Consider the following 225336-nt stretch of genomic DNA (forward strand, 5'->3'; position numbering starts at 1 on the left):
AGACAGCCCAAGTTCAGGCCCCGGCATGATCCCATCCATTAACAACGATTGATTTTGGATCGCGCGCTCTGCTTGAAGACCGAATTTCATTTGGGCAAACAAATCTCCCCCTGTCGCAGTCACTACGTCTACACCGAGCGTTGGAAGAACACCTTGTTCAATCGCAAGTCCTGTGACAGGATAACCGTGACCCATCATCATTTCAATTTCAGGTGTAATGGATATGGAGCTTCCGCTGTCTGCCAGCATCTTCATTTGATCCGCATCGATGGCATTGATATGCACCATGTTCAAATCCGGTCCGAGTAACCCTGCTTTGTGAAGCCGCTCAATCGATCGATCCTCCGCTCCCCAATTCCCAAAGCCGATGTGCATACTGCATAGAGCATCTAGAGACCGGGCTGTTTCAATTTCAAATACTGACGTCTCCCATGAAGAAAACTCTGGGCCACGAATCGCTAGTCCCATTGTTAAAAGCTGATCTGATGATTGAAAATGCGCTTTTTTCACACGTGCTGCGTCCTCCATATTGGTGAGCGTACTCTCCCTATCCCAATACTCAGCATCTCCAGAGGAACCGAAAGCAAAAACAGCTCGAATGCCCGCATCCTTTAATCCTCCGATGAGCTCTTCTGTATGATCCATTGAATTGATCATCGTCCAGTCTAAACATGTGGTCACTCCGGCATCTAATGCCTCTAATGCCCCTAAATAATTTGCGATTCGATCATCGGATGGGCGTCTCATCGCACCATAGTTTCCATAATAGATTTTGCTCAAATATGTCTGCAACGACCAATCTGTGCCTATGCCTCTGATGACAGACTGCCACACATGACGATGTGTATCCACAAGCCCTGGCATGATCACCATATCGGACGCATCGACAATGTCAGCATCATTTGCTTCAATGAAAGGTCCGACCTCTAAAATGTGTGTCCCTTCAATTAATAAATCTCCCTTTTCTAAAAAACCTAAAGTTGGATCAAGAGTTAAAAGCGCTGCATCTTTAAACAATGTTTTCTTCATCCATATCCCCCTTTTCAAATGACGAGGAAGAGTTCTCCCACCCTCACTGTTATTTTAAAACATAAAAGGATCGAATTAGAAGAAAAGTGAATTCGCTAACTGTTTTATGAGCTGATTTTTCTGAAATAGTTGTAGATACGTTTTAATTTGACCTCATGTTTTCCTTTTGGGCTTTCCATCATGCCGAACTCAAAGAACTTCACAGGTTTGATTCCGACATAGTGTAAAAGGGCTCGTTTCATTAAGATCTTGTGTGCATTTTGCAAAAAGAACAAAGGGTAGTTGGTTGGCCCTTGCATCGTCGATACACAAACAGCACTTTTTCCTTTTAACAGTCCTTCTGGAAACAGCCCGCCTGTTTGACGATAAGCAAAATTCGCAGCAAACATGCGGTCAATAAAGCCAAGCAGCATGGCTGGAGGTCTTCCCCACCAAATAGGATATACGAACACGATTTTGTCCGCCCATTTGATCTTCTCCTGATACATCCGAATGTCAGGGTCTTTATGCATGTCACGCCTTTTTTTCTCTTTATTAAAAATCAGCACAGGATCAAATTCTTCTTTGTATAAATCGATGATTTTCACTTCATGAACTAGTGGATTTTCTTCACTGCCTTTCATAATTTCTTTTAAAAAAGCACCATTTAAACTATTGTGATGGGGGTGAGTATAAATAATGAGTACATTCATGTATGATCTCCTTTTATTATCATTTGATAACCAAATGATATACCTCCGTTAAATAGTTGTCAAATGATAATTGTTTTTTGATAATAATTTTGGTATGTTACGTAGGAGGTGATAAACATGAAACATCCCCATTTCTTCAAGGAATTCGTAGCATTTGCTTCTACTTTTTCAGAACTAAAACATGACCTGATGAACAAAGTCAAACCAGCTAACTTAACGACCTTACAATACTTAATACTAGAGCAACTAGCTGTCAGCGAGCCGCTTACGCCTAGTGAAATTGCCGACTGTCAGCACATGTCTCTTCCGAATGTCAGCAGAGAACTTAAAAAACTGCACGAGAAACAATTCATTGATAGAGAAGAAGACCGTGATGACAAACGAAAACATGTCATTATGCTGTCTGACAAAGGCCGTGCCTGTATGAACGAAGCCTTTCAGCATATCGAAGGGATGCTATTAGACAGCCTAACTTCCTCGGATATAGAACAAATGGATGATATCGTACAAGCTTTCCGTCTTTTAAATCAAACGATTTTCAAAAAATAACCTAAAAAGGCATGAGCGATACGCTCATGCAAAGGTGGCTAAACGTCAAAATACAAAAAAGCGCGGGCTCTCATCTACCCAAACGCTTCTCGCTTTTTTCTCTATGTACTTTTATACAATCAATTGATAGGCAATGTATAACGCGACAAGCCAGATCATGACCGCTGAAGCTTTATTGATACGGTTCATCCACTTACCGTTTGTATCTAACTTCCCTAGCATTTTCCCTAAAAGAGCGAGCCCAATAAACCATAACCAGGACACGATGATACAAGCGAGTGTAAATGCCCATTTTTCTGCCCCGTTATATTGAAGCGAATTTGTTCCAATCACACCAATGGTATCGAGAATGGCGTGGGGATTTAAAAGTGAAACTGAACAGGCAAAGACAATTTGTTTTCTCGCAGGCATGAATTCCTGCTTCTCTTTAGCATCTGTTGATGAGCTTGTGTTCCACACGGACCATCCCATATAAACTACAAAACAAAACCCAATGATATAAAGACACATTTGCAGTACAGGAATGGTGAACACCACAACAGAAACACCAATGACAGCTAATGCAATTAATAGTGTATCACAAAGAGCGGCAGTGATAACGACAGGTAAAGCCTGATATAATCGCGGCTGAAGCGCTCCTTGCTGAAACACAAATACATTTTGTGCGCCCAATGGTAAGATGAGGCCAAAAGCAAGCACGATTCCATGAATGATGGCAATGAACATCTTCTAACATTCTCCTTTTCCAGCAATTTCTTCACATTTTAACATAAAACATCATGATCGCTTCCAGCAGATTTGATTTTCCATAAAAAAAGCGCTGGATGCTTTCATCCAAACGCTTTTCGTTTATTCATCAAGATCCTTTTCGTGCAAGTTCTCTTTCTCTCAGCTCGACACGGCGAATTTTCGCTGACGGTGTTTTTGGCAGCTCGTCGATGAATTCGATTTCTCTTGGGTATTTGTAAGGTGCTGTTGTGTTTTTCACATGCGTTTGCAGCTCTTTGATTAGCTCGTCACTTTGTGCAGTTCCATCACGTAGGACGACATATGCTTTGACGATTGATCCTCTGATTTCATCAGGGCTAGCCACAACCGCACATTCTTTGACTGCTGCGTGTTTGATCAGTGCATCTTCTACTTCAAACGGTCCAATGGTATAGCCTGAGCTGACGATGATATCATCTCTACGGCTTTCAAACCAGAAGTACCCATCTTCGTCTTTTTTCGCGCGGTCACCCGTAATAAAGTAATTCCCGCGGCGCTGCGCCTTTGTACGCTCTTCATCTTTGTAGTATTCCTTAAATAAAGCCGGCGTTTCAAGATGAACCGCAATATCACCAATTTCTCCAGGAGCGCATACGCTGCCGTCCTCATCAATGATCTCGACTTCGTTTCCAGGTGTTGGTTTTCCCATACTGCCTGGCTTGATGTCCATTCCTTTTAGAACCCCTACGAGCAGTGTGCTTTCTGTTTGGCCATAGCCATCTCGTACTTCTATATCGAAATGCTTTTTGAATGTATCAATGACTTCACGGTTCAGTGGCTCTCCCGCAGAAACGGCACTATGCAATTTTGGAAGCTCGTACTGACTTAAGTCATCTACTTTCGCCATAAATCGGTATTCTGTCGGCGTACAGCATAGGACATTGATTTCATTTTTTTGAAGCAGCTCTAAGTATGTATTTGGATTGAATTTCCCTCCGTATACAAAGCCTTCTGCTCCACTTCCTAACACAGATAAGAGTGGGCTCCACACCCATTTTTGCCAGCCTGGTCCTGCTGTCGCCCACACTTTATCTCCTTCATTAATGGAGAGCCATGCTTTGGCAGCGGTGCGTAAATGTGCATATGCCCAGCCATGTGTATGAACAACCCCTTTTGGGTTGCCTGTTGTACCAGATGTATAGGATAAGAACGCCATGTCTGTGCGTGTTGTTGGAGCCATTGGAAGCTCGCTTGATTGGTGATCCTTTTCCGCAAGAATATTTGTCCAGCCATGATCGTTTTCACCGATTGAGAATGTTTTAAAATCGTTTGGCTGATTGGTTCCATCGAACGATTGAATGAATGAAGAGTAAACAATCGCTCCCTTTGCTTCTGCATGTTCAATTCGGTAATCTAAATCTTTTGCACGCAGCATTTCTGAACAAGGAATGACGACCATTCCTGTTTTCAAGATCGCTAAATAAATGCTGTATGCCTCTAGCATGCGCGGCACCATCACAATGATTTTATCGCCTTTTTTAAAGCCTGCATTTAATAATACATGACCAATTTTATTTGCTTCTTCCACTAAAGATGCATACGTCACATGTGCTTCGTAGCCATTTCCATCCTGCCAGTGCAGGGCCTTTTTCTCCTTGTCATGACTGAACGCTTCAATCTCACTGACTAAGTTATATTGTTCTGGTGCAATTAAGTCTTCTCTTTTCATGGTACAGCTCCTTTTAGCCTCTTTCTATGAAACGAAACATGTTTCAATTTACCTATTCTAACATTCATAACTGAAAAATGCTTGAATTAGGACTACTCCTAGTATTATGCCATAATTTTTTCATTCCGTCTTCTTTTTTGTAAATATTCAAACTATTTTTATGTACAAAAAGAAAAGAGCGGGAATGATCCCGCTCCTAAGCCATAGCTTTTTAATTGTGTGTCTTAGAAAGATCCGCCACCCATATGTTGTTGAGCGTAAGATACAAGACGTTTAGTGATTTCTCCACCAACTGATCCGTTAGCGCGAGCTGTTGTTTCTGGTCCAAGGTTTACACCAAATTCTGAAGCGATTTCATACTTCATTTGGTCGATCGCTTGTGCAGCGCCTGGAACGACTAATTGATTAGAACTGCTTTGTCTGTTTTGTTGAGCCATGTGTTCTCACCTCCTTGTGAATATAGAATGTGTAGAAACACATGACTTCATGCGATCGATTTTATGGTAATTATTATGAAATTTTTATTTTAGAATAAATCAGCGAATTCGTCAGCCGCTTTCTTCTCATTTGTGACGATAATCGTTTCGATTTGATCCACTGCCTCATCAAGCATTGGCTCGAAATCAGCAAAGCTTTCGTAGCGTTCTACTTTCTCAAGCTTTGGTTTTGTTTTAGGAGACGGCGGCGTAAAGATCGTACAGCAGTCCTCGAAAGGCTGAATGCTTGTCTCGTAAGTGCCAATTCGTCTCGCTTCTTCAATAATGTCATTCTTATCAACCGCAATAAGCGGGCGAATGATTGGTGTATTGGTTACATGGTTAATGGCATACATGCTTTCAAGTGTCTGACTTGCGACTTGTCCAAGGCTTTCACCGGTAATAATCGCAAGAGCATCACGCTTCTCTCTTATTTTATCTGCGATTTTCAGCATCATTCTTCTTGTTGATGTCATCGTATAGTTTTCAGGTACTTGTTTGTGAATCAGCTCTTGAATTTTTGTGAAAGGTACGATGTGAAGCTTCACTTCGCCCCCATATGCAGCTAAGCATTCTGTAAGATCAATGACCTTTTGCTTGGCACGTTCACTTGTATATGGGGGACTAAAGAAATGGACGGCCTCAATTTGAATTCCGCGTTTCATCGCTTGGTAGCCGGCAACTGGGCTGTCAAAGCCGCCTGAAAGCATGAGCATCGCTCTTCCGCTTGAACCCACTGGCAGTCCGCCTGCACCCTTGACATCTTTAAATGTAATGTATGTCGCATGTTCTCTTATTTCAATGCGCAAATGTACATCCGGCTGTTTGACATTGACCGTTAAGTTTTCCGTATTCTTCAGCACATGTCCGCCAATTTCCCGGTTCATTTCATTTGAATCAAGTTCAAATTGCTTATAAGAGCGTTTCGTTGAGACCTTAAATGTATCTCCTTGTTCATATACTTCCTGTACCGCTGTGAGTGCCGCTTCTTTGATGGCATCGAGATTTGTCTCACATTTCACCGCCAGACTAAAGCTCTGAATGCCAAATACACCTTTAAGCTGTTCTGAAATCGGTTCAGGGTCTTCACCGTTCAGCATGATCGTGATGCGGTCTCTGTCAGATGCATACTTTAATGCTTCAAAGTCTTTTAATACAAACCGGATATGTTGCCTTAGTTTTTCAATAAATTTCTTTCTATTTTTTCCTTTTGTTGAAATTTCACCAAAACGGACTAAAATATGATCATATTTCATGCTGTTATCTCATTCCTTTTAATTTTTTCACACTTTGTGCGATCGATGTGATGATTTGCGGCGCTAGTTCGGGTCCTTGTCCATACGTCAAACTGATTCTCATACTGCTTTTTGCCACTTCTTCCGGCCTCCCCATCGCTAGGAGAACTTGGCTTGGCTCTTTTTTCTTGGCTGAACAGGCAGATGTTGTAGAAACATACATGCCTTCTTTTTCAAGCATATGAAGAAGGACCTCAATTTGAATACCTGGTACTGAAAAATTCACAATGTGCGGCGCACTTTGCGTCAGCGGTGTGTTGATGACAATACCTTCTATTTCTCCAAGCTGCTTTTGCAGCTGCGTTTTTAAGTTTAACATTTCATCATGATGTTTTTTTTGCAGCTCGAATGATTGTTTCATGGCTTTTGCTAAGCTGACAGCACCAGCAGGGTTTTCGGTACCTGAACGTAGGCCTAATTCCTGCTCTCCTCCTGTGATAAAAGGGGCAAGCACTACACCTTTCTTTGAAAAGAGCGCTCCTGTGCCTTTTAAGCCATGAATTTTATGGCCAGATATCGTCAAAAGATCCACATCCAGTTGTTTATTAAGTGCTACTCTGCACATTCCCTGCACCCCGTCGACATGAAATAGGGCATTTTCAGCATGCTCACGAATCATGCCAGCAGCTTCTTCAATTGGCTGGGTGGCACCCGTTTCGTTATTGACGTGCATCATGCTGACAAGCACTGTATCAGGGCGAAGCACTTCTTTTAAATGATTCATATCTGCATGGCCATGCTCATTTACTTGAATATAGGAGATGTCAAAACCAAATAAAGCCTTCAGCTGTTCAAACGATTCGATGACAGACGGGTGTTCAATTGCTGTTGTCACAATATGTTTCCCCCGATTCATTTTGGCGAGAGCTGCTCCTTTAATGGCGATGTTATTTGCTTCTGTTGCACCAGAAGTAAAAATAACCTCATATTGTTTCAAACCTGTATAGTGAAGGATTTGTTTTCTCGTTTCACTTAGCAAGCGGCTCGCATCAATTCCAAGCTGATGTAGCGAAGACGGATTCCCAAAAAAACGTTCACTCACTTGCTGATATACTTGTAAAACCTCAGGGTACGGTTTTGTTGTTGCACTATTATCGAGATAAATCATACTTGGACTCCTTACAAAAAGCTTTAAAAATAAATGCATTTATATGTTACCATAATGAAGTCAGACAGAGAATTTTCTGAAAATGGCAGTTGACAACTTTTCATTTTCACTATATCATGCATAGTGCAATTGGCACATAAACACCTAAATTGTCAGAATATTTAAATTTAGCACATTACATTGGATAAGGAGGAACTATTTTGAAAAATAGTTTAAGTATAAAAGAGACATTAGCCATTGGTTTAATGCTTTTTGCATTATTCTTTGGCGCAGGAAATATGATTTTCCCGCCTGTCCTTGGACAATATGCAGGTGAGAATGTTTGGCTTGCTATCGGTGGATTTTTACTCACAGGAGTTGGTCTTCCGCTTCTAGGAGTTATTGCTATTGCCCTTACAGGTACCGGTGCAAAAGGCCTTGCGGATAAAGCCCATCCTATATTTGGAACCATTTTCACTGTCATTCTGTATTTATCCATAGGACCATTTTTTGCTATCCCGCGAACAGGTACGGTTTCTTACGAGATTGGTTTAGCACCGTTTCTGTCTGAAACACAAACCTCTTCATGGGTACCGCTTTTCTTATTCACCCTTGTGTTTTTCACGATTACGTATCTGCTCGCTTTGAACCCTTCAAAGCTTGTTGATCGAATCGGCAAAGTGTTGACACCTATCTTATTAACGGTCATTGCAATTATTGTATTTAAAGCCATAGCTACACCGATGGGAATAATCGGTGCGCCTGATGCGACTTATAAAGCAAACCCTCTCTTCACTGGGTTTTTAGAGGGCTATAAAACAATGGATGCTCTCGCTTCTCTCGTATTTGGAATCGTTGTTGTGACAGCTGTTAAAGAAAGAGGTATCACAGAGCGCAAATCTCTTGCGGCGGCCTGTATAAAAGCTGGCCTTGTTGCAGCAGCTGGACTAGCACTAGTGTATATCTCGCTTGCTTATGTCGGTGCTTCAAGTCCTGATACAACCGGAATGGTTGGGGCAAATGAAGGCGGCAAACTGCTTTCACTATCAGCAAACTTTTTATTTGGTTCTGCTGGTAACATTGTCCTTGGTGTAGCCATTTTATTTGCTTGTCTCACAACAAGTGTTGGGCTTGTCTCATCATGCGGCGAATATTTTTCAAAGCTTTTCCCAGCACTTTCTTATCGCACAGTCGTACTCATTGTTTCTTTATTTAGCACATTGGTTGCAAACCTTGGACTGGCACAAATCATCTCTCTATCGGTCCCTGTACTCGTAGCGATATATCCACTGGCAATTGTCATTATTTTATTGTCATTCCTTGACCGCTGGATTAACGGTAGACGAGTGATTTATGTAGTATCCCTCATCTTTACTGGTTTCTTTGCCATCATTGATGGATTATTAGCTGCCAAAATCAATCTCGGTGGGTTGCCTGCCTTCTCAGATGCATTCATTCCATTTTACGATTTAGGCATTGGATGGGTCGTACCAGCAATTATCGGCGCAGGTATTGGCGTACTCATCTCTATGTTGACTAGCCCGCCTAAACAGCTCGCATCATAATCATGCTTCAAACATCCCCTTCCAAAGATGAAGGGGATGTTTTTTTATTGTCCTCCATATACTAAAATAGAAAAATTCATGACTTTTGTACGAAAACACATGTTGACATCAGACGCACATCCTTTATAATTAGTGAATGTTAATGAAGAACGGTTTTAGCAACTAATTAACAGAATATTTCAACATAATATTGGAGGCTTTATATTCAATGAAGGCAACATTGTCGACGAAAGATACAGTTATTATCGGTTTTATGTTATTTGCTCTATTCTTCGGCGCGGGAAATATGATTTATCCACCAGAGCTTGGGCAATATGCTGGCACAAATGTATGGAAAGCAATGGGCGGATTTTTATTAACAGGTGTCGGTTTACCTCTTCTAGGGATTATTGCGATCGCTTTAACAGGTCGAGATGCGAAAGGATTAGCTGATAAAGCTCACCCAGCTTTTGGAACAGCGTTTACCGTCATTTTATATTTATCTATTGGGCCGCTTTTCGCTATTCCTCGTACAGGAACGGTTTCATATGAAATTGGTGCATTACCCTTTTTAGCAGGTGTACCAGCTTGGCTCTCCCTTCTTTTATTCACACTTGTCTTTTTTGGTATTACGTATTATCTTGCTCTAAATCCAACGAAGATTGTAGATCGTGTAGGGAAAGTGTTAACACCGATTAAATTTACGATCATTCTTATTATTATTGTCAAAGCCATTTTAACGCCTATGGGCGTCATTGGCACACCTGATGTATCCTATAGCAACGGATCATTTTTCAAAGGATTTTTAGAGGGCTATAAAACCATGGATGCTCTTGCTTCTATAGTGTTTGGGGTTGTTGTCATCAACGCCATTAAAGGACGCGGTGTGACAAGTAAAAAGGCACTGACATCTGCTTGTATCAAAGCAGGTCTGATTGCAGCCTGCGGATTAACATTTGTTTATCTATCTCTTGCTTATTTAGGCGCTTCAAGTACACATGCCATTGGTTTTGTTGGAGATGGTAGTAAAATCTTGGCTCAGTCTTCTCAATTCCTATTTGGCAGCTTAGGAAATATTGTGTTGGGTGCTGCGATTACGGTTGCTTGTTTAACAACAAGTATCGGCCTCGTTACATCATGCGGAGAGTATTTCTCGAAGTTACTACCTAAGCTTTCGTATAAAATGGTCGTTACACTCGTGACATTATTCAGTTTTATCATTTCGAATTTTGGACTTGCTCATATTATCGCTTTCTCTGTACCAGTTTTAACTGCGATTTATCCGCTAGCGATTGTGATCATTGTTTTGTCACTTGCTGATAAGTGGCTTGGACATAGAAGACCTGTATATGCTCTCTCTTTAATTTTAACAGGTTGCGTTAGCTTATTTGACGGCTTAGCAGCAGCGAAACTTCCAATCGATCCAATAAAAGACGTCTTCCAATCAATACTGCCTTTATATGACCTTGGCATAGGCTGGATTGTCCCTGCAATACTTGGAATCGTGATCGGATTTGTAATCTCTCTTTTCACTTCTTCTGCTTCAGAAGAGCGTCAAAAACAAGCGTCATAATATAAAAAAAGCTGAAGTCCATTGATAGGACTTCAGCTTAGATTGTTGACAAAGGGTTAAAATGATCTTTATTTTAACCCTTTGTCTTCGTTCAGCGTGATAGAAAACCTTTGAAGTCTAGGAAGGACGAGCACTGGCGCGGAGCGAATTTGACATTCGTGAGCACCAGCGCGCAGGACTGACAACGAATGCGAGGGTTTGTCTACACGCTGAGCTGAAGTCCATTGATAGGACTTCAGCTTTTTTATTGATGCTGATACTCTTTTTCTTGCTGAGCTAACAGCTTTTGAACAGCTCCGGGTGATGCTTTTTCAACAGCCGCTGCTGCTATATCAAATGATCCGTTGTAATCATAGGCGTAAAATCTTCGTTCAGCCTCTTTCAATTGTTCTGAAAGAATGTGGTTTTGACTTCTAAAACGATTGCCATATTGAATGATTCGTTCAATTTGATCCACTTTACCAAGCATTTCTTCTGTCTCATCCACAACATTTTTGACTGTGTCAGAGGCATCTTTTAATTGCTGATTTACTGCCGGCATGTTGAGTGGCAGGTTTTCCAGCTGCTCGTGCACTTGATGAATCATCTCCTGCGCTTTTTCAGCCCGCTCTTTCATCTCAGCAGGTACACCTGGAATATTGCTTTTATGCAGCTGGCGTACTGTATCTGTCAGCATAGTTTTAAGCTCAGTCAGTGTTTCTCTCGCCTGTAATTCTTCTTTTCTTAACGATTGGAGATGACCTTTAAATGTGTCATGCAATGCTTTTGCATCCTCGATAAAGGTGTCCAGCTGATTGATTTCATCCATTAATAATGAATACGCCACGTGATCACGATCAAGCTTCTCGCGGATTTGTTTCATCAGCTTTTCAATTTCTTCTAAACGTTTTTCGAATGCTTTCTGTTGATCGAGTTCTCCTGCTGTCAGCTTGTAGCTTTCTTTCACAAGAGCCGTTTCTGCCTTTGTTTGTGTATGATCTTGCTCGAGCTTTTCGAATGCTTCTGTGAGCTCAGGCATTCTGCTTTTGATTTCCTGACCTGCTTCTACTTCCGCCTCCAGCTGATCATACAGCGTCTCAATCGCATCATCGATCATTTGCAGAATGCTTGATGCCTCTTCTAAATTGAGTTCATCAATGAGCAATTTTTCTGCCCTCGCAAGCTGTTTGTTTAAAGTCTCCATCTCTTTCGTGATCTGAATGTGCTCCAGCTTGTAGCCTTTTTCTGACATTTCTTGATATCCGTCTTTCAGCTTCGTCAGCTGACCTGGTACGGTTTGTTTGCAGTCTGCAATAAGCTTTGGTACATCATTGATATATAGTTGAAGCTGGTCGAGTCTGCGGTCTTGCTCAAGCAAAATCTTTCTTGCTTTCATGTAGTTTCCGTTTTCTGTTTCTTCCTCGTACTGCTTAATCCCTTCCCAGGCCTCATCTAAGTCCTGCTCCATTTTGTCATAAAGGGTGCCATATAAATGGCTGTACGCAAGCAGATTTTTTCGAACCGTTTGATATTGCTCTTTGACCTTTTCAATGTCCTTGCGATTTTGCTCCTCGCTTGTGACAAGGTCTGCAATTTCTTTTAAAATGTCTTCAATGTTCGAATCAGCAGCACTCAGCAAATCCTCAATATGCGTTAGAACCTGCTTGGCTTTGGAGAATCGATATTTATCAGAATACTCTTCTGCGTCATATAATAGCTCCTCTACCTTTGGAAGATGGGCTGTGACGATATCGTCCCACTCTGCACGCCATCTTTCAAAAAATTGCTCTGTTTCTCCGGTCATTTTTAAGTGTTTGATTTTTGAAATTTCTTCTACAATTGATCTGTTTAAAATTTCAATTTTCCATGCTTCCAATCGGTCAATCTCTTTATATATATTTTTTCTGAGGAAATAACCGACTGAAAACAAAGCAAGCAAAATGACAATTAAACCGATGATAAACTCCATAATGAGCCCCCTTGTTGTGATCTAAGTGATGTCAGGGTAAAAGTGTCCCGAGTAGACCTGAGAACCCTTTCGTGTCCGCTTTGCATTTGTCTTTTTATAAACAGGATCGTATGTTTTCCAATACCATCCATTCACGGTTGTATGTATGTTTTTCAAGAAAGTATTTGAGCGCTTTCTATCATTTGATCACACGTATCCATGTGACCTGCTTTTATGTATGCGGAAGCTGTCGTTTTCATTGATATTATGATACCATGTAACCAGCATTTTTGGTCATGATTTTTCATTATTTTCGCTGATAAACATGACGTTTTTCAAAATATCGACAAGAGGTGACGACATGCTGAAGCAAGATGCACATCTACATACACCGTTTTGCCCTCACGGCTCGCTTGATTCTTTTCATTCTTATATTGAAAAAGCCATCAAAAAGGGATTTGATTCCATAACCTTTACCGAGCATGCCCCTCTGCCTCCATCGTTTCAAGATCCAACACCAGAGCAGGATAGTGCCATGAAGCTCCAAGAACTTGACTCGTATATAACGAAATTGGATCAGTTGAAACAGGAATACAAAGGCCAATTAATAGTAAAAACTGGGCTTGAGGTTGACTATATCAAAGAGTATGAAGAGGAAACAAGTGCCTTTTTAGACTGCTATGGTCCAGAACTAGACGATAGCATTTTATCTGTTCACTTTCTTCCTGCTGGAGATGATTATATTTGCCTTGATTTTGACGAGCATGCCTTCCAGCAGCTAATAAGCCTCTATGGCAGCATCGAAAAGGTCTATCAAAGCTACTATGACCAAATTCATTCTTCTATTCTATCATCTTTAGGTCGCTATAAGCCAAATAGAATCGGTCATATCACCCTTGTGCAGAAATTCAAACAGCTTTTCCCATTTGAGATGACATCTGCACTTTGTCAAAAGATCACCCTTTGTCTTGAAGAAACGGCAAAAAAAGGCATGTCCTTAGATTTTAATACATCAGGTCTTCGTAAAACATATGCCAGAAGTATCTATTTAGATCAATGGATGATTGATCTTGCAAAACAGAAAAAAATTCCGCTCATTTTTGGGTCTGATGCCCATCAAGCGGAAGATCTCGGATATGCTTATGATCAATTCGAAGACATCATGAGTTTTAAATGAGAATCTAATGCCGGCTTTTTGGGTTCTAGTAAATGATGAAGCGAGCGGCTCAGTTCCTTAAAATACATTTGATAGAAATAAGGCTCATTTGGATTTAAATAAAGCACCTCCATTAAATATTGCGGCTGTAAATAGGGCATCATGAGTAGTGATTTTAGCTGAATCATAAAAGAGGAGATGGAGAGCTGCTCACAAATCACATGGGTGCTTTTTCCTTTTTCAATGATGAGCTGAAACAAATATTTTTCTTTCGTTAAATAGGTCGACATAATTTCTCTAATGAGCGTCGAATCAATCGTCACCTCTCGATAAACGAAACGGGTTAATTGACGGTGCTTGTGCTGATAAGATAAAATATCAAAAACCACATGTAGTAAGCATTCTTTTGCATGACGAGTTTCCATGTGATGGATATGTGATTCAATCATGTGAATATAGCCTTCATAAAAATCGGATACGAGCTGCTCAAGCAGCCCTCCTTTTCCTTGAAAGTAATAAGAAATGTGGGCAACGTTGACGTTTGCTTCCTTCGCAATCTCACGGACAGAGGTTCCAGAAAATCCTTTTTGGTTAAAAAGTCTGATGGCAGCTTCAATAATACGGTCTTTTGTTTGCACGGTTGTTGATGCTTTCATCCGCTCACCCCTCTTCATGTGTACATACTTCAAGATGAAGGCGGAAGTTCCTTTTACAATTGCTCGACAAATCCCACATGTGAGACGCAAGTTATGTATTTTTGAGATAGAAAGTAGGAGATTTTCATGTTTCATGTCGAAAAACAGTCTGGCGATCCATCAAAAAACTATCAATTGCTCGTTAAACAGGTCGAAGCCATTACAGATGGTGAGCCTGATCTAATTGCCAACCTAGCAAATGCGGCGGCGCTATTGTATCATTCACTCCCAGAGGTCAATTGGGCAGGGTTTTATTTGGCTAAAGGCGGCGAGCTTGTGCTCGGACCGTTTAACGGACTGCCTGCATGTGTGCGTATCCCATCTGGAAAAGGCGTTTGCGGTACTGCGTTTGCAACAGGTGACGTCCAGCGTATCGCTGATGTGCACGCATTCCCTGGACATATCGCATGTGATGCAGCATCACAATCTGAAATTGTCGTGCCGCTCAAAGTAAATGGAGAGATCATTGGGGTGCTCGACATTGACAGCCCCGTGAAAGACCGTTTCAGTGAAGTAGATGAAACCTACTTAATTCAATTTACCGAGGTACTCCAAAAGGCATTATCCGCTTCTACAAATGCGTAACCTTACAAAAAAGCAGGCAAATTGTCTGCTTTTTTATTTTTCTTCGCAGACGCGAAGCATCGCCATTGCCTCTAAATAGGTTGACTTCTCCTATCCAGCGTCATATAATAGAATTTGTGTGAAATATGGCAGCCTTTTTGTTCGGCTTTTTTGTATCATTTTGTTCCTTCTATATGAAGGTGCATCTTGTAACTCCCTGCTGCTGGAGCGAGGATGCATGAAAACATAATGACGGAAAAGACAAAGAACAGACGGTTTTTATTTTTCACAAATAAAAACAAATAAGGAGGAGTCACATTATGGCTCGCTATACAGGTCCAAGTTGGAAGATTTCCCGCCGTTTAGGCATTTCATTAAGCGGAACAGGTAAGGAACTTGAAAAACGCCCTTACGCTCCAGGCCCACATGGTCCAGGACAACGCAAAAAACTATCTGAATACGGTTTACAATTACAAGAGAAGCAAAAGCTTCGTCACATGTACGGTGTCAACGAACGTCAATTCCGTACACTATTTGACAAAGCTGATAAACTTCCTGGTAAACAAGGTGAAAACTTCATGATCCTTCTTGAAACTCGCCTTGACAACCTAGTATACCGTCTTGGCCTTGCTCGTACTCGCCGCCAAGCTCGTCAGCTAGTCAACCATGGTCACATCCTTGTTGATGGAAGCCGTGTAGACATCCCATCTTTCTCTGTGAAACCAGGTCAAACGATAGCTCTTCGTGAGAAATCTCAAAACCTTGCAGTTGTGAAAGAATCAGTTGAAGTGAACAGCTTCGTTCCTGAATACCTTACTTTCGATGCTGAAAAGCTTGAAGGAACTTTCACTCGTCTTCCAGAGCGTTCTGAATTAGCGCCTGAAATCAGCGAACAACTAATCGTTGAGTTCTACTCTCGTTAATTTCATGACTCTCCAAAGAGAGGTCAAACAAACCCTAGATCCCTTGATTGTTCAAGGTGGTCTAGGGTTTTTTGTTTGCATTCTCCTATGAACAAATGAATTTAAAACATATATAGAAAACAGACTATACACAAGACGAGCACCAGACAAAACTTCTAAAAGCATTTCTACACATTGAAGTTAGTCTAATTTTTTAATAATAATAGAAGCATTCACGTTTGTTTGAGTCCCTCCTGCTAGGGTTTGAAGAGTAACTGCTGCTGCGGAAGTATGGTTTACAAGAGTAAGCGTGTCACCCGCTGCTAGAGCGAGGATTGCCTGACCGTTATTCTGTTGAGTACCAGCTCCTGACCCATAAACTGTGTTCGTCACAGGACCTCCATTTACAAATAGGGTAAATTGATTTGGCTCTACGCCAGAAACTGAAAAAGTAACCTCGTAGTTTCCTGGATTGGTGACTATAATTTGAGAAGTTCCAGGGGCATGTGTAATACCAGAAGTAATAATTCCAGTTGAGTCAAAAATCACCGGGGCCTCTAAAGCTACTGTTTCAGCACTTAGATTGTATACATATGCAAATTCAGCTAGCCCTGCTCCTGTTGCTCCCGTTGCACCTGTTGCACCTGTTGGACCGGTTACTCCTGTTGCTCCCGTATCTCCTGTTACACCTGTTGGACCGGTTGCGCCTGTTGCTCCTGCGGCACCCGTTGCACCGGTCGCTCCTGTAGCTCCCGTATCTCCTGTTGCACCTGTTGGACCGGTTGCGCCTGTTGCTCCTGCGGCACCCGTTGCTCCTGTTGCACCTGTTGCACCGGTCGCTCCTGTAGCCCCCGTATCTCCTGTTGGACCGGTTGCGCCTGTTGCTCCTGCGGCACCCGTTGCACCGGTCGCTCCTGTAGCTCCCGTATCTCCTGTTGCACCCGTTGCACCGGTTGCGCCTGTTGCTCCCGTATCTCCTGTTACACCTGTTGGACCGGTTGCGCCTGTTGCTCCTGCGGCACCCGTTGCTCCTGTGGCTCCCGTATCTCCTGTTGCACCCGTTGGACCGGTTGCTCCTGTGGCTCCCGTGGCACCTGTTGCTCCTGTTGCACCGGTCGCTCCTGTGGCTCCCGTATCTCCTGTTACACCTGTTGGACCGGTTGCTCCTGTGGCTCCCGTATCTCCTGTTACACCTGTTGGACCTGTGGCTCCTGTAGCTCCTGCGGCACCCGTTGCTCCTGTAGCTCCCGTATCTCCTGTTACACCTGTTGGACCTGTGGCTCCTGCGGCACCCGTTGCTCCTGTTGCACCGGTCGCTCCTGTGGCTCCCGTATCTCCTGTTGCACCCGTTGGACCGGTTGCTCCTGTAGCTCCCGTATCTCCTGTTACACCTGTTGGACCGGTTGCTCCTGTGGCTCCCGTATCTCCTGTTACACCTGTTGGACCTGTGGCTCCTGTAGCTCCTGCGGCACCCGTTGCTCCTGTTGCACCGGTCGCTCCTGTGGCTCCCGTATCTCCCGTTGCTCCTGTTGCACCGGTTGCGCCTGTTGCTCCTGCGGCACCGGTTGCACCGGTTGCTCCTGTGGCTCCCGTATCTCCTGTTGCACCCGTTGGACCGGTCGCTCCTATAGCTCCTGCGGCACCCGTTGCTCCTGTTGCACCGGTCGCTCCTGTGGCTCCCGTATCTCCTGTTGCACCCGTATCTCCTGTTACACCTGTTGGACCTGTGGCTCCTGTAGCTCCTGCGGCACCCGTTGCTCCTGTTGCACCGGTCGCTCCTGTTGCTCCCGTATCTCCTGTTGCACCCGTTGGACCGGTTGCTCCTGTGGCTCCCGTATCTCCTGTTACACCTGTTGGACCTGTAGCTCCTGCGGCACCCGTTGCTCCTGTTGCACCGGTCGCTCCTGTGGCTCCCGTTGCACCTGTTGGACCTGTGGCTCCTGTAGCTCCTGCGGCACCCGTTGCTCCCGTTGCTCCTGTGCCCGTGCCTGTTGCACCTGTTGGACCGGTCGCTCCTGTGGCTCCTCGAACCCCTCGTAATCCCCGTAATCCTCTTCGTCCTACAATTACTTTTGTTTCACAAATGATGCAACAATTTGATTTTGATAGTTTCTGTTTACATTTAGGGCATTTTTTATACTTATCACAACCCATCAGTTATTCATCTCCTTTATCATTATAGATATGTTACATCTATAAATACGTGCAGATAAGTTAAATATCCAAAGAATAAAGATAAGCGTAGAATAAACATAATTTGCTAGACTCAGACAAAAGCCTTTTATGAAAATTTGATTGAATTTTGCGCTAAATTTGTCTATTTTTTTCATGATGACTAGAAACTGTTCAAATCCATAAAATCTATCATAAAAAAAATCCCCTAGAATTCTAGAGGATCTTTTGTTCCATGTTTCTCTCAAGTGTGATTTTTTATTTTTCCATCAAATCACTAATCAACTGCTCTGTTGTCAGGACAGTCGCAAATTCATCGTGCAGTGTTGCAAGTGAGAGCCGATGGATCGTTTCTGGGTCAAAATATGTACCGGTTTGATCTGTTAGTCCAAAGGCGGCTGTTGCATCTGAGACTAGGTACGTATCAAAGCCAAGGTTTCCGCTCATTCTTGTTGTTGTAGATACGCAGTGCGGTGTTGTAAGTCCTGCGATCACAACAGTGTCGATCTCGTTTGATCTTAGTTGTTCCTCTAAGTTTGTGCCTATAAAGCTGCTGTTGACTTTCTTTTGGATGACCGTTTCTTCCTCTAGCGGTCTGGCAATCTCTTTGAAAAGATGCCCTTCATTTGCCGGATGAAATACAGAGTCCGGATTGTCAGCTGTATGCTGAATATGAATCACTTTCCAGCCTTCTTCTCTCCAACATGTTAATAGGCGGTTGATATTCTTCTCTGCCTCTAGATTATTCCGTTCTCCCCATTTTTCATGCTCAAACGCCTTTTGTACATCAACAATGATCAAAGCCTTTTGGTTCGTTTGCACAAACGCCCACCTCCAAAAATTCTTACTCACTACATGTAGTGTAAGGAATGGTATTCGTTTTGTACATGTTTTTATTCGGCTATGCACAATGTTTTGTCTGTTTTTGCATCAAAAAGACAAATCACACACTGGTCATGATGTAATAGATACCAATAATCGATGTACAGTTAGACAGCACCTCGCCTATTTGAACTGATTTGATCATCTTCATCTAGCAGCTGTCATATATCGCGTGACATCAAAAAAGACAGCATATACCTGCTGCCTTTTTTCATTTTTTAATTCGTATTCTGTCCTCCGCCGTTCAGCCCTTCTTTAATATAGCCTTTCACTTGGCTTGAGGTTAATAGACCGATATGGCCAACGCCATGGATCAGGACGTTTCTTGCACCAATTAAACGAGAGAGGCTATTGACGACGATGAGATCTGCCGAGCTATAGACAGATGTGTAAAGTATTTTTTGATTTGGATCTGTGCCTGGTAATGCTCTGCTTGAAACGAGTCCGTTTGCTCCACCAATCGTGACAACGTTTTCAATTTTATCTCCGCCATCAAGATTCTTAATATAGTATAACGTGTTCGCCCCGCCCATACTATGACCTACAATATCTACTTTTTTGGCACCCGTTTTGTCTAACACATCTTGGACAAATCTGGATAGACGTGGACCATTGTTGCGGTTATTACCTGTTTTGTCTATGAAATCGATAGCATATAATTGGTTTCGATCCCAGCCTTGTGTGACCAAGTAACTTTTAATTGAAGCAAAGTTATAAGAGGCACCGCCAATGCCATGCACCATCACAACCGGATTATGCTCAGCCGCCTTCACCTCTTTCGGCTGGATAAAAGCCATTGAACCAATCACCAATGCAAGCGCAACGAGAATTTGCAAACTCCTTTTCTTAAAAAGAATCACTTTCATTCCCCCTTATTCATCTTATACAACTCTATTTTATACAAGAAAAATATGTCAGAAAAGTGAACAAGGTAATGTTTATGAGATGATTTCACAGCCCTATAAATAATCAAAAAGCACCTTGGTCTCTTGTAAATCAAAACTAAAAGACTACGAGATCTATTTTCTTTCATATATAATATGAATAGACAAAAGGAGGTTCTACTAGATGCTATTGACGCAAACACCTGCTCCACCCTACTATGCCGTGATTTTTACATCAAAACGAACAAATATCGAGCAGAAAGAATACGCTGCTGCTGCTCAAAAAATGGACGAATTAGCAAAAGATCTAGACGGGTTTCTTGGAATCGAAAGTGTACGAGATGAACACGGTGTTGGGATCACTGTATCTTACTGGGATTCATTAACAGCAATCAAAGAATGGAAAGCACATACAGCACATCAGCGTGTTCAAAAAAAGGGGAAAGCAGATTGGTATGAAGCCTATACCACCCGAATTTGCAAAGTAGAACATGCTTATACAAACGAAGATTCACTCCTTGAACAAGAAGCAAGCGAATGAGAGAAAACGCCCCTGTAAAATGGTGAGCCTCTTTTATTGAATCAGCCAGCATCATCTTTCTCGTGATGAGTGATATGGATGAAGAAGTCAAAGAACTTGCAGTAGTCTTCATGTTGATTCCTACTTCTCAAAAAGAAAAGCACCTCAATGTATCCTAACATTTGAGGTGCACTTGCTGTTTCTTTAAGATTTATTTATACGTGACGAGGAAGTATTTCTTTTTCCCTCTTCTTAAGACAGTAAATTGGTTTTCAATTCGGTCTTCAGTTGACAGAACATAGTCTTTATCGGTTTGTCTCTCTCCGTTGATGGAGACAGCACCATTTGTGATGTCTTCACGTGCTTGACGCTTTGATGGAGACAGCTTTGATTCCACTAGTACATCGACAAGTGTTAACTCTTCTGTGCTACTTTTCTCCATTGATGGAACATCTTTAAAGCCTACTTTGACTTCTTCGGCTGAAAGAGATTTAATCTCGCCTTTGAATAGCGCATTTGAGATGTTGACTGCCTGTTCTAGTGATTCACGGCCATGTACAAGTGTCGTAACTTCCTCTGCTAGACGGCGCTGTGCTTCACGTTTTTCAGGTGCTGTTTGCACTTTTTCTTCGTACGATGCGATCTCTTCTTTTGATAAGAACGTAAAGTATTTTAAGTATTTCACGACGTCACGGTCATCTGTGTTGATCCAGAATTGGTAGAACTCGTATGGAGACGTTTTTTCTTTATCTAACCAGATGGCGCCGCCTTCTGTTTTACCAAACTTCGTACCGTCTGCTTTCGTGACAAGCGGCATCGTTAAACCGAATGCTTTTGCCCCTTCTGCTTCAGACTTACGGATCAGCTCAAGTCCAGATGTGATATTTCCCCACTGGTCGCTACCGCCAATTTGCAGCTTACAGTTTTCATTTTTGTAAAGGTTTAAGAAGTCTAAAGATTGCAGGATGACGTAGCTGAACTCTGTGTACGAAATCCCTGTCTCAATCCGTGAGCTGACGATATCTTTTGCCAGCATGAAGTTCACACCGAAGTTTTTTCCAATATCACGAAGGAACGTGATGACATTCATTTGGCTGATCCAGTCGAAGTTATTCACGATAACGGCTGGGTTCTCACCTGCTTCAAAATCAAGAAATTGAGAGAGCTGTCCTTTGATTTTATCTGACCACTGTTCAACAATTTCTGCTGGGTTTAGTGAACGTTCTGCTTTTTTGAAGCTAGGGTCGCCGATTAGTCCAGTTGCGCCGCCAACAAGAGCAATCGGATGATGGCCTGCTTCCTGGAATCTGCGTAATGTTAAAATTGGCAATAGGTGACCAATGTGTAAGCTGTCCGCTGTTGGGTCAAAACCGGAGTAAAGCTTGATTTTTTCTTCCGATAATAATTTTGTTAAACCTTCTTCATCTGTTTGCTGCTGAATTAATCCTCTGAACGATAACTCTTCCATCAATTGACTCATATCCAATTCTCCTTTTTTTACAATTCAACATAAAAAACGCCCCTTCGAATGAACGAAGGGACGATATATATCGCGGTACCACCCTGCTTAAAAGACATAAATCACGCCTTTTCACTTACACTGATAACGGATAGATCCGTTCTTTCACTAATCAGGACAGCATACATGCTCCTTTTCGTAAAAGCGGTTCGTGAGGGTAATTCGAATATCTCTTTGTACTGACTCGCACCAGCCGTCAGCTCTCTTGGACAGGGAAAGATGATTCTACTGAATCTCAGTCAAAACCTTTACATATTCAACTAATGTCATTTTAAACATACTTTTGATATCAAGTCAACTGATGAAAAAAATTAATCTTCCATTGTCGATAGGTCGCCAGCCGGTAAATTCAGCTCCCACGCCTTTAGCACACGTCTCATAATTTTTCCGCTTCGCGTCTTAGGCAGTTTGTCCTTAAACTCGATTTCTCTCGGTGCTGCATGTGCAGCGAGTCCTTTTTTCACAAACGTACGGATCTCTTCTTTCAGCTCATCTGTCGGCTCATATCCGCTTCTAAGCGCAATGAATGCTTTAATAATTTCGCCGCGGACCGGATCTGGTTTTCCAATGACACCAGCCTCTGCAATGGCCGGATGTTCGACCAGTTTGCTTTCCACCTCAAAAGGACCAACCCGCTCTCCTGATGTCATGATCACATCATCGACACGTCCCTGGAACCAAAAGTATCCGTCTTCGTCCATATAAGCTGAATCTCCTGAAACATACCAATCTCCCGGCATAAAGTAAGATTCATATTTTTCAGGATTGTTCCAGATCGTATGCATCATAGACGGCCAGCCTTTTTTGATGGCGAGGTTGCCCATCCGGTATGGCGGAAGTTCATTTCCGGCATTATCCACAATCGCAGCTTCTACGCCTGGAATCGGTTTTCCCATTGAACCTGGTTTGATATCCATGCATGGATAATTACAAATTAGCTGTGCACCGGTTTCCGTCATCCACCAAGTGTCATGAATTCGTTTACCAAATACAGCGTCTCCCCAGCGGATGACTTCTGGATTAAGTGGCTCACCTACACTTAACACATGACGGAGCGAGCTGAGATCATATTTTTGAATGAGGTCATCTCCTGCCCCCATTAGCATTCTAAAAGCGGTCGGTGCACTGTACCAAACGGTCACACCTAGTGATTCAATCGTTTCATACCACGTATCAGGGCTAAATCTGCCGCCTAAAATGACATTCGTCGCCCCATTTAACCACGGTGAAAAAATGCCGTACACTGTGCCTGTTACCCAGCCTGGGTCAGCTGTACACCAGTAGACATCGTCTTCTTTCAGATCAAGCACCCATTTACCAGTCTGGTCTTGCTGTACCATTGCGCCATGGACATGCAGCACACCTTTTGGCGTACCTGTCGACCCTGACGTGTAATGAAGCAGAAAGCCGTCTTTTTCATCCATCCATTCGATTTCAAGGTCCTTCGCCGCCTGCGCAAAAGCCTCTTCATAATGGATTGTCCGAACGCCATCGACGTCTTCCTTTTCACCGCCAACAATGATGACAGATTCAAGTTTCGGAAGCTCTGCAAATGGAATTCGTTCAAGCAGATCCGGCGTTGTCACAATGACCTTCGCCTCGCTATTTTCTAAACGGTCTTTGACCGCACCTTCCATAAATGCCTCAAATAACGGGCCAACGATCGCACCAATTTTGACTGCGCCAAGCAGAAGAAAATAGAGCTCAGGTGATCTTGGCATAAAGATAAATACGCGATCCCCTTTTTGCACATTCGCATTTTCTCTGAATAGATTTCCCGCTTTATTTGTGTTGATTTTCATATCTCTGAACGTATATTTTTCATCCCGCTGTGAATCTTTGTAGTGAAGCGCCACCTTGTTCTTACGAAACGAGTCCGCATGTCTGTCAATCGCTTCATAGGCTGCATTTATGTTTCCTGTTTCATACCATGAGAAGTTTTTTCTTGCTTCTTCCCATGAAAATTCTTTGTATGCCTGCTCATAATCATTTAAATGATAGTCCCCTTTTACTGATGGTAGCGTTTCCACTTTCATCAAACAGTCCCCCTTTGCATACGTTTACAATGACCATTATAGTATAGATGACTTTTTTTCTCAATTTTTAAAAAACTTATAGTGAAACCGTTTTAATTCTTGCAAGTTTTAAGATAAAATAGAGACGACTCACTAGAATTTGAGGCGGTGGATACGTGGAGCATCCTAAAACTTATTATTCAAAAACCATTAAGCGAGAAACAGGTACCATCCTGATTGAAGGTCCGGTACCTGCATCAGAGCTTGCGAACTATACGTTTCATGAAGGCCTAACGGCATTTCGCACGCCAGAGGAACAGAAACAAGCACTTGTTGAAATAGCAGACCTTCCAGAAGGACGTATTATCATTGCAAGAGTGGATGAGCTTGTTGTCGGCTATGTCACGTATTTATATCCTGATCCGCTTGAGCGCTGGTCAGAGGGCAACATGGACAATTTAATCGAGCTTGGCGCGATTGAGGTCGCTCCTCCATTTAGAGGCTGCTCACTTGGTAAGCATTTACTTGATGTGAGCATGATGGATGAGCAAATGGAGAATTATATCGTCATTACAACTGAATATTACTGGCATTGGGATTTAAAGGGGACAAAGAAAAACGTGTGGGAGTACCGCAAGATGATGGAGAAAATGATGAACGCAGGCGGTCTTGTTTGGTTTGCAACAGACGAGCCAGAGATCAGCTCACATCCAGCCAATTGTTTAATGGCCAGAATCGGGAAAAACGTGAGTCCTGATTCGATTGAGCGTTTCGATCGTCTTCGCTTCCATCAACGCTTTATGTATTAACGTTCAATTCGTTTTTTTGGCAAAGGGGATTGGTAAACAATGATGATTGAACAAATTATGGAGCGTGATGTGATCACGCTGCGAAAAACCGATACGATTGAAGAAGCCATAAAAAAAATGAGTGCACATCACATTCGGCATATTCCAATCGTATCTGATCAAGATTCTGTCATTGGGATGGTGACAGATCGAGATATTAAAAATGCCAGTCCAAGTATATTTGAAACAGAAAAAAGGAAGCTCTTTATTCAGCGGCCTGTTGAAGAGATCATGGTATTAGAGACGATTACTGCTCATCCGCTTGATTTCGTTGAAGAGATTTCTAGTGTCTTTTTTGAACACGGAATTGGCTGCCTTCCAGTGGTGAGACGCGGCAAGCTTGTAGGCATTATCACAAAGACTGATTTGCTTCGTACGTTTGTCAGACTGACAGGTGCAGATCAGCCTGGGTCACACTTAGAGGTTGAAGTGGACCAAATGACAGAAGGTCTTGCAGACATTACGACCATTTTAAAAGAGCAGCATATTCAAATGCTGAGTGTGCTTGTGTATCCGCATGCAAATGAATCGTCTAAAGTGCTCGTCTTCCGCCTTCAAACCATGCATGCAGATCATGTGACGAAGCTGATTCGTGCAAAAGGCTATAAGGTGCTGTGGCCTATGGAGCAGACGATCAAATGAAGGAAGCGACCTTTGTTTTTTCACCCTCTTTTCAAACGTACCAGTTTCACCAAGACCATCCCTTCAATCAGCTTCGTGTCTACTTAACATATGACCTGCTTCAAAAAATGAAGGCGTTAACAGATGATGAGATCGTCGCACCGCGTATGGCGACCCTCGAGGAATTAAAGCTCGTCCATACAGCCGATTATATTCAAGCTGTGCAGCGGGCTAGTCAAGGAAAGCTCTCTACAGCAGAGGGGGAGCGCTACGGTCTTGGCACGGAGGATACACCGATGTTTGCAGGTATGCATGAGGCAGCTTCTCTCCTTGTTGGCGGGACACTCACAGCCGTTGACCAAGTAATGATGGGACACTCGCAGCATGCACTGAATCTTGGCGGTGGACTTCATCACGGGTTTAAAGGGCGTGCATCTGGCTTCTGTATTTATAATGACAGCTCAGTGGCGATTCAATATATTCAAAAGACATATGGTGCAAGAATTTTATATATTGATACGGATGCCCATCATGGAGATGGTGTACAATTCAGCTTCTATGACGACCCTGAGGTATGTACGGTCTCGATTCATGAAACGGGACGCTATTTGTTCCCTGGAACTGGACAAGTACAGGAAAGAGGTCATGATAAAGGCTATGGCTACGCCTACAATATTCCGCTTGATGCATTTACAGAAGACGAATCGTTCCTTGAAGCATACCGAACAGCAGTGACGGAAATTGCTGCTTTTTTTAAACCAGATGTGATTTTGACGCAAAACGGCGCAGACGCACACTACTATGATCCGTTAACCCATTTATCTGCCACCATGAAAATATATGAGGAAATTCCTAGACTTGCCCATGAATTAGCGCATCAATATTGTGATGGCAAATGGATCGCTGTCGGCGGAGGAGGATATGATATTTGGCGTGTCGTGCCAAGGGCGTGGAGCCGAATTTGGCTTGAAATGAAAGGTATTACACCGCCTAATGAACTGCCTCAGGACTGGGTTCAGGCTTGGCATAAACAATCTCCTGTCACCCTGCCATCCACATGGAGAGACCCTGACGATTTATATCCACCGATCCCAAGAAAAGCAGAAATCACAGAAAAAAATGCTCAAACTGTAGAAAAAGCACTGATGCCCGTTAGAAGAGAAAAGAAAAATGCATAAGAAAAGCAGGCATTCACTGATGTGTAAGCCTGCTTTTTCGTTTTATTTTGTTGATTGTCTTTCTTCAATTCTGTGTGGAAGTTCCACAATTTGGTCATCTACTTGCTCTTTGTTCATCAGCTTTGTCAGCAGTCTCATTGCGACAGCACCAATATCATACGTCGGCTGAACAACAGTTGTCAGCTGAGGACGCACCATGAGAGAAAGTCTCGTGTTATCAAAGCCAATCACTTCTAAATCGTCAGGAATGGATACGCCTCTATCTTGTGCTCCATGAATGACACCTAGCGCCATTTCATCCGTAGCCGCAATAACAGCTGTCGGCTTGTCAGACTGCTCAAGCAAGTGAGCAAGTGATTCAATTCCAGAATCATACGAATAATCGCCTTCAGCGACGAGCGCATCGTCAAATGCGATGCCCGCTTCTTCGAGCGCACGCTTATAGCCTGCAAGCTTTCTCATAGAGTTAATCGGTTCTGACATTGGGCCAGATACGAAGGCAATTCGCTTATGTCCTTTTTCAACTAAAAGCTGAACTGAATCATAAATCGCTTGCTCGTAGTTGATGTTGACAGATGGTGTTTGAGCTTGCTCTTCAACAGATGCAGCAAGAACAATTGGCACAGGAGAGCGCTTAAATTCTTCAACAAGCACATCTGTGATATTTCCACCCATAAAGACAATCCCATCTACTTGTTTACCTAGCATTGTATTTAATAGATGAAGCTCTTTATCGGTATTTTGATCTGAGTTGCTCAAAATGATGTTGTACTTATACATCGTGGCGATATCTTCAATTCCGCGAGCAAGCTCTGAATAGAAGATACTCGAAATATCAGGGATGATGACTCCCACCGTTGTTGTTTTTTTACTTGCAAGGCCTCGTGCCACCGCATTCGGGCGATAGCCAAGGCGATCAATCGCTTCAAGTACCTTTTTTCTTGTTGTTGGTTTTACATTCGGATTCCCATTCACTACGCGTGATACCGTTGCCATACTTACATTTGCTTCTCTTGCTACATCATATATTGTAACATTATTCACATAAATCACTCCTTCAAATACACTTCATATCTATAGCATTCACCAATTGGATAGAGACATGTCAGATACGAGGAAAATAATATCCTATTTGTCATTAAAACGATGAAAAGAGACACATAATTTTTCAATCTACATCAAAATGACATTCTTTTATGAAATTATACACGTTTTTTCACCATATGAAAACGTTCCCTTTCTTTTTATAACTAAATTAAACAAACTTTAATGAGCTTGTTACCTGTAAATTGAATCATATTTCATGAAAAATCGTCGAGAACGTCAGCTATGACAATGATCTTAGCAGATTCTATTGAATTTTAAAAATGAAAACATTGTGAACAAGCACTTTTAAAGCTTGCAATGTGTTCTTTTCCTTTCATTCCCAATATCCATCATGTTTTATCCATAGAAAAACCGCCGGGCAGTCATCCGGCGGCTTTCTATCTATGATTACGCGTGAATGTTAACAAGTGGTCTTAACGCATCTAACCATTTTTCGAATTGAGGAATGTCCATTTGCTGCGCTGAGTCAGATAGAGCAACAGATGGATCTGGATGCACTTCTGCCATGACACCGTCTGCTCCAATCGCAAGAGCTGCTTTCGCTGTTGGAAGGAGAAGATCTCTACGTCCAGTTGAGTGCGTCACATCAACAAAGACTGGTAAATGTGTTTCTTGTTTCAAAATTGGCACAGCAGAAATATCTAGTGTATTTCTTGTCGCTGTTTCATATGTGCGGATACCGCGCTCGCAAAGGATGATTTGGTCATTTCCTTGGGCGATGATGTATTCAGCTGCATTGATGAATTCTGAAATAGTCGCTGCAAGACCACGTTTTAAAAGAACTGGTTTCTTCACAGATCCTGCTGCTTTTAATAGCTCGAAGTTTTGCATGTTTCGTGCACCAATTTGGATGACATCGATATGCTCAATCGCTTCTTCAATATGAGCAGGATTGACGATTTCACTAATGACAGCAAGACCGTATTCATCCGCTACACGCTTTAGAATTTTAAGACCGTCTACACCGAGTCCTTGGAAATCGTATGGACTTGTGCGAGGTTTAAATGCACCTCCGCGAAGTAGTTTTAGTCCTTGCTGTTTCGCTGCTGCCGCCACTTCTGCGACTTGCTCGTAGCTTTCAACAGCACATGGTCCAACGATGAAGCGCTGTTTCCCATCACCGATCGCTTCTCCATTGATGTTCACGATTGTATTTTCCGATTTTTTCTTACGAGAAACAAGAAGTGCTTTGCTGTGGTCATCTTCTTGAAGCTCTAGGCCTGCTTTGAAAATCTCTTTGAAAATATGCTGAATTGTTGAGTTTTCGAATGGTCCATCATTTGCTTCAAGAATTTGGTTCAGCATTGTGCGCTCTCTGACAGGATCATAACGGTTGACACCTTGCGCTTCTTTCGCCTTTCCAATTTCTTTTACAATGCTTCCTCTTTCATTGATCAGTTTTAAGATTTGAAGATTTAGTTCATCTGCCTGCTGTCTCAATTGTTCTAGTTCATTGTTGCTCATTTTTGTCATCCTTTCCTCTGCCTGTTCTCGCTTTTTTTTTTTTCATTCTCTCATGATAGGGTTTATTATAAACAAAGATTTCGGAATTGTCACGAAAATTTTCTTTATTACCCAAACGCTTTTAAGCGATAAAGTATTATGTGTAAGATTATAGCATAGTTTTGATTGAAGTAAACCTTTTTTATAAAAAAAACGTCAGCAGTTGCTGACGTTTCTTTTACACATTATGTTCAAGCGCTTCTTTTGTAATGCTTGAGTGGGATGCATGCCATTTTACTTTTCCACCGCTAAAGACGAGTGCCTGGGGACTTTCGTGCTTTACCCCTGACTTTTCTGTCACATAGGATGAAAGCTCTCTTGTGTTTTGAATTTGCAAGAAATAAGTTGGCACGTCTTCATGTGCAGACGCAAATGCTTCAAACTCTTGAAAAGCCGCTTGACTGATCGGACATGTCAAACTGTGCTTAAAAAAGACAAAGGTCCCATCTTGATTCGTTAGTTGATCAAACTGTTCTTCTGTTTCAATGAGTTGTTTTGACATGATGTTCTCCTTCTTCACTCTGTGCAGTAAGAGTTAGCCTTTAGTCGATTGTTCTACTTTTTCTTTGACATCTTTAATGCCATCTTCAATTTCTGATTTCGCTTCTTGTGCTCGTACTTTGGCTTCATCCGCTACATCTGATGCTTCACTTGCTATGTCAGCTGCCGCATCTTCTGCTTCACTTTTCACATGATTAGCTTTTCCAGCTGCACGTTCTTTTATGTCTTTCACTTTGTCTAAAATTTGGTTTGACTGTTCTGCCACCATTTGAGACAATTCAGACGTTTTATCTTTCGCAATCGTCACATATTCAGTGCCTCTTTCTTTTGCATCTGTTGTGAGTCGATCTGTTTTTTCTTTTAAAACATTCGCTTGGGTGTTCAAATCATCGCGAAGCTCTTTCCCTGACTTCGGTGCTAAAAATAAAGCTGTTGTTGCACCCACAATTCCACCAATAAGTGTTCCGATCAAAAAGTCTTTGCTATTGATTCCGTCTTTGCTCATGATTATTCCTCCTATGCGAAAATGGTTTATTTTTGGTGTTTTCGTTGTTTCCATTTTTTATAAATTTCAAGTGCTGCGTTACTCCAGCTTACCACATCCGTGACTTTTTCTTGATTTCGTTCAACGGATGAAGAAACCGCACCAGCTGCCTGCTTTATGCTTGTATTAAATTGGTTGATCGAGCCGCCAATTCCCTGCACCGCATCCACAACTGTGTTGAGTTTTGCCGATTTGTCTTGAATATCTTCAGCAAGCTGATTCGTCTTATGTAGCAACTGTGTTGTCTCTGTGGTGATCCCTTGCATCTGACCTTCAAGACCTTCTAAAGTTGATGCGACATTCTTTAATGTCAGCTGTAAGGATTTTAATGTTTTGGACAAGTAGATGACAAGAATGAGGAAAGCAATTGCGATCAGTGCAACGCTTAGATATAGAATAATAATCATCTGATACCTCCTTTGCTGCGGGCATATTCAATTCATTACCCTCTCGTTGTATCATTCAAACATCGCATAGAATGACCGATTGAATAATAATTCTACACTTATTCGCTGATTCCTGTCCACAGCGAACGAAAAAAAGCGGAAGATGTTGACACAATTAGTCGCTTTGTCACATTTTATTCAAAATAAAAAAAGTGCCGATCAAAACGGCACTTTTCGTTTAAGTATTTATACAGCGACTTTTTCATAAGCACGCAAATATTTTTGAATGTCTCCTGCTCCCATAAAGACCAGAATCCCATCTTTGTGCGCTTTCAGCACAGATGTATCTTCTTCTGCAATCAATTGGGCCTGCGGGATTTTTTCTCGTAAGTCTTCGATACTCAGCTTCCCGATGTTTTCACGGGCTGAACCGAAAATATCACATAGGTATACATAGTCCGCTTTTTTCAAACTGTCAGCAAATTCACTTAAGAATTGCTGTGTACGTGTGAAGGTATGCGGCTGGAAGACAGCGACAATCTCACGGTCTGGATACTTTTGGCGTGCTGCTTCAATGGTGACTTCAATCTCCGTTGGGTGATGGGCATAGTCGTCAATTAAAACCTGCTCACCGACTACTTTTTCATTGAAGCGGCGTTTCACACCACCAAATGTCGTTAGTGCCCCTTTGATGAGCTCTACATCAATGGCTTCATAGTGACATAATGCAATGACAGCTAATGAATTAAGGACATTATGATTTCCGTAGGCAGGAATGTAGAAGGTATCATAAAACGTATTTCGTACAAATACATCAAATGTAGTGCCTTCCGTGTTCTTCACAACATTGCGTGCTTGGAAATCATTTTCTTCATTGAAACCGTAGTATACAACAGGTACCTTCGCTTGAATCTTAGGCAGATGCTCGTCATCACCGCAAGCGATAATGGCTTTTTTCACTTGAAGCGCCATGTTTTGAAACGCATCAAACACGTCGTCAATGTCCGAGAAATAATCAGGATGATCAAAATCAATATTGGTCATGATCGCATAGTCTGGATGATAGCTGAGGAAGTGTCTGCGGTATTCGCATGCTTCAAATACAAAATACTCGCTGTTTTCTTTCCCCATACCAGATCCATCGCCGATTAAGTATGAAGTTGGTTTCGCTGATTGCATCACATGGGCAAGCAGTCCTGTTGTTGACGTTTTACCATGAGCACCAGTAATCGCAACGTTTGTGAATGTATCCATGTATTCTCCAAGGAATTTATGGTAACGAATGACAGGAATCCCTTCAGAAAGGGCGCGTTCAATCTCAGGGTGTGTATCAGGAAATGCATTACCTGCAATGACGGTCATCCCTGGCTGAATATTATCTGGGTCAAATGGAAGAATTTTAATATTTCGTTCTTCTAATGCTTTTTGTGTAAAGATATGTTTTTCGATATCCGATCCTTGGACAGTATACCCAGTATCATGAAGAATTTGGGCCAGTGGACTCATACCTGTCCCTTTTATTCCAACAAAATGATAAACAGTCATAATTGTACCTCCAACAAACGTCTATCTGACTTACAGTATATGACGCTCATTTCAATTTGCAACTTGTGATTTTCGCCTCTAGCGGCTCACAGATCGCAGCTCCAAATAAAGATTTTTTTCCGATCTTCCTATTCTAATCAATATTAACTATGATTAGTATCCGACAACTTTCCTATTTCTAACACCTGCTTTCGCTCATTTTACATAAAAAAGCGTTCTGACAGGCATGCGAAAAGCGTCCAATTCCAAAATTGCACCTATGTGCTATCATACCATGTTTATGAAAAAAATGAAGTGGTTTGTTTAGATCAGCTGTTCTAAGTCACTCAGTGTCATGAGGACTTCCCTTGGCTTACTGCCTTTTGCACCAGAGATCATGCCCTCGCGTTCCATCATGTCGATCAATCTGGCTGCACGATTGTAGCCAATTCTAAATCTTCTCTGCAAACTCGATGTACTAGCGCTATTCTGCTCAATGGCAAAACGGCAGGCATCCATAAACAATTCGTCTTCATCTGTAATCGCAGAGCCTTGGAGCATTAATTCCTCCTGTTCGAAAAGGAACACCGGCTTACGCTGTTTTCTAACATGTGCCACCACTTGATCGATCTCGCGGTCTGATACAAAGTTCCCTTGCAGCCTCGTCGGCTTGCCGGAGCCATTTTCTAAGAAAAGCATGTCTCCTTTTCCGAGAAGCTTTTCTGCACCTGCCATGTCGATGATCGTTCTAGAATCTACCTGACTTGAGACAGAGAATGCAATTCTTGTTGGAATATTGGCTTTAATCAGACCTGTGATGACATCAACAGAAGGTCTTTGTGTGGCAATCAATAAGTGAATGCCGCATGCTCTTGCTTTTTGCGCGATTCGGCAAATGCTTTCTTCGACTTCATTTGGTGCGACCATCATTAAATCAGCAAGCTCATCAATCACCACGACAAGATAAGGTAGTTTTTCACCCATTTGTTTTTCTTTGACAAGCTCATTGAATCGTTTGATTTCTCTCACACCAGAGTGCGCAAACAGCTCGTAGCGTCTTTCCATTTCATCCACTACCCATTTCAGAGCAGCTGTCGCTGTCTTCGCATCGGTAATAACAGGACTCACGAGATGCGGAATATGATTATACGGCGCTAATTCGACCATTTTAGGGTCGATTAAAAGCATTTTCACTTCATCTGGTGATGCTTTAAACATTAAGCTCACTAAAATGGTATTGATGCAGACACTTTTTCCTGAACCGGTTGCTCCAGCAATTAAGCCATGCGGCATTTTTTGCAAATCAACGACAACAGGTTGTCCTGAGATATCTAATCCGAGTGCTGCTGTTAAAGGAGATGGATTATCTCTAAATGCACTGCTTCTGATCATCTCTCGTAAGAAAACCATTTTACTGTGAAGGTTCGGCACTTCGATCCCGATCGTGTTCTTTCCTGGTATCGGTGCTTCAATTCGAATATCCTTTGCGGACAAACTGAGTTTAATATCATCTGACAGGTTCGTGATTTTGTTCACTTTGACCCCTGGTTCTGGATGTACTTCAAACCTTGTCACAGATGGGCCTTGCGTGACATGAACCACACTTGCTCTGACATTGAAATTTTTCAGCGTGGCATTGAGTAGCTCTGCTCGCTCTTTCACCCATGTCCCGTCCTCTTCTTTTTGAGCTGGAGGTACGTCTAAAAGGGCGAGGCTTGGAAACACATATCCTTGGGCATCTGCTGCTTTCTTTTGTCCTTGCACGCGCTGATCACTTTTTAACATCATGACGTTAAAAGGAACCGTTGAGGTTTGTCCACTTGCACGTTGTGGCTGAGGAGATGCCTGTTTCGGTTTTTCTTCCATCACTTCATGCACTTGTTCTTGCTTTTCTTGCTGCTCTATGACAGATTCTACTCGTTCAGTAGCGGTCTGTTCGTCTGCTACTTGTTCTATTGGCATCACTTGATCTTCTACTATTTCCGCTTCTTCTATCAATTGCTCTTCTTGCAGATCATGCTCGGCAACTGGCTCTGTTTCTTCCAATGCTGCCGCTGGCACTTCTTCTTGATGGTCTTCTAAGGAATCAGCTGCTATTTCCTCGACTGGTTCTGCTGAGATGACGTCTAGTACCTCTACTTCTTCTGCCGGCATGTCTACTTCCATTTCAATTGCGGAATGCGTGTCTTCCGCTGTTTCGAATGTCAACGGTTCTATTTCCTTCGTATGATCTACAAACTGTTCTACCGGCTCGTCCTGTATTTCTTCGTTTCCACTGGAAACATCCTGTACAGGTACAGGCTCAGACTCTACCGGCGGCTTGTGATATACTTCGGCTTGCTGATGATGTAAGTCAGCTTCAATATGGTCTTGAGGCTCAGAAAAGGCTGGCTCTTTTTCCTCTGTTTGAATGAAAGGCTCGTCATTTAAACGCTCCATCGTCGATTGGACGTGATCGTGATAAGCGAGCTCCTCTTGCAAAGTAAGCGGGGTCACGTCTGTTTGCATGTCCACTCTTTCTTCTGCTGGCGCTGAAACTGTTTCTTCCATACGATTTTCTTTCCGTATTGATGGAATGTTCATTTGCTGTCTGACATTTCGTTCACGCTCTGCCTCTTCTGATAACAGGGTGACGCGCTGCGCTGTTTCTGCTGCTTTCATTTGAACAGAAGATGATTCTTCTTTCGACTCTGTTCGTTTCGGACGCATATCCTGATGATAGCCATAGATCGGTGATGGAATTTGCTCTGGTTTGAATGGCTTTTTATGAATGTCAGGCTGAACCGTTTGTTTTGACTCATAGGTCTTCTGCTTAGCCTTTGGCTGGCCTTGCTTTGGGCGTCTTCTTTCCTGCTTTACTCCGTCACGCTGAGGTTCATCTGGAACGAGCGGAAAGCGGAAGTTGCCTGTCGGATATTCATAATAGACTTTTGTATCTTCAATTTTTTTATATTCTTTATGCTGTTCAAAAACTGGCTGCTTTGGTGCAACTGGACCTTCCTCAGGTCTCACAGCTTTTTCTTCTTTCTTTTCTTCTCCTAAAAATACACTAAAAAATTTATCTAACCAACTCATCATTTATCACTCACTTTAACTCCCCTTACGTTTTCTTGGGCGATTTTTAGTATACCATTGCTTTTTCATGCAGAAAAGCGAGAAAAGTGCCGGTCTTTGCTATTTGTGCTGTCTGTAGATGAAAAAAAGTCACTAAGTACGTACTTAGTGACTTTTGGTATAACACATTCTTCGCTCTGATGTGCCCGTTTATGGGAGGTTATGCTTGAAAGGGTTCGCCAGCTTGATGGCTTCCTTCTAGAACAAGAATCCCTTTTTCAGCAGGCGCGTCTGGAAGATCTAGTTCTTTTGCTGAACAAATCATTCCGCTTGATGGAACACCTCTTAGCTCAGCATCTTTGATGATTAAACCGCTTGGCATCACCGCCCCAACCTTCGCAACCACGACATATTGCCCTTGATCAACGTTTGGGGCACCGCACACGATTTGTAATGTTTCATCGCCAACATCCACTTGGCAAATGTTTAATTTATCTGCATTCGGATGCTTTTCTTTTTCCTTTACATAACCGACAACAAATTTTGGTGATAGATCCACAGTCAACGTTTCACTGACACCGTTGCGGTTTAAAATTTCGTTCATATCTTGAACAAGTGTTTCAGAAAGCGGTACAGATCCGTTTTCTTCAATTTTCATGTAAGTGGATGCATTGAAGATATTAAAGCCTGTTGTTTCTTTTGTTTCTTGATTGAAGATTCTTACGACATCTCCAAACGTCTCATGACCTACTTCTTCTCTCGTCACATCTTTCAATGAAATAAGAAGTGTGTCGCCTACACCTTCTGCATTATAAAAAACGTTCATTCTTCAAAATTCCCTTCTACTGCTGTTTTGGTCTGCTTTTAGCAAGAATAAAGATCGGTTCAAGCTTGCCCTCATCATATAAAAATGACAATGCGGTAATCGGAACCGTGCCGCTGGCGAAGAAGCTCATCGACATCTGTCCTAAAATATCATAGCCTGATTCATTGCGAATATCTGCAATGATGAATACATCTTGATGGGGGACAGAGATGGCCATCTGTCCTTCTATTTTTTGCGCGTATTCTTGTAAAATCGATTCATTTAAAAGTCTGCTGGCATCATATCCGTCATTTGCACGGAAGAAATAAAACCGGTTGCCTGCCACTTCATCCATTTTCACCACAGTTTCAAGTGAGCGGACATTGAAGCTTGCAGTTTCCCTGATTCGTTCTTTTGTCCAGTTTTCCTTTTGAAGCATCTTTTCATCAATTAATCTATAGGTGCTTCCAAGGTCAAGTGCATAGTAGATTCTCGTTTCAGCTGTATGCTCATCAAACACGAGCGGAATCTCGTCACTTGATGCCTCAGGAAAGGAAGTGGATCGAATGACGGGATAAATTTGCTTTTCTTTTCCTGAGATGTGCTGCGCTTCGCCTTTCATGGCACTTAGCGCCTCTTTCACATAATAGACGATCTCATCCAATGTTTCATCAGGCTTTACTTCCCACTTTGCAATGATTGGCGGGAGCTCTAGTGTGATCCCTTTGCCTGTTTGTTTATCTTCAATACGAAGCGTATCTTTTTCTCGGTCAAACTGGTGTGACCAGCTGTCATTTGTCAGACGGCTTTTGAGTTCGTTCGCAAGCTGTCTTGATGTCATTTTTGCCATGATTTAGACTCTCCTTTCATTATTTAGAAAGAGAATCTGTTAAAAATGCTTCAATCTCTTCCTTCGTTTTACGATCCTTGCTGACAAAGCGGTTAATCTCTTGCCCATTTTTAAAAACTAAAAAGCTTGGAATGCCGTAAATTTCCCACTCTGCGCAAGTGTCAATAAATTGATCTCTATCCACATAGAAGTACTCAAATTCTGGGTAGTTTGCTTCAAGCTCTGGTAAGAATGGTTCGATAAAGGTGCAGTCCGGGCACCAGTCCGCTGAAAATAGCAATACTGTTAAGTCTTCTTGAATTACTTTTTGTAATTCTTCGTTAGATTCAATTTTTTTCATGTTTCATTCCTCCAGTTTGTATGGTTAAATCTCCGAATTGTATATAGCCTTTCTTTCGCATCCATTCTGATACTACCAAACTAATCACTGCCGGGCCAACGATATGCAAAAGAGCGATTGCTAGAAAAACGGATGGATGAAATCCCATAACGGTCAGTGTCATGAGCTGTCCAACAAGGCCACTCGTTCCCATTCCTGCCCCTGCCGCATTATTGACCATCCCAAAGCCAATAATACCAATTGGCGCGAGAATGAGGCCCGCTATCGTCGGTGGAATAAGGATAAGGGGATTTTTCACAATGTTCGGCAGCTGCAATTTTGACGTGCCAATACCGACAGCTGCAAGACCGCCAAAACGATTTTCTCTAAAGCCTGCAGCGGCAAAACCGACCATTTGAGCGCAGCAGCCAATCGTTGCAGCACCAGCAGCTGTTCCGCTTAAGTCAAGCATGAGCGCAAGCGCAGCGCTTGAAATCGGTGAGCTGAGGGCAAGTCCAACAATGGTTGCTACTAGCATGCCCATGATGAGCGGACTTTGGTCAGTCCCCCACATAATGAGCCTGCCAAGCCCTGTCATCATGGCTTCAATCCCTGGACCGATCAAAGTGGCGGTGGAAAAACCAGTGATGATGGTGACAAGCGGTGTCAAAATGATATCAATTTTTGTCTCACCACTGACCAGTTTGCCGAGTTCTACACCAATTAATGCTGCGACAAAGCTTCCAGCAGGTCCACCAAGCTCTGCTCCTGCAGCGCCTGAGACAACACTTGCAAAAATGATCAATGGAGATGCCTGTAACCGGTATGCAACGGCTACGCCAATCGCTGGTCCCATGAGCCCCATTGCGAGTGTTCCCATTTTGATGATGAGCGGAAGTGATAACAGACCGCCTGCTGTTTTTAAAATCAGACCTACTACTAATGTAGCAAATAGACCTAAAGCCATAAAAGAGAGTGCTTCAATGAAATACACTTTTGGCGAAAGGGAGATCCCCTTTCTTTTCAAATAAGTCATCAACGTCGTCTTCCTGCTTTCTCATAGGGAAGACGAAGAGGCCTGTCCTTCCCATTATATGTAGTATTCTTACGATGAAAAATAGTTTCTACCATGAATATCATAATCATATTTTTTTTGCTTTATCAAGCACTTCTTGTGTAACATGAAAAGAAACAGGGCAAACCTTTACTAAGTTTGTACAAAAGGAGGAGATCGTTATGCAATTAACCGTCTATTTAGCAGGAGAAATTCATAGCCAGTGGCGCGATGAAATCAAGGAGAAAAGCCAATCGTTGAAACTGCCAGTGACATTTGTTGGTCCAATGGAGAATCATGACCGCTCCGATCACATTGGTGAGGACATTTTAGGTGAGCAGCCGAATGCCATATTCAAAGATGATGCCGCTTCTGATTTGAACAATTTTCGTACTGAGATCCTATTAAACAAGGCAGACGTCGTCATTGCCCGCTTTGGTGAGAAATATAAACAGTGGAACACGGCGATGGATGCATCTGCTGCCATCGCTAAAGGGAAACCTCTCATTTTGATCCGCCCAAAAGAACTGCACCATCCGTTAAAGGAGCTATCAAACAAAGCGAATATCACTGTGGAAACCGTGAACCAAGCGATCAAAGCGTTATCTTACGTGTTTGAACAGCAATAAAAAAAGGCTGCTCTCTTGAAAGAGGCAGCCTTTTGATTACATTTACACCTGTTGATAAATAGAATCCACTGTACTTTGATCACAGTTTTTCACAAGACGGACAATTAATTCTTTTGCCGCTGCATAATCATCCACATGCAATACTGAATGACTTGTGTGAATGTAGCGGGCACATACCCCAATGACAGCAGAAGGCACGCCTTGGTTTGAAATATGCACACGTCCAGCGTCTGTACCACCTGGTGATACGAAGTATTGGTATGGAATACTGTTTGACTCAGCCGTATCGAGCACAAAATCTCTCATGCCGCGGTGCGTAATCATGGTTCGATCAAAAATACGCAGAAGTGCACCTTTTCCAAGCTGGCCGAATTGGGTTTTGTCACCTGTCACATCGTTTGCAGGGCTTGCATCTAAAGCAAAGAACAGATCTGGCTGAATCATATTCGCAGCTACTTCTGCCCCTCTAAGACCTACTTCTTCCTGAACCGTTGCACCAGAATACAGATGACATGAAAGTGGTTCGTCTTTTATTTCTTTTAATAATTCAATCGCAAGTCCGCAGCCATAGCGGTTATCCCAAGCCTTCGCTAAAATCTTTTTAGGATTCGCCATTGGGGTAAAGACTGTTGCAGGCACGATTTGCTGTCCTGGACGAATGCCAAGCTCTTTTGCCTCTTCTTCACTGTCTGCCCCAATATCAATGAGCATGTCTGATGGTTTCACAGGTTTGCTTTTTTGTTCTGGTGTTAGAAGATGAGGTGGTGTACTAGAGACGACACCAGGAATTGGCCCGTGATCGGTATGAACATCGACACGCTGCGCCAGCATGACTTGACTCCACCAGCCGCCGAGTGTTTGGAAGCGGATCATCCCGTTTTTCGTAATGGATGAAACCATGAATCCCACTTCATCCATATGACCAGCCACCATGATTTTAGGTGCGTTCTCTGGCCCCTTGCGTACCCCAAACACACCGCCAAGACGATCCTGAATGAGTTCGTCAGAATATTTCTCAAGTTCCTTTTTCATAAAAGCACGCACATGGTGCTCATTACCTGGGGTACCTTGTAATTCTGTTAAATTTCGGAAAAGCGACAATGTTTCTTCATTCATTCTACGATTTACCTCGTTTCTATGTAATGACCATATATATTCCTATAAAAATAACACTCACTTTATACTATAAGAATTCTTTCGGTTTTCCAAGTATCTCTCCAGAAATTTTGAATATGCTTTCAAGTATTCGGATTCCTTAACATCAATGGACAAGTTTTGTATAATGGAAAAAACAGCAATACGGAGGTGCAGCACGTTGAAGTTAAAACATGTTCTGATTGGTGCGAGTATTGGCGTAGCCGCTGCAATTGTTGCAAAGAAAGTATTTTTCCCTACGTATATCTCGTCTGAAAAAGCATTAAAAATTGTGAAATCCGCTTTTAAACAGCGCGGCCCGATTGATGGCTCTTGGATTTATACTGTACCAGAACCATATACCGTAAATGGTGAAACGATTGATGTGTACAAATCTGGCATTACTCGCTCAGCCTTTGGCGAGCTTGAACAGTACGAAGTCATGATTGATGCCAAAACAGGCATGATTGTGGATGTCATTGATTCTGTGGCTTGATAAAGAAAGCTTCGCAAAGTTGTGTCCTTGCGAAGCTTCTTTTTTATATGGCTTTGATTTTTTTGTACACAGGATGCCACATAGCGTCCTGTACAGCCTGAATAAGGTCATCAGGCGTTTCCTCTGCAATTCCTTCATCGATCGCTGCTTGCGCCACACGAACAGCTACTGTCGCTGAAACGGTTCGAAGCTGATCGACACTTGGCAGCATCGCTGCACCCGGCTTTCCGACATTGACCATGCTGGCAATCGCTTCAGCACTCGCAACAAACATGCTGTCTGTCATGAGGCGTGCTTTAGACACAATCGTTCCAAGGCCAAGCCCTGGGAACACAAGAGCATTATTTGCTTGCCCAATTTCATATGTGACGCCGCCATATTCGACAGGATCAAATGGGCTTCCTGTTGTCACGAGGGCGCGTCCTTCTGTCCACTCAATGAGATCTTCAGGCTTTGCTTCTGAAAGAGGTGTCGGGTTCGACATCGGTAAAATCGCTGGGCGCTCTACGTGTGACGCCATTTCTTTCACAATTTCCTCTGTAAATGCTCCTCCTACTGTCGAGGTGCCAATTAAGATGGTTGGTTTTGCCTGTTTGACGACCTCTAATAAATCAATGGAATGCTTAGGACCGTTACGGGCATAATCCTTTACTTCGTCAGAACGTCTTGCATATGGCTTTTGAAATGGCTGAATGTCAGGCGAATCATCTGTAAGTAAACCTGTTTTATCAATACACCAGAAATGATCATATGATTCCTCTTCTTTGACTCCGTCTCTGACAATCGCATCACGGATCTGCTCCGCTATACCAATCCCTGCCGTACCCGCTCCGAAAATGACGATTCGGTGATCTTTCAGCGGAACCTTCGAAGCTTTTGCACATGCCATAACCGCAGCAAGTGAAACAGCTCCAGTCCCTTGAATGTCATCATTAAATGTACAAATCCGTTCCTTATATTTTTCCAATATGGCTCGTGCATTTTTTGTCCCAAAGTCTTCCCAGTGAAGGAGGGCATTTGGAAAGGTTGCGCGGGCAAGCTCTACATATTGATCGATAAACTGATCATAACGCTCGCCTCGAACGCGAGAATGCTGATTTCCAACATAAAGCGGATCATTCAAGAGACTTTCTTGGTTCGTCCCCGCATCAAGCACTACGGCCAGCACGCGGCTAGGATCAATGCCTGCTGCAGCTGTATAAACAGCAAGTTTCCCGACTGAAATGGCAATACCGCCAACACCCCAGTCTCCAATACCTAAAATGCCTTCTGCATCTGTCGCAACGATTAAGTCAATGGATTCATCCACACCGTAAGAGGCAAAGATCTCTTCCATGCCTTCCAAGTCATCAATTGATAAATAAAGCCCCCTTGGCTTTCGATACTCGTGGCTATAACGCTGAATGGCTGTTCCAACTGTCGGTGTATAGACAATCGGCAGCATCTCTGCCAAGTGCTCATTTAGTAATTTGTAAAAAAGCACTTCGTTTCTGTCATGAAGTGATGTTAAATACACATTTTTCCCCAGTTCATCTGGCTGTGCCTTGAACTGCTCATATGCACGCTTTGCCTGATCCTCTAATGTTAAAACTTTAGGTGGTAGAAAGCCCTTTAAACCAAGCTCTTCCCGCTCTTCCTTCGTAAATGCAACCCCTTTGTTTAAATAAGGGACGGACATGACTTCCATCCCTCTTAATGGTGTTTCAATGACATCACCATGTACACGATAAAATTGGTTCACCTGCACTCTTCCTTTCACAAGTTCATTTTGTCGTTATTTTGTGTGAAAGGCGAAAAAACATGCAGATGATCTTTTATTTTCCTGTTTCTCTTTTGACTTCATGTGTGATTTGCCCATCTTCATCCCACTTAACAGCGCAAAAAATCGCATCATGATAAAACAAGTACCACGCATTTTTTTCTTCTGCAAATGCCTGCCATTTTTGCTTAGCTGGAATTGAGGTCATTGGGTAATCATCATATGCCAAGACCCATAATGGATTTTTATGAGCGTGCGTTGGCATAATGTCAGCTAAATGAATCGCTGTTTCACCCTGACTTGTGAGCGTTAAGATGCTATGGCCATTGCTATGACCGCCTGTATGATGCAGCTCAATGCCTTCTATTACTTCGATGCTTTCTTCAAATGGCACCACTTGATCTGCTATAGGCTCCCAGTTTTCTTTCCAATATGTATTTCTTGAGCGGATGTTAGGCGCCCTCATTTCATCCCATTCGATTTTGGATGTGATGATTTTTGCTTGCGGAAAAACAGACACGAGCTTTTCTCCTTCGAGTTTTGTTAATCCGCTTGCATGATCAAAGTGAAGATGTGTCATTAAGACGTAATCAATATCTGCTGTTTGCAGGCCGAGTGCCGCGAGTGACTTTTCCAATTTTGTCTCTTCTGTTACGCCGTAATTGCGTTTTTGTTTATCCGTCAGCTTCCCTGATCCGATGCCAGAATCCACTAAAAAATGGAGACCATTCCACCGTATGAGGATTGGGTCACACCGCAGTTCAATTTGATTGCGATCGTTCACCGGGTATTTTTTTGACCATAACGGCTTTGGCACCACACCAAACATCGCACCTCCGTCCATGTGTGTATCTCCCCCGTTTAACCAGAACAGTTCCATGTCACCTATGTTCATTGTCTCCATTGCTGTCATCCCTCCTTTTTCTATCGTAGCAAATACAGCTGAAAATCGCATGCATCAATCTTTTCATGAAAAAAGCTGACTGCAATTCTTTTTGCAGCCAGCTTGATGTCACTTGTTATTCTGAAAATTTCACTTCTGATCGATAGATAGGTTGTCCCATAGACGAGAATTTCTCTTCGTATTCCGTCATCACATTTCCTTCTAGTCCGTCCTTATGTAAATCTAAGCTTACATACGTTAAAAGAAGGCCATATGCAGAAAAGCTCTTTAAGGAATATTCAAATAACCCGCGGTTATCTGTTTTGAAATGCAATTCACCGCCTGGACGGAGAATATGTTCATATCGCTCTAAAAAGGCCTTAAACGTCAATCTGCGCTTTTCATGTCTTGCTTTTGGCCACGGATCAGAGAAATTCAAATACACTCGGTCAATCTCATTTTCCGCAAACACATCTGTCAGCGTTTCCGCATTAATGTTCAAGAGCTTTACATTTTCAACATCTGTCTCTTTGATTTTATCTACTGCTGTCACAATGACACTTTTAAATAATTCAATGCCAATATAGTTGGTATCAGGATGAAGCTTGCCCATTCCAGCGATAAAGCTCCCTTTTCCTGTGCCAACTTCAATATGGATTGGATGATCATTTCCAAACAGCTCATGCCATTTCCCTTTATATTGCTCGGGGCTTGCTAAGGCAATATGAGCATTTTCAGCTAAGTAATCATCAGCCCATGGTTTATGTCGCATTCTCAATTTGATACACCTCTATTTTCTTTACATTTTATCAAGATACCATGAAACATAAAGACCCGCAAGACAGCATCTTTATGCGCATATGAAAAAGACCAGCCCTTCGCTTGAGCTGGTCTGCCGCATGTATAAATTGGGCGCTGAATGCACAGTTTAACCACATAAATGACACGCAGAAAAGGAGCATACGTATGGGATTAAACCGTCAACATCAGCTTCAATTAATCAAAGATATTTTAACCGATCACCAGTTGGATTGCTGCGGGACTGTTGCAGAATATGAACAGGTGGGACGCGTGATTCAATTCATGCTGGCAAAAGAAGACCTTGATGCCGACATTCGTCAATTATTAACAGATATTCATGATTACAGCCAAAAGGGTACTTCTGTCAGTTCAATCGATGCACATATTGAGGCGCATCAATCGCATTTGTCAGAGTGGATCGAGAATATTCCTCTCTCTTAATGAATGTTTAACCGCTGTAAGAGTGCGCTCAGCTCCGCTTGCACTTCTTGCTGCGCTTTTTCATTCCCTTTTCTTTTATGCCACACGACAAACGATACGGTTTCAGCGAGGACGTACCAAGCCATGCGTTTTCGCAAATTGTCTGTCAGCGGGGCACCGTACATTGAGAGCCAGCTTTCCCAGTTCTCTTCTTCAACATAATGGTATAAAAGTGGTCCAAGATCAATGGCTGGGTCAGCAATCATCGCCCCATCCCAATCGATCAAGTAAAGCTGGTTTTCATCTGTCAGCAGCCAATTATTATGATTCAGGTCACAATGACACACGACCTTGTCTTCAAATTGAACTGCCTCCACATGCTTCTCTAAGTACTGGATAGCACGTGTGACGTCGCGCGAATCAATTTGCTCTTTAAATATGGACTGTTTTAAATGCTTCAGAATGGATGCTGGGTCTAGAGAGTGCTTCTCTAATCGCTTCAGCATATCAAGCAATTCTTTCGATGTATGAATTTTTCTTAGCTGCTCTGCGACAGGACGGTCATTCATGTCCTTTGGCTTCAGCTCTCTGCCGCTCAGCCAGTGCTGCGCAGTGATGACATCCCCATTTTCCATACGTTTTGTCCAGACAAGCTTCGGCACAATGCCTTCAGCTGACAAAACCGCAAGAAACGGTGACGTATTGCGTTTTAAAAATAGCTTTTGGTCATTGTGTGTTGCGAAGTACGCATCTCCCGTAGCGCCTCCAGCAGGAGAGATGTGCCATTCGCTACCTAATATTTGTCCCAACCAGTTCATATCAATTTTCAACCCATCATTTCTTAAAATATTTTAAATCGTGCTTTTTTAGTCGACAAAATTCAGCCGATTGAAGGTCAATAGGCTGTTTCTTTTTTTATTTATATGATCATAAAAACAAAAAGGACAGCTATTGAGAATGAGATGCTAAACAATAGCCGTCCTATAGATTTTATCGTTACCTTCTTATACTCGTCAAGCAAAACTAGAAAATCAGGACAAGAACCTTATGAAAAGAAAGGCTTTTTTCATGGTTCTTTGACTAAGACATTCACGATAAGTGATTTAAGCACGTAATTTTAAGGAGTACTCACTCGCCTTCACAAAAACAGGCGTTGCGCCAATCACTTCTCCATCTGCATGAAATAAGATTTTTCCATCTGCCTCCAAGTACGCTTCTTCGTGCTGAAACAGGGTAACGCCCTTCATTCCAAGGTGCTTGCGAAACACCATCGCACTTAGAAACAAGAGCACTTTAAATGGATTCAAATCTGTGACAACGAGTGTTTGAAAGCCTGGCTGCCTTGCGCTTACTTCTGGCGCTGCTTCCAGCCCGCCTCCGTAATAGGGGTGATTACAAACAATCACAAACCACACTTGGCGAAAGACCTTCTTCTCGTTTTCAATAAACAGTGCAAGGTCGAACGGCTTAAAGGACCATAAAGAATGGAGAAATGACAGCGGGTAGATGATAAACCCAAGCCCCAGTCGTTTCAGCCACTTTTTTCCTCTGAAATGCACTGTTTTCCTTAGCACATGCGCATCAAACCCAGCACCAATATGATTGAGAAAGAGAACGGATTGTGCGCTTTCTGCGTGATCTTGAAAGGAGCCGAGTGAAAATGTTTTGGTGAGCATTCTTTTTTGCTTCCTCACTTCTTTTAGGACATCTTGACGATGGATGCCAAGGCCCTTCGCCGCATCATTCCAATGACCGGCGGGGACAAAGCTTAGCTGCACATGATCCATTTCCTTTAAGCCATTTAGGACTTCATGAATGGTTCCGTCACCGCCAATGACAATCAGGCGCTTTAGCCTGTCATCTTGCATGGCGCTAATTTGTCTTGCCAATACTTCTGCATGACCTTCATGCTGGGTGAGAAACGATCGATATGAGATCTCCACCCTTTGTAGTTCTTTCTCTATGCTCCTCCATGTACGAAGTCCTTTTCCATGTCCTGCTGCTGGATTAACGATAAAGTACCATTCATTCATATATTAGCTCCACTCAGGTCTCTTTTTTCGTGACCTTCCATTATGCCTTTAATCGAGCCATTCCTGCCTTCTTTTGCTGTCTGATTCACCATAAGCAAGCAATGCTTTTGTCGCCTTAAATTGCTGATGCTTTGTCGGCGCAGTATTTTTCCGCTGCTTTTCAAACCAATCTTCCGCCTTCTTCTTATCGACAACCTCCATCCCGTATGGAACTTCCGGTAAGTCAATATAAGAGGTACGGCTGATCAGGATTTTTTTCACAGGAAGATGGACACCGCTTTGCTGTAAGATCTTTGACACGACGGTGCCAGAGCGTAGAAGGCTTGCGCAAGGATTCAAAACGGACTGAACCGCTTTCCCATTCGCCCGCTTTTCCCAAAAACGTTCTTTCGTTCCGATATATACGCTGTCAGGCTCTGCCTCTAAGAAGGATAAACAAATCACTTCCAGCGGCGTAATGAGGACTGGACATAATTCCATCTCTGCTTTTTGAATGAGCAGCACCGGTTTGTACATCACAAAATATGAATCCGGAAGCTGCCTAGCAAGCATGCGCAGCTTTTCGTCATACCGAATGTGATGGGAAACGGTCGAAATGTTGGAAATCGTCGAGCTCGCCCATTTTAATTGAACATCATATAGATGATCCTTAAAAAAATGAATGAGATTCGTTTCATCTGTAGGAACGTTTGTAAAGACACCTTGCTCTATATCTGTCGGCTCGTTAAAAAGACTCAGGTCCCGTTCCTTCTTCATATCGGCTTCTTTTTGCTTTCTCTTTAAGGAGAATTTCTTTCTCTTTTCCTCCTCTTGTTCAGGCGCTTGTTCAGAGATTTGGTCAAATGAATGCTGCGTCTTCTCTTTTGAAGCTTTTTTTAACTCGTCCCACCTTTGCTTTTTCAATCGAATGAATTGATTGATGTAGTGATGCGGGTCTTGTTCATATCGTGATATATAATCTTGAATTTTGATAATTTGCGCCATCTGCTGCTCACTCCAACTTTTAGAATCATTTATGTAGTGCAAATTGTTTGATTGCGTGATAACGCGGGGTTTCTCTCGGGCGTATTTCATATAGAGTCATACAAGAAACCTCTATCACGTATGGCTCTTTGCGTAAAGGCGCTTGTTCTGCAAAAGAGTGATCCGCGTTCCATTTGCGCGCAATCGTCATATGCGGATGAAACGGTCTCTTTTCAACAGGATGTCCTGCTGACAATACGGCTTCTCTCACCTTTTCTCTTAATTGCATGAGTGGTTCACTTTCATTAGGTTTTGCAAAAAAGACTCTCGGGCGTTCCTTCGTGCCAAACTGTCCGACCTCATTCAGCTCTAGTGAAAATGCAGTGGCTTCCTTTGAGAGGATCTCAAGCAGCTCGATGATCTTCTTTAAGCGCTCATCAGGAATGGCACCTAAAAAGATCAAGGTCACATGATAATCATGTGGTGCTGTCCATTTTTGAAAAGACAGTCCGCTTCTTTGATCAATGTCTTTTTTGATTTGATGCGCAAGTTGTTCAGGGATGTGAACCCCAATAAAATAATGACGGTTTTCTGACACAATATCACCTGTCCTTTTATAACAAACTTTACGAATCCCCATTGATGATAGTATAACTAAAGAAATGCGGAATGAGAAGAAAGGGTGTCACATGATGAAGGTTGCACAAAATATAGCGGAGCTGATTGGCGATACACCACTTGTTCAATTACAGCGGCTTCAGCCAGACAATGCGGCAGCTGTTTATTTAAAGCTGGAATCGTTTAATCCTAGCGGCAGTGTGAAGGACCGCGCTGCTTACAATATGATCGTCGAGGCTGAAAGGCAAGGAAAGCTTACAAAAGGAGCGACCATTATTGAACCGACGAGTGGGAATACAGGGATTGGTTTAGCTATGAATGCAGCAGCTAGAGGGTATCAAGCCATCCTTGTGATGCCTGATACGATGACAAAGGAACGAATCAATATTTTGAAGGCTTACGGGGCGCAGGTCGTTTTAACCCCAGGAGAAGAAAAAATGCCAGGCTGTATTCGCAAGGCAGAGGAGCTGGCAGCTCAAATTCCTCATAGCTTTATCCCGATGCAATTTGATAATAGAGCGAATCCAGATGCCCATAGAGGCACAACGGCTGTTGAAATCATGGAAGCTGTCAAACAACTTGGCAAGCCCTTTGGAGCCTTTGTCGCAACAGCAGGAACTGGCGGAACCATTACAGGCACTGGAGAGGAATTAAAGAAGGCTTTCCCTCATTTGACCATACGTGTGGCAGAGCCGAAGGGATCTCCAGTCTTATCTGGCGGGACACCTGGTAAACATAAACTTGTTGGCACAAGCCCAGGATTTATTCCCAAAATTTTAAACGAGCATGTCTATGATGAAATCGTGCAAGTAAGCGATGAAGATGCGTACAATATCACACGTCAGCTTGCCCGGCTTGAAGGAATTTTAGTTGGTCCATCCTCTGGCGCAGCCTGCTATGCTGCGATTGAAACAGCCAAGCAATTGCCGGCAGATCAAATCGTGATCTGTATGACAGCAGATACAGGCGAACGATACTTATCAAGTGATGTTTTTCAAGATTAAAAAAGGAACAGGGTCATGAATCCCTGTTCCTTTCAGATTGTTGACAAAGGGCTAAAATGATCTTGATTTTAGCCCTTTGTCTTCTTATCAGCGTGTTAGAAAACCTTTGCAGCCCTAGGAAGGGCGAGCACCGGAACGGAGCGAATTTGACATTCGTGAGTACCGGCGCGCAGGACTGACACCGAATGCGAGGGTTTGTCTACATGCTGTTTCAAGGCTAGGACGATTTGTCGGACTTCACCTCAGCCTGCTCCCCTGTGATGAGTAAAGCCTGCTCATCAGTAAGCGGGCATAAATCGAGCGTCTGCTCATACTGCTCCATGATTTGCTGCGCAGCCTCGCCTAAATAGGTATTGTACATATGCGGTACCGGACAGTAGCTTATCTCATTGAATCCTTGATAAGATGAAAGCTCTGGTGCCTTCTGCCGATCATCCATCACGGAGATATATTCAATGCTTGGCGCCATAATGATACTCCCTGCGGATTCGCCGATGTACAACTTGCCTTTATTGATTTCTTCTTTTAGCACGTCATCGAGACCGTGCTTTCTCAATTCCTGCAGCAAATAGAAGGTGTTGCCTCCTGATACGTACACCACATCATTTTGTTTTATCATCTTTATGATTTCTTCGGTAGACTGCTCAGCTATTTGAACGATTTCTAGCTGCATACCGAGTTGATGAAAGGCTTCTTTCGCTGCCTCCACATAGTGCGTGACTTCTTCCACAGCACTAGCTGTTGGGAAAAATGTCACGCGTTTTCCTTTTAATGATTCACCCGTAAAGTCAGATAAGAGAGAATAGCTGTCTTTGAATGAAGAGCATAAGAACATTTTTTTCACTGTGAATCCCTCTTCTCTTTCTCTATTTTGCCAATTCATACATGGCTTGTGCATATAGAGCGGTTGCTCTTAGTAGATCATCGATTTCGATATATTCATCCTTCTGGTGTGCGCAATCTGGTCTGCCAGGGAAGAGAGGACCAAAGGCAACGCCTGCTTCTAAAGATCTCGCATACGTTCCTCCACCAATGGCAATCAGGTGAGCTGGATCTCCCGTTTGTTCCTCATATACCCGCTGCAATGTTTTGACAAGCGGGTGATCTTTTGAGACGTGATGCGGGGGGCTGTCATCAAATTTTAGAAGGGTAGCCCCTTTGATGCCTTCGATCCCTTTTTTAACGTCCTTGCCGTCTGCTGTCACTGGATAGCGGACATTTAATCCTAGCTTCGCTTCCTCGCTTTGTGTATAGCGGATCGTGCCAACATTCAAGGTCAAATCTCCGCTAATGTCATCTTTGCAAGCAATCCCCAGCTTTTTCCCTCTTGTATCCTGATCAAATAAAGCATTGATTTGAGAGGTAAAAGCAAGCCCGTCTTCATCTAATTCTTGTCCACATAGGAAATTGGCCATATGAATGCCCGCATTGATGCCATGCGCCGGCTCCATAGCATGAACTGATTCACCTTTTAATGTGAAATGCAGTCCATCCGCTACATTCTTTACCTCACCTGATAATTGATTGTCAGCAAGATAAGCTTCAAAAGCTGTTTTTAATGATTCAGCATCGTGTTCTTGTGCCGCTGTCACAGTGGCAGTTGCCTCATCCGGCACCATATTCAGCCGCATACCCGATGTGAATTGCTTGAGCGTATAGCGCTGATGTTGTTCTGTATGTTGATATGTAAATGACACAATGGCATCAATGATCCCTTTTTCAGCATGAATAATCGGAAAATCAGCATCTGGTGCAAATCCAATTTGCGGCATCGCCTCATGCTTGAAATAATGGTCCACACAGCGCCAATCACTTTCTTCATCTGTTCCAATGATCATTCGAATCTTTTTTGACAGCTTCATCCCCGTATCTTTTAACATCTTCAGTGCGTAGAAAGCCGCCATGGTTGGCCCTTTATCATCAATGGCGCCTCGTGCAAATATTTTATTTTCTCTTATGTCCGCTGAAAATGGCGGGGTTGTCCAGCCGTCACCAGCAGGCACAACGTCCACATGGCATAGCACACCTACAATGTCTTCGCCTTCTCCATATTCAATATGACCTGCATAGCCATCCACATTCTTGACTGTGAATCCTTCGTCTTCCCCTTTTTTCAGCATATACTGAAGGGCCTGATCGACTTTTTCACCAAATGGCTTTCCTTCTTTTCCACCTTCTTCATCAAGGACACTTTCAATTTGTAAAAAAGATTGTGTGTCCTCAATCAAATCGTCTTTTTTTCGTATGACTTCAGCTTCCCAATTCATTTTTCCATTCCTCCTTGAAAAAAGGTTGCAATCCACCCTTAAAACGAATATTATATTAATTGTTTTGTAATAATGTTCGTAAATGGAGGATTTTATGTTTCAGTTAAAAGAAAACCAAACCAACATAAAGAGAGAATTAATCGCTGGTATGACGACATTCTTTACTATGGTATATATTGTTGCCGTTAACCCAGGAATTCTTTCAAAAGCAGGCATTCCTTTTGACCAAGTCTTTACTGCAACAATTATCGCTGCTGTCGTCGGTACGCTCTGGATGGCACTATTTGCAAACTATCCGATTGCGATTGCACCAGGCATGGGGCTGAATGTCTATTTCACCTTTACAGTTGTCGGTGGTGGCGGCATCAGCTATCAAACAGCGTTCAGTGCGGTATTTGTTGCTGGTATACTCTTTGTTATTTTATCGTTAACATCCCTTAGAAAACAACTGATTCAAGCCATTCCAGATAATTTAAAATACGGCATTACAGCCGGAATCGGGCTTTTTATTGCTTTTATCGGGCTCCGTCAGTCTGGGATTATCGCAGCTGACCCAGAAAATTTAGTGAAGCTTGGCAACTTAAGCTCGCCTGTTGTCATTTTAACGCTTGTCGGCTTAATGATCTCTGTTATTTTAATGGTACTTCAAGTAAATGGCGCTCTGTTTATCGGCATGTTAGCGACGACACTGATTGCGGTCGTAACAGGCCAGCTTCATTTTCCGAAAATGCTGATGGACATCCCTGCACTACCAGAAGGCATGCTGATTACAAACCCATTCGCTGCCTTCGGCGATGTATTCTCTCATCATTTATACGCTGTCGTCTTCTCCTTCTTACTAGTGACGATTTTTGATACAACGGGCACAATGATCGGAGTGGCCGAACAAGCAGGACTCATGAAAAATGGGCAGCTGCCAAAGGTACGCAGAGCCCTGCTCGCTGACTCTGCTGCAACGACGATCGGTTCTATGTTTGGAACAAGCCCAACGACAGCTTATATTGAATCATCATCTGGGGTTGCTGCTGGCGGAAGAACCGGGCTAACGTCTTTAACGGTCGCTGCATTGTTTATTGTGGCATTGTTTTTTGGCCCGCTCGTTCAAGCCATTTCTTCTTTACCATCCATCACATCACCTGTTCTCATCATTGTCGGGTGCTTGATGATGAACTCCGTGTCACGCATTCGCTGGAACGAGCTAGACGAAGCATTCCCTGCTTTTCTAGTGATCCTTTCCATGCCGCTGACATCTAGTATTTCAACCGGAATTTCACTTGGATTTATTTCATATCCACTTGTGAAACTGGCAAAAGGGAAATGGAGAGAAGTACATGTACTTGTTCTCATCTTTGCCATTTTATTTTTCATTCAGCTCTTTTTCTTAGAAGGATAACAGAAACAAAAAAGGCACATTCTAACAAGGGATGTGTCTTTTTAAGATGAGTGAATTTTTTATTTTGTAAATTTTCTGTGTTTCATTTTTGGACGTTTGAATGTGACAGTATTCTCGATACGCCTTACGCCCATTGGGTTGTAACCGAATTCAAAACATGGTATATACCATGTTTCGATTCATGAAGACAAGTTAAATAACATGTAAAGTTGACTTTTTGGTGGAACTAGATGCATAATAACGTGTATAATAGAATAAAACATTAAGAAACACGAACATTTACCATTGTTGCATGTCCTTATTTCGCAGTTTTAGTGTAGTAAGTTGTGGTTAGTCAAGTCCATCCGATCTTATTGATAGGGAGTGGTTTTTTGAAACCTTCAACAAACCGTATGATGACTCGAATAAAATCAGTCTATATGTTCATTCAAGAGAAAGGTCTTGTGACGACACAAGAACTGGTTGATGAATTCGGGATCACACCTAGAACCATTCAAAGAGACTTAAACGTGCTTGCCTATAACGATCTTGTTCATAGTCCAAGCAGAGGCAAATGGGAAACAACGAGAAAAAAAGTAAAAATATCATCTTAAGCGTATAATGAACTGTCCATATAACAAAAAGAACCGGCGACATGCCGGTTCTTTTCTTTTGTCTTCTTTTCTTTTGTTCTACATTTATGGTCGATTGATTAAGCTGTCTAATTCTTCGTCCGTCAATTCACGGTACTCCCCTGGCGCTAGATCTTCATCTAAAGAGACAGCCCCCATCGAGCGTCTTTTTAAAAAGATGACTTCATTTCCCACTGCTTGCGCCATCAGCTTCACTTGATGGTACTTTCCTTCAGTAATTGTTAAACGAATGCGTGTATCTTCACTTTCATTCGCATCTACTTCAACCTTTGCCGGCTTCGTGCGGTAATCATCTAAAATGACAACACCCTCTTCAAGACGCTTGATGTCTTGATCTCCTAATGGATATTTCAAATGAACCTCGTACGTTTTTGGCACATGCTTTTTTGGAGAAAGTAATTGATGAGCAAGCTGTCCATCATTTGTGAGGAGGAGAAGACCGACTGTATCCTTGTCTAGTCTCCCAACAGGAAATGGCTCCCTTGCGATATCCTCCGGCTCAAGTAAATCGACGACCGTTTCATCCCGCAAATCTTCAGTAGCTGAGATGACACCATCTGGTTTGTTCATCATTAAGTAAATGAATTCTTTATATTCTACACGCTCTCCGTGTACGAGCACTTCATCATTCGATGGATCAACATGATCTTTCACCTGCTTCGCCAGTTCTCCATTCACGGTGACTGCCCGTGCCTTGACCAGCTTCTTTACATCTTTTCTTGAACCAAAGCCGCTGCTAGCAAGCAATTTATCAAGCCTCATGAAACTCCACCTCTTCTTAACTCTTTTTTCTTAAAAATTTGGGCATACGGCTGCCGAGTACACGCTCAAGTAATCCTACCTTATATGACAAGAACAGATACACACCGCCGCCAGTGATCATTGAAATCAAAATGACGATACCCGCGTTAATAATTCCACCTTCATACGAAATCACTTGGCTCACAAGCTGACATGTCGCATACGCCACTACAGCCATAATCGCAGTCAAAATACCAATGAGAATAAATCGTTTGAAAATCCTGCGGAACGAATAGCCGGCATGGCGCTTAATCATGATAAACATATACAAGATGGACGCACTATAGCCTAACGCAGTCGCAAGCACAGAACCATTTCCTTGCAGCCAGCTGATTAGCGGAATGTTCAGAACCGTTTTAATGATGATCCCTAACAACAGACTGACGATGGCAAATTTTTGTTTGTTAATTCCCTGCAAAATCGCTGCATTAATGGTGAATAAGGAAAACAATAACGCAACAGGTGCATACCAGAACAAAATAGACATCCCAATCTCAGGATGAACAGACGGATAGAAAAACCAATAAACCGGTCCAGCCAATGCCGAGATACCAAATGAAGCAGGCAGCACGAAAAATAATATAACCTGCATCGTCTGATCAATTTGTCTATTGAGCAGCTTGTAGTTACGAGCTGTAAATGATTCCGTAATCGTTGGAATCAAGGTTAAGCCAAACGCTGTTGCAAGGGACACAGGAATCATCACGAGCTTCGGTAAATATAACGTCACAATAGACAATACCGCTGTACTAATATCCTGATGGCCTGATGCAATCATGGCTCTGTTAATCGTGTTTGTATCTATATAAGAATAAATTGGAATCGCCAGTCCAACAAACACATACGGTGCGGCATAGCTAAATAGCTCTGTAAACATTTGCTTATAAGATAAGTCAGAGGAAGCACCTGTATTCGGCTGCATGGATAAGAGCCGATCCTTGCGCTTCAGCCAATATAAATAAAGCGTGAATAAGCCGCCAAATGCGCCGATAAGTGCTGCAAATGTAGCATATCCGACAGCGATGACAAGACCGCCGTCAAGCACTTTTAAAATAATAAACGTTGCTGTTAATAGGAAGATGATTCTGACAAGCTGCTCGATGACTTGGGAAACAGCTGTCGGTCCCATCATAGAGTGTCCTTGGAAGAACCCTCGCACGAGACTCATAATTGGTACAACCAAAAGACCTAAACTGACCATCCGAATCACATATACCACTTGGTCGACGGTCAAACCGCCTGTTTCATTTGATCCGCCAAGCTGAATCTTGGCGAAAATTGGTGCACTCAAATATAAAAGAGAAAAAGCGATAATCCCGGTGACAAGCATGACCGACATACCCGCCCTGAACATTTTTCTCGTTGTCTCATAATCGCCAATTGCATTATATTTAGAAACAAATTTTGATACCGCTGTTGGAAAACCAAGCGTAGCAATACTTAAAAAGATCGTATACTGATTGTATCCATATTGAAATAGCGCTCCACCAGTAGCTCCAACCATTGCGCTAAATGGAATTAAATAAATCATACCAAGAATACGAGAGAGATAAGTCCCTATCGTTAAAACCAACGTACCACGAAGCAGTTTATTAGACATGCGCTTAACCACCATTTTTCTAATGAATATTCAACTCAACTATTTTACCACATCATTTCGACGCACAGGTAACAAATCCAATACAGAAGGCACAAAACCAATCAATTCATATTTCAGCCTTCCCCAATTTTCGTTATAATAGATAAATGACTGAAAGTAGAAAGAGGAATGTAACATGAAACATTATGATGTCATTGTCATTGGCGGTGGACCTTCTGGACTGATGGCCGCTATTGCATCAGCAGAGCACGGTGCAACTGTTCTGTTAATTGACAAAGGAACCAAGCTTGGCAGAAAGCTCGCCATTTCTGGCGGTGGACGCTGTAACGTCACCAATCGCCTTCCAGTAGAAGAAATCATCAAGCATATTCCCGGAAACGGCCGTTTTTTATATAGTGCATTTTCTGAGTTCAATAACGAGGATATTATTTCGTTTTTTGAAAACCTCGGCATTGAACTTAAAGAAGAAGACCATGGACGTATGTTCCCTGTCTCAAACAAAGCACAATCTGTTGTGGATGCCCTTTTAGACAGGCTCCGTAACCTCAATGTGACCATTCGAACGAATGAGAAGATTAAAACAGTTCTGTATCAAGACGGACAAGCAGCCGGAATTGTTACAAATAATGATGAAAAAATTTCAAGTAAATCCGTTGTGATTGCTGTTGGCGGAAAAAGTGTGCCGCATACTGGTTCTACTGGTGACGGCTACGCATGGGCAGAAGCCGCTGGTCATACGATTACAGAGCTCTTCCCAACAGAAGTACCGGTCACATCAGATGAACGTTTTATAAAAGAAAAAGTGCTCCAAGGGCTTTCTTTAAGAAGTGTGGCTGTCAGCGTTTTAAATAAAAAGGGAAAACCTGTCGTCACACATGTCATGGATATGATCTTTACACACTTTGGCTTATCCGGCCCAGCTGTTCTTAGATGCAGCGGATTTGTGGTGAAAGAATTGAAAAAGCAGCAGGTCGTCCGTCTGCAAATAGACTTATATCCGAAGCTTAATGACGAAGAGCTTTTCCAAAAGCTTCATCGAGACCTAAAAGATGAACCAAAAAAAGCCATTAAAAATGTCCTAAAGTCTTGGATGCAAGAACGCTATTTATTGTTTTTGTTAGAGAGGAACGGTATAGATCCGCAAGACACTTTTTCTGGTCTTGCTAAGGACAAACTGCGCGCATTCGCCCATGATTGCAAACATTTTATCGTTCATGCCAATGGTACACTCTCTTTGGACAAAGCGTTTGTCACAGGAGGCGGCGTTTCTGTGAAAGAAATTGAACCGAAGAAAATGGCGTCTAAAAAAATGCCCGGTCTTTATTTCTGCGGAGAAATTCTAGACATCCATGGTTATACAGGCGGATACAATATCACGTCAGCACTTGTAACAGGCAGACTTGCTGGTATGAATGCTGCACTAGAAGCAAAGGAGAGAGATCAATGATCAGACGTGCATTTCCAATTGTATTTGCAGTCGTTATTAGCTTGACAGCCGCTTTTTTCTTGAAGCTGTCCATTAACCCTTTAAAAGTAGCCATTGTTTTGGCGTTTACCATCTTCGCTGTTTGTTTAAAAGAATACGTTTATCGTCTTCGTAAACGAATCGAAGAAAAATCATCTTCACATATCGATAGTTGATTAATGGAAGCAAAACATGTTACGGTAAAGTAGAGGTCGAGTGAGAAGCTCGCCTCTTTTTGTTTGAAATTAGTTGAGTTAGGGGATATTAAGTAAATCCTCTGCTTAAACGTGTAGAACAACAGGAGAGTGAGATGGTGTGAAAAACGTATCAAGTGTATTTTGGATTGTGATTGCGATCACATTTGTTGCCGTCATATGGGGAGCTTTTTCTCCAGAAACACTGCAAAATGTCACAGATCAAATTCAAACATACATTACAAATGACTTTGGCTGGTATTACTTGTTAGTGGTGTCACTACTCGTCGGCTTTTGTCTATTCTTTATTTTTAGCCCAATCGGTAAGATTACGCTAGGAAAACCTGGGGAAGAGCCTGAATTCGGCTTATTTTCTTGGTTTGCGATGCTATTTAGTGCCGGTATGGGAATTGGTCTTGTTTTTTACGGAGCAGCTGAACCGATCAGCCACTATGCCATCCAGTCACCAACGGGTGATACTGAAACGGCGCAGGCATTCCGAGATTCCCTTCGATATACTTTTTTCCATTGGGGGCTTCATGCATGGGCTATTTATGCCATTGTTGCACTTTGTATTGCTTACTTTAAATTTAGAAAAGATGCACCTGGCTTAATCAGTGCAACGTTGCAGCCGGTTTTAGGAAATAAAACGAATGGATGGATCGGAAAAACCATCGATTGTATTGCGGTATTTGCAACTGTAGTTGGTGTTGCGACAAGCCTAGGATTAGGCGCGGCACAAATAAACGGTGGGTTGAATTACCTGTTTCACATTCCGAATGCTTTTAGCACACAATTGATCATTATCATGATTGTGACGGTGCTTTTCCTTGCATCTGCTCTAAGCGGGATTGGAAAAGGCATTAAATATTTAAGTAATATCAACATGGTATTAGCAGCTGTTCTGATGTTTTTCTTACTTTTGGTAGGTCCAACTGTTTTTATCTTAAATTCATTTACTGACTCAATTGGGCAATACTTATCCAACATCGTTCAAATGAGCTTCCGTCTATCTCCAAATGATCCTGAGAAGAGAGAATGGATTAATGGATGGACAATCTTTTATTGGGCATGGTGGATTTCTTGGGCACCATTTGTCGGAATCTTTATCGCAAGGGTGTCACGCGGACGAACGATTCGAGAATTTTTAGTAGGTGTCTTAGTGGCTCCTTCTATCCTAGTATTCCTATGGTTCTCGATTTTCGGTGTATCTGCGATGGATTTACAGCAAAAGAATATTGTCGATGTTGCGGGTCTATCAACAGAAACAATGCTCTTCGGTGTACTAAATGAATATCCGCTGGCGATGATCACATCGATTCTAGCACTTATTTTAATCGCTATATTCTTTATTACATCGGCTGATTCAGCTACATTTGTGCTTGGAATGCAGACAACCTATGGATCATTGAACCCTTCTGGCAGTGTCAAAGTTAGCTGGGGTATCATCCAATCTTCTGTTGCTGCCGTACTTTTATTTTCAGGGGGACTTGAAGCCCTGCAAAATACAGCCAAGCTCGCAGCCTTGCCGTTCTCCGTTGTCATTATTTTGATGATTGTCTCACTGTACAAGTCATTGAATGATGAACGAAGAGCCATCAAGCAAGCCAATAAAGTCAGTAAACCACGAAGTCCAAGAGTAAAAAAAGCATAATCTCAAGCGAAAAAGCCGTTCCTCATAAGAACGGCTTTCAGATTGTTGACAAAGGGCTAAAATGATGTTTATTTTAGCCCTTTGTCTTCTTTTCAGCGTGATAGAAAACCTTTGCAGTCTAGGAAGGACGAGCACCGGAACGGAGCGAATTTAACATTCGGGAGTACCGACGCGCAGGACTGACACCGAATGCGAGGGTTTGTCTACACGCTGAAAGCCGTTCCTCATAAGAACGGCTTTTTTCTATATAGACAATTTAAGATTGTTGCAAGCAGGAGGATTCCTGTAAAATAATAATGAAATCATTTCTACAATGGAGGTTTATATGACGCTGCCTACATTCAAGTACAACCCAGATCCAGTTTCGTTAAACGTGATCAAAAAAGAGCCTACGACATGTCCTGTTTGTGAAAAAGATAGAGAATATGTGTATCATGGTCCATTTTATTCTGTTGAAGATGTGAAAGGAATTTGCCCTTGGTGCATTAAAGATGGTTCAGCCGCTAAAAAATACGATGGCACCTTTCAAGACGATGCAAGCTGTGATGACGTTGAGCAAGAGGAATATATAGATGAACTGATCTTTAGAACGCCAGGTTATCGCGGCTGGCAGCAGGAATATTGGTTAAGCCATTGCGGAGATTTTTGCGCGATCGTCCAGTATGTCGGTTGGAAAGAGATAGAACATTTAGAGGAAGAGCTCACAGAAGATATCGAAGACATTTGCAGCGGCGGGAGATTAACGAAAGAAAACCTAAAACAATGGCTCGTCAACGGCGGAGATCTGCAAGGCTATCTCTTTCAATGTGTTCACTGCAACAAGCATCGTTTATATATTGACGCTAGTTAAACAAAGTAAAAGGACCCTTCAAATAGGTCCTATTTTTTATATAAAATGAGGGCAGAAAAACAGTAGAGCTGTTCTCCTCCTTGCTCACAGATCACTGCTACATTGTACTTGATGTCAATGATTTGGTCGTCATCCATTCCTTTTAAAAAAAGATTGATTTCGCTCTGCAAATCTTTTTCGTGCTCTTCATCAAATACAGCTACCTTTAGCACATATGCCACTCTCCCTTCTCTCGCTACTCTATCTTTATGCACATGAGGGCGGGCATATGAACAAAAAAAGCCTTTCATCTATGAGATGAAAGGACTTCTGTTTACAGCTTCGGTTTTGTTTCTCCTGTCCAAGCAAGCATTCCGCCAACGACATTGGTCGCTTGATAGCCTTGGTCTTCTAGGAAATAGCAGACATTTTCACTACGTTTACCAGAGCGGCAAATAATATAATACTCCTGCGTTTGATCGAATGCATCCAGTTTCTCAGGGATATCTCCCATTCGGATGTGGACAGCTTCTGGAATCATTCCTTCTGCTACTTCCTCGTCCTCACGCACATCAACAAGCTGAATGGCTTCTTCTTGCTCTAGCTTTTGTTTTAATTCTTCTATTGAGATTTCTTTTACTGACACGACGCTCATCTCTCCTTTTAATCACAGTGACACCATTATAGCAAATGAACTCCATTACTGTGTATTCACCCGCTTCGATTGCAGGAAAGACAGCAGGCGTTTCTTTACTTCGGCTGTCTGCTGCTCACTTTCAAACTCTACTTTTTTGAATACTTGATAGGCGAGCCACATATGACCATAGGCGAGTATACTCACACTAAAGAACGGCACGATTCCCGGCAAATAAGCAAAGAGAACAAACAGCAGAGCCGAGAAAACGAGCATACAGAGTGTATATTGCAAATATGAGATACCAAGCAAAAGAGAGAATTTCAGATAGAGACGTTTTTTCCAATCATAATGAGCCAGCAGCGGAAAAATATAAAACAAGCTCACAACAAAGAGAAATCCAAAGATATAAATGGCAAAACGAAGCACATGCAAAAACCAGCTCGTTGGATAAATATACGCAAGGTCTACATATATAATCGTTCCTATGATCAATAGCGCCAATCCAATCAAGTTAGAGCGTACAAACTCCTCACGGTACACCTTCCAAAAAGTCCGGAAAACGCTCACTTGCTCATGCCCTTGTATCCACTTTCTCATCACCGAAAATAACGCAGTGGTCGCAGGCATCAATCCAAAGATCCCAAGTCCCAGCATGGTGAACAGCAACCATAGCATATTTGTATAGGCGAGTCGCATCACCCACTCACACATTCGAAGCATTCTGCTCATTGAACCATCATGATCCATCTCTTTCCCCTCCTCTCTTTTTTATGACACCGTCTCTTTCTGAAGCAACTCTTCTATGTCAATTGGGCGCTTCTCTGCAACAGACCGCCACATGCCTTCCCCAAGTGCAATTGAATAAGCACCAGCCTCTGCCCCTGCTGATATGTCATAGTGAATTAAAGGATCTTTCCCGATAAATAAATCGGCCAAAAGCAGAGGATCTCCGCCGCCATGTCCTCCTGGCTGCTTCACAACTTCAATCGTCTCTTTTGCTCCAAACATCGGATAATAAGAAATCGTCTGTTCTGGGAATTGAAAAGGAATTCTTGATGGCACATGAAACTCATTTGTTTCAATACGCCCCTTCGTCCCATTTATAGCAAGCCGGTATCCTTCGTAGGGTGCTGAGAATTGAATCGAATAGCTGAAGAGAGCCCCTTGGTCATATACCACTGATGCCACATATGTATCCTCAATGTCAATTTCCTCATCAAAAATACAGGCGTCTGGGCGATAATTGGTGTATTGCTGCGTTTGCTCCTGACCGGATTCGATATGATCGTCCTCGACATTTGAGCGTACTACCCTCGGATTCCACCTTGCTTCATAATGACATGTATCCTTCACATGACATGTTCCGCAATACCTGTTTTCTTCCCCCTGCAAAGGATTCCAAGGACTTTTATCTCCGTAATAGTTCAGCGCCCCGTAGGCAAATACTTGCTTCGGCTTTTGATTGATCCACCAATTGACCAAATCAAAATGATGCGTCGATTTATGAATGGATAGTCCGCCAGAGAATTGCCGCGTGCGGTTCCACCTTTTGAAATAACTAGCGCCATGATACGTATCAATGAGCCAGCTCAGTTCAACAGATGTGACCCTACCAATCTTTCCTTCTAAAATGAGTTCTTTGATCTTTCGATGAAATGGATTGTAGCGATAATTGAAAGTGACTGTGACCTTTCCTTTACTTTCCTTTTCTTTTTCCATTACTTTTTTGGCGTCTTTTGCTGTTGTGACCATTGGCTTTTCAGTGATGACATCGAGATCATGGTCAAGTGCTTGCAAAATATAGGTGACATGTGTGTCATCCCTGCCTGCCACAATGACGATATCTGGCTTTGCTTCCTTCACCATTTGGTCAAATGCCTCTTCATGAAAAAACGAGACGCCCCGCAGTGATGGAAAACGCTCCTGACAAAGGGTATACCGATGATGATCTATATCTAAAAGCCCTGTAATCCTGTAATGCTCATTGAAATCCTCTGTGAGCGGTTTAATAAACATATTGAACGCACGATGACTGAGTCCGCAAACCACGACCCGTTTCACAGGCCCCACCCCTTTTTCTATCGATTTTCACGAAGCTGTTTCATGAGAGACAGCGCCTCTTTAGACTTGTCTGCATACACGGGAATAAAAGCGACCATATCTCGATGTAATCGAAAGGTATAGCCGTTTAGCTTTTTCGTGCCTTTACTAACTTGAACCGCATAATCGACCGTTTTACCTGTCCTTTGATCCTCGATCGTATATGGCCCTGCCGCTTGATCATCAATACCCATCTCTTCAAGCAGCTGAAAGCTTTCAGGATCATCATATGTTCGAAACATTTCTTCAGGGACAAGCATGATGTCCCCCTCTTTTGAAGTAATTTCAACAAGAAGCTTTTCAGGAATCGCCGGGCAGATGTGGACGCTATACGTTTCTTGTTCCGTTTGAAAAGCCTTCTCGACTAATTGATCCTTCATCCCCTTTGACATGTCAGAAAAAATCAGAACATCGATACCGTTTGTTTTCCCATGACAGGCTGACAAACAAAAGGCAGCGATAAAGCTGAGGAGCCATGCTGTAGCCCTTTTTTGCCTCTTCATGCCTTTTGAAAAACAGGCAGCTTCTCTAGCTCAGTTAACGCCATAATAAAAGCGCCTGCCCCGTGCAAATCATTTGTGCTTCTTTCTCTACCGACGTAGTAATCATAAAATCCAGCGGATGTTCCGATACATATATCATTGATGGTAAGATCACCGTTTTCTGTCACAGCCGTCTTATGCTGAATTAAGCCTTGGTAAGCTTTCACCACATGATCTGTGTAGCGGGGGCTGACATACCCTTCGTTCATGGCTTTTGCCATGGCGTACATGAATAAACACGATCCAGAGCTTTCAAGCCAATTGTCGCTATGAGTACCTTTATCAATGATTTGATGCCAGAGACCTGTGTCTTGATCCTGGTACCTAGCTACACTCTCCAGCATGTCTGTCAGCGTTTCCTTCCACATCTTTCGCCCTTCATGCTGCTCTGGCAGATCCTCGATCATATCTGCTAATGCAAGGACATACCAGCCAAATGACCTTGCCCAAAACTCGGGAGAACAGCCTGTCTTTTGATCAGCCCATGGCATCACTTTTCGTTCGTCCCACGCGTGATAATACAGACCTGTTTTTTCATCTTTTGTATGCTTTCTCATAAGATGCTCTTGCTGGATCACCATATCCACCAGTTCCTCTTCATCTTTCAGCTTTGCATACTTTAAGGCAAAAGGTCCGCCCATGTAGAGACCATCCAGCCACATTTGATAAGCATAATTGTCTTTATGCCAAAATCCGCCCTCAGATGTGCGATTCAATGTGCGATAAAGCCCGCGGAGCTTCTCCGCTGCCAGCACATACCGCTTCTCTCCTGTTCGTTCATAAAGAGGGAATAAAATGAGCCCAGCTTGGATCGCATCAAGCTCATCTCTTCGAAATAACAGGTTTCCATACTCATCAATGAGCGAATCTGCGTAGCTTTTCACATAATTGAAATACGTCTCGTTCCCCGTTGACTCATATAGCTTCATCACACCGCAAAGAAAAACGCCTTGATGATAATGCCATCTTCCAGCTGGAGGTAGCTCGATTGGTGTATGCGCTTTCATAATTGTTTGTGCTAATTTCTCTGCATGCTCAAGTGGTGATCCCTTTTTAGTCGATAATGTCATTCTTTTTCATCTCCCTTTTTAGTAAATACCTTCTTCCCCAAATTTCTTCGCTAAACGGTTCGCCAGCATAACCAAAATGAGTCCAACGGCTGCTTTAAATAGACCAACAGCGGTACTATAGCTGAATTGCCCTTGCTTAAGACCAGCTGTATAAACGTACGTATCAAAGATTTCTGCTACTTCCCGGTTCGTTGCATTGAGTAATAAATAGACATGCTCAAAGCCAAGCTCTAATGTGTCACCTATTTTCAAAATAAGCAGAACGACAATCACACTTTTAATGGCAGGAAGCGTAATGTGCCACATTTGTCTCAGTCTGCCGGCTCCATCCATTTTCGCTGCTTCATATAGCTGCGGATCTACCGCTGTAATCGCCGCAAGGTAAATGATCGTCGACCAGCCTGCTTCCCGCCAAATCACTTGTAAAATGTACATCGGTCTAAACCATTCCTGACTAAGAAGGAAGTTAATCTTTTCCCCTCCAAAGAAAGCAATCAATTCATTGATTAACCCACCATCTACTGTTAACAAAACAAAGGATAAGGACACGACAATCACCCATGACATGAAGTGAGGAATGTATATCATCGTCTGCACAAATTTCTTAAACAATGCCAATCTGACCTCGTTTAAAAGCAGGGCCAATAAGATCGGAATTGGAAAGAAAATCACGACATTCATGGCAAATAAAATCAGTGTATTTTTTAATAAGATGAAAAATGTTGGTTCTGTAAACAATCGAATAAAGTGTTTGAAGCCAACCCACTCACTGCCAAGAATACCGAGAAACGGCTGGTAATCTTGAAAGGCAATGATCAGCCCCCACATCGGCACATATTTAAAGACAAGAAAATAAATGAGCCCTGGCAAAATCATGACATACAAAAACTTTTGACTAAGCATTTGATTAAGTAAGCGCTTTCTTCTTTCTTTTTTCAAAGCTGCCGCAGGCACACCCTTGGCAGTGACATCCTCTGTTTTCATAGATAAAGCCTCCCCTCATGCTGGTGCATGTGTTAACTGTATCTTAAGGATGAAAAATCCGTCTACAATCATATCATCAGATCATATTTGCTTAGGGGAAGCTACTCAAAACGTTACATAAAACATGAGAAAATGATCCTAATCTCAGAAAATGATTATTGACAAACCTACCAAATTTTTGGATTAATAAATAAAGAGGAAAAGATTGTTCCGTTTGAAATGGGGGGTTTTATGAAAAGAAGGCAATATAAATTTTATTACAAGCTCGTCACGTTTTTTTTCATGCTTAGTACGATTCCTGTCATCATTGTCGGTATTTTTTCTTATCAGCATTCACAAAAAACAGCACTCGAAAATATCTCAAATGAAAAGCTGGACAGCGTTAAACAAACGCAATCCAATATTGAGCATATTTTAAAGACAGTTGATCACTCTCTCACTCACTATGTCAGTTCGCCGCCTCTCCTTCAAACACTGGCAGAACCTTTAAATCCAGACCAATTCCAGCTTTATAATCAAGTACAGCAGGAACTGAACTACCTGCAAACCTTTGACACCGATCTTTCCAATATTACGCTCGTCAGTAAAATGGAAGACTGGTACATGAACAATTCGGGGCTTTATCATGTCACAAGCGGGGACCAAGAGAAAGCGCTCACCTCTTACCTCAATATTCCGAGTCATTCCAGCTGGGCACTTGAAGAGAATAATCCACTTGTTGCGACAAAGGAAGGTAAGGCCTCCTTTTGCAAATACAATGTGAACTTAATCAAACAACTCCCTATGAACAGTGTCCAGAAAAAAGGGATCGCTGTCGCCAGCATTCCGAGCTGCACGATTGCTGACAATATGCCTGACTTCTCTCAATCTGACAGTATGTTTGTCATTGATACTAACGGAAAAGTGCTGTTACATAACCGCAAAGAACAAATTGGTGAATCCTTGAAAAATCAAGAGTTCGTCAAGCATGTCCTATCGCGTGAAAAACGATCAGGTCAATTTAACATGAAGATCGAGGAACTAAACTATCAAATTACGTTTCAAAAATCAGACTATAACGAATGGACGTACCTATCCTTTGTTTCCATACCAGAACTCAAGGCACAAACGAAATCAATTGGGTGGATCACCTTTATTATCTGCTTTATTTTGTTAGCGCTTTCATTGCTATTTTCATGGTTTGGGTCCAGACATTTTTATAAACCAATCCGCTTGTTATACGAGTCCTTTGCACGCAATGAATCCTTTTTGCAAAAGCAGCCTTTTCAAAATGAATTTGAGTTGATTGAGTCGAGTATTAAACAAATGAAGGATCAAAACAATGATTTAGAGGAACGTATTGAGCAGCAAGTCACGCACCTCCAGCAATACTTTATGGTGCGGCTATTGCTCGGAAAGCTGACAGAAGAAGAAATTAACAACCGGTTCCAAAGTTTAGGATTCCCTCAGGGCTGGTCTCACTTATCCATGCTTGTGACCCAAATCGATACGCTAAAAGGGACACCTTATGAAAAAAAGGATGCTGACTTACTTTTATTTGCGATCAATGGACTAATTGAGCAGATTATTCCGCAAGAGGAGCACCTTCAGCCAACAGTTGTCAATCAGCATCAAACGACGATTATCCTAAATCACTCAAAGTCAGATGAAGAGTTTACTGAATATTTAAACCAATTAGCGGAAACGACTCAGCTACGTATCGAGGAAGAGCTTGGTTTATCGATCAGCATCGGAATCAGCCGTCAGTTTCAGGAGCTCACGATGGCAAAACAGGCTTACATTGAAGGAAAAGAGGCCTTAAAATACAGACTCAAAGCAGAGAAAAAGTCCATTATCTTATATGAACATATCCAGCAAGGAAAAACGTTTAAAACTCATTTTCCAAAGCAGCTTCAACATGATTTATTTGATGCGATGAAAGCAGGTGACCAAGGCAAGGCAGATCACTATTTACATGTGCTTCTGCAATCCATTTTCTCTAAAAATGCAGGACCGCACGAGTACCATATCGCCCTCGCCCGTTTTTTAAACAATTTGATTGAGTTGATGCATTTGCTTGGCATTGAATTATTTGAGGTCGAAGACAATAAAATGCTGTATGATACGATTTTTGAATTTAAAACGTTTGAAGATACCGAAGCATGGCTGAAACATGAGATCATTCGGCCGATAATTGACCAGCTAGGTGCACGCGAGGAATCACAATACAAAAACATCTCAGAAAAGATCATCCATATCATTCATCAAGAATTCGACTCAGATCTCACATTGGATGAAATCGCCACACGCCTGCATTACAACCCAAATTATTTAAGCAGTATCTTTAGAAAGGAAATGGATATCTCCTTTAGTGAATATCTCTCATCCTACAGACACCATGTCGCCAAAAACTGGCTCGTGGAGACCGATATGTCCGTCAAAGAAATTTCGGAAAAACTGAAATATAAAAACCCGCAAAACTTCATCCGTTCCTTCAAAAAACTAGAAGGCACGACCCCTGGCAAATACCGCGACCAGAAAAAAGGCATATAAGACAAAAAGTCCCGCTCTCATAGGAGGAAGCGGGACTTTTTTATTTAAATTGTTCATTTAAAATGCTGTCTTCTAGCACTGAAAGCGGCTCTCCGTACACACGTTCAATATGAGCTGCTCCCCAATCACATAGCGCATTCAGAATTCTTTCGAGCGACTGACCGTATTCACTTAATTCATATTCCACTTTAGGCGGTACTTGCTCATACACAATCCGGTTAATCACCCCATCACTTTCAAGCTCTCTCAGCTGCTGCGTGAGCATTTTTTGTGTGATGTTTGGCATGAGTCTCTTCAATTCACTTGTGCGTTTTTTTCCATGTGTTAAATGACATAAAATCACGCACTTCCACTTCCCGCCAATGACCTCAAGGGTCGCTTCCACGGAGATATTATATTTTTTCTTTTCCATTAAATCCTCACTCCTCATTATACGAACAGGCACTTTTTAGTACCTATATTACAAAAAAGTACGTACTTTTTTTTTCGTCATCCATGTTAGATAATAACTCTTGCCGATCGGCTTCGTCTATCAAAATGTCATCTCAGAAGGATGTGAAATGATTCATGAAGAAAAAACAAAACCAATTTGCCCTTCTCGCACTAGCTATTAGTGCTTTTGCTATAGGAACCACTGAGTTTATTAGTGTCGGTCTTTTGCCGATGATTTCAGAGGACTTTGGAGTGAGCGTCAGCCAGGCGGGCTGGACCGTCTCTTTATATGCACTTGGTGTGACATTCGGCGCCCCTATTTTGACTTCTCTGACTTCAGCGATGAAAAGAAAAACATTGCTTTTGCTCATTATGCTCGTCTTTTTGATTGGAAATACACTCGCCACGATGGCTCCGACCTTTTCAGTACTATTAATCGGACGGGTCATTTCAGCCTTATCCCATGGAATCTTTATGTCCATCGGCTCTACGATCGCTGCAAGCCTTGTAGTGAAAGAAAAACGGGCAAGCGCAATTGCCTTTATGTTCACTGGTTTAACAGTAGCGACTGTGACGGGCGTGCCTTTTGGGACATTTCTTGGTCATGAGCTCGGCTGGCGGACATCATTTGGTGTGATTGTCATTATTGGTCTGATCGCACTAATATCTAACTATTTTCTTGTTCCATCTCAATTAAAGCAAGGCGTGAAAACATCATTTAAGGATCAAGCTGTTTTATTAAAAACAAAAAGAATCTTGCTTCTATTTGTCATTACAGCAACAGGATACGGAGGAACCTTTGTCGTCTTTACGTATTTATCCCCTCTCTTACAGCATGTGACAGGTCTTGCGCCTGGGGCGGTGGCATTGATCCTGCTTTTATACGGGATCACGATCGCAGCTGGAAATGTCATTGGCGGAAAGGCTGCAAATGAGAAGCCAATGAAAGCACTCATTTACATGTTTATCATCCAAAGCATCATTTTGTTTATCCTTAGCTTGGCTGCTGGGTTTACGGTGCTAGGCATCGCAACCGTCATGCTGATGGGACTGTTTGCTTTCATGAATGTCCCAGGGCTTCAAGTAGCTGTCGTTGATTTTGCAGAAAGATACACACCAGGAGCAGTCGACGTCGCTTCCGCTATGAATATCGCTGCCTTTAATGCTGGTATCGCCATCGGCTCATTTTTAGGCGGCATCGTGACAGATACTCTTGGGCTTGTGCATACAGGCTGGGTCGGCGGTATCATGGTCCTCATCGCAGCGATTCTCACGATGATTAGTTTTCGAATGGAACAACAAGAACAAAATCAAACCATCTAAGGAGTGTTCAATATGAATCATTTACAAAGTACAAAAACATTAAACAATGGAGTCCACATGCCAGGATTTGGTCTCGGTGTATTCAAGGTGGAAGATGGTGCAGAATTAATAGACGCCGTCAAAACAGCCATTCAAATAGGCTATCGCAGTATTGATACAGCGGCTATTTATGGCAATGAGGAAGGGGTTGGACGAGGCATACAACTTGGTCTTGCAGAAACAGGACTGCGCCGCGAAGACCTCTTTGTGACATCAAAAGTGTGGAATGCCGATTTAGGATATGAATCCACTCTACAAGCATATGAGGAAAGCTTGAAAAAACTTCAGCTTGACTACTTGGATCTATATTTAATTCATTGGCCGGTTGAAGGAAAATATAAAGACGCTTGGCGTGCGCTGGAAACCTTGTATCGTGAAGGAAAGGTTAGAGCCATTGGTGTGAGCAACTTCCAGCCGCATCATCTAGACGACCTATTAAAAGATGCAGACATCATACCAGCCATCAATCAAGTCGAGTTTCACCCAAAACTGACGCAGGAAGCACTCTATACGTATTTGAACACACATGGCATTCAAATGGAAGCTTGGTCACCGCTCATGCAGGGGGAACTGCTTCATCATCCGGTGATCAAAGAACTCTCGGACACATACGGCAAAACACCTGCTCAAATTATTTTGCGCTGGGATGTGCAAAAAGGCGTCATCACCATTCCAAAATCAACGAAAGCGCATCGTTTAAAAGAAAATGCAGACATATTTGATTTTGTCTTATCTGATGAGGATATGAAACGTCTTTCTGACTTAAATGAAAACAAACGGATCGGTCCAGACCCAGACAACTTTGACTTTTAATAGAAACACCCCCGCTCTTTAACTGTGCGGGGGTGTTGATGTTGATTATTTTGATTTTTTAAAGGAAACTTCATATTCTTCTATGATTTTATTGCCACCATTTGATTTCCACTTCTCTACATCTTTCTTAAATTGATCTTCACTGATGTCTCCAAGAATGAACTTATAGGTCGCATCATCGATGATTTTTTTCAATTCATTTCCTCGTTCTGAGGCTGTTTCTGAATACAGGCTTTCAGCAGGGTTGGCGACGATGATCTTTTGATTGTCTTCTTCCAGCTCTTCATATTTTGTACGAACCGCATCCCCTTTATTTTTCAAGTAGCGTTTATCAATGCCTACTAAACTGACAAGCGGCTGTACATCTGTCTGCCAGCTTTTCACTTGGCTTTCTTCCCTGACAAATGTATTCCCTTCTTCTTTCTTATAATGCTCACCATCTATACCGTACGTCATGAGACCATAGACATCTTCTTCTGCAATGCGATCAAAGAAGGCCAAAATTCGCTTTAATTCTGCCTCTGATTTCACGCTTGTTTTAGGGAATGCGAAGATGCCATTATGACCACCTGATGCCCACACCCGTTCTTTGCCATCTGGACCTTTGATTCGGTTCAAGATATCGACTTTCATGTTTTTATCTGTCGCGTCATCTCTCAAGTTCACAGCATCAACCATATTTCCAACATAGATTCCTGCTTTTCCTTGTGAGAATAATTCCTGCTGCTGTGTTTTGCTTGTCACAGGGAAGTCTTTGTTGATATAGCCATTATCACGCAGTTTCTTCATGTACTTCATCGTATTCATGTACTCATCTGTCATAAAGTCTGGCGTGAATTTGCCGTTATCTTCTTTCCAGTCTGTTGGCATTCCCTCATATGAACCAAGCGTTTTAAATGCCCCATAAATCAAATCGTTCCGATCCGTAAAGCCAATTGTATCCGCTTTTCCGTTTTGATTCGGATCTTTTTCAGTAAAGGCTTTCGCTACCTCATAAAGATCATCCAACGTTTTTGGTGTATCCAAATTTAAATTTTCAAGCCAATCCTTTCGAATGACAATTCCTTGTCTTGAAAGTGGTCTCTCTCTATAAATGCCATAAAGCTTACCGTCTATAGAGGCGTTTTTATTAATCAGTTCGTTCATCTTACTTAAATTTGGATAATCCTTTAAATACGGACCGACTTCCCAGAACATACCTGATCTGAATGCATTAATAGCAGACGAATTCTTAATGTCTTGAATCGTCACAATCTGCGGCAGATTCCCAGCTGCAAGTGCAGAATTTAACCGATCTTCCTTCACAGCATCAGGCACCCACGTAATATCAAGTTCTGTATTTGTGAGCTTCTCAATCTCTTTTAAAACCGAATCTTTCGGCGGCTGCTGATGATACAAAATGGCCATCCATGTCAGCTTCACTTTTTTGTCTAAATCAACCTTTTCATCCGATGAACTTCCTTTGCTTGAACATGCGGATAAAATACCGCTTGCTGCAAATAACAGAACAAACGCAATCAACCATAATTTCTTTCTCCCCATAAGATCCCTCCGTTGTTCCTTCTTTTTAACCTTTTACAGAACCTAGTAATGCCCCTTTGTTGAAATGCTTTTGAATAAATGGATAGACAAGCAGAACGGGAATGGTGGCTACCACAATGACAGCCATTTTAATCGTTTGGTCTGGCGGTGGTGTGGATGATCCCATATCCGACATATCTCCCTGCATTCCGCTCGAAACAATGACAATCTGCCTTAGAAGTACCTGAATCGGCCATTTCACTGAATCATTTAAATACAGAATGGCGGTCATGTACGTATTCCAATACGTCACGGCATAAAAAAGTGAAATGGTCGCAATAGCTGGCAAAGAAAGTGGCAGCACAATTTTAAAGAAAATCCCTAAATCGTTACAGCCATCCATCTTCGCTGATTCCTCAAGGCTTGCGGGAATGTTTTGAAAGAAGTTTTTCAAGATGATCAAATTGAACGCATTGATCGCAACCGGTAGAATCAGTGACCAATAGGTATCAAGTAGACCAAGTGTTTTCACAACAATAAACGTCGGAATCATACCTCCGCTAAATAGCATCGTGAAGACAACGAGAAACATCAATGTTCTCCGCCCTTTTAACTCCTGACGAGACAGCCCATATGCCATGAGTGAGGACAAAAACATGCTGACAGCTGTTCCAACGAGTGTCACAAGAATGGACACGATAAGGCTGCGGTACACAATATCCGTAGAGAAAATATACCGATAGGCCTCTAAAGAAAACGTGGTCGGGAACAAGATAAACTTCTTCGTGATGACCTCTTCTACTGTAGCAAAAGAGGCAGCAATGACATGGATGAACGGAAGCACACATATTAATGCGAACATGAGTAGAAAAGAGTAATTAAATAAGTTGAACAATCGGTCTTTAATAGAACGATCTATGTTCATCACACCCTTTCTTTGAAAGCGTTATCATTTTATCCGAAAATGAGCTGCAGCCTGTGACGATATCGTGATTAAAATGTAACAAACGGGGGAAGAAAGCGTCTATAATCATCTTGACAGACCAACTGGATCGATCCTGTCAGTCGTGCTTTTATGCTCATGAAACAAAAGAATAAGATCATCAGCTAATGACATGATTATGCCCTATGCCTGATCGTTTTCTTCAAGGATTTCCGTCGTATTCACATCGGGTCTATAGCCTAACTCCTGCTTCGTGTTTTCCGTAGACCAAGGCTTTTCTTCGTTTTCTGATACGGCATAATATGTCCCAAAGGGAACGGTCGTTTCAATCGCTGCCTTTATCATCCCTGCTAGATCTTCATGTGAAAGAAGTGTTCGTTTTGTTCGATCTTTCTCGTGTAATGCCTCCATCTCATCTGTCACAACCGTTCCAATCCGTAAATTGATAACAGACATTCCCGTTTGATCGTGGAACAAACGGCCTAGCTGTTCAGAAGCAAATTTTAAAATGCCATAGACATTTTGAGTCGCAGGTACATCGTTTGTTGTAATATGTCTCCCTAGTAAGGAGCGTCCATCTTTTTCATAACGATCGGTCACGTGATTGCTGCTTGCAAAAATGACTTTTCGTATGCCGAGACTTGCAGCTGATCGAAACATAGAATAAGAGCTCCTCCAAAAAATATCATTCATTTTTTCAAACTCCTCATGATTCATCACATCATGCGTCATCTCCATGTTTAAAAGGTGTATGATGACATCTGTATCTCGCGGAATCGCCTCATATAATTCCTGTTCATTCGTTGCATCTGCTAAAATGTCTCCTTTTACACAGCCCGTTTGATCAATAATGGTGATCTCATACTCAGAAGAGAGCGTTTTTGTTAAAATACGGCCGATCACACCGCACCCGCCAATGATCGTGATCTTCTTCATGTGTCTCCTCCTTTCTAATGACGTAGTATGTCCAAGCTTTTATAGATTACAGCCATTTTTTTAAGAATCGAGTGGCCTCGTGACGCATAGCGGCTGTTTCAAAATGACCTGCATGAAGACCAACAAGCTGATACCGTTCTTTCAATGAAGCCGCTTGATAAGTTTGGCTCAATCCCTTTTGAATGCGAGCGACGCCTTCAGCAGGCGTGAGTGGATCAAGTTTTCCAACTAAGCTTAAATGCGGCCTTGGAAAAATCATTTCCTGAATATCAGTTGCCGTAAAGTGCTTTGCTAAGCTTGGTACATAGTAATAAAAGCCATGCCTGTCTAAATTGTTCGTTTCAATTAATGTGTGGTGATCGACCTGTGCGCAAAGATCAATACACACACTGACCCTCTCATCAAGCGCAGCCGTCCACCAGGAAAGAAGCCCGCCCATTGACATTCCAAAAATAGCTAACCGGTCCGGCAGCACATCAGGTCGAGACAGCACATAATCAATTGCACACATACTTTCATACAGCATCATGCCCCACATCACTTTCCCTGTTAAAAGCATTTCCTTAAAAATTTCACTTTCGGTTCTTCCTCTTCTCTCACCAAATCCTGCATGATCAATAGACAGAACACTATAGCCTTTTGAGGTGAACTCTTTCGCATATGAAGGCGCTTGCAAATAATGAGCACCCTTGATGAGCTCTTCCTTCCCATCGACGTAGTTCCCGCCATGAGAGTGCTGAAACAGCACAACTGGTCTTTTTTTCACCGTATCCTTCGGCTTCACAAAATAAGCGGGCACTTCCTCTACACCATGGATTGAAAGAATGAGTGTTTCGATGACGTACGATTCACGATCCTCGACCTTTAACGTATATGCCTCCACGCGATGGCGTTCTGGCATTTCTCCTAACAGACTGAGCAGTTGTTCACGTTTGCTTTCCTTTTCCATTGACGTCACTCCTCCTTTTGTTGATCATCTGTTAACATACGAGATCGATCGTGCAATCACCTTGTTTTCGACAAAATTATGTCCCGGGAAATAAAGAACACCCACCGGTTCATACCGATGGGTGTCATCATTAATTCGCAACAATATTGACAAGCTTTCCAGGAACCGCAATCACTTTGCGAATGGTTTTCCCTTCAAGCTGTTCTTTTACACGTGCATCATTTTTCGCAAGCTCTTCTAACTGTTCTTTAGTTGCATCAGCAGGAACAGTTAATTTTGCTTTCACTTTCCCATTCAATTGTACGACAATTTCTACTTCATCGTCGACAAGCTTTGACTCGTCATATTGCGGCCATGCTTCATAAGAAATAGACCCTTCATGACCAAGTTTATTCCAAAGCTCTTCCGCTACATGCGGTGCAATTGGAGAAAGTAGTTTCACAAAGCCTTCTGCATATTCTTTCGGTAGTGTATCAGCCTTGTAGGCATCATTGATAAACACCATTAATTGTGAGATCCCTGTATTGAAGCGCAGACCTTCATAATGGTCTGTTACCTTCATCACGGTTTCATGATAGCTGCGTTCTAATGCGCCTCCAGTTTGCTCCGTTACTTTATCACTGATTGTGCCATCTTCGTTTGTGAATAGACGCCATACACGATCAAGGAAGCGGCGAGCACCATCAAGTCCTGTTTCAGACCAAGCGATTGATGCATCTAAAGGTCCCATGAACATTTCATAAAGGCGTAATGTATCCGCACCATGAGATTCTACGATATCATCTGGATTGACGACATTTCCTTTTGATTTACTCATTTTTTCATTATTTTCCCCAAGAATCATTCCTTGGTTGAACAATTTCATGAAAGGTTCTTTTGTCGGAACAACACCGATATCATACAAGAACTTATGCCAGAAGCGCGCATATAGAAGATGAAGTACAGCATGTTCTGCTCCGCCAATATATACATCAACAGGAAGCCATTTCTTCAGCTTTTCAGGAGATGCAAGCTCTTCTGAGTTATGCGGGTCAATATAACGTAAGAAATACCAGCAGCTGCCTGCCCATTGCGGCATTGTATTGGTTTCACGGCGTCCTTTTTTACCTGTGACAGGATCGACAACCTCAACCCAATCTTTAATATTGGCTAAAGGTGATTCACCTGTGCCACTTGGCTTAATCTCAGTCGTTTTAGGCAAAATGAGTGGAAGCTCTTCCTCTGAAACAGCTGAAGACGTTCCGTCCTCCCAATGAATAATTGGAATTGGCTCACCCCAATAACGCTGGCGGCTAAATAGCCAGTCTCTTAAACGGTAAGTGACTTTCTTTTCGCCTTTTTGATGTTCTTCCAGCCATGCAATGACTTTTTCAATCGCTTCTTCTTTTCCTAATCCATCGAGGAAATCAGAGTTAATGTGTTTTCCATCACCTGTGTAAGCTTCTTTTTCAATGTCTCCGCCTTCGACAACTTCCTTGATTGGAAGATCAAATGTTTTGGCGAATTCATAGTCACGCTCATCATGGGCAGGTACCGCCATAATCGCGCCTGTTCCATAAGTAGCCAGCACGTAATCTGCAATCCAGATCGGCATCTTTTCACCATTTAATGGATTGATGGCATAAGCGCCTGTGAAAATACCCGTCTTCGTTTTTGCAAGATCTGTCCGCTCTAAGTCGCTCTTAGATTGAATTTCTTTCATATATGCTTCGACTGCTTCTTTTTGAGCAGCTGTTGTCATTTTTTCAACAAGTGCATGTTCTGGTGCAAGTACCGCATAGGTTGCCCCAAACAATGTATCAGGACGCGTTGTGAAAACAGTAAACTGTTCATCATGTCCTTCTACTTCGAAATGAACATGTGCACCTTCTGAACGTCCGATCCAGTTACGCTGCATATCTTTAATGCTTTCAGGCCAATCAATGTCTTCTAAATCTTCTAACAGCCTGTCCGCATATGCCGTAATCTTTAGCATCCATTGCTTCATCGGACGTCTTTCAACCGGATGCCCTCCGCGTTCACTTTTTCCATCAATGACTTCTTCGTTTGCAAGGACTGTGCCAAGCGCTGGGCACCAGTTCACTGGTACTTCATCGATATACGCCAATCCCTTTTCGTACAATTTCAAGAAAATCCATTGTGTCCATTTATAATAATTTGGATCAGTCGTGTTGATTTCTCGATCCCAATCATATGAGAACCCTAGTGATTGAATTTGGCGGCGGAAGTTATTGATGTTCTCTTCTGTAAAGACCGCCGGATCATTCCCTGTATCTAGCGCATACTGTTCTGCTGGAAGACCAAATGCGTCCCATCCCATTGGATGAAGAACATCATATCCCTGCATACGTTTCATGCGTGATAAAATATCCGTTGCTGTGTAGCCCTCAGGGTGCCCGACATGAAGTCCTGCTCCTGATGGATATGGAAACATATCAAGTGCATAGAACTTTGGTTTATCTTCCGAGTCAGATGTGGCGAATGTTTTATGTGTCAGCCAATAATCCTGCCACTTCTTTTCAATTTCCCGATGCTGAAAACTCAATGTGAAAACCTCCTTTAATATGTACGGCTGTATCTGCTCAGATGACCACTGCAAGAATTCAGATTTTTCTAAAATCAACAAAAAACCCTCATCCCTGGAAAGGGACGAGAGATTTTTTGGTTCCCGCGGTACCACCCTTGTTAGCGTAACTTTCTGTTTGTACGCTCACTTAATATCTTTAACGCAGACATGCGACAGAAGCTTTAACGCAACTGCAACTCTGAGGCGAGTTCAGAAGCAGATTTGATTGACTTTCACCAGCCGTCAATTCTCTAAAGACAAATACTGCTTTCCTACTACTCCTCTTCACTGTTCTTATCGTAACCGTCATCTAAGTAGTATTTTATAGAATTATGATCATAAGTGCAAGCAGGTTTGTATACAATGGGAATGTACCCTAGATCAGGGTAAAGTAGAGGATATTATTCGTGTGGAGATCGGTTATGACGGTTGGAGTCTGCATTCTGTGAATGCTGTTCTCTTACAAAATCAAAGCTTCGCAGAACTGCTTCTCCTCCATAACCTGAAATAATTGATAAGATGACCAAGTGCAGACTAGATTCGGGATTTGAGGATAAGACAAGCAGTGTAGCGGCAATCATCCCAACGAGCCAATCTTCAATAAACCCTAAATAAATAAACTTTTTTGTCATTCTGGGCTTCTCTAGCCTACCTTTTTTCTTTACGTGACCGAGAATGCCCATGACCCCTCCAATGGCGCAAGCAATAATGACTTGTTGCAGCATTTTCATCACCTTCCTAAAGCCCTTAGAATAGTAAAGCGACTTCAGGCTGTCCAGCCCCCTGTAATGCCATTCTGCTGTTCCGTCATAATCCATGTAAAAGGTCTATTCTCTCTAACGAAGAAAAAAAGCTTGTTTCTTCCATTATATGTGAATGACCCAAAACAATCTTGATGCATTGGAATCATTTTTACCTAATCCATATTGACTATTTTTGTCATTTTATGAATTATGAGCAATTGATTCCTTCTTTTTCTAAAGAAAAGTCTCCTTACTTACTATATTCTAATGGAGGACAAACTATGATGACAAATTTAACAAAGCCATTGCAATCGTTGAAACAGAACATATGTTATGTTACGTTAGTAAGGAATACCTTTGGTTGAAAAGACAACCATTTGATATGTCTGATAGCAGCAACAAAGGAGGGTAATATGGTCAGCTCGAACATCTTCGGCTTACAAAAACAGCTTGAACTCATAAAAAAAGCGCTAGATCATGCGCGGATTGGTGTTGTCATTACAGACCCTTCTTTAGAGGATAACCCTATCGTTTATGTGAATCATGGCTTTACACACATGACTGGATACAAACCAGATGAGATTCTTGGGCGTAATTGTCGATTCCTTCAAGGGAAAGACACAGATCAAAAGCAGCTCGATTTAATACGTCATGGAATACAGAATAAAACACCTATTACCACACAGCTAAAAAATTATAAAAAAGACGGTACTTTTTTTTGGAATGAACTCAATATAGATCCTCTATACATTGAACAAGATGATAAAACATTTTTCATTGGCTTTCAAAAGGATATTACGAAACAGAAAGAATATGAACAGCTCCTAGAAGATTCCTTACAGGAAGTCACCTCTCTTTCGACGCCAATCGTCCCAATCAAAAATGGTGTATCTGCTCTGCCACTCATTGGAAAACTATCTGAAGAACGCTTTGATGCCATTGTCGCGAAGTTAACTTGTATATTAGATGATTCAAAGGATGATTATTTAATTGTCGATCTTTCTGGTTTAATCGATGTCGATGATTCCGTTGCAGCACGCATTTTCAAGCTGCATCGTCTTCTTAATCTAACCGGAACCGAACTGATCATCACAGGGATCAAACCGCAGCTTGCAATGAAAATGAAAGACTTGGATACAGATTTTCAGGATACAATCACTTATTTGACGGTTAAGGAAGCAATCAAAGGATTACCATTAGCTGAAAACCCTGTGTAAAAAAGGGTTTTTTTAGTTGAAACGCCCCCTAAAAATGGAAAAATGAGGTATGATAGGTGTAATAAAGGATGTAGGGGGGCTACTAGATGATGATGTTACTCATCATAGGTCTTTTATGTGTTTGTTTTGCCATAGGATACGCCGTCAATTTCTTATTACTCAAACACCAGAATGAGCAGATCTTTTCAAAGAAACTATTTTATCCTTTCTTGATCTTGGGTCTCATCTTTTCCATTATGTCATTACCGTTTGCTGCCACAGATGCACCGAAGGCACAAGCAGATCCATCTTCAGAACAGCTGTTAAAGGATCAAAAGCAGCTCACATCTGACATAACGCGCTTAAAAGCTGATAAAGAGGAGCTTACCGCTTCTTTAGAGGACGCAACAAAGGATAAAGAAAAACTAGCGAAAAAGCTAGAAACCATCACCTCAGAAAAAGAAACAATCAAAAAGCAAGAAAAGACCATTCAAGCGCTTGAAGAGAAAATAGACAAGCTTGCCTCAAGCAACGAAACACTCAAAAAAGAGAACAAGAAAAGCAGCAGCGATACGGAGTCTTCTACCGTTCAGCGGTCCGCTCCTAAAGATGAAGGAAAAAGCACAGGCGGTCATGAGTCACAGAAGGAAACAAAAAAAGAATCTGCAGCCTGTAACATCAAAGGAAGTGTCAACGGTATTTATCACACACCGAGCAGCAGATACTACTCTAGAACAAAGAATGTAACCAAGCTATTCTGCTCTGTAGAAGAGGCAGAGCGTGCAGGGTACCGGGCACCTAAGCAATAGCTATGTATCACGAAAAAAGAACCTCCTGTCAGCCCAATTGGGTGCCTTAGGAGGTTCTTTTTTTAGATTTCTCTTCTTAATGCTGCTAATACATTCGTTTTTGTTGCTTTACGTGCTGGGTTAAGCCCTGAAAGGATTGCTACCCCTGCGCTAATCACTGTTGCTGTAATTACAAGGCTGAGCGGAATATAGGAGAAGGTGATCGAGAATTGATCGCTTGACCCTCCCTCTGACATGGACGACAAAATGGCTGGAATGATTAAATTGACGGCGAAACTAATGATATATGAGATGATAATACCGATGATCGACCCAATCACCCCAATGTAAGCACTTTCCATGAGGAACATTCGCTTGATAATCGATGGATTCGCGCCAATGGCTTTCATAATCCCAATTTCTTGTGTCCGCTCTGTTACTGCCATTGTCATCGTATTAAAAATACCAATTGCAGAAATAATGACCGCAATACATCCAACAAAAATAAGTCCAATTTTGAAGACTGTAAAGAACATATCCATTCCTTCGAGCTGATTTGTCACAGAGATGACTTGATAGCCCTCATCTGTCAGCTTATTCGTGAGTGCACCGACATTGTCGAATTTATCTGCATAAACAGAAGTCATTTTCTCGACATTTCCTGCTTCAGGAGATAGATCGAGTACTTGACCAAATTCCTTTTCATACGCATTCGGAATAAAAATTTTATGATCCTCTTGCCACTCCAGATTCGGCTTTTTCAAAACACCTACTACACGGAAATCAAATGTTTTTTCTTTGACGACTTCATTTTCTTCGTTGAGTTTTGGTACCTTGACTTGAATCACTTTATTTAAAATATCTTTCGTGTAGCCCTTAGGCTCTTTTGGTGTTTCTTCACCATTTGATGTCTGATTTAATTTTTTTTCATAGGCTTGGCGTTCTTTTTTTGTCCACAGTTGTTCAGCCATATGATACCCGACCACAATTTCGTTCGCTGATGTTGGGACTTTTCCTCGGTCTAGCTCAAGCCCTGCTTCTTTTTCTTCTTTCATATCGGTTAGAGCAGCCTGCGTTTCACCTGAGCGATCATCGAGCTCGACGTTTACCAATGGAATGAGCGCCGTTCTTGAGACGACAGATTTCACATGATCATATTTCTTTAAATCATCTGTCTTGACGTCACCTTTTTCCTTGCCTAACACTTTCACTTCTGTGATGATTTGCTGTTTCATGATTTCATCTTGCGCCGATTTTTGCAGACCAAAACCAACAGACGCTAAAACGATTAAGAAAGAGCATGCCATTGTCGTCGCAAGAATGGTCATAAACACACGCAATCTATTTTTCTTCATGTTTCTTCTAATGAATTTGACCTGATCTCTAAATTTCAATGGATTGTTCCCCTTTCTTTAATACACCATCATGAAGCTGGAACGTGGTATCTGCGATTGAAGCGACTTCATCGTCATGTGTAATGATGACAAAGGTGATTCCTTTTTCACGATTGAGCTGCTGGATAAAGGCTAAAATTTCTCCTTCGGTTTCTGAATCTAGACTGCCTGTTGGTTCATCCGCTAAAATAATAGATGGATTTAAAATCAAGGCTCTTGCAATACTCACACGCTGCTGCTGCCCGCCTGACAACTCATTTGGGTAATGCCCTGCATGATGTTCTAGACCTACTCGTTTCAGCATTTCTTCTACTTTCGCCTTTCGTTCAGACGGCTTCACACCTTTTAAAGTGAGCGGAAGTTCAACATTTTCATACGTCGTTAAGCTCCCGATCAATTGAAAGCTTTGAAAGATAAAACCAAAGTGATCTAAGCGGAAGTCCGCCCATTCTTTTTCATTAAACCCAGTCACATCGGTACCATCAATGACAATTTGTCCGCTCGTTGGCGTAATATATCCTGAAATTAAGTTCAATAGGGTAGATTTCCCCGAGCCACTTCGCCCAACTATACATGCAATGTCGCCTCTTTTGATGGACAGGTCAATCCCTTTCAGCACAGGAATCTCATTCTCTCTGCCCTTTTTACCAATTTTAAACACATGATCTAACGCTTGAATCTGAATCATCTCTACTCCCCTACTCTCTGTTTATCTTTTTCGATATATTAAGAAATAACTTGTTAGTGCGCCTACAGCTCCACCGATGAGCATGCCAGCGATATAACCAAATATAGAATTATCTGAAGAAAATCCAACCCAGCCAAATCCTAGAACACCGAAGACAATGACCATAATCTGAATGGGCCGGTCGATTTTTTGATAAAGAAAGAAGCGGCCATTTCGTTCAATTGGATGTTTTAAAAAGCTAATTAAACCAATTAGATAAAACAGAACCATCATGACAATAGGGATAATAATTTTTTCACCCGAGAACCAATGAGGATAATCAGATTGGAAAGGTTCAGTTGTAATGTAAATAATTGGAGACATAGGCGATATCAAATGAACGAAGCTCTTATCTAACCAATCCCCACTTGTCTTCAAGATAAAATCTAAATGAACAATCGGTAATCCGATCACTAAAAAGGGTAAAATAGCTGTGCTGAACCCAACAATTGCTTGTGAAATGGAACTTCCGGTTAAAGTACCAGCTGCAAAAAATAAACTATAAAACATTAAGGAGGTCACAAATGAAATGACATAACCGCTATGAAAGCCAGATGTCTCTAGTGGATTCAGCCCCAAAATAAGTAAATACGTAAGAACATACGATACGGCATGAACGATTGCAATGATTCCAGCACCTAAGAAAAACTTTGTATGATAGATTGTACTTCTGTTAAACGGCAAAGATAAGGTAAAGTCCATATGCCCTTTATTTCTCTCAAATCCTAGCTGAATGACAGCAAAGAAGACCCCCATTAACCAAGAAAGGGAGAGAAACACATCTGTATTAAAGAAATAAGAAAAACGCGGTGAATCTACAATACACTCTGCATCCTTTAGACATGTTTGAAAAGATGAATATTCCATTAAGAATGCAAAGGGCGTCGCAAACACCGCAACCAGCATCACTAAAATAAATGTCAGCTCTGATTGCTTCCACTCCTTATATAATAATTGCCGCTTTACCATCTCCGTTTCCCTCCAAACTTTGCAATGAATACTTCTTCTAAATTCACAGGCAGTTCATGCCATACTTTTGGTTGCAGCGACTTTAAGTACTCTTTAGCCTCTACATCGGTTTTAAGAACAAGCGCTGTATAAAAAATGCCCGCTTGATCTAATATAGCAACACCATTTTTTCGTATACTCAAGTTCATATCTTCTTCAAAAGCCATCTGGATTTTGACATAATCATTCTTTAATTCATCTAGATCCATGACACTTGTGAGTTGGTTTCCTTCTAAAAACCCGATTCGGTTACACATCCGCTCAATATCCTCTAATCGATGCGATGTGATGAGAATCGACGTTTCACGTTCCGCTACCTCGTCGATCATGAGCTGAAGAACATCATTTCTTGTGACGGCATCAATACCATCTGTTGGTTCATCTAACAGAATCACGGCTGGCTTGATCGCAAAGCTTAAAATTAATGACAGCTGCTTTTTTAACCCTGTCGATAGTTCACGGTATTTTACTTTTTCCGGTATTTCATAGCGGTTCACAAGCTCATTGGCATATGTCACGTCAAACTTCGGATAAATATGCTTTAACAGCTGGACAAGCTGCCCGTAATTGTATCTATCAAAGTAGGGATTGACGACTGGCATATACACAATATTTTGCTTTACTAACGGGTGGTCTTTCACAAGCACGTCTTTAAAATAAATCTCTCCTTCATCTGGAAGAAGAATTTGCTGAATCAAGCGGAGAAGTGTTGTTTTACCAGAGCCATTCCTGCCAAGCAAACCAAAGATCTCACCTTCGCCTATTTTGAAGGAAACGTTGCTGAGTACTTCACGTCCATTTAATGTCTTCGATACATTTCTAACCTCAATCAACTTTATTTCCTCCCTCGAGACTTGAGCCGATCTCTTCTATCCATTCCTTCAGTTGTTGAATATCAATACCGGCATAATGAGCTTCTATAATGAGTTGTCTTAATTGCTCCTTCATCTCCAATACCTTCCCTTCATTCAGCTTTAACCGAGCCTCTTCTGTTACATACGTACCGCGCCCTCTTAGTGTTTCAATAATCCCTTCCCGCTCAAGCTCCTTATATGCTTTACTGACGGTGTTAGGATTGGCGATGATAATAGTGGCGAGCTCTCTGACAGAGGGCAGTTTGTCACCAGGTTTCATTACACCTTTTAGACATAAAATTTTGAGTTGCTCAATGATTTGTTCATATATTGGCGCAGCGCTTCGTGGATCTATTTGAATCATGATGGCTCCCTCTTTCCTCATTCATGCTTTTGCAGTCCTATTGCTTGTTCATGCCCTTGCATTAAAGGGATTGAATTAAGTATCAAATCTTTTTGAACTTCAAAACCAATGAAAACGAGAACGAAAAAAAATGTACATGCTAACACAACAGCCAGCACCATCCACTTCAAATTGATTGGTTTTTTTTCTTTTTTCATGGTTGAACACCTTTCTTCACTTTTTAAGTGTCTTTAGTGTATTAGTTGATGTAGTACACTTAATACAATATAGACACTTAAATAAAAAGTCAATAGCCTTTCAAAAAATAAAAAACAGACCCTTTAAAAAAGGATCTGTTCATCATTCGTTGTCGTAAGAAATGCCTAAAATCATTTGATTTTGCAAGCTTTGCATTTGAACACGTGCCCTGTCTAACCGCTCTCTTTGCTGGTCATTGGCGACATCTTTTAATTTTTCTAATTCGTTCACCGCATCTTCAAGCATAAGCTGTGCCTTAGAAAATTCGTCCTCATTATAATGCTCTTGGCGTAAGTTCAAATCAAATTGCTCATTTGCAAACTCAAGGGTTTCAGTACTTTTTTGGATAAATTCATCGATTGACTGCCTTGTTGCCATCTTGCATTCCCTCCATTTCATCATTGCTCCCGCCTATTTTGCCCACGTAAAGCTTTTTCACTAAAGAAAATGTTGGACAGATTCAATTGTCCTCCTTCATGATTTTTGTTAAACTTTAAGGATGCCTATTATTACGCAAGGAGGTTACTGACTTGGATCAGCATAACCCTTTTTTATATTCAAACAGCGAAAAACGCTATCACACATGGAACTATCATTTGCGAGAACACTTTGGTCATAAAGTTTTTAAAGTGGCCTTAGACGGCGGCTTTGACTGCCCAAACCGTGATGGTACTGTAGCCCACGGAGGCTGTACATTTTGCAGTGCCGCAGGATCTGGTGATTTTGCAGGAAACCGTGCGGATGATCTCATCACTCAATTTAACGAAATCAAAGACCGGATGCATACTAAATGGAAAGACGGAAAATATATGGCGTATTTTCAGGCGTATACAAACACACACGCCCCGCTTCCTGTTTTAAAGGAAAAATTTGAAACCGTGATGAATTTGGATGGTGTGGTTGGCTTATCTATTGCGACAAGACCTGACTGCCTGCCAGATGACGTGGTGGAGTATTTAGCTGAATTAAATGAGCGGACTTATCTCTGGGTAGAGCTTGGTCTTCAAACGGTTCATGAACGGACAGCGATGCTTATTAACCGTGCCCATGATTATGAATGCTACGTAGAAGGTGTAGAAAAACTGCGAAAACACGGCATTCGTGTCTGCTCGCATATCATCAACGGCTTGCCTCTTGAAAATCGGGACATGATGATGGAGACAGCAAAAGCTGTTGCTGATTTAGATGTGCAAGGAATTAAAATTCATTTGCTTCACCTTTTAAAAGGAACCCCAATGGTCAAGCAATATGAAAAAGGCAAATTGGAGTTTCTAAGCCAGGAAGAATATGTCCAGCTTGTTTGTGATCAGCTGGAGATCCTGCCGCCAGAAATGATTATTCATCGTATTACAGGCGATGGCCCGATTGAATTAATGGTTGGTCCAATGTGGAGTGTAAACAAATGGGAAGTATTAAATGCCATTAATGCTGAGCTTGAAAGACGTAACAGCTACCAAGGCAAACGTTTCGTCAGATTGGAAGAAGCAGCAAAATGATCTTGAAACGCATGCTCCCTTTTAGTAAAGAGCTGTTAGAACGGGCTTGTCAAAAAGGCGACATCGTTATTGATGCAACGATGGGAAATGGCCACGATACACTCTATTTAGCTGATCTTGTCGGTCATGATGGACAAGTTTTTGCATTCGACGTACAAGAAGAAGCCATACAGCAGACGCGTAAAAGACTTGGTGAGGGATATCCATATGTTCATCTCATTCACGATGGTCATGAAAAACTGGCTCAACACCTGCCAAGGGATGTTTATGGACATATCTCTGGCGCGGTGTTTAACCTTGGGTACTTGCCCGGAGGCGATAAAGCCGTCACCACTCAGGCCCATACAACCATTGAAGCCATTGAGCAGCTCCTCGACTGGCTTAAACCCGGAGGTCTGATCGTCCTTGTGATTTATCATGGACACCCCGAAGGGAAAAAAGAAAAAGAAGTGCTTCTCGACTATTGCAGATCACTTCCTCATGAAGAGGTGCAAGTTTTATCATATCAATACATGAATATTCAAAACGACCCGCCTTTTGTGGTCGCCATTGAAAAAAAGCTAAAGCTCAAATCCTAATGGATTTGAGCTTTTTTATGAGGATTTCATCCAAGGCATTTTCTGATAGGTCCGGTAGGCTCTTCCGTTGATATAGAAAAAGAACGATGTTTTCCCGCTTGATTTGATCAGCCGTTTTGCCAGCTTATTCATCTCTTTTTGGGCTGTTACTTTTTCATCGGACAAATAGACTGCCAATAATCCTCTGTTAATTAATTTGTGAAAGTTTTCGTGCGGAATGCCTTTCAGCTGCTCATCCGCTTTTTCAATAAAATGCTGAAGTCTATCCATCATCTCATGATGAGAAGCATAGTAGGAGCAAAAGTTCAGATCTCCTCCAAGCCGGTCTTCTTCTTGGTCAATTAAATAATCAAGTAAAATGTGCAGACCTTGAATATAAGGGAAATAGCTTTCGTATATTTGCTTCGCCTGCTTTTCTGTAAAGTCCGGCTGCAACGCATACGCCACAAGACAGAAAATCCCTAACGTTGATCCTGCACAAGCTGAAAATTCATACCATTCCATCTTAGGCAAATCCTTTTCATATTGGCGGAACCACGATTCTAGCCGCGGAACCCGCTCATGAGGAACGACGTGTTTATGTACTTGCAAATCACTGTAGTAATCGCACAGCGTGTGTAAATATGGCTGAATGATCGGATAATGCTTAAGACGCGACAGCACGTCTTGGCATGTGCGGACAAGCGAGTGTAAATACCCATGATCCTCTTGATCATCACGGAATTGGTAGTAAGGCTTGAGCTCAGCATGAATATCAAGCGCATCTCTCATCGCTTGATGCAGCATATGAAAATCTTTTGGATCAAGCGACGTACTGCGGTCACACAGGTTATCTAAGTAATCACTGATGGTTTGATACGCCACAATGAATTCAATACACGTTTCTTTCGCCTCACCTGCTAGAAGAGATAAAATACCTCCGCCTTCGCAGTGGAAGGTTTTACTCGATATGCTCGCTAACGCCTGCGTACGCAGTTCTTCATTTTCAATCATTTCTGCATGAGCCCGCCACTTTTTTAGCTCCTGATGAACAAGCGGAAAAATATCTTTATACACCTTTGTCATCAGTGCAAAAGGACGCTCTGGTACTGACAAATCAATCCACCCCTAACTTAAAGCTCACCATCAAATATATTGATCTGTAAAGGCTCTTGCTGCCTTAAACACATCTTCTCTTTCCGGTTCATTAAAAATTTCGTGATACAGCTCTTCCCATTCACGATATGATTTATTGGTTGATTCAATGCCATTGAACCATTTGATCACCCTCGTTTTATCGACGATCTTATCATCGCCCGCCTGCATTAAAAGGAGCGGAATCGATTTAAAAACATTCGTTGGCTGCATGGCTGCATCAATATTTTTGATCAGCTCTCGGTACCAGCGGACCGACACCTTTGTTACGTAAAGGGAATCATTTGAGTCTGCCTCAATCACAGCCTGATTTCGTGTGGCTAGTTCAATCGACAGCCCTGACTCGACTTTAAAGGACGGTGCCAGCACATTTAGACCTTTTGATGCAAAATCCATTAGCTTCTTCGGTTTAAATTGCAGACCTAAACAAGGTGATGATAAAATAAGGCCATCAATCTTCGTATGGGTATACTGCTTGACCCACTCAATTGAAATGAGTCCGCCCATACTGTGTCCAAGTAAAAAAGTAGGAAGCCTGAATGATTTCGCATGTTCGATCCATTCATCTACTGTATCAATGTATTCTTGAAACGAACGAATGTGGCCGCGCGCACGTGTCGACGTCCCTTGCCCAGGCAGGTCACCCATGACGACGTGATAGCCGGCATTTCGCCACATTTCGATCAGCCATTTATATCGGCCGTGATATTCACTCGCACCATGTACTATCACAATTGTACCAACTGGTCTTTCAGCATGCCAAGTCCACAAAGTAAACACCTCACAAATGTTGTATTAAGAAAGGAAGTCGAAAAAGTGATTTATCCATATCATCAGTTTACACCTGAGATTCATGAATCGGTCTTTGTCGCAGATAACGCCACCATTACAGGAGATGTCACGATTGGAGAATATTCGAGCGTGTGGTTCCAAACCGTCATCAGAGGCGATGTCGCTCCTGTGAGAATTGGAAAAAACGTCAATATTCAAGATTTATCCTGTCTGCATCAAAGTCCTGGAAAAACACTTCTAATAGAAGATGGTGCTACCATTGGACACCAAGTCACATTACATAGCTCAATCATTCGAAAAAATGCCCTCATTGGTATGGGGTCTATCATTCTCGATGGTGCAGAAATTGGCGAAGGTGCCTTTATCGGTGCAGGTAGTCTTGTCCCTCAAGGAAAGATCATTCCAAAAGGATCACTCGCTTTCGGCCGTCCAGCCAAGGTCGTCCGGCAGTTAACAGATGAAGATATCCAAGACATGGACAGAATCCGTAGAGAATATGTAGAAAAAGGACAATACTATCGTTCCCTTATACCCCGTTAACATCATACGCGTTATCTTCACTTTATCATGTTTTTTTCAGGATATTAAGCAATAACTATGAACCGCTTGTTATTTTACCCTTTTCCGCCGCTTTCTATCATAACAAAAAAGGTTTTCAGCTTTGTGCTGAAAACCTTTTTTCATTAACTAAAGATAACTTCTTTCGGTTGATGATTCAACTGCTCTGGATCAATGCTGCGCTCCACATAAATGCTGTGCCAAATCATAAAGATAAGGACGGTCCAAATCTTACGGCTATGATCTGCTTTACCAGCACAATGCTCATTTAATAAATCAAGCACATACTCTTTGTTAATGTATTCATCTGTTTGACTGTTTTTGATGATGTCTTTTGCCCAAGCATTCATCTCATTTTTCAACCAATGACGAATTGGCACAGGGAAACCAAGCTTTTTACGGTTTAACACATGGTCAGGCACAATGCCTTCTGCTGCTTTACGCAATAAATATTTCGTTGTGCCATCTTTTGTTTTCAGCTCTTCTGGAATTTTAGAAGCCGCTTCAAAAACGACCTTATCAAGGAATGGAACACGAAGCTCAAGAGAATTCGCCATCGTCATCTTGTCTGCTTTTAATAAGATGTCTCCGCGCATCCACGTATGGATATCAACATATTGCATTTTGTTAATATCACTGTAGCCTGCGCTTTCCTCGAAGTATGTCTTCGTTATGTCACGATATGTGATGCTTGGATCATAATGTTTGAGGAGATTTTTCTTCACTGGCTCTTCAAAGATTTTCGCATTACCGATATAACGTTCCTCTAATGGCGTACAGCCGCGAACGATAAAGCTCTTCCCTTTCATTCCTTCTGGCATTAAACGAGCCAGACGAAGAAGAAGCTTTTTCAGCATAGATGGTACAGATTCAAATGGTTTAAGAGAAAGAGGCTCACGGTAAATATTATATCCACCGAACAGCTCGTCCGCTCCTTCACCTGAAAGAACAACCGTCACTTGTTTCTTCGCTTCTTTTGCCACGAAATACAATGGAATCGCTGCCGGATCAGCTAAAGGATCGTCTAAATGCCAGACAATCTTCGGAAGCTCGTTCATATATTCCTCTGGAGAAATGACGGCGCTGAAGTTTTGTAAGCCTAGCTTGTCAGCTGTTTCCTTCGCGACATCGACTTCACTAAAGCCATCCTGCTGGAAGCCAACAGAGAATGTCTTTAGCTCAGGGTGTAATTCCTTTGCGACAGACACGATGAAGGAAGAATCAATACCACCTGATAGGAATGAACCAACAGGTACATCACTTCTCATGTGAACTTTCACAGAATCATAGATCGCATCTCGTACTTCTTCAATTAACTTCTGTTCTTGTGTTTGCTCAGGCTTGAATTGAACTTTCCAGTATGTCTTAAATTCGATCTCCTGTCCTGGGCGTAAAATAAACTTATGACCAGGCTCAACTTTATGCACCTTTTGATCAAGCGTATTTGGCTCAGGAACGAATTGGAACGACATGTACTGCTGCAATGAAGTCTCATCAAATAAAATGTTCTCGTTCACAGCCATCAAGCTTTTGCGCTCAGACGCAAAGTACACTTGCTCATCCATTTGTGTGAAATAAAGCGGTTTGATGCCAAAAGGATCTCTTGCGCCATATAATTGCTGCGCTTCTTTATCCCAAATTAAAAATGCAAACATGCCGCGAAGCTTAGAAGCCGCTTCTTCTTTATAATGACGGTATGTGGCAAGCAGTACTTCCGTATCAGAATCTGTGCTGAACGTATAGCCCTTTTTCACAAGCTCTTCCTTCAGCTCCACATAGTTATAAATTTCCCCGTTAAAAATAATCCAGTACTTTTCATCTTCATAAGAAAGCGGCTGCTTTCCGTGTTCAACATCTATAATACTTAAACGTCTAAATCCAAATCCTACATGCTCATCATGAAAGTAACCCTCATCATCCGGACCACGGTGAACGATGAGACGATTCATTTGTTTAATTAACTCTTCCTGCTCAGTAGTTTCGGACAATGGACGGTGATTAAACACACCAACAAACCCACACATATTATTGCCTCCACGTTATGTTATTTCTTAAAAGTAGACCTATAATTAGACAGTTATTTGTCCGATTTTGTTTCACATTTTTTCGCTTATTGTAGAATTTTTTTTTAATCAAAAGGAAAACCGCTTAAAATAAGCGGTTTTATATGTTGTTATTGTCCTAATGCTTCCTTGCGAAGTGTATCGGCTTTATCCGTTTTTTCCCACGGAAGATCTAAATCATGACGGCCGAAATGTCCGTATGCAGCTGTTTGTTTGTAGATCGGACGACGCAGGTCAAGCATTTTAATAATGCCAGCTGGACGAAGATCGAAGTTCGCACGAACCACTTCAATTAATTTTTCTTCAGAAGCTTTCCCTGTTCCGAAAGTATCAATTGAAATCGATACAGGCTGTGCAACACCAATTGCATAAGCAAGTTGTACTTCACAAGAATCTGCAAGGCCGGCAGCTACAATGTTTTTCGCTACGTAACGAGCAGCGTATGCCGCTGAACGGTCAACCTTTGTTGCGTCCTTCCCAGAGAAAGCACCGCCGCCATGACGAGCGTATCCGCCATACGTATCAACGATGATTTTACGTCCAGTTAAACCAGCATCCCCTTGAGGTCCACCGATCACGAATCGGCCAGTTGGGTTAATAAAGTATTTTGTCTGTTCATCAATCAGTTCACTTGGAACGACAGGGCTGATGACATGCTCTTTTAAGTCGCTTTGAATTTGTTCAAGCGTCACTTCTGGTGCATGCTGCGTTGAAATAACCACTGTATCAATACGAACAGGTTTATTTTGGTCATCATATTCTACTGTTACTTGTGTTTTTCCATCTGGACGTAGATAAGCAAGTGTTTGATCCTTGCGTACTTCAGTTAAACGGAGAGATAATTTATGCGCTAGTGAAATCGGCAGCGGCATCAGTTCTTCGGTTTCGTTGTTGGCAAAACCAAACATCAATCCTTGGTCACCTGCACCAATCGCATCAAGTTCTTCTTCAGTCATTGTGCCTTCACGTGCTTCAAGCGCTTTGTCTACACCTTGCGCAATATCAGCAGACTGTTCATCAATAGATGTGAGCACTGCACATGTTTCCGCATCAAAACCATATTTCGCACGCGTGTAGCCAATTTCCTTAATCGTGTCACGCACCGTCTTTGGAATATCGACATAAGTAGACGTTGTAATTTCTCCGCTTACTAATACGAGACCCGTTGTAACAGAAGTTTCACAGGCAACACGTGCATTTGGATCTTTCTTTAAAATTTCATCCAAAATGCTGTCTGAAATTTGATCACAGATTTTATCCGGATGTCCTTCCGTCACTGATTCTGAAGTAAATAAACGACGATTTTGACTCATAATGGCTATTTCCTCCTGTACAAGACCACATCATCCCAAGATGAGGTCTCCAATATGATACGGAACTCGTTCCCTCTTATATTTGAAAACGTTTCTATTAGAGATGTTATTGGCAATTTGTTCATATGATATCCCAAAAATAAAAAAACCATTTCCTTCATTGCGAGGAAAGGGTCTGAGATCGCATGCCTTTCACTCTTATCGCTCAAGGTGTTCTTGTACCTTGCATCAGGTTAGCACCTTGGTTTCTCAGCATATTCATGCCTTTTCATAAGAAACCGGTTGCTGGGCTTCATCGGGCCTGTCCCTCCACCAACTCGGGATAAGAGTATCCGTTCAATAAGATATCTTATCTTAAATACTTGCATCATGTCAATGCTTCATCAGAATTATCTTCCCTTTTTTTCACCACGTTATTAGCATCACCAAAAAGCATATTTTCATAGCAGAAATGAAAAAACACACACAAAAATATTTAAATAGTATAGACTATTATTACGAATGTGTTATACTAATCGAAACAAAACAAATTCAACGGTAAAGGAAGGGTTTTTTTATGAACTCAGTGGATTTAAAAGAAGATTTGCAGTCATTGCTCTCATTAGAAAATACGCACCAAAATTTATCTGTTCCGAAACTTGTTGAAAAGATTTTGGCACGTGATGAAGGCGTTTTAACATCAACAGGAGCTGTCCGTGCTACAACGGGTGCCTACACAGGACGTTCGCCTAAAGATAAATTTATCGTGAAAGAAGAAAGCTCTGAACATAAAATTGATTGGGGTCAAGTCAACCAGCCGATTTCTAAAGAAGCATTTGACCGTTTATATACAAAGGTTGTGTCATACTTAAAAGAACGTGATGAACTATTCGTCTTTGAAGGATTTGCCGGTGCAGATGAAAGATACCGTATGCCAATTACAGTGGTAAACGAATTTGCATGGCACAATCTCTTTGCAAAGCAGCTATTCATCAGACCTGACGGATCAACACCTTCTTCAAACGAAAAACCGTTCACCATCTTATCTGCACCGCATTTTAAAGCAGATCCTGAAACAGATGGCACAAACTCTGAAACGTTTATTATCGTTTCTTTTGAAAAACGTACCATTCTGATCGGTGGAACAGAGTATGCAGGAGAGATGAAAAAGTCCATCTTCTCTGTCATGAACTACCTGCTTCCTGAGCAAGATATTTTATCCATGCACTGCTCAGCAAACGTCGGTCAAGAAGGCGATGTCGCACTATTTTTCGGCCTTTCAGGTACTGGGAAAACGACGCTTTCTGCAAGCGCAAGCCGCAAGCTGATCGGTGACGATGAACACGGCTGGTCTGGCTCAGGAGTCTTCAATATTGAGGGCGGATGCTATGCGAAATGTGTGAACTTAAGCGAAGAAAAAGAACCGCAAATCTACAAAGCCATCAGCTTCGGATCAGTTCTTGAAAATGTTGTGCTTGATGAAGAAACACGTGAAGCGGATTATGATGACACGTTCTTTACTGAAAACACACGCGCTGCTTACCCAATCGAAATGATTGATAACATCGTGACGCCAAGTATCGCAGGACACCCATCTGCCATTGTCTTCTTAACAGCTGATGCATTTGGCGTTTTACCTCCAATCAGCCGTTTAACAAAAGAACAGGCGATGTACCATTTCTTGAGCGGTTACACAAGTAAATTAGCAGGAACTGAGCGCGGTGTCACATCACCAGAAACGACATTCTCTACTTGCTTCGGTTCACCATTCTTGCCGCTTCCAGCTCACGTCTATGCTGAAATGCTTGGCAAGAAAATTGATGAGCACGGCGCAAAAGTATTCCTTGTGAATACAGGTTGGACTGGCGGAGGCTATGGTACAGGCAAACGTATGAACCTAGCGCATACAAGAGCAATGGTGCAAGCAGCGATCGAAGGCGACCTCGACAACGCCGAAATGATCACTGATGACATCTTTGGATTACACATCCCGCTTCATATTCCTGGCGTTCCAGATGAAGTGCTTCAACCTTCTAAAACATGGGATGACCAAGAGGCTTATCAAGAAAAAGCACACTTCCTTGCCAATGAATTTAAAAAGAACTTCCAAAAATTCAGCCACGCAGCAAGTGACATTGAAGCCAAAGGCGGACCACTCGTATAATCAAATGACAAAAGCTGAGGGGAATCATTCCCTCAGCTTTTTTTGTTAGTTTGTTGAATGTAATGAGACGAGACGGTAAGTGACCTTTGTCACATTGTCTGTAAGCTCTAACTTTTCAACGTGTGCTGTCCCTGTTTTTTCTCCGTCTTTCGTTTTACGCACCTCAAGCGGAATATTTAATGGATAAATGCGGTACCCTTCCTTCATGAGCTCAAATACATTCTCTTCAATTCTTGTCTCTTTTCCCTTCGTGACAATCATTGTATTAAATTCAACAGGCATTCCCATATTGAAAATCCCCCTACTTTCTAAAATTCGTTATACTGCTTATTTTACCACATTTCCGCTTTTCCGGCTGTGCATCCACGTCGTCAGCCTTCTGACAATTTCCCGATTATACTGCGGCGGAAAATAATGGTTGTATCCATGGAAATACCAAGTCTCCACTGACTTTCCGTGCTGGCGCAGCGCATCTTCTAATAAATACGCATGCTCAATGGATACATTCTGATCCTCTTCTCCGTGGATGATGAGAACAGGCGCTTCAATTTTGTCTACATCATTTAAAGGCGTTCTATCCTCATAGGCCTCTGGCACTTTGTGCGGGGGACCGCCAATCACACGTTTCATCATCCTTCTCATATCCACACGCTCTTCATAGGTGAGCTTCATATCACTGACGCCTCCCCATGTCACAAAGGAAGCGGCCTCCTGTTTCATTTCAACAGCGGTCCAAATGCCCATAATGCCTCCGCGCGAAAAACCAAAGATATGAATACGCTCCTGCTTCACCTTTTTATGATGCTTTAACAACTGAAAGGCAGCAAAAGCATCTTTCCGGTCCTCTCCGGCAAAGTCTTCGTTCCCTTCGCCTCCCTGATTTCCTCGGTAAAAGGGCGCAAATACAACAAATCCCTGCGCGGCAAATTGCACAATCCGGCCTGGTCTGACCATTCCCACATTTTTTATGCCGCCTCTTAAATACAAAAAGCCGTCATAGAGACCTTCTCCGGCCGGTTCTGCGAGCAGCCCTTTGATCCGAAGTCCATCTGCCTCATAGGTCACTGTAAATAAGTGAATATGCGGATGGGGGGACGGAAACCTTCTTTTTTCCACAATCACTTGATTTCTCTCCTTTTCATCTGTTCTTACGTCAAATGCTTGATGATCGCTTCTGCTACAAGCTGGCCTGATTTAGTCACCATCGGCGTGCCGCCGCCTGGATGACTCGTTCCTCCAACAAACCATAGCCCTTCAATGTCCTTTGACTGATTATTGATGCGGAAGAACGCCTGCTTGAACGAGTTGGAAGACATACCATAAATGGCTCCATGATATGCACCCGTTTTCTGCTGCAGATCAAGCGGAGTTTGAACCGCTTCATATTCGGCCACCTTATCCAGATCAAAGAGACCCTTTTCCTTTAATTTTGTTTTCATATGCTGCGGGTATGTCTCCTTTAGCATGTCCCAATCGTGTTCATTTGTCACATAAGGCGCATTCGCCAGTACAAACAAGTTGCTTCTTCCCGGTCCTCCGCTTAAAGCTGGTTCTGAATGACCTGAATAACAGATGTAAAGCGTTGGATCCTGAGGCAGTTGTTTTTTCTGAAAAATATCCTTGAATTCTTGCTCATAATTCTCTGGGAAAAACACATTGTGATGGGACAGCTGTTCATAGACTTTAGGTACACCTAATAAGAGAACAAAGCCAGATAGTGACGGTTCAATGGCAGTAAGCTTTTGATTTAAAAAGCTTGGGCGGTCTTTTTCATCAATCAGATTGCGGTAGACAGTCAGCGCGTCCGCTCCGGCAATGACTTGATCTGCTTCATACATCTGGTGAGCCGTTTCTACTCCTTTGATTCGCCGGTCCTTCACATGAATCTTGTTGACTTGTTCATTCAGGTGAATCTGTACTCCTAATTCCTTTGCCAAAGTCTCAAATGCTTCAACTAAACGATATGTACCGCCCTTTATGCCATATATCCCTTTCTCCCCTTCTAAATACGCCATCATATTAAAAATAGCCGGAGCCTGATAGGGAGAAGAGCCGATGTATGTAGCATACCGTCCAAACATCGCCAATGTATGCGGATGACGGAAATATTGACGCAGCAAGCGTTGAACGGTTGTAAACGGTTTGACAGAGAGAAGGGCTTTCACGAGCTTTACATCCGCCTTATCCTTCCACGTCAATAACAAACGATTTAAAAACTGATCCTCAGCCTTTTGAAAAAGCATCTTTGATTCCTGTAAAAATGCACGGTATTGCTTCGCATCCTCAGGACTGAATGCTGCAATTTGTGATTCCATCTGCTCAATATTCGGCGTAAATTCGACCGTATGTCCATCTGAAAAAACATTTTTGGTCAGAGGAGAAATCGGATAAAATGTGACGTAATCCTCCATCCGTCTATGACAGGAAACAAACACTTCCTTAAAGTATGACTTCATTGTAATGGTACTCGGTCCTAGATCAAAAGAGTAGCCAGCCCCCTGATGACGCTGCAATTTCCCGCCTAAAGCCGCTTCTTTTTCTAATATGGTGACCTGAACCCCGCGTGACTGTAAGCGGATCGCTGCTGATAATCCGCCAAGCCCGCCGCCGATGATGATCACTTTTTTCATTCGTACCTTCTCCCTTTCCATTCATACCCTTCTTTTTTCAGCCCGATTTTCATAGAAGCAAGGCCAATGGCGATCAGACTTAAAATGCTGATCGGTAATAAAAAGGCCATTGCAGATGTTCTTCCGTTCTCAATATCAATTGCCGCTTTGATCGACACACCCAGTCCGTAGCAAAGAATCGCTAAGCATATACTAAGCACATCCAGCTGCAGCAAAGCCATTATCAAGCAAATGATTGGAGCCAAATAAAGCAGGGTGTATAAACAAAAGACACTGCTTAACAAAGCAATGCTTCGATTGACACCTGGAAACAAATTTTTCCGGTAGCCTTTCCAAACCTCTTGTCCACTCTCATACATTCTCATATACACAAATGGATGAATGCTTGCTAGTGTGAACGGTAAGCCTTGTTCCTTCACCCGTCTAGCCAATGCCATATCATCCACTAGCGAATCCTTAATCGCTTCATGCCCGCCGATATTGTGATAGCAACTCTTTTCAATGGCAATAAAGCCTCCATGCGCGGCGGCAAAAGCCGGATTCTTTGATTTTCTGACCCACTTCACAGGTAGATGACAGCCAATGGTAAACATCATCATGGGAACGACAAGATGCTCAAAGAAAGTGCCTGTTTTTTGCTCTGGGAAGCCTGACAGCATGCCCGTTTTTTGCGCGCATAACTGCTCGTACACAGCTTCAATTGCTCCCCGTTTCAACCGGACATCCGCATCTAAAAATAACAGCCAATCAGAAGCCGCCACCTCAGCGAGCTGAGAACAGGCGTATGATTTTCCTAGCCAGCCTGGCTTTAACGGCCGGCCTGACTGCACACGAATCCATGGATATGTTTGTGAGAAGCGCTCCACAATCGCTCTTGTCTGATCGGTCGAATGATCATCAAGTACAATCACCTCTTTCGGATAAAGACGTTGATTAACGATCGACTGAAGACAGGCTTCTATCCGTTTCTCCTCATTTCTAGCCGGAATCAGTATCGATAACGAAATGGGTTCATCTGATGAAAAGGAAGCGGGCTTTAACACGGGAAACTGCTTCATATTCCATATGGTGAATAGAAACTGACAAAGCAACAGCACACTGATTACAGTTAAGAAGAGTGCCATGTTCTCACCCACTTTTTAAAAGAATCAAACGCATCACTTGTTGACTGACTTGTCCTTGTGATCTGTTTAAATTCTTCGTTTATTGAAAAATCAGGATCCGCAATGACCTGTGCTTGATGCCTGTTTAACTGCGTTTCAAGCAGATCGCCAAGCATACGCGTCATATCCTTGCTTCGCAGGGAGCTTCCAGATACGATGGCATCATCACCGAACACAACAGAAACTATCGGCTTTTGATATTGATTAAATGTATACTGCAAGGTTACAGGCTTCACCACGACTTGCTCAAATTGCCTCACTAAAAAAGAAGCCCCGCCTTCCAGTTCAAGCGGTCTCACGTCCTGATGCATAATTTTCCCCTGTGGAAAAAGCCATACCGCTCCGCCGTCCTGCATGTTCTCTTTTGCTGTCATTAAAGCTTGTTTCACGCTTCTCAGGTTCTCTTTATGAACCGGAAACGCCCCAAGCTTACGGAAAAAAGCATATTGCTTCAGCTGCTTCTCTTCCATCATCATGTAGTGATCAAGTTCAGACGCCTTTTCTGTTAAAAGAAAAATGATCAGTCCATCCCACCATGAGCTATGATTGGCGAGATAAAGAACAGGCAGGTTTTCCTTCGGGTCCACCGAGCCTTTCATCATCACACAGCGGAAATGCTTATGGAGCAAATATCGCTCTAGATAAAGTGAAAATAGACGTCTAAACGATCGGCTTTTGTCGCTTTCTTTCAAATCGAACCCTTCCTTCACACAAAATGACAATGATCAGTGCTAAATAAAAAATGACATCGAGTCCGCCCTTTAATGCCAAAAGACCAAAAAAGAACACCATCGCCTGATAAATACGACTCGTCCAGCTGAGTGTCTTTTGATCAATTGAGACAAGCGGGAAAAGAAATGAAAGTCCTGCTCCAATCATACCCCAGCTCACAAAATTCTCAAAAGGAATACCATAAAACCCACCGCCGTCATACCACACCCAAAACTTCCGCTCAGCTGCTACTGGATCTAATATGAGGTCAAGCAACACAATCCATATCCCCGTTTCGACGGCTCGTCTCCACTTTGACTGCTGACTGGATAAAAAAAGGCTGTTTAAAAACACGCCAACCCAAGCAAATGCAATGGTTAACGGCACCCCCGCCACTAGAAAACCTAGCGTCGGATAATAGTCATAGGCCCCAAATGGGAACCCCGTTGTGATCCCTACCCACTCCACCGTAAATGTAAGCACCCCGACAATGACTGCCCTTTTGATGACAAATCCCCATGAGCCATAAATCTGTCGCCCAATCTCTATGACGCAGCAAGCATACAGCACAAGAAAGATTCCGTTTGCAAACTGAAGCCATGCTGGCACTTCAAAAAAGACCATTAAGATCAGACCTACTAAATACCATCCAATAAATACCCAACTCAATCTATACACGAAACCGCTCCTTTATTTCTGCCAAATTCAAGAAAGTCTTCATGCCTCTAGTATAGAAAAAAAGACGCGTTCTATAAATAAACAATGCGCTTCTTATTTTCATCTAGGCACTCACCAAAAATCCCTTTTCACATACTTTAATAGTGATCTAGAACAAAGGAGGCGAATTACTCTTGAATCGTTCCATCAAAGTCAGACTGGCATTCATCGTCGTCGTCCTGCTCTTTATTCCATTTGTCGCCTGTAAAAAAGAACAGGAGCAGACCGTACAAGTAGCCGAGGTGACCCATTCGGTCTTTTATGCTCCGCTATATGTCGCCTTATCAGAGGATTTCTTCAAAGAAGAAGGCCTGGAGGTTGAACTAAAAACCACTTGGGGCGGCGATAAAACGATGACAGCTCTCTTATCAGGCGGTGCTGATATCGCCCTGACCGGGTCTGAATCCTCTATCTATGTAGAGGCTCAAGACACAAAGGATTCTGTCATAAACTTTGCACAGCTGACGCAAACAGACGGCACATTTCTTGTTTCAAGGGAGAAAGTAAACCAATTCTCTTGGGATCAATTAAAAGGTAAAGATTTCTTAGGACAGCGGAAAGGCGGCATGCCGCAAATGGTCGGTGAATATGTCTTGAAAAAAGAAGGCATTGATGTAAAAAAGGATCTTCGTATGATTCAAAATATTGATTTTGCCAACATTTCAGGTGCATTCTCCTCTGGAACTGGCGATTTTGTACAGTTATTCGAACCGACCGCTTCCTTACTCGAAAAAGAAGGTAAAGGGTACATTACCGCCTCCTTTGGAGAAGCTTCTGGCAAGGTGCCATATACCACCTTCATGGCAAAGAAGAGTTACTTAGAGGAAAACAAAGAGACCGCTGAAGCCTTCACCCGAGCCATTTACAAAGCGCAGAAATGGGTAGAAGCCAAGCAGCCTGAGGAGATTGCAAAGGCCATTCAAGCTCATTTTCCTGATACAGACCTTGATGTCTTATCAACTGCCATCAAACGCTACAAACAGCAAGATTCCTATGCAACAGATCCCCTTCTAAATGAAGAAGAATGGAACAAATTGCAGGAAATCATGAAGGAGAGCGGTGAATTGCCGGAATTTATTCCGTACAAACAACTTGTCGATTCATCCATTGCAAAGAAGGTCACAGATCACAAATAGAATAGGAGGTAGCACATGTCTTTCCTTCAAATTGACCATGTGACCCATACGTACTTCTCTTTAAAAGAAAAAACAACAGCTATACAGCTCATCAATATGGAGATAGACCAAGGTGAATTCATCTCATTTATTGGTCCCAGCGGCTGCGGAAAAACCACCTTGCTGTCTATCATCGCAGGAATTACGCCGCCCTCTGAAGGTCGAATTTTAATCGAAGGAAAAGAACCAAATCAACAGGAGCATCAAATCGGCTATATGCTCCAGCAAGATTATTTGTTTCCTTGGAAGACCATCAAGGAAAATGTCATTCTCGGGTTAAAAATTGCGAAACAAGATTCGCATGAGGCCACCTCAGCTGCACTTGATTTACTGCCAAAGCTTGGACTGCCTGAAGTCGAGGAAAAATATCCGAAGGAGCTGTCTGGCGGAATGAGGCAGCGTGCGGCTCTCGCCCGAACACTTGCAGTTGATCCCGGTCTGCTTTTACTAGATGAGCCATTTTCAGCGCTAGACTACCAAACAAAACTCACATTAGAAGATCTCGTCTTTCACACATTAAAAGACTATCAAAAAACAGCAGTCCTTGTGACACATGACATTGGCGAAGCCATTGCGATGAGTGACCGCATTTTCTTATTCTCAAAGCATCCAGGCTCTATCCAGCGAATCTTTACCGTTCCAGACGACATAAGGGCTCTCTCTCCATTTGAAGCGAGACAGACCCCGCATTTCCAAGAGCTCTTTCAAACGATTTGGAAGGAGCTGAAAACAGTTGAAACACAGTGACCTTTTACATGAAGCCTATCGCAAAAAATACCGAATGGAAAAACGGATCACACGTATCTATCAGCTCATCATATTCGCCAGCTTCTTTTCGCTTTGGGAGCTTGCCAGTCATTTCAGGTTCATTGATCCGCTTATTTTCAGTTCACCATCTGCGGTCTGCCAATTGTTTGTGCAAAAAATTCAAGATGGTTCTTTAATGAATCATATGAGTATTACATTATTTGAAACGGTGCTCGGTTTTCTACTTGGTACCTTTTGCGGCATTTTGCTCGCTGCCGCCTTATGGTGGTCCACCCGATTAGCAAACGTTCTTGATCCTTATTTAGTCATTTTAAATGCCATGCCGAAAGTTGCCCTCGCCCCCATTTTAATTGTTGCCCTTGGACCTGGTATGATCAGCATCGTCGCCATGGGTGCGATCATTAGTGTGATCATTACGACGATCGTCATTTACACTGCCTTTCAAGAGGTCGATGAGAATTATTTAAAGGTGATGAAAACCTTTGGCGCGAAAAAAAGCGTCGTCTTTCGTGAGGTCATTTTGCCAGCTAGTATTCCAACGATGATTTCTGCCATCAAAGTGAATGTTGGTCTTTCTTGGGTTGGGGTCATTGTAGGGGAATTTCTTGTATCCTCAAAAGGGCTCGGCTACATGATCATTTACGGTTTTCAAGTCTTCAACTTTACACTCGTGTTCTTAAGTCTTTTCATTATTGCTGTGTTTGCGACCATCATGTACCAGCTTGTGGAATGGCTCGAACGCCGTTTTCTCCAAAAATAAAAAGCACAGGGATGATCTCCCTGCGCTTTTTTTAACGAATCAAACCGTTCTTTTCTAAATAAGCAAGACTTTTTCTTAACACATCATCTTTCATAATAAAACTGAAATTCTTATTTTTTGCGATGGATCTTGGCAAGTCTGCGAAAAGAACAGGTCCTTTCGTTTCAAAATACGTGTCTTGCTTCACTAGCCTTTCAATATCAGCGAAATAAATATTTTTTACGATGACCTTTTCTCTGCCTAGCACCTGATACTGACCAATATACGTTAATTCACGAACAACAGCACCCGTCTCTTCTTGAATCTCACGTATAGCGGCTTGGTCTGCTTCTTCATTTGGCTCAACTTTCCCTCCTGGAAACTCATAGCCCCGATCCTCATGTTCAGTGAGCAGCCATTTCCCCTGGTAACGGCAGATAGCCCAAACATGCTTTGGATGACTTGAAAAAGGCTTCTCTTCAAAGGAGAGCTTGACCGTATTATGATAATAGTCTTTAAATACATGCATGTAAAATCCCTCATATCCTGTCCTTGCTTCTTGTAAAACATCATACCACAGATCACATTTCTCTGAAGAATTTTTATCAAAAGTGAAACAAACGAGTGGTTTCATTTCGTCTGTATTTAAAATGAGGTCTTGTTGCTAAAACCTTTTTATCATCCCCAACTTCACCCTATTTTAATCATGAAACCTTTTATCCCTTGATGACGTAAATCAATTAGTGTTTGTCCTATTACGACAAGGAGGAAAACAGCATGAGGATAACAAATGGGTCAAAACAAGAAAAAGATCAATCGCTTACGCCCAGTAAAATTGAAAAAGATGACGCCCCTCATGAGGTGATCAAGAAACACCTCATCAAAGGGCAAAAGCTAGATTTAACTAAAGACAATCCAAATATCGACCAAATTCAAATCGGGCTTGGCTGGGATTTGGCTGGCCAGCCAATTGATTTAGATACGCAAGTGTTTCTCTTAAATGAAGAGGACAAACTGTTGTCTCCAAGCCATCTGATCTATTATCATCAGCAGCAGAGCTTAGACGGAGCTGTTCGCCATCTTGGTGATCATCAAGTTGGCGGCGGATATCGAGACAATGAAATGATCATTATGCAATTAAGCAGAGTCTCTCCTGATATTCATAAAATCGTTGTAACAGCCACGATACATGATGCACACGAGCACAAGCATCATTTTGGACAAGTGACGAACGCTTATGTGCATCTGACTGATCAAATATCACAACAAGAGATTTGTACCTTTCAATTAACAGAAGATTATTCGTATTGTACCTCCATCATTTGCGCCCAACTCATAAGAGATGAGGAAGAATGGAAAATTATCGCCACCGGGCAAGGAACTACGCTAGATTTAAATGATTTATGCCGCATCTATGGATTCACATCTTGACGCAGGAAAGGAGCCGGCACCAATGGGATTTCAATTCAACACAATAGAAGAACTCACTTTACAAGCAGAAGGCAGCGGAATCTTTTTTGCGAAAAAAGGCGCAATGATTGCCGATCAAGGTACGTTTCAATACCGCAAACGACTACTCGGTACGAACAAAGGAAATATGGTCAGTCAAGTATTTAACCATATCAGCAGAAAATTGACAGGTGAAAACCTTGAGGTGATGGAAGTAAGTGGACAAGGTACTTGTTATTTGGCTGATTCCAGCGAGCACGTGACAGTGATTAACCTTGAGCCGAGCGGTCCTTGGCAGCATGTAAGTGTAGAAAGTGAGGATTTACTTGCCTTTACTGAGGAATGTCATTACGGCGTGACACCAGTAGGCGTAGGGATTTTATCACAGAAAGGACTGTTTACATCAAAGCTCTCCTATCAAGGCCACGGGGCGCAGGTCGCCATTAAAACAAATGGAAACCCGCTCATTTTAAAAGCCCCTTGCCGTGTAGACCCTGACGCCATCGTCGCTTGGACAGGTAAAGCACCGAAGGTCAAATTAGATGTGAACTGGAAGACCCTCATCGGACAAACATCTGGTGAATCCTACTTATTTGAGTTCCAAGAACAAGACCAAATTGTCATTATCCAGCCATCTGAGCGTACATCCGGCTTACGGGTTGGTTTAGATGATAACCGTTATAAGCCTCAGAGCCAGAACTCCTCCCATGAATTCACTAATTCACAGACATCTCAGCAAGAGAATAGAGGCGGGCTTAGTGATCTGATCGGAGGCATCTTACAACCGCGAAAATAAAAGCATGTAGAAAATCTCTACATGCTTTTTCAATTCATTAATCCATTTGTTTCAATAAAGTTCTTTGTCTCTTCATTCCCGAGCTCGAAAATCATTGAGTATATCTCTTTTCTTTTTCGATCCATTTCATCATTCGGACTGTCATAATGATATTCAAGATACGGAACATGCGCTCGAAAGAAGCCTTTCCAATCTGTCATATACTGTTCATCGAAATAGTCTCTCAGCTGCAAAATTTGATCATCGTCTGCTTCTATTTGAAATTGCCAAGCCGCCGCATCTCTATGCTGAGATATCGACCCATCCTGTACGGATACATAATATGTGTGTCTCGTCATCTGATTCATCCTTTTTCCTTTAGTATGACCAGATATGAAGAAATTACGGCTTTTTGCGCAATTTATTTTTTAACATGTCCAACACATCAATAAACAACTGTGGAATGGGAATTCCGAGGGCATTGGCTGTCGAGACGATTTGGTAAGATTCATAAATAATATAGAAGATGATCGCTAAATCCTTAATCATCCCATTTGTCTTCAGCATGACATCGAAGAAATGCGCCATGGATATTAAGGAGACCGTCACAATCTTTCGAACAAGCCGTGTAGAAAAACGTTTCATTGTGAGCTGTCCTGTCAAAGATTCTCTTAGGCTTGAACAAATTAATTCAATGGCCATGAGTGTTACTAATATCATCAGTAAATATCCTGCTCCACCAAACAGAAAGCCCATCGCTGACAAACTGACTGTAAACAACGAAAAGATGCCTAAATCTTTGCTCACTTGGCATCAACATCCTTTCAGAGTGGAACTCCTTACCTCAATAGTATATGTCAGATCCTCGCAATAGCTTGGACGACAAAAAATAAAGGCGTCGCCTTTTAAATCAGAGAGAGTGATGACAAGAAAAAAAGCCACCTTGTGCGGCGGCTTCCATCTTTAGACTCTCACATCAATAAAGCGAGCGTCTGAATCCTTTGGTTGAACAGCTTGAGGCTGCTGCTGAACTTGATCCAGCATGACCATGGCTTGTGCTGTATTCGTAGCAAGCTGTGAATTCAACAAACTAATATTAAGTGTTTTTTGAATGCTCGCGACTTGCTGACTCATCATTCCTGCAATAGAAGACATCTTCTCCCCTCCCTTCTCTTTTCTCTTCGGCTGAAAGCCCTATGATTTCAATGGGCTGTCTGTCCCGATTCCAACAAAAAAGGAATGTCGATCTCTTCATGATCGACATTCCTTCCACATACGTATTATCCCAAAAATGCTTTAAGCATCCAGTTGTGTTTCTCAATAGATTGATGAATCGCAAGCAGCATATCACCTGTTGTTTCATCGCCAACTTCTCCAGCCAGCTCCATTCCTTGCTTTAATTCCTCAGCGATATTGGAGAAATCATCATATAGATTTTTCACCATTTGCTCCGCTGATTCATTACCTTCAGCTTCTTGAATGCTAGAAATTTCTAAGCATTCTTTCATTGTCGCAACAGGCTGTCCATTTAACGCAAGCATACGCTCAGCCAAATCATCAATGTACGTCGCTGTTTCTGTATAAAGTTCCTCAAATTTCTCATGGAGTGTAAAGAAGTCTTTTCCCTTTACGTACCAGTGATAGTTATGTAATTTTACGTAAAGCACAGTCCAATCAGCTACTTGTTTATTAACGACGTTTAATAATTTTTCAGACATGTTTATTCCTCCTTATGTAATTGCGTTTAGTATGAGAATACCCTTTTCCTATTATACTGAAACCTGCCATGAATTTCTTCTATTTTGACTGCATGAAATATATGTTAATATGGAAATAAGGAGGGAGTTAGATGCTGCTACTTGGGATTATCAGCTTTATCATTATCTCAATCGTTGTCTTTTTATCACTATGGACAACATCGAAGGCTTATGAATATAAGCATAAAGTCGATTCACCACAGGATGCTGAACCAAACCAACGTCCTAACCCGAAATAAAATGACACTTAATGATGTGAGGTTTCTTCTTCAGTAGATGAACTCTCTTTTTTCACATCACCTACATGGATATTTGTCTTTGGCATATTATGCTGCTGTTTAGCTGTCACATGGACTTGTATGATATAAAGGCCATCTTTTTTAAAGGCTGTATGCAATTCATATACACCTTTGTTCTCTTTCTTTGGCTGAATCATCTTGCTGTTATCCTTATCGCCATCTTTCCACACTTCAAATTGAACTTCGTCTGCATCATCAACAGGCGTATCACCATATGTGACAGCTGCTTTTACTATAACGCTTTCATTTTTCTCCACTTGTTCAGGTCCTGTAAGCTTCACTTCTAATAGCTCAGGTACCTCCCCTTCGCCACTATTTGCTGCAGAGTTCCCACATGCACTTAGTAACAAGAGCATCAATATCATTCCCAACATTTTTCGCATCCCGAGTTCCCCCTTCTTTTACTGACATGTCCATTTTAACAAATATCCCCTATTTTGACATCTCATGATCGAATACAAAAAAACCGGACATCATCATGTCCGGTTTATGATCGATTAACCAAATACTTTGAGAAGCTCTTCTTGATCTTGAGAAAGCCAGAAACGCATCAAACGTTTTGCCCCTTCAAGGTCATGAAGCTTCGCTTGACCGCATTGCTCTTCGTTTGCAGCAGGAATCTCTGTTACCTCAACTGCATCCTTGAATGTTGCATCAAGAAGTTCAACGATTTCTTTTGGAGTTGGTGCACCACTGACCACTAAATAGTAGCCTGTCTGGCAGCCCATTGGAGAAATATCAATGATATCAAAATGGTCGTATTTCTCTGAGTGTGTTCTAATGTTAAACGCAAGTAAATGCTCTAATGTATGAATCGTATCAGGTTTCATTGCTTGTTTGTTTGGCTGACAAAAACGAATATCAAATTTATTGACTTCTCCATCTGATCCCACTTTATGAACGCCACAATGACGAACGTATGGCGCTTTTACAGCATTATGATCAAGTTCAAAGCTTTCAACTGAAGGCATAATCACCACTCCTATAATTGCAATTTCCTATATTATAACATATTTCTCCGACCAGTTTAGTTTATAAAACTTTCCTTCCTTGTCCTTTTTTCTTATACTGTGAAAGACAGACAAGGAGGAACTTCTATGAAACAAATTTTTATCGGCATCATACGCTTTTATCAAAAGTGTATTTCCCCTCTTACACCGCCTAGCTGCCGGTTTTACCCAACATGCTCAAACTACGGGCTAGAAGCGATCAAAACGCATGGCGCTTTAAAAGGCGGCTGGCTCACCATCAAACGGATTTTAAAATGTCATCCGCTCCATCCTGGCGGCATCGATCCTGTCCCGCCGAAAAAGGAAAAATAAATTATTTTTCTTCATATCCGTTGAAGACTACGTCAAGCTTGCCAGTTCCTGGATCAATGACAAGACCGTGCACAGGCACATTTGATGGGAGAAGCGGGTGATTTTTCACAACGGACACACTGTCCTTCACGCTCTCTTCAACCGAACTAAAGCTTTTGAGCCACTGTTTAAAATCGATTCCTGAGTATTCCAGTACTTCAATACGTTTTTCTGGGATACCACGCTCAATGGCTTTGTTTAAAAGTGTTTGGCTGTCTATTTTGCTCATACCGCAATCATGATGCCCAATGACATAAACCTCGTCAGCATTTAATTCATAAACAGCCACTAAAATGCTTCGCATAATACTTCCAAATGGATGAGACACAAGAGCACCAGCACTTTTAACGATCTTGATATCTCCATTTCTCATGTTCATTGCACGTGGAAGCAACTCGACAAGTCTTGTATCCATACATGACAGAATGACAGCTTTTTTCTGTGGAAACTTCGTTGTTGTAAATTCTTCGTATTTCTTTTCTTCAATAAATTGTTGATTATATTCGATGATTTCTTCTAAAAGTTTCATACGTTGTCCATTCCTTTATCTTTTTTTAAAAATAAATATAGCACAATGTGAGAAATTTCGTCACGTTTTGCAGTGCATTTTTTTAAAAGGAAACATCTGCTGTTGAAAATTTTTTATTTTCCTCTTTTCAAATCGTAATTATTACGATACAATAACTCAGGACATTAAATCGTAATCATTTCTATCTAATAGATTGAGAGGAGACATTTTTCACATGAAAAAAATCTTTTATATGTTAACTGCTGCTTTATTTGCGATCGGTCTTGCCGCTTGCTCAAGCAGTGCGGGGACAAATGCTTCAAAAGGGAAAGCAGACGGAAAACTAACCGTTTACACCACAATTTTCCCGATTCAAGATTTCACTGAAAAAATTGGTGGTTCTCATGTTCATGCGCAAAGCGTGTACCCTGCCAATGCAGATGCACACAGCTTTGAACCAAGTTCAAAAACGATGGTTGAAATGGCTGAAGGAGACGCCTTCATCTACAGCGGCACAGGCGCTGAAGCATTCGCTGACAAAACCGCTTCTACGTTAAAAGACCAAGGCGTGAAAACAGTCAAAGCAGCCGAAGGCATCAAATTGTTATCGACAAAAGAAGAGCATTCACATGAAGAAGGCGAAGACCATGATCACGATCATGAAGGGGAAGATCATGACCATGATGGACACGATCACGGAGATAAAGATCCTCATGCATGGTTAGACCCTGTTTATGCACAGCAAATGGCAAAAAACATTAAAGATACACTCGTTTCATTAGATCCAGATCATAAAGACGAATACACAAAAAACTATGAAAAACTAAAAAAGGATTTGCAATCGCTAGATCAAGAGTTCAACACAACGTTATCTAAAGCAAAACATAAAGAAATCCTTGTTTCCCACGCAGCCTACGGTTATTGGGAAAAGCGCTACGGCATTGAACAAATCAGTGTATTAGGGTTATCCGCTTCTGAAGAGCCTTCACAAAAGCAGCTCGAAAGCATTGTACAAAAAGCTGAAAAGCATCACATTCAATATGTGATTTTTGAAAACAACGTCAGCAGCAAAGTCTCAGATACGATCCGCAGTGAAATTGGGGCAAAAAGCCTCACACTTAAAAATCTAGAATCTATTACTGAAGATGATGCCAAAAATGGCGAAAGCTACGTCAGCTTAATGAAACAAAATCTAAAGACCTTAAAAACCGCTTTAAATGATTAATTGTTAAAACCCCGGGTGATTATCCGGGGTTTTTTGCTGTAAAAAAAGCACACCATTGTAGGGTGTGCTTTTTATATTACATTTGATACTTTTTCTTAAACAACTCGGCTCTTCCGCCTTTTTCTCCGAACTTTTGGCGTCCTGTATAAAAAGGATGCGTATCAGAGCTTGTTTCTACTTTAATGACAGGATACGTTTTCCCATCTTCCCATTCTACTGTCTCATTGGATGACTTTGTCGATTTACTCAAAAAGCGGTAACCGCTGTTTACGTCCATAAATACAACTTCATGTGAGGTTGGATGAATATCTCTTTTCAATGTCAAAACTCCTTTCGTTATCAAAACGTAATTATTACGTTTTATATTTATATTCTACTCCCTCTCTTACAACTTGTCAAAAATCAAGCTTTCTTAGTCAGGAAGAATAATCTAAAAATGGTGGAGAATAATAACATCATGAAAAAGAGAAGCGATAAGAAAGGCGGAGAAAAAAATTGACTGATCTCGTTTTAGCTAGAAGCCTGTTCGGCACAACCATGGGCTTTCACATTATTTATGCCTCGCTTGGTGTCGGCATCCCGCTAATGATTTTGTTAGCTGAACTCATCTTCCAAAAAACGAAGGACCCTCACTATGCTGTCATGGCGAAACGGTGGACGAAAGCGCAGGCTGTCTTGTTAGGTGTCGCCATTCCAACAGGCACGATTGCTGGTACCCAGCTCGCTCTTCTATGGCCAGGTTTTATGGAGGTCATCGGAAAGGTCATGTCACTGCCATTTCAGATTGAAATTTATGCGTTCTTTATTGAAGCATTATTTATGTCTATTTATGTGTACGCAGCGGATCGCCTATCACCTGCTATGCGCATCATTACCGTTATTTTTGTCGTGATTGGTGCAGCCGCTTCAGCGATTCTGATCACAAACGTACATGCGTTTGAAGGTACTCCTGCTGGCTTTCAAATGGTCAATGGAGAAATTACGAATATCGAGCCCTGGAAGGCCTTTTTCAATCCAAGCTTTGTCGTAACTGCGACACATGTCGTGCTGTCTGCTTTTACAACAGGTGCTTTTGTGATTGCATCAGTGGCAGCTTTTAAAATGCTTAAAACAAGAAAGAATGAGAAACTCTATACGTTTCATCGAAAAGCCCTTTTTCTTGGACTTATTGTAGGCGGCCTCTTCTCATTTCTTACGGCTATAAATGGTCATGAGTCTGCTCAGCTTCTGTATGAATATCAGCCAGAAAAATTAGCTGGTGCTGAAGGTTTATTTGAAACACAATCACATGCGCCGCTCGCAATAGGTGGTTTTACTGATGCTGATTCAAAGGAAATTAAAGGAGCAATTGAAATCCCTTGGGCGCTTAGCTTTCTGGCAGGAAATAGCTTTGATACGGTGGTCAAAGGCTTAAATGATTTCCCTCGTGACGAGTGGCCGCCTTTATTTATTCACACGTTATTTAACGGCATGGTCATTATTGGCTCAGTTCTCATTTTGTTTGCGGTGTTAGCACTGCTTTACCGTAAAATTTTAAAACGCGAGCATTATCCGAAGTGGCTCCTTTTTCTTTACTTATTCGGCGGGCCCCTTAGTCTTTTGGCCATTGAGTTCGGCTGGATTTTTGCATGTACAGGCCGTCAGCCATGGGTCATTTATCGAATGCTCAAAACCTCAGAGGTCGTCACATCATCAGGCTCGATCGGTACGCTCTTTATCCTTTTTGCCATTGTCTATCTCATCTTAGGCATAGCAACTGTGATTGTGCTGACGTACTACTTTAGAAAACATTCGATTGAAGAAGACCTACGGTTAACAGAATCTTAAAAAGGAGCGATCAAGATGCAAATGGATGTGACAACTGATGCACTCATTGCAATCACCATCTTATGGGGGTTCGTTTTTATCTATGCAGTGATGGCATCAATGGATTTCGGCGCAGGATTTTGGTCCATGATTTATATGAATAAAGAACAAACAAAGGCCGCTAATATCGCAAATAAGTACCTTTCTCCAACATGGGAAGTAACTAACGTATTCATTGTGGCAATTGTTGTCGCATTGTTTAGTATGTTTCCAGGTGCGACCTTTGTCCTTGGTACTGTTTTATTAATACCCGGCAGCATTATATTATTGCTTCTTGCACTGCGAAGCGGGTTTCTCGTGTTTTCTCATTCTCTTCCTAAAAAATACAGAAAAGCAGTGACTTACATTTCAGGGATTAGCGGCTTTATCATTCCATCGATCCTGATCATGGTTCTTCCGATTACTCATGGTGGATTTATCTTTGAGGAGAACAACAACTACTCATTAGATCTTGGACTGGTCTTTACGAGTGCAAATGTCTATTCTTTTGTCGGCTTTGCCATTTTCAGCACCCTTTTTCTTTCGTCATTGCTTTTAGCTGATTTCTCGAATGTGGCTGATGAAGATGAAGCTTACAGCATTTATAGAAGAGGAGCGCTCATTACGGGTCCGCTTTCACTCATGATGGCCTTTTTCATCATGCTGACATTAAGAAGCGAGGCAAATTGGCTGTTCACAAAAATGATGCAGAACATCCCTATTCTTCTTGTATCACTCCTGATGTTTTTGCTAGCAGGGCTGGCTCTATTTTTACCAAATAGTCGGTTTAAGCATAGAAAAGGCCGGCCTCGTTTAGCTGTCATTGCGATTACCATTCAATATTTTTTAGCAAGCTATGTGTACGGACGTGCCCATTTGCCTTATATGGCCTATCCGGATATTACAATCATGTCTGGATTTACAGACCCTGTGACATTTAGAGCATTATTTATCACGTATATTGTAGGTTTTATCATCTTATTCCCTGGGTTCTATTTCTTCTGGAAATTGTTTATGAAGGATAAGCGCTATATTCGCCAGGAAGATTAACGTGAATGGATGAGGTTCATTTCGGTTACATTATAGAAGAAAGACATACTCAAAAGGAGGTCATCTGTATGAGTCAAAAAATCCTTTGTGAAGTCAATAACTGTTCCTATTGGAATGCTGGAAACCGCTGTGGGGCAGATGCAATCTATGTCGTCAGCCACACAGGAAATACGGCTGAAAAAAGTGAAGAAACGGATTGTAAAACGTTTAAACCACAAGATCTTTAAGTCTCATTTAAGGAGGCGCTTCGCATTGAAACACGATCGGCTGCTTCAAACGTTTTTTTATGAAATTCTCGACGCGGACGAAGCCGCATTTTATCAGGCTGCTCACTCCTTTTTAAACCTTTGGGATTATGAATATGGCCATGCAGCAGACATGCCCAGTGAAATGAATCACTATATTGGACAGCTTGCTTATGACAGCGAACTGGTAGAAGAGTAAGAAAGAGCGGATCACCGCTCTTTCTTTTTTGTTGAGACAGGAAGGAAAAACTTTCTCTCACTATATATAGATTTTATTGGATGTGCAAAAGGTGAATACCTTATTTTCACATCACAAAATCATGTTTTGTAAAGACGTCAATTTTATCTGAGAAGGAACGAAGCGCTTGATAATCCACTTCTACGCCCATTCCTGGGGAACGAGGCACCTCAATAAAACCATTTTCAACCTTGATTTCAGGAAAAATGATATCTTGCTCCCAATATTTTGACGAAGCGGAAATATCACCTGGAATTGTAAATTGCGGAAGCGAAGCAAGTGCCACGTTCTGCGCGCGGGAAATGCCTGTTTCAATCATTCCTCCGCACCATAACGGAATTTGATGCTCCTTACTGAATGTATGGATTTTGAGGGCTTCTGTCAGCCCTCCAACTCGTGAAGGCTTCACATTAATAATTTGACAGCTGCCAAGCTCTACAGCTTTTCTAGCATCATCTAAGGAACAAATACTTTCATCCAAACATATCGGTGTTTTTAAGTGCTTTTGCAAATGGCGATGATCGACGATATCATCTGCAGCTAATGGCTGTTCAATCATTAATAAACGAATGTCATCGAGCTGTTTGAGCTTGCTAATATCCTTTAATTCATAAGCAGAGTTTGCATCCGCCATTAGTGGAAGGTGAGGGAAAGACTCTCTAATTTTTTTAAGGAGTCCGATATCCTGCCCCGGCTTAATTTTCACCTTCACCCGCTGATAACCTTGGTCCACAAATTGCTGTATTTGCTTCAGCATGTCATCAATGGGTCCTAACCCCGCCACAACACCAGAAGGTATTCTATCCTTGGTGCCGCCTAATACATCTCGTAACGACTTATTCTCACGCTTCGCATAAATATCCCAAACAGCCGCTTCAATTCCCGCTTTCGCCATCCTATTGCCTTTAAATTGGTACAGGCTGTCTGGTATTTCTGAAGGGTGTGTAAAGGTGCGTGTCAGCACATTTGGTATAAAAAAGGCTCTCAGCATATGGTAACAAGTCTCAATGGTTTCTTCTGTATACCACGGAGAAGAAAAGGCTGACACCTCTCCCCATCCAGTCAATCCCGTTTGATCTTTTACCTCGACAATAATAAACTCACGCTCTGAGATGGTCCCAAGACTTGTGGTAAATGGCTGCTTGAGCTTCATCGTGACATGATATAAAATTACTCGTTCAATTTGAATCATCTAAAAACCCCTTTGACTTGAGTCTGTGCCTTTGCAATTTATTTGACGCATTTCTTGGCAGCTCGTCCACAAAGTGAAAAGCGGCAGGCCATTTATATTTTGCTAGATGCGACTCACATAAAGCATAGAGCTCGTTCTCCGGTATTTTATGGTCTGTGACAAGAAAGGCAGCTGGTACCTCTCCCCATCTATCATCATACATACCCGTCACTCCGGCTTCCTTTACATGCGGATGTGTTAACAGGATCGCTTCAATTTCAGCAGGATAAATATTCTCACCGCCAGAAATAATTAAATCTGAACGGCGGTCAAGCACAAATAAAAATCCTTCCTCATCCACATAGCCGATATCACCCGTTTTCAGCCAGCCTTGATCAAAAGCAGCCGCGGTCGCCTCTTCGCGGTAAAGGTACCCTTTCATGACATTTGCCCCTTTCACCATAATTTCGCCATGCTCAAAAGGACGACAAATGCGCGTACCATCTTGAATTTTCAGCTCACATCCAAAAAGGGGTTTTCCCGCTGATCCAAGCTTCTCTACACTAAATTCAGGCGCAAGGGTCACAATTTGTGAACAGGTTTCTGTCATGCCGTACGATTGAAACACAGGGAAGCCTTTCTCTTTGCTTTCTTGAAGCATCGCAAAAGGCGCAGGTCCTCCGCCTAATAACAGACAGCGCAAAGAAGACGGACATTCTTCCAGCCTGCTTAATAAACGGGATAACATCGTTTGAACAACAGATATCATCGTCACACGATGCTGTTCAATCGAACCCTTTACTTCATCGACATCAAACTTTTGATGAAGTACGACAGTCATCCCATAAATCACAGACTTAAATAAAGCGGATAACCCGCTAATATGAAAAAGAGGCAGTGCAATAAGCCAGCGGTCATCCTCTCTGAGGCCCATATTGAGTGCAGAGGAAACAGCACTATAAAAATGATTACCAAACGTTTGCTCGACCCCTTTTGGTTGTCCTGTTGTGCCAGACGTATACATGATCGTTGCTGTTTCATTCAAATCAAATTCGCTTTCGATTTTCTTTCCATTGTCGTGACCTGCTTCTGGTAAAGTCTCCATTATATAAACGGGTAGATCACCCTTATGATCACTTGCATAAACAGGTTCAGTAAATAAAGCGGCTGCTTTTGCATCTTCAAGTTGATAGCGCCTTTCAGCTTTTGTTAACTTATTGTTCAATAGCACGATTTTGAATCCTAATGAAAAACAAGCATGAACAAGCATCACCATTTGAGGCTGGTTGTTCATCAAAAGCCCGACCGTTTCCCCTTTTTTTAATGATGCTTGTGCAAGTCTATTTGAAAGCTCATTGACTTCATCAGCTAAATCGCGAAATGTCCACTGTTTATCCTGATAAATGAGTGCGACTCTTTCTGGTGTTAAATAAGCACGGTGCAGCAGCCAATTCGGTTGCTTCATCATGACACCTCCTTTTTGTAAAAGAAAACAGCTTAGTCTGATGCACTAAGCTGTTTTTCATCGCTATGATTGAATCAAGGGAAACGCGGGAACTGACCGAAGTCCGGCTTGCGTTTTTCCTTAAAGGAATCGCGTCCTTCTTTTGCTTCATCTGTTGTGTAATAAAGAAGTGTCGCATCTCCTGCAAATTGTTGAATTCCAGCTAATCCATCCGTATCTGCATTAAATGCAGCCTTCAAGAATCGTAAAGCAGTCGGGCTCTTTTCTAGCATCTCCTCGCACCACTTCACTGTTTCCTCTTCAAGCTGCTCTAATGGTACAACAGTATTAACAAGTCCCATATCAAGCGCTTCTTGTGCATTGTATTGACGGCATAAGTACCAGATTTCTCTCGCTTTCTTATGACCAACAATACGTGCAAGGTAGCCTGAGCCATAACCAGCATCAAAGCTGCCTACTTTTGGACCAGTTTGTCCAAAAATCGCATTATCTGCTGCAATTGTCAGGTCACATACAATATGAAGAACGTGCCCGCCGCCGATTGCATAACCAGCAACCATCGCAACAACAGGTTTTGGAATCACACGAATTAAACGCTGTAAGTCGAGTACATTTAGACGCGGAATTTGATCGTCTCCTACATAACCGCCATGACCGCGTACTTTTTGATCTCCACCAGAACAGAATGCTTTGCCGCCAGCACCTGCAAGTACGATCACACCAACATTCGAATTATCACGAGCACGTGAAAATGCATCAATCAATTCACTCACAGTCTTTGGTGTAAACGCGTTATGTACATGTGGACGATTAATCGTGATCTTTGCAATCCCATTGCATGTTTCATATAAAATTTCGTCATATTGACGCTCAGTTTGCCATTCAATAGCCATCAATAGTTCCTCCTCTAATCTTGCGTAATAAACTCACTTACTATTTTACCAAAAAAATGTGGTTGTTCCACATGAACTGTATGCCCAGCCTGCTCAGCCAATATGAATTGACTGCCTTCAAGCTCCTGCTGCATACGTGTGGCGATCTTGCAGAACTTTTCATCAAGCGCTCCGCACATCAACAAAACAGGTAAATTCATATGCTTTAACCCCTTCCAAACAGAGGGCTGCGAACCTGTTCCTATGCCTTCTAAGCTGCGAGCCAGTCCAAGTGGATTGGCTTTTAGCCTTTCCTCTCGTAGTTGAGCCTGCGTGTCAGCTGATAAAGTTTTCTGAGAAGCAAACAGTGGAATACTCTCCCAAAAATCCACAAACTTCACTAAACCTTCATGTCTCATTTTCTGAGCCAGCTGATGATCATGTTTGAGTCTTGCCATCCGCTCTTTAAACGTGCGAAGCCCTGGAGAGGTACTCTCTAGAATCAACTTGTTGACTCGCTCTGAATAACGAGAGGCAAATGATAAAGCAATACGTCCTCCCATAGAATATCCGAGAATATTCACTTTGTGAAGCTTTAATTGGTTTAAAATCTCTGCAAGATCTGCTAGCTGATGCGACATCGCATATCTTCTTATATTTTCTGGTGAGTCCGTGCGGCCATGTCCAAGCAGGCTAACTTGAATCAATCTTGTATTTCCCATATAAGCATTCAAGAATGTCCAAGAAGCCGCGCTTCCAGTGAAGCCGTGTAAGCATAGCGTGGCATTCTCACCTGATGGATTCTGATCCACCACCTCGTAAGCCACACCATCACGCATCCGTATTATGAAAGAAGACATTCTTTTTTCACTTCTTCCAATATGTCATCCATCATTTGACGATGCTTGCTTACACGAGAATGCCGATCTGTTTCAATTTCAATTAAATGAAGTCCAGGCTCTTCTATATGCGCCTTGTAGACATCATGTAATTCTTGTTTCGTTGACGGTTTCGAATAGGTTCCCCCATACAACTTCGAAGCATACTCAAAATTCAGTCCAGTCGGTGTACCAAAGAGTTTTTCATAATACGGTTCCTCAGACGCCTGTGGAAGGAAAGAAAAGATGCCTCCTCCATCATTGTTTAACAACACAACCGTCAGTGGAATGTCCATCAACTTCGCTGCAAGGAGACCATTCATATCATGGTAAAATGATAAATCTCCAATCACTAAGGTGACCGGCTGTTTCAAAGCTGCATACGTGCCAAGTGCTGTAGACACAACACCATCAATACCATTTGCTCCTCGATTCGCCATCATTCGAAAAGGCTTCGATTGCGCTTCAAAAAATGTATCCACATCACGAATCGGCATACTATTCCCGATAAAAAAGACACTCTCCTTCGGCAAAAGATGCTGAAGCTGACGGTACACATTCCCCTCAAATGACAGATCCTCATCAGAATAATGGGAAGCATGCGTTCTGAATGATGAATTTGCATCCTGCCAGCGCTTTAGAAAACTTGTATCCTCACGTTGATCCGATCTATTGACTACTTCATCTACAAAAGCTGCCACATCACTTTCAAAGACATATGAAGCACTCAGCCCAGGATCTCGAAAACCTCCGGCAGCATCAACAACAATCTGATTCACTTCCGCATGTTTTTCCAGCCACTTGAATAAAGGCTTAGACACAGGCATCGGTCCAAAACGAATGACCATATCCGGCAATAGGTGCTGCTGCAATGCTTCATCTTTCAATAAAGAATCATACGCATCAATAATAAGATCTGCATGCTCATGACCATTTCGCAAATGAGAAAGCGGGTCCGCTAAAATCGGCATATGCAAGGCTTTTGAAAGACGTAATACTGCCTCTTTCTCTTCCTCCGTATGAAGCTCGCCACACACAATCAGTCCCTTTTTGGAACGGTTCATAACCGTCACAATTTCATATATCGCATCATCATTTGGGAAAGCCTGTCCTGTAGCTAATACTTTTTTCCGGTCTGTTTCTTCTCGCTCGAAAGGATCAATAGACAAATCAGGAAGCAATGGTTCTCTCAGAGGGACATTGATTTGTACAGGTCCCTTCGGCTCTTGCATCGACATATGATTTGCTCTTGCCGCAGCCGTCTGAACATAGCGTAACATCTTCTGACTTTCTTCTGGCAATGCTAAGTCTGTGAACCATTTAACAAACTTACCGAATAAGAATTGCTGATCAATCGCTTGAGGTGCTCCAACTTCCCTCAATTCGTGCGGCCGATCAGCAGTTAAAACAATAAGTGGGACACGGGAATAATGTGCCTCTACAATGGCTGGGTAAAAGTTAGCTGCTGCTGTACCTGACGTACAAATAAGCAGCACTGGTGTTTGACTTGCTTTTGCAAGACCAAGCGCATAAAAAGCAGCAGACCGTTCATCCACTAATACATGGACATTGATGTCTTGGTGGGCTAGAGCCAGCATTGCAAGCGGGGTCGAACGAGAACCTGGACAGACAACTGCCTCTTGTACGCCACCTTGGACAAATTCATCCATCAATCTGCCAATATATGTTGTCATGATTTGATTATTCAATAGGACGACCTCCAAGGGCAGATAGCATTGGTCTTAATTTCACTTGCGTTTCCTCGTACTCCTGCTTTGCAAGGGAATCCTCTACAATGCCGCAGCCAGCGAACAAACGAACATGGTCTTCCTCAATAAGACCTGACCGAATGGCAACAGCAAATTCTCCATTATCCTGAGAGTCAATCCACCCTACCGGCGCTGCGTACCAGCCACGTTTCAACGGTTCGATTTCACGAATGACCTCAACCGCCTTTTCCTTCGGATATCCGCCTAATGCTGGCGTCGGATGGAGCTGTTCAATTAATGAAAAGAGAGAACAGCTGCTTTTAATTTCTCCTACAATCGGTGTAAACAAATGCTGAATGTTTTTTGTTTTATAAAGACTAGGTTGATTTGGTTTATGCACGCGAAGGCAATTAGCCTCAAATGCTTGCTCAATCATATTGACAACAATTTGATGTTCAATCAAATTCTTCTCATCATGCAGCAGTTCCTCGCCTAATGCTCGATCTTCCGCTTCATCTTTTCCACGAACAATCGAACCTGCTAAACAAGATGAAAAGACCTCTCCGCCGCTTTTTTTCACTAAGCGTTCCGGCGTAGCTCCGACAAATGCTTGTTTCCCCTGTTCAACCGCAAATACATAACTCGTTGTTTGATGCTTTAATAATTCTGATAACAGTGGAGCGAGTTCAATTTGATTTTTATAGTGAAGCAAGACTTCTCTTGCTAAAACAACCTTTTCATATTCGTTTGCACGAATGTGGTCTGTCGCTTCTTGGATCGCCTTCATCCATTCCTTCACATCTCGTTCTTCCATATGAACAAGTTCAGCTTGTCCACCATGTCTGAGCGGTAATGTTTCGTAATGAGAGGCTTTTTGTTCTAATTCTTGAATGAGCTGATGAACATTCCCGTCCACCTGCTTCCATTCATTGATCGTCAGAAACGTGCCTTCTTTCGAGACAGTAAGCATCATCGATGGCACAAAAAAATGAGCCTCGCCAAAAGCTTCCCAGTGACACGCCTTCTCTTCATACGGATCAAATGAGAATCCTCCAAATAAAAGCGGACCAACAGCCGCTTGCCTTAACTCCTTCTCATCATGAAAATGGAACATGTGCTGCTTCAGCTGTTCCCATTCTTGATGGACTGTATCAAATCGTTCCTTGCCTTGCTCAGATGATTTAATAACGGCCGCTCTGCCAAGTCCAGAAAATATCATTTGGCTTTCTGGATCAGACCAAAAAAACCGCTCGCCTAAAAAATCCGCTTCGCCGCTTTGGAAAAAGGCAAGAGGATCCAGATCGTCAACTCTTCTGGAGTAGCTTATCAAAACAGCATGGTTGACGTTATTCGCTTCTTCTAATGTCGCAAGCGCTTCCTGCCGGAAAGTACTTTGCACTGTTGTCACCATGATACATTCCTCCAAAATCCATGAAATAACATAAAAAAATAAAACCATAATGAAAAAATACGTGAACATTCGAGTATGTCGAATGACCTGCTTTTCTATTATAAACCTTAACAGATGAACTTAGTAAAGAAAACAGCTTTTTAAACCTAGAATCCTTATTATATCACGCTTTCTAGATTTTTTCGCTCCTGCTTCTTGAAACGAGAGCATCTATAAGAAAAATGGAAAGTCTTGTTCTAAGATCAAGCTTTCTCTCGATATGGCAACGATTAGCAAACATCTTTTTCAGGTTTCATCGCATCAATATATTGACACCTTTTTGAACTTTGCTAAACTGGAATTTGGACGTGTACGTATTTTTTTATTTAAAGGAGTATATTTTATGCAGCATCAATCGATATCAGATCAGCTTTCACCGATTAAGCCTGATAAGAACTGGCGGATTTGGTGGAATTTACTACGACCGCATACATTAACAGCAGCATTTATTCCCGTTACTTTAGGAACTGTTCTCGCACTTCCAAGTGGTCAAATACATGTTGGGCTATTTTTAGCTATGCTGTTTGCATCTATGTTTATCCAAATCGCAACGAACATGTTTAATGAGTACTTTGATTATGTTCGCGGATTGGACAACGAGAAATCTGTCGGCATCGGCGGCGCCATTGTCAGAAATGGTGTGAAACCTAAAACCGTTCTCAGCCTTGCTTATGCACTATTTGCGCTTTCTTTACTACTAGGGGTGTACATTTGCATGATGTCTAGCTGGTGGATTGCACTGATAGGACTCATATGTATGGCAGCAGGCTATTTCTATACAGGCGGTCCTGTTCCTATTGCATATACACCGTTTGGAGAAGTTGTGTCAGGTGCTTTTATGGGACTAGGAATCATCCTGATCAGTTTCTATATTCAAACAGGCACACTGACGTCTAAAGCTGTTCTCGTCTCATTACCAATTTCTATTTTAGTTGGTGCCATCTTACTATCGAACAATATCCGCGATTTAGACGGCGATAAAGAAAATGGACGAAAAACACTTGCTATTCTTGCTGGGCGAAAGGCTGCTGTGAACATTTTACTTTCCATGTTTTTGATCTCTTATGTACTTATTTTTGTTTATATCTTCACAGATATTGTCGGCCTTTGGAGTCTTCTTGTTTTACTCAGTGTCCCAAAAGCATATACAGCTATCAAAGAATTTAAGCAAAAAGAAAAACCAATTGAATTAATGAATGCCATGAAATCTACAGCTCAAACCAATACATTTTTCGGTTTCCTGCTGACAATCGCTTTGATCTTACAATACTATATCGCGTAACAAAGAACGCCTGCAGCCGCAGGCGTTTTTTCATGAGGAATTGCTTCAATTTGGAACTAGTCTTACAGACAAAATTGCTCATACTAATATTATGTTTGATATGAAAGGATGATCGCTTTGTTGTCTAAAGACGAATTACATCATTTGAAGCAGCGACTTCTCGATGAAAAGCACGAACTCGAAGCCAAAAGCCATGACGATGAACAAAAAGTATCATTTCCTTATGATTCGGTCGGAGACCTGTCAGCCTATGATAATCACCCAGGTGATCAAGGGACAGAGCTGTTCGAACGCGGGAAAGATATTGCGTTAAACAGTTTGGAACATGAACATCTGTTAGACGTTAATGAAGCACTTCAAGCCATCACAGACGGCTCTTATGGGCTATGCAAGGTCTGTAAATCCCCTATCCCAAAGGAACGCTTAGAGGCCTTACCTAGTGCCGTCACATGCACAGAGCATTCAAAAGAACAAACCGTTTCACAAAACCGTCCGATTGAAGAGGATTTATTAAGTCCGCCATCAGGGCAATTCGAAAATGAAGAAAGTGCAGCCTATGATGGAGAGGATGCATATCAAGACGTAGAACGCTACGGAAACTCTGATACTCCGTCCGATATGGAATTTCCTCCATTGACATACGATGATGTGTATACACAATCAGAAGATGAAGATTATGTCGAAGACTATGAAGGATTCGCAGCTGCTGATATTGAGGGCAAAGCAAGCAAAGTATATCCAAATAAAGCCCACGAAGCCTATGAAGAGGCATTGGACGAAGAAGGCGTCATGACCGTATTTGGTGACTTGAAGCCGTACGAAGAAGAACCTTATACAGAAGAAAATCATTAGTCCCCTCATAATGGGGGCTTCATGTTTATATCATGTAATGATTGGGAAATCACTTTAAGAGTGAATTTGATTGGAGGAGATTCTTAATGGCGAGAAAAAGTATCATTTGGGCAGTGGTTGTCTTCTTTATTACATACGCATTATTCTCTATTGCCGGATTCTTGTTTCCGATTGACAGAGAGTGGTATGATGCATTAAATAAACCGGAATGGACACCGAGTGGTGGAGTAATTGGCGCTGTGTGGGCTGTCTTATTTGCTCTCATCTCGTTGTCCGCAGCGATCATTTATGGAAAATATGGATTTCAAAAAATCACTTTACCCTTTTGGATTCTTTTTCTTTTAAATTACGTATTTAATCAAGCCTTTAGTTTTTTTCAATTTACACAAAAAGATTTATTCGCAGCTACGATCGACTGCCTGCTTGTAGCGCTGACAGCACTTGCTCTTGTTATCGTCTCGCGTAAACTAAGCAAAGTCGTTCCAATTTTACTAATTCCTTATGTCTTATGGGGCTTCTTTGCAACATACTTGTCTTATACGATCTATTCCATGAACATGTAAAAAAAGACCGCTATAATGGCGGTCTTTCTTTTTTGAAGAAAATAAAAAAGAGATCTTTGACAAGACCTCTTTCTAAACATGACCCGTACGGGATTCGAACCCGTGTTACCGCCGTGAAAGGGCGGTGTCTTAACCGCTTGACCAACGGGCCAGATAAATGGCGGAGAAGGAGGGATTTGAACCCTCGCGCCGCTCGCGCGACCTACACCCTTAGCAGGGGCGCCTCTTCAGCCACTTGAGTACTTCTCCATTTGGCTCCGCAGGTAGGACTCGAACCTACGACCGATCGGTTAACAGCCGATAGCTCTACCACTGAGCTACTGCGGAATATCATGGTGGGCCTGAGTGGACTCGAACCACCGACCTCACGCTTATCAGGCGTGCGCTCTAACCAGCTGAGCTACAGGCCCATGAATGGATATACAAATGGAGCGGGTGATGGGAATCGAACCCACGACATCAGCTTGGAAGGCTGAGGTTTTACCACTAAACTACACCCGCAAATATATGTATGGGGCGATTGATGGGAATCGAACCCACGAGTGCCAGAGCCACAATCTGGTGCGTTAACCACTTCGCCACAACCGCCATACTATCAATATTTTTTTATAAAAGTGGCTCGGGACGGAATCGAACCGCCGACACACGGATTTTCAGTCCGTTGCTCTACCAACTGAGCTACCGAGCCAAGTATTCATTTTAAAAATGGCGGTCCGGACGGGACTCGAACCCGCGACCTCCTGCGTGACAGGCAGGCATTCTAACCAACTGAACTACCGGACCATTTTGGTTGCACTCATTGAGCACTCCCTATTGGTGTATAAAATAATTTGGTTGCGGGGGCAGGATTTGAACCTGCGACCTTCGGGTTATGAGCCCGACGAGCTACCGAACTGCTCCACCCCGCGATGATATAAGTTTTTGAAAAATATGGCGGAGGAAGAGGGATTCGAACCCCCGCGGGCTTTGACACCCCTGTCGGTTTTCAAGACCGATCCCTTCAGCCGGACTTGGGTATTCCTCCGTATAGATGGTGGACCTTGTAGGACTCGAACCTACGACCGGACGGTTATGAGCCGTCTGCTCTAACCAACTGAGCTAAAGGTCCTTTATAGCGGCGGAGGGGATCGAACCCCCGACCTCACGGGTATGAACCGTACGCTCTAGCCAGCTGAGCTACACCGCCATGATCAAAATAATCTTTTAAAAGTGGAGCCTAGCGGGATCGAACCGCTGACCTCCTGCGTGCAAGGCAGGCGCTCTCCCAGCTGAGCTAAGGCCCCATAAAAGATGGTCGGGAAGACAGGATTCGAACCTGCGACCCCTTGGTCCCAAACCAAGTGCTCTACCAAGCTGAGCTACTTCCCGATCTTAATGGCGCGCCCGAGAGGAGTCGAACCCCTAACCTTTTGATCCGTAGTCAAACGCTCTATCCAATTGAGCTACGGGCGCTTATTTTATAATGCCGAGGGCCGGACTTGAACCGGCACGGTAGTCACCTACCGCAGGATTTTAAGTCCTGTGTGTCTGCCAATTCCACCACCCCGGCGTGGATGGTATAAGCGGAAGACGGGATTCGAACCCGCGACCCCCACCTTGGCAAGGTGGTGTTCTACCACTGAACTACTTCCGCATTACAGGATTTCTTTATTTTATTTGGCAATGCGGGTGAAGGGACTTGAACCCCCACGTCATAAAGACACTAGATCCTAAGTCTAGCGCGTCTGCCAATTCCGCCACACCCGCATGAAACATGGTGAGCCATGAAGGACTCGAACCTTCGACCCTCTGATTAAAAGTCAGATGCTCTACCAACTGAGCTAATGGCTCGCTTTAAAAGCGACTTGTCTATCTTACCATATGAAACTGGTGCCGGCAAGAGGACTTGAACCCCCAACCTACTGATTACAAGTCAGTTGCTCTACCAGTTGAGCTACACCGGCTTTATCTATCCTAACATTATGTAAGAATAAATATGGTGGAGGATGACGGGCTCGAACCGCCGACCCTCTGCTTGTAAGGCAGATGCTCTCCCAGCTGAGCTAATCCTCCACTATGTAGGAATCTCTCGATCCGACAAAGATTATTATATACAGGTTTTCATCATTTGTAAAGGCTATATTAAAAAAATTTTATTTCAATTTTCATTACGTATTTCTTTTAACAAATGACCTTTATTTCCTCTATTCAAACAGCGTGATCTAACGTTCATCACTTAAACTTCTCCACTCTATATTCTCTTTAAAAACGGGCAATTCCTTTATAAATATGAACATCTCACATTAGATACAGTATGTCCGAAATGGAATTATCTACTAATAACGATATAGAGCTCTTCTATCATTTATTAATCTAACTCTCTACTGGTTTAACTGAAACGCTCGATCTCTTTTGTTTTAATGTGTTTCACATGCTTGTAAATGAGTTAGAGTGTCGAAACGTTCATCAAACAAGTGCAATCAGCAGCATATTTTCTCAAGAAGCACAAAAAAGACCAGTTCCGTATGGAACTGATCCTTATACAAGCTTGGCGGCGTCCTACTCTCACAGGGGGAGACCCCCAACTACCATCGGCGCTGAAGAGCTTAACTTCCGTGTTCGGTATGGGAACGGGTGTGACCTCTTCGCTATCGCCACCAAACCTGATGGAGAGAATGTTCTCTCAAAACTAGATAACAATGTTCAAACTTCACATTAGAATATAGGTTAAGTCCTCGATCTATTAGTATCTGTCAGCTCCACGTGTCACCACGCTTCCACCTCAGACCTATCAACCTGATCATCTTTCAGGGATCTTACTTCCTTGCGGAATGGGAAATCTCATCTTGAGGGGGGCTTCATGCTTAGATGCTTTCAGCACTTATCCCGTCCGCACATAGCTACCCAGCGATGCCCTTGGCAGAACAACTGGTACACCAGCGGTGCGTCCATCCCGGTCCTCTCGTACTAAGGACAGCTCCTCTCAAATTTCCTACGCCCGCGACGGATAGGGACCGAACTGTCTCACGACGTTCTGAACCCAGCTCGCGTACCGCTTTAATGGGCGAACAGCCCAACCCTTGGGACCGACTACAGCCCCAGGATGCGATGAGCCGACATCGAGGTGCCAAACCTCCCCGTCGATGTGGACTCTTGGGGGAGATAAGCCTGTTATCCCCGGGGTAGCTTTTATCCGTTGAGCGATGGCCCTTCCATGCGGAACCACCGGATCACTAAGCCCGACTTTCGTCCCTGCTCGACTTGTAGGTCTCGCAGTCAAGCTCCCTTGTGCCTTTACACTCTGCGAATGATTTCCAACCATTCTGAGGGAACCTTTGGGCGCCTCCGTTACATTTTAGGAGGCGACCGCCCCAGTCAAACTGCCCACCTGACACTGTCTCCCTGCCCGATAAGGGCAGCGGGTTAGAAGGTCAATACAGCCAGGGTAGTATCCCACCGATGCCTCCACCGAAGCTAGCGCTCCGGTTTCCAAGGCTCCTACCTATCCTGTACAAGCTGTACCAACATTCAATATCAGGCTGCAGTAAAGCTCCACGGGGTCTTTCCGTCCTGTCGCGGGTAACCTGCATCTTCACAGGTACTATAATTTCACCGAGTCTCTCGTTGAGACAGTGCCCAGATCGTTGCGCCTTTCGTGCGGGTCGGAACTTACCCGACAAGGAATTTCGCTACCTTAGGACCGTTATAGTTACGGCCGCCGTTTACTGGGGCTTCAATTCGCACCTTCGCTTACGCTAAGCGCTCCTCTTAACCTTCCAGCACCGGGCAGGCGTCAGCCCCTATACTTCGCCTTACGGCTTCGCAGAGACCTGTGTTTTTGCTAAACAGTCGCCTGGGCCTATTCACTGCGGCTTCTCGGGGCTTTAACACCCTAAGAAGCACCCCTTCTCCCGAAGTTACGGGGTCATTTTGCCGAGTTCCTTAACGAGAGTTCTCTCGATCACCTTAGGATTCTCTCCTCGCCTACCTGTGTCGGTTTGCGGTACGGGCACCTCTCACCTCGCTAGAGGCTTTTCTTGGCAGTGTGGAATCAGGAACTTCGCTACTAAATTTCGCTCGCCATCACAGCTCAGCCTTCACGGGAAACGGATTTGCCTATTTCCCAGCCTAACTGCTTGGACGCGGATATCCAATACCGCGCTTACCCTATCCTCCTGCGTCCCCCCATTGCTCAAATGGTGAGGAGGTGGTACAGGAATATCAACCTGTTGTCCATCGCCTACGCCTTTCGGCCTCGGCTTAGGTCCCGACTAACCCTGAGCGGACGAGCCTTCCTCAGGAAACCTTAGGCATTCGGTGGACGGGATTCTCACCCGTCTTTCGCTACTCATACCGGCATTCTCACTTCTAAGCGCTCCACCAGTCCTTCCGGTCTGACTTCACAGCACTTAGAACGCTCTCCTACCACTGTTCGTAAGAACAGTCCGCAGCTTCGGTGATACGTTTAGCCCCGGTACATTTTCGGCGCAGAGTCACTCGACCAGTGAGCTATTACGCACTCTTTAAATGGTGGCTGCTTCTAAGCCAACATCCTGGTTGTCTAAGCAACTCCACATCCTTTTCCACTTAACGTATACTTTGGGACCTTAGCTGGCGGTCTGGGCTGTTTCCCTTTCGACTACGGATCTTATCACTCGCAGTCTGACTCCCAAGGATAAGTCATCGGCATTCGGAGTTTGACTGAATTCGGTAACCCGGTAGGGGCCCCTAGTCCAATCAGTGCTCTACCTCCGAGACTCTTACCTTGAGGCTAGCCCTAAAGCTATTTCGGAGAGAACCAGCTATCTCCAGGTTCGATTGGCATTTCACCCCTACCCACACCTCATCCCCGCACTTTTCAACGTGCGTGGGTTCGGGCCTCCATTCAGTGTTACCTGAACTTCACCCTGGACATGGGTAGATCACCTGGTTTCGGGTCTACGACCACGTACTCATGCGCCCTATTCAGACTCGCTTTCGCTGCGGCTCCGCATCTTCTGCTTAACCTTGCACGGGATCGTAACTCGCCGGTTCATTCTACAAAAGGCACGCCATCACCCTTTAACGGGCTCTGACTACTTGTAGGCACACGGTTTCAGGATCTATTTCACTCCCCTTCCGGGGTGCTTTTCACCTTTCCCTCACGGTACTGGTTCACTATCGGTCACTAGGGAGTATTTAGCCTTGGGAGATGGTCCTCCCGGATTCCGACGGAATTTCACGTGTTCCGCCGTACTCAGGATCCACTCTGGAGAGAACAACATTTCAGTTACAGGGCTGTTACCTTCTTTGGCGGGCCTTTCCAGACCTCTTCGCTTATATCGTTCCTTTGTAACTCCGTATAGAGTGTCCTACAACCCCAAGAGGCAAGCCTCTTGGTTTGGGCTGTTCCCGTTTCGCTCGCCGCTACTCAGGGAATCGCATTTGCTTTCTCTTCCTCCGGGTACTTAGATGTTTCAGTTCCCCGGGTATGCCTTCTCATACTCTATGTATTCAAGTATGGATACTACTCCATTACGAGCAGTGGGTTTCCCCATTCGGAAATCTCCGGATCAAAGCTTGCTTACAGCTCCCCGAAGCATATCGGTGTTCGTCCCGTCCTTCATCGGCTCCTAGTGCCAAGGCATCCACCGTGCGCCCTTTCTAACTTAACCATTTCTTACTTTAGAAAGAATCACTATGTGTGATGAACTTTGCATTGCATTCAATGTGAATGTATTACTTATTGTTATCTAGTTTTCAAAGAACAATCCTGTCTCGCTAGAGACATGTCTTGAAGGAATGATCCTTCAAAACTAAACAAGACGAAAACGCACACTGCTCCATATATCCTTAGAAAGGAGGTGATCCAGCCGCACCTTCCGATACGGCTACCTTGTTACGACTTCACCCCAATCATCTGCCCCACCTTCGGCGGCTGGCTCCATAAAGGTTACCTCACCGACTTCGGGTGTTGCAAACTCTCGTGGTGTGACGGGCGGTGTGTACAAGGCCCGGGAACGTATTCACCGCGGCATGCTGATCCGCGATTACTAGCGATTCCAGCTTCACGCAGTCGAGTTGCAGACTGCGATCCGAACTGAGAACAGATTTATGGGATTGGCTAAACCTTGCGGTCTCGCAGCCCTTTGTTCTGTCCATTGTAGCACGTGTGTAGCCCAGGTCATAAGGGGCATGATGATTTGACGTCATCCCCACCTTCCTCCGGTTTGTCACCGGCAGTCACCTTAGAGTGCCCAACTAAATGCTGGCAACTAAGATCAAGGGTTGCGCTCGTTGCGGGACTTAACCCAACATCTCACGACACGAGCTGACGACAACCATGCACCACCTGTCACTCTGTCCCCGAAGGGAAAGCCCTATCTCTAGGGTTGTCAGAGGATGTCAAGACCTGGTAAGGTTCTTCGCGTTGCTTCGAATTAAACCACATGCTCCACCGCTTGTGCGGGCCCCCGTCAATTCCTTTGAGTTTCAGTCTTGCGACCGTACTCCCCAGGCGGAGTGCTTAATGCGTTAGCTGCAGCACTAAGGGGCGGAAACCCCCTAACACTTAGCACTCATCGTTTACGGCGTGGACTACCAGGGTATCTAATCCTGTTCGCTCCCCACGCTTTCGCTCCTCAGCGTCAGTTACAGACCAGAGAGTCGCCTTCGCCACTGGTGTTCCTCCACATCTCTACGCATTTCACCGCTACACGTGGAATTCCACTCTCCTCTTCTGCACTCAAGTTTCCCAGTTTCCAATGACCCTCCCCGGTTGAGCCGGGGGCTTTCACATCAGACTTAAGAAACCGCCTGCGAGCCCTTTACGCCCAATAATTCCGGACAACGCTTGCCACCTACGTATTACCGCGGCTGCTGGCACGTAGTTAGCCGTGGCTTTCTGGTTAGGTACCGTCAAGGTGCGAGCAGTTACTCTCGCACTTGTTCTTCCCTAACAACAGAGCTTTACGATCCGAAAACCTTCATCACTCACGCGGCGTTGCTCCGTCAGACTTTCGTCCATTGCGGAAGATTCCCTACTGCTGCCTCCCGTAGGAGTCTGGGCCGTGTCTCAGTCCCAGTGTGGCCGATCACCCTCTCAGGTCGGCTACGCATCGTCGCCTTGGTGAGCCATTACCCCACCAACTAGCTAATGCGCCGCGGGTCCATCTGTAAGTGACAGCCGAAACCGTCTTTCATCCTTGAACCATGCGGTTCAAGGAACTATCCGGTATTAGCTCCGGTTTCCCGGAGTTATCCCAGTCTTACAGGCAGGTTACCCACGTGTTACTCACCCGTCCGCCGCTAACATCCGGGAGCAAGCTCCCTTCTGTCCGCTCGACTTGCATGTATTAGGCACGCCGCCAGCGTTCGTCCTGAGCCAGGATCAAACTCTCCGAGGTATGCAGGATGCATATCACACATGCGTTGCTACACGATGTAGCGAACTTAGCATGTGATCATTTCCTGCCTCGTCAGCGTTTGACTGACTACCTATGATGTTTCATAGGATTTTTTTATAAAAACTCGAATTAACAGGTACGTTTTGTCTTGTTTAGTTTTCAAAGATCATCTTCGCCGTCTCTCAGAGGCGACTTTATTAATATAACATTCTATCAAGATAAAGTCAACAACTTTTTTCTTTATGTTATTTAATAACCGCGCTGTTTTAGCGGCGAATACAAATATAACACCTTTTGAGAAAGGAAACAAGTATTTTTTCTAAATAATTTATTTTTTCTTATCTCTTCCTATATAATCATACAAAAATTAATTGTCACAGGAATTCTCTATTGTTGATCCTGAAGGTCTTTAGTATATTTATAATAGAAGAAAACTAAATAACCGCAGGGGGAGCTTTGTGCTGAGAGTGAACACTCGTTGTTCTGACCCTTTGAACCTGTCAGTTAATACTGAAGTAGGAATGTGGATTCAATTGAATACATGTGGTGTATTCAACTCGATATGTTTTTCTATGAATAACATACTCATCCTTACACGGTCTCTCCTTGCTCAATTCATGAAAAGGGAGATTTTTTTATGCAGCAATCAAATCAATTGGTACGACTGATGGAAATCGCAATTATGACTTCACTTGCACTAGTATTAGATTACTTATCAGGTCTCTTTTTAAGAATGCCGAACGGCGGATCTCTTGCGCTGATTATGATACCCGTCATTCTTATGTCTATTAGATGGGGAATATCAACCGGGTTTATCATTGGTGTGCTTATTGCAGGCCTTCAACTGATGAATGGCCCTATTATCGCTACACCAGTTCAAGGATTTCTCGATTATTTCGTCGCATCTGTTGTCATTTCCCTAAGCGGCCTCTTTTCTGGATTGATTAAAAAAACCATTCAGGACCAAAAGCGAAAGCAGCAATTCATCTATATTACCTTATCCGTATTTGTTGCAAGTTTCTTTAGACTGTTGACGTTCTTTATTTCTGGTGTTGTTTTCTTTTCTCAGTATGCACCAAAAGGAACACCGGGTTGGGTTTACTCTTTAATTTATAACAGCACATATATGGTTCCTTCATTTATTATTTGCAGTATCGTTCTTTGCATACTCATACCAAGTGCATCTCGTTTGGTTTTTCCTCACAAAAAATAACTGGCTGATTTCAGCTGGTTATTTTTTTATGCATAAATTGCCGCTCTATGGAATCTATTAATAGTAGAAGATTTCATGTTGGAGGTACGCCAATGAACCCTTACTCCATTATGCTGTGCTGTTATATTCTCAGTCTTGCTTATTTTTTGGCAGGTTTCTATGAAGCTTTAAAGATAGCAGGAATAAAAGGAAAAGTAGAAGCTTCTCCTCTTATCTCTTATATGCTTTTAGCTATGCTTTTCACTTTTTTCTCTCATTATTATTGGAAGCTGACGATTTAATTCGGTGTAGATGGTCATTTAATACAGGCAGCTCCCACCCATACCCTATTTCATCATGCTTCTCGCCAGCCAGCTCGAACTGGCTGGTAACGACAAAATGAGGTTGAAGCTTTTGATAAAAATGCTTTGCCGAATTTTGTTCAAATACCCACAGCATGATATTCTGATACCCTTTCTCTATTAAATAGCTCACTCCTTCTGTAATTAAAGCGATACCTGCTCCTGATTTCTGTTTCTCTTGCAATAAATAGATCGCATAAAGTTCTCCATCATATGTTGGATAGCGCTCATCACGTTGTTTTCCAAAAGAAGCAAAACCAAATACCCCCTCGTCATCTTCTGCGACAAACGTCCCTTCAAGTGACCTTCTTCTCCAGCTCTCTTCTCGATCTTCTATATTTAAACCATCCAAATAATCCTGATTAATAATGCCTTGATAAGTCGTCTGCCAGCTCTTCACATGTATTTCGGCAATTTTAGGAATATCTTTTTGTACAGCATGTCTCACCTTCATCCGCGCCACTCCTTCTCACTGTTTTCATCCTATCTTTATTATGATAAATTCCTATTTCCTAAAATTCAATCAATAAAGGATATTCGTTGACATTTTGTCAACACACCTTTATATTGGGTACGACTTCTTCTATAGAAGAGTTGATACATCATACAAAGGATGGTGTAAAATGGATTCTAAAACAACTGAGCTTGGGTCTCTCTTAAAGGAAAGATTGCAACAACGTTCTTTATCTTTAAGAGAGCTCAGCACATACACAGAAATTGATAAAGCGACACTGTCTCGAATCATGAATGGAAAAAGAAAACCAACTTTGAATCATCTGCAGCGGCTTTCAGATTCTCTGAACCTATCATTAGATCAACTATTAGCTGCTTCAGGGTTTCCAATCAAAAACGAAAAGGTACATAGTGATACGTTCATACAAACGGTCGTAGAGATCGAAAAAACACTGAAAGATGAGGAGGTCTACGACGGTACATTTAGTCAGACCAAATTGAAACAAAAGCTAAACGAATATGAGACCTATAGCCAAACAAACGAGGGAAAAGAAACGATCTCGGCAAAGTTTGAGAAAAAGATGGAATCGGTAAACGGCGCCGGGCCATTCCTTCAGCATTTGAAAGACATGTACAGCTTATTTATGACCGGACGAGGTACTTCTCGAGAATTAATGATGATGGGGAGCGCACTCCTTTATTTCATTATGCCTGTTGACTTAATACCAGATTTTATTTTTCCGATCGGCTATATTGATGATGCTGCGGCTGTGAAAATCGTCATAGACCAGCTGACAAATAGGTAGCAGGACAAGACGCTATGAAAAAACAGTACAGCATTGACTTCGTACTTTTACTCACTGTGATTTGTTTATTTGTCATCAGCCTAATAGCTGTATATAGCGGATCAGGACAGTATGAATCGCAGGATATGTTTTATTTCGTCAAAAGACAAATTTTCTGGTATATCGTCGGTTTCGGTCTTATGGCCGCTGCTGCATACTTTGATTATGAACTTCTTGAGCGTTTATCTTTTCGGTTATTTACAGGTGGTATTTTTCTCATTATTCTTGTGCACTTTTTCGGAACGAGTCAAAACGGATCCCAAAGATGGATCAGCTTCGGTTCAATCAAAATTCAGCCATCAGAGTTCATGAAAATTTTTGTGATCCTGCTACTAGCGGCTGTCTTGAACCAATACAAGCATCAGCGATTTTCGTTTAAAGAAAGTATCATTCCTACAAGTAAAGTCGTTTGCTGGACCGTTGTCCCTTTTTTCCTCATCTTAATTCAGCCTGATTTAGGGACAGCGCTCGTGATATTATCTATCGCCTTTACACTGATGCTTGTGTCAGGAATTTCTAGCAAGATGATGGCCGCATTAATGGCTTCTTTTATTGCACTTCTTTCATTTTTGGTCTACTTACACAACGAACACTTTGAGCATTTCACAAAAATCATTAAGCCACATCAGCTTGATCGCATTTATGGCTGGCTCTCCCCCGATGAATTTGATTCAACATACGGGTATCAGCTGAAACAATCGATGCTCGGCATTGGATCAGGTCAATTATTAGGTAGCGGTTTTACACAGGGGCATCAAGTACAAGGTGGCAATATCCCTGAAGCGCATACGGATTTTATATTTGCCGTCATTGGTGAGGAGTTTGGTTTTATCGGCGCCTCCCTTTTGATGTGTTTGTACTTAATGATGATTTACCGAATCATTCATGTGGCTATGCATGCTAATACGCTTTATGGTTTGTACATATGTGCAGGAGTCGTTGGGCTGATCGTGTTTCAAGTTTTCCAAAACGTAGGGATGACAATCGGTTTAATGCCTGTGACAGGACTCGCGCTTCCTTTTATAAGCTATGGAGGCAGTGCGCTATTGACGAACATGATCGCCATTGGCCTCGTGTTTAGTGTCAATATCAGGTCATCATCCTATATGTTTGGAGACAACTGGAATTGAAGATGATGGCATTCCTTCTATCTCATCTCAAAAGAGTCGACCTCGTTCTTGTTGGAACGATTGTGTTCCTCTGCTTATTTGGTTTACTGATGGTGTACAGTGCAAGTTATCCTTTAGGAGAAGTGAAGTATGAGAAGGGTAGCTATTTCTTTATCAAACAATGGCAATGGCTCCTGATTGGGGGATTCTTTTTTTTCATTGCCGCTCTTTTCCCTTATCAGATTTATCGTAAATGGATGAAATGGCTTGTCATGCTGTCATTGCTATGTCTCATCCTAGTCCTGATTCCTGGAATTGGTGTTGTCAAAAACAATTCACAGCGGTGGATTCAGCTGGGCTCTCTTATGCTCCAACCTTCTGAAGCTGTGAAACTAGTGATGGTGATCTATTTTGCCTATGTGTACGCGAATAAACAGGCGTACATTACATCTTTTAAAAAAGGCGTACTGCCGCCACTCATCCTTTTAAGTCTTGTTTTTTTATTAATCTTAAAACAGCCTGATTTAGGCACAGCTGTGTCTATTTTATTAAGCTGTGGCATCATTTTATTATGCGCTGGGTTGAAAACGCGCCATCTCATTTTGCTAGGATCGACTGCCGTAGCATGTATCACTTTTTTTGCAGTGACAGCTCCTTACCGTTTGAAGCGGCTGACTTCTTTTCGTGATCCCTTTCAGTATGAAGATGGGGATGGCTATCAGTTGATTCATTCGTATCTCGCAATGAATTCCGGCGGGCTGACAGGGAATGGCTTAGGCGGGAGTATTCAAAAGCTAGGCTTTCTTCCCGAAGCGCATACGGATTTTATTATGGCCATTATCAGTGAAGAGCTGGGCATTATGGGGATTTTGATTGTGATAGGTGCATATCTATTCATCATGTATCGCGCAATGCGAATTGTGCAGGCTTTACATGACCCTTTTGGAAAACTGTTAACGATTGGGCTTACGTTTCAAATCATGCTCCAAGCAGTCTTTAATTTAGGCGCTGTCTTTGGTCTTCTTCCGATCACAGGCATTCCGCTTCCTTTCATTAGTTATGGTGGCTCCTCCCTAGTGTTCATGATGATATCTGCTGGTATTCTCGTAAATCTTTCTTCATATGTAAAAAGGAGCCCATATCGGGCACATGCCAAATAGACACCTTCTGATGGAAGGTGTCTCAGCGTGTAGACAAACCCTCGCATTCGTTGTCAGGTCTGCGCGCTGGTGCTCACGAATGTTCAATTCGCTCCGCGCCAGTGCTCGACCCTTCCTAGACTTCAAAGGTTTTCTATCACGCTGAATTGATTTTATTCTTCTATTTGAGTATCAGCGATCTCTTTTTTTCTTGGCTGTTTGATTTCATTCGTTAGTTCCTGAATGCTTTGCTTCACATTACCTTTGCCGGAAAAGTTCTCAATAATTTCTTTGACATCAATTCCAGAGGATGCTTTCAGGCTTTCTTGCAGACTGGACATAAGGTTTGTAGCATAGCCAGTGACTTTATTGGCACCGCTGCCTTCTCCGTTACCTCCCGTATCCACAACCGTAATTTTATCAATGTTAGAAAGTGGTGCAGATACTTGCTTCGCATATTCAGGAAGCATTTTCACAATCATATCAAGAATCGCTGCCTGACCATACTGTTCGAATGCTTCAGCGATTTTCTCTTTCGCTTCGGCTTCCGCAAGTCCTTTCAGTCTAATGACTTCTGCCTCTGTTTCCCCTTTTGCACGATCAGCTTCCGCTTTGGCAAGCCCGTCAATTCGGACTTTCTCAGCTTCTGCTTTTGCCATTGCTTCAATGCTGTATTTCTTGGCATCTGCTTCAGCGAGGCGTTTCGCTTTTTCCGCTGCAGCTGACTGCTCAACCGCATAACGATCCGCATCTGCTTTCTTTTTCACTTCAGAATCGTATTGACGCTCACGACGCTGGATCTCTTTTTCTTCTAATTCAATTTGCTTCTGACGTTCAATGATTTTTACTTGCATTTCTTGTTCAGTTACGTGCTGACGGTTACGTGCTGTTTCAAGATCGTACGCTTGGTCGGCACTTGCTTTTGCTGTATCTTGTTCACGTCTGAATTCTGCTCTTTTCAGCTCATTGATCTTTTCTGCTTCAGCGATTTCAGTGGCACGCTCAAGCTCAGATTTCTTCGCATCTTTATCTGCTTCTGCACGTTTGATACGTGTTTCTTTATCTGCTTCTGCTGTTGCAATATCTGCATCGCGTTTCACTTGGGCAATTCTAGGTTTACCTAGTGATTCTAAATAGCCATTTTTATCACGGACATCTTTGATTGTAAACGATACAATGACAAGACCCATTTTCGCTAGATCTTGAGAAGCGACACGCTGTACTTCTTGAGAAAATTTCTCTCTGTTTTTATAAATCTCTTCAACTGTCATTGACCCTAAAATGGAGCGAAGGTGTCCTTCTAAAACTTCTCTCGCTTCGTTTTCGCGGTCTTCTTTTGTTTTACCTAAAAATTGCTCTGCAGCAGTAGCAATTTCTTCAATCGATCCGCCGATTTTAATGATGGCTGTTCCGTCCGCCATGACTGGTACACCTTGTTCAGTATAGACTTCAGGTGTTGAAACATCTAGCTTGCTAGATAGTAAGCTGAGCGGCTCTGCTTGTTGAAAAACAGGGAGTACAAAGGTACCTCCGCCTCTTACAATCTTAATCTTGTTTCCACCTTCATCCACGTGGACATTTTTACTTCCGAGGTAACTTCCTGTGACGATTAACGCTTCATCTGGACCTGCAGTCCGGTATTTCGAAACAAATACACCAATAAGTGCAATCAGAATCACAAGCACAATTCCAATGATTATCAAAATGGTTGTTCCTGGCATAGCATTCCCTCCTAGATTTCTTCATTTGGTATAACTGATAAGACGCCTTTGTTCACTTCGACGACCAGTACCCGAGTTCCATATGGAATCTCCTCTTCGTCGAAGCTGACGGCAGGCTTTGAGATTTTCCCGCTATTACTAATTAACAGCACTTCTCCAAACCCGTCTTTTGGAACAGATACAATGATCTCCCCAGTTCTTCCTTTTAAGTCGGCCTCCGTATATGAGAGAGATTCTTCAGCAGAGGAAAGCGGGACTAAGACAAATACATTCAAACAGGTCACAAGAACCACTGCGAGGATGGCAGATAAGACTGCGCCAAGTCCACTTCCTACAATTGCTGTTTTTTCAGAGATAAACCCTCCAGCCGAGAAAAAGGTAAGAAATGCGAGGATTAATGTTGGTTGAAGGAATGGAACAGGAATCGCTTCAAACAATCCATCAAATACATCGCCGAAAAAGACGAAAACAAGTGTCAGGATTCCTGATATCATCAATATGTATAAATACAGCGTCTGAAGTGGCAGCCCGAACACATCCATCTTCCTCACCCTTTCTTCATGAAATGAACAGCCTTTGTTTCATTTAGACCATGCTCACCTCCAATGTATTCCTTCTAACAGGTAATACGAACCACTTTTGTAAAGGTTTCAAATTTCCTCACAATTCTTCATAGGAATTCGCCGATAGCTCAAGAATGATTGTCATGTACCAGTGTGTTAAAATTTGATCTTGAGGTGATGAAAATGAGTTTATTACATGATGCAAGACAAGAATTGTGGCAAGAGCTACAAGGTTTGAACGAAGAGCAATTGAATCAAAAATTATCTGATGATACTTGGAGTATTCAAGAGGTGGCAGATCATTTAAAGAAGATGGACCTCGTGGCAGCAAAACATCTAGCTGCTGAGGGAAAAAAAGCACCGATCAAAGAATATGAGCCAAAGCCGGTGGAAATGGCAGAGGATCGTTCTAGAAAAGCGACTGCGCCTAGTATTGTTGAGCCTGAGCGCAAGCATGTGACACCTACACATTTAAAAGATGAACTCGATACAGCCCGTGAGCAGCTCAATCAAATTCTATCAACGTTTACTGAGGATGATTTCAAACGCGTCATTGCACACCCTGTGTTTGAAGAGTTATCGCTTAAGCAATATCTTGATTTTATCGGCGCACACGAAAAACGCCATATCCATCAAATCAAAGAAATTAAAGAACAGCTATAAGACATAAAAAAGACTCCCTTTTGGGAGCCTTTTTTCATTGTTACACTGTTTTAGGTGTTAGATCAAAACAGCGAGCATAAATCCAGTTGTACGCTTTTTCGTTTAGATCTCTTGGGTTTCCAATTGTTTGCGGATCTTTCATTGCTTCTTTAGATAAACGGTCAATCATATCTTTTGATACACCTTGTTCTTCTAATGAAGGAACTTCTAGGTCTTCCACTAAATCATACATCCAGTTCACTGCTGCTTTTGCGGCTTCCTCTGTTGACATTCGGCTAATATCAATTCCAAATGCTTGCGCAATACGAGCAAATTTTTCGGGATACCCTTTCCAGTTATACTCCATCACCGGTCCCATCATTGCTGCGACACACTGACCATGCGCTACAGGAATAATGCCTCCGAGTGTTTGACTCATCGCATGTGCAGCTCCAGCTGATTCGCTTCCATAAGAAAGCCCGGCAAGCATTGCAGCTTGTGCCATTCCATACCTGGCTTCTAAGTCCTCACCATCGGCAAAGGCACGGCGAATATAATGAGCTGCATATTCAATGGCCATGAGCGCGACCGCATCTGTAATAGGCTGAGCAAATTTCATTGTATAGCATTCAATGGCGTGTGCAAGTGCATCAATTCCAGTCATTGCCGTCACATGAGGCGGCATGGATACATGTAGCTTTGGATCAATGACTGTGAGGTGAGCTGCAATGAGCGGGCCACCTGTGTTGAATTTGAATTCTCTTTCTTCATCTGTAATCACTGCCCACTGCGTGACTTCTGAACCTGTACCAGCTGTTGTCGGAATAGTGGTTAAAGGCGGGATTCTGTTTTCAAGCGGTTTTTTCCCCTCTGCCGCTTCGTAATCAAGGACTGAGCCTTCATGCGTCGCTTCTACACCGATCGCCTTCGCTGTATCCATTGAGCTTCCGCCGCCTACTGCAACTAATCCATTACAGCCTTCTTTTTCATATAACGCAGAGCCTTCATTCACTAAACGGACTGGCGGGTTTGGCTCTACTTTATCAAATAGCACCACATCGATTTGTGCTTCTTTTAATGAAGCAATCACTGGATCTACCACGCCCGCCAGGTAAATACCTGGGTCTGTTACAAGTAATACCTTTGAGACACCGTATGCTTTTACTTCTTCCCCAACATGTTTCACTGCACCGATGCCATGTTTGATGACAGTCGGAATTTCAAATGTATGGAATTTCTGCATGCTTTCAATTTTCATATTTAATGTCATATAGAATCTCCTCCAAATGTGTGATTTTTATTGAAACCAACGAATCGCTTCAGGTTTTGTATTACGATATACATGCTTCAGTTCCGTATATTCCTCAAGACCGGTGCGTCCTAATTCACGTCCTAGACCTGATTGTTTATATCCACCCCAAGGTGCTTGAGCGAAATAAGGATGGAAGTCATTGATCCAAACTGTGCCTAATCTTAATTGACGAGCGACTCTTTCGGCCTTGCTGATATCAGTAGACCACACGGCTCCTGCTAATCCATAAATCGTATCGTTTGCCAGCTCAATCACTTCTTCCTCTGTACGAAAGGATTCAACTGTCAATACTGGGCCAAAGACTTCTTCCTGGACAATCCGCATCTCTGACGTGCAGCCTGAGAATATCGTTGGCAAGTAGAAGAACCCATTTGAAAGCTCCTCTGCGTCCGGTCTTTTTCCGCCTGTTTCTAATTTGGCGCCTTCATCTAACCCAATGCTGACGTATTTTTCTACTTTTTCTCGATGCTCAGCTGAGATGAGCGGGCCGCTTTGGGTTTCTTCATCAAAGCCGTTGCCTAGCTTGATTTTTTTCGTGCGCTTCACCAGTTCTTCTAAAAATTCAGCATGAATGGATTCTTCCACTAGCAAACGTGAACCTGCTGAACACACTTGCCCCGCATGGAAAAACACAGCATTCATTGCCTGGTCAACCGCTACGTCTAAATCAGCATCTTGAAACACAATATTCGGATTTTTCCCGCCGAGCTCAAGGGCGATTTTCTTCACATTCCCACTGGCTCCCTGCATGATTTTCTTACCTGTTTCAATACCGCCTGTAAATGAAATCAAATCGACTTGATCATTCACAGCAAGCTCATCACCAACCGTTGCACCTGGCCCAAGGACTAGGTTCGCAACCCCTGCTGGAATGCCTGCTTCTTCCATGAGTTTGAATACTTTGATCGTGGTGAGTGGTGTAATTTCACTTGGCTTTAATACGATTGTATTCCCCGCCGCTAGAGCAGGAGCGATTTTCCAGCTTGCTTGAAGCAATGGATAGTTCCATGGAGTAATTTGCCCGCATACACCGACAGGCTCTCTGACCAATTCGCTTTTAGAGTTCGGAATTGGCGATGCAATGATTTCCCCGCCATCTTTGTCGGCAAGACCGGCGTAATATTGGAACACGTTCGCAATATCGTCCATGTCTGCTTTGCTTTCCTCTACTGTTTTACCAGTATCAAGCGATTCTAATTTGGCTAGTTCATCAAGATCACGTCTAATCAATTCAGCAATCTTAAACACCATATTTCCTCTTTCAAGTCCAGGCAAGTTTGCCCAGTCACCTTGATCGAAGGCTTTTCTCGCTGCCTTAATGGCTAGCTGCGCGTCATTTCTTGATCCTTCACTGACTGTCGCGATCACTTCTTGATTAAATGGATTAATGATATCCCGCGTGTCGCCACTTTTGGCGCCAACCCATTGTCCATCTATAAATAGTGTTTGACTCATAGAAGGAACCTCCTCTGATTCTTTTCGATAAGTTTGTTAAATAAAAATTTAACGTTTTGAACATAATTAACGTATCATGTTCAAATTTTTCTGTCAAAGGGAGATATGCTTCATTTTCTTTTGACATTTTGCATTCTTTCGTTAACATATAGTCCATAAAGATTTTTTTGAACGTATTGAATTCTCTTAATAGAAAGCAGGGACAGGATGAAAAAGCAGGAACAGCCGCAAGCAGAAGAACGTATTTTAGCTGCTAAAGATCTAGTCATTGATTCCATAGCTGAAACGATGGATCTCTATGGAATTACACGAAGTGCTGGTATTCTCTATGGGACCATGTATTTAAATGAGGAAATGACGCTGGATGAAATGCGTGAAGAGCTGCAAATGAGCAAGCCAAGTATGAGTACAGGTGTGAAAAAGCTTCAAGACATGAATATTGTCAAAAAGACCTTTCACCGAGGACGAAGAAAACATAGCTTTGTTGCTGAAAAAGACTTTTTTAAGTTTTTCATGAACTTCTTTCCACAAAAGTGGGAACGAGAGGTCGAGGTCAATTTAGCGGCGATAGAAGAAGCGCAAGTCCGGCTTCAAGAGGTGGCTCGTGATGATCAGCTGGAGGAACATATAAGAGAGGAAGCGCAGCAGCTGATTGAGCAGCTTGAAAGTTCAAAAGCCTACTATGACTGGCTGAGACGTTTAGCAAACTCTGTTCATTCAGGGGAAATCTTTGACTATATCCCGATTGATCAGAAAGATAAATAGACGATGTGTGTGCGTTTTAAAGCTTGAATTTTACAGGAGGATTGATTATAATAAATTAAGTCGTAACACATCGGGGCATTAGCTCAGCTGGGAGAGCGCTACGCTGGCAGGGTGAACGACATCACCCGAAGCAAACAGACGTTCTCTGAAAAAGACTGATTTAATAAGGTTCTATGATGAGCCTTTCTGAATAAAAATTTTCATTTCTGAACAAAACTGAAAGGGTTGGTCCCCAATCCGTCCCCATAAAAAAGCCTCCTTTTTAGGAGGCTTTTATGTTTGTTTTCTTGAAGCAATTTCAATGCTGCTGTTATCACTTTTAGTTAGTGTCGGGATACCAGTAGCAGAAGCTAGAACAATGACTGCCAAAGCACAAAAAACAACTTTTTTAATACTCATACAGACAGTCTCCTTTCAGAATTTTTGTTTGTGTGTCCAACATTTTCATTAAAAATTCATTTGCTGCTTCATGATCACCTTTTGATTTGAACATATCCGCCACATCATAAGACAGCTCTTCTAGGTAAGCATAGATTTTGTTCTCATCTAAGGAGTGAAAGACCTGATTAATTTGGTCAATATTAACTTTATCAACATATAGAGCTTTGATAAAGCGGAACAATTGTTTGTATAACTCATCCTGAAATTGAATAGAAATAGAAAGACCATAATCAAGAATATCCTTACCTTGTTTATAGTCGCCTTTCTTCATTAGTAATGACGACAGAAAATAAAGCGAATGTGGTAAGTTGTCGTACCTCTCATTTTCGTTAATCTGAACAGCCTTTTCACAAAAATAAATTGCCTGATCTATATCTCCCAAACATTCATAGCAATCAGCAAGATTATAATATGCGGATGAGATCAACCTATTGTTTTTCGCTTCCTCTGCCATCTTCAACGATTTCTCTAAATGAGGAAGGGCCTTCTCACTATATTTCATATCATCATAGTTACCTGCAATGACAAATGAGCATTGAATTTTCCTCACTTTATACAAATCATATTTTTCGTATATCTCCATCGCTTTCAATATGTGGTGCATAGAGACATGTGTTTGTTTCATAATGTAATAGGCTTCAGCTACTTTAAAGTGGAATTCCGCTTTTTCAATTTCGTCAGTGACGACACCAAGTTTATTTTCAGCTTTTCTATAATACTTTATTGCTTCTACATATTCTTTATTACTAAACTCATACATACCTGTGAAAAATAACTTGTAATACTCTAACATTCCGGTGAGCTTTTCTTGAGAAGATTCTATCTGTTCTAGGAGGGTTGAAATTGATGGTCTGTTTTTATTGAAGTCTACTGGCTGTATGTAATCTAACATAATTTGATGTCGAAAACACATCAATTGATAATAAATGAGCAGATCCTGATCCTCTTCCATCTGTTCAATTTCTTGTTCAACTTCAGCTTTCAAAATCTCTGCATCTGGTACACTAAATTGTCGAATCATTTTATACCATTCATTTATTTTCACACCAACATGTGAAGAAAGAACTTTCTCCATCCCCATACTCCCCTTCCACAAAATTCCCTTATATTACATATATTATTACATACAGGATTTTACAAAGCACCGAAAAGATACCGCAAAAAGAACAAAAAAAGAGCTCCTACAAAGGAGCCGTGTGAGTAATACATGAGTAATAGTGGTTTGCTAAAGAAGTATTGAAATATACGAATTTTTTCTCCCGTTTCCGCGGGTAAACCGTATATTTAATTATACATCACTTCTAGAAACCGAACAAACATTCCGTTAAAATGTTTTCGAGGTGAGAGTATGACTGATCTCGAAAGGAAAATTTATCGCATCCTATACAACATGAGCAGATTCAGAAAGAACCCCTCAATGGAGGATCTGAAAAGGAAAACGGGTAAAGATGAGGCAACGATCCGTAAGGCGGTTAAAAATCTTTTATCTCGTAAAGAATTGATTTGGGATAAAGAGAAAAGAGAATGGAATTTTTAAACATCAGACGATATTCTTTTGCCAAATGCGAAAAACAAAATTAAAAAAGAGAGACAAAGTCGTCCCTCTTTAGTGCCTTTATTATTTGAAGCTACCCCAAATAGATCTTCCACCAGTATGCCCTGTTTTCTCATGCTTCCAAGTATCAACTAGTTGCATACGACCAACTTGTTCATGATGATGCCAAGTATACCCTGTAGGAGTTTTACCGGCATCTATCTCTTTTAGTTGAGCTTTTGTAAACTTACCCATCAATGTGATGTTACTATTGACCCTTTTTTTCAAATCAGCATTAGCTAATTTAAATTGAGTATAGTTAGATGACTTCACTTCTTTAAGTGGCAATGTCATTGAATGTCTAGCGCTAAAAACAGGAAAACCTTGTTTAGAAAAAGGAACCTTAGTTACAGGATGTTTTTGACCTGCAAGCTTTCCGTTTTTAATATGAATACCAGTGATTCCTTTGTTGGTATGTTTCTCCGTATAGCGTTTTACTTTCTTACCTTTCTTCACCTCTTTTACAGCAGGTTTTTGAAGAAGTTTAAGAATTTTAGTTAAGGCTTTTGTTTTAATTACAGGTCCTTCAGGTATAGGACCAACAGTACCATCTTCCGCGACAGTTGGAAGTTTGTCCCACTCAGCCTCTGAAATTTCTTCTAATTCATCATCAGAAATAAGATCATCTTCTGTAGCATTTGGTTCTACATCAGGAATATACTGCTTTCTGCCTGGCTCTACAGCTGTTTTAGCTTTTGGAGAATCTTCAGTTGCACTCACAAAACTCATTGGTAAGCCGGCCAATATTATTACGAGTGCTAGGAATGATAAAATTATTTTCTTCAAATTACATTTCTCCCTACAATTAGTATTTTTGGAACATACTAATTATAAGGCAAAAGTAACTATTTTTTTCTTAAATTTACCTTAATTCAAAGCATCTATATTAATAGCAAAATTTCCAGCTGTTACAGTTATCTGAGGAACTTCAGTTTTTTCAAAAATGTCTACAATTTCAAATAATGTCTTTTTTATAATATCGTTACTTGGCATTGTATCTACTCTTAACATAAGGATTGTGTCAATGCTTGCAGCTACTTCATAAAGAACGTCTTCATCTTTAACAGATTCAATATAGCTTTTTATTCTTTTAAAGAACCACTCTACTTCTTCTAAATCTTGTAACGGATATTTAGTAATTTGATGAATATCGGCTGGATCAGGTGCTTCTTTCTCTAAGATCGCTTCAAGTTCTGCTTTAGTTATATATTCCTCTTCTTCGTATTCGTATTCGTACTCTGTCTCGTCTTCTTCATCGGCAGTGTATTCAACTGTATAGAGTCCTTCAATAAATTCGTCAAATGAATCTGCTAGCTTAAAGTCTTCTTCCGTCTCTACATCAAAATAGTGAATTGGAGGATTCTCTTTAGTTTTTCGATAATCCATTGCTACCCATGTATGGCCATCCCCATTAATCAGAACAAGTCCTTTTGGCAATTCCCATTCTTCAATTAGATACTCACTGTCCATAATTCCTTCATCTTTCGCGATTCCCAGCAAGTGATTAAATTGAATATGATCTTCAGCCCATGAATTAGGATGACTTGTAGGAAATGCATTATGAACAATATAACCACCGTTCTGTTCTAAAATGAGCTTTTTATATGTATCAGGTAAAATTACTCCAAGCTTTTTTTCTGCTTTAGCTATTTTTTTCTCATTTATCTTCTCCAACGTATAATAGCCTTCTTCATCAATTTCCCAAAATTGTTTCAAGGTTTGTACCCCCTAGTATAATATGCACATAAGTATACCATTTTTAATGGTTTTGTTTAACAACTTTTGATTTTGCTATCGCTTTGAACAATTGATTTAATTGGGGGTTGAATAACTGATTTGAATAGAGGAAAAGAGGAGGAGGTTTGAAAGTTCTAATAAAAAAAGCCTTCCTTTTGAGGAGGCCAATTTAAGACTAAAATTAACTAACTTTTAAGCAATTGAATCTTCTAAACTTATAATTTCAAAAAAATTCTCTTCTGGATATTTTTTATTTATTTTCATTTTTGCATTTTCAACTGAATCAGTTGTAGCAAAAAACACTTTACCTTTTATATTTTTTTTCTTGAGTGCTGTATATAATTCTTTCATATAGTTAATTTCCGGTCTCCCAACACTGTTAGGCCTAGTTTTACACTCAAAAAATCGACCATATTCCCCATCCCATATACCTAGATCAACAGTTTCCCTACTATAGCATTCAGCGGATTCCAAATCACAATGTCTCGGACAACTATATTTAACTCTGTAAGCATTCTTCTTATTACTAGAGAGCAATTTCACATTCGCTCCCCATCCAAATGACTTCGAATTTATAATAGATTCTCCATATAAACCAAGTAATAAGCCTTCCGCTAATGCCCCTCTAACTTTATCTACTGATTTTTGGTCAACACAGCAAGAAAAGGCTTGTTCAAAAATTAAATTAACCTCTTCTTCATCTTCAAATTCCAGTGCAGAAAATTTATCTTTAACAGATTTTTTAAATTCATCAGAAATAAGCCACTTTCCTCTAATAAGCTTCACGAAAAACCTTTTTGATTTTCTATTTACACTGAAGTGCTGCGCTACCGTTATCGTTAGAGAAACAATCAATTCATCATAAACATCTTTTCTTTCAAAGATCACACTCATTTTTCTTTTGATTTCTCCATATTTTGTTTCATAGTTTCTAGAACATCAATTGTAGGGATCGTATATATTGGGAAATCCATTCTTGACATTAAGTTTGCCACACACTCACGAGCATATGGTAAAAGAAGAGGAACAACAGAATGATAGTTATATTCTTCAAATTTATCTCTGTCAAGACTTTCGTCTGACAATTCAGTTTTCCCCTCATAAGTTAATTCAATAAAAAAGGGTCCTGAATCTTTGAAATGAACTTTAACATTCATTGAGATTAATGCACTGGTATCTGATAACAGTTTAACGTTTCTTTCTACTGATAAAGCCAAATTTCTTTTTTTAGATTCAGCATCTAAAATCTCACATTTTAATGATGTCATTTTAACATCCTGTAGTTGAACTGAATTTCTAACAATAGCATAGTAATCTAACATTTCCATAATTAAATTCCTCCATAAAAAAAGGGACCTGCTCAGCAGATCCCCAGTTTGAATTTTGTGAAAAAAGTTCATCAAAATTATACTCATCATCCACACTAAATTCATCGGATTCAGATAGTAGACTCTCAATAGATGCAGATACCTCATTTTTACATAAGGCAATATATTCATCTAAACTATTCACAAAAGAAATAATACACCCTCGAACTTCATCTGGATCTGAAAAGTCCATTTCATTTTTTAAAACAAATTCATCAATTTCTATCATTGATACAAATCTTTTTTCATTAGGTAAGTTTGAAAAATCGATATTATTAAGTCGAGGCAGGCCTTTTTCAGTTATCCACTCTAAAAAATGAGTATCATTCCCGTCATTGCTATATGCTTTTTGAACAAGCTCATTAATATTTTCAGAATGCGATACAGAAAAATATGTGTTTAGCGCTTCACGACACAATTCTAACATCTTATCCATCGCCTTATCGGATTCAGTGTATTTTGTGAAAGCTTCTAAACCAAACCATTTTCTAATTTCCATAATAATACCTCCAAACAGATAACCTACTAGTATATCTGATAAAAACCCATAATTCAAGTGGAAAAAATTTGTTTATCTTTGATTAATATACTACAGCAACTCACAGTTTACAAGAGAAATGTTTGTTCTATTTTTGTTTACCCTATATTGAACCTGTTTATTCAAGTATTTCATATTAAGAAGTCTTTAATTACTTTCTTTATAACATTCTAATCAAATCCGCCAGATATATTCCAAAAAATAAAAGAACATACGTTCGTTAATAGGTGGCAATCGTAAGACACCTTTAATTTATTTCAGCGCCTTTTCTAATGCCGCTTTCGTCTTTGGACCATAAATGCCATCAGCCACAAGTCCATGCATGAGCTGGAACCGCTTGACCGCATTCGCTGTTTTTGGTCCGTAATAGCCATCAATGCCGTTATTTTTTGCGCCTTTGTCTGGATAGTAATATACAGCCGCTAGAGCTTCCTGTACGGCTTTTACTCCTGCCCCTTTAGTTAATGGCTTTGTTACTTTTAAAATGCCAGAAGGCAGGTTGTACGTCTTTTTAGAAGTTGTTTTAGGCTTAGTTGTGCTTTTTGTTGGTGATGATTTAACCGGCGTTGTCTTGATTGGTTTTGCAGAAACTTTATTTGATAGTAATGACACCAAGACAGGACGCTTACCCGCTTGAAGCTGTGATAAAGTCAAACCGCCCATCATTTCAAGATGTGGGTAGTCCTTAAAACTCTTCCAGTCTCCACCCCACGAAAATCCTAGTGATTTACCGATTTGCGCTACTCGGCGCCATTTCTCGTTAACTGTCCAAAGCGCTTTTTTTCCATCCGCACTTAATAGAACGTAATCAATCGCTAAGCCATAGTTGTGATTTGATTGACCACCTTTAGCGTTGGTGACAATCTTCCCAGGAGCGGTACGACCTTTAGCGTAAAGCTTATTTTGTTCTGCAAACGAACGGTAGCCAGAAGTAATCTGAACAAAGATACCTTCTTTATATGCTTGCTTGATCATTTCAATTGCACTTTCTTTTACAACACTGTTAATGCCAGCACCCATATTCCTAACCGAACGATCTATAAGAGTTTTTAATCCGATTTTTTCAGCCATGTTCATTCTCCTCTGAATTCATTTTTTAAAAACAAAAAAGCCGCCTAATGGCAGCCGTTTATTTTGAAAGTCCTTTTTGTTTCAGAATTTCTTTTTGTTTTTTTCCTTTTTCGGTAACATAGTTATTTTTAAACCATGCGATAATGGCTGTAACCATCGTAAAAATGGTGGAACCTGCTACATATAGTGCCTCACCAGCGGTTTGTACTTGCTCCTCACTAATCGGCAACACCGTCTGCCCAAACATCACAAGCGTTTGATTAATAAAGGCAATTAAAAGAAGCACTGTACGGATCACAGTGCCTTTGTCGAATGTTTTCATAAATGATTCCTCCTATTTTAAATTCCGTTCAATTTTATCGAGCTTGTCAATCACGACGTCATATTTCTCACTAAACTTTGCTAACACATCATTTTGCGCTTCGATTTGTTCATTGAGCTTGTTTTCTCGTTCCTTTGTTGTGTTTAATACGTAAAACAGCACCCAACAAAAAAGAACCGCAAAGGGTCCTTGAGTCATCAAATATTGCGCCAAATCCATTTCCACCATACTCACCTACTCCCTCACTTTGGTCACCCCCTTAAAGAAGGCAAAATAAAAAGCCCCTCTAGGCTTCGTATTGTTCTCCTGTTATTTCCTCATATTCTGAAATTGTGATATAGCCAATATCAACATAAAACGCAATGTCCGGAGGTCCATAACACTCCCATTCCCAGAACTGTTTTATATCAATTAATGTTGGATACATCATTTTGAATCGCCACCTTTCAAAGATTCAAGTTCCATCATCAACTGTGCAAATTGTTTGGCCATCTTAGCCTCACGAATTTTCGCTTCAGCTGCGTCTTTCGACAATTGTGCAACTTGTTTAGTTAACACCGCATTTTGCTGTTTTAATAAATCTATATCATCTGGTGGTTGCTCTATTTGTAAACTATCAATGTACTCTTGGCTTGCTGATTCGCTCCATGTCTTGCTTTTAGGATTGTATTTTGCTTTATACAACCCTTCTTGCGGCTGCTGATCAGTAAAACCCTCTGGAATTTCAGCATCATCGGGTATTTCTGAATCTCCATCAGGTATATACTTAAAATTTTTATCGTAGGCGTATATTGGCTTCATAAAATCACTCCTTTGCTTTAAACATGCAATTCACCACGATGAAGTCTTTATTACTCGTGGTATCTTGTATACAAAATCGGCCATCTGTTGCGATATACTGCCTACTAAACTGCGGCCCTTTAAATCCTCCTGTACTAGAAGCAATACCAACATTATAAAGAGGAAAAGGCGGCTCACATCCCTCTGGTAACGTAAACGCAGGGACTTCTCCCAATGTGCCACCTGCGATGGCTCCTGTAACATGCACTATGCCTAAAGCGTCTTTTGCTACTCGTACCCGATAATCATTATTGACCTCAGATTTATAAGTTTTCCACCCGTTCCTTATCGTGGGAAACTTCCAATTGAGTTTTGCGTCAGAATCAGTGATCATCCGTTTCCACCCTTTAAATTCCCCACCTGTATGAACGGTTCCGAACCAGTACAGATTGTCAAAACTTCTACATAAACGAATGTCTTTTCTTGTGTCGATCCCCTCAACGTCAATATTAAAGAACGATGAATCGTTTGTGGTCGGTTTGTTTGTAAGGTATTGACCTGCTGCAGAATAACGGCCAGGGGGTAAAGATAAAATATCCGTTCCATCTAGCACAGTTGGGAGCGGTTTACGATCACCTGAATCTTGAGTGATTTTGTACAATTGACCATTATTCCATTTATTCTTTTCGGCAGCTGACGGCAGCTGCGTCCAAGTGATAGATATATGGCTAGAATTATAATAAAAGTAATATGCATTGCCTGAAGTGTCTACCGCAAATCCCGTTCCGATGTTGTTTTGTCCCACAGTTTGAATTCCTCTTAAATAGGCGTTACTAGGTGCAGGGGAATCCTCTACACCTGGGGATGCAATGAAAGTACAGGTTCCCTTGTCTTTGATCGCATCATAAATATTTTTGTCAGCTGGGACAGAGATCAAGTATTTGCCATCATCAGCTGTGATTTTATATAGCTGCGATTCATCCCATTTCTTCTTCTCTTCTTCAGATGCATGTGGCTGAGTATCGCCAATATGTTCAATGATCTGATCTAACAGTCCAGTATCATTTTCAAGTAATACCTTCACCATGTCATTGAACAGATCCGCATGAGCTTTGTCACTTGTTTCGAACACTTTAGGAGATTTAATGTCCATCAATGATCGCTCCTTTCTTAATAGATGTCATCAATCTCAAAGATGAATTCAATGTCACCATCTTTTTGCTTGTCTGTCATGGTGCGGATGGCGGTGAATTTGCCGTCTTCGTCGACAAGAGCCAATTCATTAATGACTTCCCCAGCAAGCTCCCCTTCAGCGATGGTGCATGTATACCGGATTTTCGCCGGCTCCATAAACTCATATGAATCAATGTCCTTTTGAACAAGTTCCTTTTTGAGTTCTTGTTCAGTGCCGTCTAGTGAGATCGGTTTCCCATCCTTCGTCCCACCCTTTCCGAAAGCCATCTTGACCACTTTCGTAAGCCTTGTTCCCTCCGCTCTAGCCTTCGCCATTTGTTGGCGAGCATAAAGCGTTGTAACGGTTAATTGATCAGCCATTATGATCCTCCTTTATAAATCTATTTGATTGGACGTGGCAGCTAGATATTTTGAACCGTCTAGCGGTACTGATCCATCAAGCGTCCAATATTTCTGCTTAATGATTACACTTCCGCTTTGCTCATTTGATACATGAGCAGCCATGCGGAATGTTACTTTCCTTTTTTCTTTATTTACGTGTTTGAAACGAGAACGAAGTGTAAGAGCTGCTTGTTGATCCGTTTCATTTCTGGCTCCTACTATGACATATCTTGTACGTCCAAGAACTTTCATTTCTTTTTTTAGTTTCATGGCCAATTTTAAAGACTGCCTAAATCGAACAGGGATGTCAGTTGAATTGCGCGATCCACTAAGATAAAACGTACCATTTAGTAAAAATTCACCATTGAGTAAAATGGGAATGTGATCAAAAAAGCCCACTCTGCTGCGCAGTGTGAGCCGGTTATGATAATCTTTGATTTCTTGAACATCAGTATGATGAACGCTTGTGAATTTGTAAGCCAAGTGTGCAGGCTTTAAGTTTTCAAGCGTCTCCACAATGTATCTGGTGTTCTGCAGGTCATCCAGGTTCACCCGTAAAGAGAAATGATAGCGGCCTGTCGTTAGACGAACCACTGCGCTAGGATTCTTCAGGAAGCGGTTGACTGCCCTCTCTAAAGAAGCATAAGTGATCGGTGGAATGTTGGACATGAGATTCAAAATACGTGCCCTGCGCAGCTCAATAGAATCACCTGATTCACGCTGCACCTTCAGCATTCTTTCCCATCGATTCAGCCCCCACGTGGCAGTGAGCGGAAACAGTTGATCAGTCATATCAAAAATAGAATCATCTAGCCTTTCCATCTCAGGAGCCTCTGATTTCATTAATTCATCAAATTCAGTGATCTCCGTTAGATAGGCAGGGAGATAAGACTCCATTTCATCAATCTTGCTCAATAACGTTCACCTGCCCTAGACGCGGAATCTCAATGTCTTGAAGCGGTAGGTTCTTTGCCTCACCGTTGATCAATACATCCGCATAATCAGACACACTATCCGCATGATACAAAATGTCATTAATTGCTGACATTCTGATCACATTTTCTTCAAAGGCAAGTGATTTTAGAAGCGCTTTGACCTTCTCTTCAATTTCCTCTTGTGCATCTTCAATGGAGTAATCCATTTTAAGCTCCACAGATACAGACACCTCAACATCTTTCCACTTGGCGCTTTCGACCGTCGCTTTTGAACCGATTGGCGCTTGGCCTTCCCCTTCCCCTGGAACCGGATCAATGTATTCTTGCACCTTATTGACGAGCAGATCCGTCGCAACATCAAAATTACCATCTGTGATGACAACTTTCACTGTACCTTCACCATTCCAAAGCGGGAACACCTTCGCCCTGCCAACTCCTTCAACTTCTTCAGCCCACTTTTTATAATGGGCTTTGTTGGCACTGACAGCCTCCCGCCTTGCCCTCATCAAGTAACGCTCATAAAGAGCTTCATCGTCTTCTTCTTCTTGACCAGGTATTTTCAGCTCCTCGAAAATGACTGATTCTAAACCTGGTATGTTATCGAGCGATAGGAGCGGCAGTTCTGCAAAATTCCCATTACCTACAGCACCAGTCGTTTCACACTTCAGCGTGCCGTCAGATTGATACTGGAAGTACAGATTGTCGATATAGAATCTTGATCCTGTTGGTATTCTGATACCTTCAGGTGAGACTTCAACGGACCATACAGCACTTGTGGCCGCTTTACGAGTGATTCCCACTTCAGCAGCTCGTCTATCTAAAAATTCTCCCTGCGCTGTATCCGCAAAGACAAGATCGAATACCTGATCTAGCCATATATAAGATTGAGCAAGTTCCGCAGCTGCAGGAGCCAACGCATTCCATATCACGCTGTTTTCACGTTTATCAATATCATCGGGTATTCGTTCCAACATGCGTTCCATGATGGCTTCATAAGACTGATCTTCAAACATCTTCGCCAATCACCTCCTCAATCTCCAAGGTCCCTTCATCTGTCACCACGTTAAAGAGCACTTTAAAGGTTGCCCCTTCTTTAGTGATATCAAAATCTTGCACACTTTCAATTCTTTCATCCACTAAAAGAGCCTCTTCAATGAGCCGCGGGATCTCCATCTCCTTGTATTCGTCTGTTGATTCTTCATCAGATACAGCTTCTTGTACTTCACATCCTACGTCATGGCTATAAACGGCATGTGAATATCGTTCTGTTCGCAAAGCCATATAGACGAATTGGCGAATGGCATCGAGACCATTAATCTTTTCATTGGTTAGTCGGCCAGATGTGAAGTCAATTCGATAGGTGGTCGAAGGTTCAACAATATCCTCTTCGTCCTCATCCAAATCCTCAATCTCTTCTTCAGGTGAAAGAGCCATTATGAACCACCTCCTACTACTTTATCTAAGATGTAAAACGTTTGGCCGCCTGTCATCGCAAGGACCATGACACTATCGCCTTCTTCTAGCTCATCATCTTCTCCCTCGTCTAAGCGGGCTGGCCAGATAAGAAGTTCTTCAGGAATGATGAGTTTATCATTCTCATTGAGTCGAACACTAAGAGGGGAAACAGACACCACATCACCAAGTATCAAGTCAGTTGGCGATTGTGCATCCACAGCATCGACAGCCAATCGCTTAATTGCCTCGCTTAGTTTCATGTCTGGTTCCCCGTTGGGATCGTATTCTTTTCAACGACATCAATCGTCATGGTGTGTTTGGTTCCTTTGAATTCGTGACTATCTTGATCGATCCAGTACGTTTTTTTGATACCGATATCAGGAATGATGATGCGTATTGGCATGCCGCTTTGTAATCCAGGAATACCTAGAGCTTGGATGCTTTTCAGCTCTTTTTTTACGCCTTTCTTTTGAGCGAGTCGGACATCCGCTCTCTTTTGTAGCTGTGCTTGGTTGATTTCTCCTGACACTCTTTCAACGTGCTGCAGGATGCCGTATTTGCTTCTTGCTGACCTATCATTTGCCACAGCCAGCATTTCAATTTCTTTCTTTTGCGTGACCATCTTTGGCTTCTTTGGCTTTGTTGGTTTGGTCGTTTTCTTTTCTTTGTCAGTAGTCTTAGATTTCTTTTTTTCCTTCTTCAGCACCTTAATTTTATCCACGTGTGTTGCTCTCATCTTCACACGTGTGGCCGTTTCCTCAATCGAGGTGCTGTACTGATAATCAATGAGATTCACGCCTGATTCAATTACCCATACTTCGGACGGATCAGGCCATGCTCTAAGCCCCATCTTTCCTTTAGCAGAATAGATTTGATAGTTACGCCCTGTTTGCTTCTTTGTTTCTTTCAACGCCTGCAGGATGATGTCATAAAGGCTTGTATCGTTTTTGAATACAATTGATTTAATGACATGGCCAGTGTTAGCAATCGACGTCATCGGGATCTGAAAATCTTGACCAAGCCGCTTCATTATTTGATCAGCCCGTTTGTTTGCAAAGACATAGACATCCTGGTTCTTCACCAAATACTGAAGCATGTCATAAGCAGTAAAAGTGAGCTTTTCATCTTTGGGCGTTCTTGCAAAGACTGTACCTCGAAAGAGTTCTTTTCCTTTCCACTTGAAAAGAACCGTGTCACCCTCTTTGATGCTGTAATATTTTTGTGAACCCTGTTTAGTCACGATCGTTGCTTGTATTGAGCGGGGGGCCTGATACCTTTGCCCCCGAAGTGTCACACTTTCTGTCACAAGCTCGTACATGGTGCCGCTTCTGATGGCAAAAAGCTCAATCAATGTCAGCCCCCCTATTGTGGTATTTTTAATTTTTGACCAGGGAAAATCCAATGCCCTGGTTGTCTAATATTGCGCCTACTTCGTTTGATCATCGCGGCTTTATTCGCATTCCAAATGCGGCGCCACTTTGTGCTGTCACCATAGAAACGACCAGAAATATCCCACAAGGTATCCCCCTTTTTAACGGTGTACACTTTTGGTGTGCCTTTTGAGCTGCGCTTTTTGCTGCTCTTTTTGGCTTTTCGTTTGATTTTTCTAGGTGATGCCGTTTTGTATTCTTTCAGCTGCAACGTGAATTCACGATCGCCAATATCGTAAGTACCTTCGCTATGGTTAAAACTCTCTACGCTGCATTGCATATTTATTTTTGTTCCTGTAACAATAAAGCGTACAGGCTTTTTTGACTTCATGAACCTCTCTATTTTGGCGATCGCATTCTCTGGTGATGGAATGCTTTTATATTCAGCGATAGGTGTATACTTCTTTGGAAAAAAGGCTGTAAATGAAATTTGACGAGCTCCTGGTACATCCAAGAATGTGAGCTCGCCAAATTTTGATACTTTGATAGATTCATTTTGTACGTTGTTATTGAGTTCTAATTTTTCAGGAAGAACAGGGAATCGCAGTTTGTCCTTCCCTTGAGAAATCCACAATTGATATTTTGATTTAGCCATCAATCACGACTCCCTTCGTTCCTGTGTTGATTTCATTTTCTAATTCATCAACCAACATCTGTTTGATCTTTTCAACAAGTGAATTTTCATCTTGACCATTATGATAATGCTGCTCACCATTAAAATTAATGATGACCTGTTTTGATCCACCAGAAGCAGACGGTGCACTTGCTGTGCCAGCTGTTACTGTTTGCACCTGACCTTGTGAAAGCTCAGATGATGCAGCGTTGGCCGGATCATATACGTCCATTCCTAAAGCCTGTGCAGCTTGAGCCAACAAGTAGCGACCACGTATGCCACGCTCTTCAGGAATAATCCATTCACGCTTGTTTCCTTCACCAACTCTAGCTATCTGTTCCTGAGTAATCAGTCCACCATTTGCATACCCCTTATATGGTCCACCGTTTCTGATACTTCGTAATCCCGGCGTGTTGAAGACTGATCCATATCTTCCCTTAATGTAGTTAATGGCCGCAACAGCATTATGAATTGGGTTCCAAATGTCATTCATACCCTTGCCTTTATTAGAGTTAAATGTCGGCCCAATGGTTTGCATTAAGCCTTTAGATGGTGTTCCCTTTTTGGCGTTGGAATCCCATAAGTTGATCGCTCTCGGATTTCCATTTGATTCGTGCTGAGCGATTGTCATCAGACCTGGAAGCCAGCTCATCGATGTGCCAGTTGCCATCAGAGCTGCCATGAGCCATTGCTGAACACTAAGACCTGAAGCCCCCATACCGCTAAACGCTCCGATTAATGAACCGGCTTGATTCTCTGCGAATTTCTTCACGTCAACCGAATCAAGACCTTTGACGACACCGATCGATGCGAATTTCCCAAGACTCATCATGACACGTGAAGGAGAATGAATGTCTAATTCTTCGCGGAAGGCTTGTTCGACTTTCTTGGCCATGTCCTTTGCCGCTTGTATCACTTCGCTTCCTTTGGACCTCATGCCACTGTTAAATGCATCAATTAGTCCAGCTCCCCAGGTAGGTGACTCTTGGCGAGCGGATAAGAAAGGTTGCCTTACATTTTGATCTAAGAATTGACCTGTGCCAGTTGGTGTCATGTTTTGACCTGCAGCAAAGCCAGTGACAGTTTGCACACCATAAAGCGGTGTTGATGCTTGAATTTGAGTAAATGGTTGCGTGATATTAGCTTGTTTCCATTGCTCCATTGAGATGACTTTATTATTTAGTCCCTTCTCGAATTCAGACGTGAACTGTTCCCCGTATTTTGATGCGTTGTCCGCGGCTCCAATTGATACCGATCCACTTGCAGAAGTGGAAACTGATGAGGCAGCAGCCGGTCTCATAGGAGAAGATGAACCAGCTTGAGAAATTGGTGAAGCACCGTTTGGCATAACAGACATACCAAGATGTGAAGCAGCTTGTGCAAGCAGCATTTTCCCTCGGCCTTTGTTATTTTCAGTCGGGATGACAAACTCCTTGCCAGCTTCTCCTATCCATGAAAGAGTTGGCTTTGTAATATAGCCGCCGGTGGCTTTCTTATCTGGCTTTTTCCCCTTAGTAGGGACTTTTTTCATACCTGTTTTTTCTTCACCTATTCCTTCAAAGAATTTAAATCCTTTTCCAGTAATCTCTTTTGCTTTATCAACCACTTTACCAACTAAACCGAAAAAACCATTCCATATTTCTGTTAGTTTTTCTGCATGTCTTTTCAATGGTTGAAATACTTTCTCATCAAACCATCCACTCACTACTTTCCAAATACCTTTGATGATTCTCCATGCATCCTGAAATTTTTCCCACACGAATTCAATCGCTGGCTCTGCATACTTTTTATATGGCTGCCATACATACTCATCAAACCATTTTGCGAGCACCACCCATGATGATTTAATCCAGTTCCATGTGCTTTTAAATAGGTTCCAGATAAACATGATAGCTGGCAATCCAACATTGATGAAAGGCTGCCATACGAAGGTATCAAACCATACCGCAAATGTACCCCAGACAAACTGAATCCAATTCCAGAACTCGGTTAGTTTATTCCACACCCATACGATGGCTTCAATTGCCACTGATCCAAATGGTTCCCATACATAAGTCATGAACCATGCTGAGAAAACGGACCAGGTGATTTGTATCCATTCCCATAATTCGGTGATCTTGTTCCACACAAGAGTAATAGCAGCAACCGCAACTTGTCCATACGGAGTCCATACATTGTCCATGAACCATGTTGATGCAGCTCCCCATACGGAACTAATCACTTCCCACGCAACGACAAAAACACCAACTACAAAGTTGATGATTGGTACTGCAAAGTTATAAATAGGCAGCCACACGTTATTCATAAACCACGAAGAAAGCTGACCCCATTTCTCTGTGATCCAGGTCCATGTATCTTCGAAGAACGTTGTAATAGGAGTTAGAACATTATCATTGAACCAACCGGAAACGGTGGACCATGTATCTTTAATCCACCGAACTGCATTCTCTGCACCTTTGACAAGCTCATCCCATTTCTTCTTGATGGTACCGTCATCAAACATCTTACCGATCCAGTTACCGAGATCGCCACCGAAGATGCTTCCTAATACCCCGCCGATAACAGTTCCGATACCAGGGGCGATCATTGTTCCGATTGCAGCTCCACCGATACCGCCGCCCAGATTCCCAGCAAAACCACCGATCTTTTCACCTTTATTATCATTGTTGATGCCGATCAGTTCTGTAGCTGCTATAGCTGTCCCGATAATAGGAATACGTTTTCCGATGCTCTTTGCACCTTTACCGACTTTACCCAAGAATCCACCGCCACGACCTTGGTTTGGCGTTGTTGGTTGTACCGGCTCACCTCTATTGATCCAAGGTTGACGATAAACAGGTGGTTGTGGATTCCTCGGTGGTCGCCCTGCTCCTCCAGCTCCGCCAATTACACCACCGCTTGTTCCTGCTCCCATTCCTCCTCTTAAACCTTTGCCCCATTTGTAGACGGCAAAGGCACCTGAAAGGATGGATTTGAGCGGCTTTAGTAAAGTGGCCACTTTTCCGAGGAATGCGAGTGCAAATGCATTGGCAATCAATGCACCAGCAATTGATCCTTCGCCTGTGAGAGCTTTAAAGTTGATCTCACCTATCTTCTTGGTGATACGTATCCCCAATTGCGCCGGATCAAGAGCTTCTAAAAATGATTCAATGAATATCTTTCCTGCCTTTGCCCCAGCGTCCACGAAAGAGTCATCGGTCGATTTATCATCAATTCCAAGCAGACCGTTGATCACACCGTTTATGGTGCCGCCGTAAGTCTTACCGACATTTTCAGCCATCTTAAAAAGACCTGGTTTCCCAGTCTTTTCCCACCACGCTCCAAAAACGTCTTTTGTATTGTCTAAGACGAGCTTCCACCGAGTTTCAAAGTCCATGTTTCTGTATTTTTCTAGCTGTTCAAAGTGTTTCTGCAATTTGGGGTTATCCTTGAATTTCACCTTGAGCTCTTTCATTTGCTTCTTGGAGAGTTTTTCTCCAGGGAACAAAATTTTGAACTGATCACCAATAAATCCGAAAACACTCTTAGTCGGATCAAGGAAGCTGTTAGCAAATTTCTTGCCCGCCTTTTCAGCTTTATTGGAAAGATCGGTTAGCACAAAAGAATATTCCCCACGCCATGTTCTAAAGGCTTCTAGCGCTGGTTGGAACGCAGCTGCAAGTCCTTTACCCCAAGGCATCAAAATAGAGTTGTTGATAAATGATTTTACACCAAGGAACAAGTTAGCAAGGTTATCTGACATTTTGATCATCATGTCATTGTATTGGCCAAATTCTTTTGTTACTTCCGGCCACGTTTTAGAAATGTCTTTACCGCTCTTTGCAAGTTTTTCGAGCTTACCCCTAGCATCACCAGAGATAGCCCCCATTTCTTGTAGTGCGGCTGTTGCACTACCAATAGGACGCCCTGATTTAATGCCATCATATAGACGCCCCATCCATAGAGCCACCTCAGAAAATGGACGTTGAACACCTGCGGCAACATCCCCGACTAGTTTCATACCTTCTGTTGTAGATAAAGCGTTTCCTGTAAACACTTGGAGGACACGACTTGACTCAAAAATCTCATCACGAGTAAATGGCGTTTGACCAGCAAATGTAGTCAGTTCATCCAGACGTGCATCTGCTTTTCCTTTGCTGCCGAGCAGTGTTTCAAATGCTGTGGTCATGTTTTGTCGATCCGCTACCATTTTGAGCGGCACGACAATACCACCTGTTGCACCGGCACCGACTCCAAGCAAACCAAGTGTACTGGTGACGGCTGACACAATCCCCCTCAAAGGTCTTGTGATAAGATCAAGGACTTTGATTGTGGTTGTGTAAGTCCGTCCCAAATGGGTATTTGCAAATGAGACAATCCCACGTGCAGGAGCGGTGAAACGATCGATCGCATTGATCGCCACCCTGTATTCAGTCCCTAACGTGTGCCGAGTATAAGACGCTATACGGCTGACTGTATTACGAACCATATCGACCGCTCTGATTGTATAGCTATATCCACGACCTAGTTGACGAGCTGCATATGATGCTATGCGCCTAATGCTTGCAGATGCCCGATCATATACGGCTATGGTAAATTGCTGAACTTTGCCCAAATTGCGATTGATATAACGACGCAGCCTGACCAGCCCTGGTGTTGCCTGATCTTTAATACGCATCAACACGCTATGAGTACGCGGCATCTTGCGTTGTAAGAAGCCATTGAACTTTCTCAATGCTTTTGTGGCCAGATCATTGACATCCAATGTGAGCTGATAAGTTCGAGCAAGATCACGCAATACGAAACGCTGCACACGTCTTAATGCAATCGTGGCATTGTCTCGGATTCTTAATGTGATGGGCCGCTCTGATCTGCGGCGCAATCTATCAAGTCGTTCTAGGTCCCCTCTGATCAAACGCAATTTACGCGTGATCCGGTCTTGTAATTCAAACCGAGCGGTTAAACGAGCCATGTCTTATCCCCCTTTCTTTGATTCTTTTTCTAACACTTCAAGTTTGTGGGCTATTAACCCAAACAAAAAGGCCTTGAATTGCCTTGGCGCTTCATAGACCTCTAAGAGTTGGGACGGGGAATAATGAAGCTCATGCATACAGTAATACAAATACACAGCTTCTTTGTTCCCGTCCTTTATTAGTTTTTTGCTTCTGTTTCTAAGTCTTCAATTTCATCTTCAAAACCGTTGACCTCAATGGCTTTGTTTAACCAGTTCGCATATTCACCGCCGACAGACAGGACACGTTTTGCGACTTCAACTGGATCTTGTGTGCTGTATGCTTCGCGTAATTCTTTAGACTTAAAGTCAGGATAGATGGTTGATTCAACCGCAATACGTGCATAGAAACGCTGGCTGTCTAAGTCTTTCACACGTCCACGACCTTTGACATTTTTGAACGTTGTGTTTTCTTTCTCCAGTTCATCGATGCGCTCCGTTGTGATTGCTTTGAATACGAATGGAATCACTTTACCTTTTTTATCAACAAAACGCTTAGAAATCGGCACTTTGACTTCTTCCGCATCTGCTGTTTGTCCTGGCATAAAGAATGAAAGATCATATACGTTGTTTGTTTGTTTTTCGCTCATGTTTAAAAACTCCCTTTGATTTGTTTTTTTGAATGCAAAAAAGCACATCCATTTTTTGAATGTGCTTTCCAATCTTTTCATGTATAATAAAACTCGTACAATTGAACGGCTTGCTCAAGGGTGTCTGGCTCATCCCCGATAGGAAGGGGGTGATGCCAATGTCAACATTTGAAGCGATTTCCCTAATGCTTTTATTCGGGATGTTTATCTTTACTTTGTTGACGTATATAGACAAAAAATAGACTCCCCTTGAGCTGTGGTAGGTTGAAGGGAAAGTCTATCCTTAAAACTATCTAATTGATTAGCCAGCCCCTTGAGGGCCTCATTGTACATTGCCGGGATGTTAGCGCATCCTGGCTTCTTTTTATTTTATGCAAATTGCTTTGCATGTAAACATACTTTATCTAAGTAGTTTTGGACTACTCAGTAGCTACTTTGTAACTACAACGTAACTACAATGTAGCTACACTGTAACTACAAAAAGTATACCATATCGATGATGAAATTAAAAACCACATATATTCTAGTCATTCATAATGCCTTTTTTGTGGAAATCAGAATGTTCCCTTCAGTTTCTCAGGAAGATCAAAGTCCTCAAACGTGAAAGGAACCTCTTCTTCAAGTGCTTCCGAATCCACATCAAGACTTGCGATCTTTGCAGAATCAAAGTTCACATCAAACAATGTGACACGCTCGGTGCCGCGGCCGGATGATTTGTCATCCAGTACAGCTTGAATGGTGAAGTATGGGTCTTCCCCTTTCTTCACGTAATTCAACATCAATTGAACGAAACGTGATGTAACTTTATAGAAAGTTGCTGTGCCGGTACCATTCGCACCGGTTGTCTTGTGACCGGTCATACGACGGCCCATGACATTGACCTCTGATTTATTCTTCTCCACGTTTGCTTCAAACGTTTTGATGAACGCCATTTCCTCACCATCGAGGAAAAGACGCCCTTCCTTACCTGAAATGGTATTCTGCGCTTTAAAAGCCATCTTATTTCACCTCTACATTGAAATAGAATTTTTCAGCTGCATCAACTGGTTGAACAGCTAGATCAATCAAGAAACCGTCACGATCTTCATTAAGAGCAATTACAATATCTGTTTCAGAATCAAAACCAGTGATTCCAGATCCGTCTTGGAGCTGCGTGAGATATTGCGTGATGAGTGTTTTCACCAGCTGCAACCCGTCATCAGATGCCGGAATATCGTTCCCATTTGCTTTGCGTAACTTAATCAAATCCTTCAATTCTCTCGTTAGATCGTTGTTGATCGCATCGAGCACTCGAATGATCTTGTTTTTACCGAATGTCTTGTTTTTCTCCGTTGTATAGCTTGTTAGAGAGTTGATGTCCTTCTCAACGCTCACTGAGCGATCACGAGCATCAAACGTGAACAAGAATTCACCTTGTGATAAGCGGTATTCCACTTGATCATTATCAAGACGCTCTAAGGTATCCACAGCCCCTTCATATTCTACAAAGGTTAATGACTGATTGAAGTTTGCACCTGCAGATGCACCAGCAACCCATGCAGTTGCTTTGGCTGGCGTAATCTCTGTGCCGTCTTCTAACAGAACACCGCTTGTGACATTGATAATTCCTTCATGATCAGCTGCGTAGTTAGCCACAACGCCTTGCACCTTACGTCCTTGATCATCACGCAGCCGCTTAATGAAAGCCACAAATGTCGCTTTTAACTGCTCGCTAGTGTTATTAGGCAGCGCGATCACGTCAAAGTATTCTGTTTCAGCTGCTTCAAGAAATGCTGTGTAATCTGCCACGCTTGGCACACCGTTTTTCCCACCGCTTAGTGTTACGCCAGCTGTGATTGTCACTTCACCTTCACCAGAGAACGAAACATATTTATTCTGCTTCAGCTCTTTGACATCAGTGACAATCTGCTTATCAACAATGTCTGTACCAACGTAAGTCACCACGTCACGCTTGGAACTATCCAATACGTTTTCAGTGACTTGGATCGTGACCTCATTCCCTTTCTGTCCACCATAATTAGCAAGAACGTTGAAATTCTCGCTGATCTGAGCCTTTGCTGGCTCACCTTCATTCAGACGGTAAAGCAAGACCGTTTGTGCTTTTTTCTTCGCTTCTCGGAAAAGAAGCAGTGACTTGTCATCGATATTTAATCCGACTTTTTTATTTAAGTCCTCGATGCCTGAGATAGAGATGAACGTCTTAGGCTCTCCCCAGCTCATTGTGATTGGAAGTGCAACGGTGCCACGATTACCTAACGTGATTCGCTGCTGTGCTGTGGTTTTGAAATTGAAGTAGATACCAGGACGTTTTTTCTCTGTACCTGGTGTAAAAGTACCTCCATTCATGCTTAAACCTCCTTAGACAAAAAAGCATCAATCTGCTTCTTTGCTTCTGTTTTTGTAATTGGTCGATCTTTGATATAAAAAAGAGCACCTTCAAGAATTTCAGGCTTTACGCCAAACAATTCCTTGCTGTGCTCTTTCAAGGCTTCAAATGAAAATGCTGCTTCTTTAGGAAGAACCGGAGCGGCTTTCTCTTCTTTCACCTGTGATTCATTTTTCGTCTTGCTCACGTTTGATCACCCCGTCTGAAAAATTTATGTCGTCAAGGCTTGGCTGCGCGTCTCTGTTGTACCAATAGGCACTATCCCATGTGAGGACAATCGTTGCCACACCTTGATCAGCAATTCTTGTTTCTGCCCTCTTAATGCGAACATATTGATCGAGCAGTTCACCTTCCTCACTGACCATTTGAATGATGTTTCGATCAGCTGATAAGGCATCAACGATGGTTTCTGCTGCATCATTAGCCTGTCCAGAGTCCTTGTGAAACACTTTAATATGCAGCGTGTATGTTTTGAGGAACGTTGAAACAGTATCGTTTTTAGTGTTTGTCCATGCTGCAGGAAAGTACATGGATGGGATCTGAAACTGTTCAGGAATCTCTTTTTCATATACTTTCACCGGAAACCGCTTGTAACAATAATTCATGATGGCGCCGACTTCTTGATTCATCTAATCACCGCCCAAATTGTTCATCGATCCATTGCTGCAGCTTGCGGTCCAATGATTGTTCAAACATCTGTTCAAAGATGGATATTGCGTTATCCCAATAGCCGCTCCCCTCAACCCATTGAAATTTCAGGAGCATCCCTGTTTCGGCATTTGGGTCATATTCAAAACGATCACCAACCCATCTGCCAGGAACCCATCGTCTATCCTGATTTTTACTAGGATCAATGGTAAAGTGTCCATCGTTTGTGTAAGATGCATATTCCAAGTTGGTCCCAACATCCAACGTTAGACCGCCACTGCTCATCGAAAAGACGTTTTCTCGATCGCCTTTCTGAAAAGAGTTAAGCAAGCGACGAGCATCCACTGTTTTTGTACGAACGACCTCATCCTGAACAATATCTAGGAACTCATAACCCATTCCTTCAAGCCACTCTTCATATTCTGCTTGCAAGCCACCATTAACAGCTGCATTCAAATCCTCAATAAACTGATCTAAACCATCAATCCTCAAAGGCTTTCACTCCTCATCGCTACCACCTCAATGTGGTGATTTTTGATCTGTCTGGGCTTTTGGAGTTTCAATGTCACGCCTTCCCATACCACTTTGTCATTTACTCGGACATCAGCGGTAATAGGAAAATGAACAAGGTACGATTGATGAATGGTTGCGTTTGGCTCCTGCTGTGTGATGGATTGGTTTTTCTCCGTAAAATAACATGGCTGCGCAACTTGATCAGGCTCATCAGGATATGAAAAGAGCGGCTGCGCATCTTGGACAGGTATTCCATAGCGATCTTTTGACAGCTGCTCTGTTTGCAAGTGATATATATCGCATCGATCCGTTAATAACGATTGATAGCTCATAGCGATCTCAACCTTAATTTGACGCTGCCTGGATCTTCTGGCGGTTCTCCCGGCTCAATGAAATCTATCAACAGGTTATACACATCTGGCTTTGAAACGGCGTTACCATCTGCCAAGGTGTATGAATAGTCACCGATCTTTTCCGACTTGTACCCTTTTATGATTGATTCATCGCCGTTGATCAATGCGAAAAACTGTGCCATTTTAATCAATGCGATCTTCGCCTTTTCAGGAAGCAGCTGATATTTTTCGGCTGTGAAGTCATGACCTACAATCTGAAATACCGCAGCTTCTGCTTCGATAATGTCGCTTGTTAATAATTCTTCGGAGCGGTTTTTCACGCTCTCGAATACGGTATATGCCCTAACATCTTCAGGAGAGATCAGCATCAGCCTTACTCTCCTGTTTTTTCTTGTTGCTGTTGATTTTCAAGGATGAAGGCAATTCTTTCACTTTCATTCTTGAACTCAGACGGATCGCCGCCAAGATCAACAATAACGGCTTCTTGTCCATCTTTCTTCATATCCTTCAATTCAGTTTCAGTGTAGATTTTTTGTTCTTGTTGCGGTTCTTCTTCCTCTTCCACAGGCTTATCATCTTCTTTTGGTTGATCATCCGTTTTTGGATCATCAGCAGGAACATCAAGCTGCTTACAATCAAAAAACTCATTGCCATCGAGATATTGAAACACCTTTTTCTCAATATCTTTCTCCTGATTTAAAAGAAAGACATGACCCATCACAGAGTATGTCTTTCCCTTGATCAAAACCGCTGAGTACATATTGATCACTCCTTGACCTTGATGATCTTAGCAACAGCATCCTCTTCCTCAAATTTGCTGTCGAGCTTCGCAGTCAACACAATGATGAATTTACGTCTACGGATGTCCTTATCAACCTCAATACGAATATTGCGAGAGAAGCCAAGGATGATGTTTTTCGGATGAGTCAATAAGATGTCCGAAACATCTGTGCCGTCCTCTCCCATTTCATATGGCTGCATGTTTGCAATTCCTTTGACCGGCACACCGAATGCAGAAGAAAGTCCACCTTGTACAGCTGCATCCCCTAGATTCGTTTGACGATCCGCTACTTTGTCTTTCCACTCGACTTCTTGTCCTGGAGACGTGTAAAAACGGAACTCTTGCGGAATACGCAAATATTTAGATGGAACAGCTTTGTATCCTTGTTTGAATACTTGGCGAGTAAGTGGTTCACCGGCAACATCTACAATATGAGATTCCGCTTGCTTACGAATACCATCAAGTTGCGCTAGGTATGCATCACTAGATTTCGTATCACCATTCAAAATCAATTCTTCAATATCAACGGCTGCACGCTCAGCGAGCATTTGCATGATAGTATTTTGTAAATTATCACCCTCGATGTTATTTTCAAGCGTGTCATATGTGATATTTACTTCAGCGATGACTTCTTTTGCATTAAGTTCCACAGTGCTTGTTGTTGGCGCAGTCTTTTGCTCATTAGTTAAACCTACACCTTCCACACCAGGACGCAGAATGCGCTGACCAAAACCGATTTTTTCAATTTTTTGTGCATCACTATCCATTGGAATGACACGTGCATCTTGTAGCAATGTTGGTGCATTTTGCACCATACGGATGAATGTGCTAGATTGGGTCGGATTCATGAGACCGCCTGTCTTTAAAGTAGCAAGCGTCACTTCCGCTTTGTTAATTACCTCTTGATTTCTCACTCTAGTTCCTCCTTTTTCTCGGCTTAAAGCAAGCCGTCCCATACCGTTTCAGATTTTTGTAAGTCTTGTTGTTGATCTCCTACTCCATTACCTTGCGGACGTGCTTTCTCAAGCGCTTCGACTCTTTCAACAACTGGAGCCAATGCCTTTTCTACAGCTGCGGCCATTTCTTTTGCAACAGCTTCATCCGGTTGATTTTCTTGCGGATCAGGCTGACCTTCGCCTTCTCCTTTTTCAAGGTCTTCCAGACGCTTTACAACCGGTGCAATTGTGTCTTCTAGCATCTTTTGCAGATCTTCTTTGTTCACTTCTTCGTCCTCCTTCTCTTCCGCTTGACTCAACAGATTGTCGATAGCGGCTCTGGCATTTTTCAATTCAGTTAAGTTAGCAGCTGAAAACTTTTTACCTGCTTTTTTTATTTCTTCCGCTGGCTTCTCATTCTTCAAAAAGAAGTTTTTGAGCAAAGAAAAAAGCCCCTTCTCTTCAGAAGCTGGCTCACGCTCTTGTTTTCCTATGTCTGCTGTTCCGGCCATTGAATATCCGGTGATCTCGCCCTTTTGAATCTGTTCCCAAATTTCATCAGATGCTTTTGTCACAAGGACCCACGATCCTTTCTTGATAAACTCATCGCCCATTTCAAAGTCAGACGGAGCAATGTACGATTCAACGACTTCACCGACACCGCCTTGGAAATCATGCTGTTTGTCGATCTCACGTGCATCTTTCAGGAACCCATGAGCGGCTTTTTCAATCTCCGCCGGTGCCATGTAATCTCCATGCGCATCCGCAACGTTTGGTTCGTATACAATACCGTATACAAGACGCTGTGCATCATCAGCTTTCGCAATGACCTTGATTTTCTTTTGAAAGTCATTTTGTTTTTCCGACTTAACGAAAAAAAACTGCTTTTGATTAGCAGCCTTATCCACGTATGAAACGTGTGTGATCTTCGCATTTATCAATTCGCGTGGCAATTCATTCACCTCCTTTCATTGTAAAGCGTCCTTTGTACTTATTTTCATATTCTTTTGAGGCTTTTTTTTCATTCCTTACTTTTTCATCACCTTCTGTGAACCTTCTTAAAAACGGCAATTTCCGAACTAACTTATTTGGGATTAAAAATTTAAAGAATTTATATAACCAAATCGATTTTTCCTCATCATTTAGGAAAATTGCTAAATTAATTATTAGAATGGGTAAAAAAAACAAAACACTAATCATAAAGCTATCTATAACAAAATCATATATATTTTCATAGTAATAATTTTTAAGCAACTTATCCGATATAATTAAATACATCATAAAACCAGTTAAAGTGACAGAAAAGATAATCGTGTGACTTATAAATTTATAGCATTTCAAAAACAACCTAAACCAAATATTCCCTGTTTTTTCAACGATTAAATGCCATTGCATGTCCTTATTAACAACTCTGTGCTCCGCATAGAATACTTTTTCTATTGCATTTTTTAAATCAACGAACTTTATCATAAATTCATCTAACTTTTCACTATTTTTATTTAACAAATAATCATAATATAGCTCTTCTAATTCAAGAAATTGTATGATGATACGCTTGTCTTTTAACTTAACAATAGAAGCGTGATCATTCGCATATTTCTCAAAAAACGCATCTAATTCTCTTGATAGATCAGATACTTTACTTCTATTTAAAATATTCTTCATAGAAATATAAAGTGCACCACTAGAACCTGTAAGACTTTCAGCTATAATTTTCCGATTTTTTTTAATTTCATTTCGTTGCGTCACCAATATAGATGTAAGAAATACTGTTAATATAGATCCTAGAATTACTCCATAATCTTTTATAATACTAAGAATAAGTTGCATTTATCTCCCCCCCTTTTCTTTTTATACGAAAGGAGATAGGATTTGTTTCAAATTATTAATTCTTCTTATCTCTTCTTTTTCCTCTGCTGACAATCCAAGAATAACAGGATCAACCACAGGACCAACCGCACAATGACAATTTACTCGCTCTTTTGGCGTGAGCTGTGTATCTCTCGGAAACATACACCGCTCTCCGCTGCCTGGTATCTCAAATTCATCATCGAGAGGAATAATTGTGCCGTCTAGCTGCACGTGACTTTCTCTTGACTGATTCTTTTTCCCGCCGCTGTGCTTCCACTTCTTCCCTGTTACTGCCGGGGATTGGACATAGGATTCATGTTGAGCGACGGAAGAAGCGGTCAACACTTCAGTTACAGCTGTCACACGTGCGCGCTTCCGGCTGAATTCAGGAAGTTCCTTCAGCTCCAATTCAATCTCCTGGATAGACCGGCCTTCTTTTATGCCATCTTTCAAGGTTTGTTCAATAGCCTCATGAGTATTCAGCTGCATCAGCTGCGCCAACTCCTGAGACCATGATTCAATCCATTGTTCAGTTTTCTCAGAAAGAACCTTGAATGGAATATCTGCATCGATGGAATGCATGATCTTCTCAGCCAGCTGCGTGACAGTCAAAGTCAAGAATATGGCCGTTTCTTTTCCGAACAGCTCCGCAAATTCATCAGCTGCAAACAAGTCATTTTGAAAGAACGCTAGAATTGATTCTAACGTCTCCGAATCGTTCTTGGATATAAAACCATTCAGTTCATTCAAAAACGTCCTACGTTGCAATCTGAGAAGTTTTGCGGTGGTTTTCTCATACTTTTCCACCAAAGAGGGAACGTCCTTCAGTTCAGGGAAATCTGCTACCGCTTCTTCAATTTCCTTGACCTCATCTGCCTCTGCTTTTTGCACAAAGGTATTGATGTTTTTTATCAGCTGATCGATCTTACTCATTTACGTATCTCCTCTAGTTCATCCCTAAGGTCTTTGAGGATCGATACCAATTCATTCTGAGAATCTGCTGACTTCTGAAACACCGTATCAAGCAAGCTATTTGATACCTTTGGCTTCGCTTCAATTGGTCGGTGATATTCTTCCTCTGGCCATTCTTCTAATGTTTTCCCAAGAATACGCCCAGCCAGATCACGCAGGTCATTCGGTGAAACCGCTCCTGCTTGAATAAACGGTGTAAGAACCTTTGCAATTTCGAGCGGATCACGAAAGTCAGGACCATTTAATATGAGTCGCACATGCCAGAGATCGAGATCAGGAAGAAAGAGTGTATTGAGCTTGCCAGTGATGATCATTCGCTCTGGCTGAAATACCTGTTCCTCAGTTGTCTTACGAGCGGTGTCAGCTGTCGCCTTGTTATAATCCTGTGATTCGCCAGTGTAGATCGGCGGCAGACGAAAAGAAGAACGTATCTTGTTTCTCGTCTTCTCATCGTATTCAAGAAACAGCGCATCCTCCTGGAGAATCTCGGCCAGTGATTTTATTTCAACTTTAACAGGTGCTGGGTCTTCGTCATTGCTTACTTCGTCCTTTTTCTTTTTCGGAATCCCTTCGACTTCAAGCAAAAGAAACTTATGTGCATTGTCTGAACCCTCTATACCGTTCATGTAGTCCTGCAGCTGTTCGTATGATGCTTCAGATAGCATTCCATTTTCCACTGTAATAGCTGCTGGCACATGACGACCTTGTTTAAAGTACAGATAGTTCAGCTCTTCAGCTTTGCGCGCTCCATACATATTGACGATGTTACCAATCCAACGAGGAACACCATATGTACCGCTGCCGATCTTGAAATGAATGACTTCGCTTGCTACAAGATTAGAAGGAGTTTCATCACTATATTCTCCTGTAGCAGAGTTCATTGTTCTTGGATCGCCGTACTCTTTGAAGAATACTTTTTTAGTATTGATCTTCTGAACATACTTCCTGAATCTCTTCTTTCGCTTCAATGACTTCACTTTGCCATGATCTGTATACTTGAAATCGACCTCAACGGGATCGCCTATCTTACATATTCGCATGTGCTGAGCATCTAAGTATTCGATTCCTGCTGGTTGCCCTGTACCATTACGCAACACTTCAAGAAAGCCATTCCCTGTCCGCTCCCGATCTTCTATCACATACCCTAGAACCACTTCGGCTGATTCATCATAGTTCATGTATCGCACAAGCTCCTCAAGCCTCGTCCATTCTTTTTCAGCAGCGGCTTTCTTTCCTTCTGGCGCATTCTCGGCATTGAAGTCAAAAACGTATTCAATTCCCAAGCCGAAACCTAGAATATTGGTCTTATACGCATCAATGCATTGCTGAAGAATGGTAGAATACTCGGCTATTTGTTTGAGCTCTTTGATATTGTATGGCGGTTCGATCAATCCATCAGTCTCATAGTTAAAATTATCATCATGAATTTGTTTCGTAGTTTGAGAGATGTCTGCTTTAAACACAGTAGCTTTCACCTGTTTTGTCATAGCCTTCTCATCGACCTCCTTTCTCTATTAGGGCGTTTCCGCTCTTTAGGCTGCTCTTTCAGATCCGTTACCTCATAGTCATCTAACGCATACCAGATGGCTGAAAAGGTATGAGGATCAATCTTAAACTCGTCCTCTATGATATTGCCGTGCTTGTCCGTCTTGTACGTGAGCGGCTGAAGCTCATAGATCGTGTTTTTGCACGAGTCGGAGCAAATAATTTTCTTAAATCGCTTGATCTTCTTGGTGTACTGCAAGCGTGATCCTTGGAACTTATGAGCGGCCACCATGTTGTATCCCATCTTGCGGAAATATGCGATTGTCTTCTGTTCATTATCAGCCTTGATCAGCTCTTTTGTTTCGACAAACTCTTTCAAATCCTCAACCGTGACATCATCAGTCTTGCCACGATCGTAATACTCCCAATAGATATATAGATACTTCTTCTCGTGATCTACAGCCAACCTTACAACAGCGTTATATGAATCAACGAAACCAAAGTCCATGCCTGCTCTAAGCAACGGGCGATTGATATTTGAGATGGCCATCATCACATCTTCATGCGGCTGCACCTTGAATTGTGGCAACACACGAATTCCGTTAATGCCAAAATGACCTTTTCTGGCTATGCGATAAAGGTCTGGATCGTATTCTTTTAGTTCGTCTAGCTGTTTAATGTAGCTGACTGGAAGGAAAAGATTATCTTCAGCAGTAGAATGATGATAGTACGTATCGTTGATAGCGATCGTTCGCTCTTTGTATAATCTTTCATCATCCAGGATGAAGCGGTTGTTTTGATCGTCCTTAAAGAAGTGACGGTATGTCCAGTTATCCTGGCCGACAGGGTTCGTTGATAAGATCATGTGCAAATCCAAAGTCGGATGACGCAAACGACCAAGCAGCTCCTTGAATCCCTCGTACTTAACCTCGGAACATTCCTCAATCCATATGATCGATATGTTGTTGATCGATTTCAGCTTGGCTGGCTTGTCCAATCCTTTGAAAATGATCCGACTGCCGTTGTGAAATTTAAGCATGAGCGGTGATGTCCGGCACTGAATAACATGATCGAGTCCTAGATCATTCACGATCTCTTCAAACAGCGAAAATGTTGAATCCCTGTGCGTGTCATAGACTTCACGAATCACAAGAGCGGTTCGCTTTTCATCTAGCAACTTCAGAATGAGTTTCAAGGCAATGTGATAGCTCTTAGATGAACCGTAACCACCCACTAGGAACTGAAACTTCTGATCCCAGTCAAAGAGAAAATCTTCAAAGTGTGGATTGACTTCCTTCTCCATCATTTGAACCATCAGCCATCACCTTTATTCTTCCGCTTAATTGTTATTTGTACAGAATCATCAACAGGACGTGCGGTGATCCGCTCCAGCTCTGCTTCTCTCGTTCGGTTTGCAAGATCAAGGCCACGAAGCCTCAATTCATATTCAGACATAGTTTTCATTATGTCGACTTTCTGCCTAATGGCTTTATCACGTTGTGCGGTCACACGTGTCAGAGCGTCTTCAATGCTCAATATCTTCTCTAGTTGCGGTGAGTCTGTCTCTTCGATCTGGACCACTGCTAGACGTTCATTAGTTATAGGAACAGGTTTAATCAGACCATTTTTATCCGGAGCCTGTACAACGTCTTTCATCTTCCTCATTTGCTGCAAGACTGTCCGCTGCTTATCAGTCAATCCATTCTCATATTTAGTGATCAAGCGCATCATTCTTGTTTCACGAACGCTCAATAATCGTATTGATAGATCAATTTGATACAAAGGATCAGTCTCAATCTCAGTAAAAAGCTTCTGTTCTTTTTCATCCATGTACTCAAACATGATCGTTTCATATTCACCGGTCTTGAATGAATTCTTGTTGCCTTTTGGAGCTGCGCCACCCCTATTGCCTTTAGCATTTTGATTACCAGGTGGCGCTTTACCTCCTTTATTACCTCTGGCGTTTTTACTCCCTTTCGGAGCGCCAGGACGTTTAGTAACGTTACCATTGGTTTTCTCTTTTGGTTTAGTAACGTTACCATTCAATTTCTCATCCCAAGAGTCTTGGTTCTTCCATTTGCGGATAAGCGTTTGAGAACACTCTAATTCTTCAGCAATGTCTTTCAGCAAGCGGGTTCCATTGCTTTTCTTCCACAACTGGAATGCCTGATCTCTTTTAGGATTTCTCGGTCTAGCCATTACATATCACCCACCTCCGAGCTGCTGAATTAAGTTTGAGTTTGTTTTTAAAAATGAGTATTTATTCCCGTTCCAACTAGGAGACTGTCCTTCATATAAATAACAGCAACACATCTAAAAGGAGATTGATTTAAGTGTATTATTATCAACCGTATCAGTATGTTCCAGCTCAATATGATTATAGTTACTATGTTCCTTCACCATCACAACAAAGCGATTTTAGGGACTTATCAATGTACGTAGGTCAATGGGTCACAGCAACCGTAAGTGGCATTATACAGAACCCTACAAGAATATTTATTCACAACTCATTCCTTGATAGTCAAAACCGTGAAAATGTTACCTTTATATACGCACGAACTGAGAACGGCAGATGTGTTGCCAGATCAATCACAGTTCTAGGTGATAGAATAACCGTCGAGTTTGGTTTTTCTCCACAAAGATAACTAAAATTCATGTTTCTGAAGCTCAATGTCGAGTTCTATGAGTTTCTTCAGATCTTCCACAGTAGACACTTTGATGTTTCCCGCTTTAAAATCTCTTACCCATTGAGAGATGCAAGCTTGAGCGATTTTACGATAATTTTCTTTTGATTTATCAATACCTTCAGCCTGTTCAGCTTGAAGGATCATAAGCATTTCTTTCTTTTCTTCGTCAGAAAGGGAACGTGTGTTTGTATTCTCTATTGTCATTCTCCCTGACCTCCATTACAATAGTGGATGAGAGCGTGATATTTTCCCACAAACGCGGCCGCGTCTTGATCACGCTCTTAGGCAGGGAGGTTCTTTCTGTCTTTGAAGGGAGGGTGTTGTCAGCACCCTCTTTTTTTATTTATAAAGAAGAAACCAACTCAGGTTCAATTCCAGTAAATTCAGTGAATCTCTTTTTAATTACATCGCAGAAATAAGGATCAAGCTCCAAAAGAAGGGCTTCTCTATCCGTTTGCTCACACGTCATTAGAGTTGAACCGCTTCCCCCAAAGAAATCTACTACTCTATCACCTTTTTTACTGCTATTACTCAGAGGAATATTAATAAGATCAAGCGGCTTCTGTGTAGGATGAACATATTTTGTAGTATCACCGCGGGAAACTTCCCAAATTGTTGCTGGTTCTCCTTCTTCAGAGGTATCAGCTCTCCACACAGTAACTTGTTTTCTATCTCCATACCAATTAGGTGAATAGCCTTTTTTGAATGCATAGAAAACTGGTTCGTGCATGTATTTATATTGCGCCCATCCGAATGTTGGTGAGTTTTTCACCCAGATACACTGCGATCTTATATCAATATCTGCATGCCGCATCTCATTCTCAAAAGCGCGTTGATATGAAGCTGCATGAAAAACATATATAGCTGCCTTTTCGTTCATGACTCTTGAATAATTGAGGAACACTTCTCTTAAAAATAAATCAAACTGACCATCATCCATAGAATCGTTTAAAATCGATGCATGGCCATCATCATTTAACTTTTTGCTATCACTTTTGACCGCTACATTATAAGGTGGATCAGTTATGACTAGATCTGCTTTATGGCCAGACATCAATCGGTCAACATCCTCTATCTTTGTTGCGTCTCCACACACTAGGGTATGCCGGCCAAGCCGCCATACATCCCCATACTTTGTTTCAGGTTCTTTGATATTGTCTAGTGCCTCTTGCACATCGAAATTATCTTCCTCAACAACCACGATCTCATTTTCAATAGAAACACTGTCTAATAGTTCTTCATATTCTTCTTCAGTAAATCCGATGGTTTGTAGATCAAGATCGTTGTCCTTTAATTCTGTTAGAAGTTTTTCAAGTTTAGTTTCATCCCAATGGCCACTGATTTTGTTTAATGCTACGTTCAGAGCCTTTTCATCCTGGTCATTTAAAGAAACCACTGATACCAGAATTTCAGTTGGTCTATCTTCCATTATTATTTTGAAACGTTGATGGCCTCCAACAAGATGGCCAGTTCTTTCGTTCCAAACTAACGGATCAACGTATCCAAATTTCTTCATGGAATTTTTAAGAGCATCGTACTCAGGATCTCCTGGCTGCAGATCAATTCGGGGGTTATATGGTGCAGGGTTAATTTTATGTACGGGGATTGTTTTGATATTCATGATGTATCTCCTCCAATTAAAAAAACACCTTATATCCTAAGGTGTCCGGTACTTATTTAAAACTTCTATTTGGAATTTCATCTAAACATTCTTGTAGTAATCGTTTATATCTAATCAATAATTTGTACTCTTTTCTATCAACAAAGGATTGCATGCGCCAAATTCCCAAAGTTAAAAAAGCAACATACAAGATCGTAAATGTAGGCGCATGTACACCTAATTTTTTAACCATTGTAATACCATGATTCAACATGCTTCCAAATAAAAAAGACATGATTGCAAAAAGAGCTGTAATGTAATGCTTATTAGATTTCTTATTCTCTATAATATCTTCAGTCCTACCCAAAAGCATTTGAATCTCTTTTCTATTATGCTGCTTTTTTATTTTCTCTTTAAATGCTGTTTGTTGATTAATAGTTGCTTTATGCATCTTTTTCCCAAATTGTTTCAAATAAATTTCGATGTATTTACTCTGTTCAAATGATGTAAATTCGTTGGTTTCGTTAATTTCATTCATAAGAAATCACCTCCTAAACATATATCGGAGGTGATTTGGGAATTTTCAGGCGTTCAGTGAATTGGTTCTATTTAACGTAAAATTCGCTAGTATAGAATGTTCCAAGGGTTGCAACATGATTGCCCTTTTTGTCGTAGCGTTCTACGTCCACTCTGAATCGATAAGTGCCTTTCTTGTTACCAAATGACTCTTTGATGTTAAATTCATCATATAGCTTTTCGCCTGGGTTAAGCGGGTTCGGGGAATTTGTTTTAATTGTCTCCCACTTGCCATTAACCTTTCTTTGTGGAATAAGGTTGGGACCAGCACTAAAGTCGTTGTGGTTTTGTACCGCAATTCGTACAACCTTATCCTCTCCGATTTTGTGATTTGCTTTTGTTGGATTCGCAGATACGCCAAATCCTGATGCCATGCTCATCATCTCCCTTTTTATATTTTTGCGCTCCTATCCCTCACCAAAGCACCTGCAGCCATACACCCAAAAGACGACTGTTCCCAAAATTCATCGTTTTCTTCGGATACGGCCGCCTTGTCTTTGATACGTTTCGCGTCTCGTTCCCATGATTTCTTCCCAATCCCTATTCGTAATGGGATCAGCATCGTTCTCCTTCTTAGAACCAGGAGCAATGCTTTTAAATTGCTTTAATGTCTCTTTAGAAACAGAATCCCTGATCTTCATTTCACTCGCTCCTTGCCGAATTAGCACCACCTTACGCTATTCGCTTAAATAGATTTTTGAATGATGACTACACTCCGAGAGGATGCCAAGTACAGCCATTCATCAAGTAAAATGAAAAACTGTCCTCGATACGGCTGCCGCAGACCAGCTGCTATCCAGGCTCAGAATGTCCCTCTCGTATGGCCACATTCCTCATCACCTTTATTCCGTATCCAGATACGCCATTGATAAGGGAAAGGCGCGTCTCCCAATAAAAAAGCGGACACCAATCAAGGCACTTAGAGTGCTCAATGATCAGTGTCCGCAGGTTCTTCCTTCTGGACAAAATATTCACGTTTGTTTTGCTTGTCTCTATCATACGATGATCCACTTAGAAAAAAAGGTCCCCTTTTTATCCCCCTTTTTGTCGGCTTTTTCTTATTTATATAAAAAAACATCCTTAACAAGGATGTTTCGTCTCTAGTTTATTTACGGAGTAATGGTTGAGTAGTACATCGGAAAGCGCCACCATAGCTTCTTGTTATTTTAAAATCAATATATTCCACCTTGATATTTCTTTTTTCTAATTCTTTTCCAATTGTATTTTGATATGCTATATCCGTTACATATACTTTTTCATTAATCGGTAACCCATTAATAGCTAAATTTTGCGCATCTTTGTAACTTACTTTTATTTTATCCCAATCTCTTAATTCATCTGGAACTCCGTTTGGTAGTGAGTCTTCATTCACAATCATCAGACCGTCTCGCACAAAACTAATGGCACAATCAAGATGAAGAGTATTTTTCTCCAGTTTCACTTCAACTACTTTATAACCATCTGGTGTTAAATAATTACGGAGCCAATCGATTCCTTCTTTATTAGATGCTTGACCAGAGTTTCCAACAAAAATTGTTTTCCCGTACACAAGAATATCTCCACCCTCTAAAAATGGACCATTCTTAGAATTTATGCCTTTTGAAACATCAGGCTGTGGAACAGCAACATATGGATTTTTGTTCGCTTTTACCTCTTTTAAAAGGATATCCCTTGCTGGAAGCACTTCAAGTCTGCGGTAAGTTGATAAAAACGATCCTTCAATTATGTGATCTCCAATTGTAAAGAATGGATCTCTAACAAAGAAATTCGTAGCACCAGCTCCACCAGTTATACCATTTTCAGCTATACCTAATTTCTTTTCATCCTCCGTTAAAAGGCGTGGCATTTGGATGTCTACATCGTATTTCTGGAGTATTTTCTTAAACTCATCACGTTCTTTTTCCATTTTGATTTGAATATCGTTCATATCTTCCATCATGTTTGAGCCGCTATCTTCTGGAAAATAGACTTCAGATTGAGACATAACGACACGTTTTAATGGAGCAAATTCACTTTCAACATACACATTTCCTTTATTTTTTTCGTTTTCAGCTGAGACTTTTTCTGCTTTTGCTTTCACACCGTCTGAGCTTTTTGACTGCGAACAACCTGTTAAAATAACAGCCATTACCGCAGCAAAGCCAACTAAATTAATAAATTTTTTTCTCATTTCAATTAATCCTCCATTTTATTGTTTTGTCACTAATAAAGATAGTAACTTTTAAATCTTAAATATTTCTTAACTAATAGAATTTGGTTTTTTTGTATTAAATTATGCCCAGTGCTGTTGAGAGGTTAAATGTGGCTTGCTTTTTCAACCTATAGTATCGGTCCTTTTTCAATCCCAATTCTTCGCATATTTCTAAATCTTTTACGAATCGTGATGTAAGATATTTCATCCTGATAATATCTTGTTCAACTTCGTCTAAACTATTTTTTAACGCCCTTTCTATCTGCCGTACCTTCAGTTCATTTAAAACTTCCTGATTCCTGAGAGAAGGAAAAAGACCTGTTGCGCCGTTTGCCTCCTGTTCCTTTCTGTTTTCTTCAAGAACCTTCAGGGCTCTATAGACCTTCAGCTCCTTAATTAAGGCATTCCGGACTTGTTTCTCATCGATCCCTGGCAGTAAACACAATTGTTCAGCTCCCATGTTTCTCAACCTCCTCCTATAAACAATGAAAGACATAGATCAGGGCAATTTTGCACCGATCTATGTCGTATGATTTATTCTTCTAATGGAATGTCGATTCCGTAATTTTGACCAAAATCTTCAATGTACTCCTTTAGAAATTCATCTAATTTAGCGTGGAAAAGCATGTCATCTTCAGCACCGTATAAGAACTTCTCAATGTCTTCTTCATTTAGTCCTAATTCAGTTAGCCCTTCGCCGTTTTCTAGTTGATATCTGATGAAATCTCTAAATGCTTGTCTTGGATCAATGTTCATTTCTTCACCTCAAATGATGGCGTGTAGATATGCCCTTTAACGCCTGTCCAATTTTTATTTTTATAGATTGTCATCTTGATACGGTGCGTGCCAGCTGTATGGTTAACGGTGTAAAATTCCTTTGCTGGTGTGGCGTTCTTGAACGATCCTACTAGACTAAACCGCTGATCTTTCCAAGTGCTCCCTACTCGTTTTTGCAAAGTGAAACGGTAATAGACCGTTTCGCTTCCAGTTTTGCGAGCCGTGACATCCATGCTTTGGGCTCTTGGCGTGTACGAATTAGCATCCGTTGATACGCTAATTGTATGTCCGGCTACTGTTTTGTATCCGCTCGTTACAGCTGCAGCAGACGGCGCACAAAGCACCGCAGCAATAATAATAGTTAGTGTGATTAGTAGTTTTTTCATACAGAAACCTCCAATATTTATTCCCATATAAGTTAAATAAATTTTTACATGGATTATATTTGAATATATAGTATTATTAAACTTGCAAGACTATTATCCCAAACTAAAAGGAGAGTCAAACTATGAGAATTAAAAAAGTAATTGCAAGTTCAGTTCTATCACTCGCTTTGCTATTTTCTTCATCTGCTTTTTTTACTGCTCAAGCAGAAGCTGCTAGCCCTAATGAAACATGGAAGCATTGTACTTCAGAAGTATTTGGCCCATACTCTTCAAGAAATGCAATACCGGCTATTTATAACGACGGCACCTATAATTGGTACTTAAAAGGTGCGAAAACTTACTCAGGTATTTGGTATGGTGCATATGAACGTTGCTGGTACTCAACACTTACATGAATACTACTTTTAAAAGAGGGAAATTCCCCTCTTTTTTATTCATAGCAAGCTCCCGTCAATGATCAGCACCATTTCTTCTTCACTTGTTAAATGCTCTAGCACTTCTTCAACTGGTATTGTTTTATTGTCCTCTCCATTTACTCGGCTGTATCTGATTGTTGCATACGTTCCCGTAACTTCGGTTATTTCTTCTGTTAAGCCGCCATCATCATCAGCGACAACATCAGTATAGATTGTCATAGCATTTTCTTCGTTTTTCGCTTTGATCAATGCGTAATATGGATCATGCACCTCGTAAAATTTCATCTTCATTCCCCTTCCGCTTCTTTTTTCAACTCAAATCCCATCCCTAAAGCTAAGGTATGAACAGTTTTTGCATGTTCAGCATAGTTGGCAGGGGAATCATGTTTTAATTCCCAATCATTTGAATAATTCTGCTTTGCTTCTCGATATAATGACAAAAACATGTCATAATGCCTCTGCAATGTTCTTTCTTTCTGCTGTTTATATTCCTGAATATTTTGCACTAAACAATCGATGACATAATCCTGAGAAACGGCCATTTCATAATTAATTCCAGGACACTTAGATGCACAAATGCCTTCGCTGTTTCGCATGATCACTTCGCCGGATGATAGAGTTATTTGAAATGCTTTATTTTTGGTCATCGTGCTCCCCCCTGCAAATCTTGTATATCGCCTTGATAAAACGTGTTTTGCTTAATGACTTCAAAAATAATTGGCCGTTCTCCTAATTGAGTACAAGATCCATACATTTCAATTAATGCGTTTCGCATTTCGTCCTCACTAGGATAGTGATCCCATCCTCCCAAAAGTCTTATGCCTTGTACGTTTAAATAAAAAATGCTTCTCAGTTTCACAATGATCTTCCTTTCTTATTTCAATTTTGCTTGCGCCTGTTCATTAAATCGGCGTAGCAGCTCATCTTTAATTGTTTCAGCTTTCTTCTTTTGCGCTTTGATGTATGGGTTACTGATGCGATCACCAGACAGCACCGCATCCCCTATACGTCGTTTGATGTCATCTAGCGCCATCCAAAGCCCTGCATATGACATGTTTGCAGATTTAAACTCCATATGATCCTCCCTCAGAACAGTGTCAGCGTTCCTGGTGTTGTTCTTTTTGCTTTATTAAAAAATGCCTGGCTTCAAATGCTCCATAGTGTGAGCCATGACTATCAAATTTTGATACATAATAATGAGCGGCACCGAGAGGAAAGAGAAAGTATTCTACGCCCTTTTCTAGCGGTGTAAACTCATCAGTAAGACATATTCCCTTCAAGGTCATGCCACGCTTTCCCAAGGTAACCGCTCGACCCTTTTCATGCTTCCAGCACAGCCGACTTTACCAAGATTCCGACGTGCTGCTGGATAGGATTGATATGTGTCATACTCGCTCCATTTTGCATCTGTTAATAGATCAGAACGCCAATAGGCAACATATCCGCTCGCTGTATTGAAGATACAAAATTCAGCGTATGGTGATTTTGAATACCAGATTTCTTTCATTTTGAATGCCTCCCTGCAGGAGGACGCTCCTGCTATAGATTTATTTTGTGTGAACTGCTGTAATTTAAATTTGTGAACTGGCCATCACGTGTCGTGATCTCCATCTTTCCGTACATCGGTGTTTCCGCCAAGAACACTTCATTGGAATGGCCATCTAGGATAATGACTTTGACCTCTCCCTTTGTCATAAAGCTATCAACGGAGATGTTTGAGTCTATAGGTTTGTAAGGATTATTCATGCGCACAAGGCCTCCCATGTTATAATGAATTGTCGATATTCATTAGAGTCGGAGCCTTGTGCTTTGGCTCTTTTTATTTGCGCTGGAGAGCTTGCAAATCACGCACACACATTCTAAATAGGTGTTCGTCATTTAAGTCTAAGGACAAGTCAATCAGAGCCTTCAAATCATCTTCAGTGATCGTTACATCCAGGTTTTTAGCCCAATGTTTAGGAACAGCCGTATACTTTCCTTTAAGCGACTTCACTAAAAGTTCATCTTCAGAGATTTTCACGACGTAACCAGATATATGAAACATTCTGCGATTAACTTCACCCAAAGCTTCCACCCAATCGCCTTCTACAATCTTTCTCATTTCTTGAAGCTCCTTCCGCACTTCGAGCAGTAAGGACCATTGAAAACCCGTGTGCAAAATTCCAACTCATAGCCTCGCTCAACCGACACTATGTTTTTACATTTGAAGCAAAAGAAGTGTTTATTTTTGAAGAAGAACTTGATTTTATTAATCATCTGACAATCCTCCATCCTTTTTTCATCCGGCTTATCAACTCATATTTCTTGAGTGGTTCATAGAGGTGGACGCGCTGTCCATCCTCTATGCGATAAAGCAGGTACCACCGTTTTGAGCGTTTGCGTGCCACCTTATGCAGCCCCGTCTTCCTCATCTTTTTGATCATCTTTAGGAAGATCGTATTCATCTGGAACGCTATCCTCTGAACCCTTTTCGTCTTCAGCTGCTTCTTCAGCATTTTCTTTTTGTAATGGTTCAGCTTCATTGGCTTGATCCTGTTTCCAGTCCCACCATGTTTCAGCTAGTGGAGCAACCGCCGCTCGGTAGTCATTGATCAGATCAACGACGGCGCCAGATGACATCTCAAGCTCAGTGGCCAACTTGCGGTATGATTCACCTTCAATGCGACGTTTAGCGATTTCAGCCATATTCTCAGGAAAACCTTCCTGTTCTGGAGCCATACCTTCAACGATGAACCGATCAACCACTTCCCGCTCAATCTCCATAGGTTTTTCTTCAATTTTTGGTTTTTCTTCTGGCAAACCTAGTTCAGCCTCTAACTGTTCCGGCTCAGGATCAGCTATGTGAACCACTCCGCTCTGGTCTACTTGATAATTTACGATCGGTCGCTCAGTGTTCGCATTGATTTGAACGTTATAGCGGACAATATCGCTCTCAATTTCAACTCGCACATCATTATCAATCATTTCAGCAAGGTTTTGAATGCTGTTTCCTAGCTCCTTCGTTGAAATCTCAAGAACCAATTCGGTGACACCTTTAGGCTTGTGATTCACTTTTTTAACGAAACCATCAAAATTCACAAAAGACATATTTGTTCCTCCTAGTAATTAAGAAATTTTTTTCAAAGCCTCTTCTTGATATTTTGTTAAATCTACTTTTGTTTTTAATGAACGAGCTATTTGAGCCAAGACGAATGCGTCTATCACGTTGTCACTTTTATGTTCAAACCCCCAACGTTTATAAACAGGTACAGGTATTTGATCTTTTTTAACGTTTCCTTTTCCTGTTGCGAACTTCTTCAAAGTGGTTGGAGGAACGTCTACATAATCTATTTTTTTGTTTATAAGTCTCGCTCTTATTAGCCAACCAATGCCGTATTGAATGTCTACTGACGCTCCTTTAGAACCGTAAGAAAACCCTTCAATACACACAAAGTCATTCGGTTCTATTAAATTAATTATTTGGCTGGCCAAGTCCATAAAGCGTTGCGGATCTCCTTTTACTGCTGAGATTATTTCTTTGTCAAGAATCACATTCCCATTTGCATCTTGAATCACGAGCCCTGTTTTCGTTGAAGGATCAATGCCGACAAATCTCATTGTTCTTTTCCTTTCACGATACCAGCGATATCAGTATGGATTGCTTCTTCTGTCCTTCTAACAGGAGACGGAACAGAACGTGGAATCCTTTGTACTCCATTTTTATTTAAAGGCCCCCCATGCATGTATGTGGCTAATTGTATGATCATTCGACCACACTCCTCAGCGGTGTAATTATCTGCTTCAAAATTCACTTCTTTACCCGTAGTGCTGTCTTTGATTTGTAATTTAATCACTCTGCTTCCTCCTCAATCTCCATCCTGGCATTGTATGTTTCAATACTTTTCCCTCGCTCACTCTTTTTCGTGATTACTAGCATTTCAAGATCATAGAGTGATAGTTTATCGAGACTTTCAAATTCATTCGGTTTATATCCAATGCGCTTCAATTCTTTTAGCAAGAACTGTTTACGCTGATTGCTATTGATTGACATGTTCATTCCTCATTTCACATTGCGGCTTCCATTTGCCGCGATAGATTTATAAACTTCCCGTACTCTTTCACAAAGGCAGCGGTTATTGTTCCTGTTGATCCATTTCGTTGTTTTGCAAAAATGATTTCTACAATGTTTTTAGCTTCGCTTTTTTTGTCATAGTAATCATCACGATAAAGGAAGGTCACAATATCAGCATCTTGCTCAATGCTCCCTGAATCTCGTAAATCAGACATCATTGGACGTTTATCTTGCCGCTGTTCAACTCCACGTGAGAGCTGCGATAGCAAAATGATAGGAACATTGAAACTTCTGGCCATATTTTTAAGTTCTCTCGTGATCTCACCAACCTCATGGTTTTTGCTCTCGGATTTACCAATCGGCGTGATAAGCTGCAAATAGTCAATGATGACTAAATGATCTTGATCAGGATGATCCTTTTTCGTTTTACGGATCTGGGACCGGATATCTGCGACGGTTTGAGTGGGGTGATCATGAATATAAATGTCTAATTTTTCGTATTCGCCCATCGCACTATGGGCACTATCATAATCATCCTCACTAAAATATCTCTTTGGATTCCTCCACTTCGTGCCTTCAATACTCCCTATGCTGCTTAACATACGCTGTGTTAATTGTGTATCAGACATTTCCAGTGAAAATATGTCGGTAACTCCACCATTTAGTGCATTATTACGACCAAGGTTAAGAGCGAACGCTGTTTTACCCATCGATGGACGGGCAGCCACAATAATCAAATCACTCTTCTGCCAACCGCCTGTCATGGCATTCAGATCCGCAAGACCCGTGTTGACTCCAGTCAGATCACCATGATCTTCTTCCATGCTCATGTATATATCTGTTAGAACATCCATTTTCGTACGAGTCTCTTTTACACCAACCTCTTGAGCTTCAATTGTTTTTTGATAAAGCTCGGTGATGCCCTCATCAGTAGGGGAACTGGCAAATGCTAAAGCAGCACTTTGCAAATCTCTAAGTCTAAAAGCCTCGTAAATTAATGTTTCATAGGTTTCAAATGAATGAGTAGATGGAACAGCGCTCGCTAGGTTGGTTAAGTATTCAAATCCACCAACTGCATTTAAAGTGTCCCCCATAGATGCAGCGATATTGGCCATTTCCACTTGTTTACCTAGCTTGTCCACTTCCCTCATCGCTTCAAAAATTTGCTTGTGACGCTTTTCAGCAAAATGCTTAGACTCTAAGGCTGTTTCCTTGATTAGATCGCCTTCAAGGATGATGCAACCCAGCAGAAACTGTTCAGCCTCTACGTTTCGCAAATTTTGCATTCTTTTCCCACTCTTTCTGCTTTTCTATGAAGTCGTTTGGTTCTGGTTGATGTACTTGAATCTCTGCGATAGCAGGAGGGAAACGTTTTTCAGCAATGTGCTGATCTATCTTTTTTAAAACAGGTTCATATGGCAGTGCCGCTAAATGCTCTAACCAAAGCCTGATTCTTTCTTTTCCGATCGCGTCTGTAGAGAGCTCGAACCTCGGATACGCAGCTGCTATCCTGGTTAAGATACTCATCGCTTGTTCTTCAGTCATGCTAATCATCCTCCTCCAAACTTAATGCCTTTTTCTTTGGCGTATTGAGCTAATGCTGATAAGTTGTCTTGTTGTTTCTTAGGTTTAAATTCAGATACGTTGCTAGGTTGATTGTTTTTGGCATGCCATCGATCAAGAATGCCCTTCTCCAGGTAAGTAAACGATTTGATGCCATCTGCTCTATGTCTTGGTCGGTATTGATCGAATATCTCGTCGATCCACACCAATATGTCTTCAAGGGGTATGTGCTCCTGAATGATCCTCTCAATGGCCTGTGCATCATTAGGAGTGATCATCAATCCTCCACCTCTTCGAGATAGATACTTGTCTTCGATTTGTTGGAAAGGAGAATCATTTCCTACTGGCGACTTCTCCTCTTCTTCTTTTAATTCTTTATTTCTTAAATTCTTTACATTCTTGTTTGTGTCTGCAATCGGTCTATGATCGGTCTGCTCGTGGTCTGCTTGCGGTCTAACTTTGGTTTCTTTTTCTTGATAAACACTGTAATTACAAATGGTTATGGTGGTTTTCTTGCGGTCTGATTTTTTGATAATCATCTCGTCGTTTTCGAGAAGTTTCAGAAAGTTTCTAGTTTTGGCTTTCCCCCACTTCCACCGGTCCATTAGTTTCAATTCTGAGGTGATTAAACTCCCTTCAGGAACATGAATTATTTCCAGTCCGAGCTTCACCTTTGCGTCTTTATGATTTGCCATCATTAAAAGATCGAGCCAAGCCTCATATCTTGAAAAAGTTCTTTCTTCTTCATAGAGCCAATGATTCCTAATAGCTCTATGTAATTTAATCCATCCAGTAGACAAACAAATTCCTCCTTCCCAACTATTTGCGTTTGAGCCTACAAATAGCGTATTTGCCTTCAATTTTTACGACTTCAAGATGTGGTTCATACTTAGCCATATACGTGCTTATGTACATAGCCAATACCTTTTTCCGCATGTCTGGAGCTACTGATCTAGCCAAAGTAATAAAACAATAGGGATAAGCTGTTTTAACAAGCTCGCTCATTTTGGAACATAGACAACCTTTCCAGTTTGTTTTGCTATTTCTTGTTTGAATAGTTGCTCATCACTGTTTGTGTCAGATAGGTGTAACAACCATATTTCCTGCACTTTTGACAAGTCATTTGCCTCTAGGAATGTCTTTACATTCTCTAAGCTGAAATGCGACTGTATGAGGCGGTTACGCATGCTTTTATGGATGCTCCCATTCTCAATATTTGTATCCAAGATCGATTCAGAGTAATTGCACTCAACCATGATGTGCGTGAGTCCAGGGAACTTGTATTTGATGTAATAGGTGTCAGTGGCAAAGAGGAGCTTGTCTCCGTCCTCATTAGCCAATAGGAAGCCATATGGCTCTGATACGTCGTGTTGAACATCAAAGGGCATAATTAGCCACGTGCCGATCCTAAACGCCTGTCGGGCTTTTACAAGATTGATTCTGTGGTTCTTTTCCACTCCAAGAGCTTTTGCCGTTCCATGAGACATATAACAATCGATTCCTGCACGCAAGACATCTTTTAAAGCCTTGCAATGATCACCATGTTCATGGGTGATGAGACACCCCTCAAATCGCATATTAAAATCAAAAGCACGTTGCATCTCTTTAAAGGTGATACCGCACTCCAAAAGGAGCGGGGTTTTACCATCAGTCACCCGATAGCAATTCCCCTTACTGCTTGACGATATAGCTTTGATCTCAATCAAAATGGTGGCTCCTCATTCAATGCAGACGGCTTTTCAAAATGTTCATTTGATGGTTGTGGCTCAGGTTCTTCACGTTGCTTTATTTCAGGTGTTTCTTGGTGCTGTTCTGAATCTTCTTCAGGTTCATTGAAACCAACATCAATAATTTCTGAATTAGCATTCTCACTAATTTCTTTTTTCACTTCATCCGGTGTAACATCAACCCTCTCATTGTCATACTCATTCTCGGTTGAATTATTGATTGCTTGGACAAGTAGATCGCTGTCATCACTTGTGTTTATATATCTTTTGGCAGCACGATTAATAACTGTTCTTTGGGCCATTTCCTGTGGAAACTTTTTCTGAACCGCACCACTTGTTTTCGATTGACTCCAAGCAGTTTCGATTTCTTTCTTTGTCATCGGGGTTAGTAACTCAATGTCATCAATGGTTTTTACAACTGCATATGCTCCAATGATGTCTTTATCTCGGTTTTCAAGCTTCGTTTCATGTTTAATGAGTTTTTCTTGCCCTCCATCAATCTCATATTCAAAGACATCCCCTTCATAAATCACGTTTGACCATATATCCTTGACATTGGTCAAACGTTTCAGCACTGCTTGTGTGCCGAAATACGAGCGATTCATCTGCAATTTATTCCCGTACACAATGAAATAACATTGAGTTTTTGCAGGGCTTAAACCTTGAACGACCATATCTAGCAAGGAATTGGCAATAGATTCTCTGGTGCAGACTTCTAAAGCGGGCCTCCCTGATTTATCCTTCACTTCTTGAAGTTTAAAAAAGGCGCTTTTCAAAGCATTGCTAGCATTATAGTTTGATGGAAGAACTAGGCCATCATCTTGTAATCTGCCTAGACTATTGTTCACATCATCAGTTATATCTTTTTGAACGTTTGCCAGTTGATTCTTACTCATCCGTATCCTCCTCATAAATAAATCTGACCTTTTTGCCTTTATGCTCTCTTAGAAAGGTCTCTAGCATTTCAGCAAAATCCGTTGGACCTTTTAGATCTCTTTCCAAAATTGCATCTTCAGGACATTCAGAGAGCGGACGAACGTCCATGACCTGTTTACCATCAATCAGAAGTTTTTCACGTCTGCAATCTTCCCAACCTATACCTGAAAGAACTTTCACTTCTACCACTTCACTCATGCGATCACCTCACAATCTACAGTCAGCAAGTTGTCTTCAGTCTCAACTCGCAGCTGCTTGTCCTTGTCGGATACTATCAAGCTAATAACTTGAGCATTCACATCGATAAGACACGTGACCGCCTCGCTGTTATCAACGAAGATCGGCGCAGAAATACCATAATGCTCATTTAACGTATTAATGATGTCTAAACCGACATTAATACGTGCCGCATTGTTTAACCCTTTAGAGTAAGGCACGCCTTCATACAGCGTTTCACAGGTTTCTGTTAAGCCGCCGTTGACTTGCTCTTCAAAGAGCTTGAAGCGGGCAAATTTGAATTTGCTGTTTATCCGTTCTTCCATAAGGTTCATTTTGGTGCGTATAAACTCCTCAATGAGAAAAGTTTGTTGTTCTACCTCGTTATAATCCTCAGCCATTTTACGTTCTTCTTCCTTTAGCTCCTCAATTCGGTTGAGGGCTTTTTGAGCTTGATCGATGCGAGAAAGATCATTACGGATCAAGGTCATTTCCTGCTGTTTTTCCTTGATCTGTTCATTAATCGATTGAACAGCTCCACTAGTCTCTTGTTCATCAGACTGGATCTCTTTATTGATCTCCTCAATCTCCTCGATCTTGGCTAGGTAAAATGGATTATTGGAGAGCGGAGCAATGGACGCTTCAGCTTGCTCCATATCTTCTTTCAGTTTTTCAACGGCTGCTGTCGTAAATTTCTCTTTCATGATCAAAAGCTGAATCTTCTCATCAACCTCATATAACTCGTTCTGCTTATTGTCATATTCAATTCCTAATTGCTTTCCCTTATCCACTATTCGCTCAAGGGAGGCGCTTTTTTGCAAATTGAATTTCTCAATAGCAGCTTGAATATTTTCTTCCGGCAGTGCTTGTCCGCATGTTGGACAATCTGTTTGATGATCCTCAAACGATTCTTCGTACTTTTTAGACCATTCCTCCCGCAACCCAACACGCTCTTTGTCTGTTTGAGACAAAAAGGATGTTAAGTGATCCTTTTTAGTTTTTAAGCTGTCAAGGTTATGCTTGATTTGAGAAAGATCGTTTTTCACTTTGTAGTAGGCTTCTTTTTTCTCATTCACTACCTGGAATCTTTCTGAGTCGTGGTCATTTTTTATTTGTTGCAGATCGCCTTCGAGCTGAAGCATACGCTTCTTACGATCTGCTCCTGCATCCGCTTTGATAGAGCGAGCTTCTTTCTCCATATCATCAATTGATGCCTGTATTGCTTTTAAGTCTTCTTTCAATTGCTCTTGGTTAAGAGTAGTTACATCTTCAATAGAACGATTGATTTCATCGATTCTGACAGGATATTGCTCCAAGAGCTTATTGATCTTTTTACGTTTTTCAGCAAGGATGCTCTTTTGTTCATCAAGACTTCTTTCATCTAAAATTGAAGGGAGAGCGGATAAAGAACTGTTCTTTTTAATTACGTCCTCATCAGTCACAGCTCCGCCGATCTCCATGAGTACGCCCAAACGATCCTGCCACTTCATTTGTTCGTTGAAATAACTTGGGGACGTAATGAGTTTGAAAATATCTTCAGAGATGATCTCATTGACCTTCTCAGCAAACTCTTTTTTCTTAACTGGTACACCATTCACATGATAATTGGTGGTATGGCCAGAAAAGACTTGCTTTGCTGATCCCCGTTTCTTGGTCCATTTCTCTGAATAGACCTTTTTCAATTCAACGGACTTTCCATCGATTAAGAGTACAGCCGATACCTCATGATCAACGCCGCTTACCGCTTTGTTTTCCTTGGAAAGCGTCTTGATCTCAAAATCTTTTTTGTTTTGGCTGTCTTTATCAAAGAGCAACCACATGAAAGCATCAAACAACGTTGTTTTGCCTGTGGCGTTATCGCCATAGACCCTCGCGCTTTCTCCACCTGTTTCAAGGGTGAATGATTTTACACCCTTGAAATTTGATAGATGGAGTTCTGCCAACCTGATATTTTTGGTCATGAACAAGCCTCCATTGATTTACAGTGCCAACCTGCTATAATAGGGGTTGACACTTTATTCTGTAATTTTTGGGAAAGGTTCACTTGTGGGAGTGAACCTTTTTAATTTTCATTCACAAATTTGAAGTCAAGTTTCTCCTTCAAATAGCGGTTCAAATTGTCTAAGAGGATCATTTCTCCAACATTCTCATCAATGACATACTCATCATTTGAGAAAATCTCATCCCCGAAGTAGTCAGTTCCAACAACATCAACCACTTCAATTCCTTTTGGATAACCAGTGGCATTTATTTGAGTGATCATTGGATGTTCAATGTTCATGCTAAAACACCAATCTTTCTTCTGATCGCATCAGCAGTGAGCTTTTTATATTCTTCATATGACTCTTGATTCGGGAAAAAGAAAATAGGTTCCCCATGAAAAGTAATCACAATTTTCCCTCCAACTTTCGCTAAACGGACTTGATCGCCACGTCTTTCTGAAAAAGGTTGAAGAACAGGTTTTTCTCTCATTACTTTTTCCTCCTATGATTTATTGATGCTTATTCGCATCGTCCGACTGCGGATGGTGTTCATTTGGAATGGATGAGTGTGTGTGTGCATATATTCCATCCGCAAGCCGGACGACAAGAATAATACTTGTCGTGCTCTTTAAAGAGCGATATAATAAATTCGATCATTTCGATATTCATGAACTAAGCAGTGAGTGTAGGAGCTTGCTGCTTTTTTCTTTGTTCAAATTCCATACGTGACTTTAATTGCGTTTCGATTTGAGCCAGTGCAATTTCTCCTTCCTCGCTGAACCGCTCATTACATACCTCAATGACTTCCTTTGCTTTCATTAACTTGCTTGCCACAAATACAAACTTCATCTAAATCAATCCTTTCATTTTGTTTTTTAGTGATTTTGGATATGTTACTGATGTAATCTTTGCAGATGCTTTCAAAAGTTGAATCTTGGCTTCTTTCTCATAGCGCTGAATTTGTTTTAATGATTTAGCAATATCTTTGTGAGCTGCCAATGCTGTATCTGTATCAGCACTCTCTAATGCATTCATCAATCGTTTTTGTAATGTTTCGATGCAGATCATTTCTCTTGTTATCGCATCGTTATTAATGCTTTTGAAAATCGAATTTCGTTTCTTCATCTTCATCCTCCGAACAGGGCCATAATGGCGGTAATTTGCTGTGTGACTGCCAGTGGATCAATGCCGCATAATGTAGCAATCATTGCTTCTTTCGCATTAGTTGCTTCCATCCACCTGACGTATGTAGGTACATCAAGTACCTTCATATCATTTTCGATTTTTGATATGCAGCTTCGAGAGCGGCTAAGCATTTCCGCAAGTTTCTCTTGGGAAATGCCTGCTTGCACTCGGGCTTTCCGAAGCACCACACCCAACTTCAAAAGCTCTCCACCCCCTTTCAGTGTTCCTATCTGGAACATGTTCCGAATTGGAACAGGAAATCTCATATATCCGCTGTATTCTAAGGTGGTAAATTCTTAATCAATCACTGGCTGAAAGTTGGATTCCATTTGTGCTAATTGCCATTCTTCAAGAACTTCTCTTTTAAATAAAATTCTTTTTCTTACTCGGAAGAATGGTATTTGCCGCTCTTTCACCATTGTGTAAACAGTGTCATGATGGACTCCAAGAAAATCAGCCGTTTCTTGAACGTTCATAGTTGATTTTGTTGGCATTTTAAAAACCTCCTTCAGAATTTGTAAACCATAAGAACCGCAAAAATCAATTTATTAACCGGTATTCTCTTTTTCATTTTGTAACTCTTGTGTACCACTCGACTCAAAAAAAATATCCCTTGGATCTTTATTTAAAACACTTGCAATTCTCAGCATAGTGAAACCAGATGGCTCTTGTCCGTGAAGCTCAATTTTCGTAATGTTTGCGCGAGACATTTCAGTTCTTCTTGCCAATTCAGATATTGACATTCCAACACCTTTTCTGATCTCACGTAATCTGTTAGTGAAAACCATGTGTTACACCTCCTTGAACAAATAGTAACACAAGGTTTACAGTAGTGTCAATCATGATTTACACATTTTTTGTTTTAAAGAATTTAAATATAATGTAAACTACGTATTACAGGTGATGCTAATGTCCAAACTTGGAGAATATTTGATAAAAGCAAGAGGAAAACTGTCTCAAAGAGAAGCTGCCAAACGAATTGGCATAAGTCATACCTACCTTGGGAAAATTGAAAATGGGAAAGACCCAAGAACAGGTAAAGAAATCAAACCAACTCCAGAAACACTAAAATTAATTTCTAAAGCATATCAATGTGATTATGAAGAATTAATGATCAAAGCTGGTTACATCGATGAGAGTGAGACAAGTAATTCTGAAAGTCCCAAACTGACTCAGTATCAAAGAAAGATTTATGAGTGGGCAAAATCCCATGACGGATTGTTCTTTGATAGTAAACCGGAAGATGTGGAAGAATTAATTGAAGAATTTGAAGTGGTATACGAGTTGTTTAAAAAGAGAAAAGAGAGAGAAAAAAAACAGAACAAATGATTCCTTTAGGGGGCAATTATGAGGAAGAAATCAATGTTTGTAATTTGCCTATCATTGCTCGTTCTCTTAGCTGGATGTAACTCAACTAAGACGACAGATGAACCTTCTGCAAACTCACAAGAAAAAGTTTCAGAGAAAAAGCAAAAAGAAGCAAATGAAAAACAGACAAATGACAGTTACAAAGATGATGAAACAGGAGAATTATTTAATTACTTAAAAAGCCAAGAAAAAATTAAATCACAGAAAATGGGCCCGCTCAATATAAATTTTGAACATGTCAACTTAATGAAGTTGTCAAATATTCCTGATGATCGACTAACTGAATATCAAAGTTTAATTGATTTTGAATTAACAAACCCTTTTCATTTTATTGATATTAAATTTTCTGTAGAGAATACAGATAAAGAAACTATCAATTTTTCTGGTATTAGTCATTTAATTTTAAACACTAAAGAACAGATTAAGGTCAGTAATAATAACCTTTATACTGACATTGAACAATATGATATGAAACTTTTTGGTAATGCGAAAAGAGAATATCAAATTGCTGTACCTATTGATTCTGATGTTTCTAAAATACAAAGCGTTAGAATTGTGATGAGTGCTCCATTTGACGAAAATTTGGATAGCGTTTCCGAACCAAAAGAATTAACAGTTAATTTAAAATAAATGCTCGATAAGAGTATTTATTTTTACCCAAAAATAGAACACCAGTTCCCGAAACTAACTTGAAGGAGCTTATTAAATTGAAATATATCTATACTCATTTAGAAGATAACGTTAATAGACTATATGCAGAAATGAAAATCTTAAATCCTTCTGAACAATCTATTGATACTATTTCTGAAAAATTAGGGATTGAAGTTTGTTATAAAGACATTTCATCAAGAGCCATAATTAATAAGGATACCCAAATTATTATCTTAGATAAGAGATTGAATAAAAGCATTAGATGGGAAAAGTTTTGTCATGAAGTTGGCCACATTCTTTTTCATAAGGGAAATCAACTGATGATGCCCGATTCATTTAGGTTATATCAAGAATGGAAGTCGAATAATTTTATGTACCATTTTGCAGTACCAACTTTTATGTTGAGATCAGTAAATATACCTGTAGACCCTGACCAAGCAATTCAATTTTTAACTAAAACTTTTAAAGTCACTCCATCATTTGCGAAGCATCGATTAAACCTTTACAATCAAAAAGTTTTTTCTCAGACAAGGAGCGTTTTATATGGCTAGCATTGAAAAAAGAGGCAGCAATTCTTTTAGATTAGTTGTTGAAACTGGATATGATGCTAATGGCAAAAGGTTAAGAAAATATAAAACTATTCGTATAGAAGATCATAAACTGTTAAAAACAAAAAGAAAATTGCAGGAATACCTTTCGGATCAACTCTATCAGTTCAAGATGGAAGTGAATTCTGGAGAATATATCGAACCAGAAAAACTAACCTTTGAATCCTTCATCTATAAGTGGAAAGAAAAAAAGCTCTACCAAAAGAGTGGAAAACCTTATTCTTTGACAACATCGGATGTTTATTGGAGTCTCTTAAAAAATCACATTCTCCCCGTTTTTGGACATATGAGGATAGAACGGATAAAGAGTTTACATATCGTAGACTTTTTAGATGATTTATCAAAGGATGGCGCGAGAAAAGATGGAAAGCCAGGAGGATTAGGAGAGAGAACAATATTAGATATTTTTAAATTACTGCAGGTAGTTTTTAAAACCGCAGCTGAAGAATGGAAGATTATCAAGATTGATCCAATGAAGGGATTGCCCTTGCCAGTCAACGAGAAGAAGGAAATGAACTATTTCGAAGCGGATGAAGCTGCTCAATGTATTAAGATTCTATATGAAGAAGTTGATATTAAATGGAGACTTTATTTCTTAGCAGCGATGATAGGTGGATTGAGACGAGGCGAAGGTCTTGCACTTGAATGGCATTTAGACGTGGATTGGGATGCTGGTGGATTTAAAATTAATCGTTCACTTTCAAAGACAATTCAAGGAAAACCGCATGTAAAAGACCCTAAGTCTAAAAGTTCAAAACGGTTTGTGCAGATGCCGGATTGGTATATGAATGAGCTGTCACTTTATTATCATATGTGGAAAAGAGAAAAGGAAAAGCTAGATGATGCCTGGGAGGGCGGAGATCATCAATACATTTTTCATAGTGGGTTTGGAAAGCCCTATTATTTCACAACACCTACTACCAAATGGAATCGAATCACGCAAAAATATAAAATAAAAAATATCCGTTTACATGATTTGCGTCACACTATGGTTGCTTTATTAATGGAAGCTGGCGAAAGCATTAGCGCTATTCAAAGACGTGCCGGACACGCTAGCGCCAGAACAACATCTGATATATACGGCCATGTAACAGATGAAATGAAAAAGAGTGCAGCAAATCACTTTAACAAGTTTGATCCTAAACATCTGAGGAACACAAATTCAGAGAGAGGAAATTTCCGTCCCCAAGTCGTCCCCAAGGTTAAAAATAATGCTTAATACAAATTTGAGAGATTTCTCATTAAAAATAAAAAAATAGCCTTCCCCCTTGTATTCTAAGGGGGAATTAAATATAATAATATTTGTTGAAACATCCCGGGGCATTAGCTCAGCTGGGAGAGCGCTACGCTGGCAGCGTAGAGGTCAGCGGTTCGATCCCGCTATGCTCCATACTCCGGTTTAACGGCGGTATATCAACGTTTGCTTAACGGTGACTTAAGCGATGACTTATCGTAGTGTACCGCTCCTATAACGCGCAGTGAAGCGCACCGGTAAATCGATCGTCTTCTATACGAAATAGGAGGCGATTTTTTAATGCATTCAGAACGACGGAAAGGTAAGCGCGTTAAGGCGGAAAGGACGATTACTAAAACATCGCGCGGCAAAACGTATTCAATCTCGGTTATCTGCGAGAAAATATGCGAAGCAAAGCTCGCGGAAAATAGAGCACCGGAAACAATCGACCGGTACCGGAGGGCATGTCGTTACCTATTAGAATACGCGCGCATGATCGGACTAGACGATGACATACGTGATATAGACGTCGACTTTGCACGCGGCTTTGTTGCGTATTTGTTGCACGAACGGGTTAAATTCGACGGCCACAAGTTCAAAAAAGACGAACACAAAACGCCCGGTATGTCGCCGAAGTCCGTAAACGATTATATAAAAACACTACGGACCCTCTTTCGGTTTGCTCAACACGAAGGATCGGCACTACTAAACCCGTTTGATGATACGAAGCTAGTTAGCGATCCGGAAGAAATGGTAAACATACTATCTCCGGATGAATTACGAAGGCTTTTAAGTGCCCCGGATCAGCGGACGTTCGTAGGTTTCCGCGACTATGTAATCATGACGTTTCTAGTCGATTCAATGGCCCGCATCGGCGAAATCTTATCATTAACGAAAGAAAACGTAGATTATGCGTCAAGTACCGTTTACTTCAGCGCATGGGACGTTAAAACACGTCAAGGAAGATTCGTCCCTCTCGAAAGGAAAACGATGAACTTAATAAAAGAACTTCTTATAGAAAACGAAGACTTCGAAAGTCCCTTCGTATTCTTAAGTAACTACGGAGAACAATTAGAGACGAACCATTTTCGGAAACAATTAAATAGATACGCAGAACAAGTCGGTATTACTAAAAAGGTACACCCTCACTTATTCCGGCACACTGGCGCTACGATGTACTTAGAAAACGGCGGAGACATTCGGCACTTACAAGCGATGCTTGGCCATAGAGATATGCGTATGGTTAAACGGTACACTCACTTGTCTAAAAGCTCGCTGAAAGAACAACATTCAAAACATTCTCCGCTTGTTCAAATTACGGAAAAATTAAATAAGGAACGGAAGACTTTTCGAAAACGATAGGACGGCTTAGTTGCCGTCTTTTTTTTTTGCGTCCAGTTATTCCGCTTCGATAAACGCCTCGAACGCCTCTAATTTACCACGCATTTTACGGCGTTTTGCCTCGCTTGCTGCACGTTGGAACGAAATATACACGTAATCATCAAAACGGCTAATTTCGTTCAATTTCGCTTTGAGTATCGTTTTGTACCACGCATCTACGAACGGCTCCGGATCATGTTCGATCATTAACGCAGGATCTACGGAAGCCTTAGCACGCAATAACAATCCGTAATATTTATAGATTTCTGCTGCGTCAAAGAAGCGACTCATAGCGTTGTAGATTTCCGTTGGCAACGAGTTTTTCAGCGCTTCAGCCGGCACCGTAGCCGTATCTTTAACGTGCTTTTTATTTTTAAGATTAATAGAATCCGATGGTTCATTTTCGATTTTCGCCGTCTCAACCGTTGGTACATCGGCGTTTTCCGGCGCCTGGCGAGTGGTCACTGTCGACTGGTCATTCGCGTCTAACGGTAAGATGACGATTATGTTTGCGCCCTTGCCCCCGTTGATTTTACGAGTCGTTGCGACCTTCTTGACGATGTTCAGCGCAGCCAGTTGATTAAGAACGCGGCGTGCCGTCTTGACGGATTTACCGATCAGGTCCGCTAGAGTTTCCGCTTTGAGATGCGCTGCGCCTGCGAATTTAACCGCATAACGTGCGATCTGTTTAAGTGCGGCCCGCGCCGTATCTGATAAGTCGTATGAGTTTCGTTTGATATGTTCGTAGACGGCCGTGTTTAGGGCCTGCGTCGATGAGAACGTTTGGTGTTCCGCTAAGTAATGCATGTCGATCCCTCCATATCGCTATATCGTTATTTTAATATTAACGAAATAAATATCGATATGTCAATATTTTTATTTACACGATAGCGATATTCCGATATACTCAACTTATAGAAACGGAGGTAATTCGATGGAGTTATACGTAAAGTTAGACGATCTTCTCGCAGAAATCGGCATGACTAAAAAGGAACTCGCGGAAAAAGCAGGATTACGCCCGAACGTTATCAGTGAATTATCACAACAACAAAGAACGACGGTTAATCGATCGCACATCGGAAAGATATGCGAAGTTTTAGAGATACGCGATATGAATAAATTGTTTGAGGTACGATGAACTTAAATCTAAGGAGGAAAAAACATGGAGGAAAAGACTGTAAGTAAACGTTATTTTAGGGAACTATCTGAAATTAAAAATAAACTCAACGACTTGAAAAATGAACGAATTTACGAATTATCCAAGACCAAAAATGACGGATATTTACGCACTAATATAGAACAATTAGAAAAACTACTCGAGAAGCTGTTCTTCAAAATTGATAACGACGCCCCTTCCGTCGATGAAGAATTGCGAGAAGCAGTGAATAGCGCGTATAAAAGTAACGATTGATAAACGAACACACATTCGGTTATAATTTAACCGGAGGTGTCGCCGATGTGGAATGAGGAAAAAGATCAAAATCGCTGGCAGATGAAGTTCATATTGCCGGAACATAACGAGGCTTTGCGTCAATTACATCTCGCGAAGCAGAAAATAGATCGACCGGTATTAAGTGAGGAGCAGGTCGGCGAATTTGAGTACGTTATATCTTCGGCGGTGAGCGAAGACCTGCCGCTAGACTTCGAAGTGTACGATGACGGCTTTGTTCGCGAAGTAAGTGGCCGCGTTGTATACGTGGACCATCTACGGAAGGAATTTCGTGTGAAGGATAATCGAGGCGATACTAATTTCGTTAAGTTTGCGGATCTGATAAACGTAAAAAACACCCCATCCGGTTAGGGACGGGGCTTTTCGTTATTGATTAAATGTATATTCGCGCGTAAATGAAGACGTGTCAGAAACGTCCTTACCGGACATTTCGTAAATTTCCCACGATAAATTAACGCTAGTAACTTCGTTTGGTGACGTATTCGACATAGGCCATGCGTAAAAGAAGTCGAGCCTATCGCCTTTGTTCTTCAGCTTAGGCGTACCTTCTTCCGATACTTTGATTAATTCTTCCGGACCGAGTTCTTCACCTGTGTTTAACTTAATCGTTTCGGATGCCGGAAAGGCTTCGAAGGAAGAATGGCCGATATTTTCGATCGAACCTTTTATTGCGATATGGGCGCTTGACGGCGAAATAAGAATTCGATCAACTTTTATATTCAGCCCGTCGATATTATCCTCGTCATTAATTTCCGAACTATAGGCCCACAGATCGCTGTCCTCACGTAAGTTTTCATTTGCGTTGGTTTCTTCCGCTTGGACCTCTTCGTCTTTACTACTCGGCTGAGTATTCGACGAACACCCCGCAACTATCAGCAAGGCTATTACTATAGAAAAAAGTAGTCTAACACGCTTCATTTAACCACGACCTTTTTCTTTTAATTATACGTTATTGTTATGTAGAACGGCTACCTACGTTTTTATACGTAAGCAACCGCCGAAAGTTCCTCTTATTTCTTGCCGACCTCATCTAACGCTTTTCTTTCGCGCGCTTTCTTGGATACATCGTTATCTTTCCAGTACGCCAAAAGCGAAGTCGCCCCGAGGAACAACAGCGCAATAAAATCGGACACCGCCGCCTCGTCTACCGGAATCGTCTGCACGCCAAACATCGTTAGCCCGCTATTTACGAGAGCCAACGCAAGTAAAATAAATCGAGTCACCGTTCCTGCGCTAATATTCTTCTTCATACGCTATACCCCGCTTTCTTTAGTGCCGCCACTAATTTGGCGCGTGTTGCGGACCCGTAAATACCGTCGTTTGCGATGCCTGCCTGCGTCGACTGGAATCGCTTGACTGCGTTAGCCGTTTTCGGACCGTAGATGCCGTCGATGCCGTTATTCTTCGCCCCTTTGTCCGGGTAGAAATATACGGCTGCCAATGCGTTCTGAAGTTGCGTAACTGCCGTGCCGCGAGCACCTTGACGGATCACGCCGGTCGGTACCGCTAATTTTTTGGACGGCGCTTTTGGTTTAGTCGCTTTCACCGGCTTAGTCGCTGTGCCCGTTTTTGCAGGCGCTTTGGTTCCGTTTAGTGCTGCGAGCTCTTTCGCAATAGCCGATTTAACTGCGCCCCAACGACCTTCATCGAGCACACGATGCGGGCAGTGTTTTCCGCTCCAATCTTCGTGCTTTTTGACGCGATCGACGCCCCATCCGTGTTCTTTTAGAAGCTGCGCAATGAATTTAATCGCCAATGCTTCTGCCTTTTTATAGCGCTCGCCTCCGGATTTTGAATAGCACACCTCAACGCCGATTGACGTTCTGTTTCCGCTGTTTGGTCCGGAGCCATCTCCGCAGTGCCAAGCGTTTCTATTTACCGGTATCCCCTGACGAACCTCTACGTCATCTACTGCGAAGTGGTACGATACCTGATTGTTATTTCCGTTCATATACGAGATTTCATTTTTAGCTGGCGCATCGTTAGCTGTGTTATGGAACGTGATGTATTTCGCGTCCATCGCATTCGGACATTTAATTCCGTACTTACTCGGAGATACAAGATCCTGCGTCACTTTAATCGTCATACAATCGTCTCCCTTTTCGTTTTATTTAAAAAGCGCGAGACCTAGCGATAGCAACAAACCCACTACCGTAAGCATCACGCCCCAAACCCACTTCGTATTTGCGCGCATGTCTAAAATGTCTGCGCGGTTTTCTTTTGCGAGTGCCAACGCTTCATCCGCTTTCTCGTCCGCTTGGTCTGCTTTTGTTTTAACATCGTTGAAAAAGTCGACCTTAGTATCGATACGAACGAGCCACTCGCGAATGTCCGAAATCTTTTCGTTTAATTCGGTATTGCTCGGCTCCGCCATACATACGTCTCTCCTTCCAAAATAAAAAGCCTACGACTCTTCGGCCGGCGGCTTATCAGCTTCGTATTTATCTCCCGTAATTTCTTCGTATTGTTCCGGCGTGATCTTTTTCATAACGACCGCGGCTGCGACTTGCTCCTTCGTCCAATCCCCGTCCCCGTAAAACTTCTTGATGATCGAGAACCAGTTCATTAAATCACTCCCTTCATCATTAATGTGAAAACCAATTCCGCCTGCTGTTGACGTACAAGTTCGAGTTCAGACGGAGCCGCTTCCGGAAAGAGACTGTCGATATATTCCTGAGTAGCCCCTTCGAACCACTCTTCTTTATCCGGATTAAACGTCGCGATAAACAAACCATCCTGCGGCTTAGCTGACGTGAAGCCCTCCGGTACCTCTTCGCCATTCTCAACGTCGACGAGTATTTCTTCGGCTGGTTGCCACACGTAATTTTCATCGTATTTATATACGCGTATCATTAAAGCACCTCCTATACTTTCGCCGCCCTAAAACGGAAGCCAAACGTGATAAATTCGTTCGGATTAGCCGTATTAGAGCACGATTGAATACAAACCTTTCCGTCTGTTCCGATATACGTACGGTGGTATTGCGGAACATTCGTCGTTCCCACACTCGAAGCCACTCCGATAAAATGCATTGATTGAATCGGAAAGTAATCGGGTAGCAACGTGAATGCGGCGACGTTATTACCGAGTGCCCCGCCTGCAATTGAGCCGACGATTTCAACAACACCGAACGCGTCCTTCGTGTAGCGTACCGTGTGAGGAAATCCGTCCGGCGATACGTATTGCTTCCACCCGTTACCTAAAGACGGCGTTTCCCAAGTTGGGGTAGCATCTGCATCCGTTAGTATCCGACGCCATCCGCTCCATACGTTATTATTGAGATAATTCGTATAAACGTTATTGAAGTAATCTGTCGCGTACACCCATCCGAATGTTCCTTTACCATTTGTAGCATCGGTCATGTGGTAAAATCCCCTAAATGATCGGGTATTCGGTAAGTCGCGCGACCGGGCGATTGCGTAAAACGTGCCCTGCCCCAATCCGTTGTTGATTATGGACTCTAAAATGCTTCCGGATGTGTCTTTTAACGATATTAAGGGCAGGCCAGTATCTTCAGTGATTTTGCGCTGTTGAAAGTTAGCCATAAGATCCTTCGCCGTCTGCAATGCCTCGTCTACTTTTTGCTGCGCCCCCGACGTAGTTTCCTTCGAGTTCCATGTCGAGCGCTCTTCGTTAGTCACGTGCTTTATAGCATCGTTTGCGTGGGCGGTTACTTTTGCTTGCGCGCCGGCCGTCGTCTCCTTGGCGTCCCATTCCGCTTTCTTCTTCGCAGTGACATGGACATCCGAATTATTTGCGTGATCATCTACTTTTTCTTGCGCTCCAACCTTCGTTTCAACGTTGTCTAAATCTTCGAATTTTGCTTCGATTTCGGCGACGGTTGCTACTACATCGTCATAAAGATCGTTAATTTGACCCCGCAGCGTTTCAAAGTCATCGATGTAATATTCCGCAACGGGTACGATATTTTGATCGATAAGTGACTGCTCGATGCTGAATCCGAATTTATGAATGGATAGCGCTTGGCCGTTCGTGTAATAAAGAATCAATTCGGCTTTTACGTTTCCATAATGACGAATTTCATCCGCCGATAAAACGTACTCGGCCAGTCCTTCTGGCTTATTTACTAGTGTGATTGCTCGTATAAAACGGCTTCCATCCGCCATCGAAAGGACTAATTTACCTACGACCGCCGATAACGGTAAAGGAACGCCATCTTTCGTGAGCTTAAAGGATAGACGCGCCGTTTTTATATCTTGCGTGCTGAATTGTATGGCGGCATTGATAGGCCGCTTTGTTTGCGCATTGACGTCGAATGACAAAGCGCCATCTTTTGCTAACATCCGTTTTCCTCCCTTTAAATAACGTTCGCAGTCGAAGTGATTGGGTCGACGCTGTTGTCGTTATAGCTGTCGTCAAAGCCCGCACCTTTAACGTAATTTCCGTACGATGAAATTTGCGAGCATGTATTCGTCAGATAAATACCATGACGCATTCCTAGTCCGGTAATGTCGTTGAACGCGCACATAGACCGCGCAACGCCGGATAAGAAAATGATCCCGTCATAACCGTCGCTTTCGGTTGCTCGCGTTCCGACATCTACAAGCGTATTAAAAAAGACGCGTACTCTCCGTGAGTCCCCCGATACGGAGATTCCGGAAAAGCCGACGTCCTTTAACACATTATTCGCGACAGTAACGTTATTACAGCGCCCTTCCTCGATACGGATTCCGTTTCCCTTGACGCCCCGCAAAGTATTAGCCGTTGCAGAACCGTAAGTGCTTCGGGTTATCAGAATGCCGTGGTGACCTACGTTGTCGACTACGTTATTTGCAATCGTATAGTTGTAAACGTCGGAGATGTGTATTCCGTGGCGCGCAACAACACCATCTATTACGTTGCCGGAAATAACTACGTCGTCGATCGTCTGATAGTCTTTACGACCGTATACCTGAATCGCATGATTCTTCGTAATGTTGGTGATCGTGTTTTCTGTGATAACGTGGTGCTTCGTTTTATTGACGCGCCCCGTAGGATTTCCGTTTGCATCCTGCGTGTATTGCGTCGTGACTCTCGGAAGAAGAATACGAATACCGGAAGCGCAGTTGTTTATCTTGTTGCCGCTAATTCTCGTGTCGTACCATTTGTTGCCGCTGATTGCGTACTCTGTCGTGTCCTCAATGACGTTATCTAGGATTCGGATGACCGAATACCAAACACCGTCCGTACTCGTATGAGAATCGACGGCACGCGCCCAGCCGCCTAGCTTGCTTGAACGGCCGAAATAGTTGCCACGAATGACGATATTCCGTGTGACAGTTTGATCGTACGAACCGAACGCGCCGAAGTTTGCTGATGAACGCATTAAGTCGATCTGAATGGCCGCCGAGAACCATCGATCGCCTACGTAGTCAGCGTATCCCTTAAACTTAACGTTCTCGATCAAGACGTTCTGATTTCCAGCGCAGTCAAATGCGTGCCCTCCGCATACATCTAGTACGGTAATATCCCGGATGATAATTCCGTCAGCGTGCGCAAATCCAAACACGGAACATTGTTGTTTGATTACTGCGCCGTTGCTGTCGAAGGTGCCTCCGCCTTCAATCACGATATTTCCGTGCCCGTTATAGCCGCTGAAATTATCCGTTTCAAGTCCGTTGACTAGCATTGAACCGACGAAGTTTCTTTTGATAACTGCACCGCCCTGAACGATTAGTCGCGTGTTTCTGAAAATCCGAAGCGTTCGCGTTTGCGTATAGTTCCCAGGCGGAACCACAAGCGTAATGGGCGTTGACTTCGACAGGTCCAGCGCCGCTTGCATCGCGTCATCGAAGTTTCCGTATTTCTCTAAGTACGGACGCAACGAAACAAATACCGCCATATCTTCGATCTTTTTCATCAGCTTCGCGAAGTCATAGTCGAATCTGTCTTTCGCCGTCGGATGCGTAGATGCATCGAGTGCTACCCGCAGATCGACGACTTCTTTGACGTCTTCACCGTCGTGGTTAACGACTAGATTCGCAAAGCGAGCGTTTAAGTTATCTAGGCGATTAGCAGCCGTAAAAAGCCCGTGCTGAATTTGCTCGGACTTGTGTGCGGGCGATGCGTTTTTATGGGCATTTAGCTCGGCGGCCGCTTTCGTAAAGCCTTGCTCGATACTATCGAAGTTATCGTTCAAGTTATTACGAGCAATGCGGTCCCACGCCGACGCGATCCGCTTTAAAAATACGTTAGCCATTTAGTTCCTCCTTTATTTTGATTCTAGCGCGACCACTCTCGCAGTAAGCGCCGATAAATCCGATACAAGTTTATTAAGGTCCACGTTTGCTCCGGAAGAACTGACGATGATCTTCGATAGTTTTATAAAATCAGATGACGATATTAATCCGGCTTTAGATGAACTTGCCATGTCTACTTGCGGTTTGCCATCCGGACCGACTACGATACTTTGTAGCTTCTGAAAGTCGTTTGACGTCATCAATCCATTGGAAACCGCCGTCGCCGGTCCGTATTTCGGAATAGTTGTCGGGTCATAACCGTCGTCAAAGTTCGCATCGCTTCCGATACGTATTCCGGAACCTACCGATGTCCCTTTTACTTTTCCGGACGCATCAATCAACTTGGATACGCGCTTCTCAGTCTTCCGAAAGTTTTTCATGTCCGTTTTAATATCGCGTTTCAGCTTTCCGAATGTGTAAACTGGGGACTTATTCGGATCTGAATAGCGTTCAACTCCGACAACTTTGATCCGCTTGTTGATTCCGAACGGATCGATCATGCACCATACGTAGTCGCCTTTGCGGATGTCTTGGACGCCGAAATGTCGTAGCTCCGTATACGTCAGCGTCAAAGATAGCTCGATCGTATCCGTTAGTTCTTCTTGCAATCGAAGCTCTAGTTCATCTGCGTTTTTATCGGTGTAAGCATCATCGCGAATAGGTGCGGCGTGCTTGATTCCGTAGATTTCCGCAAGTGGACTCGTGTACTCAAGTTCAACCGCGTACGCCTTCGTCTTGTCGTTCTGTTTGCCGTATCCTCGGATGTACGTCTTTAACGAACTCGTATCGATCTCAACGGATTCGTCGCGGGCATTGAACTTATGCCGAATCTGATAATCGGTGTCGCGAGCCAATTCCTTCGCAATGACTACCTTTTTCCCCTCGATGGTATATTCCGCTTTGTATTTATCGAGTATATCTCGCAATAAATCGTTAGAGAATCCATCGCCGAAATCTTCGAGTTCAAACGTCGCGTCTAGGCCTTCCGGTGAGATGTCGGATGAGTAGCCCGATCCTTCGAGGGCGATCGCAACCATGTCGTCTACGGTCATCTTCTTTTTCTTTCCGGACTTACTATAAACATAGTTATCCGCTAGATCGATCAACGGTTTATAGACGCCGGATGCTTCGATCTTTATCGTTTTATTTGCCGTGACTGGACGCGTCTTCTTGATGACGTATTCCTCTCCGTCGCAAACGAAGATGTTTTCGTTCTCGATCAACCCGAATGAGTGATCGTTGTTTCTCGTACTCAAAACCGACACGTCAAGCGATTTCTCATTCTCAGCCGTTTCTCGTACCGTACAGTCGTAGTCAGTAAGCGCCTCGACTTCGCCTCTTACCGTTTTTATAAGTAGCTCCATCGCGCCACCTCCTAGAAATAATAGAATCGGAAATCGAATTTGATTTCGAATGATCCGCTCGTTCCCGACAACACAAATTCGTTCCACCCCGGCTCTAGTCGGATTGTCTGCCGGTTGGTATCTCCGAAAATACTTACGCCGTCTTTACGCGCCTTGACCCCGTCCAAAATAACCGTCTCTTTCGACGTCGTATCGCCCGTATATTGCCAAGCATCGCCGGTCGTTTTGTTCGTGATCTTTAACTTAGATGAGGCGCCTTTATACGAAATAACGAAAGGCAATCCCAACGGATCAATACGAATAGCCCCCGCATTGTAAATACGGAAGCTCTTTGTCTTATGTTTATAGACCGGAATAGTGTCCTCTAGGTTTTCACCGAACTGCCAAAGACTCGTGTCAAAAGTAAACGGGTCCTGCGTCGTACCGACCGATTCGCAGTAAGGAGATGCGCTTTCGAACGTTAGTGTAAAATCGGCCACGCTTCCGCTTCTCTCCGGATCAAAAGAATCGCTCAATTCGACTCGCCAACGTTTCTTCGGATTGCCCTCCGCGACTAGATAAAACTCGGATTCCTGATAAAGAGCGTTATATATTTCGTCGCGTAACAAGTAGAAGTCGGCGGCGTCTTCAGCATACATCGTGCAGTCGGCTGTGATACGGCGATTTCCAAAATCTTTGCCTGTGCGATAAGATCCGTTTTTTCCCGGGATATTTTCGTAGGTAATATTCGGAGCCGGCGCAGATACGACTAGACTACGTACTAAAACAGATAGGTCTCGTGCCATGTCGATAATAGTTCCATTGCGGTATTGAATACGGAAGTTTGCATCCGAACGTGGAATCGCTGAAGAGCGCCCGAAAACAATATCCGGCGAGAATGCATCTTCATTAAATTTTTCGTCTACGTCAACAACGGATGGTTCCGGTTTTGGCTTCGCTGGCTTATCTACGTCGGTGCTTGTGTCTGTCGTCTTCTTCGTGTCGTACTTCGTTAGGTTATGCGTCGCGATAATGTTGTTCAATTTCGTCGCGTACGCTGGGTCCGTTGCATATCCGGCACTAACGAGAGCCTTCGTTGCTTTCCGGTAGTTCGTCTGTCCGACGACGGCTTTGTAGTGATTCGGGTTCCAGCTCGTTCCGTTAATGTATAGCTTCGCGAGGTCCTGCATCGATTCGTACCAAGACGGATACTTACGGAAGTCAGCGTAAACTTGCACGTTTCTTCCATTGTACACTTCCCACGTCAACATCCGAATAGAAGAGCCTTTGTACGAACCTTTTACGCCAAACAAGTTCTTACCTTTCGTGGCCAATCCCGAATTTCCGTAGCCGGATTCTAGGCAGCCCTGCGCAATGACAAGCGACGCGAGTATGTTGTAATTCCGGTATATTTTCTGCGCGTCCGGCGCTATCGCTTTGATGAAACTAGCGTTGCTCAACCGCTCACCTCCTCCCTAATAACTGCTTCGATCTATTTCGTCCATCTGCCGTCTACTTACGTGTGGCTCGACGATACGACCGACCACTTCGCCTTCCATAACTACCGATAGCCCCTTAAGTGACTCGACAGCATTTGCGAGGTTTGAAAGGCCCGCTTGCATTTGCGGGCTATAGCCGCCTACTGACGCAACCCGAGCCGTATGACCAGCGTCTAGCATCCGGAATAAGTTCGATTGTTGTGCTTCCGTCAAGACCATTTCATTTCGTAGAGCGCGAATATCAACTTCGTGACTCATTGGACGGTCGATAAACTTCGAAGCCATTCCGCCTGAATGCAACTTGCCGGCCGGTTTGCCGACGATGCCTCCGACGTGGTAAGTACCTTCGTTTCCACGCCCACGGCTGACGGCTCGTTCCGTTTTACGTGTGACATCCGTTGTGATGATCGTTATGCGCTTACTGAGGTCCTTGCTGAGTTCCGCATTCATGACCGATGCTTGGCCGGTTATCTCAACGACTTTGCTCCTTGTTTGCTCTAATTGCGTAATTTCCTTTTCAATTGCGGCAAGTGATTTGCGATATTCAGCCGTCTTTTTATCGGCCGCTGTCGTATTGTTAATAAGTTTCCATCGTGCTTCATTAAGTTTTCCGAGTTCTTTATCTAGCACCGCGACTCCTTGGCCCTTTTTAGCTGTTAGGCCCACTTGTCGCAATTCTAAATCTATCAATTTTTGATTGACCTGAGTTAACTTGCCGATCTCCTTCTGTGTTTCAGCGAGACTTGCCTGTTTCTTTTGAAGTATCTCGGTACTTTTTATTAGCTCGTTCCTCTTTGTATCTAGAATCTGCTTTTCCTGTGCGAGTGTTACCTGATGCATCTGCGCTTCCGCTTGATTTCCATTCTTTTTAGCCTCGGCGATCTTTCTTTCAATACTTTCTACTGTAGCTAGTTGGTTAGTAACGGCCTGCTCTTTCTCAGCTCTCTTGCTAGCCTCTGAGTTTATTTCCTGCTTTAATTGCTTCTCTTTTTGAAGATGCCCCTCCATGTTGCGCTCAGAGATCGTCTTTTGCTTTTCGAGTTCCAAGCGCAATTCTTCCGCTTTCTCCGCACTCAAACGTTTCATCGCTTCGGTATTCTTCGCGATCGCATTGCCCTGCGCCGAGAAGGCCGCTTCTGTTTCCGGAGACTTCTTGATAATCTGATCGTTCAACTGTAAGAACCGGTCGAACTCCTCATTCGTAAGTCCCGAGCTCTTACGGAGGCCGTCTTGTTCTGCGTTTAGTTTCTTAATCGCAGCCGAATCTTTTTCGTTAGCCAGCGCGTCCTTGTTGTCTAAGTAGCGTAGTAATTCATCGTTCGTCAGTTTCATTTTCGCCTGCAAGCCGTCGTACTCTTTGATCGTCTTGTTTATGCCGTCGACTTCCTTTTGCTTCGCGTTTGCCGCTTCGAGGCTGACGGTATTCATCGCTTTATAGCCGGCAGAAACGCCGACCAATAAACCGCCAAGCAACGAAAGACCCGTTATGATCCATCCGGCTGGCCCCATTGCCGCGAATAATCCACGCAATGCAAAGCCGAGTTTGACTGCCGAAGCAGCCGTAAGTGCGATTGCCGCCGAAGTGCCCGCCATTGCGAGACCCGTCGCTACGACGCTCGGGTTGACCTTACTAAATAAGTCGACTAACTTCGTCCCGTGGTCGACGATAGACCGTAGGTGCGGTAAGAACTCGTTTCCAAGTTTGATACCTACGCCTTCGAGTGCTGACGTAAATTTCTCGAATGCGCCGTATAGGTTATCCATCTGCACATCCGCGACACTTTGCGCTGTTCCGGCTGATTCTTCTAGCGACTTCGTATACGATTTAAGGCTCTTTTCTCCGGTCGCTAATAACGCCGCAAACCCCGACGCTGCTTCTGTTCCGACGAGCGACGCTATTGCAGCCGTCTTCTGCGCCTGACCTAAGTGGCCGAGCTTTTCGTTTAAGTGGCCGATGATTTCCGGTAGGGGCTTCATCTTACCCGAAGCGTCTTGTACTTCGATGCCGTACGCCTTAGTTGCCTTCGCGGCACGCCCGATTGGGTTAGCAAGCCGTAACATGCCCGCCCGTAATGCCGTACCGGCCATCGAACCTTGAATACCGGCGTCAGACATTTTCGCAACTGCGGCCGCCGTTTCCTCGAACGTAAATCCGAGCGACGTCGCAACTGGTGCTACGTACTTCATTGCGTCTCCGAGTTGTAATAGATCGGTGTTCGCACTGGTCATCGTTTTAACTAGAACGTCAACCGCGTACGTTGAATCTTCCGACGCGATTCCGAAGCCCGTCATGATATTCGACACGATGTCCGCCGACGTTCCCATGTCCACCGAAGCAGCAGCCGCCATGTTTAATACAGCCGGTAACGAGCCGATCTGATCTTTAACGCTGAAGCCCGCCATCGCTAAGTATTGGAGTCCTTGCGCTGCCTCTGTCGCCGTAAACTTCGTCGATTCTCCGAGATCCATAGCAACTTTTCGAAGGGCTTCGAAGTCCTGTCCGGTAGCGCCCGAAATCGACTGAACTTTCGACATTGCTTGCTCGAAGTCAGCCGCAGTTTTAACTGATACGCCGATGCCCGCGACTACTGCGCCCCCTACCGCTAGGGCTGCCGTCTGAACGATTCCCATTTGCGTGCTTAACGACTTGGCTGAATTGCTCATCTGATTCATTTGACTTTCCGCCTGAGAGACACCGGCGCTGAATTGACTCGATTCTAGCGATAAGCGAGCGACAATTTCTCCTACTGTAGTACCTGACATTCGATTTCCTCCTTTCCTCCGTTATTTAAGAGAGGCTCCGCAATTGCTCGAACTTATCTCGGTCGAAATCGTCACGTTCCACATAGCCGGCTTGTTTTCGAAGGTCTTTTAACATGCGTTGATAATCCTCGTCTTCCATAGCGCGCCCTTCAGTGCCGACGAGTGTCGATATCATAGAAAGCCGTTCAATCGCGTTAGACTTCGTCTTTGCACGTAGGAATTTCGGAATATCGACCATGTAGTAATCGTTTTCGATCTGTCGCTGAGTGACCCCGAGCAATACCGCCGCATCTATTAAGTAGTCATCGATTGTGTACTCGCCTTCATCCGGATACTTTACTCTGTCGGTGCTTTCGGAAGAAGGCTTTTCAGGTTTTTTGCTACGGATTGCAAACGGTTCTTTTCAACTACCGCGATTAGAAAATCGATGATTTCGTCGGTCCCGACATTTTCGAGAATGTAGTCTTCGTCAAGACCGGAAAGAACCGAGACAATTTTAGCGACTTCATCCATTGCCAACTTAGCCGCCGCAACTAATGTAGAAGCGAAGTCGTCCTGTCCGCTTGTGCTTAAAACCGTGATAAATAAGTGCGGTAGACGATCGACCACCTCGAATAGCGCCTTCCATTTGACCGGCGTCAACTTTGGAATTTGTACCGTTTTATCGCCGAGTGTAAGTTCGCTTGATACCTTTTTCGTACCGATACCAAATAAGCTCATTGCGCAACCTCCTTTCTAAATAAAAAGACACCGCCGCTAAGCGATGCCTTCCGTTGTTATTCCGCTGATTCGTCGCCCATAACGTATAAAAGGCCGTCGTTGTCTGTGTCCGGATAGGCTTTAAACGTCAGATTCGCGATACGCTCATCGTCTGAGTTATATGTGTACTCCGGATCTGACATAGCTCCCGCAAGTGGAACCGTGATGTAGTCATTTGGAGTCGTACCAGGAGCCGTCGGTTTAATGACTAGCGGTTTAGCCGCCGAAAGCATATCAAAGCCTGCTTTTCCTGATACCTCCAACTTCATTTTTTCGGGATTCGTATTATCCTTAATTAGCTTACTATTAGGCATCGCTGCCGCTAACTTTTCTAAATCGTGAAGCGCGAAAGGCACTGTAACTTCAGCATTACGACCTTTTATTGTCGACTTAACCGGAGTGTCTCCGTACTGATCGACAGTTGTATCTTGAATTGATGTCTCCACCTTAAAGACGATACCGCCTTTCGTAATGCCGAACGAGACCATATCAGCACCCTCGCCATATTCGACGATCGCCGGACCGATAGGAACGTTAATTCCTCTAATTCCTGCTGCCATCTATTTTCCTCCTTTTATATTTGCGCAAAAGAAAAAGCGCCCCTAAGGACGCTCTACGCAATCGAAATTTAATGAGTATATCGGACGATCAGATTCGTCGTCTCCTAAATACAGCGGCGCCGAGTTATTGCAGCGCATTTGTACGATTGAGCTTTCGCCGACCTGTACTTCGGACAGATTCGTAAGCGCATCGTATAATTCGAACGCTTTGTCTTCCGTGCCTGCGCCGTCTCTAGCTTCGCCGCGCACGAGTATTTGAAAGGACGGCCGCTTTAGTCCGGTATACTTAGACGTCGGAAATCCTCCCGTCAACTTGACCGAGATTGCGGCGCCTTTACTATCTACCGGAAATTTATTTACGTAATATTTTCCGTCAACTTTCGACTCAATGAAATCGATAAGTTCACCTACACGCATTAGATCAGCCCCCTACGAACGCCTTCAGCGATCCAGCGTACGTATTTCTCGGCGTTTCCTTTTAACGGACGTTCGAGATATTTGTTGCCGACCTCGTATCCGTCAATGCCGCCTGCCGCTTGCGATGCTGGTCCGAGGTTGTAGTCCATTTCGTGGGTCCATATCGCGTAGTTGAATCCGCCTTCTACTGCTCGGAAAGAAACGTCTACGACCGCCTTGCCCTTCGCGAGTTTGTAGTTTTTCTTGATACTCGCGCGTAAGGTTCCTTTGTCGATCGGCGCGATGTTCTGCGCAATTCTACCGAGATCGTCGCCGGAATCACCTAACGCCTGCGCGGCGCTTTCTAGGGCGCTTCGACTTGCGTTGTTAATGCCGGTTATGAAACTACTCGCATCAAACGTAAAACTCATAGATACACCTCCGTCAATAGCGCTTTACCATCGATGTGTCTCTTAACGTTGATTTCCTTCGGTCTCTTTTCCATTGTTTCTCCGAGTTCATTCGTATAAGAGATTACGTCGGTATAGCGCACGTCAGCTAGGCGATCTAATAGAATACGAGCCGATGCGACGGCCTCTTCGGATTTAACGACGCCATTGTTGCGCGCCTTGACTACGGTCGATCCTTCATCGATGCGGCATTTAAGCGTAAATTCTTCGGCTTCATTTATCGGATTTCCCCAACGGTCTAGCTCGTCAGATGGGCGCTTCACCATAATAGTTTGGCGCATTGGAAACATCGCCATTTACAGCACCGTCCTTCTGATTCGCTTGCCGCCGAATTTGACGTCGTTTTCTTCTTCTATAGCTACGATCGATTCTTTCGGAATCAAGTCTTCGTCTTCCACTCGCAATGTGTCCTTATAGTTAAACGAGCCGACTCCGGTGATCGAGAACGAAGAAATACCGTGCTTGTTCAGTCGGTTCGTATCGTTGTACGCGATCGCTAGGACGTTAACAAACTCGTAAACTGCTTTGTCGGGTATGATGTACTTAGAAAAGACGCGCGTCAAAGTCGAAGAAGCTCGGTTTAATAGCCGACTCTTCTTCTCCTCATCTGCGTCGATCCAATCCTCGGTATCTACTAAAAACGTGTTAATGTAGTCGTTTGCGCCTTCGACTGTAGCCGCCAATCGCCCCACCTCCTGTTATTTTGCGGAGGACTTACGGGCGGGCTTTTTAGCTGGCGCCGACTTCGGTTTATCCTCCGTTTTTATACACGTAACCCACTTCGGGCACAATCCGTCTAGTAGCTCGATCTCGTCCGGGTCGTCCGTCTCATACGTTCCGTTGTGGTCAAATACAATCTTTTGAGAACTTCCGATCATATAAAAAGGTGTCGCTTTATATACAACCATTAGCTAGACCCCTTTCCCTCTAACGCCTCCAAACGACTTCGATAATCGTCTAAAATCGTCTTGACTTCCGTATTAAGATTATCGAGAAAAACACTGCCCTTTCCGATGGTTCGAGAGTTTACAGCTCCATCCCCAATATGCCTATTTTTAATTGTGCCATCCTCAATAACTAATGACCCGCCTTCAGAAGATTGAAGGTTTTGTATAATGTCACCCAATTTCAACTCATTCGCAATAGGCATTGACTCGTTTAGTCGTTGTTTTTGACTCTCCGTTATCGCCAAATGTATTTCCTCCTTTCAAAAATAAAAGACGGGCAATTAAGCCCGCCGATTAAGATACAGTCGTCGCGATGTTTTCAAGAATCGCAATTTTTTCGTTAGCGTTTTTAACTTTGATTCCGTATTCCCCGCGAATCTGTCTTGCAACAAAGTCTGCGCCCGGAACACTTGCGTCTGTATCGTATACAGAACGTCCAGTTAAAGGATGTAACGAAAGGATGCTTCGGTCGAACAAAGCGATCTTATCTTTCGGGAAGTTAGGGTCAACAATGACCGTAGCGACACCGCCGCCAACCATGTCCGAAACAAACGTGCTGATTCTGTGGCCAGTAGCTGCGTCTGTACGTTCAGTTCGGATAGTGTCTGTCGCCATTTTGGAAATCTGACGAGCACCCGCTGTATTCGTTAAGATTGTATTCACAGAACCGCCTCGGAGATATACTTGCTCCATCAATGCGTTAATATCTTTAGCTTCTACTTCTTTTCCTTCTAAATTCGCTTTTGCTGATCCTTTAAGATTAGCGAAGTTTAAAAGGCCGCCAGTCATACGTGGCTTACCGTCGATTCTACGTCCATAAATCAACCAATCGTTGAACTCGCGCGCCATTTCTTTCAGTCTTAGTTGCACTTGGTAGTTGAGTTCATCCGTTACGTTGTGTGTTCTAACAGCTTGTTGTGTGTTGGAAACTGCCGCATATCTTTCGATGATCTGCGTGAAGTTGTAATCAACATAGCGGTCGTGCCCCTCGTCCATACCTACGCCTGCACCTTCGTTTTGCGGGCGTGAAACAATTCGCAATTCAGAGCCCGCTTTTAGCGTTTCCTGAGTAGTGCCGTCGAATCCTCGAATAACTGTCAGCACATCTCCCGAAACGTCGGTAACTTTAAGATATTCCTCCCCGACAACAACGATAGCGTCTTTACGGAACTTAGATCCGTCATCTTCTGCGACAGTAATCTTACCGTCTGCCCCCACTTCTTTAATCGTTGCTAAGTTCGAGTTTAAACGATCTGACATCCACTCGAATTTAGTTTGGAAGAGAGCCTCACCATTTAGTCCCACAAGCCCTAAAAGAGTCGGCTCGTCTTGCAGAATTAGCTCGATTCCCGCGTCCAACTGACGTACTTGATCCTTAAAATCATAACTCTTTAACATTTAGTTTCCCCCTAGTTATTTAGTAGACTCTTTAGTTTGTTAGAAAGCTCAACAACCTTTGAAAAGTTTTTTTCCTTTTTCGCAGTAGTTAACTGAGCTTCTAATGTCTTGATTTCTCCACCCGATCCTCCTCCATTTGTAGGTTGGCCTATTGGCTTACTATTTTGAGTGGATTTAATCAGGTAAGGTTTATTGTCAACGATCTCCCGAACAACACCTTCTATTCCGTGCACTTTACCCTCCTCGACCTTAACTTCCGATAAGTCTGCGAGACGTAATGCGTCATCAATATAAGCGATGCCGTGAGCCGTAGCAACCTTAATAAACTCGTTCGTAACTTTGTTTTGTTCGTCCGCTTTTTTAAGATCCTCGATCTGCTTCGCAAGAGACTGTTCCGCCTCCGATTTCGCTTCGAGTTCCTTTTTGATGCGGTCGAGTTCCGTCAGTTCTGCGTCTGCCTTTTCTTGCTCCGCTTTTTCATACGCGCTTAGCTTCTCTTTTAAAGCGTCATAGTCTGCGTATTTAGAGACAGCGCGTTTAACGCGAGACGTAATCTTCTCGTCAAACTCTTCCTGCGTAAGCTCGATTTTCTTCGGCTGATCCTCGCTTGGTTGCGTTGGCGTTTGTTCTTCCGCCTGACCCCCGCCTGCTTGATCATCTGCGTCAAATAACGGCATAAATCGTTTTACAAACATATCGTCCTCCAACCGTTTTAAGGCCGTCGCCTATTAGATAAAACAGCCGTTTAGTTTAACGTCTTAACGTTCGGACAATAAATCTTCGCTTCTGATCGGCGAATATACGTGCTTACACCGCGGATGAAATATCTCACCCGTCGCTTGCAATTCGTCGTATGTTAAATAAGGACCCGGCGCATCTATCGTAAGTTTCATGATCTCGCCTTCGTGAAAACGGCAGTAATCCGAAGCCCCGTGCGATGATATTTGCGCATACAAAACACCGCGACTAACGGCTTCATTGCTCGTTGCTTCGCGGTATGTCTGCATCATTTTCGTTCGGGTCACCATGTCGGCGTATACTTCCGGCTTCCAGCGCCGTCCTTTTGCGTCGACGATTCCGGTCATGACGGATTCTTTGAGTCGCTTTTTTATGTCGTCTCTTATCGTCCGTCTTCCGTTTGTACCCGACGCCATGTTGTACTTGATAGAGTCGGAAACGGCGCGCCTGACTGCGGATTTTGTTTTCCGGTCTACATTCTGCGTGACCGCTAAAAGGTCCGCTTGTGTGTCCGCAATAGCTGCCGCGACCATTGCTTCGTTTAACTCGTTGAACTTTACGATAAGAGCCGCTTGTTCAACTGATTCCGCAATCTTAAGTGAAACCAGCGTATTTATTACGCCTTCTCTCGCAGCAATAGGCACGTTCTCACTGACCCACCGCGCCGACTTTGTATCGAGGTCGGCTAAAATACGGCTGATCGACTGAAGTGTAGCAAGCGCATTGGCTCGTCGGAAATCAGAAATATCGACGCGATCGAGTTCGGAGAGGATGTCTTTTATGGCGGTTCGATAATAGCCGGCAAGCTGCTTCGTTTGGTAATCGTATTTAGGTGCTGGTACTTTCGCCATTACTCATCGTCCTTAGGTTTCGACGTCGCTTCCGTCTCATTAAAGATCGACGCATCTACAAAGCCATTTGCGGAAGTTTCGTCTTCTTCAATGCGGCGCATAATTTCATCCGCCTTTTCGTCGTCAACGTCATCCATCGCCTTGATTGCGCTCCTTACGTCAAGTGTCGGTTTACCCGCCGTTCTGATCTGCATGATCTCCGCCCACTCTTTTTCATTCTGCGGAATACCATCGTTCCAAACAGCGCGCGGATACACAGCCTCGTCGATTTTAATACGTTTGACCGCCTTCTCTAAAAGCATACACGTCCACAGCGCGTCTCGGATCGCTCTATCATAGTGCGCTCTTATTCGTTTTACCTTCGAAAGAATCGGCATAAAGCGTGCTTTAATTGCGGCGCCGTCTGTATGAGACGTTCCCGTTCCTCCGGAGTTATCTCCCGACATTACAGTCCCAAAAAGCCACTGCGGTGTTTCTGATTGCATAAATACGCTACTAAATAAGACATCGAGTTCCTTAAAAGCCGCGTCCAGTTGCGCTTGCCATACCATATATCCCGGCGTCGGATCGTCTTTTGTTACTGGAATATAAGCTCCGCCGAATTTTACTGTATCGCCGTCATCTTGAATTTCAGGCCCATACGCTGTAGGATCGCTGTGTTTCCATAGAATATAATCGATCTGTACTAATCGATCGTTAATCGCAGCAAAGGTCGTTTCTAGCTTTTCTAGTCCGCCAATTCCGAAGAACTCGTCGTCAATCGACTTGTATGGAACATGAAAGACCGGGATATGTGGTAGATGCGTTTCCTCGATATCTTCTTCGCGACCTGTCGGCAATTGATCACCTATCTTAAATACAGGTACCGGCGTGCCAGTTGACGTATCAACTCCGTTTTCATTCAAACGATGTTTCGAGTACAGAATATAGCCGGGTATGTGTCGTTCTACGTTTAAAAACGGAATCTCCGTCTTCTCCGTCTCGACCCACTCAACTTGCGCAATGTTGACCGCTTTTAGCTTCTTGACGTTTCCGGCGCTAAACTCCGGAAAGACTGCGCCAGCGCTAACGTGTTCAATGATCGCTTCCATTTCGGCATCTGCCGGCACAGATAAGCCGAGTTTCTCAACTTCCGAAAAGTCTTGGCGGTATCCGTACCGTACCTTAAACCATGAATCACCGCGAAATCCGTTAGCCGTTGCGCTTTCGTGAAGAAGTTGATTAATGTCGTTTTCCTCTACGTAGCGATTCAGCGCTTTTTGTTCCTCGCTGTCGTCGGGTAGCCCACTTTCGAATTGAACCGGTTCGCCTACGAGAAGGTCAGCCGGCTTAGTTACGAGAATGTCGGCAAGATTGACCGCGATATATAGCTTCTTTAATTGCTCGGCTTGTGGCGAGTCTTTGAGCACCTCGGTTGCACGCTCATAAACGTCTCGCTGTCGTCCTTCAAACAGCTTTTTCATGCGCCGATATTTCGCTAGCCGTTCAATTGAATCAACCGGAGGAAACTGCGCGCCGGGGCGGATGATGCTATACGTTTTCGTATGCGATCCGTCGTCGGGTTCGTGGTTGCGGTGCTTAAATAAGTCCGTAAAACCCATCGCTTATTCCTCCTTTAGAAGTGCGTCTAACTTATCCGCTTCATTTTGAATATCATCGACTGACTCGTCGGTTGTTGTGTTGTCGGTAATAATTTGCTTTTCGGTAAGCAGTCCGTATCGTTTCATGAATAAATCAATCGCTTTAACGGATGGTTGCGGACCCTTGATCAGCTTCATTAATTGACCGTATACTTCCGACCTGTGACTAGAAAGCATGTCATCCGCAAGTAAATTCATGTATTCAATGAACGCGGAATCCTGCGTTCGCCATCGATACAACCCCATTCGCGACATCCCTAGTTCTTCTGCGAGTTGCTCCTGCGTTTTCTTCTCGCCGCCTTCCGGCATAATTTCATTCAAAGCGCAGGCCTGGGCGGCTTTCCGCTTCTCAAACGACAATTGCGCCTCTAGCTGCTTAATTCTCGACATTTAACGTCCCCCTTTCGTTACATAAATTTTGGCTTCTCCTGAAGCATCGTTTTCGCTCGCTTGCTGACACTCACCGCCATTTCTAACGCATCCGGTAGGTCATCGTGCCAATTCGAGCCGTACCGCTCAAACTGCTCGAGTAAGAGCGTTTGACTGCGGTGAAATTCGATCTCACCTTTTTCGATCTGCGGCATGAGTGCTTCGATACGGAGTTCTTTCCGCGATCGTTGATTTATTTTTGTGACGCGCGATCCAGCCGGGTATCCTTGTACTACCAACTCGCGTTTCAGCGTATCAATGAAGAACTCTTGCGCCATTTGAGACTCTGCCGCTATTCGATCGGGTAGGTACTCGATAACCTTCTCCACAATCCTGCGCAGAAACTTATCGGGATGTATTCGTTCTCCGTAAGCGTCAATGACGTAAATCTTTCCGGTCTTTTTATGTTTTGCGATTGTCACGATTGCCGAGAAGTCTCCGCGTTCTTTACCCATTGCGAAATCTATTCCCATATAAACGGCGTAGTCTTTACGATTAAGTTTAAAATCCGTCCAATACGAAAAGAATTCCGGCTTGAATAGCTGCGAATCCTCGTCGATTGGATTATTCATAAATTCGGTATTGAACGCCTTTGTGCCGATATTGACCTTTTCGATCATCAGCGCAGGCAAAGGAAAGCGACCCGGCCATAAAACTTCGGCACCTTCGTCCATCTCCGCTTTATGTTCTTCATAGAAACGGATAGCTGCACGCGCATTCGGCGTAGACATTGAGTCTTCCGATTCTGCTTGCATCATTTCCTCGACTTCTTCATCGCTTGGTACGTACTCTTTGTATATACGTTCAAATTCAGCCCATAGGTCGGTCCTCTTCGGCGGCTTGATGATCGCCGGAAAACTGTTTTTAATGAAGTCGCGACGTTCTTGCAGTACGTAGTTCAGCAAACTATCGAAGTGTACAAGTGTTCCCATGAAAATAAATGCGGTTTTCGTAGGATCACCCGCTGGCATAAGGTCTTGGTTGAGCCAATCCTTCGCCTTTTGTCGCAATTCGGGCGTATTGTTCGAGTCTAACGATTCTAAGTCGTCTAACAAGACTAGATCTGGTCGTTGCGAACCATTACGGAATCCCCGAATCTGAGTTCCGAGCGATGTCGCTTCCATTTTGATTCCGGTCGTTGTTATAAAAGCCGTCTCGGAATCCTTTTCGTTGCGCGTCTTTTGTTCGTACAGGACCTCGCCAAAGTCTTCGCGTAGCTTTTGATTGTACTTAAGCTGTCCCGCGACCCATTTAATGAATTTGATCGATCCGGCGTTCGTTTCCGAAATAATCAAGATCATGCGTCGCTTTTTATACACGATTTCACGCACCGGATAGGCATTCGATAGATACGCCGACTTTGCATGTCCCCTCGAAGCCGCCCAAGCGATACGAGCCGTTTTATTTCGGTTAGATACCGAGTCGAGGATCGACGATAACTTGGCGTGGAAATTCGGCGCGTCGTCCATGTCTACCGCGGTCGTCGGCACGAGGTTATCCGGATTTCCTTGGTTTCTTGCTTCCGAAAAATATTCGTAGAAGAAATAGAGCATATCGACCTCGGCACGGTGTACCCGTTTTAGTTTGGTGAGTTCGTCGCGGTCTTTCCGCATAAGATCGACATGGTAGTCCGAGTGTTTTCCAGCTTTGATAATGTCGCGTAACTTCTTCAGCCGCTCCGTGACGGCCTCTATCCGCGCCTGTCTTTCTTCACGTTCTAAAAACTTGCCGTTTATATACGCCAAGGTATCGTCCTCCTTCCGTCTATTTGCCGTTGACTTACCGTATTCGTTATCGTATAATGAATGTAACTTAAAAATAATTAAAGTACATTGGAGTGAAGACGTATGGCTAACGAAGTGAACCCGATCAAAAGTAAACGTGATTTCAATAAATTAAAAAACGCCCTCAAACCGGGGCGCGACCGTCTGTTATTGCAATTAGGGACGGCTTTTGGGCTGAGAATCTCCGATTTACTTTCGCTTAAGGTCGGCGATCTTCGCGGCCAAACGTCTCTTAAAATAACCGAAGCCAAGCGCAAAAAAACGCGTGTCATTACGTTTTCGACATCCGTCAAAAAGCTCGTCAATGAACTCGAAGGAGCCGACGATGACTACGTATTTGCCAGCCGAAAGGGCGCCAAGCCGATCAGCCGCGTTCAAGCCTACCGTATTCTAAACGAGGCAGCCGAGCGCGCCGAGATCGCTAAAAAGATCGGCAACATCGGTACTCATACGTTGCGTAAGACGTTCGGCTACCGTTTATATGAAATGGATATCGCAGTCGACCGGATCATGGCTATACTCGGACACTCTTCCGAAAAAGATACGTTAAAATACATCGGTATCACTGCCGATGAAATTTCGGACGCATACGAAAGCATCGCGATTTAGATCGTGGTGCTTTTATTTATTCCGAAAAATCTACGCCGACCCGACGCCAGTCGAGCGCATACGGTGATTCTACAGTTCCACAGCCGCCTTTTCTGCGATTATTTGGCGTCTTTTCATACCCTCTCATCGCCGCGTCTAGTTCAGCTAACGCCTTCGCCGCGTCTTTTGCTGCGCGCTGGACCGCTTTTAGTCCTTTAATAGCTTTCGAAACATCTACTTCTACCTTTACGTTTAAATTGCCGACTGATTCGCGTTTGTTTTCCGCCATTCACGTCATCCCCTTTGTCCGTTTTATTGCTGCGCATTTGAACGCAAGCACAAAAAGACCTCCGGCGCTGACCGGAAGCCTCGTTCTGATTGCGACATTATTACACGCTTTCCGGCACGTATTTTACGTCCCCGCCGGCGGAGAATCCTTAGTCGCGTAAGAATATGCGGACGAGGATTTGCACCTCGCATGTCAGCCGAGCTTTCTGACTCACGAGTTTTTAGCGGGTTCACTCCCGATTCTCCTATGCTTTCGCACATGATAAGCGTCTACCTATTTCGCCACCGCATCTTTAAAAATAACACGAAATTAACGCTTTTCACCGTCTACCCTTACGAATACCCTAGTCGGATACCAAAACGTCTAATTTCGTGCATTTTACCTGTTAAAATCATTGTGCTAGTCCGTATCGTTTCCGCAATACTTTCATATCGGCGTCGATTTCCGCTTTTAACGCGTCGATTGAAGCCGGTTCTGATCCGTCCGTAAGACGTAATTGCTTAAGCGTTTCTATTTTCGTTCGTATCGCGCTGTTTGTAATCGCGGTCGGGTAATGCGTGCCGCAGACGATGCATTCAAAGTACGTTTCGACGAGGCCTTTTCGGACGGTGCGTTCTTTTAATGCGATGGCGGTCCGTTGATTGCATGCGTCGCAGGTGGCGAAAGTAGGTAGCGTGGTCAAGAGCGATCGCCTCCTCGTAAAGTCACCGTCTCGAAATAGAACACGCCCGGCTCATCCGGACATAATGGAATTTCTTGCGGCTGCGTTTCCGCACTTTTCGCAATAAGCCGATAGTTACTCGTTCCCCACGTAAGTCCGTTTGGATCTACGAAAGTTTCCTGCTTAATTTCATAGCCGTCTAATTGCGTTAAGTCTTCCGGTCGCTCAACGCCTAGAAAGATACGAACCATTTCGCTAGTTTCTCTCGTTAAGTAGCGATTTTCCGCGATACGAATGCATCCGTCCATGAATGACGTCACCCTAGCGACCTCCTTCTCGTTATTAAATGCATATCCCACATGAACAACGCATCCGAAGCCGTCAGATGAAATCCGTATCCTGCCGTGTATTTCAGTCGATCAAAATCGAACCGATACGGCAATTTGAAGCTTACGTCTGATGGAACGATTTTATAGCGTCTCATTCGAACGTCTCCTCTACGTTTAATTAGCGTGTTAACCCTCCACCCGCTCCGAGAAACTTCGGATAGCTACGACCGCGCGATTCGCAGCATAACGTATGTCTACGTACGGGTAGACGATTAACACCCCGAGTTTAAAAAATTGTGCGCAAGTTTTGTTCACTAGATTCCGCGTTTTCGTTTGGGGCGCTTGGGGGCGGGCGGCTTCGTCTCTTTTTCGCGATTATTATTGAATAACGCATTCATAACGTTGCATAACGAAAGTAACAAAAAGACTTTCTGTTACATTCGCATTGATGACGAACGTTGATGCATCGCAGTCGGATGCCGTTAGACCGACGCAACGAAACGAATGAACTTTATGCATCGCACCAGCCCCGCCATGCCGCCATCCGTGCGGGCTACCTATGCCGGCCGGTATGTATAGGATCGTGCATAAACGGATTGGCTTCGGCTTCTGACCCCTCGAGTTTCGGAAGGCCTCGTCCGGTAGAGGCGGCTGCTTGGTTGCGGATGTCTTCGCCTGTCCCTCACCGTCACCCTGCCGTCCGCCTTCGTACTATATTATATACACCGTCTGTGCCTGCCGTTACATAGCGGCTGCAAGACGGTACCCTATTCGGCTTATCAATCGCTGCCTATCGTCTTGACTACGGTATCCCTGCCGTTAGTATGTTACGTTCATTTACGTCCTTCTATAACGTAAGACAGCATATACGTACGTTACGCAAGTATATCTACGCAATGGAGACGAATATTCATCGTTTATATGTCCGTCTTATTAACGTTGTCCTTTCCGTAGTTACTTAAGTGATAGCGACCTCGGCTCCGCCTCGTCCGCAATTAATAAACCGCCGTTATTCATTCATTATACATATTGCGTATATGTGAGACGGAGCGTAGCGGAGGATCACTAGGTTTAAGATTTAGAAGATAAGAAGTAATTTCCGACCTCAAAACGCTGTATCCCACGTGGCTCTAAGCGCCAACCCCGTTTTCTCTTGTACGAATAAAGTCGTACTTTTGGCGTTTTTGTACGAATGAAGTCGTATTGATTATCAGTTACCTCGACCTAATTGAGAATAGACGGAGGTATCTACGGCCTGACATCTCTGCTATAGCGTATTAACATTCATGTTAACGTATATTCATACGGATAACTGCACGCAAAAAAGAGACGCTCGTCCTGAACGTCCCTACTTCTCGTCTTTGCCTTCGTCCTCTATTTCGAATAGATCCTCGTACTTCCATCCGCCCGCTTTCATAAGCGCAACGACCTGCCAATCCTCGTGCCGACCATTCGAATCGAACCGCGAGATAGAACCCTGCGGAACGCCCGACGCTTCTGAAAGTCTTGTTTGCGTCCAGCCATCCGCCTTCATTAATTCCTTCAGACGCGGCCTAACGTTTATGTGCTTGCCCATCCGCACCACCTCCGTATTTATATAAGTAATTATACGATATCGAATATTATTTCGCAATATCCGTTGACATACGTTATACGATATCGTATAATAAAGGTACAGAAAGGAGGTGCACGAATTGATTGAACTAGCTACTAAAATATCCGTCTTGCTTGCGTCGTGGTTGGCGATCATCAAAACCGCAATGGAAATCACGGCAATGAAGAAGCAACGGAAAGCAAAGAAAAAGCGACGGTCTCCCTCCAAGAAGAAACGTCGCAAGTAAACGGACGGGGCGCTAAGCCCCGGTTCAATCAATTATACCACACATGCGCAAAATTAATACGCTTGATACGTTGCTCATTATCGTATTAGTCGCCTGGATAGCGTTCACGGATTACGCTAAATGGCAGCCGATAGACTGCGCAGCCGTCGCAACATTAATCATTTTCGGCTTTACGGTCGCTGTAAAATCGCTAATAAAATAAGACGTCGGCCAGCCCAGCCTATTACGACGCTACTAAGACGGAGCTGACGTACTAAAATCGTTAAAAATTCGAGGAGGTTTTTACATGAAAAAGACGAAATGGATGACGGCCATACTCGGCATATCAATCGCAGGAAACGCGGCACTAGGAATTTACGCGGTTAAACTAAACGACGACGTTGACGTAGCTTATCGCGTTGCCGACGACATGGCGCTCGAAGCAGAAACGGCGCAAGAAACGGTTCAGCGAGAATATATTGTAGAAGGCGCAGACTACGCGGTATCGGCAGACGATGGCGGCTTCGCTTTCAACCCCGACAAAGTTAACGCTAATCCCGGCGATCGGATTAGCGTAGAGTATACAAAAAAGCAGTACGAAGATGGCTCCGGCTATAAGAAAGTCGAAGTGATTGACGATTAAAATACGAAGGAGGACGACGATATGAAATTCCGCAGATTCTTGTACGGGTGGGCTAGGTTTTTGGGAGACGTAAACGCGGTGAAGAAAAACGACGTAGGCGGACGCATCATGCGCCGCGGCATCGGAAGGACTTTCGGTAAGTTGTTTAAATAGGCGTCGAGATACGTTATAATACGTAGGTTGTGAGGTGAAAGACGTGACTAGACCGCAGCCAGGCGATTATGACGTATCTGTCGTTTATGACATACGCGATATGCCCGACGTTAAGAGCGGACGGTGCGATAATTGCGATACGTCGAAGTTTAACAGTTCGATCAAAGGCGGAGTATTTCTCCGTAAATGTTCGAGATGTGGCATGACGAAACGAATATAGCGCAAAAATAAAGACGCCCTCTAAGGCGTCCTTTTCGTTTATTTAGCGTACCTTCTCAACGTTAAATAGCGCAATCAACGTTTTATCCGG

At 42.5% G+C, this 225336-nt stretch carries 254 protein-coding genes, 22 tRNA genes, 3 rRNA genes, 2 pseudogenes, 2 riboswitches and 2 other annotated features (2 of these 285 only partly in view); of the genes and pseudogenes, 66 read left to right on the forward strand and 215 right to left on the reverse strand.

Features of this window, described 5'->3' with window-relative positions; translation table 11 throughout:
• Together CKW02_RS13570 and CKW02_RS13575 are read right to left on the reverse strand one after the other, a co-directional pair.
• A protein-coding gene (locus CKW02_RS13570) for an amidohydrolase family protein (RefSeq protein WP_003216575.1) crosses the window boundary here: on the reverse strand, positions 1-1029 show its 5' portion. It extends 324 nt beyond the left edge of the window; the window shows 1029 of its 1353 coding nt (coding positions 1-1029); it begins with the start codon at positions 1027-1029; the stop codon falls past the left edge of the window.
• Positions 1030-1133: 104 nt separating this feature from the next.
• Complete coding sequence (locus CKW02_RS13575) at positions 1134-1721, reverse strand: NAD(P)H-dependent oxidoreductase (RefSeq protein ID WP_003216455.1); 588 nt, start codon at positions 1719-1721, stop codon at positions 1134-1136.
• A 117-nt stretch (positions 1722-1838) separates the two neighbouring features.
• Here CKW02_RS13575 and CKW02_RS13580 point away from each other — a divergent pair, with 117 nt between their 5' ends.
• Entirely contained in the window at positions 1839-2270 is a 432-nt protein-coding gene (locus tag CKW02_RS13580) for a MarR family winged helix-turn-helix transcriptional regulator (RefSeq protein ID WP_034620625.1), read from the forward strand.
• A gap of 111 nt (positions 2271-2381) precedes the next feature.
• On the opposite strand, the gene CKW02_RS13585 is transcribed toward CKW02_RS13580, so the two are convergent.
• The 5 genes from CKW02_RS13585 to CKW02_RS13605 all read right to left on the reverse strand — a co-directional run bounded on the left by CKW02_RS13585 (position 2382) and on the right by CKW02_RS13605 (position 7586).
• Positions 2382-2996 (reverse strand): LysE/ArgO family amino acid transporter, encoded by a 615-nt coding sequence (locus tag CKW02_RS13585; RefSeq protein ID WP_003216509.1) that lies wholly within the window; start codon positions 2994-2996, stop codon positions 2382-2384.
• A 130-nt stretch (positions 2997-3126) separates the two neighbouring features.
• Entirely contained in the window at positions 3127-4707 is a 1581-nt protein-coding gene (mbcS, locus tag CKW02_RS13590; protein WP_003216281.1) for an acyl-CoA synthetase MbcS, read from the reverse strand.
• 224 nt (positions 4708-4931) lie between these two features.
• A complete protein-coding gene (locus tag CKW02_RS13595; RefSeq protein ID WP_003216385.1) occupies positions 4932-5144 on the reverse strand; it encodes an alpha/beta-type small acid-soluble spore protein in 213 nt (70 codons plus the stop codon).
• A gap of 89 nt (positions 5145-5233) precedes the next feature.
• Positions 5234-6439, reverse strand: coding sequence for a tRNA uracil 4-sulfurtransferase ThiI (gene thiI, locus CKW02_RS13600; RefSeq protein WP_003216538.1), 1206 nt, complete (start codon positions 6437-6439; stop codon positions 5234-5236).
• A 4-nt stretch (positions 6440-6443) separates the two neighbouring features.
• Entirely contained in the window at positions 6444-7586 is a 1143-nt protein-coding gene (locus CKW02_RS13605; RefSeq protein WP_003216333.1) for a cysteine desulfurase family protein, read from the reverse strand.
• Positions 7587-7786: 200 nt separating this feature from the next.
• On the opposite strand from CKW02_RS13605, the gene brnQ (CKW02_RS13610) reads away from it, so the two are divergent.
• Positions 7787-9130: a branched-chain amino acid transport system II carrier protein gene (gene brnQ / locus CKW02_RS13610; protein WP_003216581.1), complete on the forward strand. Its 1344-nt coding sequence runs from the start codon at positions 7787-7789 to the stop codon at positions 9128-9130.
• Between the two features lie 208 nt (positions 9131-9338).
• Positions 9339-10682 carry a branched-chain amino acid transport system II carrier protein gene (gene brnQ, locus CKW02_RS13615; RefSeq protein ID WP_003216733.1) on the forward strand — a complete coding sequence of 448 codons (1344 nt, stop codon included), beginning with the start codon at positions 9339-9341 and terminating at the stop codon, positions 10680-10682.
• Between the two features lie 244 nt (positions 10683-10926).
• Here the strand turns inward: brnQ (CKW02_RS13615) and ezrA are convergent, their stop codons facing one another.
• The gene (gene ezrA / locus CKW02_RS13625; protein WP_003216241.1) at positions 10927-12630 is read right to left on the reverse strand and encodes a septation ring formation regulator EzrA; all 1704 of its coding nucleotides are present in this window, start codon (positions 12628-12630) and stop codon (positions 10927-10929) included.
• 340 nt (positions 12631-12970) lie between these two features.
• Between ezrA and hisJ the strand changes: the two genes are divergently transcribed.
• Positions 12971-13786, forward strand: coding sequence for a histidinol-phosphatase HisJ (gene hisJ / locus CKW02_RS13630; protein WP_003216431.1), 816 nt, complete (start codon positions 12971-12973; stop codon positions 13784-13786).
• Here the strand turns inward: hisJ and refZ are convergent.
• Positions 13756-14421 (reverse strand): forespore capture DNA-binding protein RefZ, encoded by a 666-nt coding sequence (gene refZ / locus CKW02_RS13635; protein ID WP_003216407.1) that lies wholly within the window; start codon positions 14419-14421, stop codon positions 13756-13758. The genes hisJ and refZ overlap by 31 nt on opposite strands.
• Before the next feature lie 126 nt (positions 14422-14547).
• Between refZ and CKW02_RS13640 the strand changes: the two genes are divergently transcribed.
• Both CKW02_RS13640 and rpsD read left to right on the forward strand, forming a co-directional pair.
• Complete coding sequence (locus CKW02_RS13640; protein WP_003216603.1) at positions 14548-15045, forward strand: GAF domain-containing protein; 498 nt, start codon at positions 14548-14550, stop codon at positions 15043-15045.
• 299 nt (positions 15046-15344) lie between these two features.
• Positions 15345-15947 (forward strand): 30S ribosomal protein S4, encoded by a 603-nt coding sequence (gene rpsD, locus CKW02_RS13645; RefSeq protein ID WP_003216816.1) that lies wholly within the window; start codon positions 15345-15347, stop codon positions 15945-15947.
• 180 nt (positions 15948-16127) lie between these two features.
• On the opposite strand, the gene CKW02_RS13650 is transcribed toward rpsD, so the two are convergent.
• From CKW02_RS13650 to CKW02_RS13660, 3 genes are all read right to left on the reverse strand, one after another.
• The gene (locus CKW02_RS13650) at positions 16128-18080 is read right to left on the reverse strand and encodes a collagen-like protein (protein WP_169901762.1); all 1953 of its coding nucleotides are present in this window, start codon (positions 18078-18080) and stop codon (positions 16128-16130) included.
• 276 nt (positions 18081-18356) lie between these two features.
• Entirely contained in the window at positions 18357-18920 is a 564-nt protein-coding gene (locus tag CKW02_RS13655) for a cysteine hydrolase family protein (RefSeq protein WP_003217596.1), read from the reverse strand.
• Positions 18921-19198: 278 nt separating this feature from the next.
• Complete coding sequence (locus CKW02_RS13660) at positions 19199-19777, reverse strand: esterase/lipase family protein (protein WP_372706108.1); 579 nt, start codon at positions 19775-19777, stop codon at positions 19199-19201.
• A gap of 271 nt (positions 19778-20048) precedes the next feature.
• Here CKW02_RS13660 and CKW02_RS13665 point away from each other — a divergent pair, with 271 nt between their 5' ends.
• Complete coding sequence (locus CKW02_RS13665) at positions 20049-20405, forward strand: antibiotic biosynthesis monooxygenase family protein (protein ID WP_003217612.1); 357 nt, start codon at positions 20049-20051, stop codon at positions 20403-20405.
• A gap of 190 nt (positions 20406-20595) precedes the next feature.
• Here CKW02_RS13665 and tyrS read toward each other — a convergent pair whose 3' ends face one another.
• Positions 20596-21864, reverse strand: a complete 1269-nt coding sequence (gene tyrS, locus CKW02_RS13670; RefSeq protein WP_003217617.1) for a tyrosine--tRNA ligase — start codon at positions 21862-21864, stop codon at positions 20596-20598.
• A gap of 53 nt (positions 21865-21917) precedes the next feature.
• Positions 21918-22155 (reverse strand) — a binding site (T-box leader).
• Positions 22156-22214: 59 nt separating this feature from the next.
• Complete coding sequence (gene acsA, locus CKW02_RS13675; protein ID WP_003217543.1) at positions 22215-23939, reverse strand: acetate--CoA ligase; 1725 nt, start codon at positions 23937-23939, stop codon at positions 22215-22217.
• 155 nt (positions 23940-24094) lie between these two features.
• On the opposite strand from acsA, the gene CKW02_RS13680 reads away from it, so the two are divergent.
• The 3 genes from CKW02_RS13680 to CKW02_RS13690 are packed head-to-tail and all read left to right on the forward strand — an operon-like array spanning position 24095 to position 26565.
• Positions 24095-24727, forward strand: a complete 633-nt coding sequence (locus CKW02_RS13680; protein ID WP_003217598.1) for a GNAT family N-acetyltransferase — start codon at positions 24095-24097, stop codon at positions 24725-24727.
• Positions 24728-24766: 39 nt separating this feature from the next.
• Positions 24767-25408: a CBS and ACT domain-containing protein gene (locus CKW02_RS13685; RefSeq protein ID WP_003217690.1), complete on the forward strand. Its 642-nt coding sequence runs from the start codon at positions 24767-24769 to the stop codon at positions 25406-25408.
• Complete coding sequence (locus CKW02_RS13690; RefSeq protein WP_003217659.1) at positions 25405-26565, forward strand: acetoin utilization protein AcuC; 1161 nt, start codon at positions 25405-25407, stop codon at positions 26563-26565. Before CKW02_RS13685 ends, CKW02_RS13690 begins: the two co-directional genes overlap by 4 nt.
• A 42-nt stretch (positions 26566-26607) precedes the next feature.
• Here the strand turns inward: CKW02_RS13690 and ccpA are convergent, their stop codons facing one another.
• The 11 genes from ccpA to CKW02_RS13745 all read right to left on the reverse strand — a co-directional run bounded on the left by ccpA (position 26608) and on the right by CKW02_RS13745 (position 38194).
• On the reverse strand, positions 26608-27609 hold the full coding sequence (gene ccpA / locus CKW02_RS13695) for a catabolite control protein A (RefSeq protein WP_003217727.1): 1002 nt from the start codon (positions 27607-27609) through the stop codon (positions 26608-26610).
• Positions 27610-28059: 450 nt separating this feature from the next.
• Positions 28060-29136: a bifunctional 3-deoxy-7-phosphoheptulonate synthase/chorismate mutase gene (locus tag CKW02_RS13700; protein ID WP_003217626.1), complete on the reverse strand. Its 1077-nt coding sequence runs from the start codon at positions 29134-29136 to the stop codon at positions 28060-28062.
• A 217-nt stretch (positions 29137-29353) separates the two neighbouring features.
• Positions 29354-29677, reverse strand: coding sequence for a bacillithiol system redox-active protein YtxJ (gene ytxJ, locus CKW02_RS13705; RefSeq protein ID WP_003217729.1), 324 nt, complete (start codon positions 29675-29677; stop codon positions 29354-29356).
• Positions 29678-29710: 33 nt separating this feature from the next.
• Positions 29711-30181, reverse strand: coding sequence for a YtxH domain-containing protein (locus tag CKW02_RS13710; RefSeq protein ID WP_003217681.1), 471 nt, complete (start codon positions 30179-30181; stop codon positions 29711-29713).
• Positions 30182-30207: 26 nt separating this feature from the next.
• Positions 30208-30627, reverse strand: a complete 420-nt coding sequence (locus tag CKW02_RS13715) for a DUF948 domain-containing protein (RefSeq protein WP_003217556.1) — start codon at positions 30625-30627, stop codon at positions 30208-30210.
• Positions 30628-30852: 225 nt separating this feature from the next.
• Positions 30853-32151, reverse strand: a complete 1299-nt coding sequence (gene murC / locus CKW02_RS13720) for a UDP-N-acetylmuramate--L-alanine ligase (protein ID WP_003217748.1) — start codon at positions 32149-32151, stop codon at positions 30853-30855.
• Between the two features lie 303 nt (positions 32152-32454).
• Positions 32455-35208 carry a DNA translocase FtsK gene (locus CKW02_RS13725; protein WP_003217641.1) on the reverse strand — a complete coding sequence of 918 codons (2754 nt, stop codon included), beginning with the start codon at positions 35206-35208 and terminating at the stop codon, positions 32455-32457.
• A 196-nt stretch (positions 35209-35404) separates the two neighbouring features.
• The gene (gene ytpR / locus CKW02_RS13730; protein ID WP_003217710.1) at positions 35405-36010 is read right to left on the reverse strand and encodes a YtpR family tRNA-binding protein; all 606 of its coding nucleotides are present in this window, start codon (positions 36008-36010) and stop codon (positions 35405-35407) included.
• Between the two features lie 16 nt (positions 36011-36026).
• The gene (locus tag CKW02_RS13735) at positions 36027-36839 is read right to left on the reverse strand and encodes a DUF1444 domain-containing protein (protein ID WP_003217622.1); all 813 of its coding nucleotides are present in this window, start codon (positions 36837-36839) and stop codon (positions 36027-36029) included.
• A 19-nt stretch (positions 36840-36858) separates the two neighbouring features.
• Positions 36859-37179 carry a thioredoxin family protein gene (locus CKW02_RS13740; protein WP_003217665.1) on the reverse strand — a complete coding sequence of 107 codons (321 nt, stop codon included), beginning with the start codon at positions 37177-37179 and terminating at the stop codon, positions 36859-36861.
• Complete coding sequence (locus CKW02_RS13745) at positions 37166-38194, reverse strand: PTS sugar transporter subunit IIC (RefSeq protein ID WP_034620876.1); 1029 nt, start codon at positions 38192-38194, stop codon at positions 37166-37168. The genes CKW02_RS13740 and CKW02_RS13745 overlap by 14 nt, the downstream gene beginning before the upstream one ends.
• 200 nt (positions 38195-38394) lie before the next feature.
• Here CKW02_RS13745 and CKW02_RS13750 point away from each other — a divergent pair, with 200 nt between their 5' ends.
• Positions 38395-38841 (forward strand): YtoQ family protein, encoded by a 447-nt coding sequence (locus CKW02_RS13750; RefSeq protein WP_003217634.1) that lies wholly within the window; start codon positions 38395-38397, stop codon positions 38839-38841.
• A 42-nt stretch (positions 38842-38883) separates the two neighbouring features.
• On the opposite strand, the gene CKW02_RS13755 is transcribed toward CKW02_RS13750, so the two are convergent.
• Positions 38884-39957, reverse strand: coding sequence for a M42 family metallopeptidase (locus CKW02_RS13755; protein ID WP_003217679.1), 1074 nt, complete (start codon positions 39955-39957; stop codon positions 38884-38886).
• 199 nt (positions 39958-40156) lie between these two features.
• On the opposite strand from CKW02_RS13755, the gene CKW02_RS13760 reads away from it, so the two are divergent.
• Positions 40157-40471 (forward strand): PepSY domain-containing protein, encoded by a 315-nt coding sequence (locus tag CKW02_RS13760; RefSeq protein WP_003217759.1) that lies wholly within the window; start codon positions 40157-40159, stop codon positions 40469-40471.
• Between the two features lie 43 nt (positions 40472-40514).
• Here CKW02_RS13760 and CKW02_RS13765 read toward each other — a convergent pair whose 3' ends face one another.
• The 3 genes from CKW02_RS13765 to trmB form a co-directional block, all read right to left on the reverse strand.
• Positions 40515-42212, reverse strand: a complete 1698-nt coding sequence (locus CKW02_RS13765; RefSeq protein WP_003217562.1) for an NAD-dependent malic enzyme — start codon at positions 42210-42212, stop codon at positions 40515-40517.
• Positions 42213-42285: 73 nt separating this feature from the next.
• Positions 42286-43134 (reverse strand): YtnP family quorum-quenching lactonase, encoded by an 849-nt coding sequence (locus CKW02_RS13770; protein ID WP_003217548.1) that lies wholly within the window; start codon positions 43132-43134, stop codon positions 42286-42288.
• 115 nt (positions 43135-43249) lie between these two features.
• On the reverse strand, positions 43250-43891 hold the full coding sequence (gene trmB / locus CKW02_RS13775; protein ID WP_034620874.1) for a tRNA (guanosine(46)-N7)-methyltransferase TrmB: 642 nt from the start codon (positions 43889-43891) through the stop codon (positions 43250-43252).
• 188 nt (positions 43892-44079) lie between these two features.
• Between trmB and CKW02_RS13780 the strand changes: the two genes are divergently transcribed.
• The gene (locus tag CKW02_RS13780) at positions 44080-44355 is read left to right on the forward strand and encodes a YtzH-like family protein (RefSeq protein ID WP_003217549.1); all 276 of its coding nucleotides are present in this window, start codon (positions 44080-44082) and stop codon (positions 44353-44355) included.
• On the opposite strand, the gene CKW02_RS13785 is transcribed toward CKW02_RS13780, so the two are convergent.
• From CKW02_RS13785 to thpR, 4 genes are all read right to left on the reverse strand, one after another.
• Entirely contained in the window at positions 44352-45152 is an 801-nt protein-coding gene (locus CKW02_RS13785) for a phosphotransferase family protein (protein ID WP_189286481.1), read from the reverse strand. The genes CKW02_RS13780 and CKW02_RS13785 overlap by 4 nt on opposite strands.
• A gap of 285 nt (positions 45153-45437) precedes the next feature.
• A complete protein-coding gene (locus CKW02_RS13790; RefSeq protein ID WP_003217628.1) occupies positions 45438-46367 on the reverse strand; it encodes a YegS/Rv2252/BmrU family lipid kinase in 930 nt (309 codons plus the stop codon).
• A gap of 48 nt (positions 46368-46415) precedes the next feature.
• Positions 46416-47351, reverse strand: coding sequence for a hypothetical protein (locus tag CKW02_RS13795; protein ID WP_003217558.1), 936 nt, complete (start codon positions 47349-47351; stop codon positions 46416-46418).
• Positions 47352-47376: 25 nt separating this feature from the next.
• Positions 47377-47928 (reverse strand): RNA 2',3'-cyclic phosphodiesterase, encoded by a 552-nt coding sequence (gene thpR, locus CKW02_RS13800; protein ID WP_003217661.1) that lies wholly within the window; start codon positions 47926-47928, stop codon positions 47377-47379.
• 94 nt (positions 47929-48022) lie between these two features.
• On the opposite strand from thpR, the gene cysK reads away from it, so the two are divergent.
• Positions 48023-48952, forward strand: coding sequence for a cysteine synthase A (gene cysK, locus CKW02_RS13805; protein WP_003217571.1), 930 nt, complete (start codon positions 48023-48025; stop codon positions 48950-48952).
• Positions 48953-49169: 217 nt separating this feature from the next.
• Here the strand turns inward: cysK and CKW02_RS13815 are convergent, their stop codons facing one another.
• Both CKW02_RS13815 and pepV read right to left on the reverse strand, forming a co-directional pair.
• Positions 49170-49796 (reverse strand): Type 1 glutamine amidotransferase-like domain-containing protein, encoded by a 627-nt coding sequence (locus CKW02_RS13815; protein WP_003217567.1) that lies wholly within the window; start codon positions 49794-49796, stop codon positions 49170-49172.
• Positions 49797-49818: 22 nt separating this feature from the next.
• Complete coding sequence (gene pepV / locus CKW02_RS13820; RefSeq protein WP_003217592.1) at positions 49819-51219, reverse strand: dipeptidase PepV; 1401 nt, start codon at positions 51217-51219, stop codon at positions 49819-49821.
• Positions 51220-51313: 94 nt separating this feature from the next.
• On the opposite strand from pepV, the gene CKW02_RS13825 reads away from it, so the two are divergent.
• Both CKW02_RS13825 and CKW02_RS13830 read left to right on the forward strand, forming a co-directional pair.
• Positions 51314-52612, forward strand: coding sequence for an NCS2 family permease (locus CKW02_RS13825; protein ID WP_003217731.1), 1299 nt, complete (start codon positions 51314-51316; stop codon positions 52610-52612).
• 371 nt (positions 52613-52983) lie between these two features.
• Positions 52984-53205 (forward strand): DeoR family transcriptional regulator, encoded by a 222-nt coding sequence (locus CKW02_RS13830; protein ID WP_008356419.1) that lies wholly within the window; start codon positions 52984-52986, stop codon positions 53203-53205.
• Positions 53206-53289: 84 nt separating this feature from the next.
• Here the strand turns inward: CKW02_RS13830 and CKW02_RS13835 are convergent, their stop codons facing one another.
• Both CKW02_RS13835 and CKW02_RS13840 read right to left on the reverse strand, forming a co-directional pair.
• Complete coding sequence (locus CKW02_RS13835) at positions 53290-54006, reverse strand: pseudouridine synthase (protein WP_003217686.1); 717 nt, start codon at positions 54004-54006, stop codon at positions 53290-53292.
• Positions 54007-54022: 16 nt separating this feature from the next.
• Complete coding sequence (locus tag CKW02_RS13840) at positions 54023-55645, reverse strand: putative polysaccharide biosynthesis protein (protein WP_003217649.1); 1623 nt, start codon at positions 55643-55645, stop codon at positions 54023-54025.
• Positions 55646-55820: 175 nt separating this feature from the next.
• Here CKW02_RS13840 and CKW02_RS13845 point away from each other — a divergent pair, with 175 nt between their 5' ends.
• The 4 genes from CKW02_RS13845 (at position 55821) to CKW02_RS13865 (ending at position 59808) form a co-directional block, all read left to right on the forward strand.
• Positions 55821-57092 (forward strand): BaiN/RdsA family NAD(P)/FAD-dependent oxidoreductase, encoded by a 1272-nt coding sequence (locus CKW02_RS13845; protein WP_003217733.1) that lies wholly within the window; start codon positions 55821-55823, stop codon positions 57090-57092.
• Positions 57089-57286 (forward strand): hypothetical protein, encoded by a 198-nt coding sequence (locus CKW02_RS13850; RefSeq protein ID WP_003217594.1) that lies wholly within the window; start codon positions 57089-57091, stop codon positions 57284-57286. Before CKW02_RS13845 ends, CKW02_RS13850 begins: the two co-directional genes overlap by 4 nt.
• 139 nt (positions 57287-57425) lie before the next feature.
• Positions 57426-58958: a glycine betaine transporter OpuD gene (opuD, locus tag CKW02_RS13855; protein WP_003217541.1), complete on the forward strand. Its 1533-nt coding sequence runs from the start codon at positions 57426-57428 to the stop codon at positions 58956-58958.
• Positions 58959-59283: 325 nt separating this feature from the next.
• Positions 59284-59808 (forward strand): CbrC family protein, encoded by a 525-nt coding sequence (locus CKW02_RS13865; RefSeq protein ID WP_003217725.1) that lies wholly within the window; start codon positions 59284-59286, stop codon positions 59806-59808.
• A 29-nt stretch (positions 59809-59837) separates the two neighbouring features.
• Here the strand turns inward: CKW02_RS13865 and CKW02_RS13870 are convergent, their stop codons facing one another.
• The 7 genes from CKW02_RS13870 to CKW02_RS13900 form a co-directional block, all read right to left on the reverse strand.
• Positions 59838-60020 (reverse strand): sporulation protein Cse60, encoded by a 183-nt coding sequence (locus CKW02_RS13870; RefSeq protein ID WP_003217582.1) that lies wholly within the window; start codon positions 60018-60020, stop codon positions 59838-59840.
• Between the two features lie 101 nt (positions 60021-60121).
• Complete coding sequence (locus tag CKW02_RS13875; protein WP_003217560.1) at positions 60122-60433, reverse strand: rhodanese-like domain-containing protein; 312 nt, start codon at positions 60431-60433, stop codon at positions 60122-60124.
• Positions 60434-60487: 54 nt separating this feature from the next.
• The gene (locus CKW02_RS13880; RefSeq protein ID WP_003217552.1) at positions 60488-61171 is read right to left on the reverse strand and encodes a YesL family protein; all 684 of its coding nucleotides are present in this window, start codon (positions 61169-61171) and stop codon (positions 60488-60490) included.
• Between the two features lie 21 nt (positions 61172-61192).
• Positions 61193-62485, reverse strand: a complete 1293-nt coding sequence (locus CKW02_RS13885; protein ID WP_095117856.1) for a Gfo/Idh/MocA family protein — start codon at positions 62483-62485, stop codon at positions 61193-61195.
• Between the two features lie 17 nt (positions 62486-62502).
• A complete protein-coding gene (locus CKW02_RS13890) occupies positions 62503-63027 on the reverse strand; it encodes a hypothetical protein (protein ID WP_003217651.1) in 525 nt (174 codons plus the stop codon).
• Positions 63024-64136: a glycoside hydrolase family 88/105 protein gene (locus tag CKW02_RS13895; RefSeq protein WP_003217717.1), complete on the reverse strand. Its 1113-nt coding sequence runs from the start codon at positions 64134-64136 to the stop codon at positions 63024-63026. The genes CKW02_RS13890 and CKW02_RS13895 overlap by 4 nt, the downstream gene beginning before the upstream one ends.
• A gap of 18 nt (positions 64137-64154) precedes the next feature.
• Positions 64155-65120 (reverse strand): ABC transporter permease, encoded by a 966-nt coding sequence (locus CKW02_RS13900; protein ID WP_003217645.1) that lies wholly within the window; start codon positions 65118-65120, stop codon positions 64155-64157.
• 231 nt (positions 65121-65351) lie between these two features.
• On the opposite strand from CKW02_RS13900, the gene CKW02_RS13905 reads away from it, so the two are divergent.
• The gene (locus tag CKW02_RS13905) at positions 65352-67652 is read left to right on the forward strand and encodes a helix-turn-helix domain-containing protein (RefSeq protein ID WP_095117858.1); all 2301 of its coding nucleotides are present in this window, start codon (positions 65352-65354) and stop codon (positions 67650-67652) included.
• Between the two features lie 40 nt (positions 67653-67692).
• Here the strand turns inward: CKW02_RS13905 and CKW02_RS13910 are convergent, their stop codons facing one another.
• On the reverse strand, positions 67693-68064 hold the full coding sequence (locus CKW02_RS13910) for a winged helix-turn-helix transcriptional regulator (RefSeq protein WP_003217763.1): 372 nt from the start codon (positions 68062-68064) through the stop codon (positions 67693-67695).
• Positions 68065-68219: 155 nt separating this feature from the next.
• On the opposite strand from CKW02_RS13910, the gene CKW02_RS13915 reads away from it, so the two are divergent.
• Entirely contained in the window at positions 68220-69407 is a 1188-nt protein-coding gene (locus CKW02_RS13915; protein WP_003217671.1) for an MFS transporter, read from the forward strand.
• A 12-nt stretch (positions 69408-69419) separates the two neighbouring features.
• Entirely contained in the window at positions 69420-70259 is an 840-nt protein-coding gene (locus tag CKW02_RS13920; protein WP_003217542.1) for an aldo/keto reductase, read from the forward strand.
• 45 nt (positions 70260-70304) lie between these two features.
• Here CKW02_RS13920 and CKW02_RS13925 read toward each other — a convergent pair whose 3' ends face one another.
• The 6 genes from CKW02_RS13925 to CKW02_RS13950 all read right to left on the reverse strand — a co-directional run bounded on the left by CKW02_RS13925 (position 70305) and on the right by CKW02_RS13950 (position 77905).
• On the reverse strand, positions 70305-71801 hold the full coding sequence (locus tag CKW02_RS13925) for an extracellular solute-binding protein (RefSeq protein ID WP_003217610.1): 1497 nt from the start codon (positions 71799-71801) through the stop codon (positions 70305-70307).
• A 25-nt stretch (positions 71802-71826) separates the two neighbouring features.
• Complete coding sequence (locus tag CKW02_RS13930; RefSeq protein ID WP_095117953.1) at positions 71827-72687, reverse strand: carbohydrate ABC transporter permease; 861 nt, start codon at positions 72685-72687, stop codon at positions 71827-71829.
• A gap of 219 nt (positions 72688-72906) precedes the next feature.
• Positions 72907-73659 (reverse strand): NAD-dependent epimerase/dehydratase family protein, encoded by a 753-nt coding sequence (locus tag CKW02_RS13935; RefSeq protein ID WP_003217573.1) that lies wholly within the window; start codon positions 73657-73659, stop codon positions 72907-72909.
• Between the two features lie 46 nt (positions 73660-73705).
• Positions 73706-74608 (reverse strand): alpha/beta hydrolase family protein, encoded by a 903-nt coding sequence (locus tag CKW02_RS13940; protein ID WP_003217586.1) that lies wholly within the window; start codon positions 74606-74608, stop codon positions 73706-73708.
• A gap of 130 nt (positions 74609-74738) precedes the next feature.
• Positions 74739-77153: a leucine--tRNA ligase gene (gene leuS / locus CKW02_RS13945; protein ID WP_034620871.1), complete on the reverse strand. Its 2415-nt coding sequence runs from the start codon at positions 77151-77153 to the stop codon at positions 74739-74741.
• 97 nt (positions 77154-77250) lie between these two features.
• Positions 77251-77472: a binding site (T-box leader), on the reverse strand.
• Positions 77473-77575: 103 nt separating this feature from the next.
• Positions 77576-77905 carry a DUF4257 domain-containing protein gene (locus CKW02_RS13950; RefSeq protein WP_003217692.1) on the reverse strand — a complete coding sequence of 110 codons (330 nt, stop codon included), beginning with the start codon at positions 77903-77905 and terminating at the stop codon, positions 77576-77578.
• A 425-nt stretch (positions 77906-78330) separates the two neighbouring features.
• On the opposite strand from CKW02_RS13950, the gene ytvA reads away from it, so the two are divergent.
• The gene (gene ytvA, locus CKW02_RS13955; RefSeq protein ID WP_003217570.1) at positions 78331-79134 is read left to right on the forward strand and encodes a YtvA family blue-light photoreceptor; all 804 of its coding nucleotides are present in this window, start codon (positions 78331-78333) and stop codon (positions 79132-79134) included.
• A gap of 86 nt (positions 79135-79220) precedes the next feature.
• Positions 79221-79922: a coiled-coil domain-containing protein gene (locus CKW02_RS13960; protein ID WP_003217620.1), complete on the forward strand. Its 702-nt coding sequence runs from the start codon at positions 79221-79223 to the stop codon at positions 79920-79922.
• A gap of 62 nt (positions 79923-79984) precedes the next feature.
• Here the strand turns inward: CKW02_RS13960 and CKW02_RS13965 are convergent, their stop codons facing one another.
• From CKW02_RS13965 to CKW02_RS13995, 7 genes are all read right to left on the reverse strand, one after another.
• Positions 79985-81295: an ABC transporter permease gene (locus CKW02_RS13965; protein WP_034620869.1), complete on the reverse strand. Its 1311-nt coding sequence runs from the start codon at positions 81293-81295 to the stop codon at positions 79985-79987.
• On the reverse strand, positions 81285-81983 hold the full coding sequence (locus CKW02_RS13970; RefSeq protein ID WP_003217638.1) for an ABC transporter ATP-binding protein: 699 nt from the start codon (positions 81981-81983) through the stop codon (positions 81285-81287). The genes CKW02_RS13965 and CKW02_RS13970 overlap by 11 nt, the downstream gene beginning before the upstream one ends.
• 21 nt (positions 81984-82004) lie before the next feature.
• A complete protein-coding gene (locus CKW02_RS13975; RefSeq protein ID WP_003217607.1) occupies positions 82005-82991 on the reverse strand; it encodes an ABC transporter permease subunit in 987 nt (328 codons plus the stop codon).
• The gene (locus CKW02_RS13980; protein WP_003217564.1) at positions 82985-83863 is read right to left on the reverse strand and encodes an ATP-binding cassette domain-containing protein; all 879 of its coding nucleotides are present in this window, start codon (positions 83861-83863) and stop codon (positions 82985-82987) included. Before CKW02_RS13980 ends, CKW02_RS13975 begins: the two co-directional genes overlap by 7 nt.
• The gene (locus tag CKW02_RS13985; RefSeq protein ID WP_003217551.1) at positions 83856-84248 is read right to left on the reverse strand and encodes a GntR family transcriptional regulator; all 393 of its coding nucleotides are present in this window, start codon (positions 84246-84248) and stop codon (positions 83856-83858) included. The genes CKW02_RS13980 and CKW02_RS13985 overlap by 8 nt, the downstream gene beginning before the upstream one ends.
• Positions 84249-84265: 17 nt before the next feature.
• Entirely contained in the window at positions 84266-84445 is a 180-nt protein-coding gene (locus tag CKW02_RS13990) for a hypothetical protein (RefSeq protein WP_003217546.1), read from the reverse strand.
• Positions 84446-84587: 142 nt separating this feature from the next.
• A complete protein-coding gene (locus CKW02_RS13995) occupies positions 84588-84863 on the reverse strand; it encodes a YtzC family protein (protein ID WP_003217632.1) in 276 nt (91 codons plus the stop codon).
• A 152-nt stretch (positions 84864-85015) separates the two neighbouring features.
• On the opposite strand from CKW02_RS13995, the gene mnmL reads away from it, so the two are divergent.
• The gene (gene mnmL / locus CKW02_RS14000; protein WP_003217704.1) at positions 85016-85981 is read left to right on the forward strand and encodes a tRNA modification radical SAM protein MnmL/YtqA; all 966 of its coding nucleotides are present in this window, start codon (positions 85016-85018) and stop codon (positions 85979-85981) included.
• Complete coding sequence (gene mnmM, locus CKW02_RS14005; RefSeq protein WP_003217653.1) at positions 85978-86559, forward strand: tRNA 5-(aminomethyl)-2-thiouridylate-methyltransferase MnmM; 582 nt, start codon at positions 85978-85980, stop codon at positions 86557-86559. The genes mnmL and mnmM overlap by 4 nt, the downstream gene beginning before the upstream one ends.
• A 15-nt stretch (positions 86560-86574) precedes the next feature.
• On the opposite strand, the gene CKW02_RS14010 is transcribed toward mnmM, so the two are convergent.
• Both CKW02_RS14010 and CKW02_RS14015 read right to left on the reverse strand, forming a co-directional pair.
• The gene (locus CKW02_RS14010) at positions 86575-87654 is read right to left on the reverse strand and encodes a tetraprenyl-beta-curcumene synthase family protein (protein WP_003217575.1); all 1080 of its coding nucleotides are present in this window, start codon (positions 87652-87654) and stop codon (positions 86575-86577) included.
• 30 nt (positions 87655-87684) lie between these two features.
• Complete coding sequence (locus CKW02_RS14015; protein ID WP_003217757.1) at positions 87685-88464, reverse strand: alpha/beta hydrolase; 780 nt, start codon at positions 88462-88464, stop codon at positions 87685-87687.
• A gap of 45 nt (positions 88465-88509) precedes the next feature.
• Between CKW02_RS14015 and CKW02_RS14020 the strand changes: the two genes are divergently transcribed.
• Positions 88510-89025, forward strand: coding sequence for a gamma carbonic anhydrase (locus CKW02_RS14020; protein WP_034620867.1), 516 nt, complete (start codon positions 88510-88512; stop codon positions 89023-89025).
• A gap of 143 nt (positions 89026-89168) precedes the next feature.
• Here CKW02_RS14020 and asnB read toward each other — a convergent pair whose 3' ends face one another.
• Positions 89169-91067, reverse strand: coding sequence for an asparagine synthase (glutamine-hydrolyzing) (gene asnB, locus CKW02_RS14025; RefSeq protein ID WP_003217609.1), 1899 nt, complete (start codon positions 91065-91067; stop codon positions 89169-89171).
• Positions 91068-91216: 149 nt separating this feature from the next.
• Positions 91217-92419 (reverse strand): methionine adenosyltransferase, encoded by a 1203-nt coding sequence (gene metK / locus CKW02_RS14030; RefSeq protein ID WP_003217547.1) that lies wholly within the window; start codon positions 92417-92419, stop codon positions 91217-91219.
• A 195-nt stretch (positions 92420-92614) separates the two neighbouring features.
• Positions 92615-92748, reverse strand: a riboswitch (SAM riboswitch).
• A gap of 227 nt (positions 92749-92975) precedes the next feature.
• Here metK and pckA point away from each other — a divergent pair.
• On the forward strand, positions 92976-94562 hold the full coding sequence (gene pckA / locus CKW02_RS14035; RefSeq protein WP_003217554.1) for a phosphoenolpyruvate carboxykinase (ATP): 1587 nt from the start codon (positions 92976-92978) through the stop codon (positions 94560-94562).
• A 45-nt stretch (positions 94563-94607) separates the two neighbouring features.
• Here the strand turns inward: pckA and CKW02_RS14040 are convergent, their stop codons facing one another.
• The 6 genes from CKW02_RS14040 to CKW02_RS14065 are packed head-to-tail and all read right to left on the reverse strand — an operon-like array spanning position 94608 to position 99744.
• A complete protein-coding gene (locus CKW02_RS14040) occupies positions 94608-94850 on the reverse strand; it encodes a DUF2584 domain-containing protein (RefSeq protein ID WP_003217584.1) in 243 nt (80 codons plus the stop codon).
• Positions 94851-94889: 39 nt separating this feature from the next.
• A complete protein-coding gene (locus CKW02_RS14045) occupies positions 94890-95684 on the reverse strand; it encodes an alpha/beta hydrolase family protein (protein WP_003217723.1) in 795 nt (264 codons plus the stop codon).
• 26 nt (positions 95685-95710) lie between these two features.
• Entirely contained in the window at positions 95711-97192 is a 1482-nt protein-coding gene (locus tag CKW02_RS14050) for a phytoene desaturase family protein (RefSeq protein ID WP_034620866.1), read from the reverse strand.
• Entirely contained in the window at positions 97189-98316 is a 1128-nt protein-coding gene (locus CKW02_RS14055) for a glycosyltransferase family 2 protein (RefSeq protein ID WP_095117860.1), read from the reverse strand. Before CKW02_RS14055 ends, CKW02_RS14050 begins: the two co-directional genes overlap by 4 nt.
• Positions 98301-99047, reverse strand: a complete 747-nt coding sequence (locus tag CKW02_RS14060) for a lysophospholipid acyltransferase family protein (RefSeq protein ID WP_034620865.1) — start codon at positions 99045-99047, stop codon at positions 98301-98303. Before CKW02_RS14060 ends, CKW02_RS14055 begins: the two co-directional genes overlap by 16 nt.
• Complete coding sequence (locus tag CKW02_RS14065; protein ID WP_003217714.1) at positions 99016-99744, reverse strand: carotenoid biosynthesis protein; 729 nt, start codon at positions 99742-99744, stop codon at positions 99016-99018. Before CKW02_RS14065 ends, CKW02_RS14060 begins: the two co-directional genes overlap by 32 nt.
• Positions 99745-99917: 173 nt before the next feature.
• Between CKW02_RS14065 and CKW02_RS14070 the strand changes: the two genes are divergently transcribed.
• Genes CKW02_RS14070 through CKW02_RS14080 form a run of 3 tightly spaced genes read left to right on the forward strand, consistent with a single transcriptional unit; the run spans position 99918 to position 102486 of the window.
• The gene (locus CKW02_RS14070) at positions 99918-100919 is read left to right on the forward strand and encodes an ABC transporter substrate-binding protein (RefSeq protein ID WP_003217688.1); all 1002 of its coding nucleotides are present in this window, start codon (positions 99918-99920) and stop codon (positions 100917-100919) included.
• Positions 100920-100934: 15 nt separating this feature from the next.
• Entirely contained in the window at positions 100935-101705 is a 771-nt protein-coding gene (locus CKW02_RS14075) for an ABC transporter ATP-binding protein (protein ID WP_003217636.1), read from the forward strand.
• A gap of 34 nt (positions 101706-101739) precedes the next feature.
• A complete protein-coding gene (locus CKW02_RS14080; protein WP_371475125.1) occupies positions 101740-102486 on the forward strand; it encodes an ABC transporter permease in 747 nt (248 codons plus the stop codon).
• 31 nt (positions 102487-102517) lie between these two features.
• Here the strand turns inward: CKW02_RS14080 and ytkD are convergent, their stop codons facing one another.
• Positions 102518-102994: an RNA deprotection pyrophosphohydrolase gene (gene ytkD, locus CKW02_RS14085; RefSeq protein WP_003217752.1), complete on the reverse strand. Its 477-nt coding sequence runs from the start codon at positions 102992-102994 to the stop codon at positions 102518-102520.
• Positions 102995-103242: 248 nt separating this feature from the next.
• Here ytkD and CKW02_RS14090 point away from each other — a divergent pair, with 248 nt between their 5' ends.
• Together CKW02_RS14090 and CKW02_RS14095 are read left to right on the forward strand one after the other, a co-directional pair.
• Entirely contained in the window at positions 103243-103896 is a 654-nt protein-coding gene (locus CKW02_RS14090; RefSeq protein WP_003217746.1) for a TerD family protein, read from the forward strand.
• Between the two features lie 22 nt (positions 103897-103918).
• Positions 103919-104710 (forward strand): AIM24 family protein, encoded by a 792-nt coding sequence (locus tag CKW02_RS14095; protein WP_003217675.1) that lies wholly within the window; start codon positions 103919-103921, stop codon positions 104708-104710.
• A gap of 29 nt (positions 104711-104739) precedes the next feature.
• Here the strand turns inward: CKW02_RS14095 and CKW02_RS14100 are convergent, their stop codons facing one another.
• The 4 genes from CKW02_RS14100 to CKW02_RS14115 form a co-directional block, all read right to left on the reverse strand.
• Positions 104740-105048, reverse strand: coding sequence for a hypothetical protein (locus tag CKW02_RS14100; protein ID WP_003217683.1), 309 nt, complete (start codon positions 105046-105048; stop codon positions 104740-104742).
• A 43-nt stretch (positions 105049-105091) separates the two neighbouring features.
• Positions 105092-105496: a phage holin family protein gene (locus CKW02_RS14105; protein WP_003217754.1), complete on the reverse strand. Its 405-nt coding sequence runs from the start codon at positions 105494-105496 to the stop codon at positions 105092-105094.
• A gap of 156 nt (positions 105497-105652) precedes the next feature.
• A complete protein-coding gene (locus CKW02_RS14110; RefSeq protein WP_003217712.1) occupies positions 105653-105844 on the reverse strand; it encodes a hypothetical protein in 192 nt (63 codons plus the stop codon).
• Between the two features lie 125 nt (positions 105845-105969).
• Positions 105970-106407, reverse strand: a complete 438-nt coding sequence (locus tag CKW02_RS14115; RefSeq protein ID WP_003217576.1) for a Dps family protein — start codon at positions 106405-106407, stop codon at positions 105970-105972.
• Positions 106408-106538: 131 nt separating this feature from the next.
• Between CKW02_RS14115 and ytzI the strand changes: the two genes are divergently transcribed.
• A complete protein-coding gene (gene ytzI / locus CKW02_RS14120) occupies positions 106539-106685 on the forward strand; it encodes a YtzI protein (protein WP_003217544.1) in 147 nt (48 codons plus the stop codon).
• Positions 106686-106693: 8 nt separating this feature from the next.
• On the opposite strand, the gene CKW02_RS14125 is transcribed toward ytzI, so the two are convergent.
• A complete protein-coding gene (locus tag CKW02_RS14125; RefSeq protein ID WP_003217735.1) occupies positions 106694-107128 on the reverse strand; it encodes a FixH family protein in 435 nt (144 codons plus the stop codon).
• Positions 107129-107242: 114 nt separating this feature from the next.
• Positions 107243-107716: an S-ribosylhomocysteine lyase gene (locus CKW02_RS14130; protein WP_003217624.1), complete on the reverse strand. Its 474-nt coding sequence runs from the start codon at positions 107714-107716 to the stop codon at positions 107243-107245.
• Between the two features lie 126 nt (positions 107717-107842).
• On the opposite strand from CKW02_RS14130, the gene yidD reads away from it, so the two are divergent.
• Complete coding sequence (gene yidD, locus CKW02_RS14135) at positions 107843-108067, forward strand: membrane protein insertion efficiency factor YidD (protein WP_003217666.1); 225 nt, start codon at positions 107843-107845, stop codon at positions 108065-108067.
• Between the two features lies 1 nt (position 108068).
• On the opposite strand, the gene CKW02_RS14140 is transcribed toward yidD, so the two are convergent.
• Positions 108069-108635, reverse strand: a complete 567-nt coding sequence (locus tag CKW02_RS14140) for a beta-class carbonic anhydrase (protein WP_003217750.1) — start codon at positions 108633-108635, stop codon at positions 108069-108071.
• Between the two features lie 214 nt (positions 108636-108849).
• Between CKW02_RS14140 and CKW02_RS14145 the strand changes: the two genes are divergently transcribed.
• Positions 108850-109839, forward strand: coding sequence for a metal ABC transporter solute-binding protein, Zn/Mn family (locus CKW02_RS14145; protein ID WP_003217657.1), 990 nt, complete (start codon positions 108850-108852; stop codon positions 109837-109839).
• Between the two features lie 76 nt (positions 109840-109915).
• On the opposite strand, the gene CKW02_RS14150 is transcribed toward CKW02_RS14145, so the two are convergent.
• Positions 109916-110158, reverse strand: coding sequence for a type B 50S ribosomal protein L31 (locus tag CKW02_RS14150; RefSeq protein WP_003217579.1), 243 nt, complete (start codon positions 110156-110158; stop codon positions 109916-109918).
• A gap of 176 nt (positions 110159-110334) precedes the next feature.
• Between CKW02_RS14150 and CKW02_RS14160 the strand changes: the two genes are divergently transcribed.
• The 4 genes from CKW02_RS14160 to CKW02_RS14175 all read left to right on the forward strand — a co-directional run bounded on the left by CKW02_RS14160 (position 110335) and on the right by CKW02_RS14175 (position 113178).
• Entirely contained in the window at positions 110335-111666 is a 1332-nt protein-coding gene (locus tag CKW02_RS14160) for a cytochrome ubiquinol oxidase subunit I (protein WP_003217550.1), read from the forward strand.
• Between the two features lie 21 nt (positions 111667-111687).
• A complete protein-coding gene (locus CKW02_RS14165; RefSeq protein ID WP_170966031.1) occupies positions 111688-112734 on the forward strand; it encodes a cytochrome d ubiquinol oxidase subunit II in 1047 nt (348 codons plus the stop codon).
• A gap of 68 nt (positions 112735-112802) precedes the next feature.
• On the forward strand, positions 112803-112961 hold the full coding sequence (locus tag CKW02_RS14170) for a DUF1540 domain-containing protein (RefSeq protein WP_008360682.1): 159 nt from the start codon (positions 112803-112805) through the stop codon (positions 112959-112961).
• 25 nt (positions 112962-112986) lie between these two features.
• Positions 112987-113178, forward strand: coding sequence for a hypothetical protein (locus CKW02_RS14175; RefSeq protein ID WP_003217708.1), 192 nt, complete (start codon positions 112987-112989; stop codon positions 113176-113178).
• 106 nt (positions 113179-113284) lie between these two features.
• Here the strand turns inward: CKW02_RS14175 and menC are convergent, their stop codons facing one another.
• The 6 genes from menC to CKW02_RS14205 all read right to left on the reverse strand — a co-directional run bounded on the left by menC (position 113285) and on the right by CKW02_RS14205 (position 120723).
• The gene (gene menC, locus CKW02_RS14180; RefSeq protein WP_003217663.1) at positions 113285-114409 is read right to left on the reverse strand and encodes an o-succinylbenzoate synthase; all 1125 of its coding nucleotides are present in this window, start codon (positions 114407-114409) and stop codon (positions 113285-113287) included.
• Positions 114396-115856, reverse strand: coding sequence for an o-succinylbenzoate--CoA ligase (locus CKW02_RS14185; protein ID WP_003217578.1), 1461 nt, complete (start codon positions 115854-115856; stop codon positions 114396-114398). The genes menC and CKW02_RS14185 overlap by 14 nt, the downstream gene beginning before the upstream one ends.
• 71 nt (positions 115857-115927) lie before the next feature.
• Positions 115928-116746: a 1,4-dihydroxy-2-naphthoyl-CoA synthase gene (gene menB, locus CKW02_RS14190; protein WP_003217719.1), complete on the reverse strand. Its 819-nt coding sequence runs from the start codon at positions 116744-116746 to the stop codon at positions 115928-115930.
• A 14-nt stretch (positions 116747-116760) separates the two neighbouring features.
• The gene (gene menH / locus CKW02_RS14195; RefSeq protein ID WP_034620863.1) at positions 116761-117585 is read right to left on the reverse strand and encodes a 2-succinyl-6-hydroxy-2,4-cyclohexadiene-1-carboxylate synthase; all 825 of its coding nucleotides are present in this window, start codon (positions 117583-117585) and stop codon (positions 116761-116763) included.
• The gene (gene menD, locus CKW02_RS14200) at positions 117570-119312 is read right to left on the reverse strand and encodes a 2-succinyl-5-enolpyruvyl-6-hydroxy-3-cyclohexene-1-carboxylic-acid synthase (protein WP_003217756.1); all 1743 of its coding nucleotides are present in this window, start codon (positions 119310-119312) and stop codon (positions 117570-117572) included. Before menD ends, menH begins: the two co-directional genes overlap by 16 nt.
• Positions 119305-120723 (reverse strand): isochorismate synthase, encoded by a 1419-nt coding sequence (locus tag CKW02_RS14205; protein ID WP_003217738.1) that lies wholly within the window; start codon positions 120721-120723, stop codon positions 119305-119307. The genes menD and CKW02_RS14205 overlap by 8 nt, the downstream gene beginning before the upstream one ends.
• A 382-nt stretch (positions 120724-121105) precedes the next feature.
• On the opposite strand from CKW02_RS14205, the gene CKW02_RS14210 reads away from it, so the two are divergent.
• From CKW02_RS14210 to CKW02_RS14220, 3 genes are all read left to right on the forward strand, one after another.
• Positions 121106-122044, forward strand: coding sequence for a 1,4-dihydroxy-2-naphthoate polyprenyltransferase (locus tag CKW02_RS14210; protein WP_003217744.1), 939 nt, complete (start codon positions 121106-121108; stop codon positions 122042-122044).
• A 117-nt stretch (positions 122045-122161) separates the two neighbouring features.
• Complete coding sequence (locus CKW02_RS14215) at positions 122162-122896, forward strand: TraR/DksA C4-type zinc finger protein (RefSeq protein WP_003217716.1); 735 nt, start codon at positions 122162-122164, stop codon at positions 122894-122896.
• Between the two features lie 86 nt (positions 122897-122982).
• Positions 122983-123459 (forward strand): TspO/MBR family protein, encoded by a 477-nt coding sequence (locus CKW02_RS14220; protein ID WP_034620862.1) that lies wholly within the window; start codon positions 122983-122985, stop codon positions 123457-123459.
• Positions 123460-123538: 79 nt separating this feature from the next.
• Here CKW02_RS14220 and CKW02_RS14225 read toward each other — a convergent pair.
• From CKW02_RS14225 to CKW02_RS14340, 24 genes are all read right to left on the reverse strand, one after another.
• Positions 123539-123610: transfer RNA gene (locus tag CKW02_RS14225), tRNA-Glu, on the reverse strand.
• A 7-nt stretch (positions 123611-123617) separates the two neighbouring features.
• Positions 123618-123708 (reverse strand) — tRNA-Ser (locus tag CKW02_RS14230).
• A 3-nt stretch (positions 123709-123711) separates the two neighbouring features.
• Positions 123712-123786, reverse strand: a tRNA-Asn gene (locus CKW02_RS14235).
• 6 nt (positions 123787-123792) lie between these two features.
• A tRNA-Ile gene (locus tag CKW02_RS14240) sits at positions 123793-123869 on the reverse strand.
• Between the two features lie 17 nt (positions 123870-123886).
• Positions 123887-123960 (reverse strand) — tRNA-Gly (locus CKW02_RS14245).
• Positions 123961-123971: 11 nt separating this feature from the next.
• Positions 123972-124047 (reverse strand) — tRNA-His (locus tag CKW02_RS14250).
• Positions 124048-124074: 27 nt separating this feature from the next.
• Positions 124075-124147 (reverse strand) — tRNA-Phe (locus CKW02_RS14255).
• Positions 124148-124165: 18 nt separating this feature from the next.
• Positions 124166-124242 (reverse strand) — tRNA-Asp (locus tag CKW02_RS14260).
• A 48-nt stretch (positions 124243-124290) separates the two neighbouring features.
• Positions 124291-124367 (reverse strand) — tRNA-Met (locus CKW02_RS14265).
• Between the two features lie 23 nt (positions 124368-124390).
• A tRNA-Ser gene (locus CKW02_RS14270) sits at positions 124391-124483 on the reverse strand.
• A 7-nt stretch (positions 124484-124490) separates the two neighbouring features.
• Positions 124491-124567 (reverse strand) — tRNA-Ile (locus CKW02_RS14275).
• A gap of 4 nt (positions 124568-124571) precedes the next feature.
• Positions 124572-124645, reverse strand: a tRNA-Met gene (locus CKW02_RS14280).
• A gap of 24 nt (positions 124646-124669) precedes the next feature.
• Positions 124670-124742: transfer RNA gene (locus tag CKW02_RS14285), tRNA-Ala, on the reverse strand.
• An 8-nt stretch (positions 124743-124750) separates the two neighbouring features.
• Positions 124751-124827, reverse strand: a tRNA-Pro gene (locus tag CKW02_RS14290).
• Between the two features lie 7 nt (positions 124828-124834).
• A tRNA-Arg gene (locus CKW02_RS14295) sits at positions 124835-124911 on the reverse strand.
• Positions 124912-124922: 11 nt separating this feature from the next.
• Positions 124923-125008: transfer RNA gene (locus CKW02_RS14300), tRNA-Leu, on the reverse strand.
• A gap of 12 nt (positions 125009-125020) precedes the next feature.
• A tRNA-Gly gene (locus CKW02_RS14305) sits at positions 125021-125092 on the reverse strand.
• Positions 125093-125122: 30 nt separating this feature from the next.
• A tRNA-Leu gene (locus CKW02_RS14310) sits at positions 125123-125205 on the reverse strand.
• 8 nt (positions 125206-125213) lie between these two features.
• Positions 125214-125289, reverse strand: a tRNA-Lys gene (locus CKW02_RS14315).
• 37 nt (positions 125290-125326) lie between these two features.
• Positions 125327-125402: transfer RNA gene (locus CKW02_RS14320), tRNA-Thr, on the reverse strand.
• Positions 125403-125435: 33 nt separating this feature from the next.
• A tRNA-Val gene (locus CKW02_RS14325) sits at positions 125436-125511 on the reverse strand.
• A gap of 473 nt (positions 125512-125984) precedes the next feature.
• A 5S ribosomal RNA gene (gene rrf, locus CKW02_RS14330) occupies positions 125985-126100 on the reverse strand.
• 61 nt (positions 126101-126161) lie between these two features.
• A 23S ribosomal RNA gene (locus tag CKW02_RS14335) occupies positions 126162-129092 on the reverse strand.
• A gap of 182 nt (positions 129093-129274) precedes the next feature.
• Positions 129275-130823, reverse strand: a 16S ribosomal RNA gene (locus tag CKW02_RS14340).
• Together the 16S, 23S and 5S rRNA genes with 21 tRNA genes alongside form the textbook arrangement of a ribosomal RNA operon.
• 437 nt (positions 130824-131260) lie before the next feature.
• A riboswitch (TPP riboswitch) is annotated at positions 131261-131362 on the forward strand.
• A gap of 98 nt (positions 131363-131460) precedes the next feature.
• Here CKW02_RS14340 and thiT point away from each other — a divergent pair.
• Positions 131461-132036 carry an energy-coupled thiamine transporter ThiT gene (gene thiT, locus CKW02_RS14345; RefSeq protein ID WP_003213462.1) on the forward strand — a complete coding sequence of 192 codons (576 nt, stop codon included), beginning with the start codon at positions 131461-131463 and terminating at the stop codon, positions 132034-132036.
• A 240-nt stretch (positions 132037-132276) separates the two neighbouring features.
• On the opposite strand, the gene CKW02_RS14355 is transcribed toward thiT, so the two are convergent.
• A complete protein-coding gene (locus CKW02_RS14355) occupies positions 132277-132831 on the reverse strand; it encodes a GNAT family N-acetyltransferase (RefSeq protein ID WP_003212763.1) in 555 nt (184 codons plus the stop codon).
• Positions 132832-133000: 169 nt separating this feature from the next.
• Here CKW02_RS14355 and CKW02_RS14360 point away from each other — a divergent pair, with 169 nt between their 5' ends.
• From CKW02_RS14360 to ftsW, 3 genes are read left to right on the forward strand one after another with little or no spacing between them, the layout of a single operon-like run.
• On the forward strand, positions 133001-133636 hold the full coding sequence (locus CKW02_RS14360; RefSeq protein ID WP_003212948.1) for a DUF1232 domain-containing protein: 636 nt from the start codon (positions 133001-133003) through the stop codon (positions 133634-133636).
• A 14-nt stretch (positions 133637-133650) separates the two neighbouring features.
• Positions 133651-134805, forward strand: a complete 1155-nt coding sequence (rodA, locus tag CKW02_RS14365; protein WP_003212840.1) for a rod shape-determining protein RodA — start codon at positions 133651-133653, stop codon at positions 134803-134805.
• 5 nt (positions 134806-134810) lie between these two features.
• The gene (gene ftsW / locus CKW02_RS14370; RefSeq protein ID WP_080550306.1) at positions 134811-135944 is read left to right on the forward strand and encodes a putative lipid II flippase FtsW; all 1134 of its coding nucleotides are present in this window, start codon (positions 134811-134813) and stop codon (positions 135942-135944) included.
• Positions 135945-136096: 152 nt separating this feature from the next.
• Here the strand turns inward: ftsW and CKW02_RS14375 are convergent, their stop codons facing one another.
• Complete coding sequence (locus CKW02_RS14375) at positions 136097-137644, reverse strand: flotillin lipid rafts scaffold protein FloT (protein WP_003213366.1); 1548 nt, start codon at positions 137642-137644, stop codon at positions 136097-136099.
• Positions 137645-137655: 11 nt separating this feature from the next.
• Positions 137656-138186, reverse strand: coding sequence for an NfeD family membrane protein (locus CKW02_RS14380; protein WP_034620073.1), 531 nt, complete (start codon positions 138184-138186; stop codon positions 137656-137658).
• 204 nt (positions 138187-138390) lie between these two features.
• On the opposite strand from CKW02_RS14380, the gene CKW02_RS14385 reads away from it, so the two are divergent.
• A complete protein-coding gene (locus tag CKW02_RS14385) occupies positions 138391-138870 on the forward strand; it encodes a DinB family protein (protein ID WP_003213650.1) in 480 nt (159 codons plus the stop codon).
• 40 nt (positions 138871-138910) lie between these two features.
• Here the strand turns inward: CKW02_RS14385 and CKW02_RS14390 are convergent, their stop codons facing one another.
• Both CKW02_RS14390 and betB read right to left on the reverse strand, forming a co-directional pair.
• Positions 138911-140119, reverse strand: a complete 1209-nt coding sequence (locus CKW02_RS14390) for a choline dehydrogenase (RefSeq protein WP_003213555.1) — start codon at positions 140117-140119, stop codon at positions 138911-138913.
• Between the two features lie 27 nt (positions 140120-140146).
• Complete coding sequence (gene betB, locus CKW02_RS14395; protein WP_003212701.1) at positions 140147-141616, reverse strand: betaine-aldehyde dehydrogenase; 1470 nt, start codon at positions 141614-141616, stop codon at positions 140147-140149.
• A gap of 207 nt (positions 141617-141823) precedes the next feature.
• Between betB and cudC the strand changes: the two genes are divergently transcribed.
• Positions 141824-142381: a transcriptional regulator GbsR gene (gene cudC, locus CKW02_RS14400; RefSeq protein ID WP_003213048.1), complete on the forward strand. Its 558-nt coding sequence runs from the start codon at positions 141824-141826 to the stop codon at positions 142379-142381.
• A gap of 273 nt (positions 142382-142654) precedes the next feature.
• Here cudC and CKW02_RS20630 read toward each other — a convergent pair whose 3' ends face one another.
• Both CKW02_RS20630 and CKW02_RS14405 read right to left on the reverse strand, forming a co-directional pair.
• Positions 142655-142780 (reverse strand): hypothetical protein, encoded by a 126-nt coding sequence (locus CKW02_RS20630; RefSeq protein WP_003212991.1) that lies wholly within the window; start codon positions 142778-142780, stop codon positions 142655-142657.
• Complete coding sequence (locus CKW02_RS14405) at positions 142770-143897, reverse strand: response regulator aspartate phosphatase (RefSeq protein ID WP_003213458.1); 1128 nt, start codon at positions 143895-143897, stop codon at positions 142770-142772. The genes CKW02_RS20630 and CKW02_RS14405 overlap by 11 nt, the downstream gene beginning before the upstream one ends.
• 273 nt (positions 143898-144170) lie before the next feature.
• Here CKW02_RS14405 and CKW02_RS14410 point away from each other — a divergent pair, with 273 nt between their 5' ends.
• Positions 144171-144359, forward strand: a complete 189-nt coding sequence (locus CKW02_RS14410) for a helix-turn-helix domain-containing protein (protein ID WP_034620074.1) — start codon at positions 144171-144173, stop codon at positions 144357-144359.
• 81 nt (positions 144360-144440) lie between these two features.
• Here the strand turns inward: CKW02_RS14410 and CKW02_RS14415 are convergent, their stop codons facing one another.
• From CKW02_RS14415 to CKW02_RS14515, 22 genes and pseudogenes are all read right to left on the reverse strand, one after another.
• Positions 144441-145202 (reverse strand): HNH endonuclease, encoded by a 762-nt coding sequence (locus tag CKW02_RS14415; RefSeq protein WP_003213287.1) that lies wholly within the window; start codon positions 145200-145202, stop codon positions 144441-144443.
• Between the two features lie 81 nt (positions 145203-145283).
• Positions 145284-146132 (reverse strand): SMI1/KNR4 family protein, encoded by an 849-nt coding sequence (locus tag CKW02_RS14420; protein ID WP_003213762.1) that lies wholly within the window; start codon positions 146130-146132, stop codon positions 145284-145286.
• A 213-nt stretch (positions 146133-146345) separates the two neighbouring features.
• A complete protein-coding gene (locus tag CKW02_RS14425) occupies positions 146346-147047 on the reverse strand; it encodes a hypothetical protein (RefSeq protein WP_003213606.1) in 702 nt (233 codons plus the stop codon).
• Positions 147044-147481, reverse strand: coding sequence for a protein-export chaperone SecB (locus CKW02_RS14430; RefSeq protein WP_003213595.1), 438 nt, complete (start codon positions 147479-147481; stop codon positions 147044-147046). Before CKW02_RS14430 ends, CKW02_RS14425 begins: the two co-directional genes overlap by 4 nt.
• Complete coding sequence (locus CKW02_RS20500; protein WP_223253293.1) at positions 147450-148019, reverse strand: hypothetical protein; 570 nt, start codon at positions 148017-148019, stop codon at positions 147450-147452. The genes CKW02_RS14430 and CKW02_RS20500 overlap by 32 nt, the downstream gene beginning before the upstream one ends.
• Positions 148020-148310: 291 nt before the next feature.
• Positions 148311-148724, reverse strand: coding sequence for a peptidoglycan-binding domain-containing protein (locus CKW02_RS20705; protein WP_372706100.1), 414 nt, complete (start codon positions 148722-148724; stop codon positions 148311-148313).
• Positions 148719-149015: pseudogene (locus tag CKW02_RS20710) on the reverse strand (M15 family metallopeptidase); the annotation flags it as partial. The gene CKW02_RS20705 and the pseudogene CKW02_RS20710, both read right to left, overlap by 6 nt.
• Before the next feature lie 172 nt (positions 149016-149187).
• Positions 149188-149451, reverse strand: a complete 264-nt coding sequence (locus CKW02_RS14445; RefSeq protein ID WP_003213008.1) for a phage holin — start codon at positions 149449-149451, stop codon at positions 149188-149190.
• 12 nt (positions 149452-149463) lie between these two features.
• Positions 149464-149676 carry a BhlA/UviB family holin-like peptide gene (locus CKW02_RS14450; protein ID WP_034620157.1) on the reverse strand — a complete coding sequence of 71 codons (213 nt, stop codon included), beginning with the start codon at positions 149674-149676 and terminating at the stop codon, positions 149464-149466.
• A gap of 61 nt (positions 149677-149737) precedes the next feature.
• Positions 149738-149881, reverse strand: coding sequence for an XkdX family protein (locus tag CKW02_RS14455; protein WP_003212695.1), 144 nt, complete (start codon positions 149879-149881; stop codon positions 149738-149740).
• The gene (locus tag CKW02_RS14460; protein WP_003213700.1) at positions 149878-150252 is read right to left on the reverse strand and encodes a YomQ N-terminal domain-containing protein; all 375 of its coding nucleotides are present in this window, start codon (positions 150250-150252) and stop codon (positions 149878-149880) included. The genes CKW02_RS14455 and CKW02_RS14460 overlap by 4 nt, the downstream gene beginning before the upstream one ends.
• A 4-nt stretch (positions 150253-150256) precedes the next feature.
• Entirely contained in the window at positions 150257-151384 is a 1128-nt protein-coding gene (locus tag CKW02_RS14465; protein ID WP_003213507.1) for a hypothetical protein, read from the reverse strand.
• 17 nt (positions 151385-151401) lie between these two features.
• On the reverse strand, positions 151402-151785 hold the full coding sequence (locus CKW02_RS14470) for a phage tail-collar fiber domain-containing protein (RefSeq protein ID WP_003213653.1): 384 nt from the start codon (positions 151783-151785) through the stop codon (positions 151402-151404).
• Between the two features lie 495 nt (positions 151786-152280).
• Positions 152281-152721: pseudogene (locus tag CKW02_RS20655) on the reverse strand (YmfQ family protein); the annotation flags it as partial.
• A complete protein-coding gene (locus CKW02_RS14480) occupies positions 152708-153754 on the reverse strand; it encodes a baseplate J/gp47 family protein (RefSeq protein WP_003212987.1) in 1047 nt (348 codons plus the stop codon). The pseudogene CKW02_RS20655 and the gene CKW02_RS14480, both read right to left, overlap by 14 nt.
• Complete coding sequence (locus CKW02_RS14485) at positions 153747-154175, reverse strand: DUF2634 domain-containing protein (RefSeq protein WP_003213190.1); 429 nt, start codon at positions 154173-154175, stop codon at positions 153747-153749. Before CKW02_RS14485 ends, CKW02_RS14480 begins: the two co-directional genes overlap by 8 nt.
• A complete protein-coding gene (locus CKW02_RS14490; RefSeq protein WP_003212795.1) occupies positions 154175-154456 on the reverse strand; it encodes a DUF2577 family protein in 282 nt (93 codons plus the stop codon). The genes CKW02_RS14485 and CKW02_RS14490 overlap by 1 nt, the downstream gene beginning before the upstream one ends.
• Positions 154453-155547, reverse strand: a complete 1095-nt coding sequence (locus CKW02_RS14495; protein WP_003212996.1) for an XkdQ/YqbQ family protein — start codon at positions 155545-155547, stop codon at positions 154453-154455. Before CKW02_RS14495 ends, CKW02_RS14490 begins: the two co-directional genes overlap by 4 nt.
• A gap of 11 nt (positions 155548-155558) precedes the next feature.
• Entirely contained in the window at positions 155559-156221 is a 663-nt protein-coding gene (locus CKW02_RS14500) for a LysM peptidoglycan-binding domain-containing protein (protein WP_003212722.1), read from the reverse strand.
• Positions 156214-161190, reverse strand: coding sequence for a transglycosylase SLT domain-containing protein (locus CKW02_RS14505; protein ID WP_034620075.1), 4977 nt, complete (start codon positions 161188-161190; stop codon positions 156214-156216). The genes CKW02_RS14500 and CKW02_RS14505 overlap by 8 nt, the downstream gene beginning before the upstream one ends.
• Before the next feature lie 3 nt (positions 161191-161193).
• A complete protein-coding gene (locus CKW02_RS14510; protein WP_095117862.1) occupies positions 161194-161340 on the reverse strand; it encodes a hypothetical protein in 147 nt (48 codons plus the stop codon).
• A gap of 29 nt (positions 161341-161369) precedes the next feature.
• A complete protein-coding gene (locus CKW02_RS14515; RefSeq protein ID WP_003212620.1) occupies positions 161370-161819 on the reverse strand; it encodes a phage tail assembly chaperone in 450 nt (149 codons plus the stop codon).
• Between the two features lie 185 nt (positions 161820-162004).
• Here CKW02_RS14515 and CKW02_RS20715 point away from each other — a divergent pair, with 185 nt between their 5' ends.
• Positions 162005-162061, forward strand: coding sequence for a putative holin-like toxin (locus CKW02_RS20715; protein ID WP_350223447.1), 57 nt, complete (start codon positions 162005-162007; stop codon positions 162059-162061).
• A gap of 312 nt (positions 162062-162373) precedes the next feature.
• Here the strand turns inward: CKW02_RS20715 and CKW02_RS14525 are convergent, their stop codons facing one another.
• From CKW02_RS14525 to CKW02_RS14640, 24 genes are all read right to left on the reverse strand, one after another.
• Positions 162374-162817 (reverse strand): phage tail tube protein, encoded by a 444-nt coding sequence (locus CKW02_RS14525; protein ID WP_003212705.1) that lies wholly within the window; start codon positions 162815-162817, stop codon positions 162374-162376.
• A 1-nt stretch (position 162818) separates the two neighbouring features.
• Positions 162819-164165: a phage tail sheath family protein gene (locus CKW02_RS14530; RefSeq protein WP_003213180.1), complete on the reverse strand. Its 1347-nt coding sequence runs from the start codon at positions 164163-164165 to the stop codon at positions 162819-162821.
• A 2-nt stretch (positions 164166-164167) separates the two neighbouring features.
• A complete protein-coding gene (locus CKW02_RS14535) occupies positions 164168-164392 on the reverse strand; it encodes a YqzN/YkzM domain-containing protein (protein ID WP_003213528.1) in 225 nt (74 codons plus the stop codon).
• Positions 164373-164834, reverse strand: a complete 462-nt coding sequence (locus CKW02_RS14540; RefSeq protein ID WP_003213063.1) for a phage tail terminator family protein — start codon at positions 164832-164834, stop codon at positions 164373-164375. Before CKW02_RS14540 ends, CKW02_RS14535 begins: the two co-directional genes overlap by 20 nt.
• Positions 164835-164838: 4 nt before the next feature.
• Positions 164839-165345, reverse strand: coding sequence for an HK97 gp10 family phage protein (locus tag CKW02_RS14545; RefSeq protein WP_003212650.1), 507 nt, complete (start codon positions 165343-165345; stop codon positions 164839-164841).
• Positions 165342-165698 carry a DUF3599 family protein gene (locus tag CKW02_RS14550; protein ID WP_003213352.1) on the reverse strand — a complete coding sequence of 119 codons (357 nt, stop codon included), beginning with the start codon at positions 165696-165698 and terminating at the stop codon, positions 165342-165344. Before CKW02_RS14550 ends, CKW02_RS14545 begins: the two co-directional genes overlap by 4 nt.
• Positions 165695-166087 carry a protein YqbG gene (gene yqbG, locus CKW02_RS14555; RefSeq protein WP_003212914.1) on the reverse strand — a complete coding sequence of 131 codons (393 nt, stop codon included), beginning with the start codon at positions 166085-166087 and terminating at the stop codon, positions 165695-165697. Before yqbG ends, CKW02_RS14550 begins: the two co-directional genes overlap by 4 nt.
• A gap of 5 nt (positions 166088-166092) precedes the next feature.
• Entirely contained in the window at positions 166093-166479 is a 387-nt protein-coding gene (locus CKW02_RS14560) for a YqbF domain-containing protein (RefSeq protein ID WP_003213658.1), read from the reverse strand.
• Between the two features lie 5 nt (positions 166480-166484).
• Positions 166485-167414 carry a phage major capsid protein gene (locus tag CKW02_RS14565; protein ID WP_003213479.1) on the reverse strand — a complete coding sequence of 310 codons (930 nt, stop codon included), beginning with the start codon at positions 167412-167414 and terminating at the stop codon, positions 166485-166487.
• Between the two features lie 23 nt (positions 167415-167437).
• Complete coding sequence (locus CKW02_RS14570; protein WP_003213717.1) at positions 167438-168388, reverse strand: XkdF-like putative serine protease domain-containing protein; 951 nt, start codon at positions 168386-168388, stop codon at positions 167438-167440.
• A gap of 1 nt (position 168389) precedes the next feature.
• Positions 168390-169265, reverse strand: coding sequence for a hypothetical protein (locus CKW02_RS14575; protein WP_003213629.1), 876 nt, complete (start codon positions 169263-169265; stop codon positions 168390-168392).
• Between the two features lie 21 nt (positions 169266-169286).
• The gene (locus CKW02_RS14580) at positions 169287-170219 is read right to left on the reverse strand and encodes a phage minor head protein (protein ID WP_003212626.1); all 933 of its coding nucleotides are present in this window, start codon (positions 170217-170219) and stop codon (positions 169287-169289) included.
• Positions 170216-171745, reverse strand: a complete 1530-nt coding sequence (locus tag CKW02_RS14585; RefSeq protein ID WP_095117864.1) for a phage portal protein — start codon at positions 171743-171745, stop codon at positions 170216-170218. Before CKW02_RS14585 ends, CKW02_RS14580 begins: the two co-directional genes overlap by 4 nt.
• Positions 171742-173046 (reverse strand): PBSX family phage terminase large subunit, encoded by a 1305-nt coding sequence (locus tag CKW02_RS14590; RefSeq protein ID WP_162013622.1) that lies wholly within the window; start codon positions 173044-173046, stop codon positions 171742-171744. The genes CKW02_RS14585 and CKW02_RS14590 overlap by 4 nt, the downstream gene beginning before the upstream one ends.
• An 11-nt stretch (positions 173047-173057) precedes the next feature.
• Complete coding sequence (gene terS, locus CKW02_RS14595) at positions 173058-173942, reverse strand: phage terminase small subunit (protein WP_003213256.1); 885 nt, start codon at positions 173940-173942, stop codon at positions 173058-173060.
• A 446-nt stretch (positions 173943-174388) separates the two neighbouring features.
• Positions 174389-174634 (reverse strand): hypothetical protein, encoded by a 246-nt coding sequence (locus tag CKW02_RS14605; protein ID WP_003213237.1) that lies wholly within the window; start codon positions 174632-174634, stop codon positions 174389-174391.
• Between the two features lie 139 nt (positions 174635-174773).
• The gene (locus CKW02_RS14610) at positions 174774-176051 is read right to left on the reverse strand and encodes a site-specific DNA-methyltransferase (RefSeq protein WP_003213427.1); all 1278 of its coding nucleotides are present in this window, start codon (positions 176049-176051) and stop codon (positions 174774-174776) included.
• A gap of 52 nt (positions 176052-176103) precedes the next feature.
• On the reverse strand, positions 176104-176568 hold the full coding sequence (locus tag CKW02_RS14615) for a hypothetical protein (RefSeq protein WP_003213013.1): 465 nt from the start codon (positions 176566-176568) through the stop codon (positions 176104-176106).
• 67 nt (positions 176569-176635) lie between these two features.
• The gene (locus tag CKW02_RS14620) at positions 176636-176980 is read right to left on the reverse strand and encodes a hypothetical protein (RefSeq protein ID WP_003213026.1); all 345 of its coding nucleotides are present in this window, start codon (positions 176978-176980) and stop codon (positions 176636-176638) included.
• A 90-nt stretch (positions 176981-177070) separates the two neighbouring features.
• Entirely contained in the window at positions 177071-177247 is a 177-nt protein-coding gene (locus CKW02_RS20325) for a hypothetical protein (protein WP_003213735.1), read from the reverse strand.
• A gap of 464 nt (positions 177248-177711) precedes the next feature.
• A complete protein-coding gene (locus CKW02_RS14625; protein WP_003212885.1) occupies positions 177712-178776 on the reverse strand; it encodes a dimethylarginine dimethylaminohydrolase family protein in 1065 nt (354 codons plus the stop codon).
• A gap of 97 nt (positions 178777-178873) precedes the next feature.
• Positions 178874-179257 (reverse strand): ArpU family phage packaging/lysis transcriptional regulator, encoded by a 384-nt coding sequence (locus CKW02_RS14630; protein WP_003213675.1) that lies wholly within the window; start codon positions 179255-179257, stop codon positions 178874-178876.
• A 74-nt stretch (positions 179258-179331) separates the two neighbouring features.
• On the reverse strand, positions 179332-179553 hold the full coding sequence (locus tag CKW02_RS14635; RefSeq protein WP_003213504.1) for a hypothetical protein: 222 nt from the start codon (positions 179551-179553) through the stop codon (positions 179332-179334).
• On the reverse strand, positions 179550-179960 hold the full coding sequence (locus CKW02_RS14640; RefSeq protein WP_003213285.1) for a hypothetical protein: 411 nt from the start codon (positions 179958-179960) through the stop codon (positions 179550-179552). The genes CKW02_RS14635 and CKW02_RS14640 overlap by 4 nt, the downstream gene beginning before the upstream one ends.
• Before the next feature lie 122 nt (positions 179961-180082).
• Here CKW02_RS14640 and CKW02_RS14645 point away from each other — a divergent pair, with 122 nt between their 5' ends.
• Entirely contained in the window at positions 180083-180355 is a 273-nt protein-coding gene (locus tag CKW02_RS14645) for a hypothetical protein (protein WP_034620078.1), read from the forward strand.
• Between the two features lie 39 nt (positions 180356-180394).
• Here the strand turns inward: CKW02_RS14645 and CKW02_RS14650 are convergent, their stop codons facing one another.
• From CKW02_RS14650 to CKW02_RS14775, 24 genes are all read right to left on the reverse strand, one after another.
• The gene (locus CKW02_RS14650) at positions 180395-180661 is read right to left on the reverse strand and encodes a hypothetical protein (protein ID WP_003213202.1); all 267 of its coding nucleotides are present in this window, start codon (positions 180659-180661) and stop codon (positions 180395-180397) included.
• A 2-nt stretch (positions 180662-180663) separates the two neighbouring features.
• Entirely contained in the window at positions 180664-181023 is a 360-nt protein-coding gene (locus CKW02_RS14655) for a hypothetical protein (protein WP_003213088.1), read from the reverse strand.
• A gap of 227 nt (positions 181024-181250) precedes the next feature.
• The gene (locus CKW02_RS14665; RefSeq protein WP_003212740.1) at positions 181251-181451 is read right to left on the reverse strand and encodes a DUF6877 family protein; all 201 of its coding nucleotides are present in this window, start codon (positions 181449-181451) and stop codon (positions 181251-181253) included.
• Between the two features lie 207 nt (positions 181452-181658).
• Positions 181659-181883, reverse strand: a complete 225-nt coding sequence (locus tag CKW02_RS14675) for a hypothetical protein (protein ID WP_003212733.1) — start codon at positions 181881-181883, stop codon at positions 181659-181661.
• A 32-nt stretch (positions 181884-181915) separates the two neighbouring features.
• The gene (locus CKW02_RS14680; RefSeq protein ID WP_003212680.1) at positions 181916-182122 is read right to left on the reverse strand and encodes an XtrA/YqaO family protein; all 207 of its coding nucleotides are present in this window, start codon (positions 182120-182122) and stop codon (positions 181916-181918) included.
• 73 nt (positions 182123-182195) lie between these two features.
• Positions 182196-182477, reverse strand: coding sequence for a hypothetical protein (locus tag CKW02_RS14685; RefSeq protein WP_003213324.1), 282 nt, complete (start codon positions 182475-182477; stop codon positions 182196-182198).
• Positions 182478-182764: 287 nt separating this feature from the next.
• Positions 182765-183463 (reverse strand): hypothetical protein, encoded by a 699-nt coding sequence (locus CKW02_RS14690; protein WP_003213506.1) that lies wholly within the window; start codon positions 183461-183463, stop codon positions 182765-182767.
• An 18-nt stretch (positions 183464-183481) separates the two neighbouring features.
• Positions 183482-183973: a hypothetical protein gene (locus tag CKW02_RS14695; RefSeq protein WP_003212902.1), complete on the reverse strand. Its 492-nt coding sequence runs from the start codon at positions 183971-183973 to the stop codon at positions 183482-183484.
• Entirely contained in the window at positions 183970-184209 is a 240-nt protein-coding gene (locus CKW02_RS14700) for a hypothetical protein (protein ID WP_034620081.1), read from the reverse strand. Before CKW02_RS14700 ends, CKW02_RS14695 begins: the two co-directional genes overlap by 4 nt.
• Positions 184206-184406 carry a hypothetical protein gene (locus CKW02_RS14705; protein WP_003213171.1) on the reverse strand — a complete coding sequence of 67 codons (201 nt, stop codon included), beginning with the start codon at positions 184404-184406 and terminating at the stop codon, positions 184206-184208. The genes CKW02_RS14700 and CKW02_RS14705 overlap by 4 nt, the downstream gene beginning before the upstream one ends.
• Before the next feature lie 14 nt (positions 184407-184420).
• A complete protein-coding gene (dnaB, locus tag CKW02_RS14710; protein ID WP_003213119.1) occupies positions 184421-185713 on the reverse strand; it encodes a replicative DNA helicase in 1293 nt (430 codons plus the stop codon).
• Positions 185685-185972 (reverse strand): replicative helicase loader/inhibitor, encoded by a 288-nt coding sequence (locus tag CKW02_RS14715; RefSeq protein ID WP_003213660.1) that lies wholly within the window; start codon positions 185970-185972, stop codon positions 185685-185687. The genes dnaB and CKW02_RS14715 overlap by 29 nt, the downstream gene beginning before the upstream one ends.
• A gap of 5 nt (positions 185973-185977) precedes the next feature.
• The gene (locus tag CKW02_RS14720) at positions 185978-186790 is read right to left on the reverse strand and encodes a hypothetical protein (protein WP_003212616.1); all 813 of its coding nucleotides are present in this window, start codon (positions 186788-186790) and stop codon (positions 185978-185980) included.
• Positions 186791-186991: 201 nt separating this feature from the next.
• Positions 186992-187696: an MBL fold metallo-hydrolase gene (locus CKW02_RS14730; RefSeq protein WP_003213248.1), complete on the reverse strand. Its 705-nt coding sequence runs from the start codon at positions 187694-187696 to the stop codon at positions 186992-186994.
• Positions 187693-188613 (reverse strand): recombinase RecT, encoded by a 921-nt coding sequence (locus CKW02_RS14735; RefSeq protein WP_003212883.1) that lies wholly within the window; start codon positions 188611-188613, stop codon positions 187693-187695. The genes CKW02_RS14730 and CKW02_RS14735 overlap by 4 nt, the downstream gene beginning before the upstream one ends.
• Positions 188606-188851, reverse strand: coding sequence for a hypothetical protein (locus CKW02_RS14740; RefSeq protein ID WP_003213418.1), 246 nt, complete (start codon positions 188849-188851; stop codon positions 188606-188608). Before CKW02_RS14740 ends, CKW02_RS14735 begins: the two co-directional genes overlap by 8 nt.
• Positions 188848-190830: an AAA family ATPase gene (locus tag CKW02_RS14745; RefSeq protein ID WP_003213022.1), complete on the reverse strand. Its 1983-nt coding sequence runs from the start codon at positions 190828-190830 to the stop codon at positions 188848-188850. The genes CKW02_RS14740 and CKW02_RS14745 overlap by 4 nt, the downstream gene beginning before the upstream one ends.
• A gap of 101 nt (positions 190831-190931) precedes the next feature.
• Positions 190932-191150 (reverse strand): YqaI family protein, encoded by a 219-nt coding sequence (locus CKW02_RS14750; RefSeq protein WP_003213591.1) that lies wholly within the window; start codon positions 191148-191150, stop codon positions 190932-190934.
• On the reverse strand, positions 191147-191341 hold the full coding sequence (locus CKW02_RS14755) for a hypothetical protein (protein WP_003213455.1): 195 nt from the start codon (positions 191339-191341) through the stop codon (positions 191147-191149). The genes CKW02_RS14750 and CKW02_RS14755 overlap by 4 nt, the downstream gene beginning before the upstream one ends.
• Before the next feature lie 182 nt (positions 191342-191523).
• Complete coding sequence (locus CKW02_RS20165; protein ID WP_003212625.1) at positions 191524-191700, reverse strand: hypothetical protein; 177 nt, start codon at positions 191698-191700, stop codon at positions 191524-191526.
• Positions 191701-191976 (reverse strand): hypothetical protein, encoded by a 276-nt coding sequence (locus CKW02_RS14760; protein ID WP_034620083.1) that lies wholly within the window; start codon positions 191974-191976, stop codon positions 191701-191703.
• Positions 191977-191978: 2 nt separating this feature from the next.
• Entirely contained in the window at positions 191979-192236 is a 258-nt protein-coding gene (locus tag CKW02_RS14765; protein ID WP_231129537.1) for a helix-turn-helix domain-containing protein, read from the reverse strand.
• 96 nt (positions 192237-192332) lie between these two features.
• Positions 192333-192530 (reverse strand): helix-turn-helix domain-containing protein, encoded by a 198-nt coding sequence (locus CKW02_RS14770; RefSeq protein WP_003213103.1) that lies wholly within the window; start codon positions 192528-192530, stop codon positions 192333-192335.
• A gap of 54 nt (positions 192531-192584) precedes the next feature.
• Complete coding sequence (locus CKW02_RS14775) at positions 192585-192824, reverse strand: helix-turn-helix domain-containing protein (protein ID WP_003213298.1); 240 nt, start codon at positions 192822-192824, stop codon at positions 192585-192587.
• A 121-nt stretch (positions 192825-192945) separates the two neighbouring features.
• On the opposite strand from CKW02_RS14775, the gene CKW02_RS14780 reads away from it, so the two are divergent.
• The 6 genes from CKW02_RS14780 to CKW02_RS14805 all read left to right on the forward strand — a co-directional run bounded on the left by CKW02_RS14780 (position 192946) and on the right by CKW02_RS14805 (position 197259).
• Complete coding sequence (locus CKW02_RS14780) at positions 192946-193365, forward strand: helix-turn-helix domain-containing protein (protein ID WP_003213755.1); 420 nt, start codon at positions 192946-192948, stop codon at positions 193363-193365.
• 18 nt (positions 193366-193383) lie between these two features.
• Complete coding sequence (locus CKW02_RS14785) at positions 193384-194034, forward strand: hypothetical protein (RefSeq protein WP_003213355.1); 651 nt, start codon at positions 193384-193386, stop codon at positions 194032-194034.
• Positions 194035-194111: 77 nt separating this feature from the next.
• On the forward strand, positions 194112-194606 hold the full coding sequence (locus CKW02_RS14790) for an ImmA/IrrE family metallo-endopeptidase (RefSeq protein WP_003213204.1): 495 nt from the start codon (positions 194112-194114) through the stop codon (positions 194604-194606).
• Positions 194599-195882: a tyrosine-type recombinase/integrase gene (locus CKW02_RS14795; protein WP_003213100.1), complete on the forward strand. Its 1284-nt coding sequence runs from the start codon at positions 194599-194601 to the stop codon at positions 195880-195882. The genes CKW02_RS14790 and CKW02_RS14795 overlap by 8 nt, the downstream gene beginning before the upstream one ends.
• 98 nt (positions 195883-195980) lie before the next feature.
• Positions 195981-196053: transfer RNA gene (locus CKW02_RS14800), tRNA-Ala, on the forward strand.
• Positions 196054-196197: 144 nt separating this feature from the next.
• On the forward strand, positions 196198-197259 hold the full coding sequence (locus CKW02_RS14805; RefSeq protein WP_003213006.1) for a tyrosine-type recombinase/integrase: 1062 nt from the start codon (positions 196198-196200) through the stop codon (positions 197257-197259).
• 36 nt (positions 197260-197295) lie between these two features.
• On the opposite strand, the gene CKW02_RS14810 is transcribed toward CKW02_RS14805, so the two are convergent.
• Positions 197296-198084, reverse strand: a complete 789-nt coding sequence (locus CKW02_RS14810) for a helix-turn-helix domain-containing protein (protein WP_003212822.1) — start codon at positions 198082-198084, stop codon at positions 197296-197298.
• A 127-nt stretch (positions 198085-198211) separates the two neighbouring features.
• Here CKW02_RS14810 and CKW02_RS14815 point away from each other — a divergent pair, with 127 nt between their 5' ends.
• Genes CKW02_RS14815 through CKW02_RS14825 form a run of 3 tightly spaced genes read left to right on the forward strand, consistent with a single transcriptional unit; the run spans position 198212 to position 199078 of the window.
• Positions 198212-198415, forward strand: a complete 204-nt coding sequence (locus CKW02_RS14815; protein WP_034620084.1) for a helix-turn-helix domain-containing protein — start codon at positions 198212-198214, stop codon at positions 198413-198415.
• Between the two features lie 24 nt (positions 198416-198439).
• Entirely contained in the window at positions 198440-198688 is a 249-nt protein-coding gene (locus CKW02_RS14820) for a hypothetical protein (RefSeq protein WP_003212702.1), read from the forward strand.
• A 45-nt stretch (positions 198689-198733) separates the two neighbouring features.
• Positions 198734-199078: a YolD-like family protein gene (locus CKW02_RS14825; RefSeq protein WP_034620085.1), complete on the forward strand. Its 345-nt coding sequence runs from the start codon at positions 198734-198736 to the stop codon at positions 199076-199078.
• Positions 199079-199093: 15 nt separating this feature from the next.
• Here CKW02_RS14825 and CKW02_RS14830 read toward each other — a convergent pair whose 3' ends face one another.
• From CKW02_RS14830 to terL, 24 genes are all read right to left on the reverse strand, one after another.
• The gene (locus CKW02_RS14830) at positions 199094-199645 is read right to left on the reverse strand and encodes a hypothetical protein (RefSeq protein ID WP_034620086.1); all 552 of its coding nucleotides are present in this window, start codon (positions 199643-199645) and stop codon (positions 199094-199096) included.
• A 92-nt stretch (positions 199646-199737) separates the two neighbouring features.
• On the reverse strand, positions 199738-199977 hold the full coding sequence (locus CKW02_RS14835) for a phage holin (protein WP_034620087.1): 240 nt from the start codon (positions 199975-199977) through the stop codon (positions 199738-199740).
• Positions 199974-200813, reverse strand: a complete 840-nt coding sequence (locus CKW02_RS14840; protein ID WP_003212823.1) for a peptidoglycan recognition protein family protein — start codon at positions 200811-200813, stop codon at positions 199974-199976. Before CKW02_RS14840 ends, CKW02_RS14835 begins: the two co-directional genes overlap by 4 nt.
• A gap of 21 nt (positions 200814-200834) precedes the next feature.
• On the reverse strand, positions 200835-201101 hold the full coding sequence (locus tag CKW02_RS14845; RefSeq protein WP_003213691.1) for a hemolysin XhlA family protein: 267 nt from the start codon (positions 201099-201101) through the stop codon (positions 200835-200837).
• 30 nt (positions 201102-201131) lie between these two features.
• The gene (locus tag CKW02_RS14850; protein WP_003213019.1) at positions 201132-201293 is read right to left on the reverse strand and encodes an XkdX family protein; all 162 of its coding nucleotides are present in this window, start codon (positions 201291-201293) and stop codon (positions 201132-201134) included.
• On the reverse strand, positions 201293-201580 hold the full coding sequence (locus tag CKW02_RS14855) for a YomQ N-terminal domain-containing protein (RefSeq protein WP_003212998.1): 288 nt from the start codon (positions 201578-201580) through the stop codon (positions 201293-201295). The genes CKW02_RS14850 and CKW02_RS14855 overlap by 1 nt, the downstream gene beginning before the upstream one ends.
• Before the next feature lie 11 nt (positions 201581-201591).
• Positions 201592-203031, reverse strand: coding sequence for a phage baseplate upper protein (locus CKW02_RS14860; protein WP_003212778.1), 1440 nt, complete (start codon positions 203029-203031; stop codon positions 201592-201594).
• A gap of 14 nt (positions 203032-203045) precedes the next feature.
• Positions 203046-204926, reverse strand: coding sequence for a right-handed parallel beta-helix repeat-containing protein (locus CKW02_RS14865; RefSeq protein WP_003212731.1), 1881 nt, complete (start codon positions 204924-204926; stop codon positions 203046-203048).
• Between the two features lie 12 nt (positions 204927-204938).
• On the reverse strand, positions 204939-206330 hold the full coding sequence (locus CKW02_RS14870; protein WP_003213720.1) for a phage tail protein: 1392 nt from the start codon (positions 206328-206330) through the stop codon (positions 204939-204941).
• A gap of 11 nt (positions 206331-206341) precedes the next feature.
• Positions 206342-207769 carry a glucosaminidase domain-containing protein gene (locus CKW02_RS14875; RefSeq protein WP_003213566.1) on the reverse strand — a complete coding sequence of 476 codons (1428 nt, stop codon included), beginning with the start codon at positions 207767-207769 and terminating at the stop codon, positions 206342-206344.
• Positions 207770-207784: 15 nt separating this feature from the next.
• Entirely contained in the window at positions 207785-210571 is a 2787-nt protein-coding gene (locus CKW02_RS14880; protein WP_003213388.1) for a phage tail tape measure protein, read from the reverse strand.
• Positions 210572-210907: 336 nt separating this feature from the next.
• Positions 210908-211291: a hypothetical protein gene (locus CKW02_RS14890; protein WP_003213152.1), complete on the reverse strand. Its 384-nt coding sequence runs from the start codon at positions 211289-211291 to the stop codon at positions 210908-210910.
• 56 nt (positions 211292-211347) lie between these two features.
• On the reverse strand, positions 211348-211890 hold the full coding sequence (locus CKW02_RS14895; protein WP_003212975.1) for a hypothetical protein: 543 nt from the start codon (positions 211888-211890) through the stop codon (positions 211348-211350).
• Positions 211891-211932: 42 nt separating this feature from the next.
• Positions 211933-212307: a minor capsid protein gene (locus CKW02_RS14900; RefSeq protein ID WP_034620088.1), complete on the reverse strand. Its 375-nt coding sequence runs from the start codon at positions 212305-212307 to the stop codon at positions 211933-211935.
• Positions 212307-212717, reverse strand: coding sequence for a hypothetical protein (locus CKW02_RS14905; protein ID WP_003213235.1), 411 nt, complete (start codon positions 212715-212717; stop codon positions 212307-212309). The genes CKW02_RS14900 and CKW02_RS14905 overlap by 1 nt, the downstream gene beginning before the upstream one ends.
• Entirely contained in the window at positions 212714-213052 is a 339-nt protein-coding gene (locus tag CKW02_RS14910) for a hypothetical protein (protein ID WP_003212696.1), read from the reverse strand. The genes CKW02_RS14905 and CKW02_RS14910 overlap by 4 nt, the downstream gene beginning before the upstream one ends.
• Positions 213053-213439 carry a hypothetical protein gene (locus tag CKW02_RS14915; RefSeq protein ID WP_003212887.1) on the reverse strand — a complete coding sequence of 129 codons (387 nt, stop codon included), beginning with the start codon at positions 213437-213439 and terminating at the stop codon, positions 213053-213055. It lies immediately after the preceding gene.
• 224 nt (positions 213440-213663) lie between these two features.
• Positions 213664-213948, reverse strand: coding sequence for a hypothetical protein (locus CKW02_RS14925; RefSeq protein WP_003213702.1), 285 nt, complete (start codon positions 213946-213948; stop codon positions 213664-213666).
• Between the two features lie 49 nt (positions 213949-213997).
• Entirely contained in the window at positions 213998-215101 is a 1104-nt protein-coding gene (locus CKW02_RS14930) for an SU10 major capsid protein (RefSeq protein ID WP_003212730.1), read from the reverse strand.
• 11 nt (positions 215102-215112) lie between these two features.
• On the reverse strand, positions 215113-215796 hold the full coding sequence (locus tag CKW02_RS14935) for a phage scaffolding protein (RefSeq protein WP_003213372.1): 684 nt from the start codon (positions 215794-215796) through the stop codon (positions 215113-215115).
• Positions 215797-215859: 63 nt separating this feature from the next.
• Positions 215860-216690, reverse strand: coding sequence for a phage minor capsid protein (locus tag CKW02_RS14940; protein WP_003213404.1), 831 nt, complete (start codon positions 216688-216690; stop codon positions 215860-215862).
• Positions 216690-218291: a phage portal protein gene (locus tag CKW02_RS14945; RefSeq protein WP_003213158.1), complete on the reverse strand. Its 1602-nt coding sequence runs from the start codon at positions 218289-218291 to the stop codon at positions 216690-216692. The genes CKW02_RS14940 and CKW02_RS14945 overlap by 1 nt, the downstream gene beginning before the upstream one ends.
• Positions 218292-218294: 3 nt before the next feature.
• On the reverse strand, positions 218295-218720 hold the full coding sequence (locus CKW02_RS14950; RefSeq protein WP_003213159.1) for a phBC6A51 family helix-turn-helix protein: 426 nt from the start codon (positions 218718-218720) through the stop codon (positions 218295-218297).
• Positions 218721-218737: 17 nt separating this feature from the next.
• A complete protein-coding gene (terL, locus tag CKW02_RS14955; RefSeq protein ID WP_003212832.1) occupies positions 218738-220504 on the reverse strand; it encodes a phage terminase large subunit in 1767 nt (588 codons plus the stop codon).
• Positions 220505-220606: 102 nt separating this feature from the next.
• On the opposite strand from terL, the gene CKW02_RS14960 reads away from it, so the two are divergent.
• On the forward strand, positions 220607-221152 hold the full coding sequence (locus CKW02_RS14960) for a tyrosine-type recombinase/integrase (protein ID WP_003213737.1): 546 nt from the start codon (positions 220607-220609) through the stop codon (positions 221150-221152).
• A gap of 16 nt (positions 221153-221168) precedes the next feature.
• Here CKW02_RS14960 and CKW02_RS14965 read toward each other — a convergent pair whose 3' ends face one another.
• From CKW02_RS14965 to CKW02_RS14980, 5 genes are all read right to left on the reverse strand, one after another.
• Positions 221169-221420: a hypothetical protein gene (locus CKW02_RS14965; RefSeq protein ID WP_003213042.1), complete on the reverse strand. Its 252-nt coding sequence runs from the start codon at positions 221418-221420 to the stop codon at positions 221169-221171.
• 391 nt (positions 221421-221811) lie between these two features.
• Positions 221812-222102 carry a hypothetical protein gene (locus CKW02_RS14970; RefSeq protein ID WP_034620090.1) on the reverse strand — a complete coding sequence of 97 codons (291 nt, stop codon included), beginning with the start codon at positions 222100-222102 and terminating at the stop codon, positions 221812-221814.
• Positions 222099-222401: a hypothetical protein gene (locus CKW02_RS14975; RefSeq protein ID WP_003212657.1), complete on the reverse strand. Its 303-nt coding sequence runs from the start codon at positions 222399-222401 to the stop codon at positions 222099-222101. Before CKW02_RS14975 ends, CKW02_RS14970 begins: the two co-directional genes overlap by 4 nt.
• A complete protein-coding gene (locus CKW02_RS20170; RefSeq protein WP_155114459.1) occupies positions 222398-222565 on the reverse strand; it encodes a hypothetical protein in 168 nt (55 codons plus the stop codon). The genes CKW02_RS14975 and CKW02_RS20170 overlap by 4 nt, the downstream gene beginning before the upstream one ends.
• Positions 222566-223758: 1193 nt before the next feature.
• A complete protein-coding gene (locus CKW02_RS14980) occupies positions 223759-223986 on the reverse strand; it encodes a helix-turn-helix domain-containing protein (protein WP_003213475.1) in 228 nt (75 codons plus the stop codon).
• 118 nt (positions 223987-224104) lie between these two features.
• On the opposite strand from CKW02_RS14980, the gene CKW02_RS20330 reads away from it, so the two are divergent.
• The 3 genes from CKW02_RS20330 (at position 224105) to CKW02_RS20505 (ending at position 225246) form a co-directional block, all read left to right on the forward strand.
• Positions 224105-224251 (forward strand): hypothetical protein, encoded by a 147-nt coding sequence (locus CKW02_RS20330; protein WP_169901767.1) that lies wholly within the window; start codon positions 224105-224107, stop codon positions 224249-224251.
• Positions 224252-224537: 286 nt separating this feature from the next.
• Positions 224538-224873, forward strand: a complete 336-nt coding sequence (locus CKW02_RS14985; protein WP_003212973.1) for a hypothetical protein — start codon at positions 224538-224540, stop codon at positions 224871-224873.
• Positions 224874-225069: 196 nt separating this feature from the next.
• Entirely contained in the window at positions 225070-225246 is a 177-nt protein-coding gene (locus CKW02_RS20505) for a DUF8096 family protein (RefSeq protein WP_372706097.1), read from the forward strand.
• A 42-nt stretch (positions 225247-225288) separates the two neighbouring features.
• Here CKW02_RS20505 and CKW02_RS14995 read toward each other — a convergent pair whose 3' ends face one another.
• Positions 225289-225336, reverse strand: the end of a protein-coding gene (locus CKW02_RS14995; RefSeq protein ID WP_003213262.1) for a hypothetical protein. Its footprint extends 762 nt past the window's final position; the window shows 48 of its 810 coding nt (coding positions 763-810); its start codon lies beyond the right edge, outside the window; the stop codon is at positions 225289-225291.

The organism is Bacillus pumilus, from assembly GCF_900186955.1.
Lineage (GTDB): Bacteria > Bacillota > Bacilli > Bacillales > Bacillaceae > Bacillus > Bacillus pumilus.

Coding starts and splice junctions, on each gene's coding strand:
- CKW02_RS13575 (WP_003216455.1), bottom strand. CDS start 1,721: ATGAATGTACTCATTATTTATACTCACCCCCATCACAATAGTTTAAAT.
- CKW02_RS13580 (WP_034620625.1), top strand. CDS start 1,839: ATGAAACATCCCCATTTCTTCAAGGAATTCGTAGCATTTGCTTCTACT.
- CKW02_RS13585 (WP_003216509.1), bottom strand. CDS start 2,996: ATGTTCATTGCCATCATTCATGGAATCGTGCTTGCTTTTGGCCTCATC.
- mbcS (WP_003216281.1), bottom strand. CDS start 4,707: ATGAAAAGAGAAGACTTAATTGCACCAGAACAATATAACTTAGTCAGT.
- CKW02_RS13595 (WP_003216385.1), bottom strand. CDS start 5,144: ATGGCTCAACAAAACAGACAAAGCAGTTCTAATCAATTAGTCGTTCCA.
- thiI (WP_003216538.1), bottom strand. CDS start 6,439: ATGAAATATGATCATATTTTAGTCCGTTTTGGTGAAATTTCAACAAAA.
- CKW02_RS13605 (WP_003216333.1), bottom strand. CDS start 7,586: ATGATTTATCTCGATAATAGTGCAACAACAAAACCGTACCCTGAGGTT.
- brnQ (WP_003216733.1), top strand. CDS start 9,339: ATGAAGGCAACATTGTCGACGAAAGATACAGTTATTATCGGTTTTATG.
- ezrA (WP_003216241.1), bottom strand. CDS start 12,630: ATGGAGTTTATCATCGGTTTAATTGTCATTTTGCTTGCTTTGTTTTCA.
- hisJ (WP_003216431.1), top strand. CDS start 12,971: ATGCTGAAGCAAGATGCACATCTACATACACCGTTTTGCCCTCACGGC.
- refZ (WP_003216407.1), bottom strand. CDS start 14,421: ATGAAAGCATCAACAACCGTGCAAACAAAAGACCGTATTATTGAAGCT.
- CKW02_RS13640 (WP_003216603.1), top strand. CDS start 14,548: ATGTTTCATGTCGAAAAACAGTCTGGCGATCCATCAAAAAACTATCAA.
- rpsD (WP_003216816.1), top strand. CDS start 15,345: ATGGCTCGCTATACAGGTCCAAGTTGGAAGATTTCCCGCCGTTTAGGC.
- CKW02_RS13650 (WP_169901762.1), bottom strand. CDS start 18,080: ATGGGTTGTGATAAGTATAAAAAATGCCCTAAATGTAAACAGAAACTA.
- CKW02_RS13660 (WP_372706108.1), bottom strand. CDS start 19,777: ATGGCTTTTATCCAGCCGAAAGAGGTGAAGGCGGCTGAGCATAATCCG.
- CKW02_RS13665 (WP_003217612.1), top strand. CDS start 20,049: ATGCTATTGACGCAAACACCTGCTCCACCCTACTATGCCGTGATTTTT.
- tyrS (WP_003217617.1), bottom strand. CDS start 21,864: ATGAGTCAATTGATGGAAGAGTTATCGTTCAGAGGATTAATTCAGCAG.
- acsA (WP_003217543.1), bottom strand. CDS start 23,939: ATGAAAGTGGAAACGCTACCATCAGTAAAAGGGGACTATCATTTAAAT.
- CKW02_RS13685 (WP_003217690.1), top strand. CDS start 24,767: ATGATGATTGAACAAATTATGGAGCGTGATGTGATCACGCTGCGAAAA.
- CKW02_RS13690 (WP_003217659.1), top strand. CDS start 25,405: ATGAAGGAAGCGACCTTTGTTTTTTCACCCTCTTTTCAAACGTACCAG.
- CKW02_RS13700 (WP_003217626.1), bottom strand. CDS start 29,136: ATGAGCAACAATGAACTAGAACAATTGAGACAGCAGGCAGATGAACTA.
- ytxJ (WP_003217729.1), bottom strand. CDS start 29,677: ATGTCAAAACAACTCATTGAAACAGAAGAACAGTTTGATCAACTAACG.
- CKW02_RS13710 (WP_003217681.1), bottom strand. CDS start 30,181: ATGAGCAAAGACGGAATCAATAGCAAAGACTTTTTGATCGGAACACTT.
- CKW02_RS13715 (WP_003217556.1), bottom strand. CDS start 30,627: ATGATTATTATTCTATATCTAAGCGTTGCACTGATCGCAATTGCTTTC.
- murC (WP_003217748.1), bottom strand. CDS start 32,151: ATGACTGTTTATCATTTTGTTGGAATAAAAGGGACAGGTATGAGTCCA.
- CKW02_RS13725 (WP_003217641.1), bottom strand. CDS start 35,208: ATGATGAGTTGGTTAGATAAATTTTTTAGTGTATTTTTAGGAGAAGAA.
- ytpR (WP_003217710.1), bottom strand. CDS start 36,010: ATGAACGTTTTTTATAATGCAGAAGGTGTAGGCGACACACTTCTTATT.
- CKW02_RS13735 (WP_003217622.1), bottom strand. CDS start 36,839: ATGGCAAAAATGACATCAAGACAGCTTGCGAACGAACTCAAAAGCCGT.
- CKW02_RS13740 (WP_003217665.1), bottom strand. CDS start 37,179: ATGAAAAAAATTGAATCTAACGAAGAATTACAAAAAGTAATTCAAGAA.
- CKW02_RS13745 (WP_034620876.1), bottom strand. CDS start 38,194: ATGACTTATTTGAAAAGAAAGGGGATCTCCCTTTCGCCAAAAGTGTAT.
- CKW02_RS13750 (WP_003217634.1), top strand. CDS start 38,395: ATGCAATTAACCGTCTATTTAGCAGGAGAAATTCATAGCCAGTGGCGC.
- CKW02_RS13755 (WP_003217679.1), bottom strand. CDS start 39,957: ATGAATGAAGAAACATTGTCGCTTTTCCGAAATTTAACAGAATTACAA.
- CKW02_RS13770 (WP_003217548.1), bottom strand. CDS start 43,134: ATGGAGACAATGAACATAGGTGACATGGAACTGTTCTGGTTAAACGGG.
- CKW02_RS13780 (WP_003217549.1), top strand. CDS start 44,080: ATGGGATTAAACCGTCAACATCAGCTTCAATTAATCAAAGATATTTTA.
- CKW02_RS13785 (WP_189286481.1), bottom strand. CDS start 45,152: ATGAACTGGTTGGGACAAATATTAGGTAGCGAATGGCACATCTCTCCT.
- CKW02_RS13790 (WP_003217628.1), bottom strand. CDS start 46,367: ATGAATGAATGGTACTTTATCGTTAATCCAGCAGCAGGACATGGAAAA.
- CKW02_RS13795 (WP_003217558.1), bottom strand. CDS start 47,351: ATGGCGCAAATTATCAAAATTCAAGATTATATATCACGATATGAACAA.
- cysK (WP_003217571.1), top strand. CDS start 48,023: ATGAAGGTTGCACAAAATATAGCGGAGCTGATTGGCGATACACCACTT.
- pepV (WP_003217592.1), bottom strand. CDS start 51,219: ATGAATTGGGAAGCTGAAGTCATACGAAAAAAAGACGATTTGATTGAG.
- CKW02_RS13825 (WP_003217731.1), top strand. CDS start 51,314: ATGTTTCAGTTAAAAGAAAACCAAACCAACATAAAGAGAGAATTAATC.
- CKW02_RS13835 (WP_003217686.1), bottom strand. CDS start 54,006: ATGAGGCTTGATAAATTGCTTGCTAGCAGCGGCTTTGGTTCAAGAAAA.
- CKW02_RS13840 (WP_003217649.1), bottom strand. CDS start 55,645: ATGTCTAATAAACTGCTTCGTGGTACGTTGGTTTTAACGATAGGGACT.
- CKW02_RS13845 (WP_003217733.1), top strand. CDS start 55,821: ATGAAACATTATGATGTCATTGTCATTGGCGGTGGACCTTCTGGACTG.
- CKW02_RS13850 (WP_003217594.1), top strand. CDS start 57,089: ATGATCAGACGTGCATTTCCAATTGTATTTGCAGTCGTTATTAGCTTG.
- CKW02_RS13865 (WP_003217725.1), top strand. CDS start 59,284: ATGACGCTGCCTACATTCAAGTACAACCCAGATCCAGTTTCGTTAAAC.
- CKW02_RS13880 (WP_003217552.1), bottom strand. CDS start 61,171: ATGGATCATGATGGTTCAATGAGCAGAATGCTTCGAATGTGTGAGTGG.
- CKW02_RS13890 (WP_003217651.1), bottom strand. CDS start 63,027: ATGAAGAGGCAAAAAAGGGCTACAGCATGGCTCCTCAGCTTTATCGCT.
- CKW02_RS13895 (WP_003217717.1), bottom strand. CDS start 64,136: ATGACATTATCGACTAAAAAGGGATCACCACTTGAGCATGCAGAGAAA.
- CKW02_RS13900 (WP_003217645.1), bottom strand. CDS start 65,120: ATGAAAACAGAGGATGTCACTGCCAAGGGTGTGCCTGCGGCAGCTTTG.
- CKW02_RS13905 (WP_095117858.1), top strand. CDS start 65,352: ATGAAAAGAAGGCAATATAAATTTTATTACAAGCTCGTCACGTTTTTT.
- CKW02_RS13910 (WP_003217763.1), bottom strand. CDS start 68,064: ATGGAAAAGAAAAAATATAATATCTCCGTGGAAGCGACCCTTGAGGTC.
- CKW02_RS13915 (WP_003217671.1), top strand. CDS start 68,220: ATGAAGAAAAAACAAAACCAATTTGCCCTTCTCGCACTAGCTATTAGT.
- CKW02_RS13920 (WP_003217542.1), top strand. CDS start 69,420: ATGAATCATTTACAAAGTACAAAAACATTAAACAATGGAGTCCACATG.
- CKW02_RS13925 (WP_003217610.1), bottom strand. CDS start 71,801: ATGGGGAGAAAGAAATTATGGTTGATTGCGTTTGTTCTGTTATTTGCA.
- CKW02_RS13935 (WP_003217573.1), bottom strand. CDS start 73,659: ATGAAGAAGATCACGATCATTGGCGGGTGCGGTGTGATCGGCCGTATT.
- CKW02_RS13940 (WP_003217586.1), bottom strand. CDS start 74,608: ATGGAAAAGGAAAGCAAACGTGAACAACTGCTCAGTCTGTTAGGAGAA.
- CKW02_RS13950 (WP_003217692.1), bottom strand. CDS start 77,905: ATGAAAATGCTGCAACAAGTCATTATTGCTTGCGCCATTGGAGGGGTC.
- ytvA (WP_003217570.1), top strand. CDS start 78,331: ATGGTCAGCTCGAACATCTTCGGCTTACAAAAACAGCTTGAACTCATA.
- CKW02_RS13960 (WP_003217620.1), top strand. CDS start 79,221: ATGATGATGTTACTCATCATAGGTCTTTTATGTGTTTGTTTTGCCATA.
- CKW02_RS13970 (WP_003217638.1), bottom strand. CDS start 81,983: ATGATTCAGATTCAAGCGTTAGATCATGTGTTTAAAATTGGTAAAAAG.
- CKW02_RS13975 (WP_003217607.1), bottom strand. CDS start 82,991: ATGGTAAAGCGGCAATTATTATATAAGGAGTGGAAGCAATCAGAGCTG.
- CKW02_RS13985 (WP_003217551.1), bottom strand. CDS start 84,248: ATGATTCAAATAGATCCACGAAGCGCTGCGCCAATATATGAACAAATC.
- CKW02_RS13990 (WP_003217546.1), bottom strand. CDS start 84,445: ATGAAAAAAGAAAAAAAACCAATCAATTTGAAGTGGATGGTGCTGGCT.
- CKW02_RS13995 (WP_003217632.1), bottom strand. CDS start 84,863: ATGGCAACAAGGCAGTCAATCGATGAATTTATCCAAAAAAGTACTGAA.
- mnmM (WP_003217653.1), top strand. CDS start 85,978: ATGATCTTGAAACGCATGCTCCCTTTTAGTAAAGAGCTGTTAGAACGG.
- asnB (WP_003217609.1), bottom strand. CDS start 91,067: ATGTGTGGGTTTGTTGGTGTGTTTAATCACCGTCCATTGTCCGAAACT.
- metK (WP_003217547.1), bottom strand. CDS start 92,419: ATGAGTCAAAATCGTCGTTTATTTACTTCAGAATCAGTGACGGAAGGA.
- pckA (WP_003217554.1), top strand. CDS start 92,976: ATGAACTCAGTGGATTTAAAAGAAGATTTGCAGTCATTGCTCTCATTA.
- CKW02_RS14040 (WP_003217584.1), bottom strand. CDS start 94,850: ATGGGAATGCCTGTTGAATTTAATACAATGATTGTCACGAAGGGAAAA.
- CKW02_RS14050 (WP_034620866.1), bottom strand. CDS start 97,192: ATGAAAAAAGTGATCATCATCGGCGGCGGGCTTGGCGGATTATCAGCA.
- CKW02_RS14055 (WP_095117860.1), bottom strand. CDS start 98,316: ATGGCACTCTTCTTAACTGTAATCAGTGTGCTGTTGCTTTGTCAGTTT.
- CKW02_RS14075 (WP_003217636.1), top strand. CDS start 100,935: ATGTCTTTCCTTCAAATTGACCATGTGACCCATACGTACTTCTCTTTA.
- CKW02_RS14080 (WP_371475125.1), top strand. CDS start 101,740: ATGGAAAAACGGATCACACGTATCTATCAGCTCATCATATTCGCCAGC.
- ytkD (WP_003217752.1), bottom strand. CDS start 102,994: ATGCATGTATTTAAAGACTATTATCATAATACGGTCAAGCTCTCCTTT.
- CKW02_RS14090 (WP_003217746.1), top strand. CDS start 103,243: ATGAGGATAACAAATGGGTCAAAACAAGAAAAAGATCAATCGCTTACG.
- CKW02_RS14095 (WP_003217675.1), top strand. CDS start 103,919: ATGGGATTTCAATTCAACACAATAGAAGAACTCACTTTACAAGCAGAA.
- CKW02_RS14100 (WP_003217683.1), bottom strand. CDS start 105,048: ATGACGAGACACACATATTATGTATCCGTACAGGATGGGTCGATATCT.
- CKW02_RS14110 (WP_003217712.1), bottom strand. CDS start 105,844: ATGTCTTCTATTGCAGGAATGATGAGTCAGCAAGTCGCGAGCATTCAA.
- CKW02_RS14115 (WP_003217576.1), bottom strand. CDS start 106,407: ATGTCTGAAAAATTATTAAACGTCGTTAATAAACAAGTAGCTGATTGG.
- ytzI (WP_003217544.1), top strand. CDS start 106,539: ATGCTGCTACTTGGGATTATCAGCTTTATCATTATCTCAATCGTTGTC.
- CKW02_RS14125 (WP_003217735.1), bottom strand. CDS start 107,128: ATGCGAAAAATGTTGGGAATGATATTGATGCTCTTGTTACTAAGTGCA.
- CKW02_RS14130 (WP_003217624.1), bottom strand. CDS start 107,716: ATGCCTTCAGTTGAAAGCTTTGAACTTGATCATAATGCTGTAAAAGCG.
- yidD (WP_003217666.1), top strand. CDS start 107,843: ATGAAACAAATTTTTATCGGCATCATACGCTTTTATCAAAAGTGTATT.
- CKW02_RS14140 (WP_003217750.1), bottom strand. CDS start 108,635: ATGAAACTTTTAGAAGAAATCATCGAATATAATCAACAATTTATTGAA.
- CKW02_RS14145 (WP_003217657.1), top strand. CDS start 108,850: ATGAAAAAAATCTTTTATATGTTAACTGCTGCTTTATTTGCGATCGGT.
- CKW02_RS14165 (WP_170966031.1), top strand. CDS start 111,688: ATGGATGTGACAACTGATGCACTCATTGCAATCACCATCTTATGGGGG.
- CKW02_RS14170 (WP_008360682.1), top strand. CDS start 112,803: ATGAGTCAAAAAATCCTTTGTGAAGTCAATAACTGTTCCTATTGGAAT.
- menC (WP_003217663.1), bottom strand. CDS start 114,409: ATGATTCAAATTGAACGAGTAATTTTATATCATGTCACGATGAAGCTC.
- CKW02_RS14185 (WP_003217578.1), bottom strand. CDS start 115,856: ATGATGAAGCAACCGAATTGGCTGCTGCACCGTGCTTATTTAACACCA.
- menB (WP_003217719.1), bottom strand. CDS start 116,746: ATGGCTATTGAATGGCAAACTGAGCGTCAATATGACGAAATTTTATAT.
- menH (WP_034620863.1), bottom strand. CDS start 117,585: ATGTCTTCTTTCATAATACGGATGCGTGATGGTGTGGCTTACGAGGTG.
- CKW02_RS14205 (WP_003217738.1), bottom strand. CDS start 120,723: ATGGTGACAACAGTGCAAAGTACTTTCCGGCAGGAAGCGCTTGCGACA.
- CKW02_RS14210 (WP_003217744.1), top strand. CDS start 121,106: ATGCAGCATCAATCGATATCAGATCAGCTTTCACCGATTAAGCCTGAT.
- CKW02_RS14220 (WP_034620862.1), top strand. CDS start 122,983: ATGGCGAGAAAAAGTATCATTTGGGCAGTGGTTGTCTTCTTTATTACA.
- thiT (WP_003213462.1), top strand. CDS start 131,461: ATGCAGCAATCAAATCAATTGGTACGACTGATGGAAATCGCAATTATG.
- CKW02_RS14355 (WP_003212763.1), bottom strand. CDS start 132,831: ATGAAGGTGAGACATGCTGTACAAAAAGATATTCCTAAAATTGCCGAA.
- CKW02_RS14360 (WP_003212948.1), top strand. CDS start 133,001: ATGGATTCTAAAACAACTGAGCTTGGGTCTCTCTTAAAGGAAAGATTG.
- rodA (WP_003212840.1), top strand. CDS start 133,651: ATGAAAAAACAGTACAGCATTGACTTCGTACTTTTACTCACTGTGATT.
- ftsW (WP_080550306.1), top strand. CDS start 134,811: ATGGCATTCCTTCTATCTCATCTCAAAAGAGTCGACCTCGTTCTTGTT.
- CKW02_RS14375 (WP_003213366.1), bottom strand. CDS start 137,644: ATGCCAGGAACAACCATTTTGATAATCATTGGAATTGTGCTTGTGATT.
- CKW02_RS14380 (WP_034620073.1), bottom strand. CDS start 138,186: ATGGATGTGTTCGGGCTGCCACTTCAGACGCTGTATTTATACATATTG.
- CKW02_RS14385 (WP_003213650.1), top strand. CDS start 138,391: ATGAGTTTATTACATGATGCAAGACAAGAATTGTGGCAAGAGCTACAA.
- CKW02_RS14390 (WP_003213555.1), bottom strand. CDS start 140,119: ATGACATTAAATATGAAAATTGAAAGCATGCAGAAATTCCATACATTT.
- betB (WP_003212701.1), bottom strand. CDS start 141,616: ATGAGTCAAACACTATTTATAGATGGACAATGGGTTGGCGCCAAAAGT.
- cudC (WP_003213048.1), top strand. CDS start 141,824: ATGAAAAAGCAGGAACAGCCGCAAGCAGAAGAACGTATTTTAGCTGCT.
- CKW02_RS20630 (WP_003212991.1), bottom strand. CDS start 142,780: ATGAGTATTAAAAAAGTTGTTTTTTGTGCTTTGGCAGTCATTGTTCTA.
- CKW02_RS14405 (WP_003213458.1), bottom strand. CDS start 143,897: ATGGAGAAAGTTCTTTCTTCACATGTTGGTGTGAAAATAAATGAATGG.
- CKW02_RS14410 (WP_034620074.1), top strand. CDS start 144,171: ATGACTGATCTCGAAAGGAAAATTTATCGCATCCTATACAACATGAGC.
- CKW02_RS14425 (WP_003213606.1), bottom strand. CDS start 147,047: ATGAGTGTGATCTTTGAAAGAAAAGATGTTTATGATGAATTGATTGTT.
- CKW02_RS14430 (WP_003213595.1), bottom strand. CDS start 147,481: ATGGAAATGTTAGATTACTATGCTATTGTTAGAAATTCAGTTCAACTA.
- CKW02_RS20500 (WP_223253293.1), bottom strand. CDS start 148,019: ATGGAAATTAGAAAATGGTTTGGTTTAGAAGCTTTCACAAAATACACT.
- CKW02_RS20705 (WP_372706100.1), bottom strand. CDS start 148,724: ATGATGGGCGGTTTGACTTTATCACAGCTTCAAGCGGGTAAGCGTCCT.
- CKW02_RS14445 (WP_003213008.1), bottom strand. CDS start 149,451: ATGAAAACATTCGACAAAGGCACTGTGATCCGTACAGTGCTTCTTTTA.
- CKW02_RS14455 (WP_003212695.1), bottom strand. CDS start 149,881: ATGATGTATCCAACATTAATTGATATAAAACAGTTCTGGGAATGGGAG.
- CKW02_RS14460 (WP_003213700.1), bottom strand. CDS start 150,252: ATGAAGCCAATATACGCCTACGATAAAAATTTTAAGTATATACCTGAT.
- CKW02_RS14465 (WP_003213507.1), bottom strand. CDS start 151,384: ATGGACATTAAATCTCCTAAAGTGTTCGAAACAAGTGACAAAGCTCAT.
- CKW02_RS14470 (WP_003213653.1), bottom strand. CDS start 151,785: ATGGCTGATCAATTAACCGTTACAACGCTTTATGCTCGCCAACAAATG.
- CKW02_RS14480 (WP_003212987.1), bottom strand. CDS start 153,754: ATGTTTGAAGATCAGTCTTATGAAGCCATCATGGAACGCATGTTGGAA.
- CKW02_RS14485 (WP_003213190.1), bottom strand. CDS start 154,175: ATGGCTCTTTCACCTGAAGAAGAGATTGAGGATTTGGATGAGGACGAA.
- CKW02_RS14490 (WP_003212795.1), bottom strand. CDS start 154,456: ATGAAACTAAGCGAGGCAATTAAGCGATTGGCTGTCGATGCTGTGGAT.
- CKW02_RS14500 (WP_003212722.1), bottom strand. CDS start 156,221: ATGGCTAAATCAAAATATCAATTGTGGATTTCTCAAGGGAAGGACAAA.
- CKW02_RS14505 (WP_034620075.1), bottom strand. CDS start 161,190: ATGGCTCGTTTAACCGCTCGGTTTGAATTACAAGACCGGATCACGCGT.
- CKW02_RS14515 (WP_003212620.1), bottom strand. CDS start 161,819: ATGAGCGAAAAACAAACAAACAACGTATATGATCTTTCATTCTTTATG.
- CKW02_RS14525 (WP_003212705.1), bottom strand. CDS start 162,817: ATGGCTTTTAAAGCGCAGAATACCATTTCAGGTAAGGAAGGGCGTCTT.
- CKW02_RS14530 (WP_003213180.1), bottom strand. CDS start 164,165: ATGAATGGAGGTACTTTTACACCAGGTACAGAGAAAAAACGTCCTGGT.
- CKW02_RS14540 (WP_003213063.1), bottom strand. CDS start 164,834: ATGAATCAAGAAGTCGGCGCCATCATGAATTATTGTTACAAGCGGTTT.
- CKW02_RS14550 (WP_003213352.1), bottom strand. CDS start 165,698: ATGAGCTATCAATCGTTATTAACGGATCGATGCGATATATATCACTTG.
- yqbG (WP_003212914.1), bottom strand. CDS start 166,087: ATGCTGATCTCTCCTGAAGATGTTAGGGCATATACCGTATTCGAGAGC.
- CKW02_RS14560 (WP_003213658.1), bottom strand. CDS start 166,479: ATGTACTCAGCGGTTTTGATCAAGGGAAAGACATACTCTGTGATGGGT.
- CKW02_RS14575 (WP_003213629.1), bottom strand. CDS start 169,265: ATGCAACTTATTCTTAGTATTATAAAAGATTATGGAGTAATTCTAGGA.
- CKW02_RS14580 (WP_003212626.1), bottom strand. CDS start 170,219: ATGAGTAAGATCGATCAGCTGATAAAAAACATCAATACCTTTGTGCAA.
- CKW02_RS14585 (WP_095117864.1), bottom strand. CDS start 171,745: ATGACAAAACAGGTGAAAGCTACTGTGTTTAAAGCAGACATCTCTCAA.
- CKW02_RS14590 (WP_162013622.1), bottom strand. CDS start 173,046: ATGGAGAAGGAAGTCAATCCACACTTTGAAGATTTTCTCTTTGACTGG.
- terS (WP_003213256.1), bottom strand. CDS start 173,942: ATGGCTAGACCGAGAAATCCTAAAAGAGATCAGGCATTCCAGTTGTGG.
- CKW02_RS14605 (WP_003213237.1), bottom strand. CDS start 174,634: ATGACAATAGAGAATACAAACACACGTTCCCTTTCTGACGAAGAAAAG.
- CKW02_RS14610 (WP_003213427.1), bottom strand. CDS start 176,051: ATGAATATCAAAACAATCCCCGTACATAAAATTAACCCTGCACCATAT.
- CKW02_RS14615 (WP_003213013.1), bottom strand. CDS start 176,568: ATGAATGAAATTAACGAAACCAACGAATTTACATCATTTGAACAGAGT.
- CKW02_RS14620 (WP_003213026.1), bottom strand. CDS start 176,980: ATGGCATCAGGATTTGGCGTATCTGCGAATCCAACAAAAGCAAATCAC.
- CKW02_RS20325 (WP_003213735.1), bottom strand. CDS start 177,247: ATGAAGATCAGGGATTCTGTTTCTAAAGAGACATTAAAGCAATTTAAA.
- CKW02_RS14625 (WP_003212885.1), bottom strand. CDS start 178,776: ATGAGAAAAAAATTTATTAATTTAGTTGGCTTTGCTGCGGTAATGGCT.
- CKW02_RS14630 (WP_003213675.1), bottom strand. CDS start 179,257: ATGGGAGCTGAACAATTGTGTTTACTGCCAGGGATCGATGAGAAACAA.
- CKW02_RS14635 (WP_003213504.1), bottom strand. CDS start 179,553: ATGAACATTGATCCAAGACAAGCATTTAGAGATTTCATCAGATATCAA.
- CKW02_RS14640 (WP_003213285.1), bottom strand. CDS start 179,960: ATGAAAAAACTACTAATCACACTAACTATTATTATTGCTGCGGTGCTT.
- CKW02_RS14645 (WP_034620078.1), top strand. CDS start 180,083: ATGAGAATTAAAAAAGTAATTGCAAGTTCAGTTCTATCACTCGCTTTG.
- CKW02_RS14650 (WP_003213202.1), bottom strand. CDS start 180,661: ATGAAATTTTACGAGGTGCATGATCCATATTACGCATTGATCAAAGCG.
- CKW02_RS14655 (WP_003213088.1), bottom strand. CDS start 181,023: ATGACCAAAAATAAAGCATTTCAAATAACTCTATCATCCGGCGAAGTG.
- CKW02_RS14665 (WP_003212740.1), bottom strand. CDS start 181,451: ATGGAGTTTAAATCTGCAAACATGTCATATGCAGGGCTTTGGATGGCG.
- CKW02_RS14675 (WP_003212733.1), bottom strand. CDS start 181,883: ATGAAAGAAATCTGGTATTCAAAATCACCATACGCTGAATTTTGTATC.
- CKW02_RS14680 (WP_003212680.1), bottom strand. CDS start 182,122: ATGAATAATCCTTACAAACCTATAGACTCAAACATCTCCGTTGATAGC.
- CKW02_RS14685 (WP_003213324.1), bottom strand. CDS start 182,477: ATGAGAAAGATTGTAGAAGGCGATTGGGTGGAAGCTTTGGGTGAAGTT.
- CKW02_RS14690 (WP_003213506.1), bottom strand. CDS start 183,463: ATGTCTTTTGTGAATTTTGATGGTTTCGTTAAAAAAGTGAATCACAAG.
- CKW02_RS14695 (WP_003212902.1), bottom strand. CDS start 183,973: ATGAGATTTGTCGGCATTGATCCTTCAACGAAAACAGGGCTCGTGATT.
- CKW02_RS14705 (WP_003213171.1), bottom strand. CDS start 184,406: ATGTCAATCAATAGCAATCAGCGTAAACAGTTCTTGCTAAAAGAATTG.
- dnaB (WP_003213119.1), bottom strand. CDS start 185,713: ATGCAAAATTTGCGAAACGTAGAGGCTGAACAGTTTCTGCTGGGTTGC.
- CKW02_RS14715 (WP_003213660.1), bottom strand. CDS start 185,972: ATGACTGAAGAACAAGCGATGAGTATCTTAACCAGGATAGCAGCTGCG.
- CKW02_RS14735 (WP_003212883.1), bottom strand. CDS start 188,613: ATGAGTAAGAATCAACTGGCAAACGTTCAAAAAGATATAACTGATGAT.
- CKW02_RS14740 (WP_003213418.1), bottom strand. CDS start 188,851: ATGAGTGAAGTGGTAGAAGTGAAAGTTCTTTCAGGTATAGGTTGGGAA.
- CKW02_RS14745 (WP_003213022.1), bottom strand. CDS start 190,830: ATGACCAAAAATATCAGGTTGGCAGAACTCCATCTATCAAATTTCAAG.
- CKW02_RS14750 (WP_003213591.1), bottom strand. CDS start 191,150: ATGAACATTGAACATCCAATGATCACTCAAATAAATGCCACTGGTTAT.
- CKW02_RS14755 (WP_003213455.1), bottom strand. CDS start 191,341: ATGAGAGAAAAACCTGTTCTTCAACCTTTTTCAGAAAGACGTGGCGAT.
- CKW02_RS20165 (WP_003212625.1), bottom strand. CDS start 191,700: ATGAAGTTTGTATTTGTGGCAAGCAAGTTAATGAAAGCAAAGGAAGTC.
- CKW02_RS14760 (WP_034620083.1), bottom strand. CDS start 191,976: ATGAAGAAACGAAATTCGATTTTCAAAAGCATTAATAACGATGCGATA.
- CKW02_RS14770 (WP_003213103.1), bottom strand. CDS start 192,530: ATGCCAACAAAATCAACTATGAACGTTCAAGAAACGGCTGATTTTCTT.
- CKW02_RS14775 (WP_003213298.1), bottom strand. CDS start 192,824: ATGGTTTTCACTAACAGATTACGTGAGATCAGAAAAGGTGTTGGAATG.
- CKW02_RS14780 (WP_003213755.1), top strand. CDS start 192,946: ATGTCCAAACTTGGAGAATATTTGATAAAAGCAAGAGGAAAACTGTCT.
- CKW02_RS14785 (WP_003213355.1), top strand. CDS start 193,384: ATGAGGAAGAAATCAATGTTTGTAATTTGCCTATCATTGCTCGTTCTC.
- CKW02_RS14795 (WP_003213100.1), top strand. CDS start 194,599: ATGGCTAGCATTGAAAAAAGAGGCAGCAATTCTTTTAGATTAGTTGTT.
- CKW02_RS14805 (WP_003213006.1), top strand. CDS start 196,198: ATGCATTCAGAACGACGGAAAGGTAAGCGCGTTAAGGCGGAAAGGACG.
- CKW02_RS14810 (WP_003212822.1), bottom strand. CDS start 198,084: ATGCATTACTTAGCGGAACACCAAACGTTCTCATCGACGCAGGCCCTA.
- CKW02_RS14815 (WP_034620084.1), top strand. CDS start 198,212: ATGGAGTTATACGTAAAGTTAGACGATCTTCTCGCAGAAATCGGCATG.
- CKW02_RS14820 (WP_003212702.1), top strand. CDS start 198,440: ATGGAGGAAAAGACTGTAAGTAAACGTTATTTTAGGGAACTATCTGAA.
- CKW02_RS14825 (WP_034620085.1), top strand. CDS start 198,734: ATGTGGAATGAGGAAAAAGATCAAAATCGCTGGCAGATGAAGTTCATA.
- CKW02_RS14830 (WP_034620086.1), bottom strand. CDS start 199,645: ATGAAGCGTGTTAGACTACTTTTTTCTATAGTAATAGCCTTGCTGATA.
- CKW02_RS14835 (WP_034620087.1), bottom strand. CDS start 199,977: ATGAAGAAGAATATTAGCGCAGGAACGGTGACTCGATTTATTTTACTT.
- CKW02_RS14840 (WP_003212823.1), bottom strand. CDS start 200,813: ATGACGATTAAAGTGACGCAGGATCTTGTATCTCCGAGTAAGTACGGA.
- CKW02_RS14845 (WP_003213691.1), bottom strand. CDS start 201,101: ATGGCGGAGCCGAGCAATACCGAATTAAACGAAAAGATTTCGGACATT.
- CKW02_RS14850 (WP_003213019.1), bottom strand. CDS start 201,293: ATGAACTGGTTCTCGATCATCAAGAAGTTTTACGGGGACGGGGATTGG.
- CKW02_RS14855 (WP_003212998.1), bottom strand. CDS start 201,580: ATGATACGCGTATATAAATACGATGAAAATTACGTGTGGCAACCAGCC.
- CKW02_RS14860 (WP_003212778.1), bottom strand. CDS start 203,031: ATGTTAGCAAAAGATGGCGCTTTGTCATTCGACGTCAATGCGCAAACA.
- CKW02_RS14865 (WP_003212731.1), bottom strand. CDS start 204,926: ATGGCTAACGTATTTTTAAAGCGGATCGCGTCGGCGTGGGACCGCATT.
- CKW02_RS14870 (WP_003213720.1), bottom strand. CDS start 206,330: ATGGAGCTACTTATAAAAACGGTAAGAGGCGAAGTCGAGGCGCTTACT.
- CKW02_RS14880 (WP_003213388.1), bottom strand. CDS start 210,571: ATGTCAGGTACTACAGTAGGAGAAATTGTCGCTCGCTTATCGCTAGAA.
- CKW02_RS14890 (WP_003213152.1), bottom strand. CDS start 211,291: ATGAGCTTATTTGGTATCGGTACGAAAAAGGTATCAAGCGAACTTACA.
- CKW02_RS14895 (WP_003212975.1), bottom strand. CDS start 211,890: ATGGCAGCAGGAATTAGAGGAATTAACGTTCCTATCGGTCCGGCGATC.
- CKW02_RS14900 (WP_034620088.1), bottom strand. CDS start 212,307: ATGCGTGTAGGTGAACTTATCGATTTCATTGAGTCGAAAGTTGACGGA.
- CKW02_RS14905 (WP_003213235.1), bottom strand. CDS start 212,717: ATGAGTTTTACGTTTGATGCGAGTAGTTTCATAACCGGCATTAACAAC.
- CKW02_RS14910 (WP_003212696.1), bottom strand. CDS start 213,052: ATGGCGATGTTTCCAATGCGCCAAACTATTATGGTGAAGCGCCCATCT.
- CKW02_RS14930 (WP_003212730.1), bottom strand. CDS start 215,101: ATGTTAAAGAGTTATGATTTTAAGGATCAAGTACGTCAGTTGGACGCG.
- CKW02_RS14935 (WP_003213372.1), bottom strand. CDS start 215,796: ATGTTTGTAAAACGATTTATGCCGTTATTTGACGCAGATGATCAAGCA.
- CKW02_RS14940 (WP_003213404.1), bottom strand. CDS start 216,690: ATGGCGAAAGTACCAGCACCTAAATACGATTACCAAACGAAGCAGCTT.
- CKW02_RS14945 (WP_003213158.1), bottom strand. CDS start 218,291: ATGGGTTTTACGGACTTATTTAAGCACCGCAACCACGAACCCGACGAC.
- CKW02_RS14950 (WP_003213159.1), bottom strand. CDS start 218,720: ATGTCGAGAATTAAGCAGCTAGAGGCGCAATTGTCGTTTGAGAAGCGG.
- CKW02_RS14960 (WP_003213737.1), top strand. CDS start 220,607: ATGGCTAACGAAGTGAACCCGATCAAAAGTAAACGTGATTTCAATAAA.
- CKW02_RS14965 (WP_003213042.1), bottom strand. CDS start 221,420: ATGGCGGAAAACAAACGCGAATCAGTCGGCAATTTAAACGTAAAGGTA.
- CKW02_RS20170 (WP_155114459.1), bottom strand. CDS start 222,565: ATGAGACGCTATAAAATCGTTCCATCAGACGTAAGCTTCAAATTGCCG.
- CKW02_RS14980 (WP_003213475.1), bottom strand. CDS start 223,986: ATGGGCAAGCACATAAACGTTAGGCCGCGTCTGAAGGAATTAATGAAG.
- CKW02_RS14985 (WP_003212973.1), top strand. CDS start 224,538: ATGAAAAAGACGAAATGGATGACGGCCATACTCGGCATATCAATCGCA.